The organism is Chryseobacterium sp. CS3K3.1, from assembly GCF_059515165.1.
The window spans coordinates 1-230,686 of sequence record NZ_JCAKRV010000003.1 but is presented as its reverse complement, the minus strand read 5'-3'; the positions used below and the strand labels follow the sequence as shown (position 1 = coordinate 230,686).

The window sequence follows — 230,686 nt, the reverse complement described above, 5'->3', positions numbered from 1 at the left end:
AAGGATTAAAAGAAACAGAAACAAAACCCGGCGAATGGGTAGCCATTTCAGGAATCGGTGGACTGGGACATGTAGCGGTTCAATATGCAAAAGCTATGGGAATGCATGTTGCTGCTATTGATGTAGCAGATGATAAGCTTGAACTGGCGAAAAAATTAGGTGCAGACCTTGTAGTCAATGCAAAAAACACAGATCCTGGAGAATATTTGCATAAAGAAGTCGGCGGAATGCACGGCGCATTGATTACTGCGGTTTCACCTATCGCTTTCAAACAGGGAATAGATGTACTGAGAAGAAAAGGTACCATTGCTCTGAATGGCCTGCCTCCCGGCTCTTTTGAACTCCCTATTTTTGAAACGGTTTTGAAGAGGATCACCGTGAGAGGTTCTATTGTAGGAACCAGAAAAGATCTGCAGGAAGCATTGGATTTTGCCAATGAAGGACTGGTAAAAGCCACCGTTACTCCTGCAAAACTGGAAGATATCAATGATGTATTCGATAAAATGAAAAAAGGACAGATTGACGGCAGAATCGTTCTGGATATTGCCGGCTCAAATTAATTTGATGATGTATAGATGATCCCGGTTAATTTATTATACCGGGATCTTTTGTCAATTAAAGGTTTGCATTAAATCAAAATAAAAACAATGGAAACAAAAAGATCAAGACTTTCCGCTACGGAGCAGGCGCTTGAAGTGATTCACAGGCTGGAAGATCAATACGGCCCCCTGATGTTTTACCAGGCAGGAGGATGTTGTGAGGGAACTCAGCCGCAATGTTTTGAAAAAGGAGGTTTCTTTCCCAGAATGAATGATGCTATGATCGGAACCATCAACGGACATGAGTTCTGGATAGACCGCGATTTGTTTGAATACTGGAAATATTCACATTTTACCCTCGATGTTACAGAAGGTTTCGGACCTGGTGGGTTTTCACTGGAAACTCCTTTGGGAAAAACGTTTAAAGTTCATTACAGGCTTTTCACTCCTGAAGAATATGAAAACCTGGAACCGGTAAAACGCAGTGAATAGTGTTTTTAACAAAAAAGTCAGACCTTGACAAACCGGTTGACAAACATAGCCGCCACGATATCTCCTACAGCGTTTAGAACGGTAGCCAACGGATCTACCAATGTCCCGATGATCATCACCGCAGGAATTGCTTCCTGGGGTAGTTTATAAACAGAAATCATCAGCATTTCCCCAATATACCCGCCGTTAGGAATTCCACCCGCTACAATACTCACAAAAACAGTAATCCCCAAAGCTAAAAGCAGATTGGCAGGATCAAAAAAATCTTTTCCAATAATTAAAAAGGCCACATAAATCTTGATAATCGAAGACATTGAAGACCCGTTTTTATGCAGTGTCGTTCCAATAGGAATTACCAGATTGGCAATAGAATTCGGAATCCCGATTTTGGAAGCCGCCTGTAAATTAGCAGGCATTGTTGCAAAACTGCTGCAAGTGCTTATAGCGGTTAAAGTAGGGTAGATCGCATTGGTCCAGAAACTTTTCACTCCATTTTGTCCATTCGCCATGAATGCATAGATAGAAAAGAACACGAGGAAATAAATAACTCCTGCAATATAATATAACCCTAAAGGTTTAGCATAAAATCCAAAAAGCTGTGGCCCCAAAGTAGCTACCTGATAAGCAAAATAGGCTCCCAAACCAATAGGTGCCAGTTTCATCACCAACAAAAGAAGCTCTTTCATGACTTCATATCCTGAAGCGATAAACACTCTGAAAGGCTGTCCTTTTTCTCCTGTTTTTCTGGCTGCAAACCCTGTCAGGAAAGCAAATACCAGAAGAGCCAGCATATTCCTTCTTGAAAAAAGCTCTGTAAATTCTCCCACGGTAAAGAAACTTACAATTCTGTTACCCCATGTATCCTCATTGGCTGCTTCAGAAATAATCTCAGAACTTCCAGAGACCCCTGAAACTGGAAAAAGATAGACCGCACAAATTGTGAAAACAGCTGCTGTGAGAATAAAAAATAAGAAAGTAAGAGCCATTACAAGGATGATCTTTCCAAATTTAGACTGCTGCTCCAGAGAGGCAATAGAATTGGATACCGCAAAAAATACTAAAGGAACCACACTCACAAAAAGAAGATTCAGAAAAATATCTCCCAAAGGTTTAATGTATTCCACAAAACCGGGTGCAACAATTCCTATGATGCTTCCAACAATGATTCCTAAAAGTAAAAATATGATTCCGGAGTAGTTTTTCAATACATCTTTCATGTATGGCTTTTTATCAAAGATAGGTTTATTTTTAACATTCTGTTATACAATTTTCAGACCTAAAATTCATAAATTTGAGTAAACCTCATTTCTATGGCTTATATAGATTATTATAAAATTTTAGGCGTAGATAAAAACGCAACACAGGATGATATCAAAAAAGCCTACCGAAAATTGGCTAGAAAACATCATCCCGATCTTAATCCCGGAGACAAAGAAGCAGAAAAGAAATTCAAGGAACTGAATGAAGCGAACGAAGTCCTGAGTAATCCGGAAAACAGATCAAAATATGACAAGTACGGAGAACACTGGAAGCACGGCGAAGAATACGAAAAAGCCCAGCAGCAACAGCAAAGACAGTATCAACAACAAAGTTATAACGGAGGTTATTCCGGTGCAGACTTTGGTGGAGGTGAAGATTTCTCAGATTTCTTCCAGGATATGTTTGGCGGTGCAGGCGGTGGATTTGGCAGAAGTTCCAGAGGAAGAGCTTCCGGAAAGTTCAAAGGGCAGGATATTCATGCTGAACTGAACTTAAATTTAAGGGACGCCGCAACTACTCATCCGCAAACTTTTGAAATCAATGGTAAAAAAGTAAGAATCACGATTCCTGCAGGAGTATATGACGGGCAGCAGATCAAGTTAAAAGGACACGGGAATCCCGGAGTAAACGGAGGGCCTAATGGAGATTTATACATTACCTTCAATATTCCGGCTGATCCGGATTTTGAAAGAATCGGTGATGATCTGAAAACCAAAGTCACTATTGATCTGTATACAGCCGTTCTGGGCGGAGAAGTAAAAGTACATACGCTCCATGGAAGTGTAAACCTTAAAGTAAAACCGGAAACCCAAACCGGAATGACGGTAAGACTCAAAGGAAAAGGTTTCCCTGTCTATAAAAAAGAAGGAGAACACGGTGATCTTTTTGTAACCTATGAAGTGAAACTGCCAACCAACCTTACCGAAAAGCAGAAAGAACTTTTTGAACAACTAAAAAATTCCTAAGCTATGAGTGAAAGAATATCACGGGAAGAACTCGTAAAAATCTATAATATAGAAATTACTTTTTTTGATGAGCTTGTAGATTACGGGCTGCTGAATATTCAGATTGAAAACAATATTCATTATCTGATGTATGAAGATCTGCCTGACCTGGAAAAATTTGCCAACTGGCATTATGATCTTGAAATTAACCTGCCCGGCCTGGAAGTGATTCATAATATGCTGAAAAAACTGGATGCGCTGAACCGCAGAAACAGAGAATTGATGAACAAACTTTCTGCAATAAGTGATCAATATGAAGATATTTAGTTTAGTTTTGTAGCTTTTTAAAGCAAATTTTATAATTATGAATGAAGAAAAGGTGATTACACTAAAACCGGACAGGAAAATTTTTGAAGATATTTATTTTAGCGGTAATCAGGGAAGTCTGCTTTTTTCACCCACTACAAAAAGTAAAACGATTGCCACCATTACAGCAGCAGTAGTTGTTTTCATCGTTTTTCTTTTCAAAGATCTTTTGAGTAAAGAAAGTGTTGGGATTTTATACTTTTTAAGCTTTATATTTTTGCTTTGTGCTGTTTTTTTATCCGTAGGCGTTAATAAAGTTTCAAGATGGAAAAAACAGGTGAATCATTATTTAAGCGGGCTTGAAAGATGTAAAGTATATGAGATCAGGTTGGATAAGAACTTTTTCATCGTCAATATTGATGGCGAAAAAGAAACCAGCGAATGGAAAGATTTTGAATATTTTGACAGCACTCATGAATTTATTTCTCTGGAAGGAAAATACAGCTATATGTTTCCCAGAAAATCAATGAATGAGAAAGAATACAGCTTTCTAAAGAATACATTGAAAGAGAAAGTTAAAACCGATCAATAAAACAAAAACGGAGCAAAATCATTTTGCTCCGTTTTCTATTATTTATAAGTTAAGCTTATTTGCTTTCTTCCAGCCAACCCATTTCTTTCATCCACTCATCATTGTAGATTTTTCCTACATATCTTGAACCATGGTCATGAAGTAAAACGACAATGACATCATCTTTTGTAAACTGATCTTTCATCTGAATCAAAGATGCAATAGCACTTCCGGCAGAATATCCACAGAAAATACCTTCTTCTTTAGCCAGTTTTCTTGCGTAGATAGCACCGTCTTTATCCGTTACTTTTTCGAAATGGTCAATTACAGACATATCATAGTTTTCAGGAATGATATCTTCCCCGATTCCTTCTGTAATATAGGTGTAAGCATGGTCATAATGCAGTTCACCTGTTTCGTGGAATTCTTTCAGAATAGAGCCATAAGTATCCACTCCGATTACTTTGATATCCTGATTTTTTTCTTTGAAGAATGTTCCGCATCCGGTGATTGTACCTCCTGTTCCGGCTCCTACCACAAAATGAGTCAGTTTTCCTTCTGTCTGTTCCCAGATTTCAGGAGCGGTAGATTCATAATGAGCAGCTCTGTTGGACAGGTTATCATATTGGTTGACATACCATCCGTTTTCCGTTTCTTTTGCCAGTCTTTTTGAAACTGAATAATAAGATCTTGGATCGGTAGGTTTTACGTCGGTAGGGCAAACAATTACTTCAGCTCCTACAGCACGAAGAATGTCACATTTTTCCTTTGACTGTTTTGAATTAGTCACAAAGATACATTTGTATCCTTTGATGATGGCAGCCAGTGCCAGTCCCATTCCTGTATTTCCGGAAGTTCCTTCAATAATGGTTCCTCCAGGTTTTAATCTGCCGTCTTTTTCGGCATCTTCTATCATTTTAAGAGCCATTCTGTCCTTTACGGAATTTCCGGGATTGAAGGTCTCTACTTTTGCTAATACCAATGCCGGAAAATCTTCACCTAATACTTTGTTAAGCTTTACCAGCGGTGTGTTACCTATCGTTTCAAGGATATTTTTTGCGTATTTCATAAATGTTTTATAAGCGGCACAAAGATACGGCTTTTAAAATTATCTTCATTGTGGATAACATGTGGATAAGTTGTGGATAACACTGATATCAACTGATACACAATTAATAACTTTTAAATATCAAATATCAAATATCAAATATCAAATATCAAATATCAAATATCAAATATCAAATATCAAATATCAATTATCAAATATCAAATATCAAAATATCGTATTAGTTGTACTTAATCGCCTTCACCGGAGAAATCTTACTGATCAGGTAGCTAGGAATAATCAAAGCCAGCCCTGAGATAATAAGAATTCCTACTGAGATGGAGACAATAGCAATAGGATTAAGATCTACCGGAACGGTGCTTACATAATAATTTTCAGGATTAAGTTTGATAACTCCAAAGAATTTCTGTATTAAAATCAATCCCAATCCGATAGCATTTCCGTACAAAAGTCCCGGAATCATAATAATCAGGGTATAATTGATAAAGGTAGCTCTTATCTGTGAATTGCTTGCCCCTAGTGTTTTGAGAAGACCAATAGAATTGGTTCTTTCGATAATAAGGATCAGCAAAACCATAATGATATTGATGACCACTACGATAAGCATAATAATAATGATCAAAGCAATGTTGGTATCAAAAATACTGATCCAGTCTGTAATCTGCGGGAATTTTTCTGTCGCTTTCTCAGCATAATTTTTATACCCGATCAGTTTCTCAATGTCAGGAAAATCTTTGTCAATATCATTCACATTCTTCAGGAAGATATCAATTCCGCCAATTTCATCAGGCTTCATATCCTGAATTTTTCTGGCATGATTGATACCGCCGATAACGAATTGCTCGTCAATGAGCTTGATATCCGTTCTGTAAATTCCGATAACTCTGAACTTACGGTAAAGCGGCTTCTGATCAGCTTTTAAAAATACGGTTACAATGCTGTCATTCAATTTAAGATGAAGGTCGTTGGCTACTTTCTGAGAAATCGCTACATCACTATTGAATCCTTTTTCTGTTACCTTCGGAGTCGTTCCGGCTATAAGGAATTTTTTAAATCTTAAACTGTCAAAATCCTTACCGATTCCTTTAAATATAATGCCTGCGAAATTGTGCTCATTACGCATAATTCCGGTAACTGTTACATATTTTTGAGTGCTTTCCACATCGGGAAGTTCTTTTATCTTGGCAATATTCAGTCCCTGATTGTCCAGTACAGAAGTATTGTATGAAGAATTGGATCTTGTAGATCTTACGGTAATATGTCCGCTGAAATCAGCCAGCCTTTCTTTGATAGCTTTTTTTGAACCAAAACCGGTGGCTACGGTAATGAGGGAAACAATAATTCCCAAAGCTACGGAAAGCCTGCCAATGAAGATGATAACCCTTGAAAGGTTATTTTTGTTATCTTTGGAAAATGCTATTTTTCTAGAGAAATATAAAGGAAATTTCAAGCTTATGAATTTAGATTTCAAAATTAAAAATTTACTTCTGATTTGCCTAATTTTTTTAGGAGTATTCAACCAATATTATTCTCAGACTCAAGTTCAACCGGATTTTAAAACGGGTGCCGACCAGCCTGAAATCTACCTGCCGCTGTTAAAGAATAAAACAATTGGGGTGGTAACCAATCAGACAGGTTTAATGAGTGATAAAACCCACCTGGTTGATTTTCTGGTAAAAAACGGAATTAAAATCAAGTCTATTTTCGCTCCTGAACATGGATTCAGAGGAGATGCAGATGCAGGGGCAAAAGTGAAGAACGGAGTAGATGTGAAAACAGGAATTCCCATTGTTTCACTATATGGAAATAATAAAAAGCCAAAGCCGGAACAGCTTTCCGGAATTGATGTAGTTGTTTTTGATATTCAGGATGTTGGAGTGAGGTTTTATACCTATATTTCCACTTTGTCTTACCTGATGGAAGCCGGAGCTGAAAATAATGTGGAGATCATGGTTTTGGATCGCCCCAATCCGCATGACGGATATACGGACGGACCTGTATTAAGGAAAAAATGGGCAAGTTTTGTCGGACTTCACGAAGTTCCTGTAGTATATGGACTGACAATAGGAGAGTATGGAAAGATGGTAAACGGAGAGAAATGGCTTAAAAATCAAGTACAGGCGAAATATACGCTTGTTCCGATGAAAAATTATCATAAAAAACAACGTTACCCAATACTTGATAAACCTTCTCCTAATTTACCCAATGATAAAGCGATTAATTTATATCCAAGCCTTTGCTTTTTTGAAGGTACACAGGTTTCTGTAGGAAGAGGAACAGATCTTCCTTTCCAGATTTATGGTTCTCCATGGACGGAAAATCTGCCTTATCAGTTTACGCCTAAACCAAGTTATGGTGCCAAAGATCCTTTCCTGAACGGGAAGTTGTGTTATGGTGAAAACCTTTCCAGTTATCCTAAGGATCTAAGAGAACTGAATCTTGAATGGGTAATCAAAGCGTATCAAAACTATAAAAATCCACAGCAGGATTTCTTCCTGAAAAATCTGTGGTTTGATACTTTATCCGGAACTGATGAATTGAGAAAACAGATCATCGCAGGAAAATCAATTCCGGAAATTAAAGATTCATGGAAAAAAGATCTGGAAAGTTTTGAAAAGATCAGAACCAGATATGTGGTGTACGAAGATTAATTAATCAAAATTTTGGGGCGGATTTTTATCATTTCTGCCCTTATTTAATATAAATAGTCCGATAGTTAATCCAACAACTCCTGCAAAAGCCGTCATTAAGGCTCTCTGTAATTTATCAGGTAGATCATTCCCGATATAATTCATTAAAAAAAGAATCACAAAAGTGATGACTGAAATGATAATATGATTTCTTCCGAATGGTTTCATTGTATTATTTTAATTTATAAGAAATCATGACACCGCCTCTGTATGGGATGATTTCACCGCTTTTATTAAATTCCTTGGCAGAATCGTAACGTCTTCCTGTAGATTTGTCGTACCCTTTATAAAACCCTTGTGATGTTCCGATTGTTCCGTAAATATCAAGATTCCAGCGCTCGGATAATTGAAACTGGTATCCTGCTGTAACTCCCAGCATTACAGAAAATCCTTTCTGGTACAGGTTGGAGTTCTTAAGGATTTCTCCATTCCAGTTTTCAAAAGTATCGTCATTCCAATAACTCCATTTTGTGGCATTGTAAGCAGCAACAGCTATGTTTGCGCCTACATACCAGTGTTTGAAAGCTTCGGTAAAATAATATCTTCCTTCTGCAGAGACAGAGTAAAACTGTAGTTTGTGTCCTGCGAATGATTTCCATGGTGAAATGAAAACATCTCCCTGAAGGGTATATTTCGGACTGATCTGTTTTTCTATTCCAAGGTTTAAAATCCCTATCGGAGCAAATAAAGCATTCCCTTTTATGTATAAACTGTTATCCTGTCCTCCTTGTTCCTGTTCCTGAGCGCTCAACGTAGTTGTAGACAGGAAAGCTAAAATGCCTGCTGCTAATAATTTATATTTCATCCGGTTTATAATGTTTATTTTATCTGCTTTAATAGTTCATCTGCCAGTTGAGAATCCTTATTGCCCTGAACTGCCATATTTTTAGACATTTCAGCATAGTTTTTTGCCATCTCTTTATTTCCGGTAAGGTGATAAAGTTTGGCAAGAATATAAGTGTTTTCCGAAGTTTCGCTTCTCATAACAGATTTTTCTGCCCATTCTGTAGCTTTCTTTAATGAAGATGGAGTTTTCACATGATCTGCAAATATCCATGCTGCTCTCAGGAGCTCATTCGGATCAAAGGCATCAGAATTTTTATAATAATCTAAAGCCGCTTTCTCGTATTCAGGAAAATTACTGTTCTGTTCATAATAGCTGAGTTTAGTCTGATTCAGCTTTTTGACAGCAGCTTCTTTCCCTACCAATGGTTCGGCAGCTTTCATAAAATAGTCATCATTGATTTTTTTATTTTTATCATCAATAGACTGTTCTACTATTTTTCCCAGTTTCAGCTGGGCATCAAATTCATTGTAAGTTTCTTCAGGAAGGAATTTAATAATCTCTGCTTTTCTGGATGCAAAAACAGGATAGTTGGTATCTTCCGATGATTTTACGAAATAAAGAAGAAATCCGATTTCATCCTTTGACAGTTCTTCGGTTTTCTTTTTGTTCTGGAAGTATCTTTCGGAAGCTTTTTTGGCAAATTCATAATCTGAGTTGGCATTAAGCTTCATAATATTGATCAGGAATTCCGGATCTTTTTCCCCGCCGGCAAAGCGGTCTTTAAGAGATCCTTTTTTGTTTCCCGGTGAATTGATATCCTGAGCCATTGCCACAAACAGGCTTTCTTCCATATATCCTGTATTTCGGGAAACAAGCTCACCTTCACCGTTCAGGAAAAGATAAGTAGGATAGGAGCGTACTCCGAATTTCGAAGCGATATCTCTGCCTTCTCCTTTTTCCATATCAAATCTCGCATTAATGAAGTTGGTATTGTAATAATCACTCACGGATTTCTGTGTGAAGACATTTTTTTCCATCATTTTACAAGGGCCGCACCAAGATGCATAGGCATCAATAAAAACCAATTTCTTTTCTTTCTTGGCTTTGGCAATAATGTCCTTGAATGGCAGTTCCTGAAACTGGATGGCTTCCTGAGCTGAAATAGCGATGGCACAAAAAATAGATATCCCGGAGATGATCTTCTTCATTTTCAAATAAGATTTGTAGGCGAAGATAATTAATTTTCAAAATATAGCGTGATGAATAGGTGGTCTCAATGACGATATTAACGAACTTTAAGACTTAAGCGTATCTGATTTTTGTTTTTCACTTTAAAATATGAAATCTAAATTTAATTCACTTTACAGTCCTGAAATCTTTGTTATATCTTTGCAAACGAATAATTTATATGTAGAGGAATCCATAATTTAGAGAATTTGATTATTAATTTTAAGCACGCCTTATCCAAAAAATCCATTTACATCACCGCTTTATCTGCCTGCCTGATCGCAGTGGCAGCATTTGCTGTTTTGAGTCTTTTGATCACAGAAGACAGCCGTAAGAATACCGATGATTTTGCAAAGAAAACATTCTTCCGAAAGTATGAATCGATAGAACATGAGTTCAGGAATATTGAAGATTATCAGTATCTGCTTCGCGCACTGATTCAAAAAGACGGACTGAAGAACTATAAAGATTATTCTTTGGTTTTAAATGATTTAAATAAAAAAAGAAATCTGCTCCCTTATAGCTGGTATTATTATGAAAACAGTAATTCGGGAAAGTCTGAGAGCAACAATCCTTTATCCGGTATTTTCAGGCAGACAGATCGTAAAGAGAATTCTATTGTTATAAAAAATAACGGTCCGGGGCATTTCAAAGATCTTCTGATTACTGAAAAAGACAGTATGTACTGGATGAGCTATGATTCTCTGGTACTGCCTGATAAAAACAAATTGTACTATGGCTCTACGGTAAGTCTGGATGATCTTCATCAATATTTTATCAACGTGGATAAAAGTTCCAATACCTACGCCTATGTTTTTACTAAAGAAGGAATTTGTATTACCCATCCGGAAAAAAAATATATCGGAAAGAATATTTTTGATTTTACGGATATTAAATCTAATGATACACTGACCAGCAAAACTGAAGCAGGATATACCAAAGGAACAGCAGTTTCAGAATATCTGGGAGTGGAGGTAACCCGTTTCATAAAGCCATTGAAGACTGATAATTTTGATGGATATACGGTAGTGAATCATGTGAATTTTATTATTGACGAAAATATCAGCAAGATAAAAACCTATACTGTTTATATTTTTCTGGCAGCGTTGTTTCTCATTGTAACGGTATTCATATTGTTTCAGAGAGCAACCAGTCTGGCTTATCAGGAAAAAGAAAAAATACAGTCTGAGAAGAATTTGCTGTTGATAGAGAACGAGAAGATGCACAAAGCCGAAGTGATCAATCAGCTTCAGCAGCTTAAAAATAACATTAATCCGCATTTTCTTTTCAATTCATTGAATTCCCTTTATATGCTGATCGGGATCAATAAAGAAAATGCACAGAAATTTACCATGAATCTTTCCAGGATTTACAGGTATCTTATAGTGCCTCCAAAAGATAATATTGTTCCTGTTTCGCAGGAAATTAAATTTATACAGCAGTACATGGAACTTCTGAAAAGCAGGTTTGATGAAGAACTGAAGTTTGAATTGATCATTAATGCTCCTGAAAGTCTTGAAAAAAGAATTCCGTATTTATCCCTTCAGATAGTCACGGAAAATGCGACCAAACATAATATTGCAACGATGGATCAGCCTCTGGAAATTATCATTATCGTTGATGAGGACGGGATCACGGTAAAGAATACCTGGCAGCCTAAGGCGGAAACGGTACAGGGAGAGAAATTCGGAATTGAGTATTTGAATCAGGTTTATGGATATTTTAAGAATAATATTCTTAATATTTCTGTAGATGGTGAATATTTCGTATGTTTTTTGCCTTTAATGAAGTAAAATAAAAATCCATTCACTCCCGAAATTTCACCACTCACTCCCTAATATTATATATATGATTCATGATACCTATAGCTTTGCTGGCTGAAACTAAGATATTTACTATTTGGAATGAATCGGACTATTTTAATGAAGAATTACAGGCTGGCACTGTATCTCGGTCTTGCTATGGCCTCACCAATGGCAATAGCACAGAAAAAAGATAAAGATACAGTAAAGGTCAACAAAGAAAAAACGGATAAGACAGAAACCTCTTCCTCCAAGAAAACCAAAAAGATTGAAGACCTGATCAAAAAAGGAACCTATAAAAAAGGACTTTTTAATACCATTCAAGTAAAGACGGATATTTATTTTGAAATTCCTGACAGTTTGATGGGACGTCAGTTTTTGGTGGTCAATAAACTTTCTCAGGTACCCATGCAGGTCAATGAGGCTGGTTTGAACAAAGGAATGAACTATGAGAATAAGGTGATCTCTTTTTACCGTGATCCTGTAGCTAAAAAAGTATGGGTAAAAACGGTGGTGCCTAAAGTGTCATCCCCAAAAAATGATGCCATTACAAAATCTGTGAAAGACAATTTTTCAGAATCTGTGATTGAAGTTTTTGATATTGAGGCACAAAACAACGACTCTACGGCTGTAGCCATTAAAGTGAACAAAGTTTTTGACGGAAACCAGAAAAGCTTTAATGATGTGCTGGCTAATGTAGGATTGGGTGGATCTGTGAAATCAAGTCTTTCTTATATAGAAGGTGTGAAGACTTTTCCTAAAAACCTTGTGGTGAAGTCCCAATTGTCTACTTCTGTCAATGAAGGCGGGGTAGATCTTCCGGTAACATTAGGTGTTACTACCAATCTGGTTCTTCTTTCTAAAATACCGATGAAACCAAGAGTCGCGGATTCAAGAGTAGGATTTTTCTCCGAAAAACACTGGTCGTTTAATGACAATCAGCAAAAAATGGATGAGAAATTCTTTATTACCAAATGGAATCTTGAACCGAAGGACGAGGACAAAGAAAAATATTTAAAAGGTGAGCTGGTAGAGCCTAAGAAACCGATTGTTTATTATATCGACCCGGCAACTCCAAAACAATGGCGTGAGAAAATCATTGCCGGAGTACATGACTGGCAGGCGGCGTTTGAGCAGGCAGGATTCAAAAATGCAGTGATTGCGAAAATGCCGGATGAAAAAGATGAAGATTTTGATATTGATGACGTAAGATATTCTGTGATTACTTACGCCGCTTCGCCAAAGTCAAATGCAATGGGACCATCAGTAGTAGACCCGAGAAGTGGGGAAATTATCGAAGCAGATATCATCTGGTGGCATAATGTAATGACTTCTCTTCATGACTGGATGAGAATTCAGACAGGGCCTATTGATCCAAAAGCAAGAGGAAATAAATTCAGTGATGAACATATGGGAGAAGCCATCCGTTTTGTTTCATCTCATGAAGTGGGGCACACTTTCGGATTGAAGCACAATATGGGAGCATCCTTTGCATTCCCGGTAGAGTCGCTTCGTTCCAAAGAATTTACAGACAAAATGGGCGGTACGGCACCTTCCATTATGGATTATGCCCGTTACAATTACGTAGCTCAGCCGGAAGATGGCGTTACAGCAATCACTCCGAAAATCGGTCTTTACGATAAATATGCCATCGAGTGGGGGTACCGTTGGTATCAGGATGAATTCGTAGAGAAAAAAGCACTGAAAAACTTAATTGGAAAACACGAAGATGACCCGATGTATTTCTATGGTGAGCAGCAGAGCTACCTGGAAACCATTGATCCGCGTTCGCAGTCTGAAGATTTAGGTGATGATGCGATGAAAGCCAGCGAGTACGGAATGAAGAATTTGAAAGTGGTTATTAACAACCTTTTGAAATGGACGTATGAAGATGGTAAAGAATATACAGATGCCGGAAAACTGTATCTGGGAGTGATCGGGCAGTGGGATTTGTATACAGGTCATGTGATGGCGAATGTAGGAGGAATTTACCTGAACAATACTGTTTTTGGTAACAAAAAGAAAGCTTATGAAGCTGTTCCTGCAGAAATTCAGAGAAGAGCGGTTGATTATCTTGTTAAAAATGCGATCAACCTTCCGGAGTGGTTATTCTTTAATCCGATTACAGAAAAAACGTACCCAGTAAAAGATTCGCCAATGGGACCATTTGAGCAGACACCATATACCATGGCAAGAGGAATGCAGTATGCAAATATCTATTCTTTGTTTATGGATGACAGACTGTTGAGGTTACTTGAGAATGAACTGAAACATCAGATGTCTGGCTCTAAAGAAGAAATCTATACGGTTGAAAATTTATTTGATCAGGTAAGAACTGCCATTTTCAGTAAAAAAGGAAGCCTTACGATGCTTGAGAAAATGACACAGAAAAATTATGTGGATGCTTTGATTGTCTCTGTGAACAAATTGTTTGAAAAAACAGCAGTAAAAGGATTGAAAACAGATGAAACTTTGAATATCCCGACCATCTGTAATTTTCATGAAGATGACCACGGTTTGAGGAATATCAATTATTCATCCATGAAAAGAGTATCTGAGGTGACAACTTACAAGAGAGCTGAACTTCAGAAAGTTCTGGATTTACTGAACAGAACAAGGTACAGAGGTGATGATGCTTCCAGAGCACATTACACTGATTTAATCATTCGTATACAAGAGGCTTTAAACAAATAAACGGCAATGAAAAAAACTCTAATACTTTTACCTCTTTTGGCTGCTAATATAGCAATGGCCCAGCAAAAGAAAACCATCACCGGGAAAATAGAAGACGGAAATACTTCTCAGACTATCAGCGGTGCATCTATAAAAATCGAGACCCAATCGGTGTCTACAAAAACGGAGTTGGAAGGAATTATCGAAAGTGTATCAGTAGGTACGGTGACCGATAAGGATGGAAAATTCATCCTGGAAATCCCTGCCGATACAAAGTCGGTACTGGTAAGTTTTCCGGGTTATGAGTCCAGAGTCATTCAGCTTAATGAAGGACAGACCAACTATACCATCAGACTGACTTCTGAGATTTCAGATAAAAATAAAATCCAGGAAGTTATTATCACAGGGTATCAGAAAATTGAAAAACGTAAGCAAACCTCAGCGGTTTCTACTGTGAAAATGGATAATATCAGCCAGGCTGGTGTTGCCAGTGTAGACCAGATGCTGGCAGGACAGATTGCCGGTGTGGCAGTAACTCCTGAAACGGGAGCTCCGGGAAGTCCGGCGAAGATCAGAATCAGAGGTACAGCTTCCCTTTCCGGTCCCCAGGATCCGCTATGGGTTATTGACGGTCTTCCGTTAGAAGGAAATGATGTTCCGAACTTTACGGATAAAGACAATATCGATCAGCTCCAAAACTTCTCTATCGCAGGTTTGAACCCTAATGATATTGAAGACATTACCATCCTTAAAGATGCAGCGGCAACAGCTATTTATGGAGCAAGAGCGGCAAACGGAGTAATTTCCATTACCACTAAGAAAGGAAAGAAAGGAAGTCTGAAACTGAACTTTTCAGCAGACACTTTCGTTACCTCTCGTCCTGATTTTGATAAATTAAATCTTTTAAATGCTTCTGAAAAAGTAGACCTCGAACTGATGCTTGCCAAGCGTGCAGATCTTACGTATCGTGCCGATAAAGGAGAAGTAATGAGAATTCTGACGCAGAACAGCCAGCTTGATGCTTTCAGAAACGGAGGTTTTGATGCGTTGAATTCTTTTACACGCCAACAAATTAACGGGTTAAGAAATAACAATACAGACTGGGGCAAACTGTTATACAGAAATGCCATCAACAAACAATACGGATTAAGTGTTTCCGGAGGAAGTGACCGTGCAGATTACTATTTCTCCCTGGGATACTATGATGAAGAAGGAACAACTATCGGTACAGGTTTTAAGCGTTATAACCTGACTTTAAAAAACAACTATAAATTAAGCGATAAGTTAAATGCAGGAATCTCTATTTTCGGAACGCAAAGTGAACGTACATCTTTTGTAACGGACGCTGATGCTTCAATCAACCCTGTGAATTATTCAAGAAATGCCAATCCTTACATGAAGCCTTTCAATGCAGATGGAAGCTACAATTATGATAGAGATATGGATGGTTTTGAAGATCGTTATATTCCTTTCAACTTCCTGGAAGAAAGAGAGAATACCAACTATTCACTGAAAAATAACTCTTTGAAAGCAATTTTAGATTTAGAATATAAAGCTTCAAAAAGTTTAAGATTCACCTCTCAGTTAGGACTTCAGTATGATGCTAATAAAACAGAGAAATTTGCAGCAGAGAATACCTACTTTACCAGAAAAATGAGAGAAAATACCCGTTATTACAAAGACGGTAAATACAATTACTTTCTACCGGCTGGTGCGGTAAAACAAAACTGGGATAATGATTTCTTCCAGTACAACTGGAAATTACAGGCAGCGTACAGCACAAAGATCAATAAACATGAAATTGATTTGATGGCCGGTACAGAAATCCGCAAAACAGAAGATAATACAACAATTACAAGAGCTTTCGGATATGACCCGAAAACAAGAAGAGCTACAGCGATTGTATTCCCGAATTCAGGTTTTGCAGCGGACAAAAGATATGAAACCTACCGTGAAGCAGCTCCTATAGAGAATGCCTATGCATCTATGTTTGCTACAGCGTCGTATACTTATGACCAGAAATATACATTTTTCGGAAGTGTAAGATATGATGGAACGAACCTTTTCGGGGTTAACAAAAAGTATAAATACCTTCCCATCTGGGCCGTTTCAGGATCATGGCTGGTAACGAAGGAAGACTTTATGAAAAATATTTCTGCGATATCCAACCTTAGACTGAGAGCATCTTACGGTCTTCAGGGAAATATTGACAGAAACACTTCACCATTCTTTATCGGTGAATATAATGATGCCACCATTCTTCCGGGAGGAAAAGAATCCATTATTAATGTTCTCAGCCCTCCGAATGATAAACTGAGATGGGAAAAAACCACCAATACCAACTTAGGACTTGATTTGGGATTGTTCAATAACCGTGTAAGCCTTACCGCTGATGTCTACAGCAGAAAAGGTACGGATATGATCAGTATGAAAGAAACTCCTTTGGAAACAGGATTCGAATATACGATGATGAACTGGGGAAGCCTGACCAACAAAGGTTTTGAATTGGCCATATCTACCAGAAACATCAATCATGATAATTTCAAATGGACGACTACCATCAACTTTGCACATAACAAGAGCAGAGTATTGAGTGAGCAGCCGCGTGATAATGCATTGCTTCCATCAAGAGAAGGACTTCCTGTAAATGCTGTTTTTGCTTTGAAAACTGCAGGAATGGATGAACATGGAAACCCATTATTCTGGAAAGGAGATCAGAAGATTTCAGCAGCAGAATTCTTTAAGTTATATGATGTATATGCAGATTTCCTGCCTGGGCAGCTTGTTGATACCAAACTTTCAAATGCGGAGCTGAGAAGCCTGTTTACGTATGTGGGAGACAGAGATCCTAAGTTTACCGGAGGTATTATCAACACCTTTAAGGTAAGTAATTTTGACCTTACGGTTTCTGCAACATTCAACCTGAAGCAGACGGTAATGAGAACACCTTCTTACCGAGGTATGGAGCTGGACAGAGGAAGAAACTACACCAGAGATATTTATGAAGCTGGAGGTTCGCTTCCGGGAATTACAAGTCCTGATATGGAAGCTAATCCGGACGGATGGATGGCGAATAAATGGTTTACCGGAAACCGTTCCAATGCCTACAGCTTACTGGATGTATGGGCAAAAGAAATTAGCTATATCAGAATCAGCAGCATCCGTTTGGGATATACACTTCCTAAAGAATTTACAAACCCGATGGGAATCACAAGTTTAAGACTGAGTGTTGAAGGACGTAACCTGTTTGTATTCAGCAACGGATACAAAGGGTATTTCGATCCGGAAACGTATGGTAATATTTATGCACAGCCTATCACCAAGTCGGTGACCGTCGGATTTAATGTTTCTTTTTAAAACTTGAGAAAAATGAGAAAAATTACAGCAATCATAGCACTTGCAGCAATCAGCTTTATCAATATCGGATGCGACAGGTTTTTAGATATTCAGCCTGAAGGAAAAGTGATTCCTGCCACAGTTGAAGATTACAGAAAAGTCCTTACATCTGCCTATTCAAAATATCCTGTTCACAAATCACTGGTGGCACTTCGTACCGATGAGGTGAATATTGATGATAATTCAACAGATTTTATTTCCTATCGTGAAATTGCGATGTGGAAAGATGCTAATAATGATCAGGCATCTACAGAATTTCCATGGGTAAGCTTTTATTCCGTGAACTTTTACCTGAACCAGATTATCAATGAAGGAAGCAAAACTATGCAGGATTCTCCTGAAAAGAATCAGATTTTAGCAGAGGCGTATGCTCTTCGTGCTTACCTGTATTTTGACATGGTGAATCTATATGGTAAACCGTACAATAGTGCTACAGCTTCTACCGACAGAGGAGTTCCGATCAGTCTTGAAATCGATCTTGAGCAGGTATTGAAGCCATCATCAGTACAGGAGGTGTACAATCAGGTTCATGCAGATCTTAAAAAAGCAGAAGATCTGATGGTAGAACAGAAACAAGCAACAGGATTGAACTACAGATTTTCAAAAACCGCATTGCTGGCATTTGAGGCAAGAGCTGCTTTATATGAAGGAGAATGGGATAAGGCTTTAAGCTATGCAGATCAGGTATTGGCAGTAAAAGGAGAGTTGAGCAATTTAAATACGGTCAACACACCACCCAACCATTATGCTTCTCCGGAGTCTATCATGGCTTTGGATAATACATGGGATAACTCTATAAAGAACTTGTCTTTTGCATCTCAGGAGCTGATTTCTTCATACAATACTACGGCAGATAAAAGGTTTGGCATGTATTTTGAAAAAAATGGTAGTAAGTATAAAGTCACCAAAGGAGGAAGTTTAGAATTCAAAGTGTCTTTCAGAACAGCAGAGCAGTATTTTATAAAATCTGAAGCATTATTAAAGTTGAATAAACTCGCAGAAGCTAAAGAAACACTTCTCAAAGTAATGAAAAACAGATATACTCCAGATGGATATACTTCAGTACAAAATGCAGTAAATTCAATGGATTCTGCAGCATTGATGAACTTTATCCTGGATGAGAGATTCAGGGAATTTGCTTTGGAAGGACAAAGATGGTTCGACTTAAGAAGAGCAAATCAGAAAAAAATAAGCCACACCATTAGTGGCAACGAGTATATTCTTCAGCAGAATGATCCGCGATATACCATTGAATATCCAATGAGTGCGAAGAAGAATAACCCTAATTTATAGAACTTCATATCAAATTCAATACAGAGGAAACCGCTTGAACTTAATTGTTTCAGCGGTTTTTTTGTACTTTTGCATCGTTATGAAAATTGCCATTATAGAAGATGAACTGCTGGCTGTGAATTATCTGAAAAATCTTTTGGATACACAGAGCATAGTCCCTGTTACAGAGACGGTTATTCTTCGTTCCAAAAAACAGGCAATTGAGTTCTTTGAGAAAGATTCTGCTGATCTTATTTTTATGGATATTCATCTCGGAGATGGAATGAGCCTTGAAATTTTTGAACAGGTAGAACTTTTTACCCCGATTATTTTCATTACCGCATTTGACGAATATGCCATGAGGGTTTTCAGACATTTTACCATTGATTACCTTCTGAAACCTTTCGAGGAAGAAGATTTGCATAAAGCTTTACAAAAATTTATTTCCATAAGAAATAATTTTGATCCTGAACCGGTTCTTAAATCTATGTCCTCATTACGACAGGCAGAAGATGAGGTGATGAAGCGTTTCATGGTAAGAGAAGGAAATAAACTAAAATCAATAGACGAGCATAACACTGCCTACTTTTTTGCCTCCGGGAAATACCTTTTCCTGACCACAAAAGATCATCAGACCTATATTTATGATGATACCATTAAAGATATTATTCAGAAGCTGAACCCTGAAATTTTCTTTAAGATCAACAGGAAATTTATCATTAATAAAGACGCGGTTTCCGAAATTATCAAGCATTCCAGCCAGAAAGTAGAACTTAGACTTTCACCGGAACCTGAAGTAAATGCTGAAATCTTTATCAGCAAATTGCAGATTACTGAATGCCTGAGCTGGCTGAACACCTGATAATCATTTTAAGACATAAACAAACAAAACCTCCGATGGACAGAGGCTTTGAATTATCTGATAAAGGACTTTAATAATTAAATCATCTTCATATATCTGAGATACGCTTCTATAACCGGCTTATTAAAAATAGCGGGTCTGATATCTGAACCTTCTAAGAAACGTTCCGTATTGCTGCTTTTAAAATAATAGGTATTTTCATAAGCTTCAACCAGAGATTTTCCTTCGTGAACATCATCCGAGAACAGATAAAGCAGGGCGTAGACAGGTGTTTCATGATTTCGTTTCCATTGTTCAAACCAGGTTTCAAAATCTAAACTTTTCATTTCCAATCCGCAATAATCAGTGATGCGGACACAAAAGTCGGTAAGGGACAGGTCGTGTTCCGGTAAAGGATTCAAATTGAAGTTGAGTCCAATTGCCTCCGGATTCTGGCTGATATGAGCAATGGATTTAGAGACATAATCTACAGTAATCACTTCATCTTTTAGTCCCATTACCAGTGGAAAAGCTTTTAGTTCAATACAGGAACGCATCAGTGAGCTCCACCATTGGTTTAATGGAGTGGCTCCGGTTTCCCCGTGGCAGACTACAAACCCTAGACGGAAATTGATAAGAGGAAGACCTTTTGCACGGGCTTTCGAAGCCATACTGTCCATAACCCATTTGCTTCGGATGTATCCCATATCACGACATACGGCGGGAAGATTTTGTTCAATAGGATCATCCTCTGTCATCCAGGTTTTTCCTGTAAAGCTTCTTCCCCAGCTGTAAACCCCTATAGATGAAGAAATGATCAGGAATTTTGTTTTTTCATGCACTGCCAGGTGTAAAATATGCGCCATTCCGTCAACATTTGGTTTTTTGATGTGTTCGTAAGGTTTTACATAGCTTACATCACTTCCCATGTGGTAAATTACTTCAATGTTTTTCAGAAGATATTCATATAATTTTTCATCAATTCCCAATTTGGGCTGGGTCAGGTCACCTAAAACAATTCTGATTTTATCCTCATACTCTGTTTTCCATATCAGTTTGAATTTTAAAAAAGTACTTTTGATACGTTCGAGACCCAACGTTTCATTCTCAGCCCTTACAAGACAATAAATGACAGCATTAGGATTTCGGGGAATGAGTTCTTCCAAAAGATGAGAACCTACAAAACCGGTAACTCCTGTGAGGAAAATGGTTGAGGGATCGGATAGAATCTTAGGGTCCGGCTGTACGGCAATTTCAAAATCAAAAGGAAGTTCGGCATCCTTTATAAGCTGTTCTTCAACTAAACGGGCTTTCTGTTGCTGGCTAAGCTGATTTTGTGCCAGACGGGTTTCTGCTTCCTTTACAAAAAGAGACACGGTTGGAAACTGATACAGCTCTGGAAGTGATATTCTTTTCTGAATGTTTAATGGTAACCGGGCGTGCAGCTGTCCCAGCATTAAAGAATGTCCGCCCAATTCAAAGAAATTACCATTTTCATTTATTTCATCAAGATTCAGTAAATCCATCCATATTTCCTTTATTTCCTGCATAAGATCCGAGGCGTCCACTTTTTCTTTTGCCTTTCTCGCAGTTTGCTGCAAGGGAACTTGAAGCTTGCTCTTATCAATCTTTCCGGTAATTGTCAAAGGAAGTTTGTCGTACAAAATTATTTTTTCAGGAAGCATATAAGTGGGAAGACTTTGTTTCAGCCTTGCACGGATATCTTCCACAGTGATATGTTCTTTGTCTGTTTCATAAAGTTCCAGAAATGCAACAAGAACAGGCTGTCCCTGTTCCGGGCGATGTACTTTTACTGCTACATTTGCAACCTGTGCCAGTTGTCCTATATGATGTTCAATTTCTTTTAATTCGATTCTGTATCCCCGTAATTTTACCTGTTCGTCCAGACGCCCTACAAACTCAATGTTACCGTCTTTTCGCAAGAATCCGCGGTCACCGGATTTGTATAACCTGTAGCTGATTCCGTAATCAGACTGTATCCATTCAGGGGCTTCAATGAATACTTCTGAAGTTTCTGCCGGCTTATTGATGTATCCTTTCGCTACCTGCTTACCCCCGATATAAATTTCCCCGGTTATACCTTCATTCACATACTCCAGGTCCTGATTGAGGATATGAATATGAGTGCCTTCTAGAGGCTTCCCAATAATATGAGGATTGGTGTCATCCTGAAAATGATGGGCAATAACACCTACGGTAGTTTCCGTAGGGCCATATACGTTAATGAGACGTACTCTGTTGCACCAGTTTTTTACAGTTTGTTCTGACGGAACTTCGCCTGCAATGGAAATAGTATGCAGCTTTCCGATGGGAAGATTTGTTGGTAATGTACTCAATACAGCGGGAGGAATAAAGGGAACAACTTCAATCTTATGATCAACAATAAAGTCCAGCAAAGGCTTTCCGATAATTTTGTTGTCAGGATACAGGACAACGGTTGCTCCTGTAAATAATGGGATCCAGATGTCAATGATAGAAACATCAAATCCTGCAGAACTGAACTGGAGTGTCCTGTCCCTGGAAGAATACCCCAAAAGCTCTGTGAAGGACACGACGAAAGCGTAAAAGGCCTCATGATGAATTTCTACACCCTTTGGAACTCCGGTACTTCCTGAAGTGTAAATAATGTAGGCTGTCTGCATCATATCTATATCATCGGGAATAATACTGATCTGATTGCCTGCAGGTTCACTGATTCCGTGGCTCATATTAACCAATTGAACTTGCATCTGTTCAAATTTATCAAGATAAAGATCTTCAGTGATGACAAGTTCGGTTTGCGAATCTTCAATGATCATTTTAATCCTGTTTTCTGGTAATTGTCCATCAATAGGAATATAGGCTGAACCTATTTTCAGAACAGCTAAAAAAGCTACAATGCGTTCTACAGATTGAGACATGCAGACTGCAACTGAAGCTCCCTTCTTCAATGGAATGCCAAGAAGATAAGCCGCCAATTGGTCTGACTGAATATCTAACTCTTCATAGGAGAGACTTTTACTTTCTGAAATAATGGCTGTTTTTTCAGGTAAAGAACGGCTTACTTCTTTGAAAATTGAAATTACATTTTTAAACTGACTTTGTTGAATGCTCAACTCGCGGTCAGCATTTTCGGGAATGATTGGATGTTTCATAATTTGTTTATTGGATTGGTGTTGTTGAAGATGTATATCAATAATTGCTTATGTTTAAATATAATATAATTATCATAAATAATTCCTTTTTGTGTGATTAAATATTCTTGATGTTGCTTATTTAGACAAGAAAACGTTGGCTGTGTAAGAAAATAGAAGAGGTTAAGAATTGTAATTTTGAATCAGAGAATAAAAAAATTAAGTCAGGTTACTGAGAAAAGCTAACATTGCTAGTATGAATATAATAACAAAAAAACCTCTGACTAATCAGAGGTTTTAAAGTGGTTTCTCCAGGAATCGAACCAGGGACACATGGATTTTCAATCCATTGCTCTACCAACTGAGCTAAGAAACCATTATGTTTTCGTTTATTACTTCGTTGTTTTAAAGTGATGCAAAAGTATAACATTTTATAATACCGCGCAAGTATTTTGTTTTATTTTTTCAAATAAATATCCTGATAAAGCTGGTTTCAGTATTCAATGTACTGTTCATCAGTATTTTGGTACTTTAATTTTTTCTGTTTTTTTTGAAAATTATTTTCACAGCGTTTATTAAAAGGTTTTTAGCCCTGGTATTTAAGATTTTTCTTACGGTTGCTTTGGGAATATATTATTGTTTCTTTAACCAATTTTAAACAGCCAATACAATTATCCTATTTTCAGTGATAAAAAACAACAAACAACTGATTTATAAGAGTTAATTTGCCTAACAGGTGTTAGTCGTATTATTACTACACTTTTTGAAATTTAATAATAAATGTAATTTGCTTTTTGTAAATACATCTATATTTGGTGATATAGAAAGCAAACAATCACAATATATTAACCATTAAAATTTACAATCATGGCAGAAAGAAATTCAAGAGGAATTTTAAAATTCAACAACGGTGAAGGGCAAAAACTGTTAAAGCTTAACTACAGTGTATCAAGATCTACGGACGTTTCAGGGCGTGTGGCATCAGATCCTTCCAATGCTCTTATCAAAATCACAGTAGAAGCTACTGAAAAATCAGACATCCTGGAAAGTTTACTGAACGGAAAATATAAGCCTACAGTAGGAGAGATCACTTTCAACAAATCTCACGAAGAAGGAACATTAACAACATTGAAGTGGAACAACGGTTATGTAATCCAGCATGAAGTAGATTTCGATGCTGTGGATGACAACAGTATGTATATCAGTTTTGTGGTAAGTGCAGAACAGATCGATCTGGGGAATTCATCATACTTCGGAGCATGGCCTTCTTAAGCAAATTCAGAATTTAAATATCAGGCAGAATAGTACACCCGTTTCAAGGGCTGCTGTTCTGCCTTTTTTAACCTTATAGAACGACTGTTTATTCCAAATAAAGTTCTGAAAAAACCTAATCACTATGAATAAAAATATCTCGAATTCAGATAAGATTTCTGAGAATCATATTCCCGGAATCAACCGTGTGGTGAAACTGGATATTGTGATTGAAGGCAAAATTATCAAACACTTCAAACATTTCCGTCTGCAGCAAAGCGCCAGAAGACACCACAATTTTGAGCTGATCTTAGCTCATGATTCTCTCGGGGAGGCTCAAAACCATACGCTGGAACAGGCACGCCAGTTTCTGGGAAAAAGAATCACCATTGTTTTCAAATACAAAGATTATGAAAGTGAAAGCCCGGAAAGAACTTTTGTAGGAGTTATCACCAAAGCTGCATTCAGCCAGGAAAAGATGAGCCTGGGAAATATTGTACTGAGAGGCCAGAGCCCTACCATATTGATGGATGCAGCTCCCCATACTCAAAGTTTTGGAGGTGATCAGGCTGTGAATACAGGAATTATTGCCAACAAAATACTTAAAGAAGCCCTGGGATCAGAGAAATTTGATTTCAGAGTAGATACGCAGAATAAAAGCTATATCAATTATAGTTCACAATATAACGAAACCCATTATAACTATCTTGCAAGAACAGCTGAAGCCTACGGAGAGCAGTTCTACTACGATGGTGAGGTGCTTCATTTCGGAAAACTTCCCCCTTCAGAAAAACCGATCCGTCTTGTATACGGAAGCAATGCAACAGATGTTCAGGTAGAACTGAATGCAGTGCACACCAATCCTGAATTTTTCGGCTATAACAGCAGTAGTCATACCAAAATGGAAGGCTCTGAAAATAATATCAGACATTTGGGCGAAATACCCTCCAAAGCATATGAACTGAACAATAATATCTTTAAAACCCGTTCACTTTCTCCGGCTCCCATTAATGCCAATATGTTTGTGGATGTAAGTGATTCTCAGAAAAGTGCTGCAGGCAGTGCTGCTGTAGAAGTATTTACGGTTTCAGGAAATACAACCGTTCCGTTTTTATATCCGGGATGCCTTGCAGATATGGAAATGCGGAAACCGGATACCAGCCAGACTTCCTATTTTACAAAACTTACAATTACCGAAGTCTTGCATGAAGTCAATGCCAGAGGATATTATACAGGAAGTTTTGAAGCTATTGCTGAAGGCACTGGCTTTATGCCAAAACCGGATTTTAAACAGCCTAAAGCTGAGCCGCAGGTGGCTACGGTTATTTCCAATACAGATCCGCTTAATCAGGGAAGAATACAGGTGAGATTCGACTGGCAGCAACATCCTGATACCACTCATTTTATCAGAATGATGAGCCCTGATGCAGGAGGTACAGATATGATCACTCAAAACAGAGGTTTTGTAGCTGTGCCGGAAGTAGGAGATCAGGTAATGGTAGGTTTTGAATACCATCATCCTGATTTTCCGTTTGCGATGGGAGGAATGTTCCACGGACAGGTTGCATTGGGAGGAAGCATTAATAACCATCTTAAATCTATTCAGACAAGAAGTGGAAATAAAGTGATTTTTAACGATCAGGAAGGAAGTATTTTTATTGAAGATCCAAGTGGTAATACTTATCTCATGGATGGAAAAGGAAATATTGTTGTCAATGCTCCCAAAAATATCACCTTCACTGCCGGAGAAAATGTACAGATCAATGCAGGTAAAAATATCATTGCTTCTGCCCAGAGAAATGTCAATATTATGGCGGGAGAAGATATCACAGAAACAGCCAATGACGACTACAACCTGACAGCAAGTAATATCATTGAAACAGCAGAAGCAGGCAGAAAATCTACAGCCAAAAATATTACAGAAAATATGGAATCCGGCTCTTACATCAGTACAAAAGATGCCATTAATGTAGAGAGTGCCAAGGAAGTGCTTATCAATAGCGGTAAACAGGTAAAAATGCAGTAATATGGCAGGCGAAGGCGGAAATATTATAAGAAATGTCTTTGGGAAATCCTATAAGGAAGCAGAACATATCATGAAAGATGCTTCCAAGGGAACTCTGGATTTTAAATCTCCTCAGGAGAACACCTTTTATGGGAAAAAAGGAGGGAAGAAATTTGATGAATACCAGGAGAAAAGAGAAACTCAGTCATTACTTGTAAAGGCTGTAAAATGCTATGAAGATATAGAATGTACAAAAGAGGTTAAAATAATAGGAAAAGGAAAACCTTATTTCTTTAAAGCAACACAATATAGTAGAAATCCAACGAAATCAGAATTAAAAGGCCTTAAGTGGGCGATACAGTACGATGATACTCCCTTAGCTAATGCTTCTCAGGTGACAGGTGAAGAAAAAATATCATATAATGTTCCTAAAGACCGGAAAATATCCAAATTAAGAGTGTATGCATTTTTTAAATCTCCGGATCAAAAAGTAAGAGCGGAAGTTTCATTTAAAATTTTGGATCCAATCATTATTTATATTTGTGGATACTGGAATAAAAAAATGCCATATGCAGGCAGCGAATGGGGGGAACAATATTGGGGTATTGGACTTAAGAGCAGTGCTAAAAAGTATTTTAAATCCACAAAAGAATATTTCATAAATGGTGCCGGTACAAAGTTTTCATCAGGAGGAGATAGATATAAACAAGGTAAAGAGTTTGCAGAAGCCAGACTTAAAAATCAGGCATCAAAATTTTATCAGGAAATATTTAAGGAAGAACGTCGCATAATGGTGGTTTCCCATAGTATGGGAGGAGCTTTCGCGGAAGGAGTTTTGAGCGTGTTAAAAAATCAAAAACTCAATATTGAAAAAGTTGTTCATTTATCCCCGGCAGACACATCAGGTTTTGGTGTTACATTTCCACAAATAACTTACCAGATAGATATTGATTGGGATCCTGTGCTTATGTATAAAAATGCAAATGATTCCTCTATAATAAGAGGTGTGAAATTCAGCGGTATATCAAAGAATCCGAAAGGTGATGAATTCGGACATATGTATACAAAAGATGAAGCTTTTGTGTGGGGATGGTTTGAAGATCTTGAGCTTATAGAGTTCCAATTTGTAAATCAGGAAAATAAAACCTACTCAACACCTGGTAGCGGAATGGGATATGGAGGAACATCTACAACCGTATTACAAAAGAATTTTAATGCTTTAAAAGTAAAAAGTCCAACGCCTTTTTCAAGAGTATATAAAAATTCTAAATTTTACTTTTATGATGAAAAAACAAAAAAATATTATACAGAAAATTAATGAAGAAATATTTAATAATAGGAATTATTGCAGTACTGTGTCTGATCATTTATAGATATGGTTTTCTCATTGTATTTTGGCTTACAACACCTAAGGAAGGCACTTTAAGTTCATCTGAAAAAATACTTTTAGAAAAAATAAAAACAGAAAATCACGCAAAAGAGGTATTAAGAGAACCTAAATATAATATTGATCAACCTAAGGATACAACAGTTTATAAAATTATTGTCAATAAAATACCCTGTACATCTGATACATTAATGTTAAAAAATAATGCTTCTTCAATAAAAAAGAGGTTGGATGACATTAGTTTACATCAGAATTATTATAAATACCAGATATTTTATGAATGCACTGATGGTAAAGAATATGTTTACTCCTTTATGAGAAAGTAACAGGTTGAGTGGTTAAATAATAATAGGAATTACATATAAATGAAGTATTTACAATCTGTAAAAATGATTACGATAGTATGCTTTCTTTTAATAGCCTTGAGTTGTGACAAGAAACATAATGACTTTATTCCTCTTGAGCATATGACTTTTACTAATGCTTATTATAAAAATGCGGTCAAGGTTTCATACTATATACTTATAGATAATCCGGAACCTACTGAAGGTGTTCTGAAAAAAGAAATTATAAAGTATGTAGAAAACATATTGAAAAAAAATAAGGTTCTTGCAAAACCGGAAACCTCCTCACTCAACTTTGTTTTTTACAGAAAAACGGATAATACTTCATATTTTATCACGAATAAGGAAAGTGCCGGAGAGCTGTTAGGAGAAGAAATATCACATTATCAGCAAGATTATATAGCCAATTATCTGGTAAACAAATGTGGAAAAGGAACAATAGAGAAAATATATCTCTACAATCTGCCGGAAGAGACGGTGGTAAACAAAAACTGTGATAAATAGTATCGTTTGGTGTTCTAATAATCATAAATATGGTAGAAACAAGAGTAAAGCCTTTTCAGAAATATACATCAGGAATCCATCATTATCAGGTGGAAAATGCTCTTGAGATACATTTTGGAGAAGCAAAAGGATTCTATTCATCTTTTAAAATTACCCTTCAGGAAAAGGTAAATGAAGACCATACAAAAAACTGGGAGATAGAGAAAATGGAAGATTCTCCTTTCCCATCAGAAAATAAATTTATGGAAATTCTGTATGTACTGGAGCAGAGTTCCTATCCGGTGGAAATAAAAGTGGATGAAAAGGGGAGTTTTCTTGGCGCTGCAGATCATCAGAATAATATAGAAAACTGGAAATCCAAAACAGCCGGACTTCAGGAAAAATACCAGAATGCGGATGTTTTCAGAAACCAATATCTTACCGCGTTTGAAGATGAAGCCGTCTTTTATAAGAATAAACTGAAAGAACCTTTTTGGAACCTCCTTTTATTTGCTCCTTATTATGTAGACAATGGAGGAAAAAATGAAGAATCCATTGTTTGGAATATCAAAGGGATCGGGGATGTAGAATGTACCGGAATTATTAATGCCGAACAGAGAGAATATGGATTTGAAGCCTTTTTTACCTCTGAAATCAAAGTTCCGGTTCATATAAAAGAAGAATTGGACAAAAAATACCTGTATCAGACGGGACAGTATCAGGTAAAATTAAATATAAAAATGGAATACAATTCCCGAAAAAAACAGTATTCCAAAAAGAACGCTGACTTTATATTGTCAGACGGAGAAAAAACAGTATATCAGGAAACGATCACAATGACTTAATCTTTATGAACAAATGACATGGCGGATAAAGGATACATCATTATAGAAGGAGCTACAGCATATTGCAGCAGCTCTGTAACCAACAACTCCAATGGTACGGCCGTTCCGATGGAAGTGAAAAGCCAGAAAAAAAAATTGGGCAAAAACAAATATTTTGCACAAAATAAACCTGTAGCCACTTATCTTGATGATAAAGCAGACAGTTTCGGAGGCGGAAACGGATTTGGAAACTGCAAAGGTTCAGACGGGAAAACCTATCCCTGTAAAGGCAAATGCAATATCAAATATAAAGACTATTACGAAAACGTAGAATTCAACAAGAGTATGAAAATCCTGTTGGATGCTTCTACAGGAAACTGTCCGGGATATGGTGTTCCCGGAACGATTGCTTTTGCAACCACCGGACAGGCCAACAATGTTTCACAGATAGATGTCAAAGAAGCTGATGAGTTTTCAGTAGCCAATACTTCGCCACAATGGCCGTCATCCTCTGCTTCTCAGGTAAGCATAGCAGTGTCATCAATTTCAATGGTAAGACCGATACCGACTGATAAATTGAGTGGTACTTATTACTATATCAAAGGAATGAATGGCCCGCTTCTTCCTATTATGAACCCTTTTGGCGGTGATAACCTGGACTTAAAAGCCCAGTTCAAAGGTGATGAGAAAAAAATCATCTGGGCGTTGTTCAAAGGGGAAGGAACAAAAGATAAAATAAAAACATTTATTGGATTGGGAAGCAATTTCAGCCAGTCCATGAGTAAAATATTCGACGGACTTACAGAAGGGAAGTACAGACTGGAAGCTTATGGCAAAAAAGCAGGCGATGCCAAATGCTCTCTCAATGTGGAAGTTATACAGGATTTTGTTAAGAAAATTGTCAGTCCAGGTTCTTCAACGTTGATTAATATTCCTTTACCTCTATCCATTGAGCGTAAACTCAACAGTACAACAGATCAGGCAAAAATACTGAACAGAGGATTCTTTATGCCTGTAAATACCGTTCACTGGACTGTAAAGCAGGGAACAGCTGTTCTGTATAACAGTTCTTCAGGAGCTTCTTCATCACATCTTGTTTCCGTTGCGGGTGCTGGCGACCGTGTCATTCTTACCTTTAAAAATGCCGGTAAATATACGGTAGAAGCATTTACAGATCCCACAGATCCAAAACCACAGTCTGTAGAGATTAAAATCGAAAACAGTCTGGGGGTCATGGGAGTAAAAGGAGAACCGGGTCTGGTGAGATTCAGTGATACCATTAAAGTGCAGGCTTTGAAATTTAATGTGAATTATATGCCTTCGGGCACTTCTGTATATTGGTACCTAAAAAAGGAAGGGTTGGGAAGAGTAGTCTTATTTGAAAACTCTCCTTCATTCAGAACAGGCACCATCAATAAAAAGGTAGCTGAACTTCTGTATAATGATGCAAAACTGGCCAGCAATCAATATTTCGGGAAATATATACTCGAAGCTTATGCTAATCCTTTGGGAGCAGGAAAGCAGCCTGGTTTTTCCGGATCAGACTGTTTTAATTTTGAGGTGATTCAAAATGTCATAGATAAATTTACCCTTCCGGCAGCTAATATTCCGAAAGGAACAAAAATAAAATATACGGCAACAGCAAGAATTGCTGCGCTGGCTGGCAATGAAGCCATAAAAATAGAAGTTCCTGATAAAGTGACCAATAACGGAGACGGGACCATTACATTCAATGATCTCGGCGAATACACTATTTCTGCCTATTTAACAGGAGATTATACCGATGGAAAGAAAATAGAAGCGAAAGTAAAAGTTTCTGAGCCTGCTGTAAAAAGAGCGCTGTGGGCTTATGGAACCGGTGTGAAACGTACCGAAACAGGATTCGGAGAGGAAACCTATGGATTTATTGAAATTGACGGACTGCAGAATCAGACGTTAAAAGTAAAAATCTGGGTAAAAGGCGAAGGTGATGATTTCTATAAAGAGAAAGATAAATACATGCTGGAAGAGAAAACGGTTACTCTTAATAACGAAGGCAAAGCTTCATTCCTTATCACCACGAATGATGATTACAAGAAAAAATTGCTGGCTGCTATCCCTAAAACGACAGAAAATCCGAACCCGTCTTACCGTCTGGTATTCACGGTAGAGCTTCAGGCAGCTTCATCTGCGGATATTGTACTTCCGGGAAATATTACCATTCAGGGAACGAAACCTGTGGTGGTAGACAGCACCACAACTTATCTTGAAGTTTTGGATTCCAATGAAGAACTGACCATCACTTCCGAACAGAAAATTGTATCGATCATGTTCTCTACCGAAGATGGTAAAGATATTCAGCGGATGCAGACTTTCTATGGTAAAACCCATAAGCTTTGGGTTCATACCGTCAATATGACGGAAGAAACTCTGAAGATTGATGTGCTGAAGGAGATTCCCAAAGAAGGATTAAACGAAAAAGATCATATCACCTATACCCACGAAAGCAAACAAAGTTATAACGAGGAAAAAACAGGAAAAGACGGCCTGCTTGAAGTGGTCTTCACCGCAAAAGAAGAATGGAAAAATCCACCGAAAAACTTTGACTATTACATCGCGCAGGTTTCCCGCCAGGTTCAGGATCCCGCAGATCCCAAAAAGAAAGTCTGGAAAATAGAAAAAAGCCAGTTTACGATCAACAGTACACTTCCTGCCGATCTGGTTAGAACAGAGGATATGGAAAAACTGGGGATTAAAGCGTTTAAAAAAGACGGAACAGCATTTACTCAGCAAGAGATGTTGGAGCTGCGTAAGCAATTTATTTTTTATGAGAGTGGTTGTCTCAAAGTATCTCAGAAAGAGACCCCCGAAGCTATTGATAATGATGTGATGCCTGTGGTGGTGGAAATGGCGGAGGTGAGAAAACAGAAAACATGTTATTGTAACCGTGATTTTACTGAGCAAGAAATGGAGGATATGATTAAGACAATTACAGGAAGTAATAAAATATGGCAAGGGATAGCAGAGAAATGTGATATTGTAGATAAAAGTATAAAGAGCCTTACATTAGAATTAAATAGAATGTTTAAAGCATATTCTATAAATAAATGTATACAAAAAATTTCTTTTCTAGCAAATTTGTGTGGTGAAACAGGCTTTTTTAAACAAAGTAAAGAAGAATGGAGTGATTGGAAGTCCAGTCAAAGTGTTTATAAAGGTAGAGGAATATTACAAATAACAGGAGTGAAAGGGAAAGATAGTAAATTTTATAATGAACCAGGCCCATATCGAACTTATGGTATACATGTAGGAAAAGAAGAAGAGATTGTTAAAAATCCAGATATAATATCATCTGATTTACATTATGCTGTCGATGCTGGCGGTTGGGAATTTCAACAAAAAAAGTCTGGTATTTGGGATACTCCTTGGACTGGTGATGATGCAAAATATGATTCCTTAAGAATAGAAAAACATAATTATTTTAGTAAGGGACTGGGAAAAAATTTGATAGATTTAGGTCTGCTCATTGAAGAGGATGAAAAGTATTTTTGGTTGCAGGCAAAAATGCTCAATGGTTATCCTAAAAGTCATAAATTGAGTGATAACCCTAATGGATGGAAAGAAAGAAAAGAAGCTTTTGATAAGCTAAAGATATGGTTTAAATATGATAAAAATGTTTGTAATGGAGAAGCTGTTGTACTACCAGAACTTGCTGATCGTGCACCATGGATGACTATTGCATTGAGAATTGCAAAAGAAATGAAAGGATGTGAGGAATCAAAAGAACCAATGTATTCAAAAGCAAAGTCTTACCTTAGATATTGTGGGAATACATATGAGCCTACAGATCCTGATAATGGACCGTGGTGTGCAGCTTATATGAACTGGTGTATAGGCCAAACAACCAATCCTGAAACAAATCAACCATATAAACATGCTAAATCAGCTTCATCTCTAGCTCCTATTGATAGTGTTGCTGGGAAAAGCTATAAACAGATTGCCGAGCCTATTTTTGGATGCCTTGTTGTCTACAGACATAATACTAAGTGGAAGGGGCATACTGGTTTTTTATATGGAATGACTAAAAAAGGAGCCTACATACTTCTTGGAGGAAACCAGGATCAAACAGTTAAATTTAGTTCTTATGATGAATATACCAGTAATTCTAAAAAGAAAAAATTATGGGGATTTTATATTCCAGTAGATTATACACCTACTGAAAAAGATAAACTAACTGCAGCAGATTATTATGATGATGGAAATAATAGTAATTATGATGATGGAGATATTATTAATGCTAAATTTGGAATTGGTACAGGAAATAATACAGGTTCAACAAACTAAAATATTTATTTATGAAAATTTTAAATATTTCTATATTCATTTTATTATTTATTGGTTGTAATAACAAAAGTCAAGAGAATAATATGAACTCTAAAGAAAAACAATATAAAATATCCGAGAAAGTAGATGAAATTGATGTTGAAAACATTAAAAAACATATTAAACTACAAGAGAAAATTGAGTCTGATGAAGTTGAATATGATGATCCTTATAATTTGAATGTAGAAGATCTAAAATTAGCTTCTTCTATTATCTGTGATGATCTGATCAGTAATGGTTATATTGAACCAAAAGCTGAATCCTTTAACAATAAGATTGAAACTATTTTTTCAATCAGTCATAGCTCTAATAAATGCGTGAGTATTGATCAAAAGAATGGGTACATAACAGTATTTGGTAATCACCTTGATGGCAATCCTGGGACACTTGAACAAAATAAGTATGAACTTTATTCAACTACTCAGAATACTTTTATCAATACTAATAATCAGTTTATTTTTCCAATGCTTTTATTAAAGGAATTAATAAATATTAATGGTGATAATTCTTTTAAAATTAAAGTTCCACGATATATTATTGCACGTAATATGTACCTTTTTAATGATAGTAAACCACAATTCAAATGGCTTATTTTAAATGATCAAAGTTTCATGGAAGGTTTAGTTAAAACTTTTGGATATACAAAAGATCCTGATTTATTAAAATGGGCTATAGAAAAAACAAAATTTGATGAAAAGGATCCCCGGAATTTTGGTAAGCTTTTTTGGGCTAAAGTATGTAATGGAAAATTCAAACTGCATGCAGATACATTCAAGCTTCTTCAAAAACTCCATATACCAAATGATCCATCTGAAAATAGATTTATTATTGATAATATCAAAAGTTATTTAGAATTTTTAGGACGTGATAAATCCACTGACCTTACAAGAAACGAAAAATTAAAACTAATGGCAAACTTGGCATATTTTGCTGAACAATATAATTATGATAAAAAATTTAATGATGATAATAAGATGATGGCCAGACTTCGTTATTTTTTGAATGATGATGATTTTAAGGTTATAAAAGAAAATAATTTTTTCAGTCTTCCAAAATTTAAAGAATGGTGGGATAATGCGGATTATGATGCTTATTATGTAGGTGAGTGCGAATATGAAGGAAGTTGCGGTTCAGGATACCAACCTATGGATTATGCAGAATGGCGAAAACAACATCCTAAGAAATAAATATTGAGAGCACAGTTTACAAGCTGTGCTTTTATTAAAAACACAACGATGATAAAAAGAATTTTATTTTTCCTGGCGGTATTGTTGTTAAATACTTTTCACTCCCAAAATACAGCTGTAAATTCCGATATCTCATTTTTATCCGTTCTGAAGTCACAATTGGCAGCTGGTGTAAGTGGAGAGAAAAGTGAGACGGATTATCCAACCTATAAGTTTGCATTGAAAGATTTACAAGCTACAGAATCTGTTATAGCAAAAGAATTAGATGATAATGGATATAAAAAACCAAGTGCAGAAGAATTCATTACTAAAATTAATATGATCTTCAAAAGAGTAATTGATCCTAAATCAGAGTCAAAGTATTTACATGTCAATTTCGAAGATAAATGTTCGAAGGACCTGAAATTGTATAAAAATTCAAACAGTATCGATGTAAATCCATATAGTACTTATATTTTTAAGAATGGAACTTTCATTTCAGATTTATACAGTATTCCTGAAATAATGGATTATACTAAAAATCCTGAATTATTTCAGTTTGAAAAAGATGCTGAGAATAATAATCATATAAAAGATGTGAAAATATATTATTGGAAAGATATACACAATCTGAAGGAGCAGAGAAAGAAGAACATACAAACATTAGTTGCGCGTAACCTCTATTTGTTTAATGATAATAAGGCTCAATACAAATGGCTAACCCTTAATGATTCATATTTTATGGAGGCTTTAGTAAAAACTTTTGGCTACACTCAGGATATTGATTTACTGAAGTGGGTTATTGAAAGAACAAAATTTGATAAAAAAAACCCGTCTGATTATGGGAATTTGTTTTGGGTAAAGCAATGTGATGAAACAGTAAAAATACATGCTAATACTTTTAAAATTTTACAAGAGATTTATACTCCAGATATAACAAACGATATGTCAAATGAGAATAGATTTTTACTTGATTATATTAAAGGATATCTTGAATATTTTGCTGGTTTTAATAACAAAGAAACTGGCGTTTCAAAGGTAGATAAGGTAAAAATACTAGCGAATATCGTTTATTTTGCTGAACAATATAAGTATGACAAAAGATTTGTTTCGGGATATGGAGATAATTCAAAGATGATGGGAAGGTTACGATTCTTTTTAGATCAGGAAGAAGTAGACATTTTACAGAAAAATAATTATTTCAACCTTCCAAAATTTAAAGAATGGTGGGATAACGCAGATTATGATGAATATTTTGTTGAAGAATGTGAATACAACGGAACATGTGGCCCGGATAACCGACCTATGAATGTTACAGAATGGCGAAAACAACATCCTAAGAAATAATATATCAAGCACAGTCAGAAATGGGTGTGCTTCTTTTTTAATTGTGAAACACAAATTTAATATGATGAAAATACTAAATGTTTTGATGGTACCTCTACTACTCACTAGTGGTAATAATAACGGGCAAGAAAGAAAAGATATTCATTCTATTGGTACAAAATATAAGAGTGATAGTATCGTCGAAAATGTCTTAAAAAAACAACTTAAACAGGGGGCAACCTACACTATTGATGAGGCTGGTGCTGGACTACCAAAAATTCAATTTGAGACTAAAGAATTGAAAGCAACAGCAATAGTAGTTCATGAATTATTAAATTTAAATGGGTATAATACTCTTGGTACTGAAGATTTTAATAAAAAAATCAAAAATATTTTTGGAAGAATCATTGATTCAGATTCTCAATCACATTTTTTATACGTTAATTTTTTGGATAAATGTGATAAAGAGTTTGTTATGTATCATAATAATGGAGTTGATAACGAAGGCCTGTTTATAGATAAACAAAGAAAATTAATTACAGATTTGTATTATATACCTGAGCTTATTGATTATAAAAAAGAATATTCTAGATTAAATGATTTTGAAAACATCAATATAACAAGAAAATCAAGTATAGATAATTTGGATATTACAATTCCACATTGGAAAGATGTTAACAATTTAAATGAAATTCGGAAAAAAAATGTTCAAACCCTTGTAGCAAGGAATATGCTTCTTTTCAATGATAATAAATCTTATGTGGGCTGGTTGGCAGAGCACGATAAAGTATTTGTGAAGATGCTGGTGAAAAACTTTGGATTTACTAAGGAGCCGCACTTCAATGATCTTGTCATGAAAGATTATTTAAAAGCATATCAAACCTCTTCCGACATCGGCGATATTATTTTTGTAAAAAACTGTAAAGGAGAATTAGAAATAAGAACAGAGCTATTAAAGTATATAAAAGACCATACAAAAGCAGACGAAAACAGGCTTTTGAATGCTTTGGAGAATTTTGGATATGTATTGAAAGATAATACCAATTTTACATCAGATGAAAAATATAAAATACTTGCTTATATAGGAAATACAGTTGATCCTTTTTACTTGAATTTTGCAGGTGTTAATTCTGGGAATGCTATATGGAATGCTGAAAGCTTACTTTATAATAGTGTAGTTAAAGATAGAAATATTATTTTAGTATTTCAGAAAAACAACTATTATGGGTTGCCTGATTTAAAAGATAGCCTGATAAGAGTTCAAGCAATTATTGAACATTCTTCTGAGTAAATTTAATAAAAAATAGCACAGTTGGATTTAACTGTGCTTTTGTTAAAAACACAACCATGATAAAAAGAATTTTATTTTTCCTGGCGGTATTGTTATTAAATAATTTTCATTCCAAAAATACAGCTGTAAATTCCGATATCTCATTATAAAGCATGAATCAGAAAAAATAAAAGCCAGTTACTTTATAAGAACTGGCTTTTATTTTTGGATATAATTTTAAGGAAGCGTTGAAAAATTGATGTTTGGAGCTTGTGAAGGTGCTGTAACAGAAAACTGCGATCCGGGAGCAACAGTTGTACTAAAAAAGCCGCCATTTTGCAAAAAGAAAGCATTACCATTTGTTCCACCTATTGCATCTATTCTTTGTTGTGCATTATAAGTATTATCCACAGTAAATTTTGCTCCGGAAATAGCAATCCAGTTTCCGTCTGAAGTTCTCACCCATTGATTCTTGAATTCTGCTTTTCTGCCCTGATATCCATTTTCAGGATTGAAGTTTTCCACGAAGCTATAAAAGCTTTGTAGATAGGTGTTGGTTTCAGGCCGTTTCCAGCTGGCTATCAGTTTCCATTCCGTAGCATCCGGGGATAAAAACCATGCTGTAAAATCTGTTTTTCCTGTTCCGTCCGGTTCGCCTTTTAATAAAAATTTATAGGTTTGCCCGGCACTCCAGTTATACTTGTAATAACTCTGTCCGCCAGAACCTTCATTGCCAAATTCCCCAATCGTTACCCCGCTGCCTGCTCTGTTGAGAATAATTTTCTGCTCAGGAGGAATATTGTTAGGATCATCGGTTACAAAGGGACTCCATACAGAGAATAAAATCCTTCTTTCAGCAGCAGAATTAACCTGCATACCGAAATATCCCGCACTAAAGCCATTGGCCATGAAATAAGAACCGATTTTATCTTCTCCCACAGGAACTGTTACTTCGTTATAATAATAGCTCACATTATTTGTGGTGGGAACGATATAGTTCAGATGACATGAAGGTCCTCTGCGTGCCCAATAATAGTAAGAAGGATCATTGCTGTAAACATTGGTTCCTGTAGAAGCTGTGCCACTGAAAGTCACATCCGTAAGATCTGCAAAATATCCGCCGGTTTTAGAAACACCCTGAAGGTCTACTTTCACATAACCTGGTGTGGAAACAATAAAATCTCCCACTGTATACTCTTTAGAAACAGATCCTGTTAAAGTAACATTCTGGGAGGTATTGCCTACCGTTACTTTAACAATACTGGTTCCTGATGGAACAGAAGCTTTTAATCCAATTTTTAATGTTCCTGTATTGCTTACCCTGAAATAAGTACTGATCACCGTATTAGAGTTTGTCCAGTTATCCAGTTTGGTGGAAGTGATCACCTCGCCGGCTCCCAAAGGTTTTACAGTTAAAAAAGAATTTCCTGCAACGGGAACATTAAAGGATAATACTTTCTTTAAAGGTGAAACATTTTGGATAGAAACAGTGTCCTCCATAGTGGCAGTAGTTTCTGCACATGATTGAAAAATAAGTAATGCGGCGATACCACAAAAAGTATCAGCTAATAATTTTAGTTTCATAATTGTATTTGTATTTATTTCCACTAAATTAAATTTATTTATCAAATAAAAAAAAATAATTCCCATTAATTTGATTAATTTTTTTGAACGAATATGTTTTTCTCCATATTTTCCATATTTCTGAGCGGATTAAATGAGGAAAAGAAATGGAGCTAGGTATTAATTGATTAATATTACTAACCTGAAATTTTAATCACTTTGTAACTTCCCGGACACTTTTTGCGTTGAATGTCCCTATTGATTCTGCCGGAAACAGTATGAGAATACAGTTGAACGTTATTTTAAATAGTAATTACCAATCTTCCGGGCTCAAGAAATAAATTTTATCTTTTTAATGTTTAAATTTTAAAGTGCTGATAATTAATCATATAATAACATGATGTATATATGAAGTATCTCTTTTTTTTGTTTTTTATTGAAATTAGAAATACAAGTTCTATATATAATTTAATTTTATCACTTTCCAAAACCAAATTACTATGTTAAAAAGCACAATAGATTCCTCTACAGGATTTGAAAAAAGATTTGAAAAGATAGAGACGGTTATTTTCACGGATTCGCTTTCAGCTTCAAAATCCGTAGCAAAAGAGATTTCAGACCTTATCCGTGTAAAGCAGTCTCAAAAACAACCCTGTATTTTAGGTTTGGCTACCGGCTCATCACCCAAGAGCTTATATGCTGAATTGGTACGCATGCACAGAGAAGAAGCATTGAGTTTCAAAAACGTCATTGCTTTCAACCTTGACGAATATTATCCTATGGAACCGGATTCCGTACATAGTTATGTTCGTTTTATGAAAGAACTGTTGTTTGATAAAGTAGATATTCTTCCTGAAAACTATCACATCCCTGACGGAACATTATCTAAAGAGGAAATAGCAGACTACTGTGCAGAATACGAACTTAAAATAGAAGCCTTAGGTGGGATAGATTTGCAGATTCTGGGTATTGGCGGTAATGGTCATATCGGGTTTAATGAATCGGGCTCCTTACAAAATTCCAGAACGCGACTTGTAGCTTTAGATCATATCACAAGAGTGGCAGCCAGCAATGAGTTTTTGGGACTGTCGAATACCCCCAGAACAGCTATTACATTGGGAGTGAAGAAAATAATGGAGGCGAAAAGAGTAATACTATTAGCCTGGGGAGAATCTAAATCAAATATCATCAAAGAGTCTGTAGAAGGTCCTGTTACCAACATGGTACCGGCTTCCTATTTGCAGGAACACAAAAACGCAACTTTTGTATTGGATCAGGCAGCAGCTCATAAACTTACCCGAATTAATACTCCATGGCTGGTAGAGAAAATAGAATGGACTGATGCATTAACCCGAAAAGCAGTTTTGGGATTGGCCCAAAAAATAAAGAAACCTATATTGAAGCTTACCGATTCTGATTATATAGAAAACGGAATGAGTGATCTGTTGGCAGACAAAGGTCCGGCTTACAATATCAATATTGAGATTTTCAATAAATTACAACACACCATAACGGGTTGGCCGGGAGGTAAGCCGGGAGCAGATGACAGTAACAGGCCGGAAAGGAAAACTCCTGCCAAAAAAAGAGTCCTTATATTCAGTCCGCATCCGGATGATGATATTATCAGTATGGGCGGAACTTTCATACGACTGCACCAACAGGGGCATGAGGTTCATGTAGCTTATCAAACTTCCGGCAATATAGCGGTAGCAGATTCTGAAGCATTGCGGTTTGCCAATTTTGTATGTGATTATAATGAAATGTTTGGCATTGAAAATAATGCAGCACAAAAGATTTTTGATAAAGCTATCAAATTTTTACAAAATAAGAAAAACAGTGATATCGATATTCCTGAAGTAAGACATATAAAAGGTTTAATAAGGAAAGGGGAGGCAAGATCTACATGTTATTACGTGGGAATACCAGACACCCAGATTCATTTTTTGGAAATGCCCTTCTATGAAACAGGCAGAATAGAAAAAAAGCCATTGAGTAAAGAGGATATAGAAATTGTAACGGATATTATAGACAGCGTAAAACCACATCAGATATATGCAGCTGGTGATTTAGCAGATCCTCATGGAACACATAAAGTGTGTTTGGATGCTGTTTTTGAATCTGTTAAAAATTTAAAATCGAAGGAATACATGAAAGATTGCTGGTTATGGTTATATAGAGGAGCATGGAAAGAATGGTCTATAGAAGAAATAGAAATGGCAGTACCATTAAGTCCGGATCAAATTTTGGAAAAACGCTATGGGATTTTTAAACATCAATCTCAAAAAGATGGAGTAGTATTTCAAGGGACAGATATGAGAGAATTCTGGCAGAGAGCAGAAGAAAGAAACAGAGAAACGGCAGAGACCTATCATAAAATGGGACTTGCTACTTATGCTGCCATGGAAGCTTTTGTAAGATGGAAATTCTAAAAAATTAAAATTCTGAATTAAGTAATAAACAGGTAAACAAAAAATACAAGTTCTTGTAAATACCATAAATGATATAGAACAAATTTCACTCCCTGAAGGCTTGTGAAGGAGGCATTATTCCCATATTTCAAGGATATATAGCACAAATTTTAAGCAACTTGCAAATTTATTGGGTAATTGTACCCGAAATTCTTTGCAATCTATTACATTCCATGTTTTTGATAGGAATTAACTCTTCATAAATACAAATCTATAAATCTAATTAAACAGATCTTTTCTCTTTAAACAGAAACCAGAAAATATAAATTCTGGCAGACACAGCCCATCTGCTATAGACTCAATAAGATACATTGGAATAATCTTCAAACTGGTGGTAAAAGGACAAAAACTGGTGGTTACCAGTATGGAGGTGTACAGTAAAAATATACATTTGAGTAACAAATATTTAACATTGTAGTAATAGCTTGTTCCCATTCAGCAACTACCCTTAGATAGAATATTTCAATAAAAACTTAAAAAAACATGAAGAAAAAAAAGATTATTTTAGGTGCAGTTCTTTTGTCCTCTGTAACACTTGTTCATGCACAGGAAACTAAAAACAAACCTTCGGACACTGTAAAGAAAGTAAAAAATGTGGAAGAAATTGTTTTAGTAGGATATGGAAAACAGAAGAAGGGAACTGTTTCCGGATCCATAGCTTCCGTTGACAAAAAAATACTACAGGATCGTCCGACAACAAGCTTAACAGCCAGTATACAAGGTGCCTTACCCGGGGTTACAATTAAATCCAAATTAGGAGATGTAGGTTCTGTACCTGATTTAAATGTAAGGGGAAGAAGTGTTGCCGGTAATTCACCACTTTATATTATAGATGGTATTCTCTCAAGTGCTGCAGACTTTTCAAGGTTAAGTCCCGCTGATATTGAAAATATAAGTATTTTAAAAGATGCTTCAGCAGCTATCTATGGTACAAGAGCCGGCTATGGGGTTATTCTTGTAGAGACCAAAAAAGGAGGCGGAGGTAAGATGAGCATAAGTTATAATATGTATAATGCCTATCAGACCCCCACTTATTTGCCTAAGTATGTGGATGCCGTTGGATACATGAAATTAAAAAATGAAGCCTATTTCAATGCTGATCATAATGTTGGTCTTTTTTCTCAGTACAAGCAGGAGCAAATAGATCTTACAGCTGCAGGTACAGATCCTGACAGATACCCTAACACTGACTGGTATAAGGAAACCTACAGAAAAATGGCCAATGTGCTTAATAATGAGATTAATGTGTCAGGTGGTGATAAAATTCGTTATTTCGCAAGCTTAGGGTACCTGAAACAGGAATCTCTGTCCCCTACAAAAGGAATGGATAGGTATTCTTTCAGAACGAACACCTCATCTAAATTAAGTGATAAACTAACAGTAAACTCTAATATATCGTTCATCAAACAAATGATCAATGATCAGGGAGGAGGTATTAATACTACAGAGTTGGCAAGAATATCTCCTACGATGGCACTAAGACAATCCAATGGATGGTGGGGATCTGTTAATGCGGGTAAAGTAGATAACACATTTGCAAATACCAATCCTGTAAGAAATAACATTGAGGGTGGAGACTTCAAGTCAAATGATCAAAAATTTATGGGAGCATTATCTGCCAGCTACGCTCCTGCAAAAGGCTTCAATATTGATGCTCAGATCAGTTATTCAAACTGGAACTATCGTTTAGGGGAATTTACAAATACACTAAACCCTGTATACAATTTTTTAACTCAAGCTCCTATTAGTGCAACTGCGAGAGCAGTTAATAATTATAAAGAAAAATGGGAATCTGATGAATTACTCAATACTCAGGTTCTGGTGAGTTATGAAAAAAATATTTCATCGCATTATTTTAAAATCTTAGGAGGAGCTTCTTATGAAGACTATACAGCAAGATCAATCTATGGCAAAAAATCTAATATACCAAAAGATGGATTGCATGCTTTAAGTGCTCTTAGTACCCTTGATGGAACGTTAGATGAATTGAAATCTAATACTCAACAATATGCTTTCCAGTCTGCTTTCGCCCGTATCAATTATAATTATCAGGAAAAATATTTTCTGGAAGGTATTATAAGGGCAGATGCATCTTCGCGTTTTGCTAAAGAAAATAGGTGGGGTTATTTTCCAGCATTTATGGCTTCCTGGAGGTTGGATAAAGAAAATTTTATTAAAAACCTTAACTTTATTAATACCCTGAAATTGAGAGGGTCTTACGGAAGCGCCGGATCTATTAATACTATTGGTTATTATGACAGCCAGACCTATATGGATAATGATTCTTCAGTTCTGGGGAATGTTATAGTAGGGGCAGTGGTACCTGGCAAACTGGGCTTTTCAGATATAGGCTGGGAAAAAATTGTTACCAAAAATATAGGACTGGACGGATCTTTATTCAATAATACCTTCACTTTCTCAGTAGATTTTTATAACCGTCTTACAAAAGGGGCTTTAATGAACAATCAGTTAGAATATGAAACCGGTGTAATCATGGACAACAATCCAGACAAAAACCAAACACCGCCAATTAATGCAGGCAATGTAGAAAATAAAGGGATAGAAGTTACTTTGGGCTACAATAAAAATTTTGAAAATGGAGACTTTTACATCAATGCTAATTTTGCTAAAAACCAGAACACTATTCTATCACTTGTCAATAGTAAGCCTTTGTATAATGATTACTGGATCACGCAGGTAGGAGGTTCAATTGGAGATTTCTATGGATATAAAACTGCCGGTCTTTTAACCCAGGAAGATATTAATAATAATTATCCTAAATTATACAGTTCATCCCAGCCAGGTGATATAAAGTATGTGGATATTAATGGCGACGGAGTTGTTGATGAAAATGACAGAACGGTTATAGGCAATGATGTTCCAGCTTTTACCTACGGTCTGAGCATCGGAGGAAGATATAAAAATTTTGATCTCAGCGTAGTGGGGCAAGGGGTAGCGAATGTTCAGGTATATCTGGATAAAGAATCCTCTCAGGCATTTTTCAATGGTGCAGGGGTAAAGCAATATGTTTTAGATAACAGATGGACTCCTGAAAATCCAAATCCTAATGCTTTGTACCATAGAGTATTGCCGGCTGGAGGAGGAACTCAAAATATAGGTGTTACCTCTGATTTCTGGCTTTTTGATGCAAGTTATTTTAGAATTAAGTCTGTTACTTTAGGATATTCCCTTCCTCAGGACGTGATCAACCACATAGGACTGAAAAAATTCAGAATATACGCAAACCTGGAAAATTACTTTACGCTGAGAGGTGACAAAAGAATAAAAGATTTTGATCCTGAAATGGCAAGTGCACGTTCCTCATATCCTAATTTAAAAACCGTATCCTTTGGTATAAATGCAACTTTTTAACTTAAATAAGATATCAAATGAAAAAAATAAAAATCATAGTACTGTCAGTTACCCTATCTATAGTTACCGGTTCCTGTAATTTAGACAGGTTTCCGGAAGACAAAATATCCGAAGATACATTTTGGAAAACTGAAAAAGATGCTACCATGGCGCTGAATGGTATTTATAAATACTTGTCCGGGGCAGCTTACCTAAGTTTATACAATGATTGTTACACAGATAATTCATATGCTCAATACCCCTGGGAGACAATGGCAGTAGATGCTTCTGCAGGAAATATACTTCCTTCTACAGATTTCGGATATGACTTTACGACAATCAGAATGGTAAATACCTTTTTAGAGAATATCGATAAGATCCCAATGGACAAAAATCTTGCTAAAAGATATAGCGCAGAAGCAAGATTTATAAGAGCTTTTAATTATTTTGATTTATCTCAGCGTTTTGGTGCTCTTCCGTTGGTACAAAAATCAGGTAAATTAGATGAAACATCTCTTACACCGGTTTCTGAAGCTGAAATTGATGATTTTGTAACCAATGAATTAAATGCTATTGAAAATGATTTACCTGCTATCTATACTTCCGGCCAGGATAAGGGTAGAATAACAAAAGGAGCTGTATTAGCATTTAAGGCAAGGGTCTATTTATACACAGGAAAATATAAAGAAGCCTATGAAGCTGCTCAACTGGTAATGAATTCCGGAATTTACGGGCTTTTCAATACAGCTTCAGTAGACACAAGTACAGACTATGATAGCTTTGTTACTTTTACTTCTACCACGGATAAAGATAATTTTTATAAAGGTTTAAGTAATTATCAGGCATTATTCTGGGCTAAAAATGAGGGCAGTATAGAATCAATTTTAGAAGCCCAGTATGTACCGGATTCAAAAGGAACATATAGTAATTACATGACCCTTCTTCTATTGCCCAATGAAGAGAGTGGTTGGAGCTCTATCACCCCAACAATCGATCTGGTGAATGCCTATTGGAAAAAAGATGGTACAGCATTTACCCCTCCTTCTGATGCTGTAAGAGCGTCAAACTATAATGATGGAAACCCAAATAATGCCTATCTCGACGAGTTCAAAAACAGAGACACACGTTTATATGCAAGTATTATGCACCCGAATGGCCCCTGGTCTTATCTGAAAGGCTTTGGAACAAACAACCTGTTCACTTGGGGTAAAGGAGGAAACAATACATCAAAAATTGGCTATAACTATAAAAAAATGGCAGACTATAGTTCATTAGATGAAAACTTAAATGCGAGTAATAATTTTATGCTGATTCGCTATGCAGAGGTACTGCTTACTTATGCTGAAGCAAAAAATGAATTGTATGGGCCGGATGCCTCCATTTACGATGCATTAGACAAAATCAGAAACAGAGTAGGTATGACCGTAGTAAGCAGAACACAAACAAAGGAAACGTTGAGGGATATTATTAGAAATGAGAGAAGAATAGAGCTAGCCAACGAAGGACATAGATTCTACGATATCAGAAGATGGAAAACTGCTCCCAATGTAATGAAAACAATCTACGATATCACAAATACACAGGTTGCAACAAGAGTTTGGAATGATAAGTTTTACAGATTCCCTTATCCTCAGACTGCCGTGGATTTAAATCCAAAATTAAAAGAAGCTCAGGCAGCAAAAGGATACTAAATATAGATTACAAGGATTAGCAGTATTTAACTGTCAATTAATTAAATAAACACATATGAAAAACAAATTATTCTTGTTGATATTACTGATATCTACAATCTGCAATGGTCAGGATTTTTCATCAAATAAAACCTTACGGACAGAAGAAGATGATGAAGATATTGAGTATGAAATTAAACATAAGTCGATGTCCTGGTTTTCAGACATGAAAGATTATGCAGACTATTTTAAAATCAAGTCCAATTTTGATAAGTATTTCGGAAACCACAGATGGGAAAAAAGTAAACCGCGAAGCCTTGGTGAAGACTGGCTCAGAACCAAACTGTTTTATCTGGATGAAAACGGAAAAGTAGTTCCGGAACCTTTGTTGATAAGCCATTCAAAAGCCAGCAACAGCCCATTAATAACTACGCAGACCCAGGTGGGAAGCTGGTCTATGATTGGTCCTTTCAACAGTGCCAGTACATCTTACTCAGGTAAGGGAAACCATGGAGGGTATGTATATCTGAATAAAATTGATCCTACTGATCCTCAGAAGATATTTGTATCTTTTGTAACCGGTGGCTTATGGCGTACAACCGATGGGGGATCAGTCTGGAATCTGGTAGATAACGGTTTTCCGGATTCTAAATATAATGACGTAGATGTATGCATTGCTAATCCGCAAATTGTCTACGCATTAAGTGACAGTCAGCTTATTAAATCTACCGATGGAGGGCTTAACTGGCTTACGACCACTATGACTGCGGCTAACTATCCAGGTAAAGCATATGATATTGCCGTGTCGCCTGTGAATCCTGATATCGTAGTTGTTCGTTGGGGAACATCGCTATATCGTACAACCGATGGCGGGAATTCCTGGAATGAGGTTTATACCGGGCTTCCTAATTATTCAATATGGGACTCATCCATACACAGCGAATGTTTGGAATGGGATCCCAATGACAGTAATTCTGTTTATTTTGCCAGTACTTCCAATACTAATGTTTTCAAAGTTTATAAGTCTGTGGATCAGGGATCAAGTTTTTCCCAATTGAATTCTACTACACTAAGTGCTTCCTCAAATGGCCAGATCATCGGGTGGACGAAAGTTTTTTTACCTGGTAATAATGCGGCATCATTCTATGTAGCGGCAGGTACAGGTTCAAGTGCTTATGGTCATAATGCGGTTCAATTATACAAATTCAATAAATTAACAGGAAATGTAGAGCTTACCAGAATCAATATGGTTTCCGGCATTGGAGATGTGTATAATCATGATCCGTTACTACACCATGGAGATATTCAGATGGACCGTAAAGATGAAAATAAAATAGCTTATGGAGGCTATGGAAATGAAAAAATACATATTTCTACCAACAATGGTGCTTCATTTTCACTAGCATCAGGAACTACGCATTCCGATATCAGGGCCATTGATTTTATCAACGGAAAGTTAATTGTAGGAAGTGACGGAGAAATGACAGATTCTAATGATTTGGGAAATACTTTGACCACGAAAACCAATAGTATCAGTAATCATGAATTATGGGGATTTGGCAGTGCATTTAAGAGCAATTTAGTGGCATCAGGAAATAACCATGGTCCTGCTATGATCAAAGAAAGTGCTAATGGTTTTACATGGTACAATGGGCCAGGAGCGGATCAGGGAAATACAGATGTAAATCCATTGGATGACCGTTATATTTACAGCCAGGGATATAGCAACTACCGTTATTTCAGAACCGGTGTACATACTTTGGTAAATGAACCTAATTTTTTGGATTTGGGAGGAATCTATGATTATTTCAATTCTATAGAATTTCATCCCAATAAATATTACACAATTATTACCCATCATGCAGGTCAATATCCGGATGGAAATCCTAATCTTGCAACATGGAAAAATTCTCTAATCAAAACCGAAGATAACGGAAACAGCATTTCTATTATTAAGACTTTTACTAAACAGGTATTCAGAGAAAAAATTTCTGCTAAGAATCCAAATGTAATGTGCGTTGTAGAAGGTATTACCAGTAATAAGCTTTGGAAAACTACAGATCAGGGAGCTACCTGGACTGATATAACACCTGATACAACCGTTACATTAGGCCCAAAGAACATATCAGATATTGCTATCGGAGATAATAATCCTAATGAAATTTGGGTAACCTACAGTGGAGTCCAGTCAGACTGTAAGGTTTTGAAATCTAATGATGGAGGAGTAACCTGGACTAATCTTAGTTCTCCCGTGCTCACTACTTCCCCTGTTACGAAAATTATTTTTCAGAGAGGTTCTAATGGCGGAGTATATGTAGGTAATAAGGCAGGAGTCTTTTATAGAAATAACAATATGAATAACTGGACTATGCTGGGTAATGGCTTGCCAATGTGTGATGTACGCTTTATGTTTATTAATTATAATGAAAATAAATTAAAAATAGGAACTTCCCGTGGTGCCTTTGAACACACTTTGTATGAAATAAGTCCGCCCAGTGCTCTGATATCAGCTGATAAAAATAAAATATATTGTCCGGTAACAGAAAATGTACAGTTTAAAGATTATTCAGTAGTTCGTAATGCCAGCGCAACATGGCAATGGAGCTTCCCTGGTGGAACTCCTTCAACGTCATCACTGGAAAATCCGGTAGTATCTTACAAAAATGCTCCGAATGGATTGTATTCTGTAACATTAACGGTAACAGATCAGTATGGCACTAGCACACAAACATTAAATAATTTTATTGAAGTCAATAATCAGTGTGGATCAAGCCAGCCCGATGGCGTCCCTGGAAACAGTATAAAGCTTACCGGTGATAGTAATAAAGATTACGTAGAAATCAATGATCTGAATATTAACAAAAACTCTTTTACCTTCTCCTGCTGGATTAAACCGGATGGAGTACAGACGGATTATAGTGGTATTTTTATGTCTCAGGGCGATGCGAGTGCGTTTGGAATGAATTTTAACGGTGGAAATAATACCATAGGTTTTCACCCGGGGTGGTCGTGGTCTTCAGGTTTGCAGGCTCCTCCAAATCAATGGACACATGTAGCATTGGTAAGCAATGGGATCAACGTAAAAATATATGTTAATGGAAAAGAAAGTGTGAACAGTACAGCATTGCCTTCAGAAATTGTTAATACTTTATTTTTAGGAAGTTATGGAAGAGGTTTTTCTAATAGGTTCACCAAATTGGAAATGGATGAAGTGGCTATATGGAACAGAGCTTTATCAATAGATGAGGTCAGACAATGGAGACATCTTACAAAAAGCACAGCAGGAAGCCCTATACTGAACGGTTTAGTATATTATCTTCAGTTTAATGAATCAGTGGGTAATATTACGATCAATAAAAATAACTCTAATACTGCAGCCTCATATAAAGGCAGCGGGTATACAAGATTATTATCTAATGTTCCTGTTTTTCATGGAGTAAGCGAGAAGATTAATATCAATTCTTCCGGGTTAAAAGATTTTACCAACGCAGGAATATCTATGGAATTTGCTCCGGGAACCTATCCTAATGGTGATGTTTGGGTGTCGAGAGGCAGTATAAATCCTGATCAGCTGCCTGATAGTAATACGAACTTTGGCTTTTATTCTATTGTTAATAATTATGGTGCTAACCAAACATTTGCTCCGCTTACCTCACTGTCTTTTTATAAGAATGCTGATTTTGCTAATTATCCTTCAGCATCTTCTTACCATCTTTTCAAAAGAGGCAGTAATGATTTCGGAAATAGCTGGGGAAGCAGTATTGACAATGCAGATACTGTTTCAGGAAGTGGGCTTAATACAAAAGTAACCTTTAATAACGGGCTAAACGTTAGCTCTTTCAGTCAGTTTATACTAACCGTTAATTCATCTGTGTTATCAGCTCTTAATCCTGTAAAATACAAGGCTGCTCATCCACAGATCGTTTCCAATCCCATAGTACATGGTACTCCTATTTCTATACGTTTACCAGAAAAATGGATAAGTTCTCATCTGATCATTTATGATACTTCAGGAAGAAAAATTGCTGAGAAATTCAATTTAAAAGCTGATGAAAATATATTGCTTAACCTTCCTCAGGGAACTTACACGGCATTATTTATTAAACAATCAGATAAGTATATCGAAAAATTCATTATTAAATAAATTTGAATTGATAAATTCCCACACTTTTGATGTGGGAATTTTGTATGACCAGACGTCCAAATTTACAGACAGAAACGGAATTTTATTTCTCCACCAACCGATGAATTAAAATTAAGCAGTAAATTGAGCAGACCTATTGTATGAGCTATATTTCTGAAATAAACAGAGTCAGCTTATTAAATAAAGTAGTGAATAAATGATCTATATTTTTGAAAGTCCTGTGATCACAAAAGATGATACAGTTGTTTTATCTCTAATATTGATCTCACGTTCTTAGAGTAGTATACAATATAAATTAATATATAAAACCAAGGTACATGAATACCGTTTTAAATTCAAAAAATCAAAAAATTTTACTCCTGAGTTCTTTTCTTGTTTTCTTCACCGGAAGAACTCAGGCTCAAAAAATTGATAATGTTTCCAGGAAGGGAGAAACCTCTGTAGAGGTTTTGTTTTCTGATAACAAAAAGCTGATCATAGATTTTTATGGGGAAAATCTTTTTAGATTATTTTTAGATCCCAAAGGTGGAGAAATGAGAAATCCGGAAGCATCACCTCCCGCTCAGATTCTGGCAGATCAGCCCAGAAAAAAAGTAAAAGAAATTGCGGTCAGTAATTTGTCACAGACTGTTTCCGTTTCTACCGCTAAAACTAAAATAGAAATTGAAAAAGCAACTTCTTTATTTAAAGTATTTGATCTGAATCTTCATAAAGAAGTATTTTCCTTTATGGCTCCCATAGAATTTAATTCTAAAGAAGTCGTATTGACCTTATCTCAGGGAAAAGATGAATATTTCTATGGAGGTGGTGTACAGAATGGGAGATTCTCTCATAAAGGAAACACTATTTTTATTGTAAATCAGAATAACTGGACTGATGGTGGTGTAGCATCTCCCAATCCTTATTATTGGTCTACAAACGGATATGGTTGTATGTGGCATACTTTCAAAAAAGGATACTATGATTTTGGTAAACAAAATAAAAATGAAGTGAAGCTGGCTCATGAGACCGATTATCTGGACGTTTTCTTTATGGTAGATGATACCCCCAAATCTTTGTTGAATGATTTTTACCAGCTTACCGGAAACCCTGTACTTTTACCCAAGTTTGGTTTTTATGAAGGGCATCTTAATGCCTACAACAGAGATTATTGGAAAATAGATGTAAAAGGAATACCATTTGAAGACGGAAAAAGATATAAAGAGAGCCAAAAAGACAATGGCGGAATTAAAGAATCGTTAAATGGCGAAAAAAACAATTATAAGTTTTCTGCCAGAGCAGTGATAGACCGGTATAAAAATGCAGATATGCCATTAGGATGGATTTTACCAAATGATGGGTATGGTGCAGGCTATGGACAAACTGAAACGTTGGAAGGCAACATTGCCAATTTAAAATCATTTGGAGAGTATGCCAGAAAAAATGGAGTAGAAATAGGATTGTGGACACAATCAGATTTACATCCTAAAGAAGGAGTTGCCGCTCTTTTGCAGAGAGATATTATAAAAGAAGTGCAGGATGCAGGGGTAAGAGTACTAAAAACTGATGTGGCCTGGGTAGGTCCTGGTTACTCATTCGGACTGAATGGCATTTCAGATGTCGCTCAAATAATGCCACGATATGGTAACGGAAGCCGTCCTTTTATCATTTCGCTGGACGGATGGGCGGGTTCACAGCGATATGCAGGTATCTGGACAGGAGACCAAACAGGGGGAGAGTGGGAATACATAAGATTCCATATTCCTACCTATATAGGTTCTGGTCTGTCTGGCCAGCCTAATATTACTTCGGATATGGATGGTATTTTTGGCGGGCAAAACCCGGTTATCAATACCAGAGATTTCCAATGGAAAACCTTCACTCCTATGCAGCTCAATATGGATGGCTGGGGAGCCAATGAAAAATATCCTCAGGCTTTGGGTGAACAAGCTACTTCTATCAACAGGAACTATTTAAAATTAAAGTCGAGCTTACTTCCTTATACTTATAGTGTGGCTAAAGAAGCTGTAGATGGGCTGCCAATCATCAGAGCAATGTTTTTGCAACAGGCTAATGATTATACCCTCGGAAAATCTACTCAGTATCAGTATCTGTATGGTCCCTATTTTTTAGTAGCTCCCATATATCAAGCCACGAAAACGGATAAAGAAGGGAATGATATCAGAAATAATATTTACCTCCCTGAAGGAAACTGGATTGATTACTTCACAGGACAAACGTATGAAGGAGGAATTATTTTAAATCATTTCGATGCTCCTGTTTGGAAACTTCCCCTATTTGTAAAGCCGGGTGCTATTATTCCGATGGTAAATGCTAATAATAATGTTCATGAAATCAATAAAAAAGTAAGGATTTATGAAGTGTATCCTTCAGAAAAATCCAGTTTTACAGAATATGATGACGATGGTATTACCGAAAATTATAAGAAAAATGAATCTGTATATACGCTTATAGAAAGTAATGTAGTGAAAAATACAGCTGTCATAAGTATTTCTCCTGCCAAAGGTAACTTTAAAGGTTTTGAAAAAGAAAAAATGACAGAATTCAGAGTTAACGTTACTCAAAAGCCATCCGGTGTAAAACTTTCTGTTGGAGGTAAAAATGTAAATCTGAAAGCAGTAAATACGTTAGATGAATTCAATAAAGGAGCAAACGTATATTTTTACAACAGCAAGCCTGAATTCAATAATTTCTCTACAAAAGATTCTGATTTTTCAAAGGTTTCTATTACCCGAAATCCCCAACTTTGGGTAAAATCAGAAATCACCGATGTCAGCAAAAACAAAGTAGAGCTTGTCATTAAAGACTACCAATTTATTAGTTCTAATCAATTGAAAAATAATTCCGGGGCATTAGCAGAAGCTTTAAAACCTGTCACTTCAGAAAGTACAAATACCGCGTATTCAATATTGCCATCGTGGAATAAAATACCTAATGCTGATTACTATGAAATACTATACGATAATATGGTATACAGTAATATTAAAGATAGTTCTTTCCTGTTTGAAGGGTTGACCCCTGAAACAAAATATGATTTCAAAGTAAGAGCTGTCAATAAAACCAATACTTCTGATTGGGTTCCTTTTTCATCCCGAACCAATAAAAATCCTTACGAATTTGCAATTAAAGGCATAAAAGCCACATCCTCCATTCCAAGCCAGGAAGGAGAAGGGATAGAAAACCTTTTTGATGAGGATGCAAATACGGGATGGCATTCGGATTATGAAAAGAGCAAAGTCCCTTTTGAAATAATTTTGGATTTGGGCTCTGTTAATACAATAAGTAAATTGGAATATATCCCTAGAAGCAACGGTTACAATGGAATATGGATGAAAGGTAAAATTGCGTATAGTGATAATAAAAAGGACTGGACAGAGCTTGGCTCTTTTGCCTGGGACAGAAATAACAAACCCAAATCTTTAGATTTTGCGGCACACCCTGTCACAAGATTCATTAAAATTGAAGTCGGCAGCGCCTTCGGAAACTTTGCTTCCGGAAATGAGCTATATATCTTTAAAGTACCAGGTTCTGCAACTTTACTTCCTGGAGATATTAATAATGATCAGAAAATTGATAGAAATGACTTTACTTCGTATATGAATTATACAGGTTTGAGAAAAGGAGATTCTGACTTTGAGGGATATATCAGTAAGGGTGATATTAATAAGAACGGTTCCATTGATGCATTTGATATTTCTAACGTCGCTACAAAAATTGATGGAGGGATAAATGATGAAGAATTGAAGCCACTGAAAGGTAACATTACAGTCTCTGTCTCAAAACAACAATATGCTAAGAATGATATTGTAGAAGTAGTGGTAAAAGGTAATAATCTACAATCTGTAAATGCACTGAGTTTTGCCGTTCCATATAACCAGCAGGAACTGGAATATATAGGCATTACACCATTACATATTGAACAAATGGAAAACCTCACTTATGATAGATTGCATACCAATAAAGAGAAGGTATTATATCCTACGCTGGTTAATACAGGACAAAAACAATCTTTAGAAGGCACAACAGATTTATTCATTCTTAAATTTAAAGCCAAACGAAACGGATCATTTAATATAAAAGCTGTTAACGGATTATTGGTGGATAAGACACTGAATTCTATTGACTTTTAATGACGAAGTTTAAAGCTAAAAAATAAAGGCTCGGATTTTATAATCTGAGCCTTTGTTCAAAATAATTATAGAGAATTTCTTATGATTAAATTAGAAGTATTTTCAATTCTTCCTTCTTTGCTATTAAGAACCATCTCTGCCAGAATTTTTCCCATTTGCCAAAAATCCGTAGAAATCGTAGTAATGCCATTTTCTACAATACTTTTTAGGGGCGTTTCGTTGTAGGATATAATTCCAAAATCCTTTCTGATTTTTAGCTTCTGTTTTTTAGATTGCTTAAAGACATTAACCAAATGCTTGTCATCCAGGATTATAAATACGTCTCCATTCAGTATTTCCCCATCAGTGAAAGTACAGATAATCTCATATTTCATTTTATACTGCTCACAAAAACTGGTAAATCCTTCTACCATACCTACAGGCTCTTTTTGTCCCGGAAAAATAAGAATTAATCTTTGATAGGTTTCAAGCTTAGTTTTCGCTTTTAATAACCCATTGTACATGTCCTTTGCGAAATTCTGATATACTGATGAATATTCCCTTAAAGATATATTGGTTTGATCCAATAGGTATACATCCTTCTTGGGAAGCATTTTAATAATGGGAGCTGTATCATTCATATTCCCGGGCATAATGATATATTTTGTGTAGTTTCCGTTGTTTTCTTCTATTAATTTCTTGAAGACATCAATATTAAAATAGTGGAAAAATACATGTACATTCGCTCTTTGCTGTATCTCTTCCAAAAAAGAATAATAAAGATTTTCCTTAAAAGCATTCAGTTCATCAAACAGTAAAAAGATGCGCTCTTCAAAATTCCAATCAGTACTTTTTATATAGTATCCTTTACCCAGAATAGCATTTATTATTCCTTTCTTTTTTAGTATCTCGTAGGCATACAGAACAGTGTCTCTGGAAATACCGAATTCCATACACACTTTATTGACGGAAGGTAATTTGTCATTTTTTTTTAGGAGTTGTTGGGCAAGAGCTTGTTCAATGGAATTTATAATCTGCTGGTATTTAGGAATAACTGAATCGGGGATTATTTTAATAAGCTTCATAACATTGCCAATTTTTTTAAACTAGTAGTAAATATACAAAAACCGGTAGGAACAAGTATGGTTATGTTTTTCAAATTGATACATTTGATAATATAAGGTTTTCTTTTGTATGATTTAAGTGTAAAAGATTCGAATTTATTCTAAATAACATATTAAGATTACTAAACTATTAAATACTTTATAGTACATGAAAGTGCTGGGAAGTATAGAAATCTATGATAAACTTACTATAAAAATTTTTAAGCGTGGGAAAACTATCGACATTTGATTTTGTTATATTTCTAATTTATTTTTTTGTTGTAACAGTATACGGCCTATGGATATACAATCGGAAAAAATCAAAAATTACAGGAAGTAAAGATTATTTCCTTGCAGAAGGTTCACTAACATGGTGGGCAATTGGAGCAAGTTTGATTGCATCTAATATTTCAGCAGAACAATTTATTGGGATGAGTGGTGAAGGTTTTTTCACAGGAGTAGCTGTTGCCGCTTATGAATGGCTGGCTGCCATTGCACTGATAATTATTGCAGTCTGGTTTATTCCTATTTATCTCAAAAATAAGATTTATACGATGCCTCAGTTTTTGGAAACACGGTATAATAAGGCTGTTTCTCTTATTATGGCTGTTTTTTGGCTGTTTTTATATGTAATTGTTAATCTTACTTCCATTCTTTATTTAGGAGCTGTAGCTATTGATTCATTGCTTGGAGGAGGGCATCTGCATATCATTATGGTTACACTTTTACTAATGGCTTTGGTTATTGGATTGGGTGGAATGAAAGTCATTGGCTACACGGATGTTATTCAGGTAGCTGTTCTTATTATTGGTGGCTTTGCTACAGTTTATATGGCATTACAGGTTGTGGATCAAAGAATTAATGGTGCTGCTGTTGGAAATGCTTTAATGGGTTTAAATACCCTTTTGAAAGAAGCTCCGGGACATTTCAAACTCATTCTTGATAAACCACAAATTACCACCACTACTTTATCAATGTCAGAAAATTTAGCGGTACGGAAATATGTAGTTTTACCAGGTTTAGCAATGTATTTTGCTGGACAATGGATTGTACAACTTAATTATTGGGGGTGCAACCAATACATTACCCAAAGAGCATTAGGAGCAGATTTAAAAACAGCAAGAACAGGAATTTTATTTGCAGGATTTTTAAAGCTTTTTATGCCTGTAATCGTTGTGCTTCCTGGGATTGCAGCTTATGTACTTTATACAAAAGGTCATTTGCCCAATTTTAATGGGGTAAAAGATAGTGCTTACTCTGCAATCCTGGGGTTGCTTCCATCTGGACTTAAAGGTCTTGCAGTGGCTGCTTTAACAGCTGCAATAGTAGCATCACTTGCCGGAAAAGTAAACAGTATCTCCACCATTTTTACTTTAGATATTTATAAAAAATATTTAAAAACCGACACATCTGAAACGCAAATGGTAAGAACAGGACGTTTGACAATTATAGTGGCAATGCTTATTGCTTTGATATTTACATGGACAGATATTTTGGGAATCGGTGGTGAAGGGGGTTTTACATTTATACAAAAATATACTGGTTTTATTAGTCCGGGTGTATTTGCTATGTTTATTTTAGGAATGTTTTGGAAAAGAACTACCGGAACTGCTGCTATAGTTGGGGTTATTCTCGGTTTTTTATTATCTATATTCTTTAACAGTTTTGCAGTTGAACTATTTGGAAAAGAAACATGGATATATACAGCATTTACATATGAAAAGTGGGAAAATGGCGTAGTGAAAACTATTACAGAGATTCCTTTCCTTATCAATATGGGTTGGTCATTTTTCATTACTGTAGTGGTAATGGTACTTTTAAGTGTCTTTGGTCCAAAAGTAAATCCAAAAGCTTTTGTTACAGACAAAAATATGTTCAATGTGGACAATAGAACATTATTCCTGATCGTCATTATTGTATTACTTCTGACTGCTATTTATGTTCGTTTTTGGTAACAGAAATAATTTTGAGTTTTGCATTTGAAAAATTCCACAAGTTTCATACTATTTAAATATTTTTTCAACTGGTGGTAAAGCTGCAAAAACCGGTGGTAGCCAGTATTACAGCATCAGGTAAATTTATAAATTTGTTTAATACATAACTAACTTTAATCGCTAATACAACATATACAATGAAGTTTATTAAAAACATAATTTTAGCCGTTTGCTTAGTGGGAGCAACTGTGATAAATGCCCAGCAAAAACCTGTTAAATATGAATCTTTCAAAATTGAAGATGGAGAATTTAAATTGAACGGACAGACAATTAAATTGCATTCTGGTGAGATTCATTATGCCAGAATTCCTCAGGCTTATTGGAGACACCGGTTACAAATGGTTAAAGCTATGGGTTTAAATACAATAGCTACTTATGTTTTTTGGAATTATCATGAAATAGCTCCCGGAAAATGGGATTTTCAAACCGGTAACCGAAACTTAGCTGAATTTTTAAAAATAGCAAAAGAAGAAGGTTTAATGGTAATCCTTCGCCCAGGTCCTTATGTATGTGCAGAATGGGAATTCGGAGGTTATCCCTGGTTTTTACAAAACGACAAGAATATGAAAATCAGAGAATATAATACTCCGTTTTTAAATTCAACAAAAACTTATTTCACAGAACTCTACAAGGTGGTCAAACCTTATCTGATTGTTAACGGAGGTCCTATTGTTATGGTGCAGGGGGAAAATGAATTCGGATCTTTTGTGAGTCAACGGGAAGACATTAAGCTGGAAGATCATAAAAAATACAGTTCATCTGTGTTTGATCAATTAAAAGAAGTTGGTTTCAAAGGAATGACATTTTTTACCTCAGATGGAGACTGGTTATTTGAAGGGGGTGCCTTGCCCGGCGCATTACCAACTGCAAATGGAGATGAAGACCCGGAAAATATTAAGAAAGAGGTGAAAAAATACCATAATGGGAAAGGTCCTTTTATGGTTGCGGAATACTATCCGGGCTGGTTAGACCATTGGGCAGAACCTTTTCCCCGTAAAGCTGCGGAAAGAGTAAAAGGTCACATTGAAAAATTCATGAATAATGATATTTCCTTTAATATTTATATGGTACATGGAGGAACTAACTTCGGATTTACCTCTGGAGCTAATTACGATAAAGATCATGATATACAGCCAAGTATGACCAGTTATGATTATGATGCTCCTATTACTGAGGCAGGTTGGGAAACCGAAAAGTATATGAAATTAAGAGAATTATTAAAAAATTCCTCTACACCTCCTGTTCCTTCAAGAATTCCAGTTATTAAGATTCCGGCTATTCAACTATCTCAGGCAATTGATTTAGAAGATTTAAAAAAGAATGTAAAACCGGTAGTTAATGATAATCCTTTGACTTTTGAGCAGTTAAATCAAGGGCATGGCTATGTCTGGTATAGCAAAAATTTTAATCAGCCCATTAAAGGAACTTTAAAACTTGATGGATTAAGAGATTATGCAATTGTATATGTGAATGGAGAAAAAGTAGGAGAGCTTAACCGTTACTATAAAAAATATGAATGTAATGTTAATATCCCCTTCAATGGAAAATTAGACATTATAGTAGAAAACATGGGGCGAATTAACTACGGGGCTGAAATTAATAAGAATACAAAAGGAATTATTTCTCATGTATTTATTAATGACCGAAAAATAACAGGAGATTGGGAAATGTATGGACTTCCTTTTGAAAAGGCTCCGGTAATTGATGCAAAACAAAAATCTGATGTAAAAGAGAACAGACCAGTTATCTATAAAGGAAATTTTAATGTATCGCAGGTGGGAGACACATTTTTAGATATGCGGCCTTTCGGAAAAGGGATTGTATTTGTCAATGGAATTAATCTGGGAAGGTATTGGTCGGTAGGACCACAACAGACTCTGTATTTACCGGGCTGTTACTTAAAAAAGGGGAATAATGAGATTGTTATTTTTGAACAGAAAAATAATAAACTTCAAAAAGAATTAAACACATTATCCGAACCTATTTTAGACAAATTAAACCCTGAAAACGGGTCAAACTGATATAAATAATAAACTCAGTATGAGTAATCCATTTAACAGCAAAAATCATCCGCATAGAAGATATAATCCTTTATTGGACGAATGGGTTTTGGTATCACCTCAAAGGGCAAAACGCCCATGGCAGGGACAAGAGGAAAAGCCTTTAACAAGCATTCAAAATCAATATGATCCAAAATGTTATTTATGTCCCGGAAATTCAAGAGCTAATGAGACCCAAAATCCCCGTTATGAAGGTGTATATGTATTCGATAATGATTTTGGAGCTTTATTGAAAGAAGAAGTAACCACAGATAAAACGAATGATGAAGAGGATGAGTTATTTAAAATGAAACCTGAAAGAGGAATTAACCGGGTCATCTGCTTTTCACACGACCATTCATTGACTCTTCCTGAAATGTCTTTAGAAGCAATTACAAAAGTGGTGTCCGTCTGGAAAGAAGAATATCAGAATCTGGGTAAATTAGATTATATTAATCATGTTCAGATTTTTGAAAACAAAGGGGTAGTGATGGGCTGTAGTAATCCTCATCCTCATGGTCAGATTTGGGCACAGGCATCCATTCCTTCCCAAGTGGTCAGAACACAGCAAAATTTGAAAAACTATTATGATAAATATGGAACAACCCTTTTGTCAGATTACCTTCAGAAAGAAATTGAAAGCCAGGAACGAATTGTTTTAGAAAATAAAGCTTTTGTGGCTTTGGTTCCATTTTGGGCAACGTGGCCCTATGAGACAATGATTATTAGTAAAGAACCTTTAAATAGTTTATTGGCTTTTTCATATGAAGATCAGGTTTTATTTGCTCAGATATTGAAAGATCTGACGACGAAATACGATAATATTTTCTCAATTTCTTTTCCTTATTCCGCAGGAATGCATCAGGCACCTACAGACCTGGAATCTCATGAAGAATGGCATTTTCATATGCATTTTTATCCCCCTTTGCTTCGTTCAGCTAGTGTGAAAAAATTCATGGTAGGATACGAAATGTTAGCAGAAGCCCAAAGAGATATTACTCCGGAACAAAGTGCCGGGATTCTTAAAAAAAGTTCAACAACTCATTATAAAAATCAACAAAATAGCTCTTCATAAAATAGACAGTTTTATAAATCAGATACCAATACATGTCAAATAGTAAATATATTGATTCTTTAATTAATAAAGGTGATATTACTCAATTTAGAGAGTTGTACGGACAAAATTCTGAATTGTTACATCAGCAGACAATCCGGTATACCAGAACATTATCCCGTTTTAAAGAGATTTTTGGAGAAAAAGAGGTTTCTTTTTTTAGTTCACCAGGACGAACCGAAATCGGAGGTAATCACACGGATCATAACCATGGCCGCGTACTGGCGAGTGCTGTAAGTTTAGATAATATTGCCGTTGCTGCTAAAAATAACTCAAATATAATCAGGATTGAATCGTCAGATTATCCATCATTTGAAGTAGATTTAAATCATCTCATTCCCCAGGAAAATGAGTTTTTAACCTCAAACGCTCTGGTTCGTGGAATTAATGCCCGGTTAAAAGAACTGGGATATACAATAGGAGGATTCGATGCTGTAATTAACGGAGGCGTTCCTAAAGGTTCCGGATTAAGTTCATCAGCATCATTTGAGGTTTTAATTGGTGCAATTGTGAGCCATTTATTTAATGAAGGCAACATAGATCCCATAGTAATTGCCCGTATAGGGCAATATGCAGAAAATGTCTTCTTTGGAAAACCTTGTGGATTAATGGATCAGGTAGCTTGTTCGGTAGGAGGGCTGGTAATGATTGATTTTGAAGATGTAACAAATCCTGTTGTTAAAAAAGTAGATTTTAATTTTGAATCAACTGGTTTTTCTTTAGTGATTACAGATACCCGGGGCGATCATACTAATTTGAATGATGAATATGCTGTTTTACCGAAAGAAATGAAAGAAGTTGCAGCTCATTTAGGATGCAGTGTGTTGAGAGAAACTACTTTGAAAAAAATAATGGATATCGCTCCTTCTATCCGTAAAAAAGTAGGAGATCGGGCCATTTTAAGAGCTATTCATTTTGAATGTGAAAACGATCGGGTAGCAGATCAAGTAGCAGCCCTGGAGAATAATGATTTTGCAAAATTTTTGCAATTGGTAGTAGATTCAGGGCATAGTTCGTACATGTACAATCAAAACATTTATGTACCAGATAACATACAAGAACAAGCCGTTTCACTGGGATTGGCCTACAGCGAATTGGTACTGAAAGATGCCGGAGCATGGCGTGTACACGGGGGAGGATTTGCAGGAACAATACAAGCCTTTGTCCCTGAAAATTTACTTGAAAAATACACCGCAACTTTAAATCAATTATTTGGAGCTGATGCATGTCATCCTTTATTCATCAGGCAAAAAGGAGCGGTTAAATTAGATTTTTAAAAACGGTTTCATTAATCAAAAATAGGAACATATAAAAACAAAAAAACCTCTGACTAATCAGAGGTTTTAAAGTGGTTTCTCCAGGAATCGAACCAGGGACACATGGATTTTCAATCCATTGCTCTACCAACTGAGCTAAGAAACCATTATATTTTTGTTTGACTTACTTCGTTGTTTTAAAGTGATGCAAAAGTAGTAAGTTTTAGTATACAAAGCAAGTATTCATCGTACTTTTTTTGAATAAAGTTAAAAACTTACTGATTATCAGCCGGATTATTTTCCTGCTCTTTTCTGATCTGCTCACTCATCTCTTCCAATACCGGTTTAATCGTGTTTTCCGGAAGATCACTGATTCGGATATACATCAATCCATCGATCGCATCGTTGAAGTTTGGATCTACGTTGAAAGCAATTACTTTTGCGTTTTGTTTGATATATTTTTTGATCAGGACAGGAAGCCTCAATTCAGGTTCAAGATCATCAATAATCTTGTCCAGCTTGTTGAGGTCAGACTCCATTTCTTCAAAGAAAATATTTTTATCCCTGTCGCGAAGCTTTACCTTATATTCATTTCTAGGAGTGATATATTGTGCTACTGCAGAATCGAAATAATTGGAACGCATGAACTCAATCATCAGCGATTTTGAGAACTCAGAGAACTTGTTCGAGATACTCACACCACCCATAAGGAATTTATGATCCGGATTTCTCAGACATACATGCACTATTCCTCTCCATAAAAGAAAGAGTGGAAGTGGCTTCTGCTGATATTCCTGGCAGATGTATGCACGGCCCATTTCAATCACCTTTTTGAAAAAAGGATGGATATCCTGCTCAAACTCAAATAAAGAGCTTGTATAGAACCCTTTGATGCCGTATTTCTTCATTACCTCTCTACCCAATGCCATTCTGTAAGCTCCGGCCAGTTTTTTCTCACCGTTATCCCACAGGAAAAGATGGTGGTAATGTTTGTCATACTCATCAAGATCAAACGGAAGATTACTACCTTCACCTACCGCACGGAAGGTGAGCTCTCTCTGACGTCCGATTTCCCTCATAATAGAAGGGATTTCCTCGTAAGTCGTAAAGTAAATCTCGTAATTTCCGTTACTGAAAAGCATTTTTTCAGTTCCTCTCAATTTATCAACATCTTTGATAATGTCTTCCAGAGGTGTTTCATCAATGATATTCTGAACAATATTTTCCTCCTTGAGTAAAGGAAATTTGACCGATAAATTTTGAAGGTTAATGCTTTGTGCAAGAGATTTTCTTTTTTCATAGTAAGATTTCATCATATAAACCTTACGTTTCAGAAACTCTCCCAATTCCTCAATCGTTTCCATGTCGTCCATTGCCTTTACGGTAATAGGACGTCCGATTCTGATTCTGATAGGTTTTTCCCTGTCATTCATCATTTCTGCAGGAAGCATCAACGTCTGTAAATTCGGGTGAAGCTTGGCTACCTGATAAAAAAGTCTGCTGTTCTTGGCATGGAAATACATAGGAACTACCGGCACTTTAGCCATTCTGATAAGCTTAAGTGCCGTCTTTTCCCAATCTTTATCTAAAATCTCTCCGTAAGGATTGTTTTTGTTGGAAACTTCTCCTGCCGGAAAAATACCTACACAGCCTCCGTTTTGCAAATGCTTGAGTGTTTCACGCATTCCGGAAGAGCTGCTGTAAGCTTCTTTTCTGTTTTCAAAAGGATTTACAGCGATTACATACGGCTCCATAGGTTTGATCTTTTCCAAAAGAAAATTCCCCATTACCTTGAAATCCGGACGAACCTCTGATAAGATCTTGCACATCAGAATACCGTCAATAGCACCCAGCGGGTGATTGGAAACCAGAATAAACGGTCCTGTTTTCGGAATCTTTGCCAGATCCTCTTCAAAAGCTACATAGCTTAGGTTTCTTTCTCTCACAAATGAGTCGAAAAAGTCTTTGCCTTCCTTGTCTTTTAATTTATCGTATAATTTATTTACTTCGTTTATTTTAGCAATGCTCATCACAGCAGATGCTACCGGGTTCTTGAGAAACCCAATTTTATTTAAGCCGGAAGCTTTGATCAGATCGTTTTTCGAAATTAAACTCATGTGTGTTTAGTCGCAATTAATATTATTGTGTTACCATTTGAAGAGTATTCTTGGAGATTTGTTCCAATAATACATTTTTTTCATGGTAAAATTTATCAATGTGATCCTTCTTCGCATTTCTTACTGTGAATAAAGATACATTTTTAATTGCTTCGGTTTTAAAAATTTTTTGAAGCTCTTCATTGAGCTCATCAATATGATTAAATTTATCCTCAAGGCACAGTGCCAGAGAGATTGCAGAATTCTGCATCAGGGAAACTTTGATTTTGTATTTAGATAAATATCCGAAAATCAGGCTCATATGATCTTCTGCGATGAAAGAGAAGTCCCTTGTAGAGATTTTCAAAAGATCCTGGTTTTCTTTCAGAATATAAGATTCTTCCTGTTGGTTTTTTTCGGAAGCACCTACTTTTGTTCCTTCTTTGCTTGGATCCACGAAAGATTTTACATAAAAAGGAATATTTTTTTGCTGTAGCGGCTGTAATGTTTTCGGGTGAATAACACTGGCACCATAATAAGCCATTTCTATAGCTTCCTCATAAGAAATATTGGAAAGAAGGGTTACATCACTGAACTTTCTCGGATCTCCGGTCATTACTCCCGGTACATCTTTCCATATTGTCATTGCTTCAGCATTTAAGCAGTAAGCAAAAATAGCAGCGGAGTAGTCGGAACCCTCTCTTCCTAATGTTACCGTAAAATTGTTGTCGTCAGAACCGATGAACCCCTGAGTTACATAGCAGATTTCAGGATTAAGATGGGAAATAAATTCTTCCGTTTTTGTCCAGTCTACCATACCTTCCCGGTATGAATTATCCGTTTTTATATAATCTCTGGCATCCAGCCACTGATTTGTAAACTGGATCTCATTCAGGTATTCACTCACGATTTTAGTAGAGATCATTTCTCCACAGCTTACCACCTGATCGTATACGAAGTTGTAGTTGGGAGATTTATTTCTTCGTAAAAAAGAATCAATATCATCAAAGAAAAGATTGATTTCAGCAAAAACCGCATGATTTTCAGGGAAAAGTCCTTCCGCAATCTCAATGTGTTTTCGTTTTATCTTTTCAATCTCAGTTTGATAATTATCTTTTTTGAAATAAAGTTCTACAACTTTTTCCAACTCATTTGTTGTTTTACCCATTGCTGAAATCACCAGCAAGCATTTGGCAAATCCCTGGCTTTTTAGAACCATGGACACGTTTTTTACACTGTCAGCATCTTTTACCGATGCTCCACCAAACTTGAAAATTTTCATTAAATTGTTAAAAATAAAATTGTTAGATAAAAAATTACATGAGTTTTTTACGGACGTCAAAATTATAAATTTACAACGAGATATGAAATAGCCTTATGCGGAGATAGAATTAAGATTTCCTTAAAATCAACAATTCATGAAATAAATTAATTTTTTTTGGTTCTGATTAAACAAATTAGGAGGTATAATTTTCAGTAAAGGGTTCGTGTAATGTTATGTTATGTTTGTATATTTCTGAAAGACAGTGATTAATCTCTTTTTTAATTAAATTTTCTCAATGCGATAAATTTTCCGAAATTTGGGCAAAACGTAAAAAGAAAAATATGTCAAATCAACCATTACAGACTTTAGGAGAATTTCTTATAGATAAACAGGACGATTTTCAGTATTCTACAGGTGAATTTTCTCGTCTTCTAAGTGCAATAAGATTGGCTTCGAAAGTGGTAAACAGAGAAGTAAATAAGGCCGGGATTGTAGATATAACAGGAGCTGCAGGAAACCAGAACATCCAGGGGGAAGAACAGCAGAAACTTGATGTAATTGCTAACGAAATTTTTATTACGGCTTTGTCTCAGAGAGAGGTTGTTTGTGGTATTGCTTCTGAAGAAAATGATGATTTTATTGATATCAAATGCGGTGAAAACGGACATTTAAGTAAATATGTTGTACTGATTGATCCTTTGGACGGATCTTCCAATATTGACGTAAATGTTTCGGTAGGAACTATTTTCTCCATCTACAGAAGAGTTACAGAACCGGGAACTCCGGTACAGCTGGAAGACTTTTTACAGAAAGGTATCAACCAGATTGCTGCGGGATATGTTATTTACGGTTCATCTACCATGATTGTTTATACAACAGGTAACGGAGTAAACGGATTTACATTAGATCCGTCTTTAGGAACATATTATCTTTCCCATCCTAATATGACTTTCCCAAAAACAGGTAAAATCTATTCTATCAACGAAGGAAATTATATCAAATTCCCTCAGGGAGTAAAAAATTACCTTAAATACTGCCAGATGGAAGAAGGTGACCGTCCTTACACTTCAAGATATATCGGTTCTTTAGTGGCGGATTTCCACAGAAATATGCTGAAAGGAGGAATTTATATTTATCCTTCTTATTCACAGGCCCCGAATGGTAAATTAAGACTTTTATACGAATGTAACCCGATGGCATTCCTTGCAGAGCAGGCCGGAGGAAAAGCAACCGACGGATTCAGAAGAATTTTGGAGATAGAACCTACAGAACTTCACCAGAGAATTCCATTCTTCTGTGGAAGTATCGATATGGTGGAAAAAGCAGAAGAGTTTATGCGTATCGACAGCGTAAAATAAATGGAAGCAACGTACTTACAATATTTATTACAATTTAAGCGCCCGAGTGGAACATCTCGCGGCGTTTTGCTTGATAAAGAGACCTTTATTCTGACGATTTCTGAAGAGGGAAGAAAAGGAGTGGGGGAATGTGCTGTTTTCAGAGGACTGAGTTTTGATGACAGGCCTGATTATGAAGAAAAACTGAAGTGGCTTTGTGAAAATATTAATCAGGACAGCGTTTTTTTGAAGCAGGAACTGCAAGAGTTTCCTTCAATCTGGTTTGGATATGAACAGGCTATGCAGAATTTAAAATATGGAGGCAGCCTGTATTTTCCAAGTGAATTTACCGAAGGAAAATCTGCCATTACCATCAACGGTCTGATATGGATGGGCGACGCAGCGTATATGGAAGAACAGATTCAGGAAAAACTGGAAAAAGGCTTTCACTGTATCAAATTAAAAATCGGTGTGGATTGGAAATCTGAGCATATTATTCTTCAGAAATTAAGAGAAAAGTTTTCCAAAGATCAGTTGGAACTGCGTGTGGATGCCAATGGAGGATTCAGTAAAGACGAAGCGATAATGGTTTTACAGCAGCTTGCTGATCTTCATATCCATTCCATTGAGCAGCCTATCAAGGCCGGAAATTGGAATGAAATGGCTGAGTTATGTGCAAAAACATCTACTCCGATTGCATTGGATGAGGAACTGATCGGAATTATAGATCCCGAAAAGAAGAAACAGCTTTTGGAAACAATTAAGCCACAATATATTATTTTGAAACCTGCATTAGTAGGAGGTTTTTCAGGTTCTGATGAATGGATTTCCCTTGCGGAAAATCAGAATATAAACTGGTGGATTACTTCAGCATTAGAAAGTAATATTGGATTGAATGCCATTGCTCAGTATACTTTTACCAAAAAAAATCCAATGCCTCAAGGTTTAGGCACTGGAGCTTTATTTGTCAATAATTTTGAATCCGTTTTAGAACTCAGAAATGAGTTGCTGTGGTTCAAAATATAACTGAAAAAGTTAATTAGCATAATGGTGGAGGTGAATCCGGACATGTAGTTTGCCCACAATAGTCAGGTGCCCATGCTCTGCAGCACATCGCTGCCGGATCCCAGTTATTGCAACCAAGCGGTGGTCTTCCCCCTTTGACTTTTTTCAATTCTCCTCTTTTGATTTTCTTTAGATTTTTCATGTTATTCATTTTATTTGATTGGTAAGTAAATGTCGATAACTTTTTTGAATTATACAACATGTGGGGAATTATTTAATATTATTTAACAATTCCCTTGAAATATTTAGATAGTATTGAATATGGATTTGTATGGTTTCAGTTTTTACCTGCAATCCCTTCCTGTTCAGAATATTTGAATTTTTTTTTAATCCGGTCTGTAGGAGGACCTGGCAGTTATAGATCGAATATTTTGTTGATTTAGAGGTTGTTACACAATTAAATCACATCCTTTACGAAAATAGCTTTCTTTATATAGTTTAATATATTAGAAAACCTTTTTTTAATCTGTCCCATAATTAAAAATTGTAATTCCCTAATAAATGAATTAGCAATCATTGTGCCATAGTGATTGTTTTTAGAGAATTTTTAACGTATAATTCATTTTTAAGGGATTATTTAATTATTTGTTAAGAAATAATTGTGAAAATGTTTTCATTATCTTTGGATCTGTTGGTAATAAGATTTCTGTCAATTCCATATAAATTCTGGAAGATGTCATGCTGTACCTGCGAACTGGAAAGATATCCCCAATGGTTTCCCGCTTCATATTTAAAGCTATTAAGCAGATCATCTTTTACAAAGGTACAGTCGATAACAGACACAATATCTTTATATTGATCAATACCGCTCGGGCCATTTTTACCAAGTCTTGGGGTGAGAATATTTTTCGTAAACTGAGAAGCCGCCAGAATAATATCCTGCCTGTTTAAATAAATCGAAATCCTGTTAGCCAGTAAAGGCAGCTTATTAAATGAATCCTCAGCATCTTCAAATACTTTATAGCTCACGTCAGCATTTAACAGAAGGACCTGGTCGATAACACGGAGGATATTTTCCCTTTTAAGGCTGTATAACATACTTTGAAGTACCCTGTTTCCCATAGAGTGGGCCACAAGATGTATTCTTTGATTGCAGGGAGCAAGATCCCGGTTGGAAAAAATATCTTTTAAAAATTGAGTGTAGAAATAGAACAATCTCATCAAAGATGTTCCCGAATTGATGCTGGAAGCTTTATCATCAAAATAACTCAACGGAATTATACTGCCGGAGGCGGGCCAGCTCACAAATAAAATATGCTCTACAGGCGATGCCGGATTATCAATAAATATTTTTTTAAGGTCAAGTATAGCTTTTAATTCATCATCAAAATCATATAAATAACCATGGATGAATATCATTACATCACTTCTGTCTTTGGTGGAAGACATGTTTTTGTACAGTTCATAAAACATTCTTTGGGTTCCGCCAAGATTATTGGCTGTTAGAGAGGATTTTTTAATTCCTTTTTCGCTCAGCAATACCTCCAGAACTTCTTCATAACCCTGTTTTTCGGGTTCAGAAAAAAGCTTGTAATTTAAAATATTTCTGTTGGTATAATCCTTTTTCTTTTTGACTTGTGCTGAAGGCTCCTTATAGTTCTCAAAATCGCACCTGGCGATTCTGAAATTAGGAATCGAGTATTCTTCATTGGAAAAAGAGTCTACTCTTTCACCTTTATGCCGGATAATTTTCCGGTTGCTTAGGATATAAACAGCCATAACGGTTAATGGTTAAAATGGTATTAGCTTCCCGAAATTAGTGAAAAATATTGAAATACAACAGGTAAGGCATTTAAATTACCACTTTTACAAAAGCTTATTTTTCCGTAACTTTGTGAAACTTTTTTTGCTAAAAAATAAAAGCTACTTTAATGGAAGAAGAAAAAAAATCACTCAATTTTATTGAGCAAATTATAGAAGATGATCTGGCAAACGGTCTGAAAAGAGAGCAGATTCGTTTCCGTTTTCCGCCTGAACCTAATGGTTACCTGCATGTAGGGCATACAAAAGCCATCTGCATCAACTTTGGGCTGGGCGAAAAATACAATGCTCCCGTAAACCTTCGTTTCGACGATACGAACCCGGAAAAAGAAGAACAGGAATTCGTAGACTCTATTATGAAAGACGTTGAATGGCTGGGTTTCAAATGGGATAAAGTTTTGTATGCATCCGATTACTTCCAGCAGCTTTACGATTGGGCAGTTCAGTTAATTAAAGATGGAAAAGCTTATGTAGATGAGCAGCCTTCTGAAGTGATTACCGAGCAAAGAAAAAATCCTGCAGAGCCGGGTATTGAATCTCCATATAGAAACCGTCCTGTTGAAGAATCGTTAGATTTATTCGAAAGGATGAAAAACGGAGAGTTTGAAAGCGGTTCGATGTCTCTTCGTGCAAAAATCGACATGGTTTCGCCTAATATGAATATGCGTGACCCTGTGATGTACAGAATTTTGAATAAACCTCACCACAGAACAGGTACAGCCTGGAAAATTTATCCGATGTACGACTGGGCTCATGGTGAATCCGATTATATCGAACAGGTTTCACATTCACTTTGTTCTTTGGAGTTTGAGAACCACAGACCATTGTACAACTGGTATTTAGATCAGGTATATGAAGAAGGAAGGGTTAAAAACAAACAGAGGGAATTTGCAAGGATGAATGTTTCCTATATGATTACTTCCAAAAGAAAGCTTCAGAGACTGGTAGCTGAAGGGGTAGTAACCGGATGGGATGATCCTAGGATGCCTACTATTTCGGGGATGAGAAGAAAAGGATTTACTCCGGCTTCTATCAGAAACTTTATTGAGAAAGTAGGAGTAGCGAAAAGAGAAAACCTTATTGAAATTCAGCTGCTTGATTTCTGCGTGCGTGAAGACCTGAATAAGGTTGCCAAGCGTGTGATGGCAGTAGTAGATCCAGTGAAATTAGTGATCGAAAACTATCCGGAAGATAAGGAAGAATGGTTAGAAACTGAGAATAATCCTGAACAGGAAGATGCAGGGACAAGAGAAGTACCATTCTCAAGAGAAATCTATATTGAACGTGAAGACTTCAAGGAAGAAGCTAACAATAAATTCTTCAGACTTAAATTAGGAGGAGAAGTTCGTTTGAAGTCTGCTTACATCATCAAAGCTGAAAGAGTAGAGAAGGATGAAAATGGTGAGATTACAACGATCTACGCTACGTATGATGAGAAGAGTAAGTCAGGAAGCGGAACAGAGGAAAGTTTAAGAAAAGTAAAAGGAACTTTACATTGGGTATCTGCAAAACATGCTATTCCTGTAGAAGTAAGAATCTACAACCAACTGTTTACAGTGGAACAGCCTGATGCGGAAAAAGATGTAGATTTCTTGAACTTCATCAATCCTGAGTCTGTAACTACAGTGAAAGGATTTGCTGAACCAAGCCTGAAAGAAGTTGCGGTGGGAGAACCATTACAGTTCCAGAGAATCGGATATTTTACAAAAGATCAGGATTCTACTGAAGATACCTTGGTATTCAACAGAACAGTAACATTGAAAGATTCTTATAAACCTGAATAATTTTCAGGAATAGATCATAAAAACAAAATCAGGACTTCATTTGGAGTCCTGATTTATTTTAATAGCTAAAAATCTGAAATTTAAGATTCTACTTCAGGAAATCCTTGTCCTGATAAGCGGGATTTGGATATTTATAAAATCCTTCCCCGGTTAATACTCCCAGTTTTCCTTTGTCAATATATTCTTTTTTTAATTTTTCTACAGCTTTTATCTTTAGTGGATCCTGAGTTTCTTCAGCTTCCATCTTATTGATATTATAAGCCGTCGTAATTCCTACAATATCCAGAATACCAAATGGCCCTGCTGGTGCTCCGGTAGCGACCATCCATGTCTTGTCAATCGTTTCTATATCTGAGACTTCATCTACCCATAGATTGACTGCCGCGCCAAGCAGCGGAACCAATAATGAATTGACAATATACCCGGGCTGTTCCTTTTGGATAGGCAGTGCTACCATTCCAATTGCTTTCGCAAATCTGATCAAAGAATCAAATACCTCCTGAGAAGTTCCCGGATGACGCATTACCTCACCGGTATTATGCTTCCAGATTTCATTGGCAAAATGGAGTGCAACAAACTTCTCCGGTCTTCCTGTAGCTTCAGCAAACTGACTTGGAAGAAGAGTAGAAGAATTTGTTGCAAATACTGTTTTTTCAGGGGCTACCTGAGCCAGTTTATGATAGAATTCCGTTTTGATGGCTGGATCTTCTGGAACTGCTTCTATCAGAAGGTCGGCATCTTTTACTGCTTCAGCAAGATCAGATGAATAGCTGATATTTTTGAATGTGGCATCAAGTTGTTCCTGCGTTGCACCCAGGTCTTTTTTGTAAGCTTCACTTAGAGCAGTAAATTTACCTTTGGCTTTTTCCAATACTCCATCATTGATATCATATACGGTAACTTTGAAACCGTGATAGGCAGTCTGGAAGGCGATCTGATATCCCAATACGCCGCTTCCCGCTATCGTTATATTTTTAAAATCCATGAGATTTATTTTTAATTAAAAATGTTTTTAAAGTAGATGATATTTTTTAAAAAAATGAAACTTTGTCTTTGACGCAAAAGCTTAGAATAATAATGATTTATTATAGGAAGCAAAGAAGAGAATCAACAAGTTGATTTGATGAAGCGTATTGCTTTGCGGAGCAGATTTATCTGCCTTCTCTCTTAAAATAAGAATAAGTTTTTTATAAATCTTTGCGTTAAAAATAAGGTATGCACTACTTTAAAACTATTGTTTTGTAAGCTAATATTTTCAATCTTTTACTCCTTTTACCCATTCCTGAAATCTGGTTAAGAAAGATTCGTGTTCTTCTTTTTCTTCCGGACGGTTTACAAGGATGTGTTCAAAATAAGTTCCTTTTAATATTTTTCTTAAAATTCCTTCTCCTAAGAAAGGTTTATAGTCATTCAGAGCCTGGGTCGCTTTTAATAAATGTCGGATGTCATACTGTAACGGATTGATGTCCGGAACCTGTTTATTAAGGTTAAGAAGACTGTAAACTGCTATTCTTGCAGTTCTTACAGAGCTTTCCATAGTGAAGACAACATCATTATTGGTTTCTACAAACTGTCCTACAAGACCTAAGTTGGTACATCCTTCAGGAACCACTCTCGGACGGTCTCCCATCGCTCTCGGCATAAACATAGAAGTGATATATGGCATGAATGCTGTACGGACAATGGTATTTTCTGTGACATTATCCAGCTGATCTGTTATTCCAAGGTGGTAGCACAGCTCGGCCATAATCTCGTTTCCGGTACACTGAGGCATTGTTTTTTTGATATAATTACCTTCTTTATCCATCAGTAAAGCATATACCCATACTACAAGGATGTCATCCGGCTGAGTAGGGAAGTGCGGTTGCCTGTTGCAGGTAAAGCTCATCACCCAATTAGAATCTGTAATGGTAATAATACCTCCTGTGGCTGTTCTTCCTGAATAAGGATCATTTACACACAGTTCTTTTAGCTTTTCTGTAAAAGCAGAAGGACGGCATGTTAAGGTAGCAGATTCCCAGGAAGATTTTTCAATATGGCTGCAGAATTTTTCAGGTTTCCCGAACACTTCAGATTTTGCGGCAAGATTTTTCCAAAGTTTCCATCCTGCACTTTGTCCGGCGCTGCTGTTGTCTATGGTGACTTCAGGAACGGTATTATTGTCTCCGTAGAATGTACTTTCAGTCATAGATCCGGTAGTCACAATTACGTAGTCGTTTTTACCAACCGGTATTCTTACTTCTTCGCCATTTTGTTCAGTGATGATTCCTTCAACAGTTTTTCCTTCTGTATTAATATGAATATCAAGATCTTTTACTAATGTATTGAACTGGATCTGTACTCCTTTTTCCACCAGGAAGTTTTTTAATGGAGTTACATACGTGTCATACTGGTTGTATTTTGGGAATACCAGACATGAGAAATCTTTCATTCCATCAATGGCGTGGAGGAACCTGTGCATATACAGTTTCAGTTCCAGTAAGCTGTGCCAGTTTTCGAAGGCAAACATAGAACGCCAGAAAAACCAGAAATTACTGTTGAGGAAAGATTCAGAAAAATAATCTTCAATCGTAAGATCATCCAGCTCTTCTTTTTTCTTTAGCAATAGTTTTACAATCGCCAGCTGATCTTTTTTCTCAAGTCCAAACTTACTGAAATCTTTGATCTGTCCTTGATTATGGATGAGTCTCGCTTTGGAATAATTCGGGTCGTTGTCATTGATAAGACGGTATTCATCCAATACACTGTAAGGTGCAGGCAGCTCCAAAGCAGGAATATCCTGGAACATATCCCATAAATTTTCATAGGTCATATCCATTTCTCTTCCTCCACGGATGATGTAACCGTCTTTTGCGTTACCGGCACCATCCAGAGATCCGCCTTCCACATTTAGCTGATCAAGGAAAATAATGTTTTTGCCGGGTACACGGCCGTCACGGATAAAATAATAAGCGGCAGACATACCCGCAATTCCGCTACCTACAATATAGATTTTACTGTTTTCGTAAGATTGCAAAGGAATACCTTTATTACGTTGATAATTTCCGATCTGATCGGAGAAAGGCATCGTTTTTTCAGGAGTGTTAATCTGAACTTCTTTACTTGAATCCGGTTCGTGGTTTACATTTCCAAACTGCTCAGAGGCATTTAAAACTTTATCGAATTTTGAATTGATCGTACTCATCTTTTATTGTTTTTAATTAACAGTATAAAGGTACCTCTATTCAGAAAGCAATATATATCCCCAAGTTCAGAATTATTATCCCCAAATTCTCATGACTGAATATTTTCTTTAGTTCTGTACTCCGATGGAGAAAGTGCAGTATGTTTTTTGAAAAAACGGCCGAAAGCTGATGCCGAGTTAAACTGAAGCTCAAAGGCGATCTCCGATATGGTGACCTCAGGGTTTCCAAGCATGACATACGCTTCCTTCAGTAATGCTTCATCAATCACTTCATGAGGTGTTTTTCCGCTTGATTTCTTAATGATTTCGATGAGGTATTTATTGGAAACATGAAGTTGATCCGCATAAAACTGAACCGTTCTTTCCCTGGTGATATTTTCACGGATCAGTTTACTGAATTTGAGATAAAGGTCTTTTTTTCCTTCTTCCTTTTCCGGATTTGCAGCATTTTCCTGTTCCATAATTTCAGCAGTCTCCAGCAGCAGATTGAAAATGATGGTACGGATAATCTCCTCTGTAAATTTTCCCTGCTTTTTCGATTTTTTATCAAGGTAATCCAGAAGATTTTGCAGAAGTGAAGAATTGGTTGCCGTAGTTTTTACGACGCTGTATGAACCTTTGGAGAAAAGATTCATTTTCTCAATGATAAAAGGATTGGAAATATTTTTAATCAGAAAATTCTTGTCGAAGAACAGCAGTTTCATCGTAAAATCATCACTGGTTTTTCCAAATTTTACAATGGTAGAGGGTGCGGCAATAAGAAAGCTGTCAGCATCTACTTTGTATTTCTGACGGTCTATTTCAATATTGATTTCTCCGGCAGTACAGATACATAGTGCATAATAATCCATTCTGAAAGGAGCTTTTGGAAATTCAAAAATGGGTTTTCCGGAAGAAATGTAATAGGATTGGCAGCAGTCAATACTGTAAAAAGATAGCGTATCATGTAAATTTTCGTAGGTTATCATTCTTCAGTATTGGTTAAAATTTTATTATGTTTCTAAGTGAATTTAGTATAAAAGCATTTGTTGTTACTGCAATTTACGATTTTTATAAAAGTTTATTGTTTTTATATAGCAGATAAAACTGTTTTTTCAGATTAAAGTTGATTGCCTGTTGAAGGTTATTGATAAAAATAGGGTTTAAACAAAGACTTTTGGGTTATTTTTATCTAATTTTGCACTTTCAAATTTCCCCAAAATATTATTGTGAGATTAATTAACGTATATACGAGTTCTTTCAAAGGACTCTCGCAGGAGAGTTGGATGCTGGCGTTGGTAATGCTCATCAACAGGGCCGGCTCTATGGTACTTCCGTTTCTGGGAGTTTATATGACGAATCATTTGCATTTCAGTATTGAAAATTCCGGAATTGTACTGAGCTTTTTTGGAATAGGTTCGGTTATCGGATCATGGCTTGGAGGTATGATTACGGATAAAATAGGAGAGTACAGAGTGCAGAGTCTGAGTTTGCTTTTCAGCGTTCCTTTATTCTGCTTAATTCCGCTTTTTACAACAGAAGCCGGATTGGCAGGAATTATTTTAGCCCAAAGTATTGTAAGTGAAACGTTCCGTCCCGCAAACTCGGTGGCGATTACCAAATATGCAAAACCTGAAAATATTACCCGTGCTTTCTCGCTCAATCGTATGGCCGTCAATCTTGGGTTTTCCATTGGTCCTGCACTGGGTGGTATTTTGTCGGCTATTTCTTATGAATTTCTGTTTTTCAGCAATGCATTGGCTGCTTTGCTTGCGGGATTGATGTATATATGGTTCTTTAAAGACCGGGCACGATTAGCTAAACTGAAAGCAAAAAAGGTAAAAGAAGCTATTATTATTAAAAAAGAAAGTTCACCTTACCGCGACAGTAAATTCCTGATTTATTGTGTATTCTGTATGCTGTTTTCCATATGTTTCTTCCAGCTGTTCAGTACCCTGACGATATTTTATAAGGATACAGCTCATCTTAGCCAGCAGAATATCGGATATATTCTGGGATACAGCGGCTTTCTGATTGTACTGCTCGAAATGGGACTGGTACAGATTGCTGAAAAATATTTTACTTTAGCCTTTACTATGCTGATCGGGACTTTCCTGTGTGGTATTTCCTATGCCATGCTTGCTTTCGATTACAGTCTGATTACCCTGGTACTGTCTATGACATTGCTTTGTGTGGGAGAAATATGGACACTTCCATTTATGTCAACGATTACGGCATTGCGTTCAGGAGAGAACAATAAAGGCGCTTATATGGGACTGAACGGAATGTCATTCTCCATCGCGTTTATTGTAACACCTTATATAGGAACACTGATAGCAGAAAAATTAGGTTTCAACGCATTATGGATCGGAACAGGAGTACTGGCGGCAGCTATTGCTATTGGCTTTTATTTTATCGTTCCATGGATGCTTAAGGATAAAAATAAGGTAGAAAAAGAGATGATATAACGCTTTTGATTAAAAAATAAAAAAGGTTTCGGGCAATTTCGCAGAAATTGCCCGAAACCTTTTTTTAATATCTGTAATCATTTACGATGAAAATCTGGAAAGAATCGAATTGATGATCATATTCGCATGAATCCTTGAATTTTCAATAAACCATAGATGAGTATCTTTTCCTCCACAAACTACTCCTGCAAGATAGAGATTAGAAATATTGGTTTCCATGGTTTCAGGATGGTAAAAAGGATTCAGGCAGTCTCCGTTGAGTTCTATTCCTGAATTTTTCAGAAAATCAAAATCAGGAAGATAGCCTGTCATGGCCAGAACAAAATCATTGTCAATTTCATGAATAGCTCCGTTCTCATCTTTAAAAACAACAGAATTTTCTTTAATTTCGATCATTTCTGCATTAAAATGGGCCTTAATGCTGCCCTCTGCAATTCTGTTTTCAATGTCTGGTTTTACCCAATATTTTACACTTTTGGAAATCTCAGTATGACGGACAATCATCGTTACATCAGCTCCTTTTCTGTACATTTCCAGGGCTGCATCTACAGCAGAATTACTGGAGCCTACCACCACAATTTTCTGCCTTGCATAGGGGTAAGGTTCCGTATAATAATGTTTAACCTTCGGAAGGTCTTCACCCGGAATATTCATCAGGTTAGGAATATCATAAAACCCCGTAGCGATGACTACATTTTTAGCCTGATAATTCGCTTTGGTGGTTTTGATCTCAAATATTTCATCATTCTTTGAAACGCTCAGAACTTTTTCATACAGGTTAATATTCAGGCTTTTTTGTCTGGCAATTCCCTGATAGTATTCCAGCGCTTCCTGCCTTCCAGGTTTTGGAGCAGTAGAAATAAAGGGAATCTCATCAATTTCCAGCTTTTCAGCAGTGGAGAAAAAACGCATGTACAAAGGATAATTGTACAGTGAATTGACAATGGTTCCTTTTTCTATGATTATATGACTAAGATTGTTTTTTTGAGCTTCAAGGGCGCAGTTCAGACCAATAGGTCCGGCCCCGATAATCAGAATGTCCAACATTTCCATCTAACAAATGTACGATGTAATTTTTAAAATGAGAAGCGGAAACCTACCAATCCTCATAGTCTTTATCTCTTTAGATTATGTATCGCTTGGCATCAGTTTTGGTGTTTTTTACTCATTGCAAAATGTAAAATATGAAAAAATTATTGATTACTGTATTCGTTTTGAGCCTTGTTACAGCCTGTAAGAAAGAGGCCGGGAAACCTGTTCCGAACGAAATAGATTCTATTGCACAAAATAAAACAGACACTGCAGGTACGGTTCAGACCCATGAGGATAAAGAAGCCGCTTTAAAGTTGGCTAATGATGAGGTTTTGAAAGCACTGAAAGATAAAGATTATGCAACTTTTGCCTCCTTCATTCACCCGCAAAAAGGGATCCGTTTTTCAATGTATGCTTTTGTTAATTTGAAAGAAGATAAACATTTTTCTAAAGCAGATTTTGAAAAGTACCAGCCTACTAAAACCTTGTTTACATGGGGTACACAGGATGGTTCAGGAGATCCTTATAAAGCAACCATTAACGATTATCTTGGCAAATGGGTTTTTTCTAAAGATTTTACAGCTTCACAATATTCAGTGAATAAATTTATCGGCGGAGGAAACTCCCTGAATAATTTAAAGGAGATATATCCAAAAGCTGATTTCACGGAAAATTATATCAAAGGAACCGAAAAATCCGGTAATATGGATTGGAAAACGGTTCGTTTCGTATTTGAAGAATTTGAGGGTAAATACTATCTGATTGCCGTTGTGAATGACCAGTGGACGATATAGAAGTTAGAAGTTAGAAGTTAGAAGTTAGAAGTTAGAAGTTAGAAGTTAGAAGTTGGCGACTGGAATAAACTTCCAGCTTCCAGCCTCTAACTTCCTTTCTTTTTTTATTTCAAAACTTCAGTCAGCTGTTGAGTAAGATTTTTTCTTGAGAACTGCTCAATATGCTGGGTGTTTTCAAGAAGACTTCCGTTTTTCCAAAGATTGAATTTTTCAAGAATAAAGCTCTTGACTGCTTCTGTATCCTGATAACTGAAATGTTTTCCTGCCTGCGTCTCTTCCAGAATTTTTGCCACATCAGCTTTGTCAGGACCGAATGAGAGAATCTGTTTTCCCGAAGCCAGATATTCAAATATTTTTCCGGGGATAATTCCTTTTGAAGAATCATTCGGGAAATTGGTGATCAAAAGCAGATTGGAATTCTGCATCTCTTCTACGGCTTTTCCATGAGCAAGATATCCAAGGTTCAGAATATGATTTTTGAGACTTGAATTTTCGATGGATTGTAGGATTTTATCATCTATTCTCCCTACAAATTTTAATTTAAAATCAGCAGCAAATTCAGCGTTTTCTTTGATAAGTTCATCAAGAGCTTTCCAAAGATTTTCGGGATTTCTGAGCTGTTCAAGAACCCCGATATAACTTAGAGTAAATGCTTGTCCATTTTGCAAATTGGGCTTTTCGCTATTTTGCCCCTCTTCTTTTTTACCGGAATCACTTTCATCAAATCCATTGGTAATACAAACGGCATTGGCTCCTGCTTTCCTGAAGTTTTCGGCATCAGTATAACTTGTTGCCAAAGTGATGTCTGCATTCTTAAATACAGCACTTTCCAGCTGCCGGTGTTTTTTATCTGAACTTTTAGTTAATTTCAGATGTTTGTAGTAGGAGATCTCTGTCCATGGATCACGGAAATCGGCAATCCATTTCAGGTCCGGCATTTTGCTTTTAAGCCCCAAACCAATTAAATGCAGCGAGTGGGGAGGCCCGGACGTTACAATCGTATCTATTTTATTTTCTTTCAGGTATTTTTCTAAAAATGTAATGGATGGTTTTACCCAAAAAACTCTGGCATCAGGAATGAAAAAATTACCTCGTACCCAAATTGAAAGCCTGGATTTCCAGCTTTGGTTTTTTCCAACATCAAACTGTCCTGCCTTAAATTTTTTATTGCTCTTATTCAGTTTTTCAGCCAGCTGATAAGGTTCCCAGATTTTGGTTCTTACCATCTCGATATTTTCCGGAATATCTTTCATCAATGTTTCGTCCAGCAATGGATAACTTGGATTTTCCGGGGTATAGATGATCGGTTTCCAACCAAAATCAGGTAGATATTTTGCAAACTTCAGCCATCTTTGAACACCAGGACCTCCCGCAGGAGGCCAGTAATAGGTGATAATCAGTATTTTTTTCTGTTCCATTTTCTTAGCTTAAATACTTTCTGTCATTCTGAACGAAGCGAAGCGCAGTGAAGAATCTCACGCTATCTCTTCATTGAGAAATTTCCAATCTGGATTGAATCCATTAATTAAGTTTTCTTTCTTTTGTCTGGTCCAGCCTTTTATTTGTTTCTCTCTATTTATTGCTGTCTCAATGTTGCCAAAATGTTCAAAATATATTAAATAAAAGCATTTATATCTTGAAGTGAAGCTTTTTTCAATAGCTTCAGGGTTTTTATGCCAATATAATCTGTTCTTTAAATCGTTGGTAACCCCTGTGTATAATACTGTTTTTATTTTATTAGTCAGTATGTAAACGTAGTAATTATGAGTGCCAAACGTTTTCATTTGAGATTCTTCATTACGCTATGCTTCATTCAGAATGACATTGCGCAACATTATTTTTATTATTTAAACACTTTGTTCAGCAGCAATTTCTTTTTTCCTGTTTTTGTTCATCCAGAAAAGTCCAAATGCAGCCAACAGGATAAATAATCCGAATGAAAGAAGAGAAAGCCATTTCCCTTTTTCAATCACTTCAGGTTCGAAAACCATTCTAATATGGTGGTTTCCTGCCGGAACATGTACGGCACGAAGCAAATAATCTGCTTTGATGTATGGAACTTCTTTTTCATCTACCAGTACTTTCCATCCGTGTGGATAATACACTTCAGAGAATACAGCCAATTGAGGCGTCTTCGACTGGGATTTAAATTCAAGTTCGTTAGGCTGGTATTTCGTAAGATTGATGAATGCGGTAGAATCTGCCTGAACAGGTTTGTTATCAAAATAAGATTTGTCAGATGAAGCAATAACAGCTGTTTTCTTATTGTCAATAGTCCCGATAGCTTTAATTTCCTGATTAGGAGTATCTGCAAATTTTAAATCACTTACAAACCATGCATTGCCATTGGCTTTTGGATTAGGAACAACCTGTGGCTGATCTGGTCCCCCGAAAATCATGTATTTGGCATTCAGTAAATTTAATACATTAGGCGTTTTTACACTGTCAATGCTGTTGATATATTCATTTAATACATCATCGTATCTTCTTAATTTTACAGCATGATAACCGCCAATAGAAGCTTTAAAATAAGAGGTATTGGTTTCGCTGGTTACGCCCAGTGTCTGGTTGTAGATTCTGTAATGTGTTTTATCTTTTTCAGCAATAGTTTCCAATGTTTTGTTGATATTGACATTGGATAAAATAGATTCAAGATTTGGATTTCCCTGTACTTTTTCAGCCAGAAGATCTGAACTTTCTGTCTGGAAAGGATTTTCAGCAAAGATTTTATCTACGTAGTTTTCGTCATTTAAATAACGTTTGTTTACCGTCCAAAGATCAAATAAACTGACAAGTCCAATCACTACCAAAGCAATATTCTGATTAAGCTTTTTCTTTAAAGTTAAGAATAACGCAGCTGCAGTAATCGCCACATAAATGAATGCTTTTATGGCATCTATTCTGAACAGTTTATATCTCTCATCTACAAGATAATCGAGTAGGAAAGGAGGGAAATAAGTCTTTTCATTTTCTGTCGCAAATCCTAGTAATGACTTTCCAAAGATTAAAAGAATCAATAAAAAACCTAAAGTTCCACCTCCTACATAAAGAAGGATTTTTTGCTTATACTCTTCAGTCAGCTTTTCATCTGTAAAAAATCTGTATAATCCCAGAATAGCGATTAACGGGAATAATAACTCTACTACAACCAGGATTGAAGAAGGTGCTCTGAATTTATTATAGAATGGCACGTAGTCGATAAAGAAATCAGACAATGGCATAAAGTTACTTCCCCAGGCCAGTAAAATAGTCAGAATGGAAGCTCCTAAAATCCAGTAACGGTATTTTTTCGAGGCAAAAAAGAATCCCAATAAAGCAAGAAAACAAACAATTGCTCCCTGATAGGCAGGTCCTGAAGTTCCCGGCTGGTCTCCCCAGTAAGTAACCCCGCTGAAACCTTTGGAAATTCTGTCCATTTCAGCCTGTGAACCCACATTTTCCTGAACCAGCTCCTGCACTCTGTTCATGATTTCTTTTCCTTCAGGTTCCTGGCTTCCGCCTCCCATTAATCTTGGAATGAAAAGGTTTAAAGTTTCCAGTTGCCCGTAGCTCCACATCAGCATACTCTCTTTATCCATTCCGGATTTTCCTGAAGTATGGCTGTCGTTATTTAAAATCTGCTTTCCACGAACCGTTTCTTTTACATATTCTGAATTGGCCATGATTCTTTGTGAATTCATTCCAACCCCGATAACACATGACGCTGCGATAATTCCTGATGAAATGAGGAAGTGCTTCATCGGTGTTTTTTTCTGGATGGCTCTGATCAGTTCAGAAAGGAATAAGAATCCTAAAGCAAGAAACAGATAATAGGTCATCTGCGGGTGATTGGCCGCGATCTGAAGCCCCATAAAAAGGGTCGTGACGATGAATCCCCAGATGTATTGTTTCCTGATATACACCAGTAAAATTCCGGCTAACAGCGGTGCGAAATATTCAATGGTATTTACTTTACCATTATGTCCGGCTGCAATAATAATATAAAAATAGGTGGAAAGTCCGAAGAAAGTAGCTCCCAAAAGAGCATATTTCCAGTTTCTGACCACTACCATTCCCAAAAGGAAAAAACCTGCAAACAGCAGGAAGAGATAATTAACCGGCCTTGGCAGGAAATTCAGATTGCTGTCGATTTTTTTGATGATATCACCTTTGAACTGGCTTCCCATCTGATAAGTCGGCATTCCCCCAAACATGGAGTCACTCCAATAGGTTTCATTTCCGGTATTGGCTCTATAGTCGAGCAGTTCTTTTGCTCCTCCTCTGTACTGTACAATATCATGCTGAAAAAGCTGTTTCCCTGAAAATACAGGAGTGGAATATAAAAATGCTAAAACTATAAATACTACTAATGAAATTGCAATATAAATTAAGTTTTTATTTTTTGCCATGCTGGTTATTATCTTTTATTTCTTGGAATTTTTACCTTTTGTCATTACTCTCTTTCACCTCTTCGTAGTCTACCGTTTCAGCATCCCACTTAAGGTTCTTTTTGTTATTCTTATTCGAGTTGTTGATGTCCTGCTGCCCGTTGTTTTGATTATTGTTATTAAAACGGTAACTATAGAATGTCTTAAAGAAAATTCTTTTCAGAATATTCCAGACAAAGAAAATAATAATGGCAGTGAGTACTAACTCAAGAATGTACTTCATAATTTTTTTGTTTAAAGTTCAGGGTTTAAGATGTAAACTTTAAACCCTGAATGTTTATTCAAGTTATTTAGCAGATGGGTTGACCATTACCGAAGAATTGGAAACGCTCTTCATAGACTGAGACTGTTTTCCATCTGAAATGGTTTCTATCTGAGTTGTTTTTACGTTGATATTCTGGTTGGTTATCCAGCCTGTGCTTTCGTCAAACTTAATGGTTCCGTTCTGAACAAGCTCACTGCTCAGGCTGTGGGTGATAGGTCCCTGAGTTTTCTTTTCTGTTTTCTTGGGAATACCTCCGGTTACTGCAATTTCTGCAGCTCCGTTTCCTAAGCTTTTCATTACATAATTGGAGGTTACTTTAACAGCTCCGCTAGCGTCAGCATTTTCAGAAGTTGACCATTTTTCTCCGATTTTAACTCCTTTTTTAGGAATAATCATCAGGTTTTTATGAAACTGGTCTTTCAGTACTTTTTCGTTGAATGACTGCTTAAGACTTGCTACTACGCTTGCTTTTTCATTGGCATCTTTGATAAGTGTACCCACTGCGTTACCCACTTTTGTGTAAACAGCATCAAATCCTGTAATAGAAATCACATTCCCTTTTGTATCCATCTTCATCTGAAGTTTGTTTCCGGTAAGCGCTTTGTTGACGTTCCAGATCATTTTAAGATCATCTTCTTTAGGAAGAGGAAGTTTGGTGTCTACTACTACCGTTTTTCCCTGTGCCGACTGAGAGCTTCTCTTTGCTACAAGGTTAAGGGTCATTTCATATACGTTTCCTTTGATGTCATCCACTACAAAATTCATTTCATCTGTAGATTCGCTGGTAGCGGTGATGGATTTCCCCTGAGGGTCAGTCATAGTCTTCACATCTCTCTGATAAGTGGTAAGAGGATATGTTTTACCTTTTTCCAGCTTGAAAGTCTGTGTAATAACTCCCGCAGAATCTTTGATAGCCGGGTTTTCTGAAACTTTCGCTACAGAATCAGCAGGAACTTCTACCGTTACTGTTTTTCCGGTTTTAGGATCTACTTTCGTTATTTTTGCTGTTTCTTTTTTACAAGATACAAGAGCTATTGATGATATAAGCGCAAGCGCTGCAATATTCTTCATTCGATTTTTTTAACTTTATTTTTTACTACTGTTTCTTAATATATTATCTGCAATATCATGCAGTTTCCCCTGGGATTCTCCATCCGATTCATTGGAAAGTACAACGACTCCCATATTTTTTGACGGATATATCTGCAGAACACTTGAAAAACCAAATGTACCTCCTGTATGATAAACGGTTTGCGTTCCGTCTTCATAAGTGTGCAGCCTCCAATACAATCCAATGGCATCTCCTTTATTATTTACAAGAGGAGTATGGGATGCTTTTACATACATATTACTCTCGCCGAGATGATACTGCATATATTTCACGAGATCCCCCGTGGTGGACATAATTCCACCGGCAGGAGCAAAGATTGTTGTGAAATTTTTCGGCATTATCTTTCCTTTTTCGTTATAACAAGTCAATAGCTGTGCAGAATTCGTACCAACAATGGTCTGATTCATTTTCAAAGGCTTTGTAATATACTCTGACAGGAGATCTGCATAACTTTTATGGTACACTTTTTCCAGGATATCCCCGGCGATCTGTGTTCCGACATTGGAATATTTATACTCTGTTCCGGGTACAAAATCTACTTTAGCCTGATGAAGATCTTCATAAAATTTTTTCCTTGAATAGTTCTTATAAAAATCAGACAGTGCCAGGGCAACAGAGTCCATTGGTTTTTTGAATGTTTCAGACTGATCCGGCAAAAACTGTGGCAGCCCCGATGAGTGATTGGTAAGAGTGCCAATCGTTATCGGGTACTTTTCAAATTCCAGATTAGGATAATTGCCATCCAGATATTTTCGGATATCGTCATCCATTTTGATTTTTCCATCTACTAAAGCATGAGCCAGAAGTGTTCCTGTAAAAGTTTTGGTGATAGATGCAATCTCGTACAGACTTTTAGAGGTCGGAAGTTCTGATTTCCCTATTTCTGTTGTCCCATAATTATAAAAATAACTTTTACCATCTTTGAAAATGCCTATTGAAATTCCTACACGTGCAGGATCCTGCATATAAGCAACAGCTTCTTTCTGAACCATCTTATCAAGATCAGTGGTAAGACGGTTGTCTGTTGCTATTTTTTTTGCCTGGGCGTTAAAAGCCAACGGGACAAAAAATAAGGGTAAAAGTGATTGTATTTTCATGGTTTACGGATTGGGTATCACGGACATTTTCTGTCTCACCGCTTCATACAAAATCGCTCCACATGCTACAGAAACATTCAGGGATTGGGTTTTTCCTTCAATAGGAAGTTTTATTTTTTCATCCGCATGATGCAATACTTCTTTAGAAATTCCGGTTTCCTCATTTCCCATAACAATAGCACACGGCTCAGTCATATTAACATCATAGATTAACTTCTGAGCTTTTTCACTGGCTGCATATACGGAAATTCCGCTTTGCTGAAGGAAGTCTACCGTGTGGGCAAGATTGTTTTCCTTACATATTTTGATATTATAGATTGCTCCGGCAGAAGTTTTTATCGCATCGGAATTGATAGGAGCGGCTCCTTTTTCAGGAATGATAACTGCATCTATTCCTACGCATTCCGCTGTTCTGCAGATGGCTCCAAAGTTTCTAACATCAGTAAGTCTGTCCAGAATTAAAAGGAAAGGTGTTTTACCCTGCTCGAATAACTGTGGAACAATATCCTCCACTTTATGAAACGGTACGTCCGAAATAAAAGCAACCACACCCTGGTGGTTTTTTCTTGTAAAACGGTTCAGTTTTTCAACCGGAACATAATTGGGACGGATTTTATTTTTCGCTAAAATGGCTTTTAATTCAGCATAAATAGGACCCTGAAGTGCATTCTGCACAAAGATCTTGTCAATCGTTTTTCCCGCTTCAATTGCTTCAATCACGGGACGCAGCCCGAAAATAAAATCGTCTTTCATTGAAAATGTATTATATAGTTATAGAGTGAATGGTCAATCGTGAATTTTACTTTGTAAGTCAATGGGTTGGATGCCTATTCACTTCTGACCATTGACTTGCGTAGCAAGATTCACTATCTCCCTTTCTCTCCTAAAATTGCTCTTTTTTGTGCCATCACATATCCATAGTGAAGGGTTTCGTGCATATTGTTGAAGATGATGGCATCCTGGATGCTTTTCAGATCCATTCCGAAACTTGTGGTGTAAGGAGTGTAGTCTGAGAAGAAATCACTGTCATAATCCTTCATTAAAATCTTTGAAGTTTCGGTAAGTAAAAACTCTAAATCTTCCACTTCTGATTTCTGAACATTTAAGTTGGGTAAAGTCCCTTTCTTATAGGTTTCAATCCAATACTTGTCTATACGGAAAGGATTTCCGCTCAGGTAATAGTGCAGTAGCTGCTGTGTGGCAACAGTATGGGCAATATTCCAGTAAATATTGTTGTTGAAACCATCCGGAATCAGGATCAGATCTTCATGAGATGTGTTCTGAAGGATATCTAAAAGGTTTTTTCTTACCTGTCTGTGTGCTTGAAAATGATAATTCATTTTGCAAAATTTTTAATCACCAAAAATAGTTTAATAAACTGGAAATGACAATTTTTTTGGGTAGAGGATTGAAGTTAAAATTTTTTAACTATTGAAAAAAAGAGTGAATTAAGGTAGTTTTTTAACAAATTCTTATCGAAATCGGAATGTTTTTATATTAAGCTGTGCAGGATGGTTAATATAAAAACCCTCCTGAGGGAAGTTTCAGAGAGGGTTTTATTATTTTGTTTACAAATTTTACTTGAAGTTATTTTTTTATGATTTTGTGTATGAAAGTTGTTCCGTCTTTTAAAACAATATGTAAAAAATAGACTCCTGTGCTGTATGAGGAAAGATCTATTCTGTTCTCTTTATAAGTTTCGGAAAGTTTTCTTCCTTCTATATTGAAAAGACTTATTGAACTGGCCTCTACTTTTGATTTTATATTCACAAAGTCAGATGTAGGGTTGGGGTAAATATTCACATCCACTGTTTTGATCTCTTTTACATTCAATGCTGTATTGCTTTTTCCTTGCATGTAAACTGATAACCTGACTTCTCCCTGTTGTTGATTGAAAACGGCAGTTGGAATTGTGTGTTTCAAGGTGTGATTCCCCGCAGTTAAGCTGGGCAGTGTAAATTCTCTGATAGGAACAGAATTTCCCGGACACCAGTTATTCCAGGAGGTCCAGTCAGCAAAAGTTTTTGGAGTAGAACCGTAGATTCCGTTTCCTTGGGTATTGTATACACGATAGGGCTCACATGAAATTCCTCCGGGAGTATAGGTGAGAACCTGTACATCATCTATATAGGTATAGTTTTGTCTTCTTACATATTCTTCGCCGCCATTGTTGGCCCCATGGGGAGTAGAAATTACAAAAAAGCGGGCATTTGTAACAGGGCTTGGCAGATTAAAAGTAACAATTCTAACCGTTTCTCCGGTAACATCGGTGCTGTTGTAATTATTAAGACTGCTGTAAGTTAGAAGAGGTAAAAGATTATTGCTGTCTGCAGGTGTTGCTCCCGTATCCGTTGAGAAAAAAGTAAGGGTGCCTGAAAACACATCAGTTCTGTTTGCACAGCCTGAAACCTGGGTTTGTGCTGCATAGGGAACTCCGAAAACATCCAGCTCTATGTAAAGATCATACATGCCTCGCAATGCTGTATCATGAAATACACTGTATAAATTGCTGACATCATAAGTATAGGGAACTTCTGAAGGAGTTTTGTTTTTATTCATGAAAGGAGTAATATATCTGCCTATTTCTATTCTTTTGACATTAGTGTCATTGATCGTATAAGTAGCTTGATTTTTAGGAACCATTGATAAAAAGACTTCTCCAAGACGGTCGTAATTGTCACACAATGCAGCTATGGTTACCCGCATCGCAATCTTGGCTTTGAAAGAGTCTAATTCGGAGTCAGTAAGCTTTCTTGTGTATCTTGCGTTAGTCAGCCTGGTTAAACCGGCGGGCGTAGGGTTGGATACTGTAGCTGCATAACCGTCATAATAGACAGCATCTGAAATCACATTGGTCATTGTCGTTTGGGCGAAAACGAGGTTGGTAATCAAAAAACTCGAAAAGAATAGCTTTTTATACATGTTATTGATGTTTAGTGTAAATATATGAAATGTTTATTAAAATTACCTTTAGTTTGTTTTATTTTTATGTTTTTGTCTTTATTTGTTGTTAAATGTTTATTATTTTTAATTCTAATTAATTTTTTGGTTAAATTATTTATCAGTATTGAATTATGTGATGAAATGTTTTTTTTATTGCTATAATTAAAGTATTTATTATTAAATTGGCATTGTATTTTACATAAATGTTATTAATAATGAAAAGAATTTTACTTTTATCTTTGTTTTTTATATTTGAGGTGATGGGTGCACAAATCAATATCAATATTGGAAGTTCAAATGTTGGTGTTGCTCCGGTAAGCAGCTTTTTTTCCTATTCTTATGTACAGCAGATATATCCTAAGCAGGAACTTAACGCCAATGCTGCAGGTAATATTACAGGCCTTACATTTTATGTGGATTCTTCCTCTACCCTTACTGAATCTTCAAACTGGACAGTATATCTTGGACATACGTCAAAAACAAGTTTTGTTTCAGGAACGGACTGGATTCCTGCTGCACAGTTGACGCAGGTATTTACAGGAGCTGTTACCAAAAACAATAATAAGGTTGAAATTGTTTTTACTACACCGTTTGCGTATAATAATACTGATAATCTGGTTATTGCAGCAAAAGAGAATTCTCCGAATATCGATATTAATAATTTTGATGAAGTCTTTCATGTATATCCTCATATCCCTTATTCAACTCTATATTATAAAGGAGATCGTGCAGTAGTGAATATTGCATCTCCTCCTGGAGGAATTAGAGCGGATTATAAATCGTCAGTTACAATTTCTGGTCTTACACCAAGTGCAGCTCCTGCCTGTCCTTTTGTTGTTTATCCAGTAAATAATGCTCAGAACATCTCTTTGTTGCCTAATTTCAACTGGCTTCCGGTTTCAGGTGCTACATCCTACAAAGTTTCATTGGGAACAAGTTCTGGAAGCTCTGATATTATTAATCAGCAAACCGTATCCGGAAATAACTTTACCCCTTCCATGGCGCTTACAGCCGGAACAACTTACTATTTAAAAGTGACATCAGTTTCCGGGAATACAGAATCTTTAGGATGCTCAGAACTTGTTTTTAAAACTATACCTCCAATACCTGTAAATGATGCATGTACTGGAGCATTGCAGGCATCGGTATTTCCATACTCTTATACCCAGAATGATGCAGTGTCTACCACTAATAATGCAGGAAATATAAGCGTATGTACAAGCAATGGAGATACAGGAATGAATGACGGGACATGGTTTAAACTGACTGGTGATGGAAGTCAGTATACGATTAAAGTGACTATGCCTTCTGGCAGCAGCTATGATCCGCAGATAGGAGTATATAGTGGCAGCTGTAGTAATTTATCATGTACCGGGACTGTAGATAGCGGCGGTGGAGGTACCGCAGAAACGCTTACTATTACCACGGTATCGGGAACAAATTATTTTATAAATGTTGGAGCTTATGAAGATAATACTGATGCTCCTGAAAATATATTCACCATTATAATAACCAAGCTTTAAGATTAAATAATCAAGTTTATGATTAAAAAATAAAAATGTTGCAAAAGTAATTTTGTGACATTTTTTTATGGATAATGGGAGGAAACAAGTGAGTGGTTTTATGAAGGGAATTTGAATTTCTTGATTTATTTATACATAAGAAATTCAACGTTATAGCTTTAGATATCTTGTCAATCCCGGATTTTTAACAAACTTTAACTCAAAAATGGCATTTATTATGTTGATTAATGCAAGTATTTATCAGAAATTTACCACTTATTTTAAATCAAGCTATGTCAGAGATATATCAAGCTGAAGATATCCGCCAATTGACGGAAAAAGTAAAAGAAAAAAACTACTTATTTACTCTTCTGAGACAGGAAATCAACAAAGTTATTATTGGACAGGAATACATGGTAGACCGTCTTTTGGTAGGGCTTTTGGGAAATGGACATGTTCTTCTTGAAGGAGTACCGGGACTGGCTAAAACCTTAGCGATAAAAACATTGGCAGATGCTGTTCATGGAGATTTTTCAAGGATTCAGTTTACGCCGGATTTACTTCCTGCAGACGTAGTGGGAACGATGATCTTTAATATCAAAGACAATGATTTCTCTATAAAAAAAGGACCTGTATTTGCGAACTTTGTTCTGGCGGATGAGATCAACCGTGCGCCGGCGAAAGTGCAATCAGCGCTTCTTGAAGTCATGCAGGAAAAGCAGGTGACGATTGGTGATGAAACCATGAAGCTTCCAAAGCCGTTCCTGGTATTGGCAACACAAAACCCGATTGATCAGGAGGGAACTTACCTGCTGCCTGAAGCTCAAAGCGACCGTTTTATGCTGAAGTGTACCATCGATTATCCTGCTTTTGAAGATGAAAGACAGGTGATGAGAATGGTTTCAACATCACACCAGCCAACGGTAAAACCTGTAATCTCCCTTCAGGATATTGTAGATGCAAAAGAGCTGATCAATCAGATTTATCTCGACGAGAAAATTGAAAAATATATCCTGGATATGGTGTTTGCAACACGTTATCCGGAAAATTACGGTCTTTCTGAACTTAAAAATTATATCAGCTTCGGAGCTTCTCCAAGAGCATCCATCAACCTTGCTATTGCTTCAAGAGCCTACGCCTTCTTAAAAGGAAGAGCATTTGTCATTCCGGAAGATGTAAAAGCATTGGCAAAAGATGTATTGAGACACAGAATGGGATTGACCTTTGAAGCAGAAGCGGAAGAGATCACAACTGAGGAAATTATCAATAGAATTTTAGCAAAAATACAGGCACCATAATGAGTGATGTGATCATAAGAAAAGCAGTTCAGCAGGACTGTGCTGCTATGCTGGATTTGATAAAAGAATTGGCAGAATATGAAAAAGCGCTGCATGAAGTAACCGTGACTTTAGAGGATTTTACTCAGGATGGTTTTGGTACTTCTCCTGTTTGGGGAGCTTTTGTAGCGGAACATGAAGGAGAAATAGTTGGAATATCCCTGTATTACGATAGATATTCAACCTGGAAAGGAAGAAGGCTGTATCTTGAAGATCTTGTAGTCACTGAAAAGCTAAGAGGAAAGCAGATTGGAAAAAAATTATTTGATGCAACACTGGAGTATGGTCAAACCAATAATTACAGTGGAATGGTGTTTCAGGTATTAAACTGGAATGAGCCAGCCATCAATTTTTATAAAAAATACAACACAAAGTTTGACAATGAGTGGTCGAACGTATCCATTGAGTTTAATGACTAACCCAAAACCCGGATACCTCACCCAATATTAAACTTTGAATCTTAAACCTTGAATTTTGAATTCGTCTATGCAGATAAAAGATATTGTAAAAAAAGTAAAGCAGATTGAAATCCGTACCAGAAAAAAGACGGAGGCTGCTTTGATGGGGCAATATCACAGCGCTTTTAAAGGGCAGGGGATGACTTTCTCTGAAGTTCGTCCTTACCAGTTTGGAGATGAGATCAGAAGAATCGACTGGAATAAAACCGCACGTTTCCGTGAGCCTTTCGTAAAAGTAATGGAAGAAGAAAGGGAACTGACAATGATGATTCTTGTGGATATTTCCGCTTCCATGGATTATGGAACAAAAGTCCAGCTGAAAAGGGAATATGTAGCCGAAATTGCTGCCAGTTTAGGATTTTCAGCGGCTGGGAATAATGATAAAGTAGGATTGATCCTGTTTGCTGATAAAGTATATAAAGTCATTCCTCCTCAAAAAGGAAGAAAACATATCCTTTCTATTATCAGCAATATTCTCACTGCAGATTATGTTCCTGCAGAATCTAAAATAGACAAGGCAATGGAATATATGATGGGAATTTTTAAAAGAAAATCTCTGGTATTTCTGTTTTCAGATTTTGAGGATGCCTATGATTCCAAAATGCTGAGAGTAGCTTCCAAGAAACATCAGTTGCTGGGAATGAGGATTTATGATGAGAAAGATAATGAGATTCCTGATGTCGGATATGCCCGTTTACTTGACGTAGAAACCGGAAAAGAGATCTGGGCCAATACTTCCAGTGCAAGATGGCGGTATACCTTCGCAGAAGCTCAAAAACAAAAACTCAGAGCGCTGGAAGAAGACTTCGCCAACAGCTCTGCCAGTTTTATGAATATCAATACCGGTTCGGATTATTCAAAATTATTGTATAATTACTTTCAGAAAAAATAACATCGGGCTGAGCCCGTAACTAAAAAACATCAGGCATTTTGCCATATTATTTAACATTGAGAAAAATACTTTTAATATTATCTTTTCTGATCTGTGCAAATGCTTTTTCACAGATATTATCCTCTAACGTAGAAAAGAAAACCCTTGCTTTGGGGGAGATCAATCACCTTACTATAAAGATTGATAACCTTAATGAGCAGCAGGTTACTTCAGCAGCCAAAAATGAGCTGCTCCCTTTTCATTTTGAAGAAACCAAAGACAGTATCGGACAAACGGCTAACACCTATGAGAGAAAGATAGAATTTGCTGTTTTTGAAGAAGGGAAATTTACCATTCCGGAACTGGAATTCAAAGTGGGGGACAGAATACTTAAAACGATTCCTTACGAAATAGATGTTATTAATACAGCTCAAAAAGCAGATCAGATTAATGACATCATGAATAATAAGCAGGTGAAACTTGAACCCAAAGATTACTGGGAGCTTTATAAGTTTTATATCCTTGCTGCATTGGCTGGTATTGCACTGGTTATTGCCATTATTATGTTTGTAAAATGGGGAAGAAAATCGAAGAGTTCTCCTGTAGTGGCAACCAACCAGACCTTAAAAGAGCTCGACTCTCTTAAAAAGAAAAAATATATTGAAGGAGGAAACTTCCGTTCGTTTTATGTGGAACTGATCGATATTTCCAGAACCTTCATTACAAAACAATACCGCCTTCCGGCAGATGTACTTCTTACCGATGATCTGATTGAGGTTATGAAAAAAAATAATACCATCTCGCAGGACAACGAAAAAATAATAGAAGATGTTTTCCTTAGGGGAGACCTGGTGAAATTTGCCAAGACCTTCCCGGATCAGGAAACCATGGAAAGAGATTTTGCCAATATCAGGGATTTTGTGAAAAGATCATCCAAAGATTTAGAATTCGAAAACTTAAGAAAGGATGTTTAATTTTGAGTTTTACAGCCCATGGTTTTTGCTGCTTTTTCTGCTGTTTATTCCACTTTTAATTAAAGATATTGGAAAAAATAAAAGGAAAGGTATAAAAGTTCCTACCGTAAAAAATATGGATCACAGCGGGAGTATCCAGGGTGTGCTTTTTTTGCTGAAAATATCAAAATATATCATTCTTTCTGCGTTGATTATTGCGATGGCAAGACCGAGAACGTTTACCATTTCTCAGGACAGAGATGATACAAAGGGAGTCGATATTATGTTATCCATTGATGTTTCTCTAAGTATGCTGGCGAAGGATCTGAGCCCGGACAGAATTACCGCCCTGAAAGATATTGCCGTAAAATTTGTTCAGAAACGCCCGAATGACAGGATAGGAGTGGTAGCATATGCTGCAGAAGCGTTCACAAAAGTTCCGGTAACCTCAGATCATCAGGTGGTGATTGATGAAATTAAAAATCTGAATTCTGCAGGTCTTGAACCCGGAACGGCTATAGGAGAAGGACTTTCTGTTGCAGTGAATCATTTGATTAAAAGTAAAGCCAAAAGTAAAGTGGTGATCCTGATGACGGATGGGGTAAGCAATATTCAGAATGCAATTCCACCACAGGTTGCTGCCGAACTGGCAAAAAATAATAATATAAAGGTATATTCAATCGGAATTGGAACCAATGGTTATGCGCTGATGCCGACATCGCAGGATATTTTTGGTGATCTTATTTTTACTGAAACAGAGGTGACGATTGATGAAAATACCTTGAGAGAAATAGCCCAGACAACGGGAGGCAGATATTTCAGAGCTACTTCAAACAGCAGCCTGGAAGAAGTATACAATGAAATCAACCAATTGGAAAAATCTGATGTGAAGGTTTCCAAGCTGTACAATTATGAAGAGTATTTTAAAATATTCCTTTGGATTGGGCTTGCTATGTTGGTGCTGGATGCATTGTTGAGATGGGTGTTTTATAAAATTTTAAGCTGATGAGTTGGTCTTTAGGAAATTATTGGTATTTATTTTTACTGTTGCTTCTGCCGCTGTTAGCTTCTTTTTTGATCCGTTTTTTGCAATGGAGAAATAAAAAAAGAGAAATTTTTGCTGCCAGCCAGTTTCACGAGAATTTATTCGAAAAAAGATCAGGATTTACAAAGTTTTTTCCTGCATTATATTTATTGGGAACATTATTTCTGATATTTTCTATCATTGATCTTCTGAACGGTTCTGAAGAAGTGAAAAGTACCCAGAAACTGAACAATGTCATCTTTATGCTGGATGTATCCAATTCTATGAATGCTGAAGATATAGATCCAAGCCGTCTGACAGAGGCTAAAAACCTGATGCTGGCTACCATGAAGAAAATGAATAATGACAAAGTAGGTATAGTGATTTTTGCAGGGAATGCCATGTCTATTATGCCTCTTACAACGGATTATAATTCTGCGGAAACTTATATCAGCGGTATTGAAACCAGCTCTATGCAGATTCAGGGAACAGATTTTCTGAAAGGAATGCAGGCAGCTGCTGAAAAATTTAAAAATGTAAGCAAAGGATCCAGAAAAGTGATTCTGCTGAGTGATGGTGAAGATAATGAAGGAAATGATAATGCTGCCATCAGATTAGCTAATAAAGAAGGAATAAGCATTACTTCTGTAGGAGTGGGCACAGATGAAGGTGCTCCGGTTCCTGAATATGTGTTCGGACAGCTGATGGGGTATAAAACCGATGCCAACGGAGGTACGGTAATTTCAAAAAGGCAGACGGAAGCATTAAAGAAAATGGCGGAATCTACAGACGGAACTTATATTGACGGAAATAATATCAATGAAGCTCCGGACAGAATTGTAGATGCAGTGAACAAAAAATCTGCCGGTGCGGAAACTATGGTAAAATCACAGAATGCCAATCATTATTATCAGTATTTTCTTGCAGTATCTCTTCTGTTTTTCTTTTTAATTTATATTTTTAATCCTAAAAAAGATTTTAATGTGTAGAATTCCTTTATTTATAGAAGAAATTCTACAAGTACTTTAACCGAACTTTAACAAATAAAACTCTGTTTCTTAACATATAAAGGAATAATTTTGCAAGTGATGAATACTAAAATCATATTTTTATCGTTTATTGTTGCCATTTCGTTCTCAGGCCTGATGTTTGGGCAGGAAAGCTATAAGAATTTAGTGTATGAAGGCAATCAGAAATTTGACGGTAAAGATTATGAAGGTGCCTCTTCAAAATATATGGAAGCGATAAGATCCAATGATAAAGATTTTACCGCTCACTATAACATGGGGAATGCATTGTATAAAAGTAAAAAATACGAAGAAGCAAAGGCTGAGTTTGAAAAAGCAGAAAAACTTTCACAGACACTGCCTGATAAAGCAGCTGCTCTTCATAATTTGGGGAATGCTTATATGCAGATGAATCAGCCGGAAAAAGCGGCCGACTATTATAAAAAAGCTTTGAAGCAGGACCCCCACAGCGAGGTAACCAGAAAAAATTATGAGATTGCCAAACTGAAAGAGAAAGAAAAACAACAGCAAAAAAACGAACAAAATAACTCAGGAAAAGGTGGCGGCGGAAATGATCAGAACAAAGGTGATGATCAGAAAGGCGACAAAGACAAAAAACAGGATCAGGGTAACGGCCCGCAAAACGAAGGTAAAAGTGACCAGGGTGACAATCCTAAGCAGAATCAAAATAATGAAGGCAGAATGCCCAAGAATCTTGAAAATGCGATCTTAGATAAAATAAACGAAAAAGAAAAAGAAACCGCCAGAAGAATTTTAAACAAAAATTCTTATTCGATGCCTGAAAGCAACGAGAAAGATTGGTGATGCAGCATAAATTGATTTACATATTGCTAACGCTGGCATCCGTAATTACTTACGGACAGGTAAATCTATCTATGGATGCAGATAAAACCGAATATGCAGGTAAGGATATCATCAACCTGACCATCGTTCTTGAACTTAACGGTAGTGATCTTGTACAGCAGACAGGTTTCCAGCTTCCGGATCTTTCAAAATTTAATATTATAGGAAGCGGCTCTGTTACGAATACCGTGATTGATCCTGCTACCAATACTTTAATTACCCAGAAAGTTTCCAGAATTGCGCTTGAACCAAAGAAAAAGGGAAAAATAAAAATTGGTTCCGTTCTCGTTACCGTCAACAACAGAATTTATAAAACAGAACCTTTTGATGTCAATATCCGTGATATTGTCGACAGAAGATCTCTGGCCACAAATACTTCCAATGATGTTTATCTGAACATGGAAATTGATGATCGGGATGTCTATCAGGATCAGCCTACTGTAGCTGTTCTGAGAGTGTATTCAAGAAATATGGATAACCTGAGAAAGGTGAAAAATATCCACCTTCCGCAGCAGGACAATATCAACGTGCATCCTATTAATTTTAATAAGTCTGAGATAGATCCGTCCGGATATGGAAATATGCCTTCGCAGGTTCTGGCCATGTTTATGGTTTTTCCTAATGAAGCAGGATATGTAGAAGTTCCCGGAGTATCTGCTTCAGTAAGTACCTATTCCAATAAAACAAAAATTGTTTCCAATAAAGTCAGAATCAACGTAAGAAAGCTTCCTGAAGGAGCTCCAGAATGCTTTAAAAATGCTGTTGGAAACTTTAATGTAAATGTATACAATGCTTCCAAAGAAAAACCGGAAGCCAAAAAGCCTCTGAATGTAGTGGTGAAAGTTTCAGGAGAAGGTAATTTACCTGATATGGAACTTCCTAAGATTGCTGCTTCTCCGGATTATGAAGTTTTTGCCCCGAAAATTACCTCAAAAGTTGCTCCGGGAACTTCCGGAATGAAAGGTGAAATCCTGGCTAATTATGTGATTATTCCTAAAAAATCAGGAGTAATTTCAATTAAAACGGAACAATTTGCTTTCTTTGATCCTGAAAGCAAAGAATACGTAGATCTTGGACAGAAAACACTGGATCTGAATGCATTTTCCCACGACCAGATTTTGGAAGCACGTTCTACAGTGGAGAAAGTAAATGAATATACCAATAACCTTTTGGAGACGGTAAATACTCCGGTATTAAAAACCACTTCTTTTAAAGTAAAAGAAAAAAGCAAATTCCACTGGAATATTCTTCTGACCAATATTGCTATTCTGATCAGCTTATTTGTTGCGTATCTGCTATTTAAAAATTGGCAAAAAAAACGTACATTAGTTAGGGAAACTGTACCGTCAAAACCTTTAGGTTCAGTGGCCGAAACGGAAAAGGAGATCAGAGAATTGATGAAAACAGATATCAATGATTATTTTGGATATCTGGAAAACCTTAAAGATAACGGAGAGTATGAAAAGTTCTTTGCAACGTTGGAAGAACTGGATGAGGAAGTAAGAAGCCAGTATTTCCAGGGCTCTACTCCTGAGTTTAAGACTTTTCTTGAAAAACACAAGGGTTCTTCAGTTGCAGATGAATACAGCAGGCTGCAGCAGAAAGTTCAGATGGAAAAATACAATCCTGTGAAATCTGCTGAAGCTTTGGAAGAACTTTTGAAAACTATTGTTAATTTATATTCACAAATTAGCAAATAGTCAGTTTATTTTCATATTTTTGCGAAATTTTTAATTACAAAGAGATGGAAATTTTTGATGGTTTTTCTTTTAAAGAGATTGTTACCAGCTTTATGGTTCTTTTTGCCGTTATCGATATCATCGGCTCAGTTCCTATTATCGTAAGCCTTCAACAGAAGTTCGGACAGATTGAAGCCGGAAAGGCTGCCATTACTGCGGGAGCAATTATGATCGTTTTCCTGTTCGTAGGAAATAAGATTCTGAAGCTTATCGGAGTTGATGTAAATTCCTTTGCCATTGCCGGAGCTTTTGTGATTTTTGTCATAGCCCTGGAAATGATTTTAGGAATTGAAATCAATAAAACCACTGAAGCAAAGGCTGCATCCATTGTACCCATCGCATTTCCGCTGGTTGCAGGAGCTGGAACCCTAACAACCGCACTGTCTCTGCGAGCTGAATTTCATGATATTAATATTATCTGTGGAATCATTCTTAATACAATTTTCGTATATTTGGTGCTGAAATCAGCGAAATGGCTGGAGAAGAAAATTGGGGATGCTACTTTGATGATCCTTCAGAAAGTTTTCGGAATTATCCTTTTGGCAATTTCAATTAAATTATTCACCGCAAATTTTGCTCAACTCGTGCAGAATTATATTAATTTTTAAGAGTCATGAAGAAGTTTTATAAAGTATTTTTAGTACTGTTTATCGTATTCATCGCCATCAATCTTTATGCTATCAACTGGCAAGCGACAGATATCCTTGGAGATGAAGATAACATCAAGTTTGTATTCTCTGCTGGCGCTGCTGCCATAGGCCTTATCCTGCTTTTTGTAATGGATACCTGGAGCAGAATCGGTGTAAAGAAATAAATTGACTATTTCAATATAGATATAGACCTCTTTCTTTTGAAGGAGGTTTTTGTTTTTTCAGGTAGCAGCGATTAGGAATAAGGGATTAGAAATTAGGTGTCTTAAATACAATATTGGTTTTTATATTCAATAGGAACGGGCTTTAGCCCGTTCAAAAGAAGGAAATATATTTCATTGGCTTTAGCCAAAACTTATAATTATCACAATATTCTCGCTTAGGTTTTTATGAATGGTCATAAACTCGTTTTACTCAGTAAAAAAATGCGAGCAAATATATGTGCAAATCTGTGCGATCTGTGGGAGGATCTAAAAATATCAGGAAATAACCAGGTTTTTCAATATCGCTTCAGACTTCAGTTCTGTTTCTCTCCATTCCTTTTCCGGATCACTTTGAGCTGTTATTCCGCCTCCTACAAAAACATGTACCGAGTCTTTATAAAGTCTTGCACAACGCAGATTGACAAAGTACAGAATACTCTCATCCGTTTCAACCTTGATATAGCCTGCATAAAATTCACGGGGAAATTTCTCATATTTACGGATATTTTCGTTACAAAAATCTTTTGGAATACCGCAGACTGCAGGAGTAGGGTGCAGATCTTTGATAATTTTATCAAGATCTTCAGGTTGTATACTCGTTTTAAAATCTGTTCGTAAATGTTTGATATTACCGGAAATATGGTCATAGGTTTCCGATTGTTCTACATGATCAGAATAGTTTTTAAGAATATCCTGAATGTAAGCAGTAACCGGCTTTTGTTCTTCAATCTCTTTTTCAGACCATTCCTCAGACACAGGAAGAGTTCCGGCAAGAGCCATGGTTTCAAATTCGTGAGTCGTTTTATTAAACTTCCCTAATACTTCTGAGAAAGCTCCCATCCATGCATTTTTTCCATCATTAAACAGATATCTGAAAGCATTGGGGTAAGTATCACATACATTTTTGAAGCTCTTTTTATAATCGATGGAACTAAAGTCTTTGAAAATCTTTCTTCTGGAATAAACCAGCTTTGGCAGGTGATTTTCTTTAATCACTTCGATCACTTTCTGTAATGTTTCGCAGTATTCTTCTTTTGTTTCGGCAGAAGATTTTGTAGAATCACTGATCAGGTTTTCGTTGGTAACAGAAATATGGGCTAATTCAACAGCATCAATTTCACGAATTTCTCCGCTGAAGCTGATTTGATCTAGTCCGTTATAAGAAAAAAAGTTGACAGCATTTTTTGTATTATTTTCATCAGCAGACAGGAGCCTCTCGTCAAAAGGAAGTTTGAAATAAATCATGAGTTATGAAAGATTTTGAAAAATCATCATGGAATACATAGAAATTCCCGTTGTGATTTTCCTTTTTACAAAGGTATTACTAGTCTTAAAGATGTCAAAATAAAAAGAGCTTAAATTTAATTTAAGCTCTTTATTTTTTATGTTGCTGCAACTTATCTGTGAATAATATTATTCGTCATTGTAGTATGATTAATCAAAACGCCTTTTTCATCACGGATTTCAATTTCAGAGACATGCATGGTTTTGCCTTTTCTGATAAAACGTGCGGTAGCGGTTACAATACCATCTTTTTTGCTTCTTAAATGATTGGAGTTGATGTTGGTTCCCACTCCATAATATTTTTCACCATCGATAAAGATATTAGACAGGCTTGACCCTAATGTTTCCGCTAAAACGCAGCTGGCTCCTCCATGCATGATGCCAAACGGCTGGTGGGTTCTTGGGAGAACAGGCATTGTGGCTGTAAGGGTTTCATTTTCCAGATCAATATCGATGAATTTGATTTCAAGCGTTTTAGCAAGAGTTACGTCTCCCCAATTATTGATGAATGCTAATATTTCTTCTTTTGTCTGACCTTTCATTTTAATAGTTGATAAATGATGATTAATTTTGCTTCTAGCTTCTAGCTTCTAGCTTCTAGCTTCTAGCTTCTAGCTTCCAGCTCGGTTCCCATAATATTGGGATTCCAGTTGGCCGGAACTTTTGGAACAATGTCATTTTTTACATAATAGTCCTGGATTTCCTGCATGATTTCTGAAAAAGGTACTGAGGCTATTCTTTCATAAGGAATGGTGTAACCCAGGTACACAATTTTTCTTTTAAAATCCCCTGCTGCCAGAACGATAGGAACTTTTGCTGCCAAAGCCATGTGATAGAATCCTTTTCTCCATTTCGGTACCCAGCTTCTGGTTCCTTCCGGAGTAATAACAAGACTGAAATCTTCCTTTGAAAACTGGTTGGCCACGAAATTCACAAGGTCGTTTTTCTGGCTTCTGTCGATTCCTATACCTCCAAGTCCTTTTACGATACTTCCATACCAGGCTTTGGTGTGCGCATCTTTGATGATAATTTTTAAAGGTTTTTCCAAGGACCAGTAGGCGAAATTTCCTAAAATGTACTCCATATTATGGGTATGTGGTGCAACCACAAGGATACACCTGTTCAGGTTGTTGACATCGCCCTGCAGGACGACCTTCCAACCTAATAATTTTAACATTGCTTTGCCTAATAGCTTTTTCATAGATTTCCCGGATTAAAAACAAAAAAGTATAACCAAACTTTGGTTATACTTTACAAATATATTGAAATATTATCGCTCTTAAAACAAACCGCTAATTAAATCTACGATTTTCATTACGAATTCCATTGCAAATTGTATCATGATAAGGCTGCGTTTTTGATTGGTTGGTTATTAAATTTTAGCTTTACGAAATTAAAACTTTTTTTTCACATAAGAAACTAAATGGAGCTTTATTTTCACTTTTCTGAGAGAAGAAGGGTGTGAATTTCAAACGGTTGCCATCCACCCACACCTTCTACCACTCTCTGAAGTTAATTATTTAGTTTGTATGGAAATTTCGTTTTTTCCGTCTTTGATTTTGATGTCCATATCTTTATTTGATTTTTTAATATTGGACACTGCAGAATCAATTACTTTCTTTGCCTGATTGTTCGGAACTTTTTTACCGTTTACAATGATGCTGTCTTTGTCGTCAGAGTTGTACTCAATGCTGGAACCGTTTACCGTGATTTTATTTTTTTCGATTCTGATACCGTTGCTGTCTTCATCACTGTCCTGATCATTATCATTGATTCCGTCTCCGTCTAAGTCTCCATCCATGTTGATACGGTCTTTTTTCATCGATATAACCACCATTTTCTGAGGAACTACAAGTTCATAATCAAGGCTGTAATCTCTGAATCTGTGCTCATATGGATACTTGATGTAGTTCGGAAGTAATACTTTATTGTTTACCACTTCTACAGGAACTGTAAGCTGGATAGGGAAGTTATACCCTTTTCCTTCTTTTTTGATGATCAGATACGGTGTTTTGATGTCCGGTTTTCTGGTTACATCTACAGAAATATAATCTTCTTCATACACTGATTTTTTATCAGAATAAATATCATTGTTATACGCTTTGAAGCTCTGAGGGATGTTGATCTGTTTTACATCCACATAAACAGTATCTGAAGTAGTATTGATGGCAACATTTTCTACATCTTCCTTACTTCCTCTATAGATCATATCTTTCTTGGCCATGCTGATACCGAAGTAAGTTCCAAGTCCGATCAGAAGAAGGAATAAACCTCCTACAACCCATCCGATATTTCTCAGTTTTGTTTTCGGAGAGAATATTTTGATGCTTAACAAGCTGAAAAGGATTGCCGGAATTAAACTTCCGATCACCATCATCGCAGCCAGTACTTTATCCAATCCCTGATCATCCATATAGAATCTGATCTCATTAGCTCCCGGGAAGTCTGTGTCCATTGCGAAAAGGGCAAATAATACAAACACTCCGATAATGCTGCTTACAGCCATCAATACGAAGAATCCTCCTACAATATACTTAAATACATTCCAGATTCCGCTTCCTGCATTGTTGATGTACGGTTTGTTTTCGTTATAGATTTCTCCGACCCTCTGAGTAGATTCATTGGCAAACTGTACCAATTTATTAGACTCATTCTTAAGATTGTCGAAGTTCATAGGCTTTCCCTGCATTTTCAGGAAATCTGCTGCTGTTTCAGCTTTTGGAAGTACGATCCAAAGGATTACATATAGAAGACCTATTAATGAAGAAGAAATGGCTGCTGTAAAAATTCCTAATACGAAGATTCCCAGCCAGATTGCTCTCATGGTAGTAATATCCATTCCTACGTACTGAGCTAAGCCTGCGCAGACTCCGGCAACTTTTTGTTTTTCCGGATCACGGAACAGCTGCTTTTTATCGGTATAATGAGTTCCTGAATTATAGTTTCTGGCAGATGTTTTTTCAGAATAATACGCTTCTTCCTGCTCTTCGATTTTTTCAGGGCTTCCGATCTGTGCGATTACCCTTTCTACATCGGTATCGTTGATCACTTCACGTTTTCCTAAAGAATCTTTGAAAATTTCCACCATTCTTATTTCTATGTCATGCATTACTTCATCAGCCTCAGAAGCATCCAGAGAGCTTCTCAGTGCGTTCAGGTAATCGCTGAGCTTTATATATGCGTGTTCTTCTATGGTAAAAGAAAAACCTGCGAGTCCTATTGAGAGTGTCTTGTTCATAGCTTTGTTTTTTAATTTTGTTGGGTGATTTGGTTTACTGAGGCTGTCAGTTCATTCCATGTATTGAGAAGTTCATCCAGGAAAAGTTTTCCTTTTTCTGTGATCTGATAATATTTTCTGGGTGGTCCTCCGGTAGATTCTTCCCATCTGTAAGAGAGAAATTCTCCGTTTTTAAGTCTTGTAAGAAGAGGGTAGAGGGTCCCTTCCACTACATCCAGTTTTCCTTTTTTCAGTTCATCAATAAGATCAGAAACATACATTTCTCGGTTATTGATGAGACTTAGAATACAGAATTCCAGAATTCCTTTTCGCATTTGCGCTTTGGTATTTTCGGTATTCATCTTTGATAAGTTTTGTTAATTAGTTATATTTTTAGAAAAATGCCCCTAGCTAGCTGAGCCTATTCTAATTTTACATTACAAAGATATGTAAATAAAATGGTATTATGCAATACAAAGTAGTGAAATTTTTAAAATAAATAATTTAAAACACTGTAAATCAATACGATAATTTTAATCATCAATTTTGAGTCAAACGGATTTTAGAAGAAATGTCTGAGAATTTTTAAATTTTTACATAGAATTTTGAAAATTGGAGAGAAAAAATGATCTTTTATCACTTATCACTCATGTTCTAGCCCCGATAGCAGCGGTTACCCCACAGCAGCCACGGCTTTAGGCAGGCGCGAGGAGTATGAGCGGATAGCGGGAGAAAGCTTCTTATCTGTGAATACTGTTTTATAGGAAGGGAAATTCTGACAGATAATGAGACATGGATTTTGAGATCGGTATTATGATTCGTATTTTTGTTAGAAATAAAAAAACATCCAAATCATTCCTATTACCATGACTATTTTAAATAAGTACAGGCACTTATCAGTATTTCTTTTGGGGCCGCTCTGTTTCGGGCAGTATCAGTTTGAAATTAAAAATGTATCAAAGAACTATGATGCAGTCATTCAGACCGAAAACTGTTACGATGACCGATGTGGAGGAAAAGGAACGGTGGAACTGTTTGACCATAAAAACAGCAAAGTACAGACTTTTGTTTCTGATGATCTTGTTGTATATGCGGAACAAGGCCAAAAACCGGTTCGCGGGAAATTGATTCCGCTTTCAAAGGATCAGCGTAGTGTAATTGTAGATGATTTTAATTTTGACGGTACCGAAGATGTAGCAATAAGAAACGGAAATATGGGAAATTACAGTTCGGCTTCTTATGATGTTTATGTATTCAATGCTACAAAAATGGCATTTGTAAAAAGTGAAGAACTTACAGACCTTGGCTCAAACGGTTTTGATTTTTTTGAAACAGATGCTAAACGGAAGCGTCTTATTTCCTACGGTAAGTCCGGTTGTTGCAGGATTTTTACAACAGAATATGCCGTTATTCCGAACAAAGGACTGGATAGAGTGCTGGAAAAAGAGGAAGATATGACCAATGAGGATCAGGTAAAGGTCATAACGAAAGAAAAGATCAATAATAAATGGATTACCAGAACAAAGGTATATCCGGCAGATCAATATAACAGAAATAAAAAGTAAGATGAAAATTCAGAAAGAGATAGATTTTATTCTGGCAGTAGATGCGCTTAAAAATGTACAACGAAGAAATTATAATGCAGACGATTCCCGGAGAGAGAATACGGCTGAACATTCCTGGCAGATCATTATTCTTGCCCAGATCCTTTATCCATATGCTAAAAACCGGGCTGATATTGATTTGTTAAGGGTGATAAGAATGCTTTCCATTCATGATCTTGTGGAAATAGAAGCCGGAGACACTTTTATTTTTGATGAAAAAGCTATGGTCGGAAAGTTTGAAAGAGAGAAAGCTTCAGCCCAAAAGATCTTTGGAATTCTGGATGAGCCTTTACGTACAGAATTTTTTAACCTGTGGCTGGAGTTTGAAGAAGAGAAAACTCCGGATGCTATTTTTGCTTGTGGAATCGATAGAATTATGCCGTTTATTTTAAATTCCCATACTACAGGAAAGAGCTGGACAGAAGCCGGAGTGACGGAAAGACAGATCCGGAATATGCTTGAAAATGCAATCAGCAGAGCATCGGACGAAATGGGAGAGGCTTTTGAGCTTTTACTGAACAGAAGTCTGGAAACAGAAAAGGTATTGAAATAATGTCAATGAAAATATTTAAAGCTTCGGGCGGCCAAAGGCAGCCCGAAGCTTTATTATTTATAGTATCTGGATTGGTTTCTTGAATTCGTCGATGGCTACAAAAGTAAAATCACCTACAATAGCTTTTTCTCTTTCATAGGAGTACATCTGCTCCGTGTAAATTTCAACATTCACCTTCATACTGGTTTTTCCCACGTAGGAAACTTTCCCTATCAGTTCCACAATAGTTCCGGCAGGAATAGGTTTTTTGAAATCGATTTTATCACTGCTCACGGTTACCACTCTTTTTCTGGCAAAACGGGTTGCGGTGATAAAAGCTACTTCATCCATCAGCTGCATCGCAGTACCTCCAAAAAGGGTATCGTAATGATTGGTTGTGTTAGGGAAAACCGCTTTAAAGATTCTGGTTTCGGATGCTTCAATTCTTTCTTCTGTAGTCATATATCATTATTAATTAAAGCGAAATGAAAGGATACTAAAACAACAGAATAATGACAGGAACTTATAGAACTCCTGAAACAATCCATCAGATCAATACAACTTCAAATCGCGAAAGTTACATGTTTAAGAAAAAGGCAGGTCTCCTGACTTGTAACATCATTTATCTCCTTCCCATGCCTCGCACAGTGGATCTTTGATAAAGACTTCAGTTACTTTACAGTTGCGCGACAGTCCGTGATTTTCACACGGTTCCCTTTTAATCTGCAGTGATGCAGAACCAATTTCTGTGATGAATAAGCGTAAAACTTTTCGAATGCAAAAATAATGAATTTATTCCGGATTATGATAAATAATCTGGCTGATTACTCTTCCCTTCTTAATTGTCCAGAGTGTTGTATATCTGTTTTCTCCTGAACCATTGATCATATAAAGGAAAATATTATCATTGTCGAGAGAAGTTACCCCGATGTTCTCAAAATCCATGGTAGGCTGGAACATGTTTTTGATGGCTTCCCTTACAAAAACAGAACCTCTTCCGGGCTGCTGCACTCTGATGGATTTGATTTCGGTCATTCCTTCAGGAAGATCATTTCCAATTCCCCATGGTTTTACTTTATCAATCGTAAGAATTTTTCCATCTGCATCTTTTTCCTTTTTGCGGTATCCTGCATTAGACGGATAAATATCAATCACCACTTTGCTTCTTTGGGCAGTAGGAATCTTAGGATCAGAATTGTCTGTGAAAATAAGGGATCTTCCGTTTTTGGATCTGGATGGAGTATAGGCGGGAAGCTGGTCTACATAGGCAATACGTCCTTTATTCACCATTCCTTCTTTATCAAGAGTTTCATAACGCACAAAAGGTTTGTCGTCATCCTGTTTCTCGGGATATTTAATCCATATCCATTCCGTTTCTCCGGGAGCTGGCTTTACATAAACGAATACATCGCCTTTACGCATACGGATCTTGTCTACAATTTTTCGATAATCGTCTTTATGTACGCGTACGTTGGCATATCCTTCTTCAGCTTTTACCACTCCAAAAGGAACTTTAGTCTGCCCTTTTACAAAAGCAATAGATAAAATACTGAATGCGGATAAATAGAATGCTTTATTTATGAAAGTCATCATGAAAATTTTTTGATCCCTCAAATATATAAATTAAATGCTTTTCGGAAGATAATTATACCGTTGCAGTTCTTTTAAATCTTGTATTTGTTTCAGATAGCCTTCACACAGAAGAAATATTTGGTGTGAAATATCAAGAACTTCCTGATAATTATGATCAGAAATAATGAATCCCTTATACGCAGACTGTTCAATGATTGCAGCTTTCAATGCTGCAGAAATTTTCGGAGAAAGGCTATGGAAAGGTTCGTCCAGTAAAACAAAATCAGCTTCAGAATAAATGATCATTAAAGCTTCAATGACTCTCTGCTCACCTCTGGAAAGATTTTTAGGTTTTTCTGACAAAAAAGGACGGATCAGATCTGAAGTCAATAACAGATCTGTATTTTTCTTATTGCAAAAAAGAGGAATTAAGGTTTTAATGGTATTGTACTTCGGTAAGAAAATATCCTGTGGCAGGTAAGCAATTCTGTTTTTTCTGTCGGAAATACTTTTCAGAACTTTGTCATTGTATCTTATAAACTGGGTATCACTACTGACAGTCCCAAAAATAATTTTTAATAATGTTGATTTTCCAGCACCATTTCTGCCCAGAATTCCAATAATCTTTCCGGTTTCACATCCTAAATAAATATCCCGCAGGATATTATTATCTTTAAAAGACTTGGTTATGCTGTCAATATGAAGCTTACTCATAAAATTCCTGTTATTATTTTGACAATCACACAGACAGATACTGTGAATCCCCAAAGGAAACTTCTGGAAAACCCTAAATTGGCATAAAAGTAATATTCGCTTTTAAACCTGAGTTCATATATAAAATAATGAAGGACAGGAGATATTAAAAGAAAACTCAATCCAAAGTTCTCAATATTGAAAGAGGATAAACAAGAAGCTAATAAAGAAAATATCAAGGTGGGAATTATTATTTTTTTATAAAAAATCCAGAGAGTAGAAATACTTTTGAACATATATTAAAGTATAGGGTTTTTGTGTGTTTTACGCTTTATTGTCAAAAATATTTAAAAATACAATGTTATATGGAGAAAGTATAAGCTATATTCGAAAAAACACCCTATTTTTCAAGAAAATTTTAAAACTAATAAACATGACCAAAAAACTACTTTTTGTATTCTCTTTTATGTTGGGAATATCCAGCTTTCAGGCAACCCACAAAATAGATGAAGAATCCCAATCTTTATTTTTCTGTGATACCAATGCTCCAACAGGGCTTCACATGTCGGATATAACGCTTACAACGGGAACAGTTACCTGGACTGCAGATCCCAATACACCCAATAACAGGATCAGATATAGAATACCGGGAACTACTACATGGATGGCAGCGGATGTTGCCCCAGGACAAAACTTTTTCACAATTACAGGTTTGCAACCTTGTACAACGTATGAAGTACAGGTAGTGAAAGTGTGTACGACACAGGGATTATGGTCTAATCCTATATTTTTTACCACTACCATTAATTATTGTGCAAGTGCTTCTACAGATACCACGATGATGCATATTTCCAATGTGACCGTAAATTCTACAGGAGTTAACACACCAATGGTAAGTGACTCCGGACCTTCCAATTATACAGATTACAGAAGTGATCTGAGTCGTAGAGTTAAATTTTTTATAGGAAGTACAGGAAATAAGCTTTCAGTAACCAATACCTGGATGGGGACACCTGGGATAACAACAGTAACGGCGTGGATTGATCTTAATGCCAACGGAATTTTTGAATCCAACGAAAGAGTGATGGTAGCCAATAATGTTACTCAGGCTGTTCCGGCTGTATCTGTGTTTACGATTCCAAGTTTGGCAGCAGTGACACTATGTGGCGTTACCATGAGGGTTATTTCCAGTCAAACAATACCTTTAGATGCCTGCAGTACATTTACCTATGGGGAAGTTGAAGATTATGGAGTAGATTTAATCAATCTCACCCTCGGAGTGGAAGACTCAGGAAGGTCTGTAAAAACTGAAATTTATCCTAATCCCACATCTGATATTTTAAATATCTCCGGAATTTCAGAAGCCGCCGATTATGAAATTTATAATATAGCAGGACAGAAAATTGACGAAGGAAAAATTTCAAAACACCTGGTAAACCTTAACCATTTATCAAAAGGAGTTTATTTTATCCAGCTGAAAGATAAAGAAAAGGTAACCCGATTAAAATTTATTAAGAATGACTAGTCCTAAATAATCGTTACAGATTAATAATATAAAAATACTAATATTTATGATATAGTTGTTGGATTATTCCGACAACTATATTTTAATTATGGTGACATTACCTTTAAGGTTATCAAAATCGTTGTCAGATGTTACTAGTATCCAGTTGTTTATTATACACTGTTGGTAGTAGTAAGAATCATTAAAATCAATTTCAAATGAATCAAAAATATTTACTAACTCTATTGAATTAAAATTATCTGGATATTTCAATACTATATCTAACTCAAAAATTCCATTCAGAAATGTCTTGACTTCTTCTAAGGTATCTTTAAAATCCTGAGAGACTTTATATTCTCTTTTATAGTTAGCTAAAGGATTTTGAGTTGACTTTTTCCATTGTTCAAACCTAAATCTTAAGTAAGTATTTGAGAACTCACTTAAAATAAGACTGGTTATAGCTATTTGGGAATTGCAAGAAAATAAACTCTTTAAAAAATTACTTGCTTTCTTTTGTTGATTTTCATTTGTGTTGATTAAGGGAGCAAATAAAGAAACCCAAATATTGTTATCAAAGAAATAGGTTTTATTTGATGTAAACTGATAGTCTCCTACAGGAATAATTTGATTTGGCATATTAGAAAGCAGTATTTGCAGAATCTTCAAATCCTTTTTTATCCAAAAAATATTCTTGAGCTCTTTGTACAACTTTTCTAAAAAGTATTCTATCCTCAGGAGCCACATTAACTAATTTTAAATAGTCATTTAAAAAATCACTTTGATAAGTTTCATATAATCTACCTATTGCTGAATTTAAAAAAGCAGTTATCATAATTGTTACTCCTTTAAAGTCTAATTCCACAATAGATCTTTCTTTAAGTGCAGAATTAATATTATCAAAAACTTTGTTTCCATCATCAGCAGAAACAGCTAGTTCAGAATTAATTATATCCTTTACTAATAAATGCATTATGTTTGTTTTATTTTTCATGTAAATATAACTTATTCTATATACAAAAATATATTATTTTAAAATATGTTTTCAAAATCATCTTCTTCAATTAAACTATAATGGTTTGTATCATTCAAATTAAATGCAATATTAACCATTGTCCCATCAAAAGAATAATTTAGTTTCCGAGTATCAGTTTTTTTATTTGCAAACTCATAAAATCCATCAGAAGAAATAACTTGTATCTTACCTTTATTCTTTTCTATAAATTCAAAGATAACAGCCAGACCTAATCCACCAGGATTACTTCCTGTTTTTGTTGTGTTTCCCATTTGCATAGCCCAAACAATTGCTTCTTTCGCTTCAATATTTTTTCCTAGAAACGTTGAAACATTTTCTTTAATGTTTATCCCCTTATCAACAATTGTAAAATGTAAAGGTCTGTTTGTTTTATTTGGAAAAAATTGTCCACATGTGTGTATGTGTTCACATAAACCATGTGTTCTTGCATTTTCATATAACTCAAATATATTTTCGGTAATTTTTTTTCCTAACATTTCACTGTGTGAAGGAAAATCATTCTTTTTTAATAATTGTTCTTGAATATATTTGTAAAACTCCTTATCTGAATAGGGGCTAAATTTTTTATAAATTAATGTAGTATCATAATTGTCATAAGCTTTTTCATAACCATATGGAATCAAAAATTCATTTTTTCTTAAGATATTTAATACCCTACTTGTGATATTTATTAAAACTATTTTATTATTATTATCTTCTAAATATTCAAAAATTGCACCAAAAATTGCACATAAATTTGCTTCAAAAAATCTAACATTCTGAAAATCAAAAGTTATTATTGTTCCTTCACAGTTCTTTAGGGCTTCCATCAGTGAAGCAAGATAATTATAACCATCAAATTCACTTTTAATAGTATTTGGGAGTGTAATAGTCATCACATAATTTATATCCAAAACTATTAAAATTTTCTTAATTTATAGGCTATCCTTTTATAATACAAATATAAGTCTATAATACGACAAAACTTGACGTAATATTTTATTAGTGAAACTTATTATTATGAATAATATTAATTTTTGAATAAATTTAGAATTGATATATTCAAATTGAAAAAATCTAGTTGTGAGTATTTTTAAATTTGTTGATGTTAAAATATTGACTTTAGGATCTTCGATATCTCCATAAATTTCAAGAGAGTCAATATTAATAATATTGGGTAATGATGAGATATAATCTAATAATTCTGTCAACAATGTCTTATATTTCTGATATTCAAAAGGGATATTACCTTCTGAAATTAATTCTCTTTTAAAGGGTGCTTTATTTTGAATATAACTGGAAGCATTTTGATATAAATCTTCAATAGGATTCATATTTAATATATAAGAACTTTTATTTGTTTCCATTTTATAAAATTTTAATTCTCTTCCTTTTAAAACATTCATAGTGTTGCTAATATCATTTTCAGATGCTTTTAAGCCAAAAATAATTGAGGTTACTGCCTTAAAGTTAAAAGTATTAATTCCTGAATTTTCAAATATTAACCTTATTTCATTCTCATGTTGCCAAGATATAGATTTAGTGCCAATAACACTTGCTAAGTCAATATATTTGTTTAGAGAATCTTTGAGAATCATACTCTTTTGTGGGACATCTCTATAATTTACATCAACAACATGAATAAGAGGTGTTATTTTAAAAATAAAAAAGAGAGAATACCTTCTGGTGCTCTCTCTTTATATTTGCGTTAATTTAATTTCTTATTCATTAAATTCTCTCAAGCTCATCTGCATCAATCGTGGTTTTGAAAGTTCCGTAATTGACAATCACTTTGTTTCTGGAAATTTTTTCAATGGTTCCGACACTGGTACTTCCTGTAATACGGACACGTTGTCCGATTTTCATCCATACAGCACGATCGGTTTTACGCTTTTCTTCCAGTTTTTCATTGGTTTCAGCAATTTTTTCAATCACTTCTTCTTTTTTCAGCTGTTGAGTGATTTTTCTCTTAACAACCTGAAGGCGTTTGGATTCATCCTTATCTGTTCCCAGTTTTCTGAATTTTTCCTGTTCAAGAAGCTTTACAAAATCTTTCACAACATCCTTTCTGGATTTTCCTTTGGTATAGCTGTCGATGAATGCCTCAATCTTATTTCCGAACTGAAGTTTGCGGTGTTCCTCTTCATACAGCTTCTGGAAATTGAAAAGTTTCTGCTGAAGCTGGTCATTCAGTTTCTGAAGGTTATCACGTTTATCTTCTACGGATTCTTTTCTTTCTGCAAGATCGGATTTCAGTTTCTCAACCTCAAATTTTTCCTGCTGCAGTTTTACAATCGTCTTATCAAGATTCACAATATCATGCTCTACCTTTTTCTTGGCCGAATGGATGATAAATCTTGGAATTTTATTCTTTTCTGCAACCTCAAAAGTAAATGAACTTCCTGCCTGTCCCACTTCCAGCTTATACATCGGTTCCAGTGTTTCTTCATTGAAAAGCATGGCTGCATTCTGGGCATTGGGAAGCTGTTCTATCACCAGTTTAATATTGGTATAGTGCGTTGTGATAATGGCAAAACTCTTTTTATCATAGAAAAACTCCATGAAACTTTCTGCCAGCGCACCACCAAGCTCCGGATCAGAACCTGTACCGAACTCATCAATAAGCAAAAGCGTATTGGCGTCTGCTTCACGGATGATTCCTGACATTTTCTTCAATCTGGATGAATAGGTTGATAAATGGTTTTCAATAGATTGGTTATCGCCAATATCCGTCATAATTTTCTCAAAGAAAAACATTTCAGATTTAGGGTGAACCGGAACCAGAATACCACTCTGAATCATCAGCTGTAATAATCCTACCGTTTTCAGGGTAATTGACTTTCCACCGGCATTCGGACCGGAAATACAGATAATCCTGTTATGTTCTGTTAAGGTAAGTGTCTGAGGGTGAATGGTTTTGTTCTCTACTTTGTTTCTTAACCATAAAAGAGGATGATAAGCATCTTTTAATCTCAGCGTTTTATGATGATTGATTTTCGGAAGAACGCCATTAATCAGTTCACCAAATTTCGCTTTAGCTCTCGTAAGATCAAGGTCAAAAATATACACCTGATATCTCCACAGCTGAGGCTGAAATTCCGCCAGTTCTGCTGTAAGCTTACGGAGAACTTTATCAATTTCTTTTTTCTCTTCCTCTTCATTCTCACGGAGTTTGAAATAGTGCTTTACAACACTGTCCGGCTGAATATATGTGATGGAACCTGTTTTGGAAATTCCTAATGTTCTTCCGGCAACCCTTTTTTTGAATCCTGACTTTACTGCCAGAACCCTCTGGTCGTCAATAATTGTTTCCCGGATATCATCCAGAAAGTCACTTTGTCCGTACGTGGTAAGCGCGCGGTTGAAATTTTCCTGGATTGCTTTTTTTGCAAGCTGAATTTCGGTTCTTATCCCTTTGAGAGCTGGAGAAGCTTCGTTTTTTACTTCACCAAAACGGTTAAAAACCTTATCTACCTTCTCAATGATCTCTTTTCTGAATTCCAGTACAGAAACTTCGTCCAATAAAGTAGGAAACGTTTCCGGCATGGTTGGGAAGAATTTCTGAAGTCTTCCGATCTGTTCCGTGATGGTTTTTATTTTGATGAAAGCAGCATTTTCCAGACGGTAGTTCTCGATCAGCATCAATTTCAGCTCACTTTCAATATCTTCATACTCATCAAACGGAATCGCATTTGAACTTTCAAAACTCGACAGATATTCTGACGTTTTTTTTAATGAAAGTTCCGCCTCGTCAATTTCCATCGGACGAAGTTGAAGAATTTTTTCTCTTGTTTTCGGAGAATACGCAAATGGGGAGATTTCCGCGAGCAATTGCGGAAACTCTAATTCGTCTAAATCTTCTTTATCTATATACACAGTGCAAATTTAGTGAGAATTTTGATTATTACGTATATCTGAGAGATTTACAGAATAAATTACCTTTAAATTTGATGATTTTAGTGTTATGTTTTATTGAAAATTTTTAAATATCGAAAAAATGTTTTCTTAAACGTTCTTTTATTACATTTGAGATATGAAACTTGAAACCCAAAGAATAGTACTGAGAGATATCAACGAAAGCCACGTTGATGATATTTTGCGAATCAGAAGCAATGAGGTGATCAATCGGTTCGTTATAAGGAAATCTCCTGAAAATAATTACGATGCGCTCCAGTTTATTCTGACGATTAAAGAAAATACTAAAAATAACCAAACCATCTATCTGGGAATTTCTTTAAAAGATCAGCCGGAAATTATCGGAACAATTTGTCTCTGGAATTTTTCTGAAGACCGTAAAACAGCGGAAGTCGGTTATGAATTACTACCCGAATACCACAGGCAGGGAATTATGTCTGAAGCTTTGAAGGCCGTTTTGGATTTTGGATTTAACGAACTGCATTTGCAGGAAATTGTAGCCATTACCAACAAATTCAATGAAAGCTCAAAAGGACTTCTTTTAAAACATCATTTCATTTTGCAGGAAGGAAAGCAGGATGAAGGTTTTCCGGATAATATTATTTTCAGACTGCAAAAAGCCTCTCGCAGCTCTTATGAGATCTAGCCGGTTTTTCTCTATCTTTATTGCCGATTGAAAGTACATATGAAAAATGAAGTAAAATCTTTAACGGGGCTTAGAGGAGTTGTTGCATTATGGGTAGCTTTTTTTCATTTTAGTTTTTTCAGGAACGAATTTATTCAGGATATAGTAGGAAAAGGATATGTAGCGGTGGATATCTTTTTTGTATTAAGCGCTTTTTTACTGACGGTTTCCTATTCCGGAAAGTTGAAGGATTTGAACTACAAAGGAGTTGAGGTTTTTTATAAAAAAAGAATCAACAGGATTTATCCTGTGTATATTGTATCAGTTATTTTTATTGCATTGTTTTTAGTGAAGACTTCTGTAGCAGGATTTCTCATTAATGCTTCCTTATTACAATGTTTTTTTAATCCGGATTATCTGTTGAATGTTGTCTACTGGTCGCTGAGCACAGAATGGATTTGCTATCTGATATTCCCCTTTATGTTATGGTTTGTTCTGCAGTATAAAATACGGAGCGAAATTTTAATTATTACCAGTTTGGTTTTGAGGTTTTCACTTCCTTATATTCCCGGCCATTTATATATAGGTTCTGAGCATCCCATGGAAGTAGGAGAATCACCAAGATACCTTGATCTTCCATACGGCCTTGTTTCTCTTCTAAGGACAATTTCTTCTTATTTTCTTGGTATTGGGGCTGCCCTTTTACCACAATTTAAAATGAAGAAAGAAAATCTGATCATGTATATCATTCTCATATTATTTGCATCCATGTTGTTTGTAGAAAAAGGATTATTGTTTATTCCTTTGCTATCAGCATTGATGATCAAATACCTTTATGAAGGAAAGTCAAATCACCTAAAAGCATTTTTAGAAACCAAAGTCATTTATTTATTGGGAAATATCTCTTACTCATTATATATTATCCATTATATGGTGAAGAAACAGGATTTTGTTATTGTGAATAATTATCATCTTAATAATTTATTGTTAATCTCTTTTTCATTATTGCTGTCTTACTTTTCCTATATGCTGATTGAAAGAAAAGTGAAGATATTTAAGGTATAATGGAAGCCCTTATTTTAATATTATTATTTTTGCACTATGACCTGGACAGAAATTTTAGCCCCGATAAAAAGTACGGAATACTTTACAACCCTTTGGGAGAAAGTGAAGAATGAATATGCAACAACCAAAGTTTTTCCACCAAAAAATCAGATCTTCAGAGCATTGGAACTTACTGCTTTTGATGATGTTGAAGTTGTGATTATTGGGCAGGATCCTTACCATAATGATTATCAGGCGAATGGTTTATGCTTTTCTGTTTCCGAACAGGTTGCCGCACCGCCATCCCTTAAAAATATTTTTATTGAGTTAAAAGATGATCTGGGCGTAGTAAGAACTTCCAAAGAACTTGATGATTGGGGAAGACAGGGCGTTTTACTGTTGAATGCTACCTTAACGGTTCGTGCTCATTCACCCAATTCCCATAAAGACCTTGGCTGGGAAAAATTCACCAACTTTATTATTAAGGAGATTTCAGATAAAAAAGAGAATGTAGTGTTTGTATTGTGGGGCGCTTTTGCACAAAAAAAAGCCGAACTCATAGATCCGGCTAAACATTTTATTCTGAAATCGGCACACCCTTCACCTTTTTCTGTGCACAGAGGTTTTTTTGGAAGCAAGCCTTTCTCAAAAATTAATGAATATCTTGTTTCCAAAGGGAAGAAGCCTATTTCGTGGTAGAATCAGCTGATGGTTCAGCTTTTTTTATTGTAATTCCGATTTTATATTTTCCGGCTAGTGCTTTTGTCCCGTCCTGTGATTTCGGATACGGAGCAATATCCTGTAATGTAATAGTGTAACCATTAAATTCTGCCGACTGGTGGTAATTTCTTGCCGGAAAATCTCCGCTGGCAAGGTTCAGAATCATCGGCCGGGTAGAAGTTCCCATCACTTCCACCTGAGCAAGAGCAACGCCCGCCCAGATACAATTGACTCCTTCAGGACAACGGCTGTCTTCAGAAACCCCTTTGAATGTCACATTCATCTGGTATTCTCTTAAAAACTTATTCTCGCCTTCACTCAGGTAGATAATACCATCTTTCTGATTATCAGGACTTGTTGATTTTGTGCCTGTAGACATTTCAGGGGATTTTGTATTAATTCTGGATTTCTTTTGGGCATCGCATCCTGTTAATGCAAATATTCCCAGACTGAGTATGATAACTTTATGGAACATAGTTTCTTATATTTAATTAAATGACGTTGAACATATCAAGTAATACTACCAAAAACATTGCCACTCCTACCACAAAGCTGAATCCGGTTCCGTAAATGAATCCAATCAGTGCTCCTTTGGTAGATTGTAAAGCCTTATTCATATCCTTACTGTCGTGAAGTAATTCACCAATAAATACCCCTGCAAACATTCCTATCAGAAAACCTAATGGAATCGGAATAAATATCCCGACAATAGTTCCGATAACAGAACCAATGCTTCCCCAACGGGTGCCTCCGTATTTTCTGTTGGTCTTTGCCGGAATCACGTAGCTTAGCACTACAGAAGCTGCCGTAAGAATTCCGAAGGCCCAGATATAAATCATCGGAAGATCCGCATCTGTCCCGAATTTATAGATCAACAGTCCGCAGATACTCAGCAAAAGACCGGGCAATACCGGAAGAAAAGTTCCTAATATTCCTATAAATAATAAAATAAGGCATAAAATATTAATAATAGTTGTATCCATTCTTTTAAAAATTAAAGATGCAATATAAAAAAAGTGGCCTTATAAAAAGCCACTTTGAGAACTGAGTTATAAAATTTTATTACAAATTTAAGATTACGTATTCCAGAATCGGTCCTGCCTTACCGATATTTCCGCTTGCGTGGTTATGGAAGGTAGTATAGTAGATATTTCCGCTGGTAGAATTTCCTGTGCAGGATCCCATGGTATCTCCATGTGCCTGGTGGGCGTTCCAGGCATTCTGGTTGATGGTAATGGTGATGTTATTTCCACTGGCTGTGTGATGGCAGATGGTGATGTGGTTGTTGTTCAGAGAAGTTCCTACAGGAGTCTGTGGGGCAGAAGGATTGGTATAATGTCCTGTTCTTATCATCAGCGGTTCATTGCCTTTCTTTACGAGAACATCCCAGAATGAAGGATCATAGTTTTGAATTTTTTCCCATGCGCCCATATCATATTGAATGTCCAGGGTATTAAATCCTAATGCAGTTGCCAAGGCCGTGTTTGAAACGTTACAGCCCATATAAGTGGTGGCTGTGCCCGTATCCTGCAGACAAAGAAGGTTATCATTGATAAAACCTCCCGGAGCATTACAGTTTTCAGTATTGGTATTTCCTCCAACCAGATAAGCCGAAGCCCAGTCTGAGCTGTAAAGGCTTCCACCATTGGTTACAAAAGTAGAAAGATTGGAATATACAGTGTTGTCATTGCTCGGCATTGAAGTTCCTGTTTGGGCGTAAGTACGGGATCCGCAGTTCAGAAAGATAATGTCATACTGGGAAATCGTATTGATATTTTTTAAATCCTGATACGTAATTTCAGTGGCAGTATATCCGAGAGAAGTTATAATGGCTTCAATTTCATCATAGCTTCCTTTTATATAAGCCATTTTTGCTATCTGATCCAATTTTGAATCTGTGGCAGCTACAGTCACTGTTTCATCTTTCTTAATGGTAAGAGGAAGTTCTGTTCTGAAATTTTTACCGTCACCTGTCTGAATGTGAAGGGTTGTCTTGCCTTCAGGAGCTGTTAAGCTGAAACTTCCGTCAGCATTGGAATAGGTATGGTAAATATTGCTTTGGCTGTCAGTAGTAAATACAAGAGCTCCTCCAATAGGTTGGGTCCCGTTTTTTGCCAATACTCTGCCTTCCACTGTTCCTGTGGATATTACTTTAGTGGGATTTTCTTCGGGAGTAGCAGAGTCGTCTCCTTTACAATTAGCTAAGAGCAGTAGGCTGCATAGCATGATCAACAGGTAGTTTTGTTTCATATTTAATTGATTTTGATGGGTTTAGTTTTAATCAAATTTAAAAAAATTTTAATATTAATACATTAAAATTGAAATTTATTTTAATTTTTTTTACTTAAATGTGTTATTTGTGGTTTATTTTTCAATTGTAATGGTAGGCTGTAGAAGATTTAATATTTTTTAATACAATCGGTATGTAATTTTTATTAAATATTTTCTGATGAATACCTTTTGGGATGAAAATTGATTGTGAATAGTAAAATGATGATTCTTAATTTCATAAATTTGCTGTAATGAATGACCAGTTACAAGAAACCAAAAACTTTATACAGGAGCTGAGCGAGCAGCTTTACATCTATATTACCCGGATTTCACCAGCCGGGCTCGACTGGGTTTTTCATATCATTGTCAAACTGAGTCTACTTCTTGTCCTGTTTTTTATTACTGATTTTATCTTTAAATTCATTATCAATTCAGTATTCAGGTTATTTCATAATGAGCAGAAGTTTCCCATTTTAAAATCTATTTATCAGTCGAAGATCACCAATTCTGTAGCCCATTTTGCTGCTTTGACTGCGGTTGCGGGGATACAGGGATCTATATTTCCTGAAAATGCACTCCCGAAGACCACCATTTTTATCATAAGATGTATCAATCTTGGATTGGTATTGATATTAGCAGGAATGCTCTACAGATCGCTGACCGCATTCAGAAATTATTTCAGCATCAAACAGGATTTCTACAAAATTATGGCGCTGAATGCTATTTCAGAAACTGTAAAGATTTTAGGACTCTTTATATTTACAGTGGTTGGTCTTTGTGTGATTTTTGGGATCAAAGGAACCACCATTGTAGGAAGTCTGGGGGCTATTACAGCTGTTCTGGTATTGGTTTTCCGAGATACTATTTTAGGATTTGTTACAGGTCTTCATGTGGCTACTTCTAAAAACTTAAAAGTAGGGGATTGGGTAAGTATTCCCAAATACAGTATTGAAGGGAATATCACGGAGATCAACCTGTTGACGACTAAAATCACCAATTTTGATAAAACGGTTTCTACAATTCCGACCTATGATCTGATGACCACTGAGATCAAGAATATGCAGGTGATGTCTGAATCTAATACCCGAAGAATAAAAAAATCAATCTACTTTAATATCAATTCTTTTAAGTTTCTGACGGATGAAGATGTTGAGCGCTTAAAGGAAATTAACCTTATTTCAGATTATCTGGAAGAAAGAACTTCAGAAATTAAAAAAGAAAAGGAAAGTCTTGAGCATAAAGATAAAATTGTGAATGGAAGACAGCTTACCAATATTGGTGTTTTCAGGTATTATGCACAGAAATATATTGAAAATGATCCTGATATTGATAAAAACGGAACCCGCATGGTTCGCCAGCTGGAGATTACCCCACAAGGGCTTCCGCTTGAAGTATACTGTTTTGCCAATGATTCCAAATGGGAACGTTTTGAGGAGATTCAGGCCGATATTTTTGACCATTTACTGGTGGCTTCAAAAGAATTTGAACTTCAGGTGATGCAGGTAAGCGTGAAAGTGTAGACGTTAGAAACTGGATATTAGAAGTTAGAGGCTAAGCTCTTTTACAACTGGTGGTCAGGCAATATAATAAATATAAAATTTAATAATGGTATGAAGGTATAATGGAACTTATAATAATAATTTGTTATCTAACTTCTCATATCTAACATCTAAAATAACAATGACAAAACTAAGCGTAAACATTAATAAAATTGCGACGTTAAGAAATGCAAGAGGAGGAGAAACCCCAAGTGTGACAGAAGCTGCTGTAAAAATTCAGGAATTCGGAGGACAGGGAATCACCATCCATCCAAGACCTGATGAAAGACATATTACAAGAAAAGATGTCTATGATCTTAAGCCGTTGGTTACCACTGAGTTTAATATTGAAGGAAACCCTCATCAGGATTTTATTGATATGGTATTGGAAGTAAAACCTGAGCAGGTAACGCTGGTGCCGGATGCTGATGATGCCATTACCTCTAATGCCGGCTGGGATACCAAAAAACATCTCGATTACCTTACAGAGATCATTGCAGAATTTAAAAAAGCGGGAATCCGTACTTCTGTTTTCCTTGATCCTTTACCGGAGCTTGTAGAATATGCGGCCAAAACTGGAGCAGACAGGATAGAGCTGTACACCGAAGCTTATGCAAAAAACTATCTTACCAATAAAGAACAGGCTATAAAACCTTATTACGACACTGCTGTTGAAGCGACAAATTTCGGGTTGGGAATTAATGCAGGACATGATCTGAGCTTAGAAAACCTGAAATATTTCTCAGATACCATTCCGAACCTTCTGGAAGTATCTATCGGGCATGCTTTGATTTCTGAAGCACTTTATATGGGATTGGAAAATACAGTTCAGGCTTATCTGAAGAGACTGGCAAAATGGTAATTAATAAGAAATCTGAAGTTAGAGATGAGAAGTTAGTACAACTTCAATGATATTAAAAATAGCATAAACAGATTATGCATGATTTATCTAACTTCTAGTTTCTCACATCTAACTTCTAAAAATATGGAAATTTTAAACTCAAAAATATTCGGCGAAAATGTAACGAATACGCCGCTTCTTGTATTTCACGGGCTATTCGGAATGCTCGACAACTGGGGAAGTTTCGGAAAGGATCTGGGAGAATACCTTCCGGTACACCTGATCGATCTTCGAAACCACGGAAGAAGTTTTCACTCAGACAACATGTCTCACGATGATCTTGCGGACGATATTGCCCGTTATATGGATCATTATGGTATTCAGAAAGCGCATGTTTTAGGACATTCTCTGGGAGGAAAAGCAGTGATGCAGTTTGCCATAAAATATCCTGAACGTGTTGAAAAACTGATTGTTGTAGATATTTCACCTAAGGCATATCCGCCGCATCATCAGGGAATTATCAAAGCACTGGAAACCGTTGATTTCAATACGGTAACTTCAAGAAACGAGGTGGAAGCAGTTCTGAACCAATATATTCCCGAAAGATCTACCGTGCAGTTTCTGACGAAAAATCTGTATTGGGATGACAATAAAAAACTGGGCTGGAGATTCAACCTTAAAACATTATCTGAGAAATATACTGAATTTGTCTCCAATGCCATTAAATTCGGAGTTTTCGAAGGTGATACACTGTTCATCGCCGGAGCAAAATCCAATTACATTCTGCCACAGGACGAATTCGGTATCAAGCAGCAATTTCCTAAAGCTAAAATAGTGACGGTGAAAAATGCAGGGCACTGGGTGCAGGCAGAAAATCCGGTTGATTTTGCAAATGTTGTTAAGGAATTTCTTGGTTTAAATTAATTTTATACTTTGATTTTCAATATTATGTTAAAATTTTATTAAAAACATATATTATTTCTCCATGAGTTGAAATTTTTGTACTTTGGATTTTCAAAAAACAATAAAAATATTAACTTATGGAAAACAAAAATTCAAAAAAGAAGCCATTTTTTGCATCATTTTTAGAAAAACAGGTTAAAGATCCTGAAACAGTAAAAGGTGGAGGTATTACTTCCGTATTGGCAGATCAGATTACTACATCCCTGCAGGATCAGATCACGACTCCTCTTAAGGATAATGTTACTACGCCTGATAATGACAATGTAACGATGAAATATCCTTCAGACGGTGATGAGGATGTTTTAGAAGTATGATAATGTACAAGCATTAAGCTAAATTATAATCCAACCAAAACTAAAACATTATGAAAAGCAACAACTCAAAGAAGAAGCCGTTTTTCGCATCATTTCTGGAAAAACAGGTGAAGGATCCCGAAACTGTAAAAGGAGGAAGTGACATCACACTTGCTGAAACAGATTTGATTACAAAGCCAACAATAGACACGGTAACCTCTCCAAAAGATGATATGATGCACACGCTGAAATATCCATCAGACGGTGATGATGATACAATCACTATTCCACTATAATAAGTAGAATATTCAATAAAATAATAGGGGAAACTTAAATAGTAAGTTTCCCTTTTTAATAAAGAACCGGCAAATGATTCTCTGCATTACCCACTCACAGGATTTTTATAATATTGATCTCTTTTTCGAATATCTTAGCTCTAAAAATATTCCCTTTTTCAGACTGAATTCTGACCGCCTGAACCATCTTCAGAAAATCAGTATTCATGAAGATTCATTTGAATTGACTGACGAATCAGGAAATACCATCCATTCTGATGATATCAAAGGCGTATGGCACAGAAAAGCCTGGAAGATCAGTGCTCCCGAAGAACTGGATCAGGATTATGAAAAAATCTTTCTCAACGAATATGGAAGTCTGAGGTATAACCTGATAACAGCTTTAGAACATATTCCCTGGATCAACCCTTATGAAAGTGAAAAAAAAATAGACGGTAATAAGATCTTTCAGCTGAAAATTGCACAAAGAAATAACTTAACCATTCCCAAAACCATTTTTTCCAATGATGAAGAAAAAATAACGACATTTTTCTATCAATACTGCCAGGGAAAAGCCATAGCGAAGCTTCACGGAGTTACTGCCAAAACAATGTCAGGGGAAAATATGATTTCCACTACAGTTATTGAAGAAGAATCCCTGGAACATCTTTCAGATATCGCTTACTGTCCGATGATTTTTCAACCCTATATCGATAAAGAATATGAATTACGAATCGTGTATGTAGACGGTGAGTTTTTCACAGGAAAAATCAATAACAGTGAAAATGCAGACTGGAGAGTAGCCCGTGAAGGATATTTCTGGGAAGCCTACGAATTACCTGATGCTATTAAAGCCAATCTCACTTCCATGATGAAAGAAATGGGACTTTATATAGGAGCGATCGATATGATCAAAGGAAGAGACGGGGCGTATTATTTCCTTGAAGTCAATCCTCAGGGAGAATGGGGAATGCTTCAGAAAGAACTGGGATTTCCCATTGCAGAAAAAATTGCCGATAACCTTATCAAAAGAATTAATTTCCATGAATAAAATTTTAATAATTACCCATACCGCAGATAACTTTTCCATTGAGAAAGTAACAGAATACATTGAAAAAAATAATTGTGAAGTCATTCGCTTTGATGTAGACGTTTATCCATTACAAAACAAACTATCCACTATTTTCCAGGATGGAGAATGGGTAAGTTACCTTGAAACGCCTGAAACAAAACATCGTTTGGATGATATTTCTGCCATATGGTACAGAAGAGCTTACAATATCGGAAAAGGATTAAAGGAAGAAATGGACTCTAAATTTTACGGTGCGGCTATGGGAGAAATCAGAAATACTCTTTTTGGTTTCTTCGAATCTGTGGATGCTTATTCTCTGGGAAAACCAAGTGTTTACAGAAGACTCGACAGCAAGGAAGAACAATTGAAAATTGCAGATAAATTAGGTCTCACCATTCCGGCAACCTGTCTTACCAATAATCCTGATGAAGCAAGGAAGTTTATTGTAAAACATCAGAATGTAGTGGCTAAAATGCAGACAGGTTTTGCCATTTATGAAGATGGGGTAGAAAATGTAGTGTTTACCAATGTTGTTGGCGAAGATAAACTGGAAGAACTGGATTCATTGCTGTATTGTCCGATGCAGTTTCAGCAGATGATTCAGAAGAAAAAAGAACTTCGTATTACCATTGTGGGAAGAGACGTTTACGCATTCGAAATAGATTCCCAGCAGTCTGAAGATGCCAAAATAGACTGGAGAAAAGACGGTGTTAATTTGATTGATAAATGGAGCAGAACAGAACTTCCGGCAGATGTAGAAGCAAAACTGCTTGAACTGCTTGATACTTATAATGTAGATTATGGAGCCATAGATATGATTGTTTCCCCTGAAGACGAATATTATTTTATCGAGATCAATGCGGCAGGAGAGTTCTTCTGGCTGGATAATCTTACAGAAGGAAACCTTATTTCCAAAAGCATTGCAGATGTTCTCTGCGATAAAGCGCCAAGAAGAAATAATGAGGTAATGGCGTAAGCAATAAAGAATTTTAAATATAAAAAGTCCTGAAAGTTGTCAATTCTTTCAGGACTTTTCAGTTGGATACCCTTTTGTGATTTAAATTTTCAGGTTTGTGGTATTCGGAATGATAATATTGGTTAAATTAAGTTGAATTATGCTTTAAAAATCGCAAATTTGCAAAAACGGTTTTTCCAAATAATTTTTACCGATCCGGAAGCATTGCCGGATAGAAAATATTGTTATATTTTAGTCAGCAATCAAGTAAAATAATTAATGATTTTTGTAACGGGGGCTACCGGAATTCTGGGAAGAATAATTGTACTGGAACTTCTTAAAAGAGGGAAAAATGTACGTGCTTCCAAACGGCCGGGCAGCAATTTAAACGAAGTAAAGCATTCATACAGCTTTTATACGGAGAATCCTGACGATTTTTTCAATAAAATTGAATGGGTAAACGTAGATTTTGATGATCTCGATTCTTTAAAAACTGCACTGCAAGGCGTAGATGAGGTGTATCACTGTGCTGCCAAAGTAAGTTTTCATCCAAAAGATGAAAAAGAAATGTACCATACCAATATTAAAGGTACGGAAAATCTTTTGTTTGCCTGTGAAGGATCCGACGTTAAAAAATTCCTTCATGTAAGTTCTGTTGCCGTTCTTGATAATTTTAATGAAAAAGGAGAACTGGATGAAGATTCTGACTTTAATCCAAAACTGGAACATTCTGCCTACGCCATCTCCAAGCATTTATCCGAAATGGAGGCATGGAGAGCCTCTGCAGAAGGACTGAATGTGGTGATCATTAATCCCGGCATGATCGTAGGAAGCGGAAACTGGAACCAAAGCAGCGGTGAGCTTTTCTCAACCTTTGAAGACAATAGCTTTACCTTTTCAGGAGGCTCTGCGTATGTTGATGTAAGGGATGTAGCCAATACGGCTATAGGATTAATGGAAAATAACCTTTTCGGAGAACGCTTTATTATTGTTGCTGAAAATAACAGATATGCAGACCTTGCCAAACAGGTAAGAACCCGCCTGGGACTTAAAGATGCGAGAATTCTTTCACAATCTGTACTCAATATCGGAAGAATAGCCAACACCCTTTTTGGATGGCTGATTCCCAAACTAAGGATGGTAACCCAATCAAATATTGAGGCCATCTCTTCATTCAACACCATTTCCAATCACAAAGTCAGAGAAAAACTGAACTATCAGTTTATTCCCGTAAAAGAAAGTATAGACTTTCACCTGAACAATTATATTAACGACAAAAAGCTGAAGAAATGAATCTTGCAGAGGCAATTATCCTTAAAAATGTAGAAAAACATCCTATAAAAGCGGCCATCGGATTTAAAAAGAAAGATGCCTGGAAAGAGCTGAGCTGGAAAAAATTCAGTGAAATTATTTTTAAAACAGCCAATGCTTTAAAAGAATCCGGTGTTCAGGAGAATGACAGAGTCGGGATTTATTCAGACAACTCATCAGAATGGATGATCATGGATCTGGCTTCAATGGCTATCGGGGCAGTTACAGTACCCATTTATTCCACGAATAATGCTGAACAGGCAGAACATATCATCAACGATTCCGGTGCTAAAGCCGTTTTGGTAGGAAACCAGATGCAGTACGATGCCTGTCTTGAGTTTTTACATAAAGAAGAAAATAACCTGGAAACGATTATTGTTTCCAAAAAAGCAGTTTGGATCAAGAAAGAATTCAACAGTTTTTATCTTGAAGATTTCATTGCAAAAGCTTCACCCGAGCTGGAGATCTGTAAGAAAGAAAATGATGATACGGCCACATTGATCTATACTTCCGGAACTACCGGAATTCCAAAAGGAGTAATGCTTACCCACGGAAATTTCATCAAAGCATTCGACTCACACTTTGAATTTTTTAAGTTTAAAAACTTTGAAGAAGAACTTTCATTGGCATTCTTACCTTTAAGCCATGTATTTGAAAGAAGCTGGAGTTTACTTTGTTTGTACGGTGGTGCCCGTGTGTATTTCCTTGAAGATCCGAAAAATGTTGCCAAAGCACTGGAAGAAGTAAAACCTACCGCCATGTGTGCCGTACCAAGATTTTTCCAGAAAGTATATGCCGGAGTTCTTGAAAAAGCGGAAGAAGGTTCAGCTCTGAAAAAGAAAATCTTTGACTGGGCGCTTAAAACCGGATGGGAAACCGCAGAATTAAGAAGAAATGAAAGGCCGGTTCCTTTTGGATTAAAATTCAAAGAATCTATAGCTGATATGCTGGTTTTCAGTAAAATTAAAAATAAAATGGGTGGCAGACTTTGGTTTTTACCTTGTGGTGGAGCTTCGTTATCACCTGAAGTAACCCGTTTCTTTGAGTCAGTGGGCATTCACGTAACTGTTGGATATGGATTAACGGAAACTACGGCAACATTGACCCTTTTCCCATTAACTCACTTTGAGCATGGAACCAGTGGAAAGCCTCTTCCGGGAGTAGAAATGCGTATCGGAGAAAATGATGAGATCCAGGCCAGAGGGAACGGAATCATGAAAGGCTACTACAATAAACCTGAAGAAACCCAGAAAGTATTCACAGAAGACGGATGGTTCAAAACCGGTGATGCCGGAAAGTTTGATGAGAAAGGAAATCTGATCATCACAGACAGAATTAAGGACCTGATGAAAACTTCCAACGGAAAATATATTGCTCCGCAACAGATCGAAAACCTTCTGACCAATAATAATTTTATCCAGCAGATTATGCTGATTGCGGAAGGAAGACAGTTTGTTTCAGCACTGATCGTTCCTAATTTCGAATTTTTACAGGACTATATTAAGAAAAATAATATTCCTTTTACCAATTGGGAAGGTGCTGTAAAAAATGAGAAAGTAATCGATCTTTACAAAGAGAAAATCAAAGAATTACAAAGCCACCTGGCAGATTATGAAAAAGTGAAGAAATTCACGTTAATGCCGGCAGAATTTGATATCAACACAGGAGAAATTACTCCCACCCTGAAAGTCAAAAGAAATGTGGTGATCAAAAAATATGCGGATATTATAGAGAAGATGTATTAAAAATTTTAATCTCCCTTTTCACGTCAATTACAATTGAAGACGTGAAAATTCCCCTCTTTTGGAGGGGTGGCGAAAATTCAAAGAATTTTTGACGGGGTGGTTCAAAATAATGACTTAAAGTAAACTATGACAACACAGGATTTTATAGGAAAAGAAAATTTCACCATTCATACCCAAACGGTTTCGGAAAGCTGTCCGTCCAATATTGCCCTGATTAAATACTGGGGAAAATATGCTGATCAGATTCCTGCTAACCCAAGCATCAGCTACACGTTAAACCATTGTAAGACCAATACTTCAATGGAATTTACTGCGAATGAACCTTTTTCAGTACAAACTTTTCTGGCTGGAAATGAAGAAGTGAAGTTTGCCGAAAAAATTGAAAAATATTTCAGAAATATAGAACAGTATCTTCCATGGATTCTGAAAGGAAAATATATCATCAGAACAGAGAATACATTTCCGCATAGTTCCGGGATTGCAAGTTCGGCTTCTGGATTTGGAGCGATTGCAAAATGTCTGATGGAGTTGGATGCTTCGTTTACAGGAAAAACGTCTGGAGAAGAATCTTTGAGAAAAGCTTCATTCCTGGCAAGATTGGGAAGTGGAAGCGCATGCCGGAGCTTGTATAACGGACTTGTAGTGTGGGGTGAAACCGATGAGGTAGAAGGAAGTTCAGATTTGTTCGGAGTACAGTATCCCGATGCTGAAATTCATGAAGTATTCAAAAATTTTAATGATTGGGTTCTGTTAATCCATGAAGGGCAGAAAAGTGTTTCTTCAACAGTAGGACACGGCCTGATGAAGACGAATCCTTATGCAGAAAGAAGATTTCAGGAAGCAAGGGAAAACTTTGTTCCCATGAAAGAGATCCTGAAAAACGGAGATATGGAACGTTTTATCAAACTGGTAGAACACGAAGCACTTACATTACATGCCATGATGATGATGAGTGATCCTGCTTTTATCCTGATGAAAACAGGTACTTTGGAAGTCATTAATAAAATCTGGGACTTCAGAAGAGAAACAGAACTTCCTCTATTCTTTACACTGGATGCAGGAGCTAATGTTCACCTTCTATTCCCGAATAACGGATCTGAAGAACAGATTAAAACCTTCATAGAAGCTGAATTATTACAACACACTCAAAAGAATGGAGTAGTGAAGGATATAATGAAATTTTAATAAGAATAAATATTCAATAGAAGTGGGCTTTAGCCCACTTTTTTAATCCTCAGTAACAACCGTTTCCCGTTCTCCATCTTCTTTCTTTCCTTCCTCGATCATGATTTCAGCCTCTGCTTTCTCTTCAGCAGTTGCCGTTTCTATCAGTTCTTCCTGTTCATCGTTGTGATGATCTATGAAAAACTCGCAGTATACCGGAAGGTGGTCTGACCCAAAATTTTCCAATGTCTTCAGCTGTTGGATAAAAATATCCTCACTGTGAAACATCAGATCGATAGGGAATCTTAAAAGACGGTATTTGGCATGAAAAGTAGAAACGAAAGAATGCCCGATTCTGGGATCTATCAGGTGGCTTGTTTTTCTGAACAAGACAGATGATCTCGACCAGGCAACATTATTGAAGTCTCCTACGACAATAACAGGTTTTTTGATATCTTTTACACGCTTGGCTGTACTTAGAAGATCGCCGTCTCTTTCCTTTGATGTTTCTTCTTCCGTAGGACTTGGCGGCGGCGGATGAACTCCAAAGAAAACAAAAGAAAAACCATCAGGGGTTTTCATATGGATCTCAATGCTCGGGATGTCATCAGCAACGAAATAATGGGTTTTCGCTTCCTTAATCTCAACTCTTGAATAAAAATGCATCCCATAGGTATTTTCAAGAGTTACTTTGTGTTGGTAGGAATATTCTTTTTCCAGAGGTCTCATTGCTTTCTCCCAGTCACTGTTGCTTTCCATCGTCATGAAAAAATCAGGGTTATGTTTTTTAACAAGCCCTATGAATTTCTCATACTCTTTATTGAACTGATAGACATTGGCCGAAATAAAATGCAGTTTATCAGAAGACCTGTGAAGTTGTCTGTGTTTTTTTACAGGATAAAAGTGGGTGTATTTAATGAGTGTTTGACCGTGATGAATAAACATGACCAGCAGAAGCCCCTGATAATACCAGAAATATTCTGTAGAGTCTGTGAAAAAGCCTAATACGAAAGTAAAGAAGATAAGGTAGGTAACCTGTATTTTGGCAAATTCAGGAACTCTGAATATCCAGTGGGAATGCTGAATTTTCGGCAGTATTGTCATGACCATAAGAAGTATGGCCAGAATCAGATAAATAATCCACATATAATAGCTCTGATATAATTGGGTTACAATTTAAGGAAAATGAATTTTAAAATTTGTTAATCAATTTAATTTTTATTTTATCTATTTTTAATTATCTAAATCTATACTATGAATAAAATAATGGCATTTCTTGTTCTGATTAGTATTTCGTGCTTCGGCCAGCAGAATACAGATATTGAAAAACCTATCCGAAACCTGTTCCTTGGTATGAAAAATGCAGATCCTGAGTTGGTAAAATCCGCTTTTGCAGAGAGTGCAGTACTTCAAACCATCACAAAAGACGGTACTGTAAAAAGTGATGGTATTTCGGATTTCATCACTTCGGTTTCAAAATTTACAAAAGGAGATCTGGATGAAAGAATTATAGTGGAAGCCATTCATACAGATGGAAATCTTGCAACTGTGTTTACCCCTTATTCTTTTTATTTAAAAGGAAAATTATCACACTGCGGAGCCAATAGTTTTCAGCTGGTAAAGCAGAATAATGAATGGAAGATCCAGTATATTATTGATACGAGAAGAAAGGATAACTGTAAAGAAATACAATAATAAAGTTCAATTGAAAATCAGGTTAAAATAAAAATGAAGATTCACCATATTGCCATCATCTGTTCAGATTATGCCGTTTCAAAAAAGTTTTATACGGAAATTTTAGATCTGCATATCATCCGTGAAGTATACCGTGAAGAAAGACAGTCTTATAAACTTGATCTTGCTATAGGAGATCATTATGTGATTGAGCTGTTTTCCTTTCCCGATCCTCCCCAACGTCCGTCACGTCCCGAAGCATGTGGTTTAAGGCATCTCGCTTTCTCGGTAGAAAATGTCACTGAAAAACGAAATGAACTGGTAGAAAAAGGATTAATCTGTGAAGAAATCCGCATAGACGAATTCACCGGAAAAGAATTTTTCTTTACCCAGGATCCAGACCAGCTGCCGTTAGAGTTTTATGAAATATAAAAAATTAGTGCGCGTAACCTGCAAAGAAACTCACCGCCATAATCGCTAAAACAATAGAAGAAATGACTACATATACGTAGTCTTTTTCTTTTAAATAACCTATTAAAGCGAAAACAATTCTCATAAGAGGAGTGAAGATCAGCAAAAGAATACCCAGCTGAATAATAGCCATTCCTTCTCCTTTGCACAGGGAATCCCAAAAATGACCCCATACTTTTTCAGAAGAAGTACCTACCACAAGGCTGGTATATTTTTCAGGCATTTTAAAACCTTCGAAAAATAACTTGATAAAACCGATCAATGATGTAGCCACAGACAGAATAACACCCAGTCTCAGAAGATTTCCTACCGAACGGTTCAGATCTACATCTGTAAAATTCTTTTTCATTATCTGAAACTTTTGTTGATACCGTTATACATCATATAAATAGAAAGAATGGTAATCACGATGGCAAAAAATACTTTTAATTTTTTGGTCTTCGATACCATCAGGGTTTTTGAGCCGATAAAACTTCCGATAACAACACCAATCAATACTGGTGCTACAATGACAGGAATAATCTCACCTCTCTGGAAATAGATCAGGGCACTGGCTACTGCCGTTACTCCGATCATAAAATTACTGGTGGTTGTAGATACTTTGAAAGGAAGCTTCATCATATTGTCCATCGCCAATACTTTCAATGCACCGGAACCTATTCCCAGAAGTCCGGACATGGCTCCTGCAAACATCATCATCAAAAATCCGGGAACTGTATTTCTTGCAGAATAGCTTTTCAGTACTCCTTTATCAGGAAATGTTCCGTACAATTTCAGTTTTTCCTCCAGACTTCCTTTTACCAAAGGTTCCTGGTGATCAGGTTTCCCTTTAAGATTTAAAATAACGGTTAAAAGAAGAATACTTGCGAAAATAATTCCGATTGTATTGGGGTTAAGCATTCCTGAAACAAGGGCTCCAATAATAGCACCTGCTGTGGTAGCTATTTCGAGAAACATTCCGATTCTCATATTGGTAAAACCTTCTTTTACAAAGGCTACAGCCGCACCGGAAGAGGTCCCGATCACAGAAATAAGTGAAGCACCGATAGCGTAATGCATTGGAACGCCGAATCCCAGCGTTAATAAAGGAATGATGATAACTCCTCCTCCTAAACCCGTAAGTGAACCTAAAAGACCCGCCGAAATTGCGCCAAGGAAGAGTATGATGATTTCTGACATACTACAAATAATACTACAAATATAAAATTATTGTGATAGTCTGCCAAACATTTGAAAAAGATAAATTTAACGTATTTTTGTATGCATGAAAAATGTAATGAAATTATTTTATGTCATCCTCGGGGCAACACCCAAAGGAAGAAATATTGAACAACACGATGTTTTCTTCGGAATCGCGGAAAGTCTTAAGGATCTGGTTCCCGATATGAAAGACTTCTGGAAGGAAGCAGAAGGAAAAATTCACCTGGACTGTTATCAGGAAGTGAAATTTGCGGACGGGTACAAGGTGGAGATTGTAGAAAAGGGAGAGAAATCTTCAGAAGATCAATTATTTTTTCTGAATTTAGGCGGCTACAAACCTGGTTTCTTTGAAGAATTTCATGAGCAGCATTTAATGGTAGGGCAGTCTATGGGTGAAATTGTGAAAAGAGCAAAAGCTACCGGATTCTATCAGACAATGGGGTTTGAAGGTGCTGTAAGCCATATTGATGATAAGCATGGAGTGGATATTGATGATATTTTCAATGTAAGTGATATCCTTCCTGCCTCCATGAAAGAAAAATATTCTATCGTTCTTCATAAGTCTGATGAAGAAAATCAGGAGAACCCAATGGGACTTGGCTATTTAAAAATCGATAAAATTCAATAAGAGTAAATCTAATAAAAATAAAAAATGAAAATAGGAATTCTGGGAGGCGGACAGCTGGGAAGAATGTTAATACAAAGTGCATTGAAGTATGATGATGAGTTTTATACTCTGGATCCGGCTTCTGATGCGCCATGTCATAATATCTCGTATTTTACACAGGGAAATTTCAATGATTATGATACGGTTTTAAACTTCGGAAAAGATAAAGATGTTGTAACCATTGAAATAGAACACGTAAATGCTGATGCACTGGCAGAACTAGAAAAGCAGGGAATAAAAGTGGTTCCTAATGCCAATATTATCAAAACAATTCAGCAAAAAATCCTTCAGAAAGAATTTTATAAAGCTCATGATATTCCAAGTCCGGAATTTCAGGTGGTATGGAACAGTGATGAGAAGATCATTATGCCATTGCCATTTGTTCAGAAGATGAATACAGGAGGATATGACGGAAAAGGAGTACAGGTGATTAAAACAGAAGAAGATTATCAGCATCTGTGGACCGAAGCTTCTGTCATTGAAAGCCTAGTAGATATTGAAAAAGAACTTTCTGTCATTGTCGCAAGAAATGAAAAAGGAGAAACCAATATTTTTCCGGTAACGGAAATGGTAGCTGATCCAAAACTGAATCTTCTGGACTTCAATGTATGTCCGGTTCTTCTGACGGAAGATGTTCAGAACCAGATTGATTCCATTACAGAAAAATTTCTGGCTGCAGTGAACTCTCCGGGATTATTTGCCATCGAATTATTCCTTGATAAAGAAGGAAAAGTATGGGTAAATGAAACTGCTCCAAGGCTGCACAATTCAGGACACCAGAGTCAGGAAGGAAATACCAATTCCCAATTTGAGCAAATGTACCGCGTGGTGAAAAACTTACCTTTAGCGGATACTGATGCTATCACTTACAGCGGAATGCTGAACCTGGTTGGAGCGGAAGGATATGCCGGAAAAGTAGTCTATGAAGGAATGGAAGATGTTCTTAAACTTCCTGAAACGTACATCCACTTATACGGAAAAACAGAAACCAAACCGGGAAGAAAAATGGGACATATCAACGTTCTTGCAGATTCCAGAGAAGAGCTTATGGAAAAGCTTGTACAGGTAAAAGGAATGGTGAGAGTAATTGCGGAGTAATATCAGTGTAAGATAAATAAAAGGGAGCTGTTTTTAAAGTTAAAACAGCTCCCTTTTATTTTTGAACTCATTCAATAGGAACGGGCTTTAGCCCGTTTACAAATAATCACAGATTCAATTGGCTTTAGCCGAAACTTAATTTTAGGTTTCGGCTAAAGCCAATTTTATTTCGATTGTTCACATCGGGCTAAAGCCCGATGCTATTGATTATTGAATTGTTTATTGATGAAAAAAACGATATTCACACATCGATAACCTCCATCATCCCTCTTCCAGCGTCCAATCTCTTATTTAAAAATCTTCTGAATCACATTTCCAATCTCCACAAAATCCCCGTGATTTCCTACAGAACGTATTTCCGGGCTGTTTTTGTCATACTCCGAGAAAGGGAAGATCAAAAGGTAATTATTGTCTTTCAGATTCCTGTTCAACAGCTCAGGGATCAGTCTCATTCTTGGAATATATGACTTCATACCGCGTTTGGCCATCAGAATAATCAAGGCTTCATCATCTTTCAGCTGTGCTGCGGTTCTTTCTCCGTCCTGCCATGTGCTCATAATAATGAATTCAGCTTCTATATTGGCTTTCTTTATGATTTTTTGAAGAATATCAATAATGTTTTCAGGAGCATAAAAAACAACTGTAGCACCGGAATTTCTGGCAATATTCCATACCCTCAGCAATGCATGGAAGAATCCTGCTTCCTGATGAGCATTCTCGGGAATCATCACTGCATATTTCTTAATGGTGGAAAGCGGTTGTGCAGCATGGTAAACCAGTACATTCACATCATCATTCTGAAGATAACCGTTATAAAGATTATATACAAAAGAAGGGGAGAATCCTTTTTCGTCTTCCAATCCAATGATAAGATCCGTTATTTTCTGTTCTTTAATCACATTATTGACCCCGTTGATGACATCATTGTCATATCTTTTTAAAGCCTGTAATTTTACATCTGCTGCCGCGGCTGCATCTGCTGCCTGGTGTAGAAGTTTCTCCGCATTCTTTACCGAAGATTCATTTTTGTCTTCGTTGATGACATTCAAAGCAAAAAGATCTTCTGTATTAGAATGTGCTTTGATCAGAATTCCCAGATTCACCATTCTCTCAACAGTGGCTTCATGGTTGATGGCTAAGAGAATATTTTCTTCTTCATGGGTATTTCCGGAAACAGTATCTTCGTTATCACTCTCAGCAATTTTCTGAGCGCTCGCCATGGAAATAAATGAAGAGATGGTACATGAAATCAGGATAAGGAGAATACTTCCGTTCAGTACGTGTTCGTTTAATAATCTTACAGGTTCTCCGGTTTCAGTTTCGGAGAGGATGATGTTATATCCAACCATTACGGAAGCCAGTGTTGCTGCTGCGGAAGCAGAGCTTAATCCGAAGATCAGTTTTCCTTCCTCTTTGGTCAGCCTGAATGTTTTCTGAGTGGCAACCGCAGAAAGGTATTTTCCTCCGATAGAGGCAACCAGCATAATTCCGGCAACTTCAAGTGTTTCCCAGCTTTTAAAGAAAACTTTAAAATCAATCAGCATTCCTACACTGATCAAAAAGAACGGGATAAATATGGCATTTCCTACAAACTCAACCCTGTTCATCAAAGAAGAAGTGTGAGGGATAAGTCTGTTTAACGCCAGTCCGGCAAAGAATGCTCCGATGATAGCTTCTACACCAGCCAGTTCAGCTAGCATAGCAGCCAGATAAATCATAACCAGTACAAAGATATACTGCGAAATTTTATCATCCACTCTTTTGAAAAACCATCGTCCTATAATAGGGAATACAATAAGTACAATAAGGGCAAAAACGACAAAAGAGACCGATAATTTAACCCAGAATTCTGTTCCCACATCACCTTGAGACATTCCCACAATCACAGCAAGTACCAATAGGGCAAGAATATCTGTGATCATCGTACCGCCAACGGTGATGTTAACTGCTTTATTTTTCGCGATTCCCAACTTACTCACCAATGGATAAGCGATAAGCGTGTGAGACGAAAAAAGACTGGCAAACAGAATGGAAGTCAGCATAGAGAAGTGTAAAATATAATATCCTCCCAGATATCCCAGTACAAAAGGAACTGTAAAGGTATAGATACCAAAGGTGAGACTTTTCCATTTATTCTTTTTAAAATCCCCCATGTCGATCTCAAGACCTGCCAGAAACATAATGTAAAGAAGTCCGGTGGTTCCGGTTACTACAATACTGCTGTCTCTGGATAAAACATTGAATCCGTTCGGACCAATAATCGCTCCGGCAATGATCAGTCCCAGGAGATGAGGAACTTTAATTTTATTAAGCAGCAATGGAGCTGCGAGGATGATGACCAGTACCAACAGGAACTTCAGTACCGGATCTTCTATAGGAAGGCTCAGGTTGTGTATACTCAGTAAAATCATAAGTGTTTATTTTGTGGAACGTACTAACTCAACAGAGAACTTGGCGGTACAGCCATCTGATGTGATGGTTCTTGTTCCTTTGATCTTGTTGTCCGAAATATCATTAAGAAGAACGCTCATTTCTACATTCTTTTTGGCTGTAGAATCTGTTTTGAAAGACAGTCTGATCTCATTGTTTTCAAACTTGCCGGTGTAAAGCCTTACCAGATTATTGTTGTTGATGATTTTGGTAATAGGCTGGGTAGAATCATTATCAAATTCCCAGATATCGGTACGCTGGTCACCTACTGCATACTCGCTGCAGTTGGATTCTGTACAGATTACTTTACCGTTCCAGGGTCCGGAAATTTCTGCAGGCCATGCAGCGGTGATCACTACAGAATCTTTTTTCGCAAAAATACTGTCTCTCATTTTCAGCAGAGACTGATATTCGGATTCTTTTTTTGCGAATATTTTTTCTTTCTCTAATAATTGTTTTTCCCTGTCTGTCAGGTTCTTTTCCTTCTCTTTGTAATCACAGCTTACCAATAGAAAAGAGGCAGCCAGCAATAAAAAAAATGTGTTTTTCAGCATATTGTATCAGTTGGAGTATACAATATAAGAAAAAATGAAGGAAATAGAAAATCCCTATATAACGGATGTGCTTTTAATTCTATTTAATAAATTAAAAAGCAGCGGGATAGACGGGTTGAAATAATGAATAATATTTTCTGATTTACGACTCGATTCTTTGTTTTTTAAACATGGCCGGATTGTAATTGATCACAAAAACCCCAACAATAATAAGTATGGCAGCAATGATGAATTTGGCAGAAATTTTTTCATCAAGAATCAGCCAGCTTAAAAAAATGGAGATTACCGTATTGATGTAAGCCAATATGGATACCTGAACAGGTGAAACTTTGGTCAATGCATAATGGAAAGCAAAAAATGCTGCTACAGAGCCAAAACAGGATAAATAAAGCATCGCAGAAATACTTTTCAGACTCCAGTTTCCGAAATTATAGTTTTCTGAAAAAAGAAAGGCAAAAATAATCTGGATAATTCCCGCAAAGGCAAACTGGTAAAAGAGGTTCAGTGAGATATTCCCGCTTTGAATGTTCAGTTTTTTGGTGAAAATAGTTCCTGAAGCCCAACCTGCAATGGCAATGAATAAAAATAATATTCCCAGTGCATAATCCGGGTTTTTCAGATCATTAATGCCATCCCAGAAAATAAAAAGAATGCCGCTGAAACACAGAACAACTCCGGTAAAAGCCCGCCAGCTGAATTTCTGCAGGCCTAAAGCCATACTTCCGAAAAATACCAGGATAGGAGAGCAGGCACTTATCAGTGAAGTAAGGCTGCTGGTAACTTCCTCTTCCGCTACTGTAGTCATTCCGTTTGCAATCACAAGCATTAATAAAGAGAAGATAAACTGGTATTTCAGGCTTGTCCAGCCTATCCATTTGAATTCTTTTCTATAGGTAAGAATAAGGAACATGATAATCGCTGCAAGGAATTGACGTATTCCTGCTACAAACCAGGCGGGTATTGTTTCTACCGCAACCCTTATTGATAAAAACGTAGTACCCCAGACAATAGCAACGGTACATACAGCCAGTGTAAGTTTATAATCTTTCAATTTAATGTGGTGTAACAACAAATATATCTATTTTCCCAGGAATTGTTATGGATACAGATGTTGTAATTTATAGGAGTACAGATGAAAAATCTGAGCCAAAAAGATCTTTATTTATTCTTTACATTTTAAAAGGCAGATCTATTGAAAAATTAAATTATTTTTGGGATTATAAGCATAAACCGTTTCCCGGATTTTTTGTAGTTTTTCCTCTTTACATTTTTATTTTTTATCTTTGAACATCTAATAAAATTGAAGATGGTAGGAATTATTATGGGCAGTCAGAGTGATCTGCCGATTATGGAACAGGCTGCAAATTTTCTTAAAAGCCTCGATATCCCTTATGAATTAACAGTAGTTTCAGCGCACAGAACACCGGAAAGAATGTTCGATTATGCAAAAACTGCTCAGGAAAGAGGTCTGAAGGTAATTGTAGCAGGAGCAGGAGGAGCAGCACACCTTCCGGGAATGGTGGCAAGCTGTACTACACTTCCGGTAATCGGGGTTCCTATTTTGTCCAGTAATTCCATAGACGGATGGGATTCTGTTTTATCTATCCTTCAGATGCCCGGTGGAATTCCGGTGGCTACTGTGGCTTTGAACGGCGCTTTGAATGCAGGGATTTTAGCTGCAAAAATTTTAGGAAGCGGTAATGAAGAAATCGCTGCAAAACTTCAGAAATACCAGGATTCCTTAAAAGATAAAGTTCTGGGAACTGTGGATGATATTAAAGCACAGCACCCAAATCATTTTGACCAATAAATTATTTCAACTCAAAATAAAAGCCTCACTTTTCAGCGAGGCTTTTTATTTTATTTTTTAATGAATTTTGAAGAGATGGTCTGATCTTTCAAAATGAGCTGCAAAATATAATTTCCTTTCGGTAACGATCCTACATTGATCATTTCTTTATTAGGATTTCCTTCCAGTACAAGTCTTCCACTTGCATCAAAAATTCTGTACTTTTTAATGTCACTTAGTCCTTCAATATGAATATCATCCACAGCGGGATTAGGATATAGTGAAAGTTTTTTATTCAGCCTGACTTCTGATGAGGACAATAAACAGTTTCCTACCGTATCACCAGACATCGTCCATCCTTTATTAATAAGAAGATCCCTTTTATCTGTTGCATTGGAAGCATAAGTCAAAGGGGCTACAATGTCTAAATCAACATTATTGGCAGTATTAGGATTGTCTGCCCATCCTGCCAGTGTTTTACTGAAATTTTCACAATCCATTCCTGTCTGCATCAAAGCCTGGGCTCCGTTATTAACGCTGGCAAGATTCCAGCTTGCAAGGGAATGATTAAAGTTGGGTGTTTCCTTAAGAATCTGGTCTATTCTGGTAACCTTGGTCATATCCCAGTTTTCAAGGGAATGACTATAGGCCGTGCAGCCATGAATAGCATGGGCCATATTGGTAATTTTAGAAGTGTTCCAATGGTTTAAAGATTGATTGAAAGCAGAGTCAAAATGGAACATAAAACGAATGTCTTCAAGGCTTGAAGTATCCCAGTTATCCATAGGTTGATTATAGTTTGGGCAAAGAGCAAACATCCATTTCATATCAGTTACGCCCGAAACGTTCCAGTTGTTTAAGGTCTGGTTAAAATGTGCTCTTCCTGCAAACATAAAACTGAGATCAGTTGCAGAGGACATGTCCCAAGTATTAAAATATGGAGGATTGAACTGATCAGAAACTGAGCTGATAACGGTGTCAAAGATCAGGGCAAACATGAATCTGAAATGCTTAACTTTAGAAGTATCCCAGTTTTGCATGGAGCTTGTGCCTGTAAAGCTTTTTGTACCATAAAACATATAAGAAGCATCTTCAACATTACTTAGATCGGGAATATCTGTAGCAGTGATCTGAACAAGTTTACATTGGCTGAAGGCATTGTTCATCGATGTCCACACAATGTTTCCCCATTGTTCTATTTCCAGTATCTTATCAGCGCTTCCGTTGACCTGCCAGATCGGGAAAATCTGATCCGGAAGCTGAGTTTCCTGTACATCTCCGAATTTTATTTGTTGAAAAACGCCATTTCCGTTACTTACTTTTACTCTGTACTTGGCATCATTTTTTTCTGCGATCGACATACCAAAGTCAATAAGAACCTGTTTTGTGGAGGTTACGTCGAGGAGGGAACCGTTGTGTTGGGGATATCCTACTTCTTCCCAATAGATATCGTAGTTTTCACCAATTCCGGGAAACCATATTTGTTGGGAACTTGCCTGATAGGGAGCACTTACAGTGATTGGCTGTGTTATTATAGAGGCGGGTTTCCAGATCGTGATAAATTCATTCTGGGCTTTCGCCATGAATACCAGTGTAATACAAAAGCTTACCAAAAAATTTCTGAGTAGCATAGGGAAAAATTTATGGTTATTTTTTAATGAATTTTGAAGAAACCGTTTTTTCTTTCATGACAAGTTGTATCATATAATTTCCTTTTGGCAGAGTACTTACATTGATAATATCATTATTAGGATTTCCTTCTTTTACAAGTCTTCCGCTGGCATCATAAATTTTATATGCCTTAATATCAGCTATTCCATCAATGTGAATATCATCTACAGCAGGATTAGGGTAAAGCAGAGTTTTTTTATTCAGCTTTATATCCGATGAAGATAATAAGCAGCTTCCTGGAGTATCACCTACAAATGACCACCCTTTGTTGATCAGAATATCTCTTTTGTCTGATACATTGGGGGCATATTTTAGTACTGTTAAGGAACCTAATGAGATATTGTTCGCTGTATTGGGATTGTCTGCCCATCCTATGAGTGTTTTGCTGTAATTTTCACAATTAAGTCCTGACAGTGTTAAGGAGCCTGCACCATTAATAAGTGAAACCAAGTTCCAGTTTCCTAATGGCTGATTGTAATTCGTTGCACCATTCAGTATATCATCGATTCTCTTTACTTTAGTCATGTCCCAATTTTCTAAAGACTGATTAAAGGATGTACAGCCATGAAATATATGCGCCATATTGGTCACTTTGGAAGTATTCCAGTTTAATGGCTGATTGAAAACAGGAATCATGTGAAGCATAAAGTGCATATCTTCAAGATTTGAGGTATCCCAGTTATCCAGACGTTGATTAAAACTTAAACACTGTCCGAACATCCAGCTCATATCGGTCACCTTGGAAACATCCCAGCTATTAAGAGACTGGTTGAAGACAGTTCTGTTTCCAAACATATAGCTGAGGTTGGTGGCTGAAGACATATTCCAGCTGTCAAGATAAGGCGGGTTGAATTGCTCTATCAGCCCTGCTGATGGGGGAGTATCAAATAAAAGTGAAAACATAAAACTGAAATTCTTAATTTTTGATGTATCCCAGTTTTGCATAGAACTGGCACCCTTAAAGCTGGTTGTGCCATAAAACATGAAAGAAGCATCTTCCACATTATTAAGATTGGGGGCATCGGTTGCTGTAAGCTCCATAAGCCTGCACAGACTGAAGGCTCCGTTCATAGTAGTCCATGAAATATTACCCCATTGTTCTATTTCCAGTATTTTATCTGAACTTCCGTTGATCTGCCAGATAGGAATGATTTGCTCAGGACCAGGAAACAATTGAGCAGTTCCGAATTTTATCTGCCTGAACATTCCGTTACCATTCGTAACTTTCACTCTGTATTTGGCATCATTTTTTTCTGCGATCGACGTACCGAAGTCGATAAGAACCTGTTTTGTGGATGTTACGTCGATGAGTGAGCCGTTGTGTTGCGGGTAACCTACTTCTTCCCAGTATATATCATAATTATCACCAATTCCGGGAAACCATATCTGCTGTGTGGTTGCCTGATAGGGAGCATCTACATTTACCGCCGGTAATACAGTAGAGGCCGGCTTCCAGATAGTAATAAATTCATCCTGAGCCTTCACCAAGAAGACCAGCATAAAAAAAAATAATGTTGGAATTTTTTTTAAAGTCATGTTTATCATTTTATGGGTATTAGTTGTTGTCTTTGGCTATTGTTTAATAATGGAGAGGAGAGATCCTCTTATCCGTCTTAACTTGTTGCTGAACGGATATGGAATTATGATCATGTTCCTATATGACTTTACCGGATGTGTTTTTTGTGAAATGAAATGATAATATATGGAGAGAGAAAAAAGTGAAAGTTTTCGTGCATGTCATTAGTTTGTGAAATAAGCAATGCTAAAATAATAAAAAACTTAATATATTTTCAACTTAAATGTAAAATTTATAGTATTTTATAAATTTTAATGAATTTATGTAAATAAAAAAACTCTCCGTTTTGGAGAGTTTGCTTTATTCCTGAATCATATTATCACGGGTGTTTTTCTGCACTGCGATGGCTCCGAAGAGAGCCAGTAAAAAGGCAAAGGCATAAAAACCTTTTTCACTTGGAAGGATGGTGGCATTCCAAAGTCCGATGGCCAGTAGTACAATCGATGATAATGTTGCAAACCAGCAGATTCCATAATAAATATCGGTTACCTGAATGTTTTCTAATCTGTCACGTACTGCTTTCTGTAACGAAACCACAGCAAATAAGCCATAAAGAAGGATGGTGAAATAATATCCTTTCTCATTCAGCAGCATTTCTGCTCTTGCAAGACCGACAATAAAGCCTATCATTCCTGCTCCCAACGCTACCCACGAAGCAGCCACAAATGCATTCGATACTCTTTGTTTTTTCATAGTTTAATGTTTTGTTTAAGAGGGCTAAGATATTCATTTTTTATAAATAGAGCTCTGATAAAGGGAAAATATGGGAAAAATTCTGAATAGAATGATAAAGTGGTTTTATGTTTCGGCTAAGCAGCTCCTGTTGAATAATATAAATCTATCTATGATTTATCATTCATCATTTATATTTTCCTAGCCCCGATAGCAGCGGTTACCCCGGAACTTGTGCTGAGGCCCTTCGGCTTCGCTTAGGTTGAAGGTGCTGGCGTGAGGAGTATGAGCGGATAGCGGGAATCAGCTCATCAAAAAACTCTCCAAAATGGAGCGCTTTGTTTTACTGAGTGATATATTCGTAAGTATATTTTGCATAATCATTATTATCCAGTTTTACCATGACCTGAGTTGGCAATTGATTACTATTATATTCTATCTGATAGGTGAAATTCATAATTTGGCTCCAGTTTCCAGTGCCATCTTTGCCACTTATTTTTACTGTGGTATAATTATTTTGACTTAAAAACTCTGCTCCTCCCATAATCATTCTAAAATATTTGCCCACCAAAGAATAGGGATTTATCTTATTATCATATGAAAATTCTTTTTTATTAGTATGTGGACCGCCAATACCATCACTAACCGAAATTTCTTCCGAAACATTATCACCACTATAAGTATATGACATGGTAGACGGGATGGGACAACTGGAAGACTCACAAGTAGAAGTAGCAGTAACTTTACCATTAGTATAAGTCATTGTTGTATTATAGTGAGTATCTGGATCTATTTTCTTGATCATCGTAAGCTGATCACCATTATAAGTAAAGGTTTTATAATAAGCTACGGTACCATCTGCTTTCTGGTAAGTAATTTTTGAAGGTTTTCCGGCACCATCATATTCCAGAACGGAGGTTGTGGTTTCTGATGTAATTTTATGTAATTGTTTCTGACTGTTATAATCTAATTTTGTAATGCTGGTTTGTGGCCCGGAGGGACTTGTATAATAAACTGTAGTGACTTTACTTAATAATATTTGAGAATCAGAAGGATTGGGTTCATTATTTTCGTCATTATTGCTACTGCAGTTGAGGAATAAAAATGAGCTCATCAACCCGATAAATAATTGTTTTTTCATGTATTTAAAAGTTTTATTAAATAAGGATTAAATATATTCATTATTTATAAAAACAGGTCTAGATGATGACGAAAATATCAGGTAAAAAAAACTCTCCAAATTTTGGAGAGTTAAAGTCTTATTATTGAGTGATATATTCGTAAGTATATTGAGCTGAAAGATTTCCGTTGGCTTCTTTTGAAATCACCTCAGTAGGATAACCAGCGCTGTTGTATTGAATGGTGGAAGCTCGGGTTTGATTTTGGATCCAGACTCCATTACTTTTATAGCTGATTTTTTCCGTCAGATAATTGTTTTGACTTACCGCATAAGCTCCTCCCATCATAATTTTTAAGTATTTGTTGATATTGATGTATGGGTTCTGTTTATCATCATATGAGTAAACAATTTTTGTGCCGTAACTGGATCCTCCACCTTCTGAAATTTCTGTTGAAATATTGTTTCCATCATAAGTATAAGTATCCACGATGGGGTTGGAGCAGGCTGGTGACTGGCAAAGAGATGAAGAAATTACCTGTCCGTTGGTATTATAATTATAAGTAATGGTTCTGTTATAATCCGGGTTATTCGTGTAGATTGCCTTAACTGATGTAAGCAGATCACCATTGTAAGTATATGCTGAATAATAGTCTACCGTACCATCTGGTTTATAATATGTAGTTTTAGTTGGTTTTCCGTTACTGTATTCAAACTTGGAAGTTCCTAAAGCTGACGATGTTTTGATAAGTTCACCCTGATTATTGTATTCCAGAGTTTGTATGCTTGTCTGCGGCTGCGATGGATTGTCATAATAAACTATTGTGACTTTGCTTAATAATACTTTAGAAGAGGTATTGTTTCCCTCACTATCATCATTACTATTGCAGCTGTTAAAGAAGATTACGGAGCCCGCGAGCCCCAGAAATAAGAATTTTTTCATGTTATTTTTTTAGGCGACAAAAATAAGAAATGCTTTATATGCTGCATAAAAAAATCCCACTATCTTACCAATAGTGGGATCATATCATGTTTTGTTAAGATCTTAGTATCTGTAGTACTCAGGCTTGAATGGCCCTTTTACGTCTACACCGATATACTCAGCCTGCTCAGGAGAAAGAGTTTCAAGCTCCACGCTTAATTTCTTAAGGTGTAAAGCAGCAACTTTTTCATCCAGGTGCTTAGGAAGCATGTATACTTCGTTTTTGTAAGCTGCAGCGTTATTCCATAGTTCGATCTGAGCTAACGTCTGGTTAGAGAAAGAGTTAGACATTACGAAGCTTGGGTGGCCTGTAGCACATCCTAAGTTAACCAATCTACCTTCTGCAAGGATGATTACTTCTTTTCCTTCGATTGTATAGATATCCACCTGAGGCTTCACTTCAGATTTAGTATGACCATAGTTTTTGTTCAACCATGCCATATCGATTTCATTATCGAAGTGACCGATATTACAAACGATCGCTTTATCTTTCATTTTAAGGAAGTGCTCTCCTCTTACGATATTGAAGTTACCTGTTGTAGTGATAATGATATCAGCATTGTCTACCACAGTATCTAATCTTTTTACTTCATAACCGTCCATAGCAGCCTGAAGTGCACAGATTGGGTCGATTTCCGTAACAGTAACGATAGAACCAGCACCTCTGAATGAAGCAGCAGTACCTTTACCTACGTCTCCGTATCCGCAAACTACCACTCTTTTTCCAGCAAGCATTACATCTGTAGCTCTTCTTACTGCATCTACAGCAGATTCTTTACATCCGTATTTGTTGTCGAATTTAGATTTAGTAACCGAATCATTTACGTTGATGGCAGGCATTACTAAAGTTCCGTTCTTCATTCTTTCGTAAAGTCTGTGAACCCCTGTAGTGGTTTCTTCAGAAAGACCTTTGATATCCTTTGTGAACTCAGGGTATTTATCAAAAACCATGTTTGTTAAATCTCCACCATCATCCAGAATCATGTTTAATGGTTTTCTGTCTTCACCGAAGAATAAAGTCTGCTCAATACACCAGTCAAATTCCTCTTCATTTAATCCTTTCCATGCATACACCGGAATTCCAGCAGCAGCAATAGCAGCAGCAGCGTGATCCTGTGTAGAGAAAATATTACAAGATGACCATGTAACTTCAGCTCCTAAAGCTACAAGAGTCTCGATAAGCACAGCCGTTTGGATGGTCATGTGAAGACATCCTGCGATTCTTGCTCCTTTCAGCGGCTGAGATGGTCCGTATTCTTCACGGATAGCCATCAAACCTGGCATTTCTGCTTCTGCAAGGGTAATTTCTTTTCTACCCCATTCTGCAAGGGAGATATCCTTAACTTTATAAGGAACGTATTGTGTTGTAGTACTCATATGTAATGAATAGTTTTAAAATTCAATTGATAACGAAAGGCAAAATTACGATTTATAATTAAGATATAAAAACGGCAAACCAAGTTCGGTTTTATGAGATTAAACATGGATTAATATTATTTAGTCTTAATATAAATAACTAATTTTATCTGATAAACAAATATATTATGAACCAAACCCATACAGAAAAGAAAATCAAACCTGTTGCTCCCAAATTACAGGAACTGATCAATGCTTCAAAAAGTGTAATTCTTGCTACTGTTGATGCCGAAGGGAATCCAAATTCAAGCTATGCACCTTTTGTACAGGTTGATCAGACATTTTATATTCTGGTATCTTTCATGGCAAAACATACTAAAAACCTTGCTGCCGGAAGAAAAACATCTATTATGTTTATTGAAGACGAATCGGCAACCAAGCAGATCTATGCGCGCGAACGTTTAACCCTTGAAGCAGCTACTTCTCAGATCGAAAGAGATTCTGAAGTATGGAATACTGTTGTTGGGAAACTTAGAGAAACTCACGGCAAAGTAGTAGAGGTAATTTCCGAAATGGGAGATTTTATTTTAATTGCATTGCAACCTCTAAAAGGATCTTATGTAAATGGTTTCGGAAGTGCGTATTTTGTAAATTCGAAACTCGAAATTGTAGAGCACAGAAATGATGCGAATCATCAGTCTAAGTAATTAGCTGGAAGCTGGGAGAAGGAAGCTGGAAGTTATAAAGATTAAGGAAACAAAGAGTCTGTTTTTTCCTCAACGGATTCTTGGGTCTGAAAATTCTTTTTACCACGAATAGTAACTTCCATCTTCCAGCACCCCTCTTCCATTCCTTTCAACTTCCGCATCTTTTCACTATTTTTGTCCAATAAAAAAAGAATGCCCCTCTACAGAGATTTTTCAGATGACAATGCCACCATTCTGGTTTGGAAGTATGATGAAAGTGAAGAACTTGATATCAATGAACTTCTTGAACCGGAAAATGCGGAAAAAGTAAAAGATTATCATCCTAAAAAATTGCTGGAAGTTCTGATGGTGCGCAAGCTTCTGAAAGGATTAAAACCCAATTCTAAAATTTTATACAAAGAAAGAGAGCCTTTTCTTTCTCCCTACGATGCGGAAATATCTATTACGCACTCTTTTCCTTTTGCGGCGATTGCTGTTTCTAAAAATAAAATAGGAATTGATATTGAAAAATTCAATCCTAAGATTTTAAGGGTGATTGATAAATTTACCTATGAAAATGAGCGTGGATTTATTCCGGAAGACAAAGCAGATACTTTCTATACCATTATATGGAGTGTAAAAGAAAGTATGTACAAAATTCATCACTCAAAATACTGGTCTTTAAAGAAAAACTATGAAGTAAAACCTTTTGAGCTGAAGCACCTTCATAAAATAAGCTGCCGGGTATATGACGATCAGTTTTCAGATGAATTCAAAGCCAGGGTAGAATTCTTTGACGATTACTGCTTTACGATTGTGGAGGAGTAGGCTCAGTTTCGTTTTTATATTTTTCGATCACTTTTCTCTGTTCCTTTGCGACATCATAGATCAGCTCCAGAATATCGTGGATATTTTTAAGCTCGGTTAAATGTGAAATTTTATCAGGATCTCTTCGGTCAATAATTTCATTTTCTTCAATCTCTGTTTTTCTTTTCAGGAGCATATCTTCAATGGAGGAATCTTCCGGCTCAAGGCGGCTTTCCATTTTCAGGGTTTCATTAATATCATTTCCGTTGAGAAGAGTAGAGGTTTGCTGCATTTCGGCCTCAATCTTTCTGCTCCAGCTTTCAGCATCTATTTCAGGATACTGCTCATTACTTTTTGCATATTGGGATAGGGAAGCCGTATAGGCAGTAATCAGGTGGGATGTTGCCACAAACTGGTGTACCACTTCCAGTTTTTTCTGCTGATTTTTAGGATCAGAAATCATTCTTTGAAAATTATCGGAAAGGTTAGCCAAAGAAATGATGGCATTTTTTCGCTTTACCTTATAATCTTCGAGATCGAAATTTCCCTGTAAGAATTTGGAAATCACACTCTGGAAGTAGATAAGGTTGTCCGCGGCAGATTTCTTCATCAGATCCAGGTTTTGCGTATGTTCCCAAACCGGCAGTACAATATATGACACGGCAAAGGCAATGATCCCAGCAATAGCAGTATCCAGGATTCTGTCTTTAAAAATAACATTGACTTTCCCCGGGTTTAAGAAATTAAAGCTGAGGAATACATAAATCGTCATGAATAATACCGCCCAGAAATACCGTCCTTTCAAAAAGCTGAAACACATGATCATACTAATAAGCAGAATAGCAAATAAAACGCCGTTAATATGGACAAAATACAGAATGGCATACGCAATACTTGCTCCGGCAATGGTTCCATAGAGACGCAGCAGGTTTCTCTGCTTTGTAATAGAGTAGGCCGGTTTTAAGATGGCTGTAATGGTAATTAAGATCCAATACGTGTGTCCCAGTCCCAGAAAATCAAACATAGAAAAAACGTATCCCAGCAGTAAAGCTGTTGTAATTCTTATGGCATGACGGAAATGGGAAGATGATAATGAAATATTATTTCTCAGAACCTTAGCATTCAGTTTAGGTTCATTGGGCATGAATTTCTTAAGATCCAACCCTGTAGATAAACTTTTCGCCAGTTTGATATCCTGTGAAAATACTTTATAGATCTCGTTGATTTCTTTCGTGATTTCATAGATACGCATCAGGATCTGGCGCAGGATCATGAAATTTTCCAGATTGTCGGGAGAAAGCTGTTTATTTCTGAGTTCGAAATAATTATAATTTAAGTTTTTTAATTCCTCTTCCAGATTAAACATCGACCTGGCTCTGGTACCACTTTGCAGGGCGATTCCGATATTGGTGATCTCTTCCGCCAGAAGGTTCAGATAATCGTGGATATTCACCAGGATCATACTGTCTTCAAAACTCTGCTGTAATTTTTGATAGTCACTTTCCGAGGTCATCAGTTTTTCATGAAGGTCCATCGAATTAAGGAACATCAGCATTAATAAGCGGCTGGTGGTCGTAGATTCATTGACGATTGTTCTGGTTTTGAAAACTGTTTCTCTGGTATCTTCCTGAAGGTTTTTTATTTCAATCTGCTTGGCAATAACCTGAGTGGTCAGCTTATTGAAATCCGGATTTTTCTGATAATAATTGGCTTTGATCTTTAAAAACTCAGCCAGCTGAAGATAGTTTTCGCCAATCATCTGGCTTGCCAGCTTATAAGGACGGATGGTGGTTACAATAAGGAATATAAGCAGAAACCATATACAGCCGGAAGCAAATATCAGCAGACTTTTGAAAATATTGCTTCCCGTAAGATGCCCGTCAATAAAGATGGCGAGTACCACAAGGGATAATGAGCCTACAGCAGCTAATCTCTGGCCATACACGCCGATCAGGGAGAAAAACATCCCGAAGACAATGACTTCCAGAATGACCAGTACTTTAATATTCATCACAAGACTGGCAATAAGTGCTACAAAGACAAAACAGCAGATCGCAAAAGTAAGAGCATTTCTTCTTCGGATAAAAGGACCGGGCTGGTCGGTAAGGGCTACAAAGCTGGTTCCGAGAGGGAAAAGAAAATATTCTTTTAAAATCCCGAAGTGGGCGAGGACTAAACAAGGCAGAACAGTAGCTAATGTAATTCTGATCGCAGAATATACATACTGACTGGTTACAAATTTTTTTAGTTCCGCCGAATAGTTCATATTACAAAAATAGCTATTGAATTTAAGAAAATTGCCATAAATAAGAGACTTTTATTAACTTAAATATTATATTTTTTTTAATTGAGCTGTAGTATTATTTAAAATAAATTGACAGATGAAACATATGAATGATTCGCCTATCACAATTCGTCATTTTTTAACACAACAGCTAACAAATCCTGTTCCATGAATCCTTACCTTAGCTTAAATCAGTTATAAATAATTATTTTATGAAGTTCATCAGTAAAAATATAGTGGCCATTTTGTTTTCTATGATCATGTTAAGCTGCAGTGCACAGAGCAAAAACAGCTATAAAGCAAAGAAAATATATGAATCAAAAACCTTGATCATTACTCAGATTTCAGAAAATTCTTTTATTCATACCTCCTTTAAACAGACCAATGATTTCGGGAATGTACCTTGTAATGGTTTGATTGTAAAAGATCATCACGAAACCGTTGTTTTTGATACACCTACCGATGATAAAAGTTCAGAAGAACTGATACAATGGATTAATGAAAATCTTGATTCGAAAATTAAGGCCATTATTCCAACCCATTTTCATGATGACAGCTTGGGAGGATTGATGACTTTTCATAAGCACAATATTCCATCCTATTCCTACGTGAAAACAATTGAGCTGGCCAGAGAAAATAATTTTGTTATTCCTGAAAACAGTTTTAATGACTCTGTTATTTTAAAAGTCGGGGATAAAGATGTCATTGCAAAATTTTTCGGTGAAGGGCATACAAAAGACAATGCTGTAGGTTATTTTCCAAGCGAAAATATTTTATTTGGGGGCTGTTTGTTAAAGGAGCTGGAGGCAGGTAAAGGATATTTGGGGGATGCCAATGTTTCTGCCTGGTCCAATACCGTTGAAAAAGTAAAAAAAGAATATCCGGATGTGAAAATTGTAGTTCCCGGACATGGCGAATATGGTGAAGGAAAACTCCTTGACTATACGATTACATTATTTAAAGGTCAATAGTGAATTTTTGCTTCGCAAATTGAATGGTGAATGGTTGCAGTAGAAAAAAATTGACAAGCGAAGCAGATTGACGATTGACTATTCACGAATCCAAAGTGAATGGTGATGAAAAAAATTGACAAGCGAAGCGAATTCACCATTGACGATTGACATAAAAAAAGCCTCAATACAAAAATGTATGAGGCTTTTTTTATAGAGCTGTTGCTTTTATTAACGATCGTTGTTGGATGTTTCTTCTCCGATGTTCCAGGTAAGACCGAAACGAAGCGTGTTATCCAAAGCACTGTTGATTTTAGACATGTTGATCAGGTAAGAAAGGTCAAGTCCGAAAGAACGGTATCTTAGCCCAACCCCTGCAGTTGCAAACTGTCTTGCTCCCTGCTCTTCACTTTCATGGAAGTAACCTCCTCTTACAGAAAATGCATTGTCGTAGGAATATTCCAAAGCACCACTGTACATGATACTGTTTTTATTTTTGAAAGATTTTCCGATACCAGCCATTGGCCCTACATTAGGAATCTGATAAATAGGCTGTCTTGTATTCGGGTCAATTCCGGCATACTCAGATCCCGGAACCAATAGTTTTGAACCTTCCACAGAAATTCCTACTCTGTTCATATCATCCAGGTACATGTCATATCCAACCCCTAATCTTGCCATGGTAGGAAGATAAGATCTTGATTCTTCATTCCCTGTATAATCCAGTTTCGGACCTAAGTTCTGAATGGCCAAACCTGCATTGATTTTACCATCATATCCGCCAATACTGGAGAATCTTGGAGAGGTATAGTATCCTGAAACGTCTACTGCAAAACTGTTCGCAGCCTTAAGTGTTGTATCTGTGTTGAATCCTCCGGCTAAGTCTGAACGGATAAATCTACCGGTAACAGCTCCGGAGAATGAATCAGAAAGTTTCAAAGCGTAGGCAACGTCAATGGAGAATTCATTTGGTTTTGATGTACCCATAGAAGCGATTTCCGTACCCACCAGTTGAGTCAGGTCTACCTGTCCCATATTGAAATAATAGATACTCGCGGAAATTGTAGATCTTTCTTCCTGCCCCAAAAACTTATGGAACGAGGCATATAATAAGAATACATCATTGGTAAGTTTTCCCATGTAAGGCGTATAGTTAAGACCTACGGAAGAACTTGTCCTGCTGAAAGGGTATTTAGCCGCATTCCAGAATTGTGAAAATGCATCCGGAGAGGTTACCACCCCTTGATCTCCCATACCTCCCGATCTTGCATCAGGTGCAATTCTTAAGAAAGGAGCTCCGGTAAGAACTGGGTTTACTTTACCTAAATCTTGCGAATAGCCTAAAAAACCAGCACTCAAACCAAATCCTAATAGCAGTTTAGTAGTTAAATTCATATGTTGTCTTTTATATATTATCAGTTTTTTATTAATATTATTGTCTATTGTTTTGTTTTATTATTTCAAAAGTACCATTTTTTCTACAGCTGTAGCACTTCCTTTGCATTTTTCTTGATTTTGACTTTTTGCAAATATCTTAAAAATATACGTACCTTTTGCTACAGTAGCTCCAAAATCATCTCTTCCGTCCCATTCTATCGCCTGACGAGGGGTTCTGAAGCCCTGTAGGAACGGTTCTGCAACCACCGGCTGCGATAAAGTTCTTACCAATCTTCCGGTTATTGTATAAATTTGTACGTTTACATCCAGAATGTCATCACAGTTGTGCTCAAACTGAATATAGGTTTTATTGGTAAATGGATTGGGCCAGTTCAGCGGACGGTTTATTGTCAGATGCTGGTCAGATTCATCTTTAACTTCAAAATTTAACGTAGCAGTTGTAGAATTATTGTTTATATCCCAAACTTTAAATGTTAATTGATGCTGTCCTATTGCAAGATTTCTGAAAGGGTAGGTTACATTTCCTTTCTGGTATTCGGCAAGACTAGGATTTAAACATCCGTTTCCTTCTCCCGGAGCATAAAAATCATTTAAAACAACAGTATTGATAATCTGCCCGTCAAGATAAACTGTAATATCATGCCCTACACCGGATCCTGTTGAATTGATTCCTGTATCATCGGTAAGGCAGGCAAGAAGCATAGGGTTCTGATTGGTAATTCCACCATCTGCAAAGTTGGTGTTGTTCATATACAGTTTTACTTTTGGAGGCTGATTATCATTGATTCCGTTTGGATTAATATCGCCTACCTGTACAGCCTGATTGTTGAAAACATCCGTTGATTTATTATCTGCATAGGCTAGTATTCTTCCCTGGCCTACAGCATAGTTAATGTCTTTTGGTACATAGAATTCAGCAGTGAAAACCCCATTTACAGCAGTTCCTGCAGATTTTACAATAGCACTTCCTTCCTCGGTATACTCTAACACCGGAGATAAAACGCCACTGTTATTTAATGTTTTTTTATTTAATCTCTTATCAAAAATATTGATGCTGACCTTTCCGTTGAAAGTATTGTTCAGTGTTCCGTTCGGATTATTGATATGTCCTTTGATTTTTACAAAATCCAGCCCTCTGATCAGTCCCGGAACAGGAGTTTCAATATTATCAATAACCAGAAGTCTCTGTGGTCTGCTTAATTTCATGGCAGGATCACCCAGTAAGTTTACTTTTAAGTGGTTACTGTTTGGTCCTTTTTGTTTTTTAGCAATTAAGTGTGCATTTCCCAGCGTATTAAAGTCGTCATTGGTTAACTTAAAAATATTCTGAGTAAAAGTATTGGTAAAATCACGTCCATAATCAACCCCGATAGCACGGCTGGAAGTAATCATGGTGGAAACACCTCCCTGCTTCATCTTAATAAACTGTTCTCCTACAGAGTTGGTTGAAGGTTCGTCCCATAATGTAAACTCACAGGTAATGGTAGATACAAACGGGAATCTGCTGTATACATTAGAGAAATTGTTGGCATTCTGAACTTCTGTGCTCGTAAGTACTCTTTCCTGCGCCCAGCCGTTGATTCCTCCGTGTCCGAAATAAAACAGGTATAAGCTGTTTCCGATAGCATTGGAAATGGCCTGGTTTACCTGCGGATATCTTCGCCCTCCTGAAGTACTCTGGGCGGTAAAGGCATCCATGTATAATTTTTTAACATTATACTCTTTAAGTTCCTGCTGACCCGGCTGTTCAAATATGCCGGCAAGGGAGCTGTTCATGACACTGTGGAAAGGACTTCCCCCTTCGTTGTTATCATCCACTACAAAGTCAAGTCGCATACGCCAGTCTCCAAACGGGCTCGACTGTCCCTGAAGGGAATTATAGTAAGCCAGTGTTTTATTGATCATATCTCCGGCTTCACTGGCATTGGCTGCCGGAATTCTGCCAACCGGAAGATCCGGAAGGTTGTTTTCAATTAATAATGTATTCTGCGGCTTGGTCATTACGATATAGTCATCCGTCACAAAAGAGGATACATAATCGGAAGACTGCTCACTCTGATAGCTGGCAACAACGTTTGAATTATTCGGAACCCTGTTTTTATAATCGTATGAAGCATCCCCAAGGATAAATACATATTGAAGTCTTCCCAGAGGAGTATTGAGTTTGCTTACGAAATCTCTTATCGCGGTAAGATCTTTACTTCCGCTGCCATATTCCTCGTAGATTTTATTGATGTCAACAATTTCTACCTTATAGTTATTCTTGGTTTGATGGTAGTTGGCAATTCTCTGTGCCTGGCCCATCATTTCAGGAACGGTAAGGATCAGATAATCTACGTTTTGTATTGCGGAAAGATTCTGATTGGAGATTCTTCCCACAAACTGTGGACTGAAAGCCGCATCAGCACGGAAAGCTACAAACTCATTGTTGAAATTCTGATCAGCAGCCGTATATGCAAAGTTGAAGGAACCGGCTCCTGCCTTATTCACTCTTCTGTTAGCATTGGTAATATCCGTTACATCCCATACCTGTTCTATAGCAGCAGCATTACTGATACTGAAACCATAGTCTGTATTGCTTCCACTGACAATCGAATAATCCCTGAAGTTCATCTGTGAACCATTGAATGCAAGATTTTCCTTATACTGAACCTCTACATAATCAAAATAGAAAGTTCCATTCGGATTCTTGGAGATATCCGGATTATAAACCAGTGTAAACTGATTTCCGGTAAGATTGGTTAATGTTCCAGTATAAGTTACCGGATAGAAGGTATACTGATAGGAAGAAGTGTCCGTCGGAATTACCTGCAGCGGGTGCGGATTTAAATTGTTGATTTTAAAATCTATCGTATTCTGCTGGGAATTGTACGCTACCACCTGGGTTCTGTATCGTATGACATCATTCGCCTGTATCGGGGAATTGGTAGTAAATGTTACTGTTTTTTCATTGGTGAAAGGAGTATCTTCTACCCATGTTCTTCCTACTTTTAGCAGGTTTTTCTGATCTTTGTTGATCACCTGGTAACTGTCATACCTTGTAATCAGCTGGGCAGGAAGGTTTCCGTCTACAGTCGCAACCCTTTTTCCCGCACCTTTATCAAAGTTGATATAATAATAGGAGAAATCCTCATAGATGTTTTTGACATTATTGCTTCTTTCACTGAACCGGGTATCGTGTCTTTTAAAACCGTTCCCGTTGGAAGTATCATAAAGGTTGTATCCGTCTGGACCTTGCGCATAGAAAAGAGCGTAGTCATTGTCATTCCATACCCCGTCATCTTCACCTACCACCTGAATGGCATTTTCCTGTAAAGCACCATATCTTGGATCCTGATTGTATTCGGGAAGCATGACCCCTCCGTTTCCATAAATTCTGAAATTCTTAGGATTTACAGAACCCGGATTGATTCCGTTGTCTTTTAAAAACTGGGAAGTGATTTTGAATACTCCGGACTTGTCTACCTTTATTTTATAAAAATTTCCACTTGATAAAGGATTTCCTGTGGTTCCTATTTTATTAACAGTTCCTGTGGTATTGATAAAAGAAGAAGCTTCCGAAACATTAAACGAAGATAATCTCTGAACACGGCCTTTTACATTTTTAAATAAAGCAATACTAATGCTGGCATAGCTTTCACCCTCTAAAGTATAATAGGAAACATCTGCTACATCATAATCCGGAAGTCTGCCTTTATCCAGCTCAAACAAATCCTGGTTTGAAACGTTTTCCCAGACAAGGTCTGAGATTTTTAATTGCTTTTCTCCGATTTTTTGCTTGCTTACGATAAAAACATTATTTTGGCTGTAAGAAAAACCTTCATTTTTAAAATTAGGAAGATTTAATTTTGTGTCACCAAAATCCTGGATTTTAGAACCGTTCCATTCTATGGTGTTTCTTTGAGCGTAAAGTGTTGATGCAAAAGCGATTAAAGATAAAATCGTAATTTTTCGTTTCATGTTTACTATTGAAATTGCTAAATTACAAAATAAATGAAAATTTTAGAATTAAATTGTGATACAATAAAATTAATTTGTTAACGTTTTTCAAAAAAATCAAATGTTTACTTGATTTATTGAATAATTTATTTTTTCTTTGTACTTTGAAAATATTTATATCGACTATGAAAAAACTAAAGTTGTTTTCATTAATAGCATTAAGTTCTACACTTGCATTAACCAGCTGTGGCGGATCAGGAACCAGCAAAGGTGGCGGTACCAAAAAATTTGTCAGCAAAACAGGTTGGAAACCAAACGAAAAACAGGGTTGGTTTTTTGCAGGAAAGCAACAGAAGCAGAAGGGTTGGCCTGGGATGGTATATGTAGAAGGTGGAACTTTTACAATGGGATTAGTGAAAGATGATGTTATGCACGATTGGAATAATACACCTCGCAGAATGCAGGTAAGTTCATTCTTTATCGGAGAAACTGAAATTACTAACTACGAATACCGCGAATACCTTACATGGTTGAAGTATGTATTCCCACCAAGTGACCCGAGTTTTAAGGAGATCTATAACGGTGCTTTACCGGATACCTTATTATGGGACAACAAATTAGCAAGAAACGATTATAACGAAACTTATCTGCGTTCTCCGGAATTTGATTACTATCCGGTAGTAGGAGTTTCCTGGACTCAGGCAAACAGATACTGTGAATGGCTGTCTGACAGAGCCAATGAAAAAGCTTTGATGCAGGCTGGTATTATTGCCAAAGATTTGTATATCAACGAATCCAACAACCAGGGTGGAACAGCTTTCAACATGGATAAATTCAAATCGAATGATCCTGAAATGCAGGGATATATCAATGAGAAAAGAATGCAGCAGAAAACTGGTATGAAAACGACAAACCAGAGATTGCTTGCCGCTAACAGAGCTCCGAATTCTGCAATGGTACAGAAGTTCAGACTTCCTACTGAAGTAGAATGGGAATATGCAGCTCTGGGTATGGCTAAAAACAGAGAATATAACCAATATCTTGGTAAAAAACCTCAAATTGAAAGATTAAGAGGTTCCAAAGGAAGAGACAGAGGAATGTTCCTTGAAAACTTCAAAATGGGTAGAGGTGATTATTCTGGTATCGCAGGTTGGAAAAACGACGGATCAGCTCAGACTTCTGATGTAAGACAATATCCATCTAACGATTTAGGAATCTACGGTATGTACGGAAACGTTTCTGAATGGACGGCTGACGTTTACAGACCTATCATCGATGAAGATTACAACGATTTCAACTACTACAGAGGAAACATGCCTCAGGCGATCGTAAGAAACGGTGACGGAACTTATAAAATGATCGATGAAGGTACTATCAAGTATGATACGTTAGCAGATGGAAGATTAGTTTACAAAGGTCTTCCGGGACAATTCGAAAGACAAACTATTGCTGACTACAGAAACTACAGAGACGGTGACAGACAGTCTTCTTTAGAATATTACAGAGCTTCTGATTCTGCTGCCGGATTCGATATGTACAACGCTCCTAAAACAAGCTTCGTTGTAGATGGAAGCGGTAGAGTAAAACTACAGAAAGATACTAAAGACAGAACTTCTGCAATCTCTAACGAGGTTAGAGTAGTAAAAGGAGGTTCATGGCAGGATACAGCATACTGGTTGGATCCGGGACAAAGAAGATATAAAAATCAAAACAGAGCTTATGGTTGGGTAGGTTTCCGTGTTGCACAGGATGCCAGAACTAACGATAAGAGTAGAACTAGAAGATAATATTTATCAAAAAATACTTATAAAAAACCTTCCGGACTTTCGGAAGGTTTTTTTATTTTTGAACCATGAAACCGCTTGGGCTGAAAAGCCTGAAATACTCGTGTAGATTTGGCGGTTGCATGTCACTTCTTAAAAAAAAATATATATTTCCACATGAATATAGAACAGTTTTATCCTTTATTTCTGCACGCGGCAAAAGTAACCATTGACAGCAGAAAAATAGTAAAGAATGATATTTTCTTTGCCTTTTCCGGTGAGAATTTCAATGCAGCTACGCTGGCAGAAAAAGCCATTGATGACGGAGCTCTGGCAGTGATTGTTGAACTTCCGGAATTTGAAAACAGAGATAAAAACATTTTCTATGTTCCGTCTACGCTGGAATTTTTACAGCAATTGGCAATCTACCACAGAAGCCAGCTTCATATTCCTTTTATCGGACTTACGGGAAGTAATGGAAAGACAACCACCAAAGAGTTGATTCATGCGGTCCTTTCTGAAAAATTTAATGTTCAGTATACTGCTGGAAATTTGAATAACCATATCGGAGTTCCGTTGACCATCCTTTCCATTAAACCGGAACATGAGATGGCTGTAATTGAAATGGGAGCGAATCATCAAAAGGAGATTGAATTTCTGTGTACCATTTCACAACCTGATTTCGGATATATTACCAACTTTGGGAAAGCTCACCTGGAAGGCTTCGGAGGTTTTGAGGGAGTAATTAAAGGAAAGTCTGAGCTTTATGATTATCTTAAAAATAACAACAGAACGATTGTTGTGAATGAAAACGATCCGATCCAGGCTGAAAAGACTGAAAACTATTCACCTAAAATTACTTTTGGGAAAGAAACATCGGATTACAACTTTGAATCTTTTTCCGCTGAACATTTTGTAGGATTGACTTATCAGGGAGTAAAAGCCGTTTCAAAACTGACAGGAGAGTATAACTTTACCAATCTTTGTGCTGCTGCCAGTCTTGGTCTTCATTTCGGAATCAGCTTTGAAAAAATAAAACATGCTCTGGAGCTGTATACCCCCACCAATATGAGATCTCAGGTGGTGAAAAAAGAGGGCAGGACTTTGGTGCTTGATACTTACAATGCCAATCCAAGCTCTATGACAGCTTCTTTAAATAATTTTATCAGTTTTGAAGGCAGCAAAACCATTATCATCGGAGATATGCTGGAATTAGGTGATGAAAGTGAGAAAGAGCATCAGAACATCTTAAAACTGGCTCAGGACCTTCATTTTGACGAGATTATTACGGTTGGTAAACATTTTAAATCTGTGAATGCTTCAGATTTTGCTTTTGAAAATACAGCAGCATTAATAGAATATTTACAACAGAATCCAATTCAGTCTGAAAACATATTGTTAAAAGGTTCCAGAGGAATTGCTCTGGAGAAAGTAATCGACTTTATTTAGAGTAGGGAAGCCGGAGGCTGGGAGAGGGAAGTTCCTGAAGGCAATCAAAGAGTGTTCTCTTTTTTGTACCATTTTATAAATTTTCATTGTAAAATGATCACCGGAAAATGAGGATGCTTGATCGTAACTTCCAGCTTCACTCTTCCAGCCTTCTTACTTATTTCTTCAGCTCCCAGAATTCTTTTACGATCAGTTTGATATTTTTAAAAGTACTCGGGAACACTTCATTTTCAATTTCTGAGGTCGTTTTCCATGCTACTTCGGTAATACCTTCTTCTATCTGCGGTTTGGAGGTATCTTCTCCATCAAAGTTCATTTCAAACCAATGGGTGCATTTTAAGATTTTCTCCCCGTTTCTTTCTACATAGATATGATAAGTCGTGTTGATGAATTGTACAAGCTCAACATCACTCAACCCTGTTTCTTCCTCTATTTCCCGTACGGCAGACTCTTCTCTGGATTCTCCTTTTTCCATTTTACCTTTGGGAAGATCCCATTTGCCTAATCTTCTGATGAAAAGAATCTTACCTTCAGGATTATTAACGAGACCACCTGCAGCCTCTATAATTCTGAATAGCTTTTGAAATTCATGCCAGATTTCTTCCAAATTCTCTCCATACACATTAAGTTCCTGCACAGAAGTATTCTCCAGAAGATCCAGGGCGATCTCTAAAGTTGTATAATTTTCGTATACAAGCTTTTTTTCAAGTTCTTCTGGATGCTTAGATAGTAATAATTTTTTTTCGTTGACAAAAACTTTATACATTTGTAATAGTTAAGAATTTAAATACAAAAATAAAAAATGAATTTAGAAGGACGAAAGATTATTGTCAATAAATCATCTAAAGAACTTACAGAGTTGCTGAAATCACCTGAAAATTATAAAGATTTTATGCCGGACGGTCTTCAGAAATTTGAAACAAGAGATAACGGATTTAAATTTGGATTACAGGGAATGCCTGAAATCGCTTTAAAAATAGATGAAGTGGATGATCAGAAAGCTGTTTTAAGATCTGCAAGTTCAAGTCTGGACTTCTCATTAACAGCTACATTGAACCCGATCAGTGAAAACCAGACTGAAGTTCAGATGTTATTTGAAGGAAAATTCAATCCATTCATTAAAATGATGGTAGAAAAGCCTTTACAGAACTTTATCAATACGCTTACCGATAAAATCGAAGCTTATAAATAATAAAAACCTTCATTTTGAAGGTTTTTTTATTTTACAGGAAAGTTGGCGAAAATAAAACAGGTAACCAATAAATACCTGTTTTTAAATTATTAACCTATCTCTGTCAATAATAACGGCTTCGACAGGCTCAGCCTGACAACGTTTAAAAATTTCAGTTGGTATGCGACCTGTCACCCTGAGCCGATCGAAGGGTTCCCAATAAGAAAACCGTTATTAATCACTAATCTTGAGTATTAATTAAAAGGATTAGTCAATTATTATATTATAATTTTCTTTGTCAATGTCCTTTAATAATGAGTAGATATTTTGAAACATGCCTGAGCATTACTTTTCCTCATCCCTATATATTTCAACATTTCCGTCTTTCATGATAAATCTGTATCCGAAAGGTATTGCCAGATATTGTAAAATATCTGGTCGGGCAAAGGCAACATGATAAAAATGTACCATTTTTAATGACTTAATATTGCCATCGTAATCATCTGTAATAAGGTACCATCCACTCTCATCATGAGGTGAATCATATCTTATTCCTTCAACATCCTTTCCTTCATAGACACCATCTGAAATAACAATTGACTGATTGAAGTTTGGAAATAGAGGAATAAGATCATGTTGTAAACACATTTCACTTTGCTGCCTAACAACTGAAATTGCTGTATCACAACCTTTATTAAAGCCACTACCGTCTAAGTTTGCTTCATATATTTCATAACAACTATCTTCATCCAACCTAAATTGTAAAAGCCACGAATAATAGCCAATATTTTGGTTTTCAGAAATGATTGGTTTACTATCTACAATGTAATCTATAATGTACTTAATAACCCCTATATAGTTTTCAGGTAGATTATTACCAATAGTAACTCTAATTTCTTTAGATATATAAGAATATAATCCTTTTGTTTTCACATAAGTGTTATTATTCACATTAATTTCGATTTCTTTATATAATATCATATTTTTATTTAATGATTTAATCACTAATTTCAGGAGAATGCCACACCAAAGGATTCGTTTGACAATTTGAATTTTGCTTTATTAAGCCCTTTGAAATCATTAGGATTGAAAAGCAACCCTGCTCACCGAATTCTTCCTGTTTTGGAGCATTTGGAGAATTGATTTTATTACTGGCGCAAAGTCAGGAGATTTTGCGCAGCTGGGCTGATCGGTGAAATAAAAATATGAAAAATATCTAAGCAATAACTCCCGAACAATGATCCGCTGTACTTCCGGTGGCAGAAGACAATACATTGATCTCGTTATTCATCTTTAAAACGCCCATAAAGGCAAAAATCAGGGCTTCTTTATAATCGATAATCTCTTTTTCAGGGATGATCACTTCGGCTTGTGTTTTTGCTCTTATTTTTTCAATTAAAAAAGTGTTGTAAGTGCCTCCTCCAGTGATAAGGATGTCTTTTATACTATATTCATTGATGACATTGGCAATCTGCTGGGCAGCATGTTCTGTAAAAGTGGCCAGAGCATCTAAGGCTTCAATATTTTCAAGAAGGGGAAATATATGTTGATGGCACCATTCTATTCCCAATGATTTTGGATGCGAAATCTGGTAGAAATCCAGGCTGTTAAGCTGGTTCAGTAAAGTCTCATCTATCTTTCCTTGTGCGGCCAGCGCTCCGTTTTCATCAAAATTTTTATGAAGCTGCTGGGCCAGATGGTTCAAAACAATGTTCACGGGAGCAATATCAAAAGCGATCCTTTTCCCATCCCATTGTAAAGAAATATTGGAAAATCCACCTAAATTCAGGCAGGCGCTGTATCCGGAGAAAAGTAATGCATCACCTATAGGAACCAGAGGAGCTCCGTTTCCTTTCATCAACACATCCTGGCTTCTGAAATCATAGATAACAGGTAATCCGGTTTCCAGCTTTATGGCTCTGCCGTCACCGATCTGCAGGGTGAATTTCCTTTTAGGCTGATGAAAAACCGTATGCCCATGAGAAGCAATCAGGTCGATATTTTCAAGCTGATGCTGATGAATAAATGCTTTAACCTGCTGCCCGAGATAAAAACCATACGCTGAATGCAGTTCCAGCAAACCTTCGGACGAAAGATGAATGGAGTTTCTAAGTTGGGTTTCCCAATCCTCAGAATAGGAGAGTGTTTCGGCTTTCAGGATTTTAAAAGTCCATGTGTCCTGCTTTTCAAATTCAGCAAGACAGATATCCAGACCATCCAGACTTGTCCCGGACATCAGTCCAATAGCCACAGCTTTCATTCTTTTTGGATTTATTTTTTATTTTCAGAAATTCTTTTTGAACTGAAATCTCCGGAATTGTTATAGAATGTGTATTCGGAAAAGTCATCTTTGGCAGTCATTCCATTGGCACCTACCAGGGTAGAGCCGTCTTCCATGGTAACATAAACCGTATCTTTGGTGTAGATTCTGTTTCTTTTCTGATCCCAATAAATACTCTGCATGGCAAATCTCTGTCCTTCATTGGTCTTTATCCTTACATCACCTTTGGCTTCGTAGAATTTTTTATATTCGAAAATACGGGCATATTTAGCGGTAATTCTTCCCGGAACTTTAGGTTTCTTTTTATCAAAAAACTCAATATCAATTCCTTTTCGGGCTACCACATACGGGCTGTCGATCAGTTCGTATTTTTCAATGATGGGGGCTTTGGCTTTTAAAGTCACAAAGCCGGAGTCACGCTGTATAATATTGGCGTTGTTGATAATCTGTGAAGGGAAATTCTTGCTTTGGTTGCCATTTCTTTTGGTAAGATCCTCCTCACAGGATGTCAATATAAAAAATATAGCACAACTAAAAAGGCATGCTATATTTTTATATGATATTTTTTCTGAAAAATTCATCTTAGTTATAAAGAGTCTTTCTGAACCATTTATCAGCGAAATTAAAGCCGATTCTCAGGTTGACAAAGTTCTGGTTGATCAGGTTGTTTTTAAGAGTTCCTCTTTTACCCACTTCCAATCCGATTTCAAGACCACTCATTCTTGTGATACTGCTGTTCTTGAACGGTAGCATTACCCCGGCTGAAATACCGAACTTATTAATGCTGTTTCCTTCCAGTTTAAGATTTCCTCTTTCGTAGAACGCTCCATATCGGTAGATCACCCTTGAGAAGTAGTTTCTGAAGTTATTATAGTTAGGAAGATACCATCCACCTGCAGAAATCCTGTAAGTGTCCTGGAAATCAAAGGTTTTACCGAAATAAGAGATGTCTTCTCCTTTTTTATAGTCAAGCTGTCCTGATACGAACCAATGGTTTTCACTACCATATCCCACTCCTAATGAAGCCTGTAACGGAAGAAGGTTTTTAGATTTTGTTTCTTTTTGCTCAATAATGGTTTCCGATCCGCTAAGCTTGGTGGTTTCCTGAGCATCAGAGTATCTGTAGGTACTGTTGACGTACTGTGTCGTCATATTACTGGTATTCCCAAAAGTAGCAGTAGCTCCCAATGTGAACTTCTTATCAGTACGTGTATTTAAAGTCTGGTAGCTTGTACCCAGTGTAAAATTAAAGTTTCTGACTCTGTTTTTAGTCTCATAGCCATTAACATATTCACCTACATAAGTCCCAAGGTTACTGTTGTAAGCACGGAATTCATTAAGGTCGTTAAGGTCTCCGAAATAAAGGTTGGCTTTTGCTCCTACGGATAATTCCTGATTGATCTTATAAGACACAGCAAGCTGAGCTGTATTTAAAGTTCCACTTCCTTTAAAGCTGTTTTTGTAAAGAGGAGTTTTATCTTCTGTAAACTGTTCCGTTACGATATCGTAGCTTTTAGAACTGTAAGGCTGATAAGAGATCCCCATTTTCACTTTTGAAGATAATGGAAATGCAATCGAAATATTGGAAAGGTACGTAGAATGCTTTGTAGATTTCATATCGTTATAGTTCGATTTGAAATAATTGTTTTCGTTGGTAGCTTCCAGTCTGATACTCGTAAGTTCAAAATTGGCGTTGTTTGCCGGGTTGGCAAAATTGAAACTACTGGTAAAATCACTTATAAAAGCAGTAGATATACCTCCCATAGAAGCAGTTTCGATCGTATTATCATATTTCACATCTCCAATTCCATAAGTTGCATAAGGGGAGTTGCTTAGACTCTGTGCATTCAGAAAATATCCAACTGATATGAATGATACTACAAAGATTTTTTTCATTCTTGATTTTTAAAACAATGCGCAAATATCTTAAATATTAATGAATTGTAAAAATTATATGTGGTTAAAGTTTGTTAAGGGCTTTCCTTTAAAAGAAAAATGCAAATTTTCAGCCATAAAAATAGCAATTCTGTTTTACAAAAAAAGACTGTCCTATGATGAACAGTCCCGGTTTATATGAATAAGCATTTATACTATTATTTTACCTGAAGTACGGAACGGCTGTGGCTGAAACACTCAAAACTGAATTTTCCGTGGTATTTTCCCATTCCCGAAGTTCCTACGCCCCCAAAAGGTAAATAATGAGAACCTACATGGATAATGGAACTGTTGATTTCAGCATCACCGCTTGTGGTATGGTTTAAAACATAATCTGCAAATTTCTGATCTTCCGTGAAAACATATAATGCCAGAGGTTTGGGACGGCTGTTGATTTCCTCCAGAGCTTCTTCAATATTATTATAGGTCATAACAGGAAGGATAGGGCCGAAGATCTCCTGCTGCATCACCTGATCATCCCAGTTCACATTATCCATTAAAGTAGCTTCAAAATGACGGGTTTCAAGATCATAATGTCCTCCGTAAATTACTTTTTCCGGAGCAGCTTCCAGGTAACCTGACAGATGTTTAATTTGGTTCTGGCTTACAATTTTCCCGATTTTCCCTAAAGAATTCCCTTCATAAGTTGTATTTAAATGAGCTTTAAATTTTTCTATAAAGGCATCTTTTACCGATTCATGGATATAGATATAGTCGGGAGCAACGCAGGTTTGTCCGCAATTTATCCATTTTCCGTAGGATATTCTTGCCACAGCTTTATCCAGATCGGCATCTTTATGAACAATGGTGGGAGATTTTCCTCCAAGTTCCAGCGTAACCGGAATTAATTGTTCGGCAGCGGCTTTCATCACAATTTTCCCGACATTCGGGCTTCCGGTAAAGAAAATATAATCGAAAGGTAAGCTGAGTAAAAGAGTATTTTCCTCAATAGCCCCCTGAATAACGGCTACATAAGATTCATCAAAAGATGCTTTCACAATATCTTCAAGCACCTGCGCGACATGTGGTGTATTTTCAGAAGGTTTTATAATGGCTGTGTTTCCGGAAATCAAAGCTCCGATTAACGGACTGAATGTTAACTGAACAGGATAGTTGAATGGACCAATAATATAGGTAACCCCATAAGGCTGATATGTTACTTTACTTTCCACTTCCGCACCTGAAGGATGTGGTTTGGAAGGTACAGAAGTCGGTTTTGCCCATTCGTCAATATTTTCCAGCAAATAATCAAGTTCGCTGATCACTATTTGAATCTCCACATATTCCGCTTCTTTTCTGCTTTTTCCCAAATCTGTATCCAAAGCCTCACAAAGTGCATCGGTATGCTGAAGAAAAACATCCCGGAATTTTCTTAATTGTGCTTTTCTGAATTCAATATCTTTTGTCTGATTAGTTTTGAAAAAGGATTTCTGCTGTTGAAATATCCCTTTGATTTTTTGTTCCAGGTTGGTATCCATTGGTATATAATTTAATATTTGAATTGGTGTGAAATGGTAATAAATTTACAAATAATTTCACTCTACAAATGTATTGCTTAAAATTAAATTGTGTAAAATTTAATTTTATATTTTATTCTAATCCTATTATTGATATTACCTATAATATGACACATTTCTTTTGGACCATTAAGATTATATGAAGGTGCTACGAATATTAAGATAAGCTTCTCTTCAATCTTTAGATCAGAATGATTCATCTTAATATACTTTATTTCTTCAATCCTTCTTAATGGTTTTATTACATCCTGCATTTTTAAAGATGTAAAGAAACTCAAAATGCATGATCTATATTTTTATCCATTTTAAGCAGACTTAATTTTATGAAATGAAATAAGATTTTTTATCTTTGAAACATGAATTGGGAGAACATCGCCGGACAGACTAATCTGAAAAAACTTCTTAGAGAAAGCATTGCTGAAAACAGAGTGAGCCATGCCCAACTTTTTGTAGGAAAGGAGGGTTACGGAACACTGCCTATGGTATTGGCCTATGCACGGGAAATTTTCAGCCAGGAAAACGAACATGCTGCTGCGAAGGTTGAGCATCTCAATCACCTGGATCTGCATTTCAGCTTTCCGGTTTTTACGGATAATAAAAATTCATTAAGCAAAAATAAATTTGACGAGTTCAGAGAAATGATCCTGGCTTCTCCTTATGCAAGCTATGACGACTGGACTGCTTTTTTAGAATCCGAAAATAAACAGTTATTTATTTCTGCCGATGAAGTGGATGATCAGAACCAGAAATTTTCTTTAAAAAGTTTTGAAGGCGGAACCAAAATTCTTATTGTCTGGAGAGCAGATAAAATGAATATCGCGGCTTCCAATAAATTTTTGAAATTTTTAGAGGAACCACCCGCAAAAACGGTCATTCTGCTTACTGCCGAAAGTACCAATGATATTCTTCCTACCATTCTTTCCAGGACACAGATTGTAGAGATCCCGAGAATTAATGATGAGGATATTGAAAACTACCTTAAAAAGAACTTTTCTGTTTCCGAAGATAAGGTAAGAGAAATTGTTCATGAGGCACAAGGAGATCTCAATGATGCCATTAAGCTTCTGAACTCAGGAGACAAAAGCAATGAGTTTGAAAAGCTTTTTGTACAATGGGTAAGAGATGCATTTATGGTAAAAAAGAAACCGGAATATCTCCGAAGTATTATTTTATGGGCAAGGGAAATTGCTGGGTGGAACAGAGAAAAGCAAAAAAACTTCCTCAATTATTGTTCTGAAATTTTCAGACTGGCGCTGCTTCAGAATTATCAGTCCGAAAATCTGGTTTATAAAAAGATCAATGCGAACGGTTTCAATTGGGCCGGTTTTTCAAAATTTATCAGCGGAGCCAATATTGAGAGCATTTTAGAAGAAATCAATACTGCTGATCTGCACCTGACCAGAAACGGAAACCCCAAAATCGTCTGGACCGACCTGGGAATAAAATTATCAAGATATATTCATAAAAGCACATAAATAAACTCCGGTAAATGCCGGAGTTTTTGTTTTTGTCCTGTACAGATTATTATTTCAGCTCTATTTTCCTTATATTTTTACGTTTGCTTCAATTGAATGCATTCTGAAATATTAAAATTATCGTTCAGGTTTTCCCGAATATTAATTCAAAATAAAACTCTTTTAAATTAAAAACTGCCTTTCCTGCGCTTTCAGCATATATTATAGAAACCGTCTTTTCTTTGCAATAAATTAAATCTATATTAAAAAATCAATCAATCGTTTGATTTGAATGAAAACTTGTGTACATTTGCGCCCTGAAAAATGAACACTAACATGATTTCAAAAGAAGAAAATATATTATTCGCTGCCGAGAAGCTCTTTGCAGAACAGGGATTCGAAGGAACTTCCACCCGGGAAATTGCAAAGGCGGCGAATGTAAACATCTCTATGATCTCATATTATTTTGGCTCTAAGGAAAAACTTTATGAGAAATTAGTGGAATACAGAATGAATGAAGGTCAGTTTTTCTCAAAAGACCTTTTGGGAAGAACAGACATCAACGATTGGCAGAAGATTGAAAGAGTCATCGATCAGTTTTCTCACAAGATCCGGACTCAAAAATGCTTCTACAGGATTATGCAGAGAGAGCAGCTGCATACCAAGAATCCTCAGATTGTTGAATTTTTGAAGCAAACCAAAATGGGATTCCTTTCTATGTATTCACAAATATTGGAAAGTGGTCTTAAAAATGGAATTTTCACCAAAAATCCACCTATTTATCTCCTTCATTCTACCGTAAGCGGAACCTTGTTTTATGCATTCAATGCAAAAGAAATGTATAAAGAGTTCCTGAATGAAACAGAAGATGAAGAAGCTTTTGATGAAAAATACTACACAGAACTTAATAAACATATTAAATATTTACTAAAAGACCTTTTAGGTTATGAAGAGAATAAATAACTCAGTGATTGCATTATCACTATTCGTAGGAATAGCAAATGCGAATGCTCAGGAGAAAAGAACACTTACTCTTGACGAGGCCGTGCAGCTGGGAATCCAGAACAGCAAGAATCTCAAGATCGATGCAGCCAAGATCGAAGAGGCTACAGCTGATCTTTTGGAGGCTAAAAACAGACAACTGCCGGAATTAAAGGTGTCTGGTAGCTATATGTACCTTCCGATAAAACCGAATGTTGATATCAAACTTCCTGGTCTTGCAGGAGGAGCTGGCGGACCTGAAATACATCAGGTAGTTTACGGTTCTGCTAATCTTAGCGTTCCCATTTACAGCGGTGGAAGAATCAAATACGGAATTCAGTCAGCAAAATATCTGGTGGAAGCTTCTAAACTAAGCACTGAGAATGATAAAATTGCCATTGCTTATAACGTTGCCCAGGCTTATAATAACCTGTTTAAAGCCAACCAGTCCATCAAGGTTTTTGAAGAAAATCTTGCCGCTTCTCAAAAAAGAGATGAAACCTTCCTTAAAATGGAAAACAATGGTTTGATTGCAAGAAACGACAGATTAAAGGCAAATCTTCAGACCTCAAATATTGAACTTCAGCTGTTGGAAGCCAAAAATAACTACAATATTGCCAACATCAATATGGATTTATTGCTTGGTCTTCCCGAAACAACGGAACTGGCAGTAGATGAAAATTATATTGAAGAAGGAACAGATGTAAAACCTGTTGATTATTATGTTAATGAAGCCAGAGAAAACCGTAAAGATTTACAGGCTCTGGCACAACAGAGAAAAGCGGCGGAATTAGGTTCGAAAGCAGCAAAAGCAGAAAATCTTCCTTCCATCGCATTTACAGGAGGTTATGTAGCAGCGGATATCCCTAAGTTTCTTACCGTATACAATGCCATCAATGTAGGCATCGGGGTTTCTTATAACCTGTCCAATCTTTGGAAAGAAAATTCTTCATTGAGACAATCGCAGGCGAGAGAAAAGCAGCTTGCCGCTACTGATGAATTACTGAATGATAACATTAAGCTTGATGTCAACAGAGAATATCAGAACACAGACTATTCAAAAAAGAGAATTGCTGTTTTTGAAAAATCGGCGGAACAGGCTAATGAAAATTACAGAATTACCAAAAATAAATACGACAACGGGTTGGCAACCATGACTGAATTGCTGGATGCAGACGCGGCACAGATTGCTGCCAATGTTGGCGTGATCAATGCTAAGGCAGATGCTGCACTGGCATACAGAAAACTATTACAGATAACAGGAACTTTAACAATTAAATAATCAGATCAAAACCAAAATGGAAAATAATAATACACAGGCAGCTGAACCTAAAAAGAAAAAAAGTTTAGTTTTTCCTATCATTTTAGCGGCAGTAGTAATCGGAGGAGGAATCTACGGGTACAGAGCCTTTACTTACGGACAGTATCACGAAGAGACTGATGATGCTCAGATTGCTTCCAATATGGCACCGGTAATTTCTAAAATCTCCGGCTATGTAGCTCAGGTAAAAGTAAAAGACAACCAGTTTGTGAAGAAAGGAGATACCTTGGTGATTTTGGATAACAGAGATCAGAAAATGGCTCTGGAACAAGCTCAGGCAGCTTTATCTACAGCCAGAAGCAACATTTCAAATGCAGAAGCGACTACAACGGCTACTTCGAAAAATATAGGTTCTTCAGAAGCAGCAGTAGTAACGGCTAATGCTCAGATTGAAGCGGCAAAAGTAAATGTATGGAAAACTTCTCAGGATCTTAAGAGATATGCTAATCTTGTAAAAGACCATTCTATTACAGAACAGCAGTATGAGCAGGCTTTGGCTGCAAAACAATCTGCTGACAGACAATTACAGGTTTTGGTGGACCAAAGAAATCAGATTGCCCAGCAAACTCATATAGCCTCTTCTCAGACGGCTGCCAGTTCACAACAAATCAGCGTGGCAGGTTCTGTTGCTAAACAAAGAGAAGTAGATGTAGAAAATGCAAAACTGAATTTGTCATATACGGTAATCCTTGCCCCTGAAGACGGATACGTTGGAAAAGTACCTACGCAGGCAGGTCAGTATCTGCAGGCGGGAGCTCAGTTGTTTGCTTTGGTTAAAAACGACCAGAAATGGGTGGTGGCCAACTTTAAAGAAACACAGGTAGACAAAATGGTAGAAGGCCAGAAAGTGAAAATTGAGATTGATGCTTTTCCTGATCAGGAATTTGAAGGAGTGGTAAGCTCATTCTCTCCCGCTACAGGAGCTACTTTCTCTATTCTTCCTCCGGATAATGCGAGTGGTAACTTCGTAAAAGTAGTTCAGAGACTTCCTGTAAAAATTGATTTTGTAAATCTTGACAAGAATATTGCCAAAAGATTAAGAACAGGAATGAACGTGAAGGCAGAAGTTGCTTTGAAATAACATTTAAAATTGTTAAAAGTCAACGAATTTCGCTGTCAATAGTGAATCGGCTTTGCTGTCAATTAAAACGATAAGCTATACAATTCACCGTTCACCTGCGAAGCAAAATTCATCATTGATTTTTCACATCAAAAAAAACTTATGCAAGATTCATTAGTAGAATATGGAGCGCGGAGAGTAATCATTACGATTACGGCTATCCTTTGTGCCCTTCTTGAAATTGTAGACTCCACGATTGTCAATGTTGCCTTGAATGAAATGAAGGGGAATCTTGGAGCTACGCTTTCAGAAGTAGGATGGGTTATTACGGCGTATGCCATCGGGAACGTTATCATAGTTCCGATGACGAGCTGGCTTTCACAGCAGTTTGGGCGTAGAAATTACTTTGCGGCATCCATCATTATATTCACCGTATTTTCATTCTTATGCGGAAATGCGACCAATATCTGGGAACTCGTGTTCTTCAGATTGATGCAGGGAATCGGGGGGGGCGCCTTACTGGTAACCTCACAAACGATTATTACGGAATCGTATCCTATTGAAAAAAGAAGTATGGCTCAGGCTATTTACGGACTTGGGGTAATTATCGGTCCTACACTGGGCCCGCCTCTTGGAGGATACATCGTTGACAACTTCAGCTGGCCCTATATTTTCTATATTAATATTCCGATTGGGATTGCAGCAACGCTGATGACGCTTCAGTTTGTAAGAAGTCCGAAATATGCAGAAAAACGTAAAGCTTCAGATGTTGACTGGCTTGGAATTGCGCTGCTGGCAGTTACAGTAGGCTCATTACAGTTTATTCTGGAAAGAGGACATGAAGAAGACTGGTTTGAAAGTGGAATGATCGTGGCCTTTACTGTAGCAGCAATTTTAGGATTTATACTCTTCCTTTGGAGGGAACTTACCTTCAAGTACCCGATTGTTGAGCTCAGAGTGCTTAAAAACAGTAACCTGAGAATCGGGACTATGATGTCATTTGTTCTTGGATTCGGATTGTATGGTTCTACATTCATCGTTCCTTTGTATACCCAGAGTATTTTGGGATGGACAGCCCTTCAGTCGGGAGCGTTGATGATTCCGGCTGCATTAACGACAGCCTTTATGATGCCTATCATCGGGAGACTACTGGCAAAAGGAGCAAAACAGCAGATCCTGGTTTCATTAGGGCTCTTTATCTTCTTCGTTTACAGTTTCTGGGGATACAAAATTCTGACCCCGGATACCAGTAAAGATGCCTTCTTCTGGATGCTGATTGTAAGAGGAGCAGGTCTGGGATTATTATTTATTCCGATTACCTCTTTGTCATTAAGTACCCTGAAAGGGCAGGAGATCGGTCAGGGAGCAGCCTTTACAGGAATGATGAGACAGCTGGGAGGATCTTTCGGGATTGCAGCGATCACGACCTTTATTGCCAATGCAGGGCAGAAGTATAGAAACAACTTAATTTCCCACCTGGACGAAAACAGTTTTGATGTTCAGCAAAGACTGGCAGCATTGAAGGCCAATTTCATAGCGAAAGGGATGACTCCTGATGCAGCAATGAATGCCGCTTATAAAATGCTCGATTTATCCGTAACAAAACAGGCCACTGTTTTATCTTATATGGATGTATTTCTTTACCTCGGAATCGTATTCCTGATATGTATTCCGTTTATCTTACTGGTAAAAGAAAGAAAGAGCAAAGAAAAAATAGATTTGAGTGAAGCCATGCACTAGATTTAAAAAAAGACCTTCGGAATTTCGAAGGTCTTTTTTTATTGTATCTGCCTTAACATGATAATAAACAATACTTTCTGTTTTCATTTTGTTAAATAAAAAATAATATCACTTATTGGAGAGTTTATTTATTTTTTCTAGCTTTACATTACCAAATGAAAAAAATATGAATAAATTCCCTCACCTTTTAATAATCCATTCAAAAAGGATTTGCCGGAATGCTGTATCACACTTTATCTGATTTCCGGTTATTGAACTGAAAGATCTGGCTGTCTTTCACTTTGCTTTTTATATTTTTAAAGGCAATTTCCCAATATCCGAAAACGATATAAAGTATTGTATTCCGTTTTATTATTTAGCTAAATCATGATTTCAAGTCACTAATAACTTATTATATATGAATCAAATTCACCTGCCGGAAACTTACGCGGCATTATCAGATTTCAGAAAAAATGATATCTATCTCCCTGAAATGAATCAGGCTCAGATTATTGCAGATTTCTTTCCCGGAACTTTCACAGAGCTTACGCAGCGCCTCTCTGATATTACAGGGGCTTTTTACGGAGGCATGCTCAAACAGATCGGGAAACTTTACGGACCCGAAGCTATTGAACAGCTTTCCAGTACCTTTATGTATGATCTGGGATCAAGAATGACACTGAGGAATCTTGAAACAAAACCCAATCTGCAGCCTGGAATTCCGGCCGTTGCAAAAATATTGATAGGAGCAGTTTTTACATCCAGTCCCGAATACAATTTTGAATTTAAAGAATTAAATGACTACAAATGCGAATTGCTTATTAAAGGAGTAGACCGTTACCACAAAATCACAAATAGCCTGCAAATTGCAGGTCTGTTGAATTGGCCAGTCATAAAACCTTTCATACAGGGCGTTTGCGACACCATGGGGCTGGATGTTTTATTGGATATAAAAGTACTCAAACTTGATCCGGACAGCAAGTGCACTTATCATGTTATAGTTTCTGAGAAATAACCTCCGACATAAATAGTACCTGGAAATTGTACAGGCAGCATTCAATAAGAGCGGACCTTAGTCCGCTTTCTCTATACTAAATCAAGGATAGGTTTCAGCCTAAACATGAAACCCGTGTCTCGCACCCCGCATCGCTAATCAATCTTTTCTATCCATTCAATACCACTCACATCAATCAGTTTCAGACTGTAGATATCATTTTTTTGAAAAATATCATCAATATTCAGTGTCACATCTGCTTTTGCTCCTAATGGAATTACCAGACTGTGCTTTCCTGGTTTCACTTTGGCAACATAATGATTCTGAATATCCTCTTTAGGAATTCCGGCAAGTTCTTTATGATCCAGTTCCTTTAAAATCTTTCCGTTTTTGTCGAGGATATGAATGCCTATCAGAAAAGAACCATACACATCAGCACCTTCCGTCCTGTAAACTTCGAACGTTAACTTTGAGTGCTGATGAGAGATTTTTGAAATTTCCAGCTTGGGTCTTACCGATTTATTGTGAAGTGTTCCCCACACACCTCCATGAAAATACTGATTGGTAAAAAGAGTTAACCCCAATATGATGAGTGAGCCCGCCAATACAAAACCCTTTGGATTTGACACAGGAAAATTTCCTGAGCCAAGCCATTGAAACCATTTTTTTTGAGTGAATTTTTTGTTGTTTTTCATAAAATAATGATCCAGAGAATAAGGACCACTTCCTGTAAGAAACATGACAAATCCACCGGCTACGCCCAGTACACCAATCTGCCACTCATCAAGGCAGGTTGTTCCCAGCCAGCCGGAACCTAATAAAATCCCGAGAGCAAGACTGAAAATGCCAATACTCATCAGCCGGGTAAATAAACCGAGGATGATGAATAATCCGACAATTGCCTCAATAATGGTAAAAATCATCATGGAGCGTTGCAAAGCATCAGGATGAGTCACCAGATATTCAATAACAGGTTTTATTCCGAGTGCATTGGGCAAAAAATGATTGAATTTTTCCCCGATATATCCCTTTTCGTCAGGAATAAGTTTGTTTTCAAGGATAAGACGGCGCCAGAACGCTGAAAAGTAGGTCCATCCGATAACCATACGGAGGGATAAAGTATATAATCCGGCCATGTCTGAAGACTGGCTGTTTAAGGTATGTTTCATTGAAATTAATATTGTGTTGTAAAAAAACTGATTTTTTATAATCTGACTTAAAAAGTCTAAACCAGATGAAGTCTCAGTCTTTTAAACAGAATATATTTCGGAGGGCTGTTCCCGGTAGAATGCCCGGAATAGTTATTGAGAAAAGATTTTTCTTCAAAAAGATTGGCTGCAGCTGAATTAAAACCAGATAGAAACTTATGGTACTGGTTTTGAAGTTTGGTTTTTGAAACGGCAGTTTCTGAAGAAGCAAAAGCGGTATCACAGCTGAAAGAGAGCGATGAGGTTGTTTTTACCTTATTAAGCCCGCTGATGTACTGAATATCAAAAATATCAAGGACATTTCTTTTGACTGAGCACGGAGACAACGAAAACAACAATATAAGCATCGTAATGACACCTTTATAAATTTTCATATGAAGTCCTGAACTGGGCATAATTACAAAACTACGCTTTATTTCAATATGTATCAGCAGACTTTTAATTAATAATGGATTCTCTTAAAAAAAAATTGTGCTATTAAAATTTAAAAATAAAAAACACTACTGACGGACAGTTGTCACAATCCCGCTTTATCTTTACAGTCTGAAAGTTTTACAAAATAGAAAATATACTGAAATGAGTTACTGTTTAGCAATAGAAGGAATGCAGCCTGAAAGCAGAAAAGAACTGCACAAAAATTATCATGACAACTATTATGGGTTTCCCATTCACGATGATAATGAATTGTTCGGAAGACTGATTCTGGAAATTAATCAGGCAGGACTAAGCTGGGAAACGGTTCTGAAAAAAGAAGACAGCTTCAGAAAAGCTTATGATCAGTTTGATATTCAGGAAATTGCGGCTTATACAGAAGAAGACCGTGAAAGGCTGTTGAGTGATCCTGGAATTATCAGAAATAAATTAAAGGTCAATGCTGCCATTGAAAATGCTAAAACAATCATTGAATTACAAAAGGAATTTGGTTCCTTTGAAAAATGGCTGGAGCACCATCATCCTATGACATTGCAGGAATGGATGAAGCTGTTCAAAAAAACATTCAAATTCACTGGCGGGGAGATTGTCAACGAATTTCTGATGAGTACCGGATATCTTCAGGGAGCTCATCATGAAAGCTGTCCTGTTCACCCAAAAGTACTGGCACAAAAACCTTTGTGGAAAAAAGCTGAGGAAAAGTAGAATACGGATTATTCTTCAATTAACAAGCCGGGATTCTACGGAATTACATATAGAACTGTTTGACACTATGCATACTTGTGTCATTCCGCAGGAATCCAGCTTCCGAAATTAAGAATAGAAAAAGAAAGTCCATTGCTATTGAACTGATCACATTTTAGGTGCTTGCCTTCGCTAATGTAAGATCTTTGCGAAATTCCTTTAACCCAAGCCTTTTATTTCTTTTCCATAATCTGTTTATGCTCATTACCCCATTTTTCAAACTCAAGAATGATGGGCTTCAACTTATAACCGATTTCTGTAAGCTCATATTCTACCCTTGGAGGAACTTCTGCATAGACTGTTCTGGTAATGATTTTATCCTCTTCCAGCCTGCGAAGCTGAAGGGTGAGCATACGCTCGGTAATGTTCTGAAGCTTTTTTCTAAGTTCTCCAAATCTCATTTTTCCATTGATCAGATAACAGCATATGGCTAATGCCCACTGCCCTCCGATAATATTGGAAGCATAGATTTCCGGACATTCATCAGCAAGAGCTTTTTTATTGGCAAAATTGGTTGAGGTTTCCTTTATTTTAGTCATTACTTACATTTTTTATAGTACCATACAATAGGTTGCTAATGTACGAAATGTAAGTAACACGTTGTAATTTTGTGATCGAAATTTAAACATAATGAGAACATTAGTGATTGTGACGCATCCTGATATTGAAAAATCAGTGATCAATAAAAAATGGATCGACGAGTTAAAAAAATACCCTGAAAAATATACGGTTCATCAACTGTACAAGGCTTACCCTGATGGAAAAATCAATGTGGCAGAAGAGCAGAAGCTGATGGAATCGTATGACAAGATTGTATTTCAGTTTCCTTTTTACTGGTTCAGCAGTCCGCCGCTTTTAAAACAATGGCTGGATGAAGTGGTTTTATACGGCTGGGCGTATGGAAGCAACAGCGGTTTCAAACTGGCCGGAAAGAAAATGACACTAGCTGTTACCGCAGGAATAGATGAAGATGGATATTCTGAAACAGGGGAATATAAATACACGATGAAGGAACTTTTCAGACCTTATGAACTGACTTTCGATTATATAAAAGCCGATTATAAAGAACCTTTCGTCTATTACGGAATTGAAAGAGATTCTTCCGATGAATGGATCAACAGAAGTGTTCCGATGTATCTGGATTTTCTGGATAATTTGTAACCAATAAAATGAAGTTGAACTTGAATTAAAACGGGTTCAACTTACTTTTCTCTGTATTTTTTTTTAATACAGAGAAAAATACTTGAAAATCTTTACCCCACTGTAGGCGTATCCTCTTCTTTGAGTATTTTTTTCTCCTTCATCGTAAGCATCATTCTTTCATATTTGTACTTTTCCCAATCAAATGTGTTGAGAAAATCAAGGGCAGCCTGAAAACCTCTGTTGAAGAGTTCTTCCTTTTCTTCTCTTTTCATAAAGAAATTCAGCCAGCTGCTGGTCCCACAGTTAACGGTTTGTATACTGTATAGCTTATAAAAAGTATGTTTGGTAAGGAATGTTTTATCATTAAACCCTTTCAGAGTGCTGATGATATTTCCTGCGTAGCTGAACGGTGTTTTAAGGATTTCTTCACTGGTTTTCCCTTTTTCAGAAAGAATGGCAGAATCACTGGTTAGCTGTACCCCAAAAAGAGGCATTCTCGGATAAAAAACTTCATCAGCGTGAAAAAGATCAATAGGGAAGTTGGAGATACTGCCGCCATCAATGAAAACTCCTGCTGGGTTTATATTTTCAGGTTGGGTATTCATCCAATACCTCCAGGCATATTTTACAGAATCATCGTTTCTGTTAATTTGTTTCTGGAAAGGTTCAAAGAAAAAGGGTACCGCCATAGAGGCTCTTGCAAATTCAGCCGGACTGATGTGTTTCAGTTCCTCTTCGGACCAGTAGAGATTGGCCATCGTAGGAAGTTCTACCTTAATTTTAGCATTGATATCAGTGGTAATAACCACATATTCTGAGGTAAGAAGATAAAACGGATTGTTTTTATAATAATCATTATTGACGGCACTTTCATAGAAAATTCTGTATCGGGTCTGGTCAATGTGTTCCTGATTTTTGATTCTGATCTTTTCGATGCTTTGCAAAGCCATCTGATAATATTCCTGCCCGTTCCCATAACGGTAGCTGAGATTGAGGTCTTTTTCTTTCTGAATGAATTTTTTATTGAGATCGGCAACTGTTTGTATTCCAAATTGGGCCAGCGCATTCTGCATGGTATTCTGAAAAACATTTCCGGGATTCAGTCCGCTGTTTTCCTTTCTGAAATTATTATAAAGCTTTTTAATACAGAAAAAGAGAATGACAGCCGGAATCAATGGAATCAGGAACATTAGTTTGGCGTTCAGTATGGTTGTGGGAGGAGCCAGAAAAGGAATACTCAGCAGAATAATGAAAAGAATGACCGCAATGATGGCATTGATCTTAAAAAAATCTTTGTTGTTCAGCATTGCATGAAGGGTCGTCTTTACATACGTTTTCCCATCCATAAAATCTGCAAAATTCCAGCTGAAAAGAATATCCTTAATCAGCTCACTTTTAGGTTCTTCTTTGGTTTTGCAGGCTGCAATAAGCATGGTGTTAATAGCTCCGGCACTCGTTCCTGCTACTTTCAGAAAACGGATCCCGAATATTTCCAGACCATAAAGATAACCAACCAATGCGCTTCCCCACACACCGCCACCTTCCTGTACAAACTCTATATACTGATTACCAGACTGATCCAGAAGATCAGAGAATTCTTTAGCAGCTATATTCCCGTGTAAGGCAAGCAACTTATCTTTGGATGCCTGTGAAAGAGAAGGATCTTCCAGAATTTTGTTGAGGTTTTCAGTAGTCATGGTATTTTGTTTTGAGGGTGTGCCGGTAAAAGACAAAGATCATCAATTGGGTGATCAAAATCTTTGTGTCTTTGTATTGATATAAAAATGAATCACCACTGTTTTCGCCTTACATAAATAAATGTACTGATCACAACCGTAGCCATCGCTCCCAATGTTACAAAATATCCATACTTATGATGAAGCTCAGGCATATTATCGAAATTCATTCCGTAAACCCCGGCAATGAAAGTGATCGGTAAAAAGTAAACAGAATAAATGGCCAACACCTTCATCACCTGGTTGGCTTTTTGGTCCGAAAGTGCCAGGAACATGGAAATAAGGTTGGTAATCTGAATGTTTAAATGATCAAAATCGGCAACGACATCCTTATGCTTATCTTTCAAATCGACAATTTCTGAGTCCTGTAAATTCAGCAGTTTAAATTTATCAATAGCATCCGTAGAGATTACCAGTACGCGGGAATTCAAGCCCGATTTTCGTTTCAGTTTGTAGAGACGGCGGATCTGGCTCGTATGATTCGTGTTTTTAAGAAAAATTTCATTCTCTATATTGTCCATTGTTTCGAACAGACTTAAGGATTCATCATCAAAACTTTTCATAATTAAGATAGCAATCATCAGGGTGATTTGCTGAGGAGTAACATCTTCCTGAATCAGAGAAACATTTTTCTTGGTCTCTGTAATACTCCTGGTTTTCATCCTGTGGATGGTAATAATGGTATTTTCCACCAGAAAAATTCCAATCTTGGTGCTGATATCACTGATGGTATTGAGATTTTTCCTTTCCAGCTCTGTACTTTCACGGAGTAAAAAGAATTTTACATTCCCGTCTTCTTCATATTTTGGAAGGTGATTAGGATCCATCGTATCTTCCAGAAGAAGGTTGTTGATTTCATATCTTTCATGAAGAAATTTCAGGTCTTCTAAAGTAGGAGCCTCTACATCTACCCATTCGCACTGGGAGGTTCTGTATATCGTATCAATTGGCATAAAGTAAAAATACTAATATTTTGAAAAACTATGTGTTAAATAAGTTTTATCTTTGCCAAAATTAAAAAACTATATGATTAAAAGTACCATAAAAGGGGTGGGATTTTATGTTCCAGATAACGTTGTTACAAATGATGATTTAGCAAAACTAATGACTACCAATGACGAATGGATAACGGAAAGAACGGGTATCAAGGAAAGAAGACACAGAAAAAACAGATATGACTCTCAGGAAACCAGCGCTTATCTAGGTTTTAAAGCTGCAGAAAAAGCCATCCGCAATGCTGGTCTTACCTCAAAAGATATTGATTATATTGTTTTTGCAACGCTTTCACCGGATTATTACTTTCCGGGATGTGGTGTCTTGCTTCAGGACATGCTGGGATGTGATACGATCGGAGCACTGGATGTAAGAAATCAATGTTCAGGATTTGTATATTCTATGAGTGTGGCCAATGCATTCATCAAATCAGGTACTTATAAAAATATTCTTGTGGTAGGAGCAGAAGTTCATTCTTTCGGATTGGATTTTTCTGACGAAGGTAGAGGAGTTTCTGTTATTTTTGGTGATGGGGCAGGAGCAATTGTTCTTTCTGCATCAGAAGATGAGAATGCAGGAGATATTTTAGCGATGAATATGCATTCTGAAGGAAAATATGCGGATGACCTTTGTACCCAGTTCCCGGGTTCAAAATTCGGATGGAGCGACAGAATGAGAAAAGATCCTGAAAATGTAACGAATAAAGAAGTATATCCTATTATGAACGGAAACTTCGTATTCAAGCATGCGGTAACAAGATTCCCGGAAACCATGATGGAAGCTTTGAACAAAGCCGGAAAGACGGTTGAAGATCTTGATATGTTTATTCCACATCAGGCAAACCTGAGAATTGCTCAGTTTGTACAGGAGAAATTCGGATTACCGAACGATAAAGTCTTCAACAACATCCAGAGATACGGAAACACAACAGCAGCTTCTATTCCGATTGCTTTAAGCGAAGCAATTGAGCAGGGAAAAATCAAAAGAGGTGATCTTGTCCTTCTTTCAGCATTTGGAAGTGGATTTACCTGGGGCAGCGTTCTGTTTGAATACTAAGAGAAGCTTTATTTTCAATTATACCACAACTCAAGTGCTCAATTTCTATATTTTGGAAGGGGGCGGAAATTCAAAGGATTTTTGACGGGGTGGTTTTATACATCATAAAAAAACGCAGAACTCTGTTCTGCGTTTTTTTATGATAGACCTTAATCAATTAAAGGCTTTTCAGTAATTTTTCCGTATCTGTAGAATCCTGTCCTGTACTTTTGGCCAGTTCAATAGACTTTTCAGCCCATATTTTTGCATTTTTCTTATCACCTACCTTATTGTAAAGATTGGCTAAAGTATCTGTATTGGCAAAGTTTTGGTTTTTCTTTACAGATTCCTGTGCCCATGCAATGGCTTTTTCCAGAGAAGCTTTATTGCTCACATTCTCAAAGAAGTTCCATGCAAGAGAGTTCAGTTCTTCAGAACCTGCTGCAGAATAATCTTTGTAGATATCAAGGATCAGCTTTTCATACTCAGGAATATCTTTATTCTTTAAAGCTCTGTTGGCTTTCATTCTTTTTAAGATCTTGTCAGCCTCTTCTTTGCTTAGAAATTTCTGTGCTTCGGCCATAAAATAGCTGTCATCCCATTTTTTAGTATCCGGATTATAAGCTTTTTTAGAAATAGTATTCAGCTTGATATTTTTCTCAAACTTTTCATATTTATCTTCCGGGAAGAACTTAACGATATCAGCTTTTTTATCCTGGAAAATTTTGTATAAAGGACTGTCTGTAGTTTGTACTCCTGAAAGAAGCATTTGGATATCTTCCTGATCTAAGCTTGCTTTCTGTTGAAAATAACGGTTAAGAACTTTTCCGGCAAACTCGGCGTCATTATACATGGTAAGCCCGGCAAGATTCTTTAAAAATTCAGGATTCTTTTCTCCCTTTTCAAACTGCTGTTTCAAAGAGGTTAGTCTTTTATTGGGATCTTCAGCGTCTTTCGCAAACTGGATAAAGTCTTTTTCTTCCACATATCCTAAAGTTCTGTGCACAGCTTCACCGTTTCCGTCGATAAACAGGTAAGTAGGAAATGCTTTTACATTATATTTTCTGGCCAGCTCAATTCCTTCTCCTTTTTCCATATCAATTTTCGCATTGATAAAGTGGGAATTATAGTAATCTCCTACAGACTGAAGTGGGAAAATATTTTTAACCATCAGTTTACAAGGTCCGCACCATGAAGCATATGCATCAATGAAGACCAGTTTTTTTTCTTTTTTTGCTTTGGCAAGAATGGAGGCAAAATTGCCTTCTTCAAATTTAATTCCCTGTGCCCATGCAAGGACTCCTATAAAGATTGAGGAAAGTATGGCTATTTTTTTCATAAAAACTTTTTATTCCCTGCAAATGTAATAAATATGACGACACCTGAGCCGTCCATATTAAAAATAATTATACAGGAATTTTGGTTTTAAAACAGAAATCAGTTTATATTAAAGAAAACCATATATTATTTCTGTCTTATTATTAAAATTAATGTAAATTGGTGTTTTTGGTTAAATGATTAAATTTCAATATAATGTTTTAATAAAAAATAAAATATCACTAGTTTTGTAAAAAACAAAAAGACACTCCGTGAAATCAATGATGAATTATTATAAAATGAAAATAATAATTTGTTTTTCTATGCCTAAAAGTCTTTTGAAATTTTTGTTTTTGCTGGCAACAGCAATTCCCATATTTGCCCAGAAAAAAAATAGCTTTGATCTTATCTGTGAAAGGACTTCTTCTTTTACAGCCTATAAAGATTTACCCAAAGCCATCAAAACAGCAGATTCTCTCTATATGAAGGCACAAAAGCCATCAGAGAAAATTAAGTGTCTTATCCTTTCTTCAGAGCTGTACCATCATGCCGGTGAACTTAAAAAAGCAATCTGTTACAGTGAAAATGCCCATTCGGTAATCAATCTGACTAATGATCCTGAATGGATGGCTGTAGTAACCCGATTACTTGCGAGACAATATAGACAGGTAGGGTTATACGAAAGATCCAAAAAATATATTATAAAAGGACTGCAGGCTTCAGCCCGGATCACCGATTTTCAGAAAAGTAATGAAGCCGCAGGACTGCTGAATCAGGAAATGGCTTTTTATGAAATGGAGATGGGGAATTATCCTAATGCCATACAGCATATCGAATCCTCCCTGAAATATTTTGAAAAAATCAACAGTTATAATGAAAACAGAACCGTAGCGGCATCTTATCAACTATTGGGAGATGTCTATTTCAAGCTTAATAATTATTCCGTCTCTGAAGATTACTATCGAAAAGCAGAAGGATTGCTAAAGAAAGGAAGCTGTACGCTGGGATTGGTTTATAATGGCCTGGGAGGAATCCGTTTGAAGCAGAAAAACTGGAAAGATGCTGAACTGTATCTTAAAAAAGCAGAAAAAATTGCCGATACTTCCCGAAGTCTTAAACTTAAAAAAGCAGTTTATTCCAATATTAATGATTATTACGAAGGAGTTGGGGACAATTTCAAGGCTTCTTTATATGCGGTAAAATATGTACGTGCCTATGACAGTATTGCAGCGCGCAACCAGAGTTTTGCCATGAAAGATTTTGAAAATCCCAAAGGAAAAGCTACCAAAAAAAATACGCAGATGAATGGAGTGAAGAATGCAGCTATTGTCATTCTGTCCCTTTCATTGGTTGGCCTGTTTCTTTTTATTAGAAGGAAACAGAAAAAACAGCGGTCAAAACTTAGAAATATCATCAGAACCCAGTTGAACATGATCGGTAACAGGACACACTATCCTTTAAAACAACCTGGTGATTTTGAGTTTTCCAATATTTTTGTGGAAGAAATTGATGAAAAAGACTCCGAGACAGACCGAAGAAGAAATGACTCTCTGATGACCCCGGAAACAGAATCAAAACTGCTGGAACTGCTTGAGGATTTTGAAAAAGGTAATCTCTATAACAATAAAGGCATGTCCCTGTCCTTTCTTGCCGGAGAATTGAACACCAATACAAAATATCTTTCTTATGTGATCAATCAGCATAAAAATGCTGATTTCAAAACGTATATCAATCGTTTAAGAATCAACTATATTGTAGACAAACTGATCAATGATGAGAAGTACAGACAGTATAAAATAAGTATCCTTGCTGATGAATGCGGATTTTCTTCCCACAGTAAATTTGCTGCAGTCTTCAAGGCGGTCACAGACTATTCTCCATCAGCATACATTAAATATCTGGATAGTGAAACCCGGTCAGATAAAAAATAGTCATTTTCCCGAAAATGATTAAAAACGGGCATTTTATCCAATTCTATATTGCCATTTTCACGAAAATGAACAACCTATTATTTTAAAGGAACCCTCTGCTATCATATCTTTGTGGCAGTTTCAAAGTACACAACAGTTCTGTTACAGCTTATCACTTTTATTTCATTTTTGAACTAAGATCATTATAAGAGAAACTGCCATTCCCATTTTTTTAACTTTTTAAGGAAATATTCTGACCAGAATATCTGCCATATCCTATAATCGGGGTTGATTGCCCGGTTTTTTTTCAGTCAAGTTTTTTTAAGTGCAAATCCACAGACGTCTGTGGATTTGTGATTTTATTTAACTTTCGTACTGTCGGTTTTTACTTTTGAAGAATCCGAGGAAGGGATTGAATTCGCTACAGCAGAATCTCCCATTCTGTTTCTTAAGGAATCTTTATTGTGAGCTTCTTTATATTCCTCTCTTTTTTCTTTGTTTTGAGCACAGCTTCCAAGGAAAAGAAGTCCAAAAACTGCTCCTATCCATAATTTTCTCATAATAGTTAATTTTGATTGTTGATGTAATCAAATATAAGGATTAAAAGATAAAAGATAAAAGATAAAAGATAAAAGATAAAAGATAAAAGGTGTTCCTTTAAATTTTGGATTCAATAGGGGGGAGCTTTAGCCCCGCCGTTAGAAATAATATATAATCACCAACTGTAGTCAAAAACCTGGAATAAGCGTCTTTTCAAGCCAAAATTTGAATATCCAATATTTATGGTTATCCAATAAAAAAATCTGCAGCGCTTTCATCTGCAGATTTTCCATTTTAAATTAAACGTATATACATGTTATTTGACAGGAGACGTTGCCATAGAATCCCTTTTGATCATGATTGTATCAGGATTCGTCCTTTTTGTAGTCATCGTATCAGTAGTTGTAGGCGGTATACTTTTTTGGGTACTGTCTACTGTTGCTGAATCTCTGCTACTTGTTGACATTGTCGATTCTTTGGTTCCACAGCTCACTGCAAATATTCCTATTCCGACAGCTGTTAGCAATAACTTTTTCATATTATTTTATTTTGGGGTGTATAATAACAGAAAATCAATAATTATTCCTAACAGGACATTGAAAATCGTAAAATATCGGTAAAGTTTGTTAAAAGATGTTAGTGCAGCTATCGGGTTTCGGGATACGAGCTACGGGGATATGCGAGATTCGAGTTTAATGTTTAATGCAGTCCAAAAAATTATTACCAAAAATACTCTAATATTCTCAACCCCTCAACCCCTCAACCCCTCAAACTCTCAAACTCTCAACCCCGAATCCCGCACCTCGTATTTCAAATCTCGTACCCCGAAACCCCACAAAAAAGCCCCGAAACCGAAATTCCGAGGCTGTATTCAAGGAACAGACAACAAATTACTCATTGCTCATTACTTATTATTTATTAATTATCCCAGGTATGGATATTTGTAGTTTTTAGGAGAAACAAAAGTTTCTTTTACGCTTCTTACAGAAACCCATCTTAGAAGGTTCATTTTAGAACCTGCTTTATCATTTGTTCCTGAAGCTCTACCACCACCGAAAGGCTGCTGTCCTACTACGGCACCCGTTGGTTTATCATTGATGTAGAAGTTACCTGATGCATTTTCTAAAGCTTTGTAAGCTTCAGCGATTGCGTAACGGTCTTGTGAGAACACAGAACCAGTCAATGAATAAGGAGATGTTGAATCTACAAGCTTCAACGTTTCTTTCCAGTCCTGATCTTCATATACGTAGATGGATAAGATTGGTCCGAAGATCTCTTCAACCATACTTTCGTAATGAGGATTTGTAGTTTCAATTACTGTTGGGTGTACGAACCATCCTTTAGAATCATCATATTTTCCACCGATTGCAACAGTAGCTTCACCTGAAGCGTTTGCTCTGTCGATATATCCTTTACATTTTTCGAAAGAATTCTTGTCGATTACAGCGTTGACAAAGTTAGAAGTATCTTCCGGCGAACCGATTTTGATAGTGCTCATCTGCGCTTCCATTACTTTTTTCACATCAGTCCAAAGAGACTTAGGGATATAAGCTCTTGAAGCTGCAGAACATTTTTGTCCCTGGTATTCGAAAGCACCTCTTACCAATGCAGTAGCTACAGCTTCCACGTTAGCAGACGGGTGAGCAATAACGAAGTCTTTACCACCAGTTTCTCCAACGATTCTTGGATATGTTCTGTAGTTGTGGATATTATCACCGATCATTTTCCACATTCCCTGGAATACTTTTGTGGAACCAGTGAAGTGAAGACCTGCAAAATCCGGGTGAGCCAAAACTTTCTCAGCAGTTTCTTTTCCGTCTGTAAAGATCATGTTGATAACCCCTGCAGGAAGACCCGCTTCTGTTAATACATCCATAATTACTTTTGCAGAATATACCTGCTTGTCAGAAGGCTTCCAAACCACTACGTTTCCTAGCATCGCCATACAAGTAGGAAGGTTTCCGGAAATCGCTGTAAAGTTGAATGGAGTTACTGCAAAACAGAATCCTTCTAATGGTCTGTATTCAACGCGGTTCCAGATTCCGTTATCAGAAACCGGCTGCTCAGCATACATTTCTGTCATGAACTCTACATTGAATCTTAAGAAGTCGATGAACTCACAAGCGGAATCAATTTCAGCCTGGTGTACGTTTTTAGACTGCCCGATCATTGTTGCTGCATTAATCACATCTCTGTAAGGTCCTGCCAAAAGATCGGCTGCCTTTAAGAAAATTGCTGCACGCTGTTCCCAGCCTAGTTCATTCCATTCTTTTTTAGCTGCCAATGCCGCGTTGATAGCGTCATCCACATGCTGCATACCACCCTGGTAGTAGAATCCGAAATCATGAGCATGATCCTGTGGAGACTGAAGCTGTACTTTTGTTTCAGTTTTTACTTCTTTTCCATTGATAATCATTGGGATTTCTACCTTTTCAGCCCACATTTTTTTATAAGTGTCGATAAGGCTTTTAACTTCCGGAGATCCCGGTTCGTATGAGTTTACAGGCTCGTTTACCGCTAATGGTACTTGCGAAATTGCTTTTGACATATTACGTTTTATTATTTTATTAAATTAATAAGATGTGTATACAAATTTACGATAATTATAAGGAAAGAAAAAATGCCGTCTTTTTTTGTCAGATAAACCAGAAAACAGATCTGATACTATTATTTATGCTTTTTCTGAGATAAATTTTTATTAAATCTTGATTTATTTTCAGAATTCTTTAGGTTTTAGAAAAAAATACACCATTTTGTTATAATTATAGGAATTAAGGCAATAAAACATTTGTCATAGTTTAAGAATTGCTGTTAATGACTGTAAATAAAGGGTTTATGTTACAATGTTAAAATTATATAAATTCACTTTTGTTGCGATTTTGAACATTTTAAATAATTTTTTTGATAGCTGGAGGGATCAGATTGTTCTAATTTTACATCATTATTATCAGGTATGAAAAAAAGAGTCTTATTTTTCTCTTTTGTGATATTTTTCTCAGCTTTGTGTGCAGGTCTTTTTGCACATAAAGGGAAAACTCAGCCATATTCTGATATCCTTTCAAAAATTCATCTTTTACAGCAGAAATCTGATCAGCAGACCCAGCCTGAACTCTATAGTTTTTCAGATGTGCAGGATGTGCAGGATTCCAACGACTGGGAGAAAGTAAAATTCGATTACTCAATACTTGCACAGCAGTGGCTGCACTATTTCTTTGCACGTTACACTTACAATACACAGGTTGCGGCTGTTCAAAACCGCGTTTATATTACGGCACCAAGATACATCCTGTATCACTGTCTGCAGGTAGCGGGCTGCTAAGCCCTTTTCTTAATTTTTAATGATCCGTTGTGGTTTGTATTCATGTCAATACAGATCTGAAAACATCATTTCCCATTTTACATTTTTGAACAGGTCTGTTTGCCTTTACGGAGAGGTGAACCGGATATTGTTTGTCCAATTTTAAATAAAAATATTATGCACTTAACACCAAGAGAAACGGAAAAGCTTATGCTGTTTCTGGCAGGCGAACTCGCTCTGAAAAGAAAGGCAAGAGGCCTTAAATTAAACTACCCGGAATCCATTGCTCTGATCAGCCACTTTCTGCTTGAAGGCGCAAGAGACGGGAAAAAAGTAGCCGAACTGATGCAGGAAGGCGCAAATCTCCTTACTAAAGAGGATGTAATGCCGGGCGTTGCGGAAATGATCCACGATGTTCAGATTGAAGCTACTTTCCCGGACGGAACCAAACTGGTAACCGTACACAATCCAATCCGCTAATACTACTGATTATGATACCAGGAGAAATTTTTGTAAAAGAAGGTACAATTATCTGCAATGAGGGCAGAGAAACTGTGAAAATAAAAGTAACCAATACAGGAGACAGGCCTATTCAGGTAGGTTCACACTTCCATTTTTTTGAAGTTAATAAAGCGATGAGCTTTGATCGTGAAAAAGCTTTTGGAAAGAGACTGAATATTGTAGCAAGTACTGCAGTACGTTTCGAACCGGGAGAAGAAAAAGAAGTGGAATTGGTAGAAATAGGAGGAACCAAAAAAGCAATGGGCTTCAATAATCTTGTCGATGGGCAGGTAGATTCTGAAGAACAGAAAAAAGTAAGCCTTGCAAAAGTTGAAGAGTTAAACTTTAAAAATCATTAAGATGAGCTTACACGTAGACAGAAAACAATACGCCAATATATTAGGTCCTACAGCGGGAGACAAAATCAGACTGGGCGATACTGAAATTATTATTGAAATCGAGAAAGATTTCACCCATTATGGTGACGAAGCTGTTTTCGGAGGTGGAAAAACCGTTCGTGATGGTATGGGGCAAAATGTTACCGCTAAAAGAGACGAAGGCGTGCTGGATCTTTGTATCACAGGAGCTGTGATCATTGACCACTGGGGAATTGTAAAAGGTGATATCGGAATCAAAGACGGAAAGATCGTAGGAATCGGAAAAGCAGGAAACCCTGATACGATGGATGGTGTAAGTCCTAATATGATTATCGGGGCTTCAACTGAAGTTCACGGAGGAAAAGGATATATTGTAACTGCCGGAGGAATTGACACTCACATTCATTACATCTGCCCTCAGCAGATCGAAACATCCCTATACAGCGGAATTACCACAATGATTGGAGGTGGTACAGGTCCAAATGACGGAACCAATGCTACTACCGTTACCCCGGGAAAATTCAACATGCAGAAAATGCTTGAAGCAGCAGAAGAATATCCTATGAACCTTGGTTTCTTCGGAAAAGGAAACTGTTCAGCTGAAGAACCTATTGAAGAACAGGTGGAAGCCGGAGCTTTGGGAGTAAAAATTCACGAAGACTGGGGAGCAACTCCTGCAACGATTGATGCTGCACTGAAAGTAGCCGATAAATATGACGTTCAGGTGGCTATCCATACAGATACATTGAATGAAGGAGGTTTTCTTGAAGATACGATGAGAGCAATCAACGGAAGAGTAATCCACACTTTCCACACAGAAGGAGCAGGTGGAGGCCACGCACCGGATATCATTAAAGCAGCCATGTATCCGAATGTATTGCCGGCTTCTACCAATCCTACACGTCCTTATACCATCAATACCATTGATGAACATTTAGACATGCTGATGGTGTGCCACCATTTGAGCAAAAACATTCCTGAGGATGTAGCGTTTGCAGATTCACGTATTCGTCCTGAAACCATTGCAGCAGAAGATATCCTTCACGATATGGGTGTTTTCAGTATCATGAGCTCAGATTCTCAGGCGATGGGAAGACCGGGGGAAGTGATCACCAGAACATGGCAGACGGCGAGCAAAATGAAAGAGCAGAGAGGTGATCTGGCTGAAGATAAAGATAGCGGAAATGACAATTACCGTGCAAAAAGATATGTGGCAAAATATACCATTAACCCAGCTATTGCACACGGGATTTCAGAATATGTAGGATCGATTGAGGAAGGGAAATTAGCGGATTTGGTGATCTGGAAACCGGCCTTATTTGGAGTAAAACCCGAAATGATTGTAAAAGGAGGATTTGTCATTGCGGCTAAAATGGGAGATCCTAATGCTTCTATTCCAACGCCTCAGCCTATTATTTACAGAAATATGTTCGGAGCCCATGGAAAAGCTAAGTTTGGTACTTGTGCGAACTTCGTTTCTCAGATCTCAATTGACAATGGAACCATTGCTTCTTATAAACTGGAGAAAATGATTCTTCCTGTGAAAAACTGTAGGAATATTTCCAAAAAAGATCTTATCCACAATGATAAGACGCCTTTAATAGAAGTAAATCCAGAAAACTATAAAGTAACGGTAGACGGAGAATACATCACTTGTGAACCGGCAGAAACACTTCCTTTAACACAGTTGTATTACTTGTTCTAAGATAAATTTTACAAATAAACCTAACAGGTTTCAAAAACCTGTTAGGCTTAGCCAAAGTTTATCCGATACAATTTAAAACAATTATAGAACTAAGTTTAGAATGAAATATTTAAATAAAACAGTTGTTTCTCTTACTGTTGCCGGAATGTCATTACTTCCCGGTAATGTAAGTGCCCAGTTTCTGGGCGGACACAGATTGAAAAGTGATGAAGACGGACCCAAAGGACAGTTTATGGTGTACGGTTCATTAGACTATTCAAAACTTACAACCCCATCAAGCAGCAGCAGTACCGTTTCCAGCGCACCGCTTGGAGTAGGGTACTTCATCAATAATAATGACCTTGTCGGAGTTAATTATGCTTACTCGCAGAATACAGTAGATCACAATGTAGTTTACAAACAAAATGAAGCGGGAATCTGGTATAGTCCTTCAGTAATGCTTGGAAAATATTTTGTGTTGATTGGTCAGGTGGATGCCCACTATGTTTGGGGACAGCAACTTTCAACAGCAGCGGATGCTATGCAGAATTTTAACGGATTCCGTCTTCGTGCCTATCCTTTGATCGGAATCCTATTAGGTGGCGGCTGGGCACTGAAATTCAAATTTGCAGAACTTTCAATGCTTCAGACCAAAACAAAAGAAGAAGGCTGGACGAAAAGCTATGTAGCGGGAATCAGCGGTTCAACATTCGGGGTGGGAATCTCCAAAAACTTAGACTTCAGAAAAAAATCCAACAATGATAATTAATCAAATCATAGGCAATCTTGCTGAAAACCCTACGGAGAAAACCATAGACTATCTTGATCTGGAATGGTTTGAAACCACCAAAAGAATCCAGCGTAAAAAAACCAGACAGGGAACTGATGTTGCCATCAAGTTTCTCAGAGAAGGACAACGATTATGGGAAGGGGATATTCTCTTTGAGGATGCCGAAAAAATAATTGCAATCAATGTTCTGGAAACGGAAGCCATTGTGATGTCACCAGCTTCCCTGCTGGAAATGGGTACTGTATGTTATGAGATCGGAAATAAACATATTCCGCTTTTTATTCAGAATGACAAAGTGTTGCTTCCTTTTGAAATGCCGATGTTCAGATGGCTGGAAGCAAGCGGCTTCAAACCGGAAAAACAATCGGTGAAACTGCTGAATCTTCTTAAATCTAATGTAGAACCGCATGGACATGGAAGTCTGGGCTCCACAATCTTTACAAAAATCTTAAAAATGGCTGCTCCGAAAGATGAATAATATGAATTTCCTGTCAGGACTGCTTCATCTCGCAGATCCTACACTTCCCATCGGAGGATATACCCATTCCAACGGACTTGAAACGTATGTGCAGGAAAGAATTGTACATGATCTGGCAACCGCGAAAGAATTTGTGCAGAATATGCTTCAGTACAACCTTAAATTCAATGACGGCGCTTTTGTAAAACTGGCTTATGAAGCAGCAGAAAAGGGAGATTTGCAGCAGCTTTTAGAACTGGATAATGAATGTAATGCGATAAAATGTCCAAAGGAAATTCGCCAGGCGAGCCAGAAACTGGGACTCAGACTCATTAAGATCTTCAAAAGGAGAGAAAGTTTCCCTTTCATGGAAGCTTTTGAGAAAGCGGTTCAGCATAAAGAAGCCAATTCTCATTACTGTATTGTATTTGGAGTATATGCTTATCTGATGAAAATTCCTTTGTATGAAGCCCTTTTAGGATTCTATTACACTTCAGTTGCCGGGATGATTACCAACGCTGTAAAACTTGTTCCTCTTGGACAGCTGGATGGACAGGATATTTTATTCTCACTCTACCCCGTCATGGAAAAAACTGCTTTGGAAACTATGGAACTAGACAGAGATCTTGTGGGGCTTTGTAATACAGCCTTTGACATCAGATGTATGCAGCATGAAAGATTGTATTCAAGACTTTATATGTCGTAAGACAAAAGTAAAAAGACAAAAGTAAAAAGATAAAAGTTAAAAGGGAGGAAAGGCAAAATGATGGATAACGATTGTAGAGCTAAGAAAATGAAAATCTTATGACTGATTGGGTGGTGTGTTTCTTAGCTGAATGAAATGCCTTTGCGCCCTTTATCATATTCTCAATTAATAAAAAATTATACGTGAAACAAGGTGCTGTTTGCTAAGTGAAACACCCTTGCCATCGAAAAATATTCACAGTAAAGAAAACTTAGCGCCTATAGCGTTAAAACAATAAAATAAAATTTAAAGAAAATGGAAAACAGAAAATATATAAAAGTAGGAGTGGCAGGACCTGTAGGTTCAGGAAAAACTGCATTATTGGAACGTTTAAGCAGAAAATTATTCGGGACTTATGATCTTGGAGTCATCACGAATGATATTTATACCAAAGAAGATGCTGAATTTATGGCGAAAAACAGTCTTCTTCCCCACGACAGAATTATCGGGGTAGAAACAGGAGGCTGCCCCCATACAGCGATCCGTGAAGATGCAAGTATGAACCTTGAAGCGGTAGACGAACTGGCAGCGCGTTTCCCGGAAATCGAACTGGTTTTGATTGAAAGTGGTGGCGATAACCTTTCTGCAACATTCAGTCCCGATCTTGCAGATGTTACCATCTTTATCATCGATGTAGCAGAAGGCGAAAAAATCCCTAGAAAAGGAGGACCGGGGATTACAAGATCGGACTTACTGATCATCAATAAAATTGACCTTGCCCCTTACGTAGGTGCCAGCCTTGAAGTGATGGAAAATGATGCCCGAAGAATGAGAAAAGGGAATCCTTTCGTATTCACCAACCTGAAAACAGATGAAGGATTGGATAAAGTAATAGGCTGGATTAAAAAATATGCCCTTTTAGAAGAAATTGAAGAACCGAATCTGGTAAGATAAATGGATAGTCATTTAAAAATTATTGCAGGATTCAAGGGAGGAGAATCCTATGTGAAAGATCTTTATGTCTCACTTCCTTTCAGAGTCGTTTCTGTAGGACAGCGAAAAAGTGACAAAAAGCTCTATCAGATGGTGATGAGCTCCTCTCCGGGAATTCTGGATGGAGATCACTATCATTTGGAAGTTACCCTTGAAAAAGGAGCTGCGCTTCAGTTGCAGTCACAATCCTACCAAAGGCTTTTCAATATGCAGGACAAAGCACTTCAGGAACTCAATGTATCTATGGAAGATGAAACTTCTTTCGCTTATGTTCCTCATCCGATAGTTCCCCACGAGGATTCGAACTTTAAGAGTAAAGCGAATATTCATATCGGGAACAACAGCCAGATCATCATCAGTGAAATTATTACCTGCGGAAGAAAACATTACGGTGAAGTTTTTAAACTGAAACGTTTTCAGAACGTGATGGAAATCTACCACAACAATAAACTGGTTGTGAAAGATAATGTGCTGATTCAGCCTGAAATGATTCCGATCAGCAGCATTGGAAACCTGGAACAATATACCCATCAGGGAACCCTTATTTTCTACAGTACAAAAGAAAATGTAGATAAAAACAGATTGATTGAGGAAATTATTGAGGCTGCGGCACAGCATGGTGAAGAAATGGAGACAGGAGTTTCTGCAATGGAAGACAACGGTTTTGTAGTAAGAGCTCTGGGACATGGAGGCGAAATAATGTATAATTTCTTTCTGCATATTCAGGAGGTTCTCTGGTCATTGGAGTAAAAAGAGATCCTTGTCAAGGATTCTAATATATTCAATAGAAACGGGCTTTAGCCCGCGAAATAAAAATTAATCTTCCATTGGCTTTAGCCAAAACTTAATGGAGAACAATAATAGATAAATAGAAAATGGATAGTACAGTTTGGGCACTTCTTTTGAGCGCCGTTTCAATAAGTTTTATACACACCGCCTCAGGCCCGGATCATTACCTGCCTTTTATAGTGATCTCAAAATCCAAAAAATGGAGTGGAATGAAAACAGCCATCTTAACCGTTGTCTGCGGTTTCGGACACGTATTCAGTTCCCTGATCTTAGGTTTTATCGGGGTGTTCCTGGGGTGGCAGCTGAATAAAATCTCATGGTTTCAGGATATCAGAGGAAATTTTTCCGGATGGGCACTGCTGATCTTTGGCGGTGTTTACCTTGTATACGGTCTCATTCAGGCGATCAGAAACAAACCGCATAAACATTTTGATGTGATGGGTGACGATGTATATGTCTACGAACATAATCACAGCGAAATTGTAATGCCTCAAAAAAGAATAAAAGTAACACCGCTTGTCCTGTTCATGATTTTTGTGATGGGACCAAGTGAACCTTTGATTCCCTTATTATTTTATTCAGGAGTAAAACATTCCATGTCTGAAATTGCTGTATTGGTAACCTCTTTCACCGCTACAACGGTGTTGACCATGCTTGGAATGGTTCTTTTGGGACGCTATGGGTACTCAACACTATTCAATACCGAAAAACTGGAAAGATATATTGGCGTGGTAAGCGGAGCAGTAGTAACTGTGTGCGGAATTGGAATGGTCTTTCTTGGATGGTAAACGGGTTTCGGGATTCGAGTGGGAGAGTTTGAGAGTAAGAGAGTTTGAGAGTTTTGATGTGGATTCCGAAACCCACACCTCGCAACCCGCAACAAAAAACAACCCGCAACGAAAAACAAACAACAACCCCATTATTAATAAATTAAAAAAACTATGGACGAATTTTTCAAAAAACTACCCTTTATAGACAATATTTTAAAAGGAATCGGGCAGATTATGCTCCAGGAAAGCAGGTGGACCGGACTTCTGTTTCTGATAGGAATCTTTATGGGAAGCTGGCAGTGTGGAGTGGCCGTATTGCTTTCAACAGCAGCCGGAACTTTTACTGCAATGAAGCTTAATTACGACAAATCTGAAATCAATGCCGGACTTTATGGTTTCAGTGCGGCTCTTGTGGGAGTGGCGCTGTCCTTTCTATTTGAGACAACCTTGCTGATCTGGATTTTAATTGTTTTGGGCGGAGCGTTAGCGGCTGTGATTCAGCATTTCTTTATCCAAAAGAAAATACCGGTGTTTACTTTTCCTTTTATTATTATTACATGGGTAATGGTATTTGTACTCCACCATTTTACTCATATTCCACCCTCTGCGATGTTGAGCGCTGAAGTAGTGCCTACAGAATATGATGATTTTCTTGCCTGTACCAATGGTTTCGGTGAGGTAATCTTTCAGGGAGGAATCCTTTCGGGAATGATTTTCTTCCTTGCCGTTTTCATCAGTTCGCCAATATCAGCTTTATACGGATTGGCAGCATCTATTTTGGGGGCAGGATTATCACAGTTGAATGGCGAACCCATCAAAGAAATCCACATGGGATTATTTGGATTTAATGCAGTGCTTTCCGCAATTGCTTTTTCCGGAATCAAAAAAACGGATGGTTTGTGGGTCTTGATCGCCGTTCTTATCACCATTGCGATTGATGATCTTTTAATAGACAATCACTGCCTGGATATTGTGGGGGGAGTATTTACTTTCCCATTTGTAGCCGGAACATGGATTACACTTTTGATTCAAAAAGTATTTCTTAAAACAAAAAATAAAAAAGTTGGAGAGTCTTAGAGTTGGAGGGTTGGAGGGTTGGAGAGTAAGAACGTCCAAGGTTTAAAGTTTAAAGTTTAAAGTTTAAAGTTTTTTCACAATGATTGACAATTCACTTGCGAAGCAAAATTCACTATTGACATTCCTCTAACTTCTAACTTCTAGTTTCTAACTTCTAAAATTTAAATATAATTAAACTAAAAAATGAAAGTAACAAAAATAGCAGCCGTATTTCTGGCTATGGCATTCAGTGGAAAAATGATGGCGCAGGAAGCAGAAAAACAGTTGTTGATCAAAGATGCAGATGATAAATTTCCCATTGCAGATGCTTTGGTAAAATACGACCACGGAAACAGCCATACCCATACGGGAACAAACGGTACATTTGCCGTTTCTGTAAAATCCCTTCCTGATACCCTTGTGATCAGCCGTCAGGGATACGATGAGGTAAAATGGGTAGTGACCAATGATGATGATAAAAATAAAGTTATTTTTTTACAGCATAAACCTTTTCAGATTTCTGAAGTAGCCATCAATCACAGTTCATTTCTGTCTGCTATTACAAAGGTTGATCTGAATAAATTTCCGGTTAACTCAGCGCAGGATTTGTTGAGAAAAGTTCCGGGACTTTTTATTGCTCAGCATGCCGGAGGAGGAAAGGCAGAACAGCTTTTTTTAAGAGGATTTGATGCCGATCATGGTACAGACGTAAGCGTCAATGTAGACGGAATGCCTGTGAATATTGTTTCCCATGCCCATGGTCAGGGATATTCTGATCTGCACTTTGTGATTCCTGAAACCGTTAATAATATTGATTTTGGAAAAGGAGCTTATTACATGGATCGCGGAGACTTTAATACAGCAGGATATGTTGACTTTCAGACGTATAATGGATTGAAAAACAGTATGATTAAACTGGAAGGAGGTTCTTTCAATTCAAAAAGAGTATTGGGAATGTTCAATATTCTGCATGATGATCTGGGAAGAAAAAATGCCTATATAGCTGCAGAATATAATTATACAGACGGCCCTTTTGATGTGAAACAGAATTTTAACCGAGTTAATATCTTCGGGAAATACAATCAGTGGCTTACGGATAAAGACTATTTCAACATCCAGTTTTCAACATTCAATTCTTCATGGAATGCTTCCGGGCAGATTCCGGAACGTGCTGTAGATAAAGGAATCATCGGCAGATGGGGAAGTATAGATCCCACAGAAGGCGGGAAAACTTCCAGAACAAACCTTCAGATGAATTTCAAGCATATTATTTCTCCTTCCGAGCAGATTGATGCCATGGCCTTTTATTCAAAATACAACTTCAACCTGTATTCTGATTTCACTTTCAATTTAAAGGATAAAGAGCATGGAGACGAAATTCAGCAGACGGATGGAAGAAATATTTACGGTGCTGAAGTAAAGTATACAAAGACTTTTTCCTTTGTCAACAGTTCTTTAAACTGGACTTCAGGAATCGGATTAAGAAATGATGATATTAATACTTTGCAGCTTAATCATGTTTATCACAGAGACCTTCTGCTGGACAGATTGTCAGATGTGACAGGAACAGAAACCAATCTTCATGCCTATTCAGGATTGATCTGGAAAACCGGAAAATGGACCATTAATCCGGCTTTGAGAGTGGATCATTTTATCTTTAATATGCACAATCTGCTGGATGTGGAGCAATTACCTTCCGGACAGTCAAAAGAAGCAACAAGATTAAGCCCCAAACTGAATTTCTCCTATGCTCAGAATGACAATGTGATGTGGTTTCTGAAAACAGGAATGGGCTTTCACTCCAATGACCTAAGAGTAGTTGTTCCCAATAAGAGCGAAAATACCCTTCCATATTCTATTGGTGCGGATTTCGGGGTGAGATTACACCCGTTCAAATCCTTGATCATTACTCCGGCATTATGGTATATGGATCTTCAGCAGGAATTTATGTATGTGGGAGATGATGCAGTAGTAGAGCCTTCCGGAAAATCAAAACGTTTCGGGGCTGATCTTGGTGTTCGTTTCCAGCCGTTGGAAAACTTTTACCTGAATGCAGATATCAATTATTCCCACGCCAGATTTACCGAAGAAGAAAAAGGCCAGGATTATGTTCCGTTGGCTCCGGTAGTCACCAGTACAGGATCTGTCAACTGGGATTTCCTGAATGGCTTTTCTCTGGGACTTCAGTACAGATATCTGGGAGCAAGACCCGCTGTAGAGGATAACAGCATCAGAACGAAAGCCTATTTTGTAAATGATTTGATGCTTTCTTATAACCGTCAGAAATGGGGAGCGAATGTTCAGCTGAACAATCTTTTCAATGTAAAATGGAACGAAGCTCAGTTTGCCACAGAAACACAGTTAAAAGGAGAAGCAGAGCCTATTACAGATCTTACCTATACACCGGGAAGCCCTTTTGGAGTAAGAGTAGGCGTGTATTATAAGTTCTAAACAGGAGAGTGGGAGAGTAGTAGAGTGAGAGGGTGAGAGAGTTTGAGAGTAGAAGGGTTGAAGAGAGTAAATTATAGGTTTCGGGATACGGGTTTCGGGGTCTTTACTACTTACACTTTAGCTTTTTCACTCTCTTACTTACCTCCTTTGCTTTAAAATATTTTGTATAACTTTAAATAATCATAACAAGGATATGGAAGTACTATCCAATTTTCAATATAAAAAGCTTTTTCTGCCGAATATTACGGAAAAGATATTAGCCAATAATGCTGATATACAGCTCTATCGGATAGAGAATTATCTTAAAGGTATTCTGATGCCGGTCATTCCGTATCGTACTACATTTAATTTTATTATTTTCGTTACTAATGGGCATATCAGACAGTACCTTGAAAATAAAGAATATCATGCGGAAAAAGGAGGCGTCATCTTTATTAAACAAGGAACAATCACCGCAACCGTAGAGCTGTCAGACGATATTGAAGGTTTCTTCCTTGCCTATGAAAATAATATTTTGTCTGAACAGGAACTGCCCAAACATAAAAGCAGTATTTTCTTCATGACTCCCTTCCTGAATCTGGACAGCCTGACGTATGGAACCATTACACAGCTTCTCCCGATTATGGAACAGGAATTATGGTTGAATAATCTCAATATCAATGATGTAGTGGTGACAATGCTTCATTTGATTCTGATCAAAATGCTGAGCACAGATTCTGATACCCATCACAAATCTGCAACACGCCCCATGGAACTGTCTCTTCAGTTCCGTGATCTTTTGTTTAAATATCATGTAGGAGAAAAAAGAGTAGCTTTTTATGCTGATAAACTGTCCGTTACGGAAAGTTATCTGAATAAATGTGTCAAAGGAGTTACTCAAAAATCACCAAAACAATGGATCAATGAGATTGATATCAATTACAGCAAAGCATTGCTTCACTCCAGTAAAGATATTGCAGAAATTGCCTATGAACTGAATTTCCATACCGCATCCCACTTTACCCAGCTTTTCAAAAAAATTGCAGGAATTACGCCAAAGGAATACAGGGTTCAGTTTTTGAATAACAGCAGGATTTCAGTCTGATATAAAGAATCGAATTTGTGTAATGTCAATGGTTAATTTTTGCTGCGCAAGTGAATAGTCAATGATGCTGAAGTACAGAATAAAAAATTCACTGCGAAGCAAATTCACTATTTATTATTGATTGGTCTCCCTTACATCTTTTCATTTTCCAGGATCTTCAGCACCAGTCTTTCTTCTTTTGTAAGATCGGCTTTTCCGTCATTTTCTTCTATCACTTCCAGTTCATCAAGATATTTTTTGATGGTATTATTCTCATAAAGGTTGATGACTAAAGGATGAACATAATACTTTCTGCAGACAGCCGATGTATTTCCCAGGTTTTCTGCCACGATGTCCAGGGCTTCTTTTACCTTCTTTTTATATTCACTGTCGTTTTCTGCATATCCGATTTCTTTAAAAGCGATCAGGGCACTTACGGTTCCGGACCATGTTCTGAAATCCTTTGCTGTAAAATCTTCACCACTGATCTCTTTGATATACTCATTCACCATCCCGGAATCTACAGAATGACGGTTTCCTTCATCATCAAAATATTGAAAAAGTTCTTTCCCGGGAATATCCTTGCATTTCTGAATAAGCCTTGCCAGCCTTGGACTCCTGAGGTCGATTTGATGCATGATACCTTTCTTTCCTTTAAAAGAAAAAGAAATTTTTTGTCCTTTTACCTTTACATGTTTATCCTTTAATGTGGTCAGACCAAAAGAACCGTATAATTTTTCATATACATTATTCCCGATACGGATATTGGTTCTTTGCATAAGGCTTACAATTAAGGCAAGGATTTTTCGTTTCTCAAAATTTCTCAGGGCAAGATCCTGTTCTATATGCAGACGGATGTCCGGTAATGCATACCCGAACTGAAGCATTCTGTAAAATTTTGTATGATTTCTTAAAGCACTCCACAGAGGGTGGTAGCGGTATTGCTTTCTTTGCTTTACATCAAAGCCTGTGGCCTGAAGGTGGCCGTTGTCAAGAGCACAGATCCATACATTTTCCCAGGCAGGCGGAATGACCAGTTTATTGATCCTGGTAATTTCTTCTTTATCCTTTATTTTTTCGCCGTCTTTATAATAGGAATATTTCTTTCCGGTTTTCTTACGGGTAATTCCGGCGGTTTCCGCATCGGTGGTATATACGAGATGTACCGCCTTTGCAGAAGCTTCCGGATCCTTCATTATTTTAACAATTTTTGAAGGCTTAAGGTGAGAAATGATCTCCAAATCTGTATTCTTCTCCATAAAGCATGGTTAAGAGTTTTTACCCTTCGAAAAAATCAGTAAAATAATCCCTACTATCACACAGACTATGATTATTCCCCACCACATTCCTGCCTTAAAAATTGTTTCTACGGCTTCACAACTTGTTAATGTCAGTATACTTAACAGTATAATACTGTAAAAGCTCCATTTTTTCATAGGTATATATTTTGTTGGTGTGTTAAATTCTGAGTCGGTCAGCCCTCCATTTTTTGATAGACCTTTTAATTTCATCTCCTGAGATGTTTTCATGAAGTGCCCTGTATAAAAGCTCTTTGAATTCATCATCATACGTAAATCTCAGGGCAGCAATCTGATCGAATTTCAGTTTCTCAGCAGTTTCATCAGACCTTTTATTGAAGATCTCGAAATAACGCTGTTTAAACTCCAGTATCACCATACGGTTTTGAAGTCCCAGCGCGTAATACTGCCTTGTCATCAAAGCCAGGTAAAAAAGCAAAAAAATCACGACAGAAAACAGTATCCAGATCAGCTTATTTCCCGGGTCATCCCAGATTTTGTAAATTCCTAAAATCTCCAATATTATTAGCAATGGAAGATAAATAAAATGATGTGGCGGATAAAATTTCCTGTGGTTATTGTAGTTTTGCTGTTTCATGCAATAAAATGTAGCAATAATCTTTCCAAAAATTTATTATTTTGATAATGTGGTAGTTTTTTTTACTTAAAAATGATGTATTTTATGAAATATATTTAGTGGTTGGTTTTTTACTGACCTCTTTGACAATAAAGAATTATAAAGCAAAATAGCGGGTAGATTTACCTTTCAGACATCAAATTTTTTGTAACTTTCGGTGGTTAAAAATAAAAAGAATGACTTCAAAGGAAAAAGTTGCTGCGCTTCGTGAAGAAATGCAGAAAAATAATGTTGATGCATTTATAGTATATTCTGCAGACCCGCATATGAGCGAATACCTTCCTGGAGAATGGCAGGAGAGAGCTTGGCTGTCAGGTTTCTTAGGTTCTGCCGGTTTCGTGGTGATTACCAAAGATAAAGGCGGACTTTGGACGGACGGAAGATACTTTACACAAGCTGCTTTAGAGCTGGAAGGTTCCGGAATTGATCTTTTCAAAGATGGAATGGAAGGAACTCCCAATTATATCGACTGGATTATTTCAGAAATTCCTGCAGGCGGTAAAGTGGCGGTAAATGCTGTTGCAGCCTCTCATGCCAACTGGGAACTGCTTTCTCAAAAATTCAACTCCAAAAATATTACGCTGTCAGATATTCCGCTTTTAAAAGAAGTATGGAAAGACAGAGGAACTCCATCTGCTAACCCGATTTTTGTACATCCGGTAGAAAGAGCCGGTAAATCAGTATCCGATAAAATTGCTGCGATCCGCCAGAAAATGGAAGAGCAGGAAGCTACCGTACACATTATCTCAAGTCTTGATGATGTAGCATGGACACTGAACCTGAGAGGAAGTGATGTAGAAAGTAATCCTGTATTCTTAGGATACATTGTGATTACTAAAAACGACGCTGTTCTGTTCACAGGATTAGAAAAGATGGAAGTGGCTGCGAGAAAACAAATGGATGATTCCTTTGTGAAAATGATGCCTTACGAAGAATTTTACAATTATCTGAAGACTTTCAAAAACGAAAAAGTTCTGGTTTCTCCGAACAGCAACCAACAGATTTTTGAAACATTAAAATCAGACAATCAGTTTATCAAAGCTCCGGTTCCGGGGAATCTTATGAAAGCCCAGAAAAATGAGGCTGAACTGGAAGGTTTCAGAACAGTAATGGTAAGAGACGGAGTAGCCATGGTGAAATTCCTTTATTGGCTAACGCACAATGCAGGAAAAGAAGCCATGAATGAGTATTCTATCGGACAAAAACTGAGAGAATTCCGTGCAGAAGGTGAAAACTTTGTAGGAGAGAGCTTTGGATCTATCGTAGGATATAAAGATAACGGTGCTATCATGCACTATTCTGCCAAAAAAGAAGGAAGCAAAGAAGTGACCAACGAGGAAACAATCCTGGTAGATTCAGGAGGCCAGTACCTTGAAGGAACTACAGATATTACAAGAACTTTTGCCTTAGGAACTCCTTCGGAAGAGTTTAAAAGAAATTCGACATTGGTGCTACAGGGATTGATCCGTTTATCCATGGTGAAATTCCCGAAAGGAACAAAAGGAGTGCACCTTGATGCTATTGCAAGACTTCCGCTATGGATGGAAGGTAAAGATTTCAACCACGGAACAGGACATGGGGTAGGAAGCTTCATGAATGTACACGAAGGGCCGCAAAATATCAGAAAAGATCTGAACCCTCAGGAACTTCTTCCGGGAATGGTTTGTTCAAATGAACCGGGTTACTATCTGGAAGGTCATTATGGAATTCGTCATGAAAACCTGATTGCAGTAAAAGAAGCAGAGAAAACAATTCACGGAACATTCTATGAATTTGAAACATTAACATTCTGCCCGTTCTTCAAAGATACAGTGGTAAAAGAAATCCTTTCAGAAAGCGAAATCGCATGGCTGAATGGCTACCATAAAACTTGTGAAGAAAAGCTTGCTCCACATTTAGATGGAGAAGTTAAAGAATGGTTCCTTCAACTGGTAAGCCCTCTTTAATAAAGATTCAAAGGTGAAAGCAGATGACAATCATTACTTTAAACCTTGAATGATAAACATTAAACTGAATATTGTTAGATAATCCAAAAGCCCTGTAAGGTATTTCCTGCAGGGCTTTTCGTTTTATAAAACCGTATTTTTACGGATATAATTACAGGGATTCCACTGATGCATAAAAAATAAGGTTCACCTATCTTTGTTACAACAAAACATCATTCATATCTTCATAAATAACTCAAGTAAATTCAAAACGGTAGATCATCTCGTCCTGAGATGATTTTTTTTGTTTTCAATTGAAATTTATCAATATGCTCCTGCTTAAAAAGTGGTTGCTACAAAAGTGTCATTCTGAACACAGACTGAAAGTCTGCGAACGCAGTTCAGGAATGTAGTGAAGAATCTCATGTATTTGTTTATTAATGAGATTCTTCCTTCGTCAGAAATCGAAGATTCGACGTAGTCAATGACATAGACCAAATTATTTCACTTTTGAGACAGTCTCCGTCTTTGCCTGTTTACATTAAAACTCTGCAAAAATTAAAACTCTGCGTTTATAAACAACATTTCCTCCATCTTTTTATTTATTTTCGCTGAAACTTATTTGATATATATAATGGAACGTGACTATTTCCGAAGCTTTAATCTGTTTTCAGAAAATGAAATTGAAGAATTTCTGAAGCATTCCGAATTCAGGCATATCAGCAAAAATGATTATTTCATACAGGAAGGAGAGCTTTGCAAGGAAGTAGGATTGGTGAAGTCCGGTATCTTTCGTTCCTTTTACACCTCTGATGAAGGAAAAGATATGACGTATTGTTTCCGGTTTCCCAATCATATGATCGCTGCCTATTCCTCATTTGTTTCCGGATGCCCAAGCAAAGAAAGTATGCAGGCTATTACTGATGCTGAGTTGATTATTCTTAAAAAAGATGCGGTAGATGAGCTGGTTCAGAACAGTCTTAACTGGACAAAGTTTTTAAAAATAATTGCAGAGCAGGAATATCTTGAACTGGAATCACGGTTTTTTCAGCTGCAGAGAGACAGCGCAGCCCAGCGCTATCAAACACTGTTAAAGAATCATCCTGATTATATTCAAAACATTCCATTGCAGTATCTGTCTTCCTATCTCGGCATTACGCAACGTCACCTGAGCCGCATCAGAAAGGAAATTTCTTTTTAGACATTTGTCCTGCTTATTGAAACAGCAGCGCTCTACTTTTGTCAAAAAAAGTTATGGAGCAAAATATTCTTATAATTGGAGGAAATGGATTGGTAGGTAAAACAATTTCCCGGATTTTGAAATCAAGAAATCCTCATCTTACTGTTTTTATCGGAGGGAGAAAAGGTGGAAAAACAGATAAAGACCTGAAGATCGATGTCACAGATCCTTCCTCGTTTAAAGTGATCTCAGAGAAAAAAATACATCTCATTATCCTTTCCGTGAATGATAAAGAAGATCATGTACTTCGTTTTGCGATTGATCACCACATAGACTATCTGGATATTACAAAACCTACTCCGGCTTTGGTGAAGGCTTATGATATTGCCGGTAAATCAGATGTTAACAGCAGAATTGTTTTCAGTTCAGGCTGGATGGGCGGAATTGTTCCGGGATTAGTCAATACCTTGTCAGATTCCGGTGATATTAATGAGGTGAAACTGTTTGTCTATTATTCCGTAAAGGATCTTGCAGGCGAGAGTTCAGCTCACTTTATGGCAGAAAATGTAGCCGTTCCTTTTGTGCATTATAAGAACGATAAACCGGTTTCTATACGGCATTTTCTTGATACGGAAACCTTCAATTTTTCTTATGGAATCGGCCATAGAACTGCCTATAATTTTGATGTGCCGGATCTGTATATTCTCAACAAAGTGGAAAGAATTTCCGATGTGAGTGTGAAGATGACCTACAATTCAAAATTCATAACCTGGCTGCTGGGAGCATTTCAATATCTAAGAATCTACAATATTCTGTCTTTAAAAGAAAGAAAAATGATTTTTGGTTCAAGTGGAAACGGAGATCAGGCGGTCTTTGAAATTGTAGTCGATGATCCGTCAGGACAAAAGAAACTGAGTTTGCAGAGTGAAAAAGGACAGGCGGAACTGACCGCTTTATCTGCTGTTCTGCACACCGAAGAACTGTTGAGAAATCCTCATGAAAACAAGGTGTATTTCAGCCATCAGCTTCATGATCCTTTATCATTAATGGCACAGCTTAATGCCTATGATTCTATCAATATTAATGTCAAATCATGAAAAAAATAGCTATTATCAACGGACATCCCAATAAAGATTCCTTCAATTTTGGGGTGGCAGAAGCTTACAGGTTGGGAGCCTCAGAAACAGGAGCGGAAGTGAGGGAAATCGTTATACGGGATCTCAACTTTAATCCCAATTTACAGTTTGGATACCAGAAAAGAATGGAGCTTGAGCCGGATTTACTGAAAGCCTGGGAAATTATTCAGTGGGCAGATCATCTCGTTTGGGTACATCCGGTTTGGTGGGGCGGATTTCCTGCCTTAATGAAAGGATTCATAGACCGGCTTTTTTTACCGGGAATGGCTTATAAATACCGGGAAAATTCGGTATGGTGGGACAAGCTTTTAAAAGGTAAAACAGCCCATATCATAACAACATTAGACCAACCGGGATGGTATTACCGTCTGTTTTTCGGAAGACCCAGCGTCAATCAGCTTAGAAAATCTATTTTAGAATACTGTGGGGTAAAACCGGTGAAGGTGACTTACGTAGGTATTATCAGGAATTCTAAAGATGAACAGAGGACTCAATGGCTTAGAAAAGTGAAGGAATTAGGAAAGAAGCATAAATAGTTTGCACCTTATTTTTTAGGTAACGGAGAATGATAACTTTATCCGGTAATAATGTCTTTTATTATCAGATAAAGTTATCATTATTAAAGTAAAAACACTTTTGCTGCTCAATTTTACAGTCCTTTTTTCCCTTCCATCCAGTAGGCTTGTGATTTGATGCACTTCGGGGAAACGCCTCTGGCTTTAAGGAATTTTCTGATCAGAGACATTCGTCCTCCGTTTCCTGTGAGATAAAAAATAACCTCATCATCAGAGATGGATTCTTTTTCTTCCAGCAGAAAATCATTCAAAGCTTCAATCATTCTCATGGTATTGTTTTTAGGACAGTGATAGCCATATAAGCTGAGCTTTTCAAGAGCAGAGCAATCATCCAGCTCATGAAGGCAAATAAATAAAGAACCGGATTCCTCCACCGCTTCCTTGATCGAAAGAGAACTTCCCAATGATGTTTCATCTCCCAGAGAAAAATGAATCCGGGCACCTGGAGTAAAGAATTGTTTTCCTCTGGGCATTAAAAGTTTTATGGAATCTCCTTTTGTCAGTCCGGTCACAAAATGACTTCCTGCAGCAGACCTGTCATGCAAATGAAACAAAACATCGAAAGTTCCTGCTTCTTTGTTAAAATTAAAAGGAGAATAGTTACGGAAATCCCTGTCGTTGATTCTTATTCCGATGGCATAGGCAGGTTCATAAGGAACATTCTCTAATTCTGTTTCAAAGCGTATCAGTCGGAGATCATTGGTAATCTGTTCTATATGGCTAACGGTACATTCTTTAAATTTGGAGGACCAGACATTTTCTACGGTGTCATTGACCCATTTTGGTAGGCTTGGCATAAATCATTTTTATTGCAAAGGACGTTGCAAAATCAGAAAATAGCGATAGCGGTTTCGGGGAATTAATTGGACTATTCGTGGTTAAATATCTATTGGTGTTGATTCCGGAATTCTGATGGAGACTGATCTTCCAGTTTGGAAAACAAACGGCTGAAATAGGTATGATCACAGTATCCCAGTTCATAAGCCACTTCCTTTACACTGAGATTGGTAAAGACCAGCAATCTTTTGGCTTCGATTAAAATTTCCTGATGAATCCAGTGTTGTGCAGGCTTTCCTGTGACCTCACGAACCGTTTCCGTTAAATATCCTCTTGTAATGTTCAAAATTTCTGCATATTCAGATGGACTTTTCATGGTTTTGAAATTTTTCCGGACAAGAGTCCTGAATGCTCTGGTTAATTGTAAAGCACGGTTTTCCTCTGAAGCCGGAGAAGTACTTTTCTGAGAATACAACTGGGCAAACATTCCGAGAAAGGCATTAAGCAGTGATTGAACAATGAGAAATCCTTCTTTAGTGGAAAGCATTTCGTTCGTATATGAAGCATGAAGTAGGCCGGCTGTCGTATTGAGGTTTTTGACAAGGTTCTTATCCAAAGACAGCGGTAGTATTTCACCCAGAGATTCATCAAAAAAAGAACGTACAGAATCCGGAACAAGTTCTGCTTTTACCGCTACAAACCATCCGCAGACCTCTTTCATGAGAAGCCCCTGATGTACCTGTCCCGGCAATACACAGAAAATAGTGGATTCTTTCGCTTCAATAGTTTTAAAGTCAACCATCATTCTCACATGACCGCTCTCCATACAGGTGAAAATATAATGACTGTCCCGGTGTATACCTTTGTCCAGAAGAATATCCCCTGAATCATAAGGCTGTTTATCCATCCTTTTGATATGGAACTGATGATGGGTAATACCATTTAAATCATAGGTGGGAATGGTTTGTTTCATCTTTTAAACCTGTTGTGATGAGGATAATACGGAATGGTAAAATTACGTATTTTCACGGTTTTACATCCCGGATTTTAATCTCAAATTCGCGGTGCATAATCATGATGCTTTCTTCAAGTCAGATTTTATATGAATATACACCGGAATTCGGAGCAGAAGGAAACCTGTTCCGGATTCTATTTTGCTTTTGAAAATGCCATTTTTATGGCTAAATAAGTTAATACGCTGGCCATAAACCATTTCTGGACCTTTATCCAGACCGGATTATTGGAAAAGAATACAGCAACTCTTGCAGCTGTTAATACAATGATAAAGTTGATGCTGAAGCTGATCAGAACCTGGATGATCCCTAGTTCCAGACTTTGGGTCAATATTGAGCCATACTCTGGTTTGATGAACTGAGGAAAGAAAGACAGGTAAAAAACAGCCACTTTCGGATTCAGTACATTCGTTAAAAAACCAATGGTGAATAGCTTCTTGGGACTATCATGAGCACCATTTGAATCAACATCAAAAATATTTCTGCTTTTGGGTTTGATAGCCTGATAAGCAAGATATAAAAGATAGACCGTTCCCAGGGTTTTAAGAACGGTATAAGCGAGTGGAACAGCCAGCAAAACAGCGGTAAGACCAAATGAAACCATGATGATATGGAATAAAAATCCACATACGACTCCGGCTAATGAGATAAATCCGGACTTTTTCCCCTGTGTTATTGACTTTGAAATCAGATAAATCATATTAGGACCGGGGCTGATGACTAAAATGAGTGCAGCCAGTATGAAAAATAGTAGCTCGTGGAATGGAATCATGACAGTTCTTATTTAAATGAGAAGGTTTCCGGTGCAAAGATAATAGGTGTTTCCTGTTTAATTTTATCAGAGACAGAAGAAAAATTCATTTTTATTCAATTAAATTTTATTTTCCACCTGAATGTGATTTAAAAAGGAATATCAGTCTCTTTTTTTTGTAAATTTCAACGCATAAAATAATTATCATTCACAAATAAATATTATCATGACTACTGAAAACATCTTTGAAGCTATCAGAAAATGGAAAAATCTTATTGATTCTTACAAAAATGGAATTGATACCAATGGAGCAGAAATTTTGAATTATTTGAATCAGGGAACCCACTTCAGCGTTTCAGGCGAAGACATTGAACTATGGAAAAAAAATCTGGGAACCACGGAACCCCAAATGATTCATGCCTATGTGGGTATTCATGAAGGTAAGCTGAAATTTTTCCTGATCGATTCTAAAAGTGATAAAGATGCTCATTTCAATACCATTCTCGTTAAAGATTTCTTAGTAGAATTCAGTGAATCAAAAATACAAAGCAGCAATGATATTGTGCTAGATGTTCCTCCCATTACTGCTGAATCAGCCATTAACCGTAACTTCAGATGGAATATGTTCGGGACTTCCTGGCTGCAGGCTCAGAAAACAGAAGATATTTTTCAATTGATTTCCATTCCGTTTTCAGATTATATGAATATTGGAATTACCGCAGGACAGACCTGTACCAGTTTCTTTGGACTTACAGATGATCTGGAAAGAAAAGATCCCGACTTCCCTTATCATATTGAAATCATTACCGTGAAAAGTCTTGCCATCAATCATATGAGCGAGACTGCTGAAAATTATTCCACTCCAAGACCTCCCTTTACGATTATTGATACTCTTAATGATTATCAACTTCTGAAGCAAAGTACCAGTGTTGTCGTATAATAGTTTATCTCTTTATTTACAAATTATAATTAATCTCGTCTTATGTGCCGGATTGATTGTATTGATAAGGGAAGGGATCAAAACAAAACTTCCTGTGATTATATTGCTCTCAGGAGAATTGATGCTGGAGCTGACGGATTTAACAGACCGGCTGATGAAATTAAATACACTCAATACTTATAATTATATATTGAGCCAGTTTTTTGGTTTGATGATCCTTACTGTGATTTACAGCAATTATTATATCCGGCTTTCCCGTCAATTAAGGTGGATGATTTACTGTTATGCTGTACTGGTGCTGATTACCAATGTGCTGTATGTTCAGAATGATACAAAGGTTACTTTTTATTTCAACATTATCACCAGTATTATTATTTGTAGTTATGCGGCCTCTTATTTCATGAAAATTATCAGGGAAGGTAGGGTAAACAGAGATCTGTTTATTGTGAATATCATCGTTTTTCTGTTTTTCTCTATAGAATGTATCATCTCCACTACCTTTAATTTTTTAATCAGCAATCATCTGAACTGGGTAGCTCCTGTCTGGCTTTTTAGAGGCATTCTGCTATTGTCTTTTTATCTTGCTTTTATTAATCTGGGATGGGGCGTTGGGAAAATCAGGATCAGATAGTTCTATGGATTTGGATTGGTATTGGACTGTTTTTTTTAACAACATTATTCATTACATTATTGGTAATTAATTACTTGAAAAGTATAAAGAAAAATAAACAGAAAGTCTCAAGGCTGGTCCGGAACACCCAAAAAGAATATCGGGAAAATATGCTGCTGTTACAGGAACAGGACAGAGAAAGGCTGGCAGAAGAACTTCATGATAATATTATCTCACAATTGAATCTTATCCGTTTGAATATCAATGATAAAAAACCGGAAGAATTGAATCGTGATTTAAAAAAATCGATGCAACTGATCCGGGAGTTATCTCATAATCTTACGCCGCCTGATCTCGATGAGATAGAACTGGAAGATTTAATTGCAGATTATCTTGATCAGATCAATAAAAATATAGAGGTCGTTTTCAGTCATATGACGATAAGAACTCCGATCAGCAACCCTGTAAAACTAAATCTTTTCAGAATTGTTCAGGAACTGATCACCAATATTTTAAAACATGCTGAAGCTACCAGAGTAGATGTCTCACTGAGAATCTCTCTGAACTATTTAATATTAACCATAGAGGATAACGGCCGTGGGTTCGCTATTGAAAACCATTCAGGAGGGATCGGGCTGAAGAATATTCAGTCCAGAGCTCAAAAAATTAAAGCCATCTATAAACTTAAAACCCAGCCTGAAAAAGGCACAAAATTCATTGCCTGTATGGCATTACAATAAAAAATAAACATGGAACACTCAAAAATTAAAATCGGAATTGTAGATGATGATCTGCTGTTTGTACAGCTTTTGAAAAATTATATTGAAAATAATGGAGATTATCAGGTTGTACTTACCTCAACAGGAGGATATCAGTTTCTTAAAGAAAAGGATTCTGTTTCTTTAGATATCCTGATTCTGGATCTGAGGATGGCCAACGGTGACGGTCTTGAAGTACTGGCCGAACTGGCTCAAAAAGAAAGTAAAACAAAAATCATTGTTCTTACCAGCTTCTACCGCCGCTCATTCATGGGGCAGATGCTGAAGCTGGGAGCGCATGCTTTTTTGCCTAAAGAAATTGAACTGGAGGAATTATTATCCGTTATGAAGGCGGTTTATCATACAGGGCATTACTTTTCCAATGATCAGATCGATGTGATGAGAACCCAGCTTTCCAATAAACTTCCGGAGTTTCACGCGTTTTCCAGAAATGAACTCACAGACAGGGAAGTTGATGTGTTAAGACTGGTCTGCCAGCAGCTGAGCACCAAAGAAATTGCAGATTCTCTGTTTATTTCACCCAAAACAGTAGAAACCCACAAGACCAATCTCATGATCAAAACCGGCGTGAAAAATATGGCAGGACTTGTTATTTATGCCGTACAGAATAAGGTAATAGATCCGGATGAAATTATATTGTTCGATAAATAGTCTGATCCAAAAAGAATCAGGGAGCACTTCAAAGTACTCCCTGATCACAAGAAATCTAAAAAAACACTATAATTTAGGATGTAATATTTTAGCAATAGAAACGGCATCTGCCACAGTATCCAGGCTGTAGATCTGGATAACACCCTGTGTAGTGGCTGCCTGACCTAAGATGTTCTGCTGGTTTTGTGCATTCACTGCATTTTCAAACATAATTCCTGTAGAATGTGCTGCAGATTGATACACGTTGGCCAAAGCCATTGCAGGAGATTCTCCTACTACTTTTACGTTCGATTGCGTTACCGCGTCTGTGATTTGTTCGTTTACTGGCATAATGATTATTGTTTATTTGGGTTAAAAACAACCGGAATTTCCGGTTGTTCGGATAATGTATTTAAGCTATTCGCAAAAACGAATTAAGGATTAAGGATTTTAGCGATTGAAACTGCATCAGCCACAGTATCCAGGCTGTAGATCTGTGCAATACCTTGTGTAGTCGCCGCCTGAGTAACAATGTTTTGCTGGTTCTGGGTATTCACTGCATTTTCAAAAAGAATTCCCGTAGAATGAGCTGCTGATTGGTATACGTTGGCCATCGCCATTGCAGGAGATTCTGCTACTACTTTTACGTTGGATTGCGTTACCGCGTCTGTGATTTGTTCGTTTACTGGCATAATGATTATTGTTTATTGAGGTTAAAAAACAACCGGAGTTTCCGGCTGTTCGGATAATTGATTATAATAGGTTCGTAAAAAAAGTGATTACGGAGTAAGGATTTTAGCAATAGAAACCGCATCGGCTATCGTATCCAGACTGTAAATTTGAGTTACTCCCTGGGTAGTGGCTGCCTGGGTAACAATATTCTGCTGGTTTTGAGTGTTGATTGCATTTTCAAACATGATTCCTGTAGAATGTGCTGCTGACTGATATACGTTACTTAGAGCCATTGCAGGAGATTCTGCTACTACTTTTACGTTGGATTGCGTTACTGCGTCTGTGATTTTTTCGTTTACTGGCATAATGATTATTGTTTATTTTGATTAAAATTACCGGGTTTTCCGGCGGGTTAATTTATTTTGCGGTAGGCAAAATATGATTAAGGTTTAAGAATTTTAGCAATAGAAAGCGCATCAGCGATGGTATCTTTGCTGTAGATTTGAGTTACACCCTGTGTAGTGGCTGCCTGGGTAACAATATTATGCTGATTTTGAGCGTTGGTCGCATTTTCAAACATAATTCCTGTAGAATGTGCAGCAGATTGATACACATTACTTAACGCCATTGCAGGAGACTCTGCCACTACTTTTACGTTAGACTGCGTTACTGCGTCTGTGATTTGTTCATTAACTGGCATAATGATGATGATTTATTGGGTTAAAAACAACCGGGCTTTCCGGCTGAGGTGGTTACTTTTATTAAAAAGTTTAAAAATTAAGGCTTAAGAATCTTAGCCATAGATACTGCGTCTGCTACAGTGTCCAGGCTATAGATCTGCAGGATTCCCTGAGTGGTTGCCGCCTGGCCTAAAATATTCTGCTGATTTTGCGTGTTTACCGCATTTTCAAACATGATTCCTGTAGAATGGGCTGCAGATTGATACACGTTGGCTAGTGCCATTGCAGGAGATTCTCCCACTACTTTTACGTTCGATTGTGTTACTGCGTCTGTGATTTGTTCATTAACTGGCATAATGGTAATTGTTTTTTTGAGATCGGATCTCGGTTAATAAATTATTGAAGTAAACTAGTTTATATCTGGGTTTTAAACTCACCACAGATCCTGCAGATCAATGCGTTTCAAAAACATTGGTATAGACAGGTTATGAATAAATTGGCTCTGAAGGATGGCTCTGAATACAATGGCTGAAACCCCTGTCTGTAAAATCTGCGCGAGTTTAAAGCATATTTTTTCTAAAAAGGATGCGGTCTTATTTTTAATATCTGTCTTAAAAATAAATTCCTGCTGCAGGTATGCTGTCAATGTCGGATTCCTTTGGGCTAACGATGGATTCTGAATGATTGCTTTTGTACATCGACAGCATCTGAAAGGCGGTGCAAAAATAAATGTTGACCTGATTGTATATATGCTGAGGGCACCGGATTTCATCTTTGCAGAGAAATAAACCGCATCCGTAGTTGTGTGGAACAGGAATTAGAAACGCTGTTTTCTAAATGACTCCAGTTCCTTTATTTTTATATTTTTGGGACTCATTTTTTTTAATCCCATCACATAATGGCTGATGCCGGTCATAGCATTCCGTTGCTGATTCAATGCAGAATTGATTTGCATCTGTCCGGTGGAATGTGCGCTTACCTGTGCGGAAATAGCCTGAGGTACTGCGGTAGACATTCCGGTAACGATTGTATCAATTTCGTTCATATTAATTCGTTTTGGTGGTTCTAAGGTTTGATATTACCCAATCTTGTATTCAGCTTATTCATCCGCTCCATTATTTTAAGTTCTTTCTCCTTTACCTTTGCTGTAGAGGCTTCCTGCAGCTTTTTCAGCTGTTCTTCATAATTCATGACAGGGGTTTCAGGCGGTGGTGGAGCAGCAACGGGAGCAGGAGCCGCTTCGTGCTGTTTTACGGCTTCTTCCAGTTTTTCCAGGAGAGGGGCAAGCGACTTCATGGTCTCTTTGACAGCTTTGTCCCTGATATAGCTGATAATTTCATCTTCATGTCTTAACACAAAAGGCATGATTTCTTTTCCCACCATCTCAGGTTCCGCTACAGGTACCGGAGGTTGGGGAGCAGGAGCTTTCTTGCGGATTCTTTTACGCATACTTATTGTTTTATACTATTGTAAAAAAAGAAAATGTCTTGTTACAGCAGATAGTTAATAAATGCAGACGCAGATTTCCAATCCCGGTTGAGGTCTTTTACAACGTTGTAACCTGTGATCTCTAAAGCAATACATGCAGAAATAGCACTGGCAGTCAGCATTTCTTTTAACTGATGCGGAGGAAGGGTCAGGATATAATCATCCGGAATAATCAGAGATTTACTGCCGGATGGAGCTTCATTTACTATGATACTCAGAATTTCCTGAAAATAATGGGCAATGAGCTTGGAGGCCTGAAATTCCAGTTCTCTTTTTAAGGCAACCATCTCATCCTGGGTAACCAGTTCGGAAATGGCACTTACATCCACATCATGTACGGAATACTGAGCTTCACCCGTATTAGATGGAGTAATCGTAATATCTGATTTCAGTATCCATTTTGATCTTTCAAGATTGATCGTGAGAAGTTTTGAATCATAATCAGGAACTGCAATTTCGTTCAGGGTGGTAAGAGGCAGGATTCTTACATTGCAGTAAAATACCTTTGGATCATCCAGCTTGACCATGATTACGGCAATTCCTGTCGATTTATCTTTAGGCTCCACTACAAAAGACTGAAAATGGTTGTACCTTTTGCCTCCTCTGCCGATGCAGTTAACCAGTCGTAAAGACGGCTGAATATTAATGTCCGATGTCTGAAGATTAAATACAAATCGTTCCGAATTGTGCTCCGTCTTTTTAGGTTCTGAACTTTTGGTGTCCAGATAACTGATTTCATTGCTTTTGAGCAGATAAAGTCTTTCATTTAAATCATCTAAGCTTTCCAGATTTAAAATTTTGGCGGGTTTGGTTACTGAGGAATAATTCATCTTTTATTTATTTTAATTTTTTCAATGAGCTGGGCTATTATTGTTTTTTTCTTGGGATCACCTTCAGTTTCGACCGAAGGAATTACCGCTTCTTTGATCTCTGGTTTTACAAGTGGCTGTGTCAGTTTAACCGACTTTAATACTAATTTGCCCCCGTGATCAGCCGTGATAAAGCTTTTTCTCATACTTTCTGTTTCTGAGCAGGTTTCTTGCGGAACCGGATCTACCCGTTTTTTTTTTCGGGATCTTCTGTCTCGGCAGAAACTTCCGTATAGGATGGGGGAGAAGGAAGTGCTTCTGAGACAGGAAGCGCGTTGACATTATAGATCGTATTGGAAATTTTTGCCTTTACTTCAGCATAATCACTTACCATTTTGAATAAGTCCTTTATCATTTCATTGCCTTTTCCTGCATCCTGGCCCTGAATATTTTCAGCCATTTGAACAGAGGTTTCTTTACTCCCCGGCGCCGGCCCGAAAGTGGTTCCATAGGTCAGTAGATTATTAGCCAGTCTGCTCAATGCAATAAGACCTACCTGCTCAAATCCTTTTAAAAAAGACTGTAAATCCTGAACCATCATTCCTGTAGACTGTTCTATCATTACTTTGGTTACTCCGGTCATTGGAGAAGCTTTAGGCGGAGCCAGTACCTCACTGTTCACAAATACTACAGCTTTCTCCGCCGGAGTGGTAGCATTGGCTGCCTGGGATTGTTGGGTTTCACTGTTGTTTTCACTCATGATGGTAAGGTTTTAAATTATCCTTTTAAAATTTTAATGGCATCTGCAACAATCGCAGGGTTGAGCTGGTTCAAGTTCTGCTGGTTTGTCACAGAATTCTGAATGGAAATTCCACTGGCATGGGTGGCCATCTGGTAAAGCATACTCATAGCCTGTGCGGGAGACTCACCAAGTACGGTAACGTTAGTCTGCGTTACTGCATCTGTAGTCTGGGTGTTTACTGTTTCTGCCATATTCTGGTTTTAATGGGTTACTATTTTTTAACTAAATGTTGACGATGAGATTGTTGATCTCTTTTGTCTGATACAAATTTCAGCAATCAGAATAAATCTTCATTAAGGGAAAAAACGGAATTTTAAAAAATAAGGGAATTCTCTTATGGGTGAATTTTTGACAGAATACATAGTATTTTAATAATGATAAACCAAAAAACAATTTTATAAGTTTAATTTGATAAACACCCAAACACTCAAACACTCGAATCCCGGACCCCCGAATCCCGAATCCCGAAACCCAAATCCCGAAACCCGAAACCCGAAACCCGAAACCCGAATACATCATCCGCAAATAAGGGAAAACCCCTAGTTTCTGAAAATGGGAGCTTCCCCTCTATACCAGTCCTTGCTTTACCTTGAAATTTGTCTGATAACCTATTCTAACATTAAAATTATATTATGAATAATCAGAACAGCGAAGAAACAGTAATTCCCTTTATCATTGTGCAGCCGGGATACGCAACAGGAGACATGTTTGCCATTGCCGCCACCTTAATAAACAATGAAAGATACCATGTGTTGATTTCTACAACAATGGATAAAGACAGAAATATGACAGACCCTTATGATAATAGCAAATCTATTATAGAATTCTACAAAAGTTCCGGAATAGATGAAAGCAGGATCCATACTCATAATGTGGCCGAAGTGCGGAGTCCGGGGCTGGCAAGCGAACTTAAAAAAAAGGTAGTCACCCTTGTAAAAATTTATGATAATAATATTTCAAGAGGAGAAATAATCAGAAACTACTACAAACCTGTAGGAGAAGGCACACGGTATATCGCGGACAACTTTTCTGATAACATGAGAACTGCATTAAGAAACGCATGGGACATCAACGGGAGCCAGGATAATGCAATAAGAATATGGCTGGAAACCCAGGGAATCCCGACAAGCGGCAATAATCTATTAATTTTATGGTCCCGTTTCAGCGGAAAGGGAGGTGATATCCATATAGAACATGATACCAGCTATTGGGGAATCAAGCAGATTGTGCACAGGGTGGCAGATATGTATGATGCCGTTATCATTACCGGGGATAAAGGATATCTGAAAGAAAGAGCAAAGAAATATGATGAAACAGCTGATGAAATTAACGGCAAGTCTCCTTCAAGAAAAGTTTTCAATATTACGGAATTCTGGAAAGGAAATTCTCCGGAACTGAAAGCATGGGGAGGAAACACCCGTATGGGACAGTTTAAGCTGTATGAGTATTTTGAGACACACTTTCAGAATGTAAAACATCTCGGGTTCAGAAGCGGTAATCTGGAAGTGATGGCCATGCTGGGATATAAGGTTCGGTATATGGAAGAAAAAGGCAGTGAAAGCGGAGACAGAATGACCAGCTGGTTTGATAAAGGAGATGGTTTTACAGAGGGAACTGGTAAAGCAACAGGATATGAGAGACTTGTACTGGCAGAACCTCCTACAAGATCCGGTAAATTTATTCAATATCAGATTCAGGAAATAAACAAAGAAATCCGGGAAAGGAAGCAACCTTTTGAAGATCATATTAAAAGTTTAAAAGAAAGTGGGGAAAGTCCGCAAAGTCAAACTATTAAAAACCTTGAAAAAAAGATAAAAGAAATAGACGATGAAGGAGAGGCCAGAAAGAAAATATATGCAGGCCCCGAAATGGCTCCTTCCCGTAAAGATAATATTCCTCCGAGTGCTATACCTAAAAAAGGTAAGGAAAGCTTTTCAGAAGGTTTCAGCGAAAACGATATGAAGATTATTCTGAGTTATCTGCAACCTGCAGACTGGGTAGAAAGAGAAACAGCATATGAAAGGTACGTCCCTCAGCGAAGTAAAAACTACGAAAAACTGCTTGAAGGGTAAGAGACTGCATCCTGAGACTATTCAGGATGCATTTGTTTTGTAAGACTAATAATTTAAACATCTGCGGATCTAGGAAAAGATTTTAATAATGAAAACAGTAAATTAGCCAAAATATTTTCCGAATACCCTCAACAATGTCCAAGCTAAAAGCCATAAGAGAACAAAAGAACCTGACTCAGGAAGAACTGTCAGAACAATCAAAGATTTCTGTAAGAACCATTCAACGTATAGAATCGGGAACAGAACCTAAAGGACATACCCTCAGAGCACTGGCTCAGGCCTTAGGAATAGAAGAGATTGAATTACAGCAGGATCAACCACAAATAATTTCAGAAACAGATGAGATTGAAATAGAAGCAAAAGAAGAGGAAGCTCCAATCAATTATTCATACATTAAAATCATTAACCTTTCCTCACTCATCTTTACTCTTTTACCGCCACTCAATATTTTTGTGCCGCTTATTCTCATGCATAGTATGAAGCAGAGAAACAGTCTTGCAAGACAGATTATTTCTGTTCAGATGATCTGGACAGTGATGGCACCTATTACCTTCATGCTTGGCATCTTTTTAAAGTTCGGAAAACAGTTTACCCTGATCCTGATGATCCTCATTGTTCTCTCCAATGTATTTATTATCCTTCGGAATGCAGCCGAGATAGATAAGAATAAAAAACTGTATTTCAGACTGAAATTCAGTATGATATAAAACCTGTCAGGACTTTGTCGGGTTTTTGTCGGGTTCATTTTTACCCAAAAAAGGAAATGAAGTAGAATCTTTGTCAAAAAAAATAACAATGACAAAGTCTTCAAAATTCATCCTTCCTTTTTTTATGCTGTTGATGAATATCACGCAGGCACAAACAGAAAAAACAGATCCTCTGTATAAAACCATTATGTCGAAAGACAGCCTGTTTTTTTCTGTGGGCTACAATACCTGCAACATTAAACTGATGGAAAACCTGTTAAGCGAAAAGTTTGAATTTTATCACGATAAAGGCGGCTTTGAGAGCAGGGAAAAATTTATCATTGATTTTAAAAACGGATTATGCAAATCCCCGGAAACCTATCAGATAAGAAGAGTGCTTGTTGATAAAAGCACAGAAATCTATCCCATGTATAAAGAGGGAAAGATCTATGCTGCCATTCAGAACGGAGATCATCTGTTTTATGAAAAGATGGGAAGTCAAGCTGAGAAACTAGTCGGGGAAGCAAAATTTACCCATTTATGGATGCTGGAAAATAATGAGTGGAAGCTTAAAAATTCATTGAGTTTTAATCATCATCCGAAGCAGACTACCGATAGTGAAACCATGTTTGATAACGATCAGTCGATGCAAAGCTGGCTGAAAGAAAATAATATTCCTGCCCTGGGACTAGGAATTATAGAAGGAGGAAAGTTGCAGCAGGCGAAAGTTTTCGGCGAGATCAGGAAAGGAATTTCAGCGCCTGATAATGCCTTGTTTAATGTCGCATCACTTACAAAACCTGTTACGGCAATGGTTGTATTACGATTGGTAAGTCTTGGGAAATGGAAGCTTGATGAACCTCTTGATGCCTATTGGACAGATCCAGATATTGCCAACGATTCAAGGCATAAAAAATTAACCACCAGAATGATCCTGAGCCACCAGACAGGTTTTCCCAACTGGCGATGGATGAATGCAGATAAAAAGCTGAATTTTCAGTTTGATCCCGGCACCAGATACCAATACTCAGGAGAAGGTTTTGAATACCTTCGGAAAGCACTGGAAAAGAAGTTTGGGAAAACATTGGAGCAGCTTGCACAGGAATTCATCTTCCAGCCTCTCAAAATGAAGGATACCAGTTACATTTGGGATAAAAATACTGATGAATCAAGATTTGTAACAGGATATAATGAAAAAGGGGAAGCTTACCTCGTTGAAAAAAGTAATACAGCCAATGCCGCTGACGATCTCCATACCACGGTAGAAGAGTACGGGAATTTTATGGTGAGGGTCATGAAAGGGAAAAATCTGAAACCGGATGTTTTTCAGGAAATGATCAAAAAACAGGTGAAAATAAAAGATCAAAAATATTTCGGCCTGGGATTCGAGATATATGACCTGGGAAACGGTGATTATGCCTTGTCACACGGTGGAGCTGATAAAGGCACACAATGTATTGCCATCATAATACCTGGTTCAGGTAAAGGAATTGTAATTTTCACCAATATTGATGATGGTTATAAAGTGTATGAGAAGCTGGTTCGCCATTATCTGGGTAAGGAAGGGAAGAAAATTGTAGATATAGAAACCAGATAGCAGATTGTTTTTTTCAGGGTTAAAATAATGATGTGATAAATCTTTGTATCTTCGGGGTATCAATCTGAAAACAAGAAAGATAATCAAAAGATTTGTTTCGGATGCAATACGATGAACAGAAAAAAAACGAAAGCTATGTGGCAATATTATCTCATCCTTGCGGCAGGTATCATTCTGTTTGCAGCAGCATTATTAAGTTTCAAAAATACTCTTTCATTCCTGAAAAAAGCAGAAAAGGCAACGGCAACCGTTACCTCATTAAGGGAATATGAATCAGAGGGAACCGTATTCAGTCCGGTCTTTACCTTCCGGTCGCAAAATAATATGGAGCATACTTTTGAACTGGCGGAAGGAACCAATCCCTCAGCATGGGCCATTGGGGAAACTGAGACTGTGATCTATGATCCTGAAGACCCTTCTTCAGTAAGTTTATATACCTATTTCAGAATTTTTGCCTGGCCTTTAATCCTGATCTCAATAGCACTTCCACTACTGGTGGTGGGAAGCGGGTATTTTATCGCAGAACGGTTTTTAAAATAATCTTCATTGTCAATTTCTTGAGCTGTTTTCAAGGAAACTCTTTATAAGTTTTGTTGTACTGAAGCAAAAGCCCTTACCGGAAAAGTTCCGGCTCCTTTGAATTTTGGCGGGGCAGCTGTAAAGGTAAAACCTTCATCAGGAAGCTGATCCAGATGACAAAGATGTTCCGCGATTACTATTTCAGCGCCCAGAAGAATGGTGTGTACAGGCCGGCTTTTGCCTGTTGTGTTATCGATATTATGAGAGTCAATCCCTACAAGTTTTACCTGGCAGTCTTTAAGATATTCTGCCGCGCTTTGTGTAAGGTAAGGATGATTTTCATAATAGGTTTCGGTGTTCCAGTGGCGGTCCCATCCGGTATGGATAAGTACTGCCTTATTTCTGATTTCCCTGTTTCTGAGATATTGATCTGTAATCTCCAATGTCTCCGTATAAGGAATCCGGATTACTACCGCTTCTAATTCAGCCAGTTTTTCCAGTTCCATCTCAGCGGTATCCTTTCCGTTTTCAAACCTGTGGAAAGGACAGTCGATATAAGTTCCTGTATTCATAACCATTTCAATCTTACCAATTTGAAACGAAGTTCCTTCCTCATACAATTTTTGTGATTCCGTTCTGCTGAGATAATCACAGATATGAGGCGCCGGAAGCCCTTTATAAGTAATAAGTCCTTCTTCAATCGTGTGGCTCAGATCGATCAGCCGTTCCGCAGGAGGTTTTTGTTTTACAGTCTTTCTTTTATGGGGTTCGTTAATGATCTGCTTATTCAGGATATTGACTTTACCAGCCATTAGAAGCCGGAGATCATCAATAATATAATCAATCAGTTCCTGGTCTGTAATATGATCTCCTGTAATGTCAAGTCTGAATTCTTCCCCTTTAAGGCTTCCCCCATTAGTAAAATACACTTCAAAATCAAATTGTACTCTTTTGTCCATTATTAAAATATTTAGACAAAAGTGAAGAAAATCAGATCCTGTTTACTTGACTTAAGTCAATTGGCCTTAATTTTTTACTACGGATTCTGCTTAAGGTTTCAGGACTCATCCCCAGATAAGAAGCAATATGGAAAAGAGGAATTCTGTTTTCAGAATGCGGAAACTGTTCAAGAAAATAAAGATACCGTTCATAAGAATCTTGAAGCAGGAAAGAGCTTTCACGGCGGCATTTTTTAATAAACTCTTTCGCAAGGATTTGATTCATGAACTGATGCCATTTCGGATCTTTTAAAAGCCTGTCTGTCACTATTTTGGGAAGAACAATAATTTCTGAAGCTTCCAGACATTGAAAATTAAGAGATGTTTTTTCGCCAGTCAGATAGCTTGTCAGTGCTGTAAAAAAATCATGCTCAAAGAAAAATTCGGTATTGATCTCCCGGTGGTCTTTCAAATAAAAGCTTCTGACAATGCCTTTTTGGAGAAAAAGAAGACTGTCAGCCTTTGAGTTTTCCCGTATGATATAACTGTTGCTTTCCAAATGCTGTATTTTTGCTTCAGCCAGGAGTATTTCTTTTTCTTCATCAGTAAGATCAAACAAAGGATATATTGCTGTTTCGAAGAAAGGACTAAGATCATGCATGGTTTTGAAGGTTTAAACAGTGAAAAGAAACTGCAGGTGATACTACAAAAACAGAGGCTGCAAAATACAGCCCTTAGTTCTATTTTACTTTTTCAAGAAGATATAACTTACCACCGGAAAATCCCAATTTAGGCATAAGATTGCCTTCCAGAACCATTGTTTTATTGGTTACATCGATAACGGAAATATAGCTATTGGAATTGTATTCGATATAATTCTCCTTTTCCTTCGTTGAAGGATTTTTTCCGAATTCCATTGAATATTTTACCCAATCTTCATCCTGTGTGCTGCAATGCACGGGCTTGAATTTAGACTTCTTAGCCTTGAAAACAATCTGATCAAAACCTTCCGTACATTCCGAAGTAAATGAACCATCAGGATTCTGATCTTTTGAAAAATCTTCAAAAGAACCACGGTAAACGCCCACTACTTTCCAGGTACCATCCAGACGGTCTTCATCAATTTTTCCCTTTGCTTTGCTCACTGCCCAGCTGATTCCGTTAACGGTTCCTTTTACCGCTTTGTAACTTAAATTTACCGCTCCGGAAACCACTTTAGTAGCTGTTCTTACCACACATGAATGGAGAACGAATACAGCCGAAGCCAGCAATAGGAATTTCTTCATTTTGATAATTTTTTCAGATACGAAGATAGTGCTTTTAGAAAAAAATTATGGTGATGAATAATGTTTTTGTCCATTAACATCATAATATATAGCACTGTTGTTTTTTCTCCTGTCCGGTTTACCGCCCGAAATTCAGGATTCACCGTTTAATATGACCTTGTTAACGTATTTGCACTTACTTCCGGCTTGGCTTTACCATAATTTTACCATCACAAAACATCACTATTATGAATACTACATTGAACTTCAGTAAAAAAATACAATCCATTTTATCCATGTTTATTTTGATGGGAATGGGATTTTTATCTTTAAAAGCACAGGCGTATACTACGGGTGAAAAAGACCTGGAAAACACAGTGGTCAGATCTGCGTTTCAAAATACAAAGCAAATCAAAGCCGGGTTGTTGAACGTTGGATATGCAGAAGTAGGTCCGGCCAATGGAAAACCGGTTATCCTTCTTCATGGATGGCCCTATGATATCCATAGTTTTGAAGAGTCCTCCGCTATACTTGCTGAAAAAGGTTACCGGGTTCTGGTCCCTTATTTAAGAGGATATGGTACAACGACCTTTGTTTCTCCCAATACAAAACGCAACGGTCAGCAGAGTGCTGTTGCATTGGATATCATTGCTTTTATGGATGCCCTGAAAATCGATAAGGCCATCATTGGCGGTTTCGATTGGGGAGCCAGAACTGCAGATATCATGGCAGCCCTTTGGCCTGAACGATGCACCGGACTGGTAGCAGTAAGCGGCTATTTGATTGGAAGTCCAAAGGCAAACGAAAAACCTTTGCTTCCGAGTGCCGAGCTGTTATGGTGGTATCAGTATTACTTTTCAACGGAAAGAGGGTATAAGGGGTATAAGGCTAATACTTTAGCCTTTAATAAACTGATCTGGAAAACAGCTTCCCCAAAATGGGCTTTTGATGACCAGACCTACGAGCGTTCTGCCAAAGCATTCGATAATCCTGATCATGTAGATATCGTGATCCATAATTACCGCTGGCGTCTGGGATTGGCAAAAGGAGAAAAACAATACGATGCGCTTGAAGCTAAACTGGCTAAATCTCCATCCATTACAGTCCCAACCATTACTTTGGAAGGCGATGCCAACGGAGCAGCATTTCCCGCACCGGAAAGTTATGCTTCCAGATTTACAGGCAAATATGCACACTATACCTTAACAGGTGGAATTGGACATAATTTACCGCAGGAAGCTCCAAAAGCATTTGTAGATGCAATCATAGAGGTGGATTCTATGTCGCAAACCAGATAAAAACCTGAAAGAATTACAACAAAACCACTGCTCAACAACAGTGGTTTTATTTATTTTATCCTAAACTAGTTTTTAGATTCTTCTTCAAGCTTCAGCTTATTTACCAAAGGATTGGCATACATGGCCAGGAAATACTCTCTGGAAACAGGATCTGAAGGATCTATGCGCATTTCAAGCCTGCGGACAAATAACTGTTTTTCCTGCTCCGTATATTCGGAAGCGTAAGTATTGGTGTTGTGAAGCAGATCGTAAGCGATATACTTGGTTGGCCAAAGCTTATAATTACTGATGATAGAACGGTCAATCACCTGTGCAATGGCCTGCAGCTGTTTGTTTTTGTTGTCAATGGTCGCTGCAATTTCATCCAGTTCTTTATCCAGAACATCACCGGCATGAAGGTGGATGCGTTTCTTTTGGCCCAGAATTCCGCTGATGATATTGGTGAAATCTTCATTTTTCCCTTTAATGTACTCTTCATCCCTGTGTTGTGCCAGCAGCTGAGGCATTTTTAACGAATCTGTAGGGTCATACTCATAGGAAATGGAGATCGGAACAATCTTTAATGTTTTAAAATAATCCGTCAATGATTGGTCTCCGGCTGCCATGGCAAGCATTTTCAAAACACCTTGCTGGGTAGAATCGTTGCCGTTTTTGGTACGGCCTTCACGCTGGGCAATCCATACAGAGCGGTTTTCCTGAAGGAGCAGTTCTTTAATATACTCAGACATCGTCTGTGAACTTGTCAACTGTTCACGAAGTGGCAGACCTCTTTGCACCAAAAAATTCCGGTTTAGTTTTGCCAGTACGTTTAAGAAATTCTTACGCACAAGATTATCTCCAATGGCAGAAGCTGTCATTACATAACCGCCTTCCAGCAATACCAGATTAAGCAGTGAAGTATCCAGAACGATATCCCTGTGGTTCGAGATGAAAAGGTAAGAAGTGTTTTTATCCAGCTTATCAAATCCTGAAGTCGTTAAACCGTCAGAACTTTTTGCAAGAATCTGGCGAACGGCAAAGGCTACAAACTGATGCTGAAAATCACTGATGGAATGAACATCCTTAAACTGTTCCAGCCAAACCTGCTCATCCGTATCAGGAAAAGTAAAATTCATAAAGGCTTTCATCATGGGATCACGGGCGATACTCTGTAATCTCTCATTCACTTCCTGATCATTGAAATACCGGATTTCATCAAACTTAGACATGCGGTTGGGTAAAAATTAAAACTTTTTGCAAAAGAACGAAAATTTATCGGGGGAGAGGGTATAAAGGGTGTTAAAGTATTATGAGGGGCGTAGGAGTTTGGGCTCGGCAGCACTCTTCTATCTTAGTTTGTAGCAGAAATTCAATAGAAATGAGGCTGTCTCAAAAGTACCCCCTCTCTCGGACTCCTGCCTGACAACTTTTGTCATTTAGGAAATTCTCAGAGCGTTAATTTACCTTTTGAGACAGCCTCATTTTAATAAGAAAACATCCCTTTGGCTTTAGCCTAAACTTAAACGTGTTATATTGAGATTCTGCGGAATGACAAATAGGGCGGATAGTTTAAGCGAATAGTTTATATCGTGTTCCTAGTACATAAGTATCATTTATATACTTCATTATACATCCACTTTGTCATTCAGCAGAAATCTAAACTTTTTGATTATAAAATTTATATTCCAATCAATCTTTTAAAAGACTTAATCCGGAGCAGCTTAGGTAAGAAAATGATCATTTAAAAGATTAAACATCATCTAACTTTCCAATGATGTCTTTAGCCTCAATTGGATTTCCCAGGCTAATTAAAGTTTCAATGATTGAAGAAGTTGAAATTCTATTTTTTGTTTTATACGCCAGTAAATATAATAGAGCCTCAGAAGTTAGCAATATAAATCTTCTAACATCTGTATTCCAGGTAATTTCATTAATGAAACTATCCAAATTTGATTTGAATGAATTACTGACAATAATAAATCCAAATTTTTTATATCGTTCCTTTTGTAAGCTTGGGATAATCTTATCAATATACTCTTTGATAGCTCTGTCATCAAGCCCAAGAGCATAGCCGTTTGAATATGCTTTGGCATCCATCAGAAATGCAGTATCATCATCACTGTGTTTAATAATGGCATCAGGATTGCGTCCTGAGCCTTGTCCTAATATATTCACTTCAAAATCCAGTTGCTTAAAAATTTCGCAAACTAGTTTTTCATAAGCACTTCCCTTTGAAGAAGATGATTTTTCTTTGTCATTTCCCAGTTCAATAAGTTTAGCCACTTTTGGAATCAGATAGTCTGTCAGTTCGAAAGATGTACTGACTGTAATGGTCTTTTCCTCCTCAACTTCTAAAATTTCGACTTCTTCTTTTTTCAACTTAGCAGGAGACTGTTTATTAGGATTCCCTTTAAAGTTCCAGAAAGCATGCTCCGCTGACCAGTTGTTTATATCCTTCCCGGAGTAAGAGCCTAAAAGCTTTTTTATTTCTTCATTTAATAAGTAAAAATATTTATATGCTTCAACCTGGCTCTCCGTTTCATTCCAAAGTTCAAGCTCTCTATAAGAATTGATTAATGATGTATACAAAATGGGCCACTTCTCATAATCTTGAACTTGCCAGAAATAAGACAGAAAATAAGATACTGAACCAGGATTAGGAGCCCTTCTTTTATCTTTTGCTTTTGAATAAATATTTTGGCTATATTTTTCTAAAGCAGCAATTTTAGTAAAACTTTCTTCCAGGTTTTTAGGCTCGGCAATGGTTTCTTGGATTAGTTTGGTTAAGTCCTTGATATTGGATTCGCTATTCTTCACTAATTGATTGAAAAACATTTGTCCTTTTGTTGCAGTAAATCCCCACAAATTATTTCTTTTATTAAAACTATCTACATTGGTCTTAAATTGATAAATATTAATTTTATCCGACTGAAAGTCATTGATGAATTTTTTTAGTTCAACAATTGCAGCGAGCCTTTCCTCGTCAATATTAGGAAGCTCATTCCCTTTGGTATCATGCACTTTTTGATTAGCGACATAATTATCCCATATTTTTTGAATGTATTGTGTTTTTTGTTTTGAAATCATGGTTTTTTGAAATTTTGTTCTTTTTTAATTATTATTCAGAATAAAAGGAATTACGCTTTGATTTAGAATGTTTAATTTTTGGAAATATTCGATAGCAATAATAAGAAAATCTTTAGTTTTACTCATGAGGAAACACAGATTTATTGAGTATATGGCACATGAAATAGTTCATATACACTATAGATCCTGTTTTAATTCATTAGGTGACTGTAAAACAGTAATAATAAAACTCTTCATAAATTCCTTAAATGTACCATTTTTAACATCAATCCAGAATGCAGCATCATGTTCTATGTTGTGATATTGTAAGAAAAATAAAGGCCACCAATGTTAAGTTCTGAATTTTACGCCTAAATAATTTCTAAGATCATTCAGGTATACTTTATCGTAGTGTGAATCCATATATTGAGGTGTTTTTACCAAACCATAAATAACTCCACCTTCTTCATAATTGAATTTTATGAAAAAGTTTTTAAAGACAGGAATTTCAAAATGATGAAACTGTTCATTATATATGATCCGCATTTTTAATTCTTCGGTTAGCTCATCTACAAGTTGAGACATTTGCTGATCAACAAGATTTTTCATTTCCTGTTTAATCGAATTTAAAGTATTGGATACTTTAAAAGCCGTTTCTATATTTTCTTCAGTTTCAGTGATAAAATGATTTAATGAACCCAGGTCTAAATTTTCTTTTCCCATATAATTTTCAATAAGTTGACTTTCAAAATCTACCAGAAAACAACGTACTCTTTCATTTTCTGTATTTTTTATAAATTCTTTTAATAAAGGTATGATATGCTCTTCGTAGTTGATTAAATAGAGTTTTCCTGTTTTTATCAGTCTTTCAATCTCTTTTCCACCACTGTACTCTGTTAATTCCTTTGATTTTGGGGTTAAATAGAGCAGCTGATAATGATTATTACTGATATACTGTAAGTATTTTAAGTAATCTTCAACCTGATTTTCCTGATCTTTTGTCCAGGGATAAATTTTATTTTCAATTCCCAGAACACTTGATTGGTCCTGGTTCCTTAGGACAATGTCTACTCGTCTGTTTTCAAAGGTTGAATCTTCTAAAATAACCTGAACTTTTTTCGGAGTATCATAAGGGAAATACAATCCTAATTCTTCTTTGAACAATTTCAAATAAATATCTCCCTGGCCATGGTCTTCATTTGGATCTAGAAAAAATGCTATTATTTCGGAGACTTTATTTTCGTTCCAGTTCAGGAACTTCATAGCATTGAATTTAGAAGCTAATTTGTTAGAATGTCTTTTTTCATATTCCATCTCAAACTTAGAGCGGGCCTGGATCTCCCGGAAAAAAGAAATATAATCGTTCATGATGTATTAGTTAATCTGTTTTTACTCTTCTTGGCAATAATAACGAAAATCTCCAGTTTCTGCTTACGGGAAAGCGTAAATTTTCTTGAAAGTCACTATAAATATTGCTCAGAAATACCCATAGGCCCTTCGGAAGTCCCTCTGGCCCCTTCACCAAGCCCCTGGAGGAACTTTATGAACGGTCTCTACCCCCTTCATGAAGGGGCTATACCCCCTTGGGTAAGAGGGTAGACGGACTTGGGTAAGGGGCCCCACCTACTTATATAAGAGGGTAGAGACCGTTGTCCAAAGGGGTAGAGACGGTTGCTATACAAGCTGGAGGAGGTTAGGGAAGGAGGTAAGAGGAGTAAAATACTATTGTAAGAATCATGAGCATTATTTATCTGGCTTCATCAGTGGCGCAGCCACCATTCCTTTGCTCCCTCCAATCATCAATTCAAATCAATAAAACCTTTGCATTTTAAAATATTCTGTTTCTTCATATGTAATGGCTTATTATTTTGTTTTAAACGCAAGGTCCCAAAGTTTTCAATATTGATATGTTTTGTAAGGCGCAAGAAAATCAAAGATTTTCAGCAGGTAAGTATATTGGGTTATAGCAATTTTATCGGAGATAAAATCTTCCTATGTTTGTATAAGTTATAATTTTCCTTATCTCAATTAT

At 36.9% G+C, this 230,686-nt stretch carries 203 protein-coding genes, 2 tRNA genes and 1 riboswitch (1 of these 206 cut by a window edge); of the genes, 109 read left to right on the top strand and 96 right to left on the bottom strand.

Going from position 1 to position 230,686, the window contains the following annotated elements:
• Together adhP and AC5YGI_RS04930 are read left to right on the top strand one after the other, a co-directional pair.
• Positions 1-560 carry the 3' portion of an alcohol dehydrogenase AdhP gene (gene adhP / locus AC5YGI_RS04935; protein ID WP_110010178.1) on the top strand. It extends 475 nt beyond the left edge of the window, so 560 of the gene's 1,035 nt are visible here — the last part of the coding sequence; the start codon falls outside the window, past its left edge; its stop codon occupies positions 558-560.
• Between the two features lie 87 nt (positions 561-647).
• Positions 648-1,031: a DUF779 domain-containing protein gene (locus AC5YGI_RS04930; protein WP_330747301.1), complete on the top strand. Its 384-nt coding sequence runs from the start codon at positions 648-650 to the stop codon at positions 1,029-1,031.
• A 17-nt stretch (positions 1,032-1,048) separates the two neighbouring features.
• On the opposite strand, the gene AC5YGI_RS04925 is transcribed toward AC5YGI_RS04930, so the two are convergent.
• The gene (locus AC5YGI_RS04925) at positions 1,049-2,248 is read right to left on the bottom strand and encodes a dicarboxylate/amino acid:cation symporter (protein ID WP_137905907.1); all 1,200 of its coding nucleotides are present in this window, start codon (positions 2,246-2,248) and stop codon (positions 1,049-1,051) included.
• Positions 2,249-2,341: 93 nt separating this feature from the next.
• Between AC5YGI_RS04925 and AC5YGI_RS04920 the strand changes: the two genes are divergently transcribed.
• From AC5YGI_RS04920 to AC5YGI_RS04910, 3 genes are read left to right on the top strand one after another with little or no spacing between them, the layout of a single operon-like run.
• Positions 2,342-3,256: a DnaJ C-terminal domain-containing protein gene (locus AC5YGI_RS04920; RefSeq protein WP_110010175.1), complete on the top strand. Its 915-nt coding sequence runs from the start codon at positions 2,342-2,344 to the stop codon at positions 3,254-3,256.
• A 3-nt stretch (positions 3,257-3,259) separates the two neighbouring features.
• On the top strand, positions 3,260-3,562 hold the full coding sequence (locus AC5YGI_RS04915) for a chaperone modulator CbpM (RefSeq protein WP_079242769.1): 303 nt from the start codon (positions 3,260-3,262) through the stop codon (positions 3,560-3,562).
• A gap of 37 nt (positions 3,563-3,599) precedes the next feature.
• On the top strand, positions 3,600-4,133 hold the full coding sequence (locus tag AC5YGI_RS04910; protein WP_330747298.1) for a hypothetical protein: 534 nt from the start codon (positions 3,600-3,602) through the stop codon (positions 4,131-4,133).
• A 55-nt stretch (positions 4,134-4,188) separates the two neighbouring features.
• Here AC5YGI_RS04910 and AC5YGI_RS04905 read toward each other — a convergent pair whose 3' ends face one another.
• Together AC5YGI_RS04905 and AC5YGI_RS04900 are read right to left on the bottom strand one after the other, a co-directional pair.
• Positions 4,189-5,181 (bottom strand): PLP-dependent cysteine synthase family protein, encoded by a 993-nt coding sequence (locus AC5YGI_RS04905; protein ID WP_105701725.1) that lies wholly within the window; start codon positions 5,179-5,181, stop codon positions 4,189-4,191.
• A gap of 217 nt (positions 5,182-5,398) precedes the next feature.
• Positions 5,399-6,628, bottom strand: coding sequence for an ABC transporter permease (locus tag AC5YGI_RS04900; RefSeq protein WP_110010172.1), 1,230 nt, complete (start codon positions 6,626-6,628; stop codon positions 5,399-5,401).
• Positions 6,629-6,632: 4 nt separating this feature from the next.
• Here AC5YGI_RS04900 and AC5YGI_RS04895 point away from each other — a divergent pair, with 4 nt between their 5' ends.
• The gene (locus tag AC5YGI_RS04895) at positions 6,633-7,829 is read left to right on the top strand and encodes an exo-beta-N-acetylmuramidase NamZ family protein (RefSeq protein WP_137905905.1); all 1,197 of its coding nucleotides are present in this window, start codon (positions 6,633-6,635) and stop codon (positions 7,827-7,829) included.
• On the opposite strand, the gene AC5YGI_RS04890 is transcribed toward AC5YGI_RS04895, so the two are convergent.
• From AC5YGI_RS04890 to AC5YGI_RS04880, 3 genes are read right to left on the bottom strand one after another with little or no spacing between them, the layout of a single operon-like run.
• Positions 7,830-8,036: a hypothetical protein gene (locus AC5YGI_RS04890; RefSeq protein ID WP_089690129.1), complete on the bottom strand. Its 207-nt coding sequence runs from the start codon at positions 8,034-8,036 to the stop codon at positions 7,830-7,832.
• Positions 8,037-8,040: 4 nt separating this feature from the next.
• Complete coding sequence (locus AC5YGI_RS04885) at positions 8,041-8,673, bottom strand: DUF3575 domain-containing protein (RefSeq protein ID WP_330747295.1); 633 nt, start codon at positions 8,671-8,673, stop codon at positions 8,041-8,043.
• Between the two features lie 14 nt (positions 8,674-8,687).
• A complete protein-coding gene (locus AC5YGI_RS04880; RefSeq protein WP_137905903.1) occupies positions 8,688-9,863 on the bottom strand; it encodes a thioredoxin family protein in 1,176 nt (391 codons plus the stop codon).
• 228 nt (positions 9,864-10,091) lie between these two features.
• Here AC5YGI_RS04880 and AC5YGI_RS04875 point away from each other — a divergent pair, with 228 nt between their 5' ends.
• The 5 genes from AC5YGI_RS04875 to AC5YGI_RS04855 all read left to right on the top strand — a co-directional run bounded on the left by AC5YGI_RS04875 (position 10,092) and on the right by AC5YGI_RS04855 (position 19,887).
• A complete protein-coding gene (locus AC5YGI_RS04875) occupies positions 10,092-11,675 on the top strand; it encodes a sensor histidine kinase (protein WP_496167676.1) in 1,584 nt (527 codons plus the stop codon).
• A gap of 129 nt (positions 11,676-11,804) precedes the next feature.
• Positions 11,805-14,378: a zinc-dependent metalloprotease gene (locus AC5YGI_RS04870; protein WP_330747292.1), complete on the top strand. Its 2,574-nt coding sequence runs from the start codon at positions 11,805-11,807 to the stop codon at positions 14,376-14,378.
• 6 nt (positions 14,379-14,384) lie between these two features.
• A complete protein-coding gene (locus AC5YGI_RS04865) occupies positions 14,385-17,714 on the top strand; it encodes a SusC/RagA family TonB-linked outer membrane protein (protein WP_496167675.1) in 3,330 nt (1,109 codons plus the stop codon).
• Positions 17,715-17,726: 12 nt separating this feature from the next.
• On the top strand, positions 17,727-19,046 hold the full coding sequence (locus AC5YGI_RS04860; RefSeq protein WP_496167673.1) for a RagB/SusD family nutrient uptake outer membrane protein: 1,320 nt from the start codon (positions 17,727-17,729) through the stop codon (positions 19,044-19,046).
• A gap of 79 nt (positions 19,047-19,125) precedes the next feature.
• Entirely contained in the window at positions 19,126-19,887 is a 762-nt protein-coding gene (locus tag AC5YGI_RS04855; protein WP_446105149.1) for a LytR/AlgR family response regulator transcription factor, read from the top strand.
• Positions 19,888-19,964: 77 nt separating this feature from the next.
• On the opposite strand, the gene AC5YGI_RS04850 is transcribed toward AC5YGI_RS04855, so the two are convergent.
• Positions 19,965-23,021: a non-ribosomal peptide synthetase gene (locus AC5YGI_RS04850; RefSeq protein ID WP_496167672.1), complete on the bottom strand. Its 3,057-nt coding sequence runs from the start codon at positions 23,019-23,021 to the stop codon at positions 19,965-19,967.
• Between the two features lie 282 nt (positions 23,022-23,303).
• Positions 23,304-23,376, bottom strand: a tRNA-Phe gene (locus AC5YGI_RS04845).
• 491 nt (positions 23,377-23,867) lie between these two features.
• On the opposite strand from AC5YGI_RS04845, the gene tssD reads away from it, so the two are divergent.
• The 10 genes from tssD to AC5YGI_RS04795 all read left to right on the top strand — a co-directional run bounded on the left by tssD (position 23,868) and on the right by AC5YGI_RS04795 (position 37,439).
• Complete coding sequence (gene tssD, locus AC5YGI_RS04840; RefSeq protein ID WP_047421063.1) at positions 23,868-24,272, top strand: type VI secretion system tube protein TssD; 405 nt, start codon at positions 23,868-23,870, stop codon at positions 24,270-24,272.
• Positions 24,273-24,396: 124 nt separating this feature from the next.
• Positions 24,397-26,277, top strand: coding sequence for a type VI secretion system Vgr family protein (locus AC5YGI_RS04835; RefSeq protein WP_454510351.1), 1,881 nt, complete (start codon positions 24,397-24,399; stop codon positions 26,275-26,277).
• Between the two features lies 1 nt (position 26,278).
• Positions 26,279-27,574 (top strand): hypothetical protein, encoded by a 1,296-nt coding sequence (locus AC5YGI_RS04830; RefSeq protein WP_496167671.1) that lies wholly within the window; start codon positions 26,279-26,281, stop codon positions 27,572-27,574.
• Complete coding sequence (locus tag AC5YGI_RS04825; RefSeq protein WP_496167670.1) at positions 27,574-27,969, top strand: hypothetical protein; 396 nt, start codon at positions 27,574-27,576, stop codon at positions 27,967-27,969. Before AC5YGI_RS04830 ends, AC5YGI_RS04825 begins: the two co-directional genes overlap by 1 nt.
• Before the next feature lie 39 nt (positions 27,970-28,008).
• Positions 28,009-28,491 (top strand): hypothetical protein, encoded by a 483-nt coding sequence (locus AC5YGI_RS04820; RefSeq protein WP_496167669.1) that lies wholly within the window; start codon positions 28,009-28,011, stop codon positions 28,489-28,491.
• A 29-nt stretch (positions 28,492-28,520) separates the two neighbouring features.
• Complete coding sequence (locus tag AC5YGI_RS04815; RefSeq protein WP_496167668.1) at positions 28,521-29,315, top strand: hypothetical protein; 795 nt, start codon at positions 28,521-28,523, stop codon at positions 29,313-29,315.
• Between the two features lie 18 nt (positions 29,316-29,333).
• Positions 29,334-33,617, top strand: coding sequence for a hypothetical protein (locus AC5YGI_RS04810; RefSeq protein WP_496167667.1), 4,284 nt, complete (start codon positions 29,334-29,336; stop codon positions 33,615-33,617).
• Between the two features lie 11 nt (positions 33,618-33,628).
• Positions 33,629-34,843, top strand: a complete 1,215-nt coding sequence (locus AC5YGI_RS04805) for a hypothetical protein (RefSeq protein WP_454510355.1) — start codon at positions 33,629-33,631, stop codon at positions 34,841-34,843.
• Positions 34,844-34,891: 48 nt separating this feature from the next.
• Positions 34,892-36,169: a hypothetical protein gene (locus AC5YGI_RS04800; protein ID WP_496167666.1), complete on the top strand. Its 1,278-nt coding sequence runs from the start codon at positions 34,892-34,894 to the stop codon at positions 36,167-36,169.
• 61 nt (positions 36,170-36,230) lie between these two features.
• Complete coding sequence (locus AC5YGI_RS04795; RefSeq protein WP_496167665.1) at positions 36,231-37,439, top strand: hypothetical protein; 1,209 nt, start codon at positions 36,231-36,233, stop codon at positions 37,437-37,439.
• 216 nt (positions 37,440-37,655) lie between these two features.
• On the opposite strand, the gene AC5YGI_RS04790 is transcribed toward AC5YGI_RS04795, so the two are convergent.
• Entirely contained in the window at positions 37,656-39,002 is a 1,347-nt protein-coding gene (locus AC5YGI_RS04790; RefSeq protein WP_496167664.1) for a DUF3472 domain-containing protein, read from the bottom strand.
• A 479-nt stretch (positions 39,003-39,481) separates the two neighbouring features.
• Here AC5YGI_RS04790 and nagB point away from each other — a divergent pair, with 479 nt between their 5' ends.
• From nagB to AC5YGI_RS04765, 5 genes are all read left to right on the top strand, one after another.
• Positions 39,482-41,410 (top strand): glucosamine-6-phosphate deaminase, encoded by a 1,929-nt coding sequence (gene nagB / locus AC5YGI_RS04785; RefSeq protein ID WP_496167663.1) that lies wholly within the window; start codon positions 39,482-39,484, stop codon positions 41,408-41,410.
• A 522-nt stretch (positions 41,411-41,932) separates the two neighbouring features.
• Complete coding sequence (locus AC5YGI_RS04780; protein WP_496167662.1) at positions 41,933-44,821, top strand: SusC/RagA family TonB-linked outer membrane protein; 2,889 nt, start codon at positions 41,933-41,935, stop codon at positions 44,819-44,821.
• Between the two features lie 17 nt (positions 44,822-44,838).
• Positions 44,839-46,491 carry a RagB/SusD family nutrient uptake outer membrane protein gene (locus AC5YGI_RS04775; RefSeq protein ID WP_496167661.1) on the top strand — a complete coding sequence of 551 codons (1,653 nt, stop codon included), beginning with the start codon at positions 44,839-44,841 and terminating at the stop codon, positions 46,489-46,491.
• A 55-nt stretch (positions 46,492-46,546) separates the two neighbouring features.
• Positions 46,547-50,614, top strand: coding sequence for a LamG-like jellyroll fold domain-containing protein (locus AC5YGI_RS04770; protein WP_496167660.1), 4,068 nt, complete (start codon positions 46,547-46,549; stop codon positions 50,612-50,614).
• A gap of 317 nt (positions 50,615-50,931) precedes the next feature.
• The gene (locus AC5YGI_RS04765; protein WP_496167659.1) at positions 50,932-54,744 is read left to right on the top strand and encodes a TIM-barrel domain-containing protein; all 3,813 of its coding nucleotides are present in this window, start codon (positions 50,932-50,934) and stop codon (positions 54,742-54,744) included.
• 65 nt (positions 54,745-54,809) lie between these two features.
• On the opposite strand, the gene AC5YGI_RS04760 is transcribed toward AC5YGI_RS04765, so the two are convergent.
• On the bottom strand, positions 54,810-55,808 hold the full coding sequence (locus AC5YGI_RS04760; RefSeq protein ID WP_496167658.1) for a GntR family transcriptional regulator: 999 nt from the start codon (positions 55,806-55,808) through the stop codon (positions 54,810-54,812).
• 245 nt (positions 55,809-56,053) lie between these two features.
• Here AC5YGI_RS04760 and AC5YGI_RS04755 point away from each other — a divergent pair, with 245 nt between their 5' ends.
• From AC5YGI_RS04755 to AC5YGI_RS04740, 4 genes are all read left to right on the top strand, one after another.
• Positions 56,054-57,781 (top strand): sodium:solute symporter family transporter, encoded by a 1,728-nt coding sequence (locus AC5YGI_RS04755; RefSeq protein WP_496167657.1) that lies wholly within the window; start codon positions 56,054-56,056, stop codon positions 57,779-57,781.
• Positions 57,782-57,957: 176 nt separating this feature from the next.
• Positions 57,958-59,841: a beta-galactosidase gene (locus AC5YGI_RS04750; protein WP_496167655.1), complete on the top strand. Its 1,884-nt coding sequence runs from the start codon at positions 57,958-57,960 to the stop codon at positions 59,839-59,841.
• Between the two features lie 19 nt (positions 59,842-59,860).
• Positions 59,861-60,934 (top strand): UDP-glucose--hexose-1-phosphate uridylyltransferase, encoded by a 1,074-nt coding sequence (locus tag AC5YGI_RS04745; RefSeq protein WP_330747270.1) that lies wholly within the window; start codon positions 59,861-59,863, stop codon positions 60,932-60,934.
• A 32-nt stretch (positions 60,935-60,966) separates the two neighbouring features.
• Positions 60,967-62,250: a galactokinase gene (locus AC5YGI_RS04740; protein ID WP_496167654.1), complete on the top strand. Its 1,284-nt coding sequence runs from the start codon at positions 60,967-60,969 to the stop codon at positions 62,248-62,250.
• A gap of 72 nt (positions 62,251-62,322) precedes the next feature.
• Here the strand turns inward: AC5YGI_RS04740 and AC5YGI_RS04735 are convergent.
• The 3 genes from AC5YGI_RS04735 to AC5YGI_RS04725 form a co-directional block, all read right to left on the bottom strand.
• Positions 62,323-62,395, bottom strand: a tRNA-Phe gene (locus tag AC5YGI_RS04735).
• A 109-nt stretch (positions 62,396-62,504) separates the two neighbouring features.
• Entirely contained in the window at positions 62,505-64,346 is a 1,842-nt protein-coding gene (locus AC5YGI_RS04730; protein WP_227942952.1) for a bifunctional lysophospholipid acyltransferase family protein/GNAT family N-acetyltransferase, read from the bottom strand.
• 22 nt (positions 64,347-64,368) lie between these two features.
• Entirely contained in the window at positions 64,369-65,607 is a 1,239-nt protein-coding gene (locus AC5YGI_RS04725; RefSeq protein WP_330747268.1) for an aspartate kinase, read from the bottom strand.
• A 323-nt stretch (positions 65,608-65,930) separates the two neighbouring features.
• On the opposite strand from AC5YGI_RS04725, the gene fbp reads away from it, so the two are divergent.
• On the top strand, positions 65,931-66,947 hold the full coding sequence (gene fbp, locus AC5YGI_RS04720; protein WP_110010152.1) for a class 1 fructose-bisphosphatase: 1,017 nt from the start codon (positions 65,931-65,933) through the stop codon (positions 66,945-66,947).
• Positions 66,948-67,952 (top strand): o-succinylbenzoate synthase, encoded by a 1,005-nt coding sequence (gene menC, locus AC5YGI_RS04715; RefSeq protein ID WP_496167652.1) that lies wholly within the window; start codon positions 66,948-66,950, stop codon positions 67,950-67,952. It abuts the gene before it with no gap.
• A 13-nt stretch (positions 67,953-67,965) separates the two neighbouring features.
• Here menC and AC5YGI_RS04710 read toward each other — a convergent pair whose 3' ends face one another.
• Both AC5YGI_RS04710 and AC5YGI_RS04705 read right to left on the bottom strand, forming a co-directional pair.
• Entirely contained in the window at positions 67,966-68,133 is a 168-nt protein-coding gene (locus tag AC5YGI_RS04710) for a bacteriocin-like protein (RefSeq protein WP_171006348.1), read from the bottom strand.
• 446 nt (positions 68,134-68,579) lie between these two features.
• Entirely contained in the window at positions 68,580-69,710 is a 1,131-nt protein-coding gene (locus AC5YGI_RS04705) for an alpha/beta hydrolase (protein ID WP_496167651.1), read from the bottom strand.
• Positions 69,711-69,862: 152 nt separating this feature from the next.
• Between AC5YGI_RS04705 and AC5YGI_RS04700 the strand changes: the two genes are divergently transcribed.
• Positions 69,863-71,536 carry a glutamine--tRNA ligase/YqeY domain fusion protein gene (locus AC5YGI_RS04700; RefSeq protein ID WP_330747265.1) on the top strand — a complete coding sequence of 558 codons (1,674 nt, stop codon included), beginning with the start codon at positions 69,863-69,865 and terminating at the stop codon, positions 71,534-71,536.
• 88 nt (positions 71,537-71,624) lie between these two features.
• On the opposite strand, the gene AC5YGI_RS04695 is transcribed toward AC5YGI_RS04700, so the two are convergent.
• The 3 genes from AC5YGI_RS04695 to AC5YGI_RS04685 all read right to left on the bottom strand — a co-directional run bounded on the left by AC5YGI_RS04695 (position 71,625) and on the right by AC5YGI_RS04685 (position 75,688).
• Positions 71,625-72,521 (bottom strand): 3-hydroxyacyl-CoA dehydrogenase, encoded by an 897-nt coding sequence (locus tag AC5YGI_RS04695; protein ID WP_496167650.1) that lies wholly within the window; start codon positions 72,519-72,521, stop codon positions 71,625-71,627.
• Positions 72,522-72,791: 270 nt separating this feature from the next.
• Entirely contained in the window at positions 72,792-74,720 is a 1,929-nt protein-coding gene (locus tag AC5YGI_RS04690) for an oleate hydratase (RefSeq protein WP_496167648.1), read from the bottom strand.
• A gap of 89 nt (positions 74,721-74,809) precedes the next feature.
• Positions 74,810-75,688, bottom strand: coding sequence for an AraC family transcriptional regulator (locus AC5YGI_RS04685; protein ID WP_330747262.1), 879 nt, complete (start codon positions 75,686-75,688; stop codon positions 74,810-74,812).
• A gap of 297 nt (positions 75,689-75,985) precedes the next feature.
• Here AC5YGI_RS04685 and AC5YGI_RS04680 point away from each other — a divergent pair, with 297 nt between their 5' ends.
• Positions 75,986-77,167, top strand: coding sequence for an MFS transporter (locus AC5YGI_RS04680; RefSeq protein ID WP_496167716.1), 1,182 nt, complete (start codon positions 75,986-75,988; stop codon positions 77,165-77,167).
• Between the two features lie 81 nt (positions 77,168-77,248).
• Here AC5YGI_RS04680 and AC5YGI_RS04675 read toward each other — a convergent pair whose 3' ends face one another.
• A complete protein-coding gene (locus AC5YGI_RS04675) occupies positions 77,249-78,220 on the bottom strand; it encodes a YpdA family putative bacillithiol disulfide reductase (protein WP_496167647.1) in 972 nt (323 codons plus the stop codon).
• A gap of 131 nt (positions 78,221-78,351) precedes the next feature.
• Here AC5YGI_RS04675 and AC5YGI_RS04670 point away from each other — a divergent pair, with 131 nt between their 5' ends.
• Positions 78,352-78,993 carry a hypothetical protein gene (locus AC5YGI_RS04670; RefSeq protein WP_496167646.1) on the top strand — a complete coding sequence of 214 codons (642 nt, stop codon included), beginning with the start codon at positions 78,352-78,354 and terminating at the stop codon, positions 78,991-78,993.
• A gap of 104 nt (positions 78,994-79,097) precedes the next feature.
• Here AC5YGI_RS04670 and AC5YGI_RS04665 read toward each other — a convergent pair whose 3' ends face one another.
• The 9 genes from AC5YGI_RS04665 to AC5YGI_RS04625 all read right to left on the bottom strand — a co-directional run bounded on the left by AC5YGI_RS04665 (position 79,098) and on the right by AC5YGI_RS04625 (position 88,815).
• The gene (locus AC5YGI_RS04665; protein ID WP_496167645.1) at positions 79,098-80,411 is read right to left on the bottom strand and encodes a glycosyltransferase family protein; all 1,314 of its coding nucleotides are present in this window, start codon (positions 80,409-80,411) and stop codon (positions 79,098-79,100) included.
• Positions 80,412-80,468: 57 nt separating this feature from the next.
• Positions 80,469-80,777: a GIY-YIG nuclease family protein gene (locus AC5YGI_RS04660; RefSeq protein WP_330747258.1), complete on the bottom strand. Its 309-nt coding sequence runs from the start codon at positions 80,775-80,777 to the stop codon at positions 80,469-80,471.
• Between the two features lie 63 nt (positions 80,778-80,840).
• Positions 80,841-83,381, bottom strand: coding sequence for a YfhO family protein (locus tag AC5YGI_RS04655; RefSeq protein WP_496167643.1), 2,541 nt, complete (start codon positions 83,379-83,381; stop codon positions 80,841-80,843).
• Positions 83,382-83,412: 31 nt separating this feature from the next.
• Positions 83,413-83,643, bottom strand: a complete 231-nt coding sequence (locus AC5YGI_RS04650) for a hypothetical protein (protein ID WP_110010142.1) — start codon at positions 83,641-83,643, stop codon at positions 83,413-83,415.
• A 63-nt stretch (positions 83,644-83,706) separates the two neighbouring features.
• A complete protein-coding gene (locus tag AC5YGI_RS04645; protein ID WP_227942940.1) occupies positions 83,707-84,756 on the bottom strand; it encodes a DUF6263 family protein in 1,050 nt (349 codons plus the stop codon).
• Positions 84,757-84,771: 15 nt separating this feature from the next.
• Positions 84,772-85,893, bottom strand: a complete 1,122-nt coding sequence (locus tag AC5YGI_RS04640) for a serine hydrolase domain-containing protein (RefSeq protein WP_496167642.1) — start codon at positions 85,891-85,893, stop codon at positions 84,772-84,774.
• A gap of 3 nt (positions 85,894-85,896) precedes the next feature.
• Positions 85,897-86,646, bottom strand: a complete 750-nt coding sequence (gene rlmB, locus AC5YGI_RS04635; RefSeq protein ID WP_062674398.1) for a 23S rRNA (guanosine(2251)-2'-O)-methyltransferase RlmB — start codon at positions 86,644-86,646, stop codon at positions 85,897-85,899.
• A gap of 113 nt (positions 86,647-86,759) precedes the next feature.
• Positions 86,760-87,233 carry a DinB family protein gene (locus AC5YGI_RS04630; protein WP_110010139.1) on the bottom strand — a complete coding sequence of 158 codons (474 nt, stop codon included), beginning with the start codon at positions 87,231-87,233 and terminating at the stop codon, positions 86,760-86,762.
• Positions 87,234-87,480: 247 nt separating this feature from the next.
• The gene (locus AC5YGI_RS04625; RefSeq protein ID WP_496167641.1) at positions 87,481-88,815 is read right to left on the bottom strand and encodes a peptide-N-glycosidase F-related protein; all 1,335 of its coding nucleotides are present in this window, start codon (positions 88,813-88,815) and stop codon (positions 87,481-87,483) included.
• A gap of 236 nt (positions 88,816-89,051) precedes the next feature.
• Between AC5YGI_RS04625 and AC5YGI_RS04620 the strand changes: the two genes are divergently transcribed.
• The 11 genes from AC5YGI_RS04620 (at position 89,052) to AC5YGI_RS04570 (ending at position 99,405) form a co-directional block, all read left to right on the top strand.
• A complete protein-coding gene (locus AC5YGI_RS04620; RefSeq protein ID WP_330747254.1) occupies positions 89,052-90,359 on the top strand; it encodes a hypothetical protein in 1,308 nt (435 codons plus the stop codon).
• A 272-nt stretch (positions 90,360-90,631) separates the two neighbouring features.
• The gene (locus tag AC5YGI_RS04615; RefSeq protein WP_202838932.1) at positions 90,632-91,636 is read left to right on the top strand and encodes an AAA family ATPase; all 1,005 of its coding nucleotides are present in this window, start codon (positions 90,632-90,634) and stop codon (positions 91,634-91,636) included.
• A complete protein-coding gene (locus tag AC5YGI_RS04610; RefSeq protein WP_496167640.1) occupies positions 91,636-92,094 on the top strand; it encodes a GNAT family N-acetyltransferase in 459 nt (152 codons plus the stop codon). The genes AC5YGI_RS04615 and AC5YGI_RS04610 overlap by 1 nt, the downstream gene beginning before the upstream one ends.
• 67 nt (positions 92,095-92,161) lie before the next feature.
• Complete coding sequence (locus tag AC5YGI_RS04605; protein ID WP_076597442.1) at positions 92,162-93,025, top strand: DUF58 domain-containing protein; 864 nt, start codon at positions 92,162-92,164, stop codon at positions 93,023-93,025.
• Positions 93,026-93,081: 56 nt separating this feature from the next.
• Positions 93,082-93,978: a BatD family protein gene (locus AC5YGI_RS04600; protein WP_227942933.1), complete on the top strand. Its 897-nt coding sequence runs from the start codon at positions 93,082-93,084 to the stop codon at positions 93,976-93,978.
• Positions 93,971-94,963: a VWA domain-containing protein gene (locus AC5YGI_RS04595; protein WP_330747253.1), complete on the top strand. Its 993-nt coding sequence runs from the start codon at positions 93,971-93,973 to the stop codon at positions 94,961-94,963. The genes AC5YGI_RS04600 and AC5YGI_RS04595 overlap by 8 nt, the downstream gene beginning before the upstream one ends.
• Entirely contained in the window at positions 94,963-95,970 is a 1,008-nt protein-coding gene (locus tag AC5YGI_RS04590) for a vWA domain-containing protein (protein WP_488838956.1), read from the top strand. The genes AC5YGI_RS04595 and AC5YGI_RS04590 overlap by 1 nt, the downstream gene beginning before the upstream one ends.
• A 99-nt stretch (positions 95,971-96,069) precedes the next feature.
• Entirely contained in the window at positions 96,070-96,813 is a 744-nt protein-coding gene (locus AC5YGI_RS04585; protein ID WP_496167636.1) for a tetratricopeptide repeat protein, read from the top strand.
• Positions 96,813-98,552 (top strand): BatD family protein, encoded by a 1,740-nt coding sequence (locus AC5YGI_RS04580; RefSeq protein WP_496167634.1) that lies wholly within the window; start codon positions 96,813-96,815, stop codon positions 98,550-98,552. The genes AC5YGI_RS04585 and AC5YGI_RS04580 overlap by 1 nt, the downstream gene beginning before the upstream one ends.
• Positions 98,553-98,596: 44 nt before the next feature.
• On the top strand, positions 98,597-99,199 hold the full coding sequence (locus tag AC5YGI_RS04575; protein ID WP_062674416.1) for a MarC family protein: 603 nt from the start codon (positions 98,597-98,599) through the stop codon (positions 99,197-99,199).
• 5 nt (positions 99,200-99,204) lie between these two features.
• On the top strand, positions 99,205-99,405 hold the full coding sequence (locus AC5YGI_RS04570; RefSeq protein ID WP_110010130.1) for a hypothetical protein: 201 nt from the start codon (positions 99,205-99,207) through the stop codon (positions 99,403-99,405).
• 315 nt (positions 99,406-99,720) lie between these two features.
• Here the strand turns inward: AC5YGI_RS04570 and AC5YGI_RS04565 are convergent, their stop codons facing one another.
• From AC5YGI_RS04565 to AC5YGI_RS04545, 5 genes are all read right to left on the bottom strand, one after another.
• Positions 99,721-100,689 carry a chorismate-binding protein gene (locus AC5YGI_RS04565; RefSeq protein ID WP_496167633.1) on the bottom strand — a complete coding sequence of 323 codons (969 nt, stop codon included), beginning with the start codon at positions 100,687-100,689 and terminating at the stop codon, positions 99,721-99,723.
• Between the two features lie 152 nt (positions 100,690-100,841).
• Positions 100,842-101,270, bottom strand: coding sequence for a PaaI family thioesterase (locus AC5YGI_RS04560; RefSeq protein ID WP_002977570.1), 429 nt, complete (start codon positions 101,268-101,270; stop codon positions 100,842-100,844).
• A 62-nt stretch (positions 101,271-101,332) separates the two neighbouring features.
• Positions 101,333-101,929 (bottom strand): 1-acyl-sn-glycerol-3-phosphate acyltransferase, encoded by a 597-nt coding sequence (locus AC5YGI_RS04555; RefSeq protein WP_110010128.1) that lies wholly within the window; start codon positions 101,927-101,929, stop codon positions 101,333-101,335.
• 315 nt (positions 101,930-102,244) lie between these two features.
• A complete protein-coding gene (locus tag AC5YGI_RS04550) occupies positions 102,245-103,966 on the bottom strand; it encodes a PspC domain-containing protein (protein ID WP_496167632.1) in 1,722 nt (573 codons plus the stop codon).
• Between the two features lie 11 nt (positions 103,967-103,977).
• Positions 103,978-104,307: a PadR family transcriptional regulator gene (locus AC5YGI_RS04545; protein ID WP_002977573.1), complete on the bottom strand. Its 330-nt coding sequence runs from the start codon at positions 104,305-104,307 to the stop codon at positions 103,978-103,980.
• A 504-nt stretch (positions 104,308-104,811) separates the two neighbouring features.
• Between AC5YGI_RS04545 and AC5YGI_RS04540 the strand changes: the two genes are divergently transcribed.
• Positions 104,812-105,510, top strand: coding sequence for an XAC2610-related protein (locus AC5YGI_RS04540; protein WP_496167631.1), 699 nt, complete (start codon positions 104,812-104,814; stop codon positions 105,508-105,510).
• Position 105,511: 1 nt separating this feature from the next.
• Positions 105,512-106,102 carry an HD domain-containing protein gene (locus tag AC5YGI_RS04535; protein WP_137905730.1) on the top strand — a complete coding sequence of 197 codons (591 nt, stop codon included), beginning with the start codon at positions 105,512-105,514 and terminating at the stop codon, positions 106,100-106,102.
• A 57-nt stretch (positions 106,103-106,159) separates the two neighbouring features.
• Here the strand turns inward: AC5YGI_RS04535 and AC5YGI_RS04530 are convergent, their stop codons facing one another.
• The 3 genes from AC5YGI_RS04530 to AC5YGI_RS04520 all read right to left on the bottom strand — a co-directional run bounded on the left by AC5YGI_RS04530 (position 106,160) and on the right by AC5YGI_RS04520 (position 108,367).
• Complete coding sequence (locus AC5YGI_RS04530) at positions 106,160-106,543, bottom strand: acyl-CoA thioesterase (protein WP_002977578.1); 384 nt, start codon at positions 106,541-106,543, stop codon at positions 106,160-106,162.
• Positions 106,544-106,659: 116 nt separating this feature from the next.
• A riboswitch (cobalamin riboswitch) is annotated at positions 106,660-106,840 on the bottom strand.
• 33 nt (positions 106,841-106,873) lie between these two features.
• Positions 106,874-107,674 (bottom strand): hypothetical protein, encoded by an 801-nt coding sequence (locus AC5YGI_RS04525; RefSeq protein ID WP_110010123.1) that lies wholly within the window; start codon positions 107,672-107,674, stop codon positions 106,874-106,876.
• A 30-nt stretch (positions 107,675-107,704) separates the two neighbouring features.
• Positions 107,705-108,367 (bottom strand): ATP-binding cassette domain-containing protein, encoded by a 663-nt coding sequence (locus AC5YGI_RS04520; protein ID WP_496167628.1) that lies wholly within the window; start codon positions 108,365-108,367, stop codon positions 107,705-107,707.
• Positions 108,368-108,779: 412 nt separating this feature from the next.
• Between AC5YGI_RS04520 and AC5YGI_RS04515 the strand changes: the two genes are divergently transcribed.
• Complete coding sequence (locus tag AC5YGI_RS04515; protein WP_496167626.1) at positions 108,780-109,871, top strand: GEVED domain-containing protein; 1,092 nt, start codon at positions 108,780-108,782, stop codon at positions 109,869-109,871.
• A 75-nt stretch (positions 109,872-109,946) separates the two neighbouring features.
• Here AC5YGI_RS04515 and AC5YGI_RS04510 read toward each other — a convergent pair whose 3' ends face one another.
• The 5 genes from AC5YGI_RS04510 to AC5YGI_RS04490 all read right to left on the bottom strand — a co-directional run bounded on the left by AC5YGI_RS04510 (position 109,947) and on the right by AC5YGI_RS04490 (position 114,738).
• A complete protein-coding gene (locus AC5YGI_RS04510; RefSeq protein WP_496167625.1) occupies positions 109,947-110,486 on the bottom strand; it encodes a type II toxin-antitoxin system VapC family toxin in 540 nt (179 codons plus the stop codon).
• A gap of 1 nt (position 110,487) precedes the next feature.
• On the bottom strand, positions 110,488-110,841 hold the full coding sequence (locus tag AC5YGI_RS04505) for an STAS-like domain-containing protein (RefSeq protein ID WP_496167624.1): 354 nt from the start codon (positions 110,839-110,841) through the stop codon (positions 110,488-110,490).
• Positions 110,842-110,879: 38 nt separating this feature from the next.
• Entirely contained in the window at positions 110,880-111,758 is an 879-nt protein-coding gene (locus AC5YGI_RS04500) for a hypothetical protein (protein ID WP_496167623.1), read from the bottom strand.
• 54 nt (positions 111,759-111,812) lie between these two features.
• Positions 111,813-112,460 (bottom strand): hypothetical protein, encoded by a 648-nt coding sequence (locus AC5YGI_RS04495; protein ID WP_496167622.1) that lies wholly within the window; start codon positions 112,458-112,460, stop codon positions 111,813-111,815.
• A gap of 130 nt (positions 112,461-112,590) precedes the next feature.
• Positions 112,591-114,738, bottom strand: a complete 2,148-nt coding sequence (locus AC5YGI_RS04490; protein ID WP_330747244.1) for an endonuclease MutS2 — start codon at positions 114,736-114,738, stop codon at positions 112,591-112,593.
• A 157-nt stretch (positions 114,739-114,895) separates the two neighbouring features.
• On the opposite strand from AC5YGI_RS04490, the gene AC5YGI_RS04485 reads away from it, so the two are divergent.
• From AC5YGI_RS04485 to AC5YGI_RS04475, 3 genes are read left to right on the top strand one after another with little or no spacing between them, the layout of a single operon-like run.
• Complete coding sequence (locus AC5YGI_RS04485) at positions 114,896-115,423, top strand: GNAT family N-acetyltransferase (RefSeq protein ID WP_330747243.1); 528 nt, start codon at positions 114,896-114,898, stop codon at positions 115,421-115,423.
• A 39-nt stretch (positions 115,424-115,462) separates the two neighbouring features.
• The gene (locus AC5YGI_RS04480) at positions 115,463-116,467 is read left to right on the top strand and encodes an acyltransferase family protein (RefSeq protein ID WP_330747242.1); all 1,005 of its coding nucleotides are present in this window, start codon (positions 115,463-115,465) and stop codon (positions 116,465-116,467) included.
• Between the two features lie 36 nt (positions 116,468-116,503).
• On the top strand, positions 116,504-117,145 hold the full coding sequence (locus AC5YGI_RS04475) for a uracil-DNA glycosylase (protein WP_227942919.1): 642 nt from the start codon (positions 116,504-116,506) through the stop codon (positions 117,143-117,145).
• On the opposite strand, the gene AC5YGI_RS04470 is transcribed toward AC5YGI_RS04475, so the two are convergent.
• The 3 genes from AC5YGI_RS04470 to AC5YGI_RS04460 all read right to left on the bottom strand — a co-directional run bounded on the left by AC5YGI_RS04470 (position 117,132) and on the right by AC5YGI_RS04460 (position 119,416).
• Complete coding sequence (locus AC5YGI_RS04470; RefSeq protein WP_330747241.1) at positions 117,132-117,641, bottom strand: hypothetical protein; 510 nt, start codon at positions 117,639-117,641, stop codon at positions 117,132-117,134. The two genes, AC5YGI_RS04475 and AC5YGI_RS04470, sit on opposite strands and share 14 nt — an antisense overlap.
• A 16-nt stretch (positions 117,642-117,657) precedes the next feature.
• Positions 117,658-118,149 (bottom strand): DUF456 domain-containing protein, encoded by a 492-nt coding sequence (locus AC5YGI_RS04465; protein WP_330747240.1) that lies wholly within the window; start codon positions 118,147-118,149, stop codon positions 117,658-117,660.
• Between the two features lie 79 nt (positions 118,150-118,228).
• The gene (locus tag AC5YGI_RS04460) at positions 118,229-119,416 is read right to left on the bottom strand and encodes a carboxypeptidase-like regulatory domain-containing protein (protein ID WP_330747239.1); all 1,188 of its coding nucleotides are present in this window, start codon (positions 119,414-119,416) and stop codon (positions 118,229-118,231) included.
• Positions 119,417-119,688: 272 nt separating this feature from the next.
• Here AC5YGI_RS04460 and AC5YGI_RS04455 point away from each other — a divergent pair, with 272 nt between their 5' ends.
• The 10 genes from AC5YGI_RS04455 to AC5YGI_RS04410 all read left to right on the top strand — a co-directional run bounded on the left by AC5YGI_RS04455 (position 119,689) and on the right by AC5YGI_RS04410 (position 129,615).
• Entirely contained in the window at positions 119,689-120,957 is a 1,269-nt protein-coding gene (locus tag AC5YGI_RS04455; RefSeq protein WP_496167620.1) for a mechanosensitive ion channel family protein, read from the top strand.
• A gap of 160 nt (positions 120,958-121,117) precedes the next feature.
• Positions 121,118-121,837 carry a pyridoxine 5'-phosphate synthase gene (locus tag AC5YGI_RS04450; RefSeq protein WP_330747237.1) on the top strand — a complete coding sequence of 240 codons (720 nt, stop codon included), beginning with the start codon at positions 121,118-121,120 and terminating at the stop codon, positions 121,835-121,837.
• 123 nt (positions 121,838-121,960) lie between these two features.
• Entirely contained in the window at positions 121,961-122,740 is a 780-nt protein-coding gene (locus AC5YGI_RS04445) for an alpha/beta fold hydrolase (RefSeq protein WP_454511834.1), read from the top strand.
• Between the two features lie 116 nt (positions 122,741-122,856).
• On the top strand, positions 122,857-123,093 hold the full coding sequence (locus AC5YGI_RS04440; protein WP_227944394.1) for a microviridin/marinostatin family tricyclic proteinase inhibitor: 237 nt from the start codon (positions 122,857-122,859) through the stop codon (positions 123,091-123,093).
• Between the two features lie 50 nt (positions 123,094-123,143).
• Positions 123,144-123,368 carry a microviridin/marinostatin family tricyclic proteinase inhibitor gene (locus AC5YGI_RS04435; RefSeq protein ID WP_110010111.1) on the top strand — a complete coding sequence of 75 codons (225 nt, stop codon included), beginning with the start codon at positions 123,144-123,146 and terminating at the stop codon, positions 123,366-123,368.
• 73 nt (positions 123,369-123,441) lie between these two features.
• Positions 123,442-124,398, top strand: a complete 957-nt coding sequence (locus AC5YGI_RS04430; protein ID WP_496167618.1) for an MvdC family ATP-grasp ribosomal peptide maturase — start codon at positions 123,442-123,444, stop codon at positions 124,396-124,398.
• Positions 124,391-125,395 carry an MvdD family ATP-grasp ribosomal peptide maturase gene (locus tag AC5YGI_RS04425; RefSeq protein WP_227944392.1) on the top strand — a complete coding sequence of 335 codons (1,005 nt, stop codon included), beginning with the start codon at positions 124,391-124,393 and terminating at the stop codon, positions 125,393-125,395. Before AC5YGI_RS04430 ends, AC5YGI_RS04425 begins: the two co-directional genes overlap by 8 nt.
• 258 nt (positions 125,396-125,653) lie before the next feature.
• Positions 125,654-126,667 (top strand): NAD-dependent epimerase/dehydratase family protein, encoded by a 1,014-nt coding sequence (locus AC5YGI_RS04420; RefSeq protein ID WP_330747233.1) that lies wholly within the window; start codon positions 125,654-125,656, stop codon positions 126,665-126,667.
• A complete protein-coding gene (locus AC5YGI_RS04415) occupies positions 126,664-128,430 on the top strand; it encodes an AMP-dependent synthetase/ligase (protein ID WP_496167617.1) in 1,767 nt (588 codons plus the stop codon). The genes AC5YGI_RS04420 and AC5YGI_RS04415 overlap by 4 nt, the downstream gene beginning before the upstream one ends.
• A gap of 126 nt (positions 128,431-128,556) precedes the next feature.
• Positions 128,557-129,615, top strand: coding sequence for a diphosphomevalonate decarboxylase (locus tag AC5YGI_RS04410; RefSeq protein WP_496167616.1), 1,059 nt, complete (start codon positions 128,557-128,559; stop codon positions 129,613-129,615).
• A gap of 42 nt (positions 129,616-129,657) precedes the next feature.
• Here the strand turns inward: AC5YGI_RS04410 and AC5YGI_RS04405 are convergent, their stop codons facing one another.
• Positions 129,658-130,698 (bottom strand): endonuclease/exonuclease/phosphatase family protein, encoded by a 1,041-nt coding sequence (locus tag AC5YGI_RS04405; protein WP_496167615.1) that lies wholly within the window; start codon positions 130,696-130,698, stop codon positions 129,658-129,660.
• Between the two features lie 150 nt (positions 130,699-130,848).
• Here AC5YGI_RS04405 and AC5YGI_RS04400 point away from each other — a divergent pair, with 150 nt between their 5' ends.
• Positions 130,849-131,289 carry a nuclear transport factor 2 family protein gene (locus tag AC5YGI_RS04400; RefSeq protein WP_330747229.1) on the top strand — a complete coding sequence of 147 codons (441 nt, stop codon included), beginning with the start codon at positions 130,849-130,851 and terminating at the stop codon, positions 131,287-131,289.
• 33 nt (positions 131,290-131,322) lie between these two features.
• Positions 131,323-131,700, top strand: coding sequence for an SMU1112c/YaeR family gloxylase I-like metalloprotein (gloA2, locus tag AC5YGI_RS04395; RefSeq protein WP_330747227.1), 378 nt, complete (start codon positions 131,323-131,325; stop codon positions 131,698-131,700).
• A 4-nt stretch (positions 131,701-131,704) separates the two neighbouring features.
• On the opposite strand, the gene AC5YGI_RS04390 is transcribed toward gloA2, so the two are convergent.
• Both AC5YGI_RS04390 and AC5YGI_RS04385 read right to left on the bottom strand, forming a co-directional pair.
• Complete coding sequence (locus AC5YGI_RS04390) at positions 131,705-132,088, bottom strand: DUF1634 domain-containing protein (RefSeq protein WP_309421921.1); 384 nt, start codon at positions 132,086-132,088, stop codon at positions 131,705-131,707.
• Positions 132,088-132,918 carry a sulfite exporter TauE/SafE family protein gene (locus AC5YGI_RS04385; protein ID WP_076597404.1) on the bottom strand — a complete coding sequence of 277 codons (831 nt, stop codon included), beginning with the start codon at positions 132,916-132,918 and terminating at the stop codon, positions 132,088-132,090. Before AC5YGI_RS04385 ends, AC5YGI_RS04390 begins: the two co-directional genes overlap by 1 nt.
• Before the next feature lie 97 nt (positions 132,919-133,015).
• On the opposite strand from AC5YGI_RS04385, the gene AC5YGI_RS04380 reads away from it, so the two are divergent.
• A complete protein-coding gene (locus tag AC5YGI_RS04380) occupies positions 133,016-133,567 on the top strand; it encodes a DUF1543 domain-containing protein (RefSeq protein ID WP_496167613.1) in 552 nt (183 codons plus the stop codon).
• A 24-nt stretch (positions 133,568-133,591) separates the two neighbouring features.
• Positions 133,592-134,704 (top strand): 5-(carboxyamino)imidazole ribonucleotide synthase, encoded by a 1,113-nt coding sequence (locus AC5YGI_RS04375; protein WP_137905721.1) that lies wholly within the window; start codon positions 133,592-133,594, stop codon positions 134,702-134,704.
• Between the two features lie 287 nt (positions 134,705-134,991).
• Here the strand turns inward: AC5YGI_RS04375 and AC5YGI_RS04370 are convergent, their stop codons facing one another.
• The 3 genes from AC5YGI_RS04370 to AC5YGI_RS04360 form a co-directional block, all read right to left on the bottom strand.
• Positions 134,992-137,115 carry a cation:proton antiporter gene (locus tag AC5YGI_RS04370; protein ID WP_227942038.1) on the bottom strand — a complete coding sequence of 708 codons (2,124 nt, stop codon included), beginning with the start codon at positions 137,113-137,115 and terminating at the stop codon, positions 134,992-134,994.
• A 6-nt stretch (positions 137,116-137,121) separates the two neighbouring features.
• Complete coding sequence (locus AC5YGI_RS04365) at positions 137,122-137,688, bottom strand: hypothetical protein (protein ID WP_330747224.1); 567 nt, start codon at positions 137,686-137,688, stop codon at positions 137,122-137,124.
• Positions 137,689-137,830: 142 nt separating this feature from the next.
• Positions 137,831-138,739, bottom strand: a complete 909-nt coding sequence (locus AC5YGI_RS04360; protein ID WP_277695299.1) for a DMT family transporter — start codon at positions 138,737-138,739, stop codon at positions 137,831-137,833.
• A 255-nt stretch (positions 138,740-138,994) separates the two neighbouring features.
• On the opposite strand from AC5YGI_RS04360, the gene purE reads away from it, so the two are divergent.
• A complete protein-coding gene (gene purE, locus AC5YGI_RS04355; protein ID WP_330747223.1) occupies positions 138,995-139,498 on the top strand; it encodes a 5-(carboxyamino)imidazole ribonucleotide mutase in 504 nt (167 codons plus the stop codon).
• 50 nt (positions 139,499-139,548) lie between these two features.
• Here the strand turns inward: purE and AC5YGI_RS04350 are convergent, their stop codons facing one another.
• From AC5YGI_RS04350 to ahcY, 6 genes are all read right to left on the bottom strand, one after another.
• On the bottom strand, positions 139,549-141,108 hold the full coding sequence (locus AC5YGI_RS04350; RefSeq protein ID WP_330747222.1) for a BspA family leucine-rich repeat surface protein: 1,560 nt from the start codon (positions 141,106-141,108) through the stop codon (positions 139,549-139,551).
• Positions 141,109-141,124: 16 nt separating this feature from the next.
• Positions 141,125-142,684 carry a BspA family leucine-rich repeat surface protein gene (locus AC5YGI_RS04345; protein WP_330747221.1) on the bottom strand — a complete coding sequence of 520 codons (1,560 nt, stop codon included), beginning with the start codon at positions 142,682-142,684 and terminating at the stop codon, positions 141,125-141,127.
• A gap of 340 nt (positions 142,685-143,024) precedes the next feature.
• On the bottom strand, positions 143,025-143,417 hold the full coding sequence (gene yiaA / locus AC5YGI_RS04340; protein ID WP_089790546.1) for an inner membrane protein YiaA: 393 nt from the start codon (positions 143,415-143,417) through the stop codon (positions 143,025-143,027).
• Positions 143,418-143,739: 322 nt separating this feature from the next.
• Positions 143,740-144,537, bottom strand: a complete 798-nt coding sequence (locus AC5YGI_RS04335; protein ID WP_496167612.1) for a hypothetical protein — start codon at positions 144,535-144,537, stop codon at positions 143,740-143,742.
• Between the two features lie 121 nt (positions 144,538-144,658).
• Positions 144,659-145,456, bottom strand: coding sequence for a hypothetical protein (locus AC5YGI_RS04330; RefSeq protein ID WP_496167611.1), 798 nt, complete (start codon positions 145,454-145,456; stop codon positions 144,659-144,661).
• Between the two features lie 102 nt (positions 145,457-145,558).
• Entirely contained in the window at positions 145,559-146,872 is a 1,314-nt protein-coding gene (ahcY, locus tag AC5YGI_RS04325) for an adenosylhomocysteinase (RefSeq protein ID WP_330747216.1), read from the bottom strand.
• 167 nt (positions 146,873-147,039) lie between these two features.
• On the opposite strand from ahcY, the gene AC5YGI_RS04320 reads away from it, so the two are divergent.
• Together AC5YGI_RS04320 and AC5YGI_RS04315 are read left to right on the top strand one after the other, a co-directional pair.
• A complete protein-coding gene (locus AC5YGI_RS04320) occupies positions 147,040-147,558 on the top strand; it encodes a pyridoxamine 5'-phosphate oxidase family protein (protein WP_496167610.1) in 519 nt (172 codons plus the stop codon).
• Positions 147,559-147,750: 192 nt separating this feature from the next.
• Entirely contained in the window at positions 147,751-148,365 is a 615-nt protein-coding gene (locus AC5YGI_RS04315) for a 4'-phosphopantetheinyl transferase family protein (protein WP_110011775.1), read from the top strand.
• Here the strand turns inward: AC5YGI_RS04315 and AC5YGI_RS04310 are convergent.
• Positions 148,346-150,610 carry an FUSC family protein gene (locus AC5YGI_RS04310; protein ID WP_330747213.1) on the bottom strand — a complete coding sequence of 755 codons (2,265 nt, stop codon included), beginning with the start codon at positions 150,608-150,610 and terminating at the stop codon, positions 148,346-148,348. The two genes, AC5YGI_RS04315 and AC5YGI_RS04310, sit on opposite strands and share 20 nt — an antisense overlap.
• 230 nt (positions 150,611-150,840) lie before the next feature.
• Between AC5YGI_RS04310 and blaCHM the strand changes: the two genes are divergently transcribed.
• A complete protein-coding gene (gene blaCHM, locus AC5YGI_RS04305; protein ID WP_496167609.1) occupies positions 150,841-151,599 on the top strand; it encodes a CHM family subclass B1 metallo-beta-lactamase in 759 nt (252 codons plus the stop codon).
• A 210-nt stretch (positions 151,600-151,809) separates the two neighbouring features.
• On the opposite strand, the gene porV is transcribed toward blaCHM, so the two are convergent.
• Positions 151,810-152,973 (bottom strand): type IX secretion system outer membrane channel protein PorV, encoded by a 1,164-nt coding sequence (gene porV / locus AC5YGI_RS04300; protein ID WP_062674515.1) that lies wholly within the window; start codon positions 152,971-152,973, stop codon positions 151,810-151,812.
• Between the two features lie 60 nt (positions 152,974-153,033).
• Positions 153,034-156,936, bottom strand: coding sequence for a type IX secretion system sortase PorU (porU, locus tag AC5YGI_RS04295; protein WP_496167608.1), 3,903 nt, complete (start codon positions 156,934-156,936; stop codon positions 153,034-153,036).
• Between the two features lie 164 nt (positions 156,937-157,100).
• Here porU and gldJ point away from each other — a divergent pair, with 164 nt between their 5' ends.
• Together gldJ and AC5YGI_RS04285 are read left to right on the top strand one after the other, a co-directional pair.
• Entirely contained in the window at positions 157,101-158,702 is a 1,602-nt protein-coding gene (gldJ, locus tag AC5YGI_RS04290; protein ID WP_496167607.1) for a gliding motility lipoprotein GldJ, read from the top strand.
• Positions 158,703-158,855: 153 nt separating this feature from the next.
• Positions 158,856-160,127, top strand: coding sequence for a UDP-N-acetylmuramoyl-tripeptide--D-alanyl-D-alanine ligase (locus tag AC5YGI_RS04285; protein ID WP_496167606.1), 1,272 nt, complete (start codon positions 158,856-158,858; stop codon positions 160,125-160,127).
• Positions 160,128-160,284: 157 nt separating this feature from the next.
• Here the strand turns inward: AC5YGI_RS04285 and AC5YGI_RS04280 are convergent, their stop codons facing one another.
• Positions 160,285-160,893 (bottom strand): NUDIX hydrolase, encoded by a 609-nt coding sequence (locus AC5YGI_RS04280; RefSeq protein ID WP_330747207.1) that lies wholly within the window; start codon positions 160,891-160,893, stop codon positions 160,285-160,287.
• 36 nt (positions 160,894-160,929) lie between these two features.
• Here AC5YGI_RS04280 and AC5YGI_RS04275 point away from each other — a divergent pair, with 36 nt between their 5' ends.
• The gene (locus AC5YGI_RS04275; RefSeq protein ID WP_034699917.1) at positions 160,930-161,319 is read left to right on the top strand and encodes a hypothetical protein; all 390 of its coding nucleotides are present in this window, start codon (positions 160,930-160,932) and stop codon (positions 161,317-161,319) included.
• 324 nt (positions 161,320-161,643) lie between these two features.
• On the opposite strand, the gene AC5YGI_RS04270 is transcribed toward AC5YGI_RS04275, so the two are convergent.
• The 5 genes from AC5YGI_RS04270 to mdlD form a co-directional block, all read right to left on the bottom strand.
• A complete protein-coding gene (locus AC5YGI_RS04270; protein WP_330747206.1) occupies positions 161,644-162,279 on the bottom strand; it encodes an immunity protein Imm33 domain-containing protein in 636 nt (211 codons plus the stop codon).
• Between the two features lie 235 nt (positions 162,280-162,514).
• Positions 162,515-163,558, bottom strand: a complete 1,044-nt coding sequence (locus AC5YGI_RS04265; RefSeq protein ID WP_330747205.1) for an anhydro-N-acetylmuramic acid kinase — start codon at positions 163,556-163,558, stop codon at positions 162,515-162,517.
• 11 nt (positions 163,559-163,569) lie between these two features.
• Positions 163,570-164,160, bottom strand: a complete 591-nt coding sequence (gene lptC, locus AC5YGI_RS04260; RefSeq protein WP_110011447.1) for an LPS export ABC transporter periplasmic protein LptC — start codon at positions 164,158-164,160, stop codon at positions 163,570-163,572.
• Between the two features lies 1 nt (position 164,161).
• Positions 164,162-165,475 carry a BamG family beta-barrel-assembly machinery protein gene (gene bamG / locus AC5YGI_RS04255; protein ID WP_137905272.1) on the bottom strand — a complete coding sequence of 438 codons (1,314 nt, stop codon included), beginning with the start codon at positions 165,473-165,475 and terminating at the stop codon, positions 164,162-164,164.
• A gap of 197 nt (positions 165,476-165,672) precedes the next feature.
• Positions 165,673-166,992 (bottom strand): NAD(P)-dependent benzaldehyde dehydrogenase MdlD, encoded by a 1,320-nt coding sequence (gene mdlD, locus AC5YGI_RS04250; RefSeq protein WP_496167605.1) that lies wholly within the window; start codon positions 166,990-166,992, stop codon positions 165,673-165,675.
• Positions 166,993-167,387: 395 nt separating this feature from the next.
• Between mdlD and AC5YGI_RS04245 the strand changes: the two genes are divergently transcribed.
• The 6 genes from AC5YGI_RS04245 (at position 167,388) to AC5YGI_RS04220 (ending at position 174,581) form a co-directional block, all read left to right on the top strand.
• Positions 167,388-168,506, top strand: coding sequence for a DNA polymerase III subunit (locus AC5YGI_RS04245; RefSeq protein ID WP_110011445.1), 1,119 nt, complete (start codon positions 167,388-167,390; stop codon positions 168,504-168,506).
• Between the two features lie 315 nt (positions 168,507-168,821).
• On the top strand, positions 168,822-169,448 hold the full coding sequence (locus AC5YGI_RS04240; protein ID WP_496167604.1) for a TetR/AcrR family transcriptional regulator: 627 nt from the start codon (positions 168,822-168,824) through the stop codon (positions 169,446-169,448).
• Entirely contained in the window at positions 169,432-170,748 is a 1,317-nt protein-coding gene (locus tag AC5YGI_RS04235; protein WP_496167603.1) for a TolC family protein, read from the top strand. The genes AC5YGI_RS04240 and AC5YGI_RS04235 overlap by 17 nt, the downstream gene beginning before the upstream one ends.
• A gap of 16 nt (positions 170,749-170,764) precedes the next feature.
• Positions 170,765-171,868, top strand: a complete 1,104-nt coding sequence (locus AC5YGI_RS04230) for an HlyD family secretion protein (protein ID WP_110011442.1) — start codon at positions 170,765-170,767, stop codon at positions 171,866-171,868.
• Between the two features lie 141 nt (positions 171,869-172,009).
• Entirely contained in the window at positions 172,010-173,587 is a 1,578-nt protein-coding gene (locus AC5YGI_RS04225) for a DHA2 family efflux MFS transporter permease subunit (protein ID WP_062674556.1), read from the top strand.
• Between the two features lie 397 nt (positions 173,588-173,984).
• Positions 173,985-174,581: a hypothetical protein gene (locus tag AC5YGI_RS04220; RefSeq protein WP_496167602.1), complete on the top strand. Its 597-nt coding sequence runs from the start codon at positions 173,985-173,987 to the stop codon at positions 174,579-174,581.
• A 134-nt stretch (positions 174,582-174,715) separates the two neighbouring features.
• Here the strand turns inward: AC5YGI_RS04220 and AC5YGI_RS04215 are convergent, their stop codons facing one another.
• Positions 174,716-175,729 carry a TQO small subunit DoxD gene (locus AC5YGI_RS04215; protein WP_496167600.1) on the bottom strand — a complete coding sequence of 338 codons (1,014 nt, stop codon included), beginning with the start codon at positions 175,727-175,729 and terminating at the stop codon, positions 174,716-174,718.
• A gap of 56 nt (positions 175,730-175,785) precedes the next feature.
• A complete protein-coding gene (locus AC5YGI_RS04210) occupies positions 175,786-176,142 on the bottom strand; it encodes a hypothetical protein (protein ID WP_496167599.1) in 357 nt (118 codons plus the stop codon).
• Between the two features lie 202 nt (positions 176,143-176,344).
• Here AC5YGI_RS04210 and AC5YGI_RS04205 point away from each other — a divergent pair, with 202 nt between their 5' ends.
• On the top strand, positions 176,345-176,905 hold the full coding sequence (locus AC5YGI_RS04205; RefSeq protein ID WP_330747197.1) for a DNA-3-methyladenine glycosylase I: 561 nt from the start codon (positions 176,345-176,347) through the stop codon (positions 176,903-176,905).
• Between the two features lie 212 nt (positions 176,906-177,117).
• On the opposite strand, the gene AC5YGI_RS04200 is transcribed toward AC5YGI_RS04205, so the two are convergent.
• A complete protein-coding gene (locus tag AC5YGI_RS04200; protein WP_110011437.1) occupies positions 177,118-177,483 on the bottom strand; it encodes a winged helix-turn-helix transcriptional regulator in 366 nt (121 codons plus the stop codon).
• 91 nt (positions 177,484-177,574) lie between these two features.
• Between AC5YGI_RS04200 and AC5YGI_RS04195 the strand changes: the two genes are divergently transcribed.
• Positions 177,575-178,105 (top strand): NAD(P)H-dependent oxidoreductase, encoded by a 531-nt coding sequence (locus tag AC5YGI_RS04195; RefSeq protein ID WP_330747195.1) that lies wholly within the window; start codon positions 177,575-177,577, stop codon positions 178,103-178,105.
• 92 nt (positions 178,106-178,197) lie between these two features.
• Here AC5YGI_RS04195 and AC5YGI_RS04190 read toward each other — a convergent pair whose 3' ends face one another.
• The gene (locus tag AC5YGI_RS04190; RefSeq protein WP_330747194.1) at positions 178,198-179,784 is read right to left on the bottom strand and encodes a patatin-like phospholipase family protein; all 1,587 of its coding nucleotides are present in this window, start codon (positions 179,782-179,784) and stop codon (positions 178,198-178,200) included.
• A gap of 92 nt (positions 179,785-179,876) precedes the next feature.
• Positions 179,877-180,776, bottom strand: a complete 900-nt coding sequence (locus AC5YGI_RS04185; RefSeq protein ID WP_330747193.1) for a magnesium transporter CorA family protein — start codon at positions 180,774-180,776, stop codon at positions 179,877-179,879.
• Positions 180,777-180,849: 73 nt separating this feature from the next.
• Here AC5YGI_RS04185 and AC5YGI_RS04180 point away from each other — a divergent pair, with 73 nt between their 5' ends.
• The gene (locus AC5YGI_RS04180; protein WP_330747192.1) at positions 180,850-181,872 is read left to right on the top strand and encodes a 3-oxoacyl-ACP synthase III family protein; all 1,023 of its coding nucleotides are present in this window, start codon (positions 180,850-180,852) and stop codon (positions 181,870-181,872) included.
• 157 nt (positions 181,873-182,029) lie between these two features.
• Here the strand turns inward: AC5YGI_RS04180 and AC5YGI_RS04175 are convergent, their stop codons facing one another.
• Positions 182,030-183,190, bottom strand: a complete 1,161-nt coding sequence (locus tag AC5YGI_RS04175) for a thioredoxin family protein (protein ID WP_330747191.1) — start codon at positions 183,188-183,190, stop codon at positions 182,030-182,032.
• 277 nt (positions 183,191-183,467) lie between these two features.
• Between AC5YGI_RS04175 and AC5YGI_RS04170 the strand changes: the two genes are divergently transcribed.
• On the top strand, positions 183,468-185,099 hold the full coding sequence (locus tag AC5YGI_RS04170; protein WP_496167598.1) for a tetratricopeptide repeat protein: 1,632 nt from the start codon (positions 183,468-183,470) through the stop codon (positions 185,097-185,099).
• Positions 185,100-185,437: 338 nt separating this feature from the next.
• Here the strand turns inward: AC5YGI_RS04170 and AC5YGI_RS04165 are convergent, their stop codons facing one another.
• From AC5YGI_RS04165 to pruA, 3 genes are all read right to left on the bottom strand, one after another.
• Positions 185,438-185,638 carry a hypothetical protein gene (locus AC5YGI_RS04165; RefSeq protein WP_330747189.1) on the bottom strand — a complete coding sequence of 67 codons (201 nt, stop codon included), beginning with the start codon at positions 185,636-185,638 and terminating at the stop codon, positions 185,438-185,440.
• 296 nt (positions 185,639-185,934) lie between these two features.
• Positions 185,935-186,156 carry a cytochrome C551 gene (locus AC5YGI_RS04160; RefSeq protein ID WP_110011429.1) on the bottom strand — a complete coding sequence of 74 codons (222 nt, stop codon included), beginning with the start codon at positions 186,154-186,156 and terminating at the stop codon, positions 185,935-185,937.
• 384 nt (positions 186,157-186,540) lie between these two features.
• The gene (gene pruA / locus AC5YGI_RS04155) at positions 186,541-188,166 is read right to left on the bottom strand and encodes an L-glutamate gamma-semialdehyde dehydrogenase (protein WP_330747188.1); all 1,626 of its coding nucleotides are present in this window, start codon (positions 188,164-188,166) and stop codon (positions 186,541-186,543) included.
• A gap of 405 nt (positions 188,167-188,571) precedes the next feature.
• On the opposite strand from pruA, the gene AC5YGI_RS04150 reads away from it, so the two are divergent.
• The 13 genes from AC5YGI_RS04150 to AC5YGI_RS04090 all read left to right on the top strand — a co-directional run bounded on the left by AC5YGI_RS04150 (position 188,572) and on the right by AC5YGI_RS04090 (position 200,553).
• Complete coding sequence (locus AC5YGI_RS04150; RefSeq protein WP_330747187.1) at positions 188,572-188,937, top strand: hypothetical protein; 366 nt, start codon at positions 188,572-188,574, stop codon at positions 188,935-188,937.
• Between the two features lie 156 nt (positions 188,938-189,093).
• A complete protein-coding gene (ureA, locus tag AC5YGI_RS04145; protein WP_002977652.1) occupies positions 189,094-189,396 on the top strand; it encodes an urease subunit gamma in 303 nt (100 codons plus the stop codon).
• 11 nt (positions 189,397-189,407) lie between these two features.
• Entirely contained in the window at positions 189,408-189,776 is a 369-nt protein-coding gene (ureB, locus tag AC5YGI_RS04140) for an urease subunit beta (protein ID WP_034697259.1), read from the top strand.
• A 1-nt stretch (position 189,777) separates the two neighbouring features.
• A complete protein-coding gene (gene ureC, locus AC5YGI_RS04135; protein WP_330747186.1) occupies positions 189,778-191,499 on the top strand; it encodes an urease subunit alpha in 1,722 nt (573 codons plus the stop codon).
• Positions 191,500-191,599: 100 nt separating this feature from the next.
• Entirely contained in the window at positions 191,600-192,247 is a 648-nt protein-coding gene (locus tag AC5YGI_RS04130) for a hypothetical protein (RefSeq protein WP_330747185.1), read from the top strand.
• A complete protein-coding gene (gene ureE / locus AC5YGI_RS04125) occupies positions 192,237-192,746 on the top strand; it encodes an urease accessory protein UreE (RefSeq protein ID WP_330747184.1) in 510 nt (169 codons plus the stop codon). Before AC5YGI_RS04130 ends, ureE begins: the two co-directional genes overlap by 11 nt.
• Complete coding sequence (locus AC5YGI_RS04120) at positions 192,739-193,431, top strand: urease accessory protein UreF (protein WP_330747183.1); 693 nt, start codon at positions 192,739-192,741, stop codon at positions 193,429-193,431. Before ureE ends, AC5YGI_RS04120 begins: the two co-directional genes overlap by 8 nt.
• A gap of 294 nt (positions 193,432-193,725) precedes the next feature.
• Positions 193,726-194,364, top strand: a complete 639-nt coding sequence (gene ureG / locus AC5YGI_RS04115) for an urease accessory protein UreG (protein WP_047094673.1) — start codon at positions 193,726-193,728, stop codon at positions 194,362-194,364.
• Complete coding sequence (locus AC5YGI_RS04110; RefSeq protein WP_496167596.1) at positions 194,365-195,153, top strand: urease accessory protein UreD; 789 nt, start codon at positions 194,365-194,367, stop codon at positions 195,151-195,153.
• A gap of 125 nt (positions 195,154-195,278) precedes the next feature.
• Positions 195,279-195,980, top strand: a complete 702-nt coding sequence (locus AC5YGI_RS04105) for a hypothetical protein (RefSeq protein ID WP_496167595.1) — start codon at positions 195,279-195,281, stop codon at positions 195,978-195,980.
• 153 nt (positions 195,981-196,133) lie between these two features.
• Positions 196,134-197,039 carry an urea transporter gene (locus AC5YGI_RS04100; RefSeq protein ID WP_496167594.1) on the top strand — a complete coding sequence of 302 codons (906 nt, stop codon included), beginning with the start codon at positions 196,134-196,136 and terminating at the stop codon, positions 197,037-197,039.
• A gap of 183 nt (positions 197,040-197,222) precedes the next feature.
• Complete coding sequence (locus AC5YGI_RS04095; protein ID WP_496167592.1) at positions 197,223-199,469, top strand: TonB-dependent receptor; 2,247 nt, start codon at positions 197,223-197,225, stop codon at positions 199,467-199,469.
• Positions 199,470-199,662: 193 nt separating this feature from the next.
• Positions 199,663-200,553: a helix-turn-helix domain-containing protein gene (locus AC5YGI_RS04090; RefSeq protein WP_454511866.1), complete on the top strand. Its 891-nt coding sequence runs from the start codon at positions 199,663-199,665 to the stop codon at positions 200,551-200,553.
• A 131-nt stretch (positions 200,554-200,684) separates the two neighbouring features.
• On the opposite strand, the gene AC5YGI_RS04085 is transcribed toward AC5YGI_RS04090, so the two are convergent.
• Together AC5YGI_RS04085 and AC5YGI_RS04080 are read right to left on the bottom strand one after the other, a co-directional pair.
• Positions 200,685-201,791, bottom strand: coding sequence for a DNA topoisomerase IB (locus AC5YGI_RS04085; protein ID WP_496167591.1), 1,107 nt, complete (start codon positions 201,789-201,791; stop codon positions 200,685-200,687).
• Positions 201,792-201,990: 199 nt separating this feature from the next.
• Entirely contained in the window at positions 201,991-202,428 is a 438-nt protein-coding gene (locus AC5YGI_RS04080) for a DUF6526 family protein (protein ID WP_496167590.1), read from the bottom strand.
• 215 nt (positions 202,429-202,643) lie between these two features.
• Here AC5YGI_RS04080 and AC5YGI_RS04075 point away from each other — a divergent pair, with 215 nt between their 5' ends.
• The 4 genes from AC5YGI_RS04075 to AC5YGI_RS04060 all read left to right on the top strand — a co-directional run bounded on the left by AC5YGI_RS04075 (position 202,644) and on the right by AC5YGI_RS04060 (position 207,244).
• Positions 202,644-204,413, top strand: a complete 1,770-nt coding sequence (locus AC5YGI_RS04075) for an aminopeptidase P family protein (protein ID WP_496167589.1) — start codon at positions 202,644-202,646, stop codon at positions 204,411-204,413.
• 613 nt (positions 204,414-205,026) lie between these two features.
• Complete coding sequence (locus AC5YGI_RS04070) at positions 205,027-205,593, top strand: Crp/Fnr family transcriptional regulator (protein WP_110011420.1); 567 nt, start codon at positions 205,027-205,029, stop codon at positions 205,591-205,593.
• A 53-nt stretch (positions 205,594-205,646) separates the two neighbouring features.
• The gene (locus AC5YGI_RS04065) at positions 205,647-206,669 is read left to right on the top strand and encodes a saccharopine dehydrogenase family protein (RefSeq protein WP_496167588.1); all 1,023 of its coding nucleotides are present in this window, start codon (positions 205,647-205,649) and stop codon (positions 206,667-206,669) included.
• Positions 206,666-207,244, top strand: coding sequence for an NAD(P)H-dependent oxidoreductase (locus AC5YGI_RS04060; protein ID WP_330747176.1), 579 nt, complete (start codon positions 206,666-206,668; stop codon positions 207,242-207,244). The genes AC5YGI_RS04065 and AC5YGI_RS04060 overlap by 4 nt, the downstream gene beginning before the upstream one ends.
• Before the next feature lie 113 nt (positions 207,245-207,357).
• Here AC5YGI_RS04060 and AC5YGI_RS04055 read toward each other — a convergent pair whose 3' ends face one another.
• The 3 genes from AC5YGI_RS04055 to AC5YGI_RS04045 all read right to left on the bottom strand — a co-directional run bounded on the left by AC5YGI_RS04055 (position 207,358) and on the right by AC5YGI_RS04045 (position 209,845).
• Positions 207,358-208,080: a siderophore-interacting protein gene (locus AC5YGI_RS04055; RefSeq protein ID WP_496167587.1), complete on the bottom strand. Its 723-nt coding sequence runs from the start codon at positions 208,078-208,080 to the stop codon at positions 207,358-207,360.
• A gap of 89 nt (positions 208,081-208,169) precedes the next feature.
• Positions 208,170-209,033 (bottom strand): helix-turn-helix domain-containing protein, encoded by an 864-nt coding sequence (locus AC5YGI_RS04050; protein WP_496167586.1) that lies wholly within the window; start codon positions 209,031-209,033, stop codon positions 208,170-208,172.
• 176 nt (positions 209,034-209,209) lie between these two features.
• Entirely contained in the window at positions 209,210-209,845 is a 636-nt protein-coding gene (locus AC5YGI_RS04045) for a LysE family translocator (protein ID WP_496167585.1), read from the bottom strand.
• Positions 209,846-210,050: 205 nt separating this feature from the next.
• On the opposite strand from AC5YGI_RS04045, the gene AC5YGI_RS04040 reads away from it, so the two are divergent.
• The 4 genes from AC5YGI_RS04040 (at position 210,051) to AC5YGI_RS04025 (ending at position 212,804) form a co-directional block, all read left to right on the top strand.
• Complete coding sequence (locus tag AC5YGI_RS04040; protein WP_496167584.1) at positions 210,051-210,764, top strand: hypothetical protein; 714 nt, start codon at positions 210,051-210,053, stop codon at positions 210,762-210,764.
• 94 nt (positions 210,765-210,858) lie between these two features.
• Complete coding sequence (locus AC5YGI_RS04035; RefSeq protein ID WP_330747172.1) at positions 210,859-211,395, top strand: hypothetical protein; 537 nt, start codon at positions 210,859-210,861, stop codon at positions 211,393-211,395.
• A 149-nt stretch (positions 211,396-211,544) separates the two neighbouring features.
• The gene (locus AC5YGI_RS04030) at positions 211,545-212,114 is read left to right on the top strand and encodes a sensor histidine kinase (RefSeq protein ID WP_496167583.1); all 570 of its coding nucleotides are present in this window, start codon (positions 211,545-211,547) and stop codon (positions 212,112-212,114) included.
• Positions 212,115-212,123: 9 nt separating this feature from the next.
• Complete coding sequence (locus tag AC5YGI_RS04025) at positions 212,124-212,804, top strand: response regulator (RefSeq protein WP_496167582.1); 681 nt, start codon at positions 212,124-212,126, stop codon at positions 212,802-212,804.
• 66 nt (positions 212,805-212,870) lie between these two features.
• Here the strand turns inward: AC5YGI_RS04025 and AC5YGI_RS04020 are convergent, their stop codons facing one another.
• From AC5YGI_RS04020 to AC5YGI_RS03970, 11 genes are all read right to left on the bottom strand, one after another.
• A complete protein-coding gene (locus AC5YGI_RS04020) occupies positions 212,871-213,134 on the bottom strand; it encodes a RebB family R body protein (RefSeq protein ID WP_034697228.1) in 264 nt (87 codons plus the stop codon).
• An 83-nt stretch (positions 213,135-213,217) separates the two neighbouring features.
• Entirely contained in the window at positions 213,218-213,475 is a 258-nt protein-coding gene (locus tag AC5YGI_RS04015; protein ID WP_034697227.1) for a RebB family R body protein, read from the bottom strand.
• A gap of 87 nt (positions 213,476-213,562) precedes the next feature.
• Positions 213,563-213,820, bottom strand: coding sequence for a RebB family R body protein (locus tag AC5YGI_RS04010; protein WP_034697225.1), 258 nt, complete (start codon positions 213,818-213,820; stop codon positions 213,563-213,565).
• Positions 213,821-213,897: 77 nt separating this feature from the next.
• Positions 213,898-214,155, bottom strand: coding sequence for a RebB family R body protein (locus AC5YGI_RS04005; protein WP_034697223.1), 258 nt, complete (start codon positions 214,153-214,155; stop codon positions 213,898-213,900).
• 77 nt (positions 214,156-214,232) lie between these two features.
• Complete coding sequence (locus tag AC5YGI_RS04000) at positions 214,233-214,490, bottom strand: RebB family R body protein (RefSeq protein WP_110011409.1); 258 nt, start codon at positions 214,488-214,490, stop codon at positions 214,233-214,235.
• 462 nt (positions 214,491-214,952) lie between these two features.
• Complete coding sequence (locus AC5YGI_RS03995) at positions 214,953-215,180, bottom strand: RebB family R body protein (protein WP_137905248.1); 228 nt, start codon at positions 215,178-215,180, stop codon at positions 214,953-214,955.
• 20 nt (positions 215,181-215,200) lie between these two features.
• Positions 215,201-215,584 (bottom strand): hypothetical protein, encoded by a 384-nt coding sequence (locus tag AC5YGI_RS03990; protein WP_496167581.1) that lies wholly within the window; start codon positions 215,582-215,584, stop codon positions 215,201-215,203.
• Positions 215,585-215,625: 41 nt separating this feature from the next.
• Positions 215,626-216,453, bottom strand: a complete 828-nt coding sequence (locus AC5YGI_RS03985; RefSeq protein ID WP_446105260.1) for a hypothetical protein — start codon at positions 216,451-216,453, stop codon at positions 215,626-215,628.
• A complete protein-coding gene (locus tag AC5YGI_RS03980; protein WP_227941899.1) occupies positions 216,450-216,638 on the bottom strand; it encodes a hypothetical protein in 189 nt (62 codons plus the stop codon). Before AC5YGI_RS03980 ends, AC5YGI_RS03985 begins: the two co-directional genes overlap by 4 nt.
• Positions 216,639-216,676: 38 nt before the next feature.
• Positions 216,677-217,192, bottom strand: coding sequence for a hypothetical protein (locus AC5YGI_RS03975; protein ID WP_496167580.1), 516 nt, complete (start codon positions 217,190-217,192; stop codon positions 216,677-216,679).
• Positions 217,193-217,209: 17 nt separating this feature from the next.
• On the bottom strand, positions 217,210-217,425 hold the full coding sequence (locus tag AC5YGI_RS03970; RefSeq protein ID WP_034697211.1) for a RebB family R body protein: 216 nt from the start codon (positions 217,423-217,425) through the stop codon (positions 217,210-217,212).
• Positions 217,426-217,866: 441 nt separating this feature from the next.
• Between AC5YGI_RS03970 and AC5YGI_RS03965 the strand changes: the two genes are divergently transcribed.
• The 4 genes from AC5YGI_RS03965 to AC5YGI_RS03950 all read left to right on the top strand — a co-directional run bounded on the left by AC5YGI_RS03965 (position 217,867) and on the right by AC5YGI_RS03950 (position 222,129).
• Positions 217,867-219,306 carry a hypothetical protein gene (locus AC5YGI_RS03965; protein ID WP_496167579.1) on the top strand — a complete coding sequence of 480 codons (1,440 nt, stop codon included), beginning with the start codon at positions 217,867-217,869 and terminating at the stop codon, positions 219,304-219,306.
• Positions 219,307-219,440: 134 nt separating this feature from the next.
• Positions 219,441-220,013, top strand: a complete 573-nt coding sequence (locus AC5YGI_RS03960) for a helix-turn-helix domain-containing protein (protein WP_496167578.1) — start codon at positions 219,441-219,443, stop codon at positions 220,011-220,013.
• Between the two features lie 88 nt (positions 220,014-220,101).
• Positions 220,102-221,589, top strand: a complete 1,488-nt coding sequence (locus AC5YGI_RS03955; RefSeq protein WP_496167577.1) for a serine hydrolase domain-containing protein — start codon at positions 220,102-220,104, stop codon at positions 221,587-221,589.
• Positions 221,590-221,700: 111 nt separating this feature from the next.
• The gene (locus AC5YGI_RS03950) at positions 221,701-222,129 is read left to right on the top strand and encodes a DUF3592 domain-containing protein (protein WP_330747162.1); all 429 of its coding nucleotides are present in this window, start codon (positions 221,701-221,703) and stop codon (positions 222,127-222,129) included.
• A gap of 41 nt (positions 222,130-222,170) precedes the next feature.
• Here the strand turns inward: AC5YGI_RS03950 and AC5YGI_RS03945 are convergent, their stop codons facing one another.
• From AC5YGI_RS03945 to AC5YGI_RS03935, 3 genes are all read right to left on the bottom strand, one after another.
• Positions 222,171-223,067 carry a cyclase family protein gene (locus AC5YGI_RS03945; RefSeq protein ID WP_496167576.1) on the bottom strand — a complete coding sequence of 299 codons (897 nt, stop codon included), beginning with the start codon at positions 223,065-223,067 and terminating at the stop codon, positions 222,171-222,173.
• Positions 223,068-223,098: 31 nt separating this feature from the next.
• A complete protein-coding gene (locus tag AC5YGI_RS03940; RefSeq protein WP_496167574.1) occupies positions 223,099-223,707 on the bottom strand; it encodes a Crp/Fnr family transcriptional regulator in 609 nt (202 codons plus the stop codon).
• 79 nt (positions 223,708-223,786) lie between these two features.
• On the bottom strand, positions 223,787-224,332 hold the full coding sequence (locus tag AC5YGI_RS03935) for a hypothetical protein (protein WP_446105266.1): 546 nt from the start codon (positions 224,330-224,332) through the stop codon (positions 223,787-223,789).
• Between the two features lie 227 nt (positions 224,333-224,559).
• Between AC5YGI_RS03935 and AC5YGI_RS03930 the strand changes: the two genes are divergently transcribed.
• A complete protein-coding gene (locus AC5YGI_RS03930; RefSeq protein ID WP_496167573.1) occupies positions 224,560-225,609 on the top strand; it encodes an alpha/beta fold hydrolase in 1,050 nt (349 codons plus the stop codon).
• 65 nt (positions 225,610-225,674) lie between these two features.
• Here the strand turns inward: AC5YGI_RS03930 and AC5YGI_RS03925 are convergent, their stop codons facing one another.
• From AC5YGI_RS03925 to AC5YGI_RS03915, 3 genes are all read right to left on the bottom strand, one after another.
• Entirely contained in the window at positions 225,675-226,817 is a 1,143-nt protein-coding gene (locus tag AC5YGI_RS03925) for a 1-acyl-sn-glycerol-3-phosphate acyltransferase (RefSeq protein WP_496167572.1), read from the bottom strand.
• 520 nt (positions 226,818-227,337) lie between these two features.
• Complete coding sequence (locus AC5YGI_RS03920) at positions 227,338-228,675, bottom strand: restriction endonuclease FokI C-terminal domain-containing protein (RefSeq protein ID WP_277695246.1); 1,338 nt, start codon at positions 228,673-228,675, stop codon at positions 227,338-227,340.
• A 330-nt stretch (positions 228,676-229,005) separates the two neighbouring features.
• Positions 229,006-230,022, bottom strand: a complete 1,017-nt coding sequence (locus AC5YGI_RS03915) for a PDDEXK-like family protein (protein ID WP_496167571.1) — start codon at positions 230,020-230,022, stop codon at positions 229,006-229,008.
• Positions 230,023-230,686: the final 664 nt, after the last annotated feature.

Coding starts and splice junctions, on each gene's coding strand:
- AC5YGI_RS04930 (WP_330747301.1), top strand. CDS start 648: ATGGAAACAAAAAGATCAAGACTTTCCGCTACGGAGCAGGCGCTTGAA.
- AC5YGI_RS04925 (WP_137905907.1), bottom strand. CDS start 2,248: ATGAAAGATGTATTGAAAAACTACTCCGGAATCATATTTTTACTTTTA.
- AC5YGI_RS04920 (WP_110010175.1), top strand. CDS start 2,342: ATGGCTTATATAGATTATTATAAAATTTTAGGCGTAGATAAAAACGCA.
- AC5YGI_RS04915 (WP_079242769.1), top strand. CDS start 3,260: ATGAGTGAAAGAATATCACGGGAAGAACTCGTAAAAATCTATAATATA.
- AC5YGI_RS04910 (WP_330747298.1), top strand. CDS start 3,600: ATGAATGAAGAAAAGGTGATTACACTAAAACCGGACAGGAAAATTTTT.
- AC5YGI_RS04905 (WP_105701725.1), bottom strand. CDS start 5,181: ATGAAATACGCAAAAAATATCCTTGAAACGATAGGTAACACACCGCTG.
- AC5YGI_RS04895 (WP_137905905.1), top strand. CDS start 6,633: ATGAATTTAGATTTCAAAATTAAAAATTTACTTCTGATTTGCCTAATT.
- AC5YGI_RS04890 (WP_089690129.1), bottom strand. CDS start 8,036: ATGAAACCATTCGGAAGAAATCATATTATCATTTCAGTCATCACTTTT.
- AC5YGI_RS04885 (WP_330747295.1), bottom strand. CDS start 8,673: ATGAAATATAAATTATTAGCAGCAGGCATTTTAGCTTTCCTGTCTACA.
- AC5YGI_RS04880 (WP_137905903.1), bottom strand. CDS start 9,863: ATGAAGAAGATCATCTCCGGGATATCTATTTTTTGTGCCATCGCTATT.
- AC5YGI_RS04870 (WP_330747292.1), top strand. CDS start 11,805: ATGAAGAATTACAGGCTGGCACTGTATCTCGGTCTTGCTATGGCCTCA.
- AC5YGI_RS04865 (WP_496167675.1), top strand. CDS start 14,385: ATGAAAAAAACTCTAATACTTTTACCTCTTTTGGCTGCTAATATAGCA.
- AC5YGI_RS04860 (WP_496167673.1), top strand. CDS start 17,727: ATGAGAAAAATTACAGCAATCATAGCACTTGCAGCAATCAGCTTTATC.
- AC5YGI_RS04855 (WP_446105149.1), top strand. CDS start 19,126: ATGAAAATTGCCATTATAGAAGATGAACTGCTGGCTGTGAATTATCTG.
- AC5YGI_RS04850 (WP_496167672.1), bottom strand. CDS start 23,021: ATGAAACATCCAATCATTCCCGAAAATGCTGACCGCGAGTTGAGCATT.
- tssD (WP_047421063.1), top strand. CDS start 23,868: ATGGCAGAAAGAAATTCAAGAGGAATTTTAAAATTCAACAACGGTGAA.
- AC5YGI_RS04835 (WP_454510351.1), top strand. CDS start 24,397: ATGAATAAAAATATCTCGAATTCAGATAAGATTTCTGAGAATCATATT.
- AC5YGI_RS04830 (WP_496167671.1), top strand. CDS start 26,279: ATGGCAGGCGAAGGCGGAAATATTATAAGAAATGTCTTTGGGAAATCC.
- AC5YGI_RS04825 (WP_496167670.1), top strand. CDS start 27,574: ATGAAGAAATATTTAATAATAGGAATTATTGCAGTACTGTGTCTGATC.
- AC5YGI_RS04820 (WP_496167669.1), top strand. CDS start 28,009: ATGAAGTATTTACAATCTGTAAAAATGATTACGATAGTATGCTTTCTT.
- AC5YGI_RS04815 (WP_496167668.1), top strand. CDS start 28,521: ATGGTAGAAACAAGAGTAAAGCCTTTTCAGAAATATACATCAGGAATC.
- AC5YGI_RS04810 (WP_496167667.1), top strand. CDS start 29,334: ATGGCGGATAAAGGATACATCATTATAGAAGGAGCTACAGCATATTGC.
- AC5YGI_RS04805 (WP_454510355.1), top strand. CDS start 33,629: ATGAAAATTTTAAATATTTCTATATTCATTTTATTATTTATTGGTTGT.
- AC5YGI_RS04800 (WP_496167666.1), top strand. CDS start 34,892: ATGATAAAAAGAATTTTATTTTTCCTGGCGGTATTGTTGTTAAATACT.
- AC5YGI_RS04795 (WP_496167665.1), top strand. CDS start 36,231: ATGATGAAAATACTAAATGTTTTGATGGTACCTCTACTACTCACTAGT.
- AC5YGI_RS04790 (WP_496167664.1), bottom strand. CDS start 39,002: ATGAAACTAAAATTATTAGCTGATACTTTTTGTGGTATCGCCGCATTA.
- nagB (WP_496167663.1), top strand. CDS start 39,482: ATGTTAAAAAGCACAATAGATTCCTCTACAGGATTTGAAAAAAGATTT.
- AC5YGI_RS04780 (WP_496167662.1), top strand. CDS start 41,933: ATGAAGAAAAAAAAGATTATTTTAGGTGCAGTTCTTTTGTCCTCTGTA.
- AC5YGI_RS04775 (WP_496167661.1), top strand. CDS start 44,839: ATGAAAAAAATAAAAATCATAGTACTGTCAGTTACCCTATCTATAGTT.
- AC5YGI_RS04770 (WP_496167660.1), top strand. CDS start 46,547: ATGAAAAACAAATTATTCTTGTTGATATTACTGATATCTACAATCTGC.
- AC5YGI_RS04765 (WP_496167659.1), top strand. CDS start 50,932: ATGAATACCGTTTTAAATTCAAAAAATCAAAAAATTTTACTCCTGAGT.
- AC5YGI_RS04760 (WP_496167658.1), bottom strand. CDS start 55,808: ATGAAGCTTATTAAAATAATCCCCGATTCAGTTATTCCTAAATACCAG.
- AC5YGI_RS04750 (WP_496167655.1), top strand. CDS start 57,958: ATGAAGTTTATTAAAAACATAATTTTAGCCGTTTGCTTAGTGGGAGCA.
- AC5YGI_RS04745 (WP_330747270.1), top strand. CDS start 59,861: ATGAGTAATCCATTTAACAGCAAAAATCATCCGCATAGAAGATATAAT.
- AC5YGI_RS04740 (WP_496167654.1), top strand. CDS start 60,967: ATGTCAAATAGTAAATATATTGATTCTTTAATTAATAAAGGTGATATT.
- AC5YGI_RS04730 (WP_227942952.1), bottom strand. CDS start 64,346: ATGAGTTTAATTTCGAAAAACGATCTGATCAAAGCTTCCGGCTTAAAT.
- AC5YGI_RS04725 (WP_330747268.1), bottom strand. CDS start 65,607: ATGAAAATTTTCAAGTTTGGTGGAGCATCGGTAAAAGATGCTGACAGT.
- fbp (WP_110010152.1), top strand. CDS start 65,931: ATGTCAAATCAACCATTACAGACTTTAGGAGAATTTCTTATAGATAAA.
- menC (WP_496167652.1), top strand. CDS start 66,948: ATGGAAGCAACGTACTTACAATATTTATTACAATTTAAGCGCCCGAGT.
- AC5YGI_RS04710 (WP_171006348.1), bottom strand. CDS start 68,133: ATGAAAAATCTAAAGAAAATCAAAAGAGGAGAATTGAAAAAAGTCAAA.
- AC5YGI_RS04705 (WP_496167651.1), bottom strand. CDS start 69,710: ATGGCTGTTTATATCCTAAGCAACCGGAAAATTATCCGGCATAAAGGT.
- AC5YGI_RS04700 (WP_330747265.1), top strand. CDS start 69,863: ATGGAAGAAGAAAAAAAATCACTCAATTTTATTGAGCAAATTATAGAA.
- AC5YGI_RS04695 (WP_496167650.1), bottom strand. CDS start 72,521: ATGGATTTTAAAAATATAACGATAGCGGGAAGCGGCGTATTGGGATAT.
- AC5YGI_RS04690 (WP_496167648.1), bottom strand. CDS start 74,720: ATGAGTACGATCAATTCAAAATTCGATAAAGTTTTAAATGCCTCTGAG.
- AC5YGI_RS04685 (WP_330747262.1), bottom strand. CDS start 75,688: ATGATAACCTACGAAAATTTACATGATACGCTATCTTTTTACAGTATT.
- AC5YGI_RS04680 (WP_496167716.1), top strand. CDS start 75,986: ATGCTGGCGTTGGTAATGCTCATCAACAGGGCCGGCTCTATGGTACTT.
- AC5YGI_RS04675 (WP_496167647.1), bottom strand. CDS start 78,220: ATGGAAATGTTGGACATTCTGATTATCGGGGCCGGACCTATTGGTCTG.
- AC5YGI_RS04670 (WP_496167646.1), top strand. CDS start 78,352: ATGAAAAAATTATTGATTACTGTATTCGTTTTGAGCCTTGTTACAGCC.
- AC5YGI_RS04665 (WP_496167645.1), bottom strand. CDS start 80,411: ATGGAACAGAAAAAAATACTGATTATCACCTATTACTGGCCTCCTGCG.
- AC5YGI_RS04660 (WP_330747258.1), bottom strand. CDS start 80,777: ATGAAAACGTTTGGCACTCATAATTACTACGTTTACATACTGACTAAT.
- AC5YGI_RS04655 (WP_496167643.1), bottom strand. CDS start 83,381: ATGGCAAAAAATAAAAACTTAATTTATATTGCAATTTCATTAGTAGTA.
- AC5YGI_RS04650 (WP_110010142.1), bottom strand. CDS start 83,643: ATGAAGTACATTCTTGAGTTAGTACTCACTGCCATTATTATTTTCTTT.
- AC5YGI_RS04645 (WP_227942940.1), bottom strand. CDS start 84,756: ATGAAGAATATTGCAGCGCTTGCGCTTATATCATCAATAGCTCTTGTA.
- AC5YGI_RS04640 (WP_496167642.1), bottom strand. CDS start 85,893: ATGAAAATACAATCACTTTTACCCTTATTTTTTGTCCCGTTGGCTTTT.
- rlmB (WP_062674398.1), bottom strand. CDS start 86,646: ATGAAAGACGATTTTATTTTCGGGCTGCGTCCCGTGATTGAAGCAATT.
- AC5YGI_RS04630 (WP_110010139.1), bottom strand. CDS start 87,233: ATGAATTATCATTTTCAAGCACACAGACAGGTAAGAAAAAACCTTTTA.
- AC5YGI_RS04625 (WP_496167641.1), bottom strand. CDS start 88,815: ATGTATAAAAAGCTATTCTTTTCGAGTTTTTTGATTACCAACCTCGTT.
- AC5YGI_RS04620 (WP_330747254.1), top strand. CDS start 89,052: ATGAAAAGAATTTTACTTTTATCTTTGTTTTTTATATTTGAGGTGATG.
- AC5YGI_RS04615 (WP_202838932.1), top strand. CDS start 90,632: ATGTCAGAGATATATCAAGCTGAAGATATCCGCCAATTGACGGAAAAA.
- AC5YGI_RS04610 (WP_496167640.1), top strand. CDS start 91,636: ATGAGTGATGTGATCATAAGAAAAGCAGTTCAGCAGGACTGTGCTGCT.
- AC5YGI_RS04605 (WP_076597442.1), top strand. CDS start 92,162: ATGCAGATAAAAGATATTGTAAAAAAAGTAAAGCAGATTGAAATCCGT.
- AC5YGI_RS04595 (WP_330747253.1), top strand. CDS start 93,971: ATGTTTAATTTTGAGTTTTACAGCCCATGGTTTTTGCTGCTTTTTCTG.
- AC5YGI_RS04590 (WP_488838956.1), top strand. CDS start 94,963: ATGAGTTGGTCTTTAGGAAATTATTGGTATTTATTTTTACTGTTGCTT.
- AC5YGI_RS04585 (WP_496167636.1), top strand. CDS start 96,070: ATGAATACTAAAATCATATTTTTATCGTTTATTGTTGCCATTTCGTTC.
- AC5YGI_RS04580 (WP_496167634.1), top strand. CDS start 96,813: ATGCAGCATAAATTGATTTACATATTGCTAACGCTGGCATCCGTAATT.
- AC5YGI_RS04575 (WP_062674416.1), top strand. CDS start 98,597: ATGGAAATTTTTGATGGTTTTTCTTTTAAAGAGATTGTTACCAGCTTT.
- AC5YGI_RS04570 (WP_110010130.1), top strand. CDS start 99,205: ATGAAGAAGTTTTATAAAGTATTTTTAGTACTGTTTATCGTATTCATC.
- AC5YGI_RS04565 (WP_496167633.1), bottom strand. CDS start 100,689: ATGATTTATTTCAAACTTCCTTTTGACGAGAGGCTCCTGTCTGCTGAT.
- AC5YGI_RS04560 (WP_002977570.1), bottom strand. CDS start 101,270: ATGAAAGGTCAGACAAAAGAAGAAATATTAGCATTCATCAATAATTGG.
- AC5YGI_RS04555 (WP_110010128.1), bottom strand. CDS start 101,929: ATGAAAAAGCTATTAGGCAAAGCAATGTTAAAATTATTAGGTTGGAAG.
- AC5YGI_RS04550 (WP_496167632.1), bottom strand. CDS start 103,966: ATGAACAAGACACTCTCAATAGGACTCGCAGGTTTTTCTTTTACCATA.
- AC5YGI_RS04545 (WP_002977573.1), bottom strand. CDS start 104,307: ATGAATACCGAAAATACCAAAGCGCAAATGCGAAAAGGAATTCTGGAA.
- AC5YGI_RS04540 (WP_496167631.1), top strand. CDS start 104,812: ATGACTATTTTAAATAAGTACAGGCACTTATCAGTATTTCTTTTGGGG.
- AC5YGI_RS04535 (WP_137905730.1), top strand. CDS start 105,512: ATGAAAATTCAGAAAGAGATAGATTTTATTCTGGCAGTAGATGCGCTT.
- AC5YGI_RS04530 (WP_002977578.1), bottom strand. CDS start 106,543: ATGACTACAGAAGAAAGAATTGAAGCATCCGAAACCAGAATCTTTAAA.
- AC5YGI_RS04525 (WP_110010123.1), bottom strand. CDS start 107,674: ATGATGACTTTCATAAATAAAGCATTCTATTTATCCGCATTCAGTATT.
- AC5YGI_RS04520 (WP_496167628.1), bottom strand. CDS start 108,367: ATGAGTAAGCTTCATATTGACAGCATAACCAAGTCTTTTAAAGATAAT.
- AC5YGI_RS04515 (WP_496167626.1), top strand. CDS start 108,780: ATGACCAAAAAACTACTTTTTGTATTCTCTTTTATGTTGGGAATATCC.
- AC5YGI_RS04510 (WP_496167625.1), bottom strand. CDS start 110,486: ATGCCAAATCAAATTATTCCTGTAGGAGACTATCAGTTTACATCAAAT.
- AC5YGI_RS04505 (WP_496167624.1), bottom strand. CDS start 110,841: ATGAAAAATAAAACAAACATAATGCATTTATTAGTAAAGGATATAATT.
- AC5YGI_RS04500 (WP_496167623.1), bottom strand. CDS start 111,758: ATGACTATTACACTCCCAAATACTATTAAAAGTGAATTTGATGGTTAT.
- AC5YGI_RS04495 (WP_496167622.1), bottom strand. CDS start 112,460: ATGATTCTCAAAGATTCTCTAAACAAATATATTGACTTAGCAAGTGTT.
- AC5YGI_RS04485 (WP_330747243.1), top strand. CDS start 114,896: ATGAAACTTGAAACCCAAAGAATAGTACTGAGAGATATCAACGAAAGC.
- AC5YGI_RS04480 (WP_330747242.1), top strand. CDS start 115,463: ATGAAAAATGAAGTAAAATCTTTAACGGGGCTTAGAGGAGTTGTTGCA.
- AC5YGI_RS04475 (WP_227942919.1), top strand. CDS start 116,504: ATGACCTGGACAGAAATTTTAGCCCCGATAAAAAGTACGGAATACTTT.
- AC5YGI_RS04470 (WP_330747241.1), bottom strand. CDS start 117,641: ATGTTCCATAAAGTTATCATACTCAGTCTGGGAATATTTGCATTAACA.
- AC5YGI_RS04465 (WP_330747240.1), bottom strand. CDS start 118,149: ATGGATACAACTATTATTAATATTTTATGCCTTATTTTATTATTTATA.
- AC5YGI_RS04460 (WP_330747239.1), bottom strand. CDS start 119,416: ATGAAACAAAACTACCTGTTGATCATGCTATGCAGCCTACTGCTCTTA.
- AC5YGI_RS04455 (WP_496167620.1), top strand. CDS start 119,689: ATGAATGACCAGTTACAAGAAACCAAAAACTTTATACAGGAGCTGAGC.
- AC5YGI_RS04450 (WP_330747237.1), top strand. CDS start 121,118: ATGACAAAACTAAGCGTAAACATTAATAAAATTGCGACGTTAAGAAAT.
- AC5YGI_RS04445 (WP_454511834.1), top strand. CDS start 121,961: ATGGAAATTTTAAACTCAAAAATATTCGGCGAAAATGTAACGAATACG.
- AC5YGI_RS04440 (WP_227944394.1), top strand. CDS start 122,857: ATGGAAAACAAAAATTCAAAAAAGAAGCCATTTTTTGCATCATTTTTA.
- AC5YGI_RS04435 (WP_110010111.1), top strand. CDS start 123,144: ATGAAAAGCAACAACTCAAAGAAGAAGCCGTTTTTCGCATCATTTCTG.
- AC5YGI_RS04430 (WP_496167618.1), top strand. CDS start 123,442: ATGATTCTCTGCATTACCCACTCACAGGATTTTTATAATATTGATCTC.
- AC5YGI_RS04425 (WP_227944392.1), top strand. CDS start 124,391: ATGAATAAAATTTTAATAATTACCCATACCGCAGATAACTTTTCCATT.
- AC5YGI_RS04420 (WP_330747233.1), top strand. CDS start 125,654: ATGATTTTTGTAACGGGGGCTACCGGAATTCTGGGAAGAATAATTGTA.
- AC5YGI_RS04415 (WP_496167617.1), top strand. CDS start 126,664: ATGAATCTTGCAGAGGCAATTATCCTTAAAAATGTAGAAAAACATCCT.
- AC5YGI_RS04410 (WP_496167616.1), top strand. CDS start 128,557: ATGACAACACAGGATTTTATAGGAAAAGAAAATTTCACCATTCATACC.
- AC5YGI_RS04405 (WP_496167615.1), bottom strand. CDS start 130,698: ATGACAATACTGCCGAAAATTCAGCATTCCCACTGGATATTCAGAGTT.
- AC5YGI_RS04400 (WP_330747229.1), top strand. CDS start 130,849: ATGAATAAAATAATGGCATTTCTTGTTCTGATTAGTATTTCGTGCTTC.
- gloA2 (WP_330747227.1), top strand. CDS start 131,323: ATGAAGATTCACCATATTGCCATCATCTGTTCAGATTATGCCGTTTCA.
- AC5YGI_RS04390 (WP_309421921.1), bottom strand. CDS start 132,088: ATGAAAAAGAATTTTACAGATGTAGATCTGAACCGTTCGGTAGGAAAT.
- AC5YGI_RS04385 (WP_076597404.1), bottom strand. CDS start 132,918: ATGTCAGAAATCATCATACTCTTCCTTGGCGCAATTTCGGCGGGTCTT.
- AC5YGI_RS04380 (WP_496167613.1), top strand. CDS start 133,016: ATGAAATTATTTTATGTCATCCTCGGGGCAACACCCAAAGGAAGAAAT.
- AC5YGI_RS04375 (WP_137905721.1), top strand. CDS start 133,592: ATGAAAATAGGAATTCTGGGAGGCGGACAGCTGGGAAGAATGTTAATA.
- AC5YGI_RS04370 (WP_227942038.1), bottom strand. CDS start 137,115: ATGATTTTACTGAGTATACACAACCTGAGCCTTCCTATAGAAGATCCG.
- AC5YGI_RS04365 (WP_330747224.1), bottom strand. CDS start 137,688: ATGCTGAAAAACACATTTTTTTTATTGCTGGCTGCCTCTTTTCTATTG.
- purE (WP_330747223.1), top strand. CDS start 138,995: ATGGTAGGAATTATTATGGGCAGTCAGAGTGATCTGCCGATTATGGAA.
- AC5YGI_RS04350 (WP_330747222.1), bottom strand. CDS start 141,108: ATGCTACTCAGAAATTTTTTGGTAAGCTTTTGTATTACACTGGTATTC.
- AC5YGI_RS04345 (WP_330747221.1), bottom strand. CDS start 142,684: ATGACTTTAAAAAAAATTCCAACATTATTTTTTTTTATGCTGGTCTTC.
- yiaA (WP_089790546.1), bottom strand. CDS start 143,417: ATGAAAAAACAAAGAGTATCGAATGCATTTGTGGCTGCTTCGTGGGTA.
- AC5YGI_RS04335 (WP_496167612.1), bottom strand. CDS start 144,537: ATGAAAAAACAATTATTTATCGGGTTGATGAGCTCATTTTTATTCCTC.
- AC5YGI_RS04330 (WP_496167611.1), bottom strand. CDS start 145,456: ATGAAAAAATTCTTATTTCTGGGGCTCGCGGGCTCCGTAATCTTCTTT.
- ahcY (WP_330747216.1), bottom strand. CDS start 146,872: ATGAGTACTACAACACAATACGTTCCTTATAAAGTTAAGGATATCTCC.
- AC5YGI_RS04320 (WP_496167610.1), top strand. CDS start 147,040: ATGAACCAAACCCATACAGAAAAGAAAATCAAACCTGTTGCTCCCAAA.
- AC5YGI_RS04315 (WP_110011775.1), top strand. CDS start 147,751: ATGCCCCTCTACAGAGATTTTTCAGATGACAATGCCACCATTCTGGTT.
- AC5YGI_RS04310 (WP_330747213.1), bottom strand. CDS start 150,610: ATGAACTATTCGGCGGAACTAAAAAAATTTGTAACCAGTCAGTATGTA.
- blaCHM (WP_496167609.1), top strand. CDS start 150,841: ATGAAGTTCATCAGTAAAAATATAGTGGCCATTTTGTTTTCTATGATC.
- porV (WP_062674515.1), bottom strand. CDS start 152,973: ATGAATTTAACTACTAAACTGCTATTAGGATTTGGTTTGAGTGCTGGT.
- porU (WP_496167608.1), bottom strand. CDS start 156,936: ATGAAACGAAAAATTACGATTTTATCTTTAATCGCTTTTGCATCAACA.
- gldJ (WP_496167607.1), top strand. CDS start 157,101: ATGAAAAAACTAAAGTTGTTTTCATTAATAGCATTAAGTTCTACACTT.
- AC5YGI_RS04285 (WP_496167606.1), top strand. CDS start 158,856: ATGAATATAGAACAGTTTTATCCTTTATTTCTGCACGCGGCAAAAGTA.
- AC5YGI_RS04280 (WP_330747207.1), bottom strand. CDS start 160,893: ATGTATAAAGTTTTTGTCAACGAAAAAAAATTATTACTATCTAAGCAT.
- AC5YGI_RS04275 (WP_034699917.1), top strand. CDS start 160,930: ATGAATTTAGAAGGACGAAAGATTATTGTCAATAAATCATCTAAAGAA.
- AC5YGI_RS04270 (WP_330747206.1), bottom strand. CDS start 162,279: ATGATATTATATAAAGAAATCGAAATTAATGTGAATAATAACACTTAT.
- AC5YGI_RS04265 (WP_330747205.1), bottom strand. CDS start 163,558: ATGAAAGCTGTGGCTATTGGACTGATGTCCGGGACAAGTCTGGATGGT.
- lptC (WP_110011447.1), bottom strand. CDS start 164,160: ATGAATTTTTCAGAAAAAATATCATATAAAAATATAGCATGCCTTTTT.
- bamG (WP_137905272.1), bottom strand. CDS start 165,475: ATGAAAAAAATCTTTGTAGTATCATTCATATCAGTTGGATATTTTCTG.
- mdlD (WP_496167605.1), bottom strand. CDS start 166,992: ATGGATACCAACCTGGAACAAAAAATCAAAGGGATATTTCAACAGCAG.
- AC5YGI_RS04245 (WP_110011445.1), top strand. CDS start 167,388: ATGAATTGGGAGAACATCGCCGGACAGACTAATCTGAAAAAACTTCTT.
- AC5YGI_RS04240 (WP_496167604.1), top strand. CDS start 168,822: ATGATTTCAAAAGAAGAAAATATATTATTCGCTGCCGAGAAGCTCTTT.
- AC5YGI_RS04235 (WP_496167603.1), top strand. CDS start 169,432: ATGAAGAGAATAAATAACTCAGTGATTGCATTATCACTATTCGTAGGA.
- AC5YGI_RS04230 (WP_110011442.1), top strand. CDS start 170,765: ATGGAAAATAATAATACACAGGCAGCTGAACCTAAAAAGAAAAAAAGT.
- AC5YGI_RS04225 (WP_062674556.1), top strand. CDS start 172,010: ATGCAAGATTCATTAGTAGAATATGGAGCGCGGAGAGTAATCATTACG.
- AC5YGI_RS04220 (WP_496167602.1), top strand. CDS start 173,985: ATGAATCAAATTCACCTGCCGGAAACTTACGCGGCATTATCAGATTTC.
- AC5YGI_RS04215 (WP_496167600.1), bottom strand. CDS start 175,729: ATGAAACATACCTTAAACAGCCAGTCTTCAGACATGGCCGGATTATAT.
- AC5YGI_RS04210 (WP_496167599.1), bottom strand. CDS start 176,142: ATGAAAATTTATAAAGGTGTCATTACGATGCTTATATTGTTGTTTTCG.
- AC5YGI_RS04205 (WP_330747197.1), top strand. CDS start 176,345: ATGAGTTACTGTTTAGCAATAGAAGGAATGCAGCCTGAAAGCAGAAAA.
- AC5YGI_RS04200 (WP_110011437.1), bottom strand. CDS start 177,483: ATGACTAAAATAAAGGAAACCTCAACCAATTTTGCCAATAAAAAAGCT.
- AC5YGI_RS04195 (WP_330747195.1), top strand. CDS start 177,575: ATGAGAACATTAGTGATTGTGACGCATCCTGATATTGAAAAATCAGTG.
- AC5YGI_RS04190 (WP_330747194.1), bottom strand. CDS start 179,784: ATGACTACTGAAAACCTCAACAAAATTCTGGAAGATCCTTCTCTTTCA.
- AC5YGI_RS04185 (WP_330747193.1), bottom strand. CDS start 180,776: ATGCCAATTGATACGATATACAGAACCTCCCAGTGCGAATGGGTAGAT.
- AC5YGI_RS04180 (WP_330747192.1), top strand. CDS start 180,850: ATGATTAAAAGTACCATAAAAGGGGTGGGATTTTATGTTCCAGATAAC.
- AC5YGI_RS04175 (WP_330747191.1), bottom strand. CDS start 183,190: ATGAAAAAAATAGCCATACTTTCCTCAATCTTTATAGGAGTCCTTGCA.
- AC5YGI_RS04170 (WP_496167598.1), top strand. CDS start 183,468: ATGAAAATAATAATTTGTTTTTCTATGCCTAAAAGTCTTTTGAAATTT.
- AC5YGI_RS04165 (WP_330747189.1), bottom strand. CDS start 185,638: ATGAGAAAATTATGGATAGGAGCAGTTTTTGGACTTCTTTTCCTTGGA.
- AC5YGI_RS04160 (WP_110011429.1), bottom strand. CDS start 186,156: ATGAAAAAGTTATTGCTAACAGCTGTCGGAATAGGAATATTTGCAGTG.
- pruA (WP_330747188.1), bottom strand. CDS start 188,166: ATGTCAAAAGCAATTTCGCAAGTACCATTAGCGGTAAACGAGCCTGTA.
- AC5YGI_RS04150 (WP_330747187.1), top strand. CDS start 188,572: ATGAAAAAAAGAGTCTTATTTTTCTCTTTTGTGATATTTTTCTCAGCT.
- ureA (WP_002977652.1), top strand. CDS start 189,094: ATGCACTTAACACCAAGAGAAACGGAAAAGCTTATGCTGTTTCTGGCA.
- ureB (WP_034697259.1), top strand. CDS start 189,408: ATGATACCAGGAGAAATTTTTGTAAAAGAAGGTACAATTATCTGCAAT.
- ureC (WP_330747186.1), top strand. CDS start 189,778: ATGAGCTTACACGTAGACAGAAAACAATACGCCAATATATTAGGTCCT.
- AC5YGI_RS04130 (WP_330747185.1), top strand. CDS start 191,600: ATGAAATATTTAAATAAAACAGTTGTTTCTCTTACTGTTGCCGGAATG.
- ureE (WP_330747184.1), top strand. CDS start 192,237: ATGATAATTAATCAAATCATAGGCAATCTTGCTGAAAACCCTACGGAG.
- AC5YGI_RS04120 (WP_330747183.1), top strand. CDS start 192,739: ATGAATAATATGAATTTCCTGTCAGGACTGCTTCATCTCGCAGATCCT.
- ureG (WP_047094673.1), top strand. CDS start 193,726: ATGGAAAACAGAAAATATATAAAAGTAGGAGTGGCAGGACCTGTAGGT.
- AC5YGI_RS04110 (WP_496167596.1), top strand. CDS start 194,365: ATGGATAGTCATTTAAAAATTATTGCAGGATTCAAGGGAGGAGAATCC.
- AC5YGI_RS04105 (WP_496167595.1), top strand. CDS start 195,279: ATGGATAGTACAGTTTGGGCACTTCTTTTGAGCGCCGTTTCAATAAGT.
- AC5YGI_RS04100 (WP_496167594.1), top strand. CDS start 196,134: ATGGACGAATTTTTCAAAAAACTACCCTTTATAGACAATATTTTAAAA.
- AC5YGI_RS04095 (WP_496167592.1), top strand. CDS start 197,223: ATGAAAGTAACAAAAATAGCAGCCGTATTTCTGGCTATGGCATTCAGT.
- AC5YGI_RS04090 (WP_454511866.1), top strand. CDS start 199,663: ATGGAAGTACTATCCAATTTTCAATATAAAAAGCTTTTTCTGCCGAAT.
- AC5YGI_RS04085 (WP_496167591.1), bottom strand. CDS start 201,791: ATGGAGAAGAATACAGATTTGGAGATCATTTCTCACCTTAAGCCTTCA.
- AC5YGI_RS04080 (WP_496167590.1), bottom strand. CDS start 202,428: ATGAAACAGCAAAACTACAATAACCACAGGAAATTTTATCCGCCACAT.
- AC5YGI_RS04075 (WP_496167589.1), top strand. CDS start 202,644: ATGACTTCAAAGGAAAAAGTTGCTGCGCTTCGTGAAGAAATGCAGAAA.
- AC5YGI_RS04070 (WP_110011420.1), top strand. CDS start 205,027: ATGGAACGTGACTATTTCCGAAGCTTTAATCTGTTTTCAGAAAATGAA.
- AC5YGI_RS04065 (WP_496167588.1), top strand. CDS start 205,647: ATGGAGCAAAATATTCTTATAATTGGAGGAAATGGATTGGTAGGTAAA.
- AC5YGI_RS04060 (WP_330747176.1), top strand. CDS start 206,666: ATGAAAAAAATAGCTATTATCAACGGACATCCCAATAAAGATTCCTTC.
- AC5YGI_RS04055 (WP_496167587.1), bottom strand. CDS start 208,080: ATGCCAAGCCTACCAAAATGGGTCAATGACACCGTAGAAAATGTCTGG.
- AC5YGI_RS04050 (WP_496167586.1), bottom strand. CDS start 209,033: ATGAAACAAACCATTCCCACCTATGATTTAAATGGTATTACCCATCAT.
- AC5YGI_RS04045 (WP_496167585.1), bottom strand. CDS start 209,845: ATGATTCCATTCCACGAGCTACTATTTTTCATACTGGCTGCACTCATT.
- AC5YGI_RS04040 (WP_496167584.1), top strand. CDS start 210,051: ATGACTACTGAAAACATCTTTGAAGCTATCAGAAAATGGAAAAATCTT.
- AC5YGI_RS04030 (WP_496167583.1), top strand. CDS start 211,545: ATGCTGCTGTTACAGGAACAGGACAGAGAAAGGCTGGCAGAAGAACTT.
- AC5YGI_RS04025 (WP_496167582.1), top strand. CDS start 212,124: ATGGAACACTCAAAAATTAAAATCGGAATTGTAGATGATGATCTGCTG.
- AC5YGI_RS04020 (WP_034697228.1), bottom strand. CDS start 213,134: ATGCCAGTAAACGAACAAATCACAGACGCGGTAACGCAATCGAACGTA.
- AC5YGI_RS04015 (WP_034697227.1), bottom strand. CDS start 213,475: ATGCCAGTAAACGAACAAATCACAGACGCGGTAACGCAATCCAACGTA.
- AC5YGI_RS04010 (WP_034697225.1), bottom strand. CDS start 213,820: ATGCCAGTAAACGAAAAAATCACAGACGCAGTAACGCAATCCAACGTA.
- AC5YGI_RS04005 (WP_034697223.1), bottom strand. CDS start 214,155: ATGCCAGTTAATGAACAAATCACAGACGCAGTAACGCAGTCTAACGTA.
- AC5YGI_RS04000 (WP_110011409.1), bottom strand. CDS start 214,490: ATGCCAGTTAATGAACAAATCACAGACGCAGTAACACAATCGAACGTA.
- AC5YGI_RS03995 (WP_137905248.1), bottom strand. CDS start 215,180: ATGAACGAAATTGATACAATCGTTACCGGAATGTCTACCGCAGTACCT.
- AC5YGI_RS03990 (WP_496167581.1), bottom strand. CDS start 215,584: ATGCGTAAAAGAATCCGCAAGAAAGCTCCTGCTCCCCAACCTCCGGTA.
- AC5YGI_RS03985 (WP_446105260.1), bottom strand. CDS start 216,453: ATGAATTATTCCTCAGTAACCAAACCCGCCAAAATTTTAAATCTGGAA.
- AC5YGI_RS03980 (WP_227941899.1), bottom strand. CDS start 216,638: ATGAGAAAAAGCTTTATCACGGCTGATCACGGGGGCAAATTAGTATTA.
- AC5YGI_RS03975 (WP_496167580.1), bottom strand. CDS start 217,192: ATGAGTGAAAACAACAGTGAAACCCAACAATCCCAGGCAGCCAATGCT.
- AC5YGI_RS03970 (WP_034697211.1), bottom strand. CDS start 217,425: ATGGCAGAAACAGTAAACACCCAGACTACAGATGCAGTAACGCAGACT.
- AC5YGI_RS03965 (WP_496167579.1), top strand. CDS start 217,867: ATGAATAATCAGAACAGCGAAGAAACAGTAATTCCCTTTATCATTGTG.
- AC5YGI_RS03960 (WP_496167578.1), top strand. CDS start 219,441: ATGTCCAAGCTAAAAGCCATAAGAGAACAAAAGAACCTGACTCAGGAA.
- AC5YGI_RS03955 (WP_496167577.1), top strand. CDS start 220,102: ATGACAAAGTCTTCAAAATTCATCCTTCCTTTTTTTATGCTGTTGATG.
- AC5YGI_RS03950 (WP_330747162.1), top strand. CDS start 221,701: ATGAACAGAAAAAAAACGAAAGCTATGTGGCAATATTATCTCATCCTT.
- AC5YGI_RS03945 (WP_496167576.1), bottom strand. CDS start 223,067: ATGGACAAAAGAGTACAATTTGATTTTGAAGTGTATTTTACTAATGGG.
- AC5YGI_RS03940 (WP_496167574.1), bottom strand. CDS start 223,707: ATGCATGATCTTAGTCCTTTCTTCGAAACAGCAATATATCCTTTGTTT.
- AC5YGI_RS03935 (WP_446105266.1), bottom strand. CDS start 224,332: ATGAAGAAATTCCTATTGCTGGCTTCGGCTGTATTCGTTCTCCATTCA.
- AC5YGI_RS03930 (WP_496167573.1), top strand. CDS start 224,560: ATGAATACTACATTGAACTTCAGTAAAAAAATACAATCCATTTTATCC.
- AC5YGI_RS03925 (WP_496167572.1), bottom strand. CDS start 226,817: ATGTCTAAGTTTGATGAAATCCGGTATTTCAATGATCAGGAAGTGAAT.
- AC5YGI_RS03920 (WP_277695246.1), bottom strand. CDS start 228,675: ATGATTTCAAAACAAAAAACACAATACATTCAAAAAATATGGGATAAT.
- AC5YGI_RS03915 (WP_496167571.1), bottom strand. CDS start 230,022: ATGAACGATTATATTTCTTTTTTCCGGGAGATCCAGGCCCGCTCTAAG.